This is a genomic window from Nocardiopsis mwathae (assembly GCF_014201195.1).
Lineage (GTDB): Bacteria > Actinomycetota > Actinomycetes > Streptosporangiales > Streptosporangiaceae > Nocardiopsis_C > Nocardiopsis_C mwathae.
On record NZ_JACHDS010000001.1, the window covers coordinates 57672 to 288357 of the forward strand.

Below are 230686 nucleotides of genomic sequence, written 5' to 3' on the forward strand. Positions count from 1 at the left end.
AGAGTCCGACATGTGGACGACAACAGCACTTTTGCCAGCGGAGACGCGGTACCGCGCGTCGTGATCGTGGACGACCACCGGCTCTTTCGCAGCGGGGTCCGCGGCGAACTCGGCGACGCCGTCGAGGTCGTGGGCGAGGCCGGTGACGTCGACAGCGCCGTGCGCGTCATCGGCGAGCAGCGGCCCGACCTCGTCCTCCTCGACGTCCACCTGCCCGGAGGAGGTGGCGTGGAGGTGCTGCGCCGCGTCCTCGGCTCGCACCCCGAGATCCGCTTCCTGGCGCTGTCCGTGTCCGACGCCGCCGAGGACGTGATCGGTGTCGTCCGCGGCGGCGCCCGCGGCTACGTCACCAAGACGATCTCCGGCAAGGAACTCGCCAACGCCATCGTGCGGGTCGCCGACGGCGACGCCGTGTTCTCCCCGCGTCTGGCCGGGTTCGTGCTCGACGCCTTCGCGGCCACCGACGCCCCGCCGATGGATCCCGAGCTCGACCGGCTCACCCAGCGCGAACGCGAGGTCCTGCGCCTCATCGCCCGCGGATACGCCTACAAGGAAGTGGCCAAGGAGCTGTTCATCTCGGTGAAGACGGTGGAGACCCACGTCTCCTCGGTGCTGCGCAAGCTGCAGCTGTCCAACCGGCATGAGCTGAGCCGCTGGGCGACGGCGCGCAAACTCGTCTGACCCGGTCTGCGTGCTCACGACGACGGCGGCGCCGGTGCGGCGCCGCCGTCGCGGGGTGGATCCGTCGGCGCGGGATCAGCGCAGGGCGTCCATCATGCGCTTGAGGAAGGCCTCCCCGTCGACCTCCTGCACCAGCGTGATCCTCGGCCGGTCGTCCGTGTGGTTCGCGGCGTCGGGGCGCAGGTCGGCGATGGTCAGCCCGCGGGTGTGCTCGCCCTTCAGCTCCACCCGGATCGGGACGTCGACGGACCGGGTCACGATCTCGGGGTCGAGCAGCACCGCGGCGGCCAGCGGGTCGTGCATCGCGCACTGGCGGGCGCCGAAAACGCTGCTGTACCAGCCCACGTAGAAGTCGAGGAACGCCGACGTCTTCCGGGCGCGCTCGCCCTCGACCGTCTTCAACTCGTCCAGCCAGGCCCCGGTCGCCACGGTCTTCATCGTGATGTCCAGCGCGACCAGTGCCATGTCGAACCCGGCCGCGAACACCACCTCGGCGGCCTCGGGGTCGTTGGAGGTGTTGGCCTCGGCCCAGGGGGTCACGTTGCCCGGTGCCTGTACCGCGCCTCCCATGACCACGACGCGGCGGACCAGCCGCGGCAGCTCCGGCTCCAGTGCGAGGGCGAGCGCGAGGTTGGTCAGCGGGCCGACCGCGAGCACGTCCATCTCGCCGGGGGCCGACCGGGCCAGGCGGACCAGCAGCTCGGCGGCCGATTCCGCCACCGGAGCGCCGGCGGGGGCGGGGGTCTCGACGTCGCCCAGGCCGTTGGCGCCGTGCACCGACTCGGCCAGGTGCGGCGGCTGGACCAACGGCCGCGACGCGCCGCGCGCCACGGGGACGTCGGGGCGGCCGTACAGCTCCATCAGCCGCAGCGCGTTGTCGGTGGTGATGTCGACGCTGTTGTTCCCGAACACCGCCCCGATGCCCGCGATCTCCACGTCGGGCCGCGCGGTCAGGTAGGCGAGCGCCAGCGCATCGTCGATACCAGGGTCGCAATCGACAAAGACCCGCACGTTTCCCCCAGGTTGTCCTATGAGTACGGAATGATGATCAAAGTGCCCATCCAGGGTAGGCGCGCCGGGCAGCCGCTCGTCCCAACGCGCCGGATCCGGCCGCGCCGCGGCGGATCGCGCGTGAGGGGAGATCTCCCCTCACGAAGGCTCGTAGTCTGGGTGGCGTGTCCTCCCAAGAGCAGCTTCTCGAAGGTCTGAACGTTCCTCAGCGCGACGCCGTGACCCACTCCGGCAGTCCGCTCCTGATCGTGGCCGGTGCCGGTTCCGGCAAGACCCGCGTCCTCACCCACCGCATCGCCCACCTGCTGGCCGAGCGGGGAGTGCGCCCGGGCGAGGTGCTCGCGATCACCTTCACCAACAAGGCCGCGGCCGAGATGAGGGAGCGCATCGAGGACCTGCTGGGCGCGCGTGTCGCCAACACCATGTGGATCATGACGTTCCACTCCGCGTGCGTGCGCATCCTCCGCCGCGAAGCGGCGCGCCTCGGCTACCCCAGCAGCTTCACCATCTACGACTCGGCCGACTCCAAGCGGCTCATGCAGCTGGTCTGCAAGGAGATGGACCTCGACCCCAAGAGGTTCCCGCCCAAGTCGTTCTCCGCGCAGGTGTCGAACCTCAAGAACGAGCTCATCGACTACGACACCTTCACCGAGCAGGCGCAGACCGAGCAGGAGAAGAAGCTCGCCGAGGCCTACACGCTCTACCAGCGGCGGCTGCACGAGGCCGGCGCGATGGACTTCGACGACCTGATCATGATCACGGTCAACCTGCTGCAGATGTTCCCCGACGTGGCGGAGCACTATCGCCGCAGGTTCCGGCACGTGCTCGTCGACGAGTACCAGGACACCAACCACGCCCAGTACGAGCTGGTGCGCCTGCTGGTCGGAGAGGGCGGAGCGGACGCGGTCGTCCCGCAGTCCGAGCTGTGCGTGGTCGGCGACGCCGACCAGTCGATCTACGCCTTCCGCGGTGCCACCATCCGCAACATCCTGGAGTTCGAGCGCGACTATCCCGAGGCGCGCACGATCCTGCTGGAGCAGAACTACCGCTCCACCCGGAACATCCTCAACGCGGCCAACGCGCTCATCGACCGCAACCCGGGCCGCCCCGTCAAGAAGCTCTGGTCCGAGCAGGGCGTCGGCCCGTCGATCGTCGGCTACGTGGCCGACAACGAGCACGACGAGGCGTCGTTCGTGGTGGGGGAGATCGACCGGCTCGCCGACGAGGGAGTCTGCGACCCGGGCCAGGTCGCGGTCTTCTACCGGACCAACGCGCAGTCCCGTGTGTTCGAGGACGTGTTCATCCGGACCGGGCTGCCCTACAAGATCGTCGGCGCCGTGCGATTCTACGAGCGTAAGGAGATCCGGGACATCCTGGCCTACCTGCGGGTCCTGGCGAACCCCGAGGACACGGTCAGCCTGCGCCGCATCCTGAACGTGCCGAAGCGGGGGATCGGTGACCGGGCGGAGGAGACCATCGAGCTGTTCGCGGCGCGTGAGCGGATCTCGTTCTCCCGAGCGCTGCGCAGGGCCGAAGAGGCGCCGGGACTCGCCACCCGCTCGCTGAAGGCCATCCGCGAGTTCGTGGCGCTGCTGGAGGAGCTGGAGGAACTGGCACCCACCAGCTCACCGGCGGAGATGGTGGAGGCGGTGCTGCAGCGCACCGGGTACCTGTCCGAGCTGACCGACTCCAAGGACATCCAGGACGAGAGCCGGGTCGAGAACCTGGAGGAGTTCGTGGGCGTCGCCCGCGAGTTCGAGGCGTCGTTCACCGGCCCGCTCTACCCGGAAGACGAGCCGCCGGAGTCCGGAACGGAGCGCGCGGGGGAAGCGGCTGTCTCCGGAGAAGAGACACCGGACGGCGAGAGCGCCGAGCCTGCGTCCGACGACTCGGCGGGCGAGCCCACACTGGTGGACTTCCTCGAACAGATCTCCCTGGTCGCCGACACCGACCAGATCCCGGACGCGGACGAACACGGCGGCGTCGTCACGCTCATGACCCTGCACTCGGCCAAGGGGCTGGAGTTCCCGGTGGTGTTCCTCACCGGGATGGAGGACGGGGTCTTCCCGCACATGCGCACCCTGGACGAGAAGGCCGAGCTGGAAGAGGAGCGCCGCCTGGCGTACGTGGGCATCACCCGAGCCCAGGAGCGCCTGTACGTGAGCCGCTCGGCCGTGCGCAGCGCGTGGGGTACCCCTTCCTACAACCCTCCGTCGAGGTTCATCGACGAGATCCCCAAGGAACTCGTCGAGTGGCGCCGATCCGAATCGTCGTTCGGCGCGAGCGCACCGGTGACGCGCATGAGGAGCGAACCGCCGACGCGGAAGCCGGCCAAGAACGTGCCCTCGCTGACCCCGGGCGACAAGGTGACCCACGACTCGTTCGGGCTCGGCACGGTCCTGCTCGTCGACGGTGCCGGCGACAAGACCAAGGCCCGCATCGACTTCGGTGCCGACATCGGCGAGAAGGACTTCCTGGTGAAGTTCGCACCCATCGAGAAGCTGTGACCGGCGGTGCCGCCACCTTCTCGGGGAAACCGTACGGAGCACTGCCCGAAGGCTTGTAGTGTTGGGGAGCACCGAGCGAGCCGAACACGGTCCTTGAACCGTCGGACGCAAGCCGGTTCTCCCCACTCTGACGGAACGGTCCGAGCACTCGGATCGACACGCTAGAGTGGAACCACTCCAGAAAGCCGGTTCGGTTCTTGACTGAGCAGGGATCCGGAGTAACGTTGAAGGGTTCTTCTCGATCCGGACTCTGGTAGGGTCCTGGAGGGGAAATCCCGGCAACAAAGCGGAAAGCACCGCCTCTGCAGAAGAACCCGGTAAGGGTTCGTATGGGATGAGCGGTTGTTTCTTGAGAACTCAACAGCGCGTGTTTGTTTTTCTTTCAGCCAAGTTTGTTTTGGCCCCTTAGAGCACACGGATGCCTTGCGGTGTCCGGTTGGTGCTCGGGGTTCCTTTGATTGGCCAGGGTGATACCTGGTCGGTCAGGGTTATCTCTTCCAGGTTTACCGCCGCGCCCTCGGGTGCGTGCGGTTGTTTGACCTTTGATGGAGAGTTTGATCCTGGCTCAGGACGAACGCTGGCGGCGTGCTTAACACATGCAAGTCGAGCGGTAAGGCCCTTTCGGGGGTACACGAGCGGCGAACGGGTGAGTAACACGTGAGTAACCTGCCCCTGACTCCGGGATAAGCCGTGGAAACGCGGTCTAATACCGGATACGACGCCCCTCCGCATGGTGGGGTGTGGAAAGTTGTTTCGGTTGGGGATGGACTCGCGGCCTATCAGCTTGTTGGTGGGGTAACGGCCTACCAAGGCGATTACGGGTAGCCGGCCTGAGAGGGCGACCGGCCACACTGGGACTGAGACACGGCCCAGACTCCTGCGGGAGGCAGCAGTGGGGAATATTGCGCAATGGGCGGAAGCCTGACGCAGCGACGCCGCGTGGGGGATGACGGCCTTCGGGTTGTAAACCTCTTTTACCACTCACGCAGGCCCGGGGTTTTCTTCGGGTTGACGGTAGGTGGGGAATAAGGACCGGCTAACTACGTGCCAGCAGCCGCGGTAATACGTAGGGTCCGAGCGTTGTCCGGAATTATTGGGCGTAAAGAGCTCGTAGGCGGTGTGTCGCGTCTGCTGTGAAAGGCTGGGGCTCAACCCTGGTTTTGCAGTGGATACGGGCATGCTAGAGGTAGGTAGGGGAGACTGGAATTCCTGGTGTAGCGGTGAAATGCGCAGATATCAGGAGGAACACCGGTGGCGAAGGCGGGTCTCTGGGCCTTACCTGACGCTGAGGAGCGAAAGCGTGGGGAGCGAACAGGATTAGATACCCTGGTAGTCCACGCCGTAAACGTTGGGCGCTAGGTGTGGGGGCTTTCCACGGTTCCCGTGCCGTAGCTAACGCATTAAGCGCCCCGCCTGGGGAGTACGGCCGCAAGGCTAAAACTCAAAGGAATTGACGGGGGCCCGCACAAGCGGCGGAGCATGTTGCTTAATTCGACGCAACGCGAAGAACCTTACCAAGGTTTGACATCACCGGTAATCCGTTAGAGATAGCGGGTCCTTCGGGGATCGGTGACAGGTGGTGCATGGCTGTCGTCAGCTCGTGTCGTGAGATGTTGGGTTAAGTCCCGCAACGAGCGCAACCCTTGTTCCATGTTGCCAGCACGTAGTGGTGGGGACTCATGGGAGACTGCCGGGGTCAACTCGGAGGAAGGTGGGGATGACGTCAAGTCATCATGCCCCTTATGTCTTGGGCTGCAAACATGCTACAATGGCCGGTACAGTGGGCGTGCGATGCCGTGAGGCGGAGCGAATCCCTAAAAGCCGGTCTCAGTTCGGATTGGGGTCTGCAACTCGACCCCATGAAGGTGGAGTCGCTAGTAATCGCGGATCAGCATTGCCGCGGTGAATACGTTCCCGGGCCTTGTACACACCGCCCGTCACGTCATGAAAGTCGGCAACACCCGAAACCTGTGGCCTAACCCCTTGTGGGAGGGAGTGGGTGAAGGTGGGGCTGGCGATTGGGACGAAGTCGTAACAAGGTAGCCGTACCGGAAGGTGCGGCTGGATCACCTCCTTTCTAAGGAGTCTTTGATAGCCGACGGTTCCTGCGTTCGCAGGGTTTTTCCGATTGGTCGGCGGACTCGGAAGTGGACCCGGGTTCCTGGTCTGGTTTTTCTGGACCGGGGTTGCCTGGGATGGCTGGGTTTTGAGAAGCAAACGTCCTGCACCGTTTGGAAGAGGGGTGTGGGCGCGCTGTTGGGTGTCTGAGGGAGCGACCGTGTGGTTGTCTTCCCGCTGCCACCCCGATGAAGACCCGGGTTGCGGTCGTCCTGCTTGTTCGCTGGTTGTTGGCCGGTGGAGTTGGTGGGAGGTTCCGGCTGCTGCTGTCTGGTGTTGTGGTTGGGTGTGTGGCTGGTGTTTTGATTCGTGGATAGTGTGCGCGAGCATCTTGTATCTGTGGTGGCCAAGTATGTGTGGCATACGGTGGATGCCTTGGCACCAGGCGCCGATGAAGGACGTGGGAGGCCGCGATAGGCCGCGGGGAGCTGTCAACCGAGCGTTGATCCGCGGGTGTCCGAATGGGGAAACCTAGCCCGAGTTGTGTCGGGTTGCCGCCGCCTGAATGTATAGGGCGGTTGGTGGTAACGCGGGGAAGTGAAACATCTCAGTACCCGCAGGAAGAGAAAACAATATGTGATTCCCTGAGTAGTGGTGAGCGAAAGGGGATGTTGGCTAAACCGTGCGCGTGTGATAGACGGCAGTTGTTGCGTGTGCGGGGTTGTGGGATGTGCCTGTTCAGGTCTGCCGGCCTGGGGTGGTTGTGTGTTCTGTTAGCTGAATCCGTTGGGAAGCGGTACCGGAGTGGGTGAGAGTCCCGTAGGTGAAGGCAGAGCACTGGCTGCTGGGCATGCTCCCGAGTAGCGCGGAGCCCGTGAAATTCCGTGTGAATCTGGCAGGACCACCTGCTAAGCCTGAATACGTCCTGGTGACCGATAGTGCACTAGTACCGTGAGGGAAAGGTGAAAAGTGCCCCGGTGAGGGGTCGTGAAATAGTACCTGAAACCGTGTGCTGTCAAGCCGTCAGAGCCTGTGCTTTTGTGTGGGTGATGGCGTGCCTTTTGAAGAATGAGCCTGCGAGTTATGGTGTGTGGCGAGGTTAACCCGGGTGGGGTAGCCGTAGCGAAAGCGAGTCTGAATAGGGCGTTTGAGTCGCATGCTGTAGACCCGAAGCGGAGTGATCTACCCATGGCCAGGGTGAAGCGGCTGTAAGAGGTCGTGGAGGCCCGAACCCACCAGGGTTGAAAACCTGGGGGATGAGCTGTGGGTAGGGGTGAAAGGCCAATCAAACTCCGTGATAGCTGGTTCTCCCCGAAATGCATTTAGGTGCAGCGTTGCGTGTTGCTTGCCGGAGGTAGAGCGACTGGTTGGCTGATGGGCCCGACAAGGTTACTGAGGTCAGCTAAACTCCGAATGCCGGTTAAGTTGAGCGTGGCAGTGAGACTGCGGGGGATAAGCTTCGTAGTCGAGAGGGAAACAGCCCAGATCATCAGCTAAGGCCCCTAAGCGTGTGCTAAGTGGGAAAGGTTGTGGAGTTGCTGAGACAACCAGGAGGTTGGCTTAGAAGCAGCCATCCTTTAAAGAGTGCGTAATAGCTCACTGGTCAAGTGGTTCTGCGCCGATAATGTAGCGGGGCTTAAGCACACCGCCGAAGCTGTGGAGCCGGTGCCTTTGGGTGCTGGTTGGTAGGGGAGCGTCGTGCATCCGGTGAAGCTGCCGAGTGATCGTGTGGTGGAGGGTGTGCGAGTGAGAATGCAGGCATGAGTAGCGAGACACACGTGAGAAACGTGTGCGCCGATTGACTAAGGGTTCCTGGGGCAGGTTAATCCGCCCAGGGTGAGTCGGGGCCTAAGGCGAGGCCGACAGGCGTAGTCGATGGATAACGGGTTGATATTCCCGTACCCGTTCGCACGCGTCCAGTATCGAATCCTTTGATGCTAACCACCACTGAAGCGGTTTTTCACCTTCGGGTGTTTTTCCGTGGAGGCGTGGGACCCAGGAGGGTAGTAGGTAAGTGATGGGGTGACGCAGTGGGGTAGCTCTACCGGGCGGTGGTTGTCCCGGGATAAGCGTGTAGCCCGAGAGGTAGGTAAATCCGTCTCTCGTTATGTGGGTGAGGCGTGATGTCGAGCCGTTTTTGGTGAAGTGAGTGATCCCGTGCTGTCGAGAAAAGCCTCTAGCGAGTGTGTGGGCGGCCCGTACCCTAAACCGACGCAGGTGGTCAGGTAGAGAATACCGAGGCGTTCGGGTGAACCATGGTTAAGGAACTCGGCAAATTGTCCCCGTAACTTTGGGAGAAGGGGAGCCCTGTCTGGTGAAGGAGTTTTCCTCTGGAGCTGGGTGGGGTCGCAGATAGCAGGGGGAAGCGACTGTTTATTAAAAACACAGGTCCGTGCGAAGTCGTAAGACGCTGTATACGGACTGACGCCTGCCCGGTGCTGGAACGTTAAGAGGACCGGTTAGATTCCTTTCGGGGGGTCGAGGCTGGGAATCTAAGCGCCAGTAAACGGCGGTGGTAACTATAACCATCCTAAGGTAGCGAAATTCCTTGTCGGGTAAGTTCCGACCTGCACGAATGGCGTAACGACTTCCCCGCTGTCTCAACCATGGGCCCGGTGAAATTGCACTACGAGTAAAGATGCTCGTTTCGCGCAGCAGGACGGAAAGACCCCGGGACCTTCACTATAGCTTGACATTGGTGTTTGGGATGGTTTGTGTAGGATAGGTGGGAGCCTGTGAGGCCGCTACGCTAGTGGTGGTGGAGGCGTTGGTGAAATACCACTCTGGCTGTTTCGGGCATCTAACCCGCACCCGTGATCCGGGTGGGGGACAGTGTCTGGTGGGTAGTTTAACTGGGGCGGTTGCCTCCTAAAGGGTAACGGAGGCGCCCAAAGGTTCCCTCGGCCTGGTTGGCAATCAGGTGTTGAGTGTAAGTGCACAAGGGAGCTTGACTGTGAGACGGACGTGTCGAGCAGGTGCGAAAGCAGGGACTAGTGATCCGGCACCGGCGTGTGGAAGCGGTGTCGCTCAACGGCTAAAAGGTACCCCGGGGATAACAGGCTGATCTTCCCCAAGAGTCCGTATCGACGGGATGGTTTGGCACCTCGATGTCGGCTCGTCGCATCCTGGGGCTGGAGTTGGTCCCAAGGGTTGGGCTGTTCGCCCATTAAAGCGGCACGCGAGCTGGGTTTAGAACGTCGTGAGACAGTTCGGTCCCTATCCGCTGTGCGCGTTGGAGACTTGTGAAGGGCTGTCCCTAGTACGAGAGGACCGGGACGGACGAACCTCTGGTGTGCCAGTTGTTCCGCCAGGAGCATGGCTGGTTGGCTACGTTCGGGAGGGATAACCGCTGAAAGCATCTAAGTGGGAAGCCTGCTTCGAGATGAGGTCTCCCGCCCCTGTGAAGGGGGTAAGGCTCCCAGTAGACGACTGGGTTGATAGGCCGGGTGTGGAAGCCTTGTGAGGGGTGGAGCTGACCGGTACTAATCGGCCGAGGGCTTGTCCACCGCAGATGCTGGGTGCTCGCGCACACTATCGACTTCTTTCACCGCTTGTGGGTGGTGGGGTGGTCGGCGAAGATCGCGCACGAATCGTTTGTTTTTTCATATTGTGCCGCTGTTGCGGCCCTGGTTTTCCACGCCGGTTTTGTCCGGTGGTGGTTGAGGGTTGCGGTGGTTTTGGCGGAGGGGAAACACCCGGTCTCATTCCGAACCCGGTCGTTAAGCCCTCCTGCGCTGATGGTACTGCCCTGTGGTGGGGTGGGAGAGTAGGTCGCCGCCGCGCATTCTTTGAGGTGGAGGGTTGCCCCCCTTTTTTTTGTGGGGGTGGCCCTCCATTTTTTTGTTGTTTGTGTTTGTGATTGTGTGAACCCGTGGGTGGCCTTCTCGGTGGTGTGGGGCGGTCTCCGTTGTCCGGTTCTGGGGCCGTACGCAGAAGCAGCGGCGAGGAGGAGAGGGGAGGGCGTCCTTGCCGCCCCGGGTCGGGTCTTCTTTCGTTGATCTCGGAGATATCGGGGTATCCCGCCCGGTTTTCACCCCGATATCTTCGAGATCAACGGGGGAAGGCGGAAGGTCGGGTTTCCGGGTGGGCCCCGGCAGCTGCTCCGCGCGCCCGCAACCGCCCACCGGGCCTAAAAGGCCGCCGGACAGCGCTTTCCCGCCCTTCCTTGGCCGGAGGGGGAGCCCGGTCAGCGGGGTGTCCACCCGGGGAACGCGTCCAGGTCGGCGTTTCCTCCGGTGAGGACGGTGGCTACGACGTCGCCGGGGATGTCGTGGTGGGCGATCGCCGCGAGCCCGGCGGCCCCAGCGGGTTCGAGGAGAACACCGATGGTCTCTGCTGCCAGTCGCATCGCCGTGGCCAGTTCCGCGTCTTCGACGAGAACGATGTCGTCGACGAGCGCCCGCACCCGACGAACGGCGTCGGGGTGTGGCTCGTTGATGGCGATCCCTGCGGCGAACGCGCTGCTGCGCGGAGTCGCCACCACGTGTCCAGCGCGCCAGCTGTGCAGCATGGCGGGGGCAGCCGCGGCACCGACCCCGATGATCCGCACATCGGGTGAGTGCGCCTTGATCCATCGCGCGACTCCGGTGATCAGTGCCCCGTCTCCGAGGGGCAGCACGACGGTGTCGAAGTCGCCGACGCGGAGCAGCTCCACGCCGATCGATCCGGCGCCCTCGTTGATCGCTGCGTCGCGGCCGTCGACGACGAGAACCCGGCTCGGCTCCGCTGCGGCGAAGGCTTCGGCCGCGGGGCCGGCATGGCGCGCGTCCGGGACCGGGTGGACGTCGGCGCCGAGGTCCGCCAGGCGCTTGAGTTTGACCCTGGACATGTCAGCCGGGACGAACACCGTGGCACTCAGCCCGTGGCTGCGGGCCGCGTAGGCGATGGCCTGGCCGAAGTTGCCGCCGGTCGAAGCGCACACCACGGTGGCGTCGCGGGCGAGGCTGCGGACGATGTAGTCGGCGCCCCGCCCCTTGAAGCTGCGCAGCGGGTTCAGCGTTTCGACCTTGGTCAGCACACGGCGGCCCAGCCGCGCGCACAGCTGCTCCTCGATGTACTGCGGACTGTTCAGGAAGACGGGGTCGATGACCCGGGCCGCTTCGGCTATTCGGTCGAGGGCTATGCCCGTTTCGATGGCTGTCTGCTTCCCAGTCTGCTTCCCCGACCGCGTCTGTGGCTCGGTGCCGGTGCCAGTGCCAGTGGTGGTTCCAGCGCCGATGTCGGTGTTATCGCTCATGGGTGGCCTCCGTGTCTCGCCGGTCGGAACGGATGAGCGCAACGTTAGGTCGAATGCCGGTGGCGGCGATTGAAGATTCTTCGGGCTCCGTGCAAAATCCTTGCGTGCCAGCTGATCGCTCCCTTGACGAAATCGACCACCTGCTTCTCGGCTTGGTGCAGGTCGACGCGCGGCGTCCCCTCCATGAACTGGGGGATGAGGTGGGTCTGTCACCGAGCGCCGTACAGCGTCGGCTCACCCGGCTCCGCAGGATGGGGGTGATCCGCGCCGAGGTCGCCGTCCTCGATCCGGGGGCGGTGGGGGTGGGGATGACCGCGGTGGTGCTCGTCGCCCTGGTGGATGATGATGTCGGGCACCATGCGGCGTTCCGCGAGCGGATGCTCGCCGAGTCGGCCGTGCAGCAGTGCTACAGCATCGTCGGCCAGTGGGACTTCGTGGTCATCCTCCTCACCGCCGACGTTGCGGAGAACCGGGAGTTGTCGGGGCGGCTCTTCGGCTCGGCTGCGAAGGTCGCCAGGTATGAGACGCTGCCCTCCTTCGAAACCGTCAAGTTCGGGGTTTCTCTGCCTCTCTAGTGGCACTCCGCAGGGGGCTCCCCAGCGCGGTGTGGCGTGGCAGGGATGGGCATGGGCTCGATCTCGGGTGCGAGGAGGGCGCGTTACCGGTGCGCGCCCTGAACGGCCGACCCGGGCTGCACGCCGACGGTGCCGGTATCGATGCCGACACCATCGGCCGCGCCGCCGTCGATCTCCTACGGTGAGCGCCCGGACCGGGCAGAGGCGCACGGCCTGGCGCACCCGTCCGGCGCTCTCGCCCCCGGGCCACTCGTTCAGGACGATGACCCTGCCGTCCTCGTCGTCCTGGTCGAAGACGGCCGCGTCGGTGAGCACACACTGCCCGTTCCCGGCGCAGCGGTCGCGGTCCGCTACGACGCGTATCGACTCCGCCATCGCCGCTACCACGCGACGGGAAGCTCGTAGAGGCCGTACACCATCGCATCGTCCTTGCGTCCCAGCATGTCGTCCTCGGTCGGGTGCGCCTCCTTCTCCCGGCACAGGCGCTCCAGGTACCGGCTCAGGTCGGCGGCGGCGCGGTCCCGGTCCTCGTCGGTGACGCCCGCCGACATCATCCTGCAGGTGGTGTCCTCGAACAGGTGGTCGTCGGCATAGGACGCCCCGAGCATTTCGCACACGACGCGCAGGGGAACCGGGAGGGAGAGCATGTCCACCAGGTCCGTGGGAGGTCCCGCGGCGAGCATCGCGTCGATGCGACCGTCCACGATGCCCTGGATCCATGGGCGCATCTCCCGGACCCGGCGCACGGTGAACTCGCCGAGGATGGCGCCCCGTGACCTGCTGTGCTCGGCCCCGTCAAGGTTGACGATCGGCGGACGCTCGTCCTCGCGCGGCTGGATGTGCTCCGGCCCGGCCACGAGCCTGGGGAAGCCCGGGGGTGAGCGGCCCGATGTCATCGCACGGTGCGCATCATCGTGCCGTCAGTGCTCGACGAAGACGGCGACGGTCCGCCCGGGCACCGTCAGGGTGCCGGTTTCCGGGTCGACGGACGATTCCCCGACCACGGGGTCGTCGGACTCCGCCTGGACGGGGTGCAGGGCCGTGTCGGCGCCCCGCAGCGCCTCGACGGTCTGCGTCCGTACGTGGGGGGACGCGTTGAACACGACGGTGACCGATGACCAGCGCGGGTCGACATCCGTGGCGTCGAGGCGCATCGTGATCACGCCCGGCGTCTCCTGAGGGCCGCTGAGCGGGAACGACACCCGGCGCTGCACCTGCTCCGCGGAGCCCAGCGTGAACACGGGTGAGGAGGCGCGGATGCGCAGTAGCTCACCGAATCGGGCGCGGGAGTTCTCGATCGCCGCGCAGTCGGCCCGCAGCGCGGGGTCGGCGAGCAGTGGGCGGGCGTAGGGCCACTTGTCCTCGTTGTCCCTGGCACGCGGCAGCCCCACGCCGAAGTTGTTGCCGTCCGCGCAGTCCCAGTGGAGCCGATTGAACCAGTCACCGGAGTCGTAGGAGTTGCGGTCCAGCGACTTCGAGCGCAGCCGCTCGCTTCCGGCGTGCACGAAAGCGCCGCCTTGGCCGAGCAGTGCGGTGCCGAGCGCCAGCGACTGCATGCGCACGCGCTGCTCCATCGGGGTGCCCGGCGGGAGCTTGTAGGCCAGCGCGTCGTAGAGGGTCTCGTTGTCGTGCGCATCGACGTAGGTCACGGATTCGCCCGGGTGCGCGGTGTAACCGGCGGGGGCGCCGTTGTAGTCGACTTCGCGGCCGGTGACCTCCCGCCCGGAGGAGGCGGTGAACCGGTAGTCCCGGAGGTTTCCGGTCAGCCCGACCTTGATCAGGTCCTGGTAGTGCAGCAGCCGGGCTCGCTGGTGGCCGGGGTCACCGTTGCCGGGTGCCGTGTTGGGGTCGGTGAACAGCCCGGAGCCGAACCCTTGGAGGCGGGGGTCGGCGTCGAACGGGCCGCCGCCGCGCACGCCGTCGCGCAGCCGGTCGTTGAAGGTGCCGATGCCGGTCCCGGCCATGGTGAGCTGGGTGGCCTGCTCGAAGCGGGCGCCGCCCGCGACCTCGCCGAAGTCCCAGCCTTCGCCGTAGAGCACGATCGCCGAGCCGTCCACGCCGTCGCGTTCGGGGGTGAGGTCGTCAAGGGCGGCGCGCACCGCGAGCATGTTCGCCTTGGGGTGGTGCCCCATGAGGTCGAAGCGGAAGCCGTCGACCTTGTACTCGCGGGCCCAGGTCACCACCGAGTCCACCACGAGCCTGCCCATCATGGTGTGCTCGGGGGCGGTGTTGGGGCAGCAGGTCGATTCGGCGACCGAGCCGTCGTCGAGCAGGCGGTGGTAGTAGCCGGGGACGACCCGGTCGAGCACGGACATGGAGTCCTGACCGGTGGCGTAGGTGTGGTTGTAGACGACGTCCATGACGACGCGAAGTCCGGCGCGGTTGAGGCCCATCACCATCTCGCGGAACTCGGTGATGCGGGTGGTGCCGTCGGGGTCGCCGGCGTACGAGCCCTGGGGAACGGTGGTGTGGACCGGGTCGTATCCCCAGTTGAACGCGTCGGCGTGGGCTGTCCGCTCGATGCAGGCCTGCTGCTCGGCGGAGTCGGCGGGGAAGGACTCCAGGTCGCATGCGGGGGTCTTCTGGTCGGAGCGGCGTTCGGGGACGGACCCGAAGTCGTAGGCGGGCAGAAGGTGCACGTGGTCGACGCCGTCCTCGGCGAGGGAGCGCAACTCGGCCATGCCCGCGGTGGGCCGGTCACCGGGGTCGGTGAACGCGCGGTAGGTGCCGCGGTCGGTCTCGGGGACGGTCGTGTCGGAGGCGGAGAAGTCGCGGACGTGCAGCTCGTAGATGGTCGCGGCATGGAGGGGCACGGGGGCGGGCTTGGCCGTTTCCTCCCATCCGTCGGGAGCGAGGGCGGGGTCCGCCGGGTCGGCGATCAGGCTGCGTTGGGAGTCGGCGGCGAGGGCGAGGCTGTAGGGGTCGGTGACCGTGTCGGTGACGATCTCGGCCGTGGTCGGGGCGTAGACCTCCACTTCGAAGGCGTAGTACTTCCCGTTCCAGGCGGTCGGCCCGTGCGCCGACCAGACGCCGGTGCCGTCGTCGCGCTTCATCCGGACCGTGCGGGAGTCGGCGGATCGCGGGCCGTCGTAGAGGACGAGCCGCACGGTGCGGGCGGTGGGCGCCCACACGGACAGGGTCGGCCTGCCGTCCGTCCAGGCGGGGCCGAGCGCGGCGTCGGCGGCCGCCGCGTACAGGTCGTCGAGCACGCCGGGGATCTGGGCCCCGGTCGCGGCGATGACGCGCCCGTCGCGGTCCCGTTCGACGACGGCGACCTGGCCGCGCAGGGCGTCGGCCAGTCGCCCCGAGGTGTCGCCGCGGTGGCCGTCGGCGCCGATCCGCAGGGCTGTGCGGGTGGCGAGGTGGGGCCACTGCGCGCGCTGCTCGTCGGTGAGGCCGTCGGGCGCGGGCCGCAGCGGGATGGTCTGGAAGTCGCCGGTGAGGCGGCCGTCGTCGACGCGGATGGAGGCGTCGGTGGAGTGGACGATGTCGTAGGTGTGGGCGTCGTGGGCGGGGCGGGGCCAGGTGACCGTGGTGCGGTCGATCCAGTGGGCTGTGGCGGTGCCGAGGTCGTGGCCGACCGGGCCCGCCGCCGGGGGCGCGGGTGCCGCGCTCGCCGGGGTGGCTGCGAGGTGTGCCGCCAGCAGGGCGCCGGTCAGGCCGAGGGTGAGGAGCCGTCCGGCGTGCCGTGCGCGCTGTGGCCGGGAACGGAGGCGAGTCATGGGGGATGGTCCTCTCGCTCTGTCGTCGGCGGGTTACGCGAACGGTAGTCAGCCCCTCGTGTGTTGTGCAATCCCTTGCGGAAACTTTCTGCAAGGCCCTGCGGGTGGGTGATGCAGGGGAGAACGGCGGCGCGCGGGGGCCTGGAAGCGGGTGCCCCCAGGCCCGGAGGGGTGGCTCTCCGCGGTTCGACGGGGGCGGCGTCTCCCGCCGCCCTCGCTTTCACCACGCGACGGGTAGCTCCCGCACGCCGAAGACGGTCGACTCGCGGCGGTAGCGGACCTCTTCGAAGGGCACGGCGAGCCGGAGGCCGGGGAACCGGCGCAGCAGGGCGGGGAACGCGAGGTGCATCTCCAGCCGGGCCAGCTGCTGGCCGATGCACTGGTGCGGGCCGTGCCCGAATGCGACGTGCGCCACCGGCTTTCGGGTGATGTCGAACCGGTCGGGGTCGCCGGCGACCAGCCCTTCGTCCCGGTTGGCCGCGGCCAGGGAGGTCTCGACGATGTCCCCGGCCCCGATCCGCCGGCCGCCGAACTCCATGTCCTGCGTCGCGTACCGGGGCATCGGTGCGTGGACCACCGACAGGTAGCGCAGCATCTCTTCGACGGCGGGCGCGACCGCGTCCGGGTCGTCGCGTACCGCGGCGAGCTGGTCGGGGTGGCGCAGGAGCAGGAGTGCGCCCAGGGAGAGCATGTTCGCGGTCGTCTCGTGGCCGGCGATGAGCAACAGGGCGCCGATCCCCGTCAGCTCCTCGTCGGACAGCTCGTCGCCGTGCTCGCGGACGAGGCGGCTCAGCAGGCTCTCGTCGGGCGTCGTCCGGTGCGCGGCGACCAGGCCGCCGATGTAGGCGTTCATCTCGGCCATTCCGGCGATGAACTCGGTGACGGGGGCCGTGTTGTCGAGCAGGCGGGCGGTGCGGCGCTGGAAGTCGGTGCGGTCGTCGTAGGGGACGCCGAGGAGTTCGCAGATCACCATCGACGGGACCGGAAGGGCGAACGACGTGACGAGGTCGCACGGCGGGCCGGTGCGTTCCATGGCGTCGAGGTGCTCTTCCACGATCTCTTCGATACGGGGCCGCATCGCGTTGATGCCGCGGACGGTGAAGGCGTCGACGAGTTTGCCGCGCAGCCGGGTGTGCTCGGGTGGGTCGTGCTCCAGGAGGCGGCCGCTGCGCTCGGCCTCCAAGGGCTCGTCGGGCTTCTCGGGGTTTCTGCGCACGCTGCTGAAGCGGGCGGGGTCGCGGAGGACCGTTCGGACGTCGGTGTAGGAGGTGACGAGCCAGGTCGGGATGTCCTGGCCGAGCCAGGCAGGGGTGTCGGTGGCGGAGACCGGTTCCTCCGCGCGTCGCCGGGCCAGTTCGGGGTGCGGATCGAACGGGCAGGCCGCCGCTCCGCGTCGGGACGACAGGGGCGGGTTCGGGGTCTCCGCCATCTCAGGCCTCCGGAGTGTGGTCGTAGCCGGTCCCGTGACCGGTCAGGGCGCACGTAGAAGTGATCGTGGACTATCACTTAAGTTCGGGGTCGACGGTAGCACAACTGATAGTTCGCTATCAGTTGATAGGGTCGCCCCGTGGCATCGGACGCTCATCGACACACCGACCGGCGGCGAACCCCGGATCCGGGCACCGGCACCGCGGGCGGGCGCCCACTGCGCGCGGACGCCGCCCGCAACCAGCAGCGGATCGTTCGCGCCGCCCGCGACACCTTCGACGAGGTGGGCTACGGCGCACCCCTGGAACAGGTCGCCGCACGCGCAGGGGTCGGCATCGCCACGCTGTACCGCAGGTTCGGCACCAAGGAGGAGCTGCTGCGCGCCGTCTTCGAGCTGCGTTTCCGGGAGGGGATCGACCCCGTCGTCGAACGCGCCCTCCGGGGCGACGACGCCTGGCGCGGCATGGTGGAGGTGATCGAGGCGTGGGCCGGGATGATCGCCCAGAGCGGACCCTCGGCGATGATGGCGCAGGACACGGTCTTCTGCGACGAGAGCTCGGCGCGGTTCTACCGGCCGCTGGAAGAGCTGGTCCGCCGCGCCCAGGAGCACGGGCAGGCCCGCGCCGACCTGGTGCCCGGTGACATGATGCGGGTCCTGGCGATGCTCGGCGGTGTCGTGTTCACCGTGGAGAAGGGCGGCGACGGCTGGCGCCGCTACGTCGCCCTCCTCCTCGACGCGCTGCGCCCTTCGGCCGCCACCGACCCGCTTCCGCCCGCGGCCCCCTTCGTGCTGCCCGGCGAGTGGTGCTGACCGGCCCGGACCGGGGCGGAGGCTGTGCGGGCGGCGCCCCTCACCGGTGGGTGAGGCCCTCCAACCGGAGGAGGTGCCGCTTGCGCGGAAGCCCGCTCGCGTACCCCGTCAGGGAACCGTCGGCGCCGACGACCCGGTGGCAGGGCACGATGATGGAGATCGGGTTGCGCCCGTTGGCCATGCCCACCGCGCGGGAGGCGGTCGGTCGGCCCAGTGCGGCGGCGATGGCCCCGTAGCTGGTGGTCCGGCCGTAGGGGATGGTCGTGAGTTCGCGCCAGACCCGCAGTTGGAACTCGGTGCCGCGGGGAGCCAGCGGCAGGTCGAACGCGGTCAGCTCACCGGCGAAGTAGGCCGCGAGCTGGCGGCGCGTCTCCCGGAAACCGTCCGGGACGTGCTTCCAGTCGGCCTCGACACGTCCCGGCCCGCACTCGGGCTCCGGAAGCATGAACACGCCGGTCAGCGCCTCACCGTCGCCGGTCAGCAGCATCTCCCCGACCGGCGACGCCATCGTGGTGTACAGGGTCGGCCCGTCGCCGGGGCGGGCGAACTCGGCGGCGGGAACCGCGGCGGGCGCCGGCGGGTCCGCTACGTCGTCCGGTACGTCCAGGGGCAGCGGGTCCTGGGCGGTCGGTGTGCTCATCGTGTGTCCTCGGTGGTCGGGCACGGCGCCGGGGCCGGTGCCGGGGCAGGAGTGCGGGGAGACGGGCCGGTGGGGGCGGCGGTCCGCACGGCCGGGCGCGGGCCGCGGGGCGGCCGGTGCGGACCGCCCGCCGACGGGGCGGCTCGGGCCGCCGACGCCCACAGGTGGTGGCTCGCGTACGACCGCCACGGACTCCACGACCGCGCCCTCCGCTCGGCCGAACGCGCGTCGTGCGGGTTGCCCAGGCGCCGCAGGGCCTGGCGCACCCCCAGGTCGGTGTGGAGGAACACGTCGGGGTCGCCCAGCGCCCGCATACGGATGTAGTCGGCGGTCCACGGACCGATACCGGGCAGGTCGCGCAGGCGCGCGCAGGCCTCGTCGCGGTCGGCGCCGGGCCCCAGATCGATGTCGCCGGAGACCAGCGCGCCGGCCAGCGCCACCAGTGCGCGGGCGCGGCCGCGGGGCAGCGGCAGCTCATCCGGGTCCGCCGCGGCGAGGGCCTCCGGCCGCGGGAAGGCGTGGGTGAGGCCTCCATCGGGGGCGGCCAGCGGAGTGCCGAAGCGCTTGACGAGACGCCCGGCGACCGTACGGGCGGCCGCGACCGAGACCTGCTGCCCGACGATCGCGCGGACCGCGAGCTCGGCCGGATCGACATGTCCCGGTGCGCGCAGCCCGGGGGCCGCCGCGACGAGGGGTGCCAGGAGCGGGTCGGGCCCCAGCACCTCGGCCACCGCCTGCGGGTCGGAGTCGAGGTCGAGCAGCCTCCGGCAGCGCTGGACCGCCGTGCCGAGGTCGCGCAGTTCCTCCAGACGCAGGCGGCAGACGACGTGGTCGCGGCCGCCGGCCGGGGCGAGCTCGGCGATGCCGGTGCCGTGCGGGAGGCGCAGCACGCGCCGGTAGCCGGACGGGGTGACCTCCTCCACACCCGGAACGGCGCGGGCACCCAGGAATTCGAGCGCTTGGTCCAGATCGCACGGCGGGCGGTAGGGGAGGCGCAGCGTGATCTGGCCGACCGGCCGCGCACTGCCGGAGGACGCGGCACCGTCGTTGCGGCCGGCACCGCCGCCCACTCTGCGGCCGCGGTCGGCATCGACGCGGTGCGTGGAGCGTTCCCGCAGTTCGCTGGGGGTGTGATCGAACACCTCGCGGACGGTGTCGTTGAACTGGCGGATGCTGGCGAACCCGGCGGCGAACGCCGTGTCGGCCATCGGGAGCCGCGTCGTCTCCAGCAGCACGCGGGCCGTCTGCGCCCGCTGCGCGCGGGCGAGCGCCAGCGGGCCCGCGCCCAGTTCCGCGGTCAGGAGCCGCTGCAGCTGGCGCGGGCTGTAGCCGAGTGACGCCGACAGCCCGGCAACCCCGTCGCGGTCCACGGCACCGTCGGCGATCAGCCGCATGGCGCGGCCCACGACGTCGGCCCGCACGTTCCACTCCGGTGAGCCCGGGACGGCGTCGGGGCGGCACCGCTTGCAGGCGCGAAATCCGCCACCCTGGGCCGCCGCGGCGGACGGGAAGAACACGGTGTTCTCGCGCTTGGGCGTCACTGCGGGGCAGCTCGGCCGGCAGTAGATGCCGGTGCTGGTCACGCCGACAAAGACCACGCCGTCGAAGCGCGCGTCGCCGCTGCGAACCGCGAGGTAACAGTGGTCGTCATCCATCACCCGACCATCCTCGCTCGCCCCGGCCTCGCAGGCTAGCGGATTTCGGACATCCAGCTCACGGCGGCGGACCCGCGACACCTCCACAGCCGCCCCGCGCCTCTCGTTGATCTCGGAGATATTGGGGCCTCCCAGCCGGTTTTCACCCCGATATCCCCGAGATCAACGGATGAGGGGAGCGGGTCAGGGCCCTGCGGTCCTCCCTTCGTCCGTGTCGGACGGCGCCACATCCTCGGCGTGCCGGAGCAGGTAGTCGACGTAGAGGGGCCGCAGCGCCTCCTGCACGTCGGGGTCGCTCTCGGCCGCCAGCGCCTCGTGGAACAGACCGGATGCCTGCGCGACGGTGGCCTGGCTGGCGTCCATGTGGCCGGCCGCGGCCTCGGCGGCCGGCAGACTCTCCAGCAGCCGCCAGAAGAAGCGGATGTCCCACCGGCGCTTGGCCAGCGCGACCGCGCGGTCCCGCAGCTCCATGGTCGTGAGCCGGTCGATCCGGGGCAGATCTTCGGTCATGTTCTTGAAGTACCCGCCCACCGGGCCCTTCAACGGAGCGTGAGCTGCGTTACTCTGCTCACAAGTTCATCCGGGCCGCCCGCGCACGGCTCACAAGGACGGCGCGGGGCGGTTCGATCGGGTGCGGATCCGAGCAGTTGAAGAGAGGCTGGCGGAGCATGGGCGCGTCAACAGCGGTACGGGTCGTCGTCGCCAAACCGGGGCTCGACGGCCATGACCGGGGCGTGAAGGTGGTGGCTCGCGCGCTGCGCGACGCCGGCGTCGAGGTCATCTACACGGGTCTGCGCCAGACCCCGGAGATGATCGTGAACGCCGCCCTGCAGGAGGACGCCGACGCGATCGGCCTCTCGGTGCTGTCCGGCGCACACATGACCATGTTCGGCCGTGTCCTCGAACTGCTCAAGGAGAACGACGCCACCGACATCATGGTCTTCGGCGGCGGCATCATCCCCGAGGAGGACATCCCCGAGCTGGAACGCCTCGGGGTCGCCAAGATCTTCACCCCGGGCGCGACCACGACCGAGATCAGCGACTGGGTCCGGGAGAACATCCGCTCCGCACACGCCGCCGGGTAGCGGCGGCCCCGGGCGGTGACGGCGCCGACCGGCGGCGCCGACCGCCGCGAGCCGATACGCACGCTCCGGTCCTCGGAGCACTGTGGGGAAAGACCCAGGAGGGGAACACCACGGCCGTTCGAGGAAGCGGGAGAGACGTGTCAGGACAAGCGCGACCGCGTCGACGGGGCGGGGCACGTCCCGAGCGGACCGACACCGTCGCAGAGGCGGCCAGGTGACCGTGCCGACGCTCCTCGCCCTGGCGGCGGGGCTGGGCCTGCTGATCGCGGGAGGGGAGTCGCTCGTTCGGGGGGCCGCCTCACTGGCGCGGACCATCGGGATGTCCTCGCTGATGGTGGGGCTGATCGTGGTGTCGTTCGCCACGTCGGCGCCGGAGCTGGCGGTCAGCACGGGGGCGGTGGTCGCCGGCTACCCGGGGCTGGCGGTCGGCAACGTCGTGGGCAGCAACATCGCCAATGTCCTGCTGGTGCTCGGGGTCTCGGCCCTGTGCGTGCCGCTGCTGGTCAGATCGCAGATCGTGCGCACCGATATCCCCGTGATGGTCGCTCTGTCGGTGGGCGTGCTGCTGCTCGCGCTCGACGGAACGGTCGGCCCGGGCGACGGCGTGCTGCTGTTCGCGGCGCTGCTGGCCTATGTCGCGGTCTCGGTGGTCGTCGCCCACCGGCGCCGGAACACCGTCGCCGCGCGCGAGGACGACGGCGCTGCCCGCGGCGCCGGTTCACGCGTCCGACGGGTCCTGGCCGACGCGCTGTTCGTCGCGGTGGGCGCGGCGCTGCTGGTGGTCGGGGCGCGCCTGCTGGTCACCGCGGCCGGTGACATCGCCGCGGCCCTGGGTGTCAGCGACCTGGTCATCGGACTGACGGTCGTGGCCGTCGGCACGTCCTTGCCGGAACTGGTGACCTGTGTCGTCGCGGTGGTCCGAGGCGAGCGTGACATCGCCGTGGGGAACATCGTCGGCAGCAATGTCTTCAACATCGGCTTCGTGCTCGGCGTGACCGCCATCGTCGCCCCCCAGGGGGTGTCCGTCGAACCGTCGGCCATCCGGTTCGACCTGCCGATCATGATCGCCGTGGCGCTGGTCCTGCTGCCGGTCGCCTTCACCGGGTCGGTGGTGACCCGGTGGGAGGGCGCGCTGCTCGTGGCCTTCTACGCCGCCTACCTCACCTACCTGGTGCTCGCCACCACCGAACACGAGGCGTTCAAGTCCTTCGCCGCGGCGATGCTGTGGTTCGCGGTCCCGATCACCGCGCTGTGGCTGCTGGTGATGGCGACCCACGAGCTCCGGGTGCGCCGCCGACGGAGAAGGGACGGCCCGCCCGCCCTGGACCCGGCGGATCCGGGCGGCTGAGCGGACCGCGCCGGTCCGGGGCCTTCGCCCAGCGTGCCGCGGGTCGTCCGGCTGGCGTAACGTGATGTTGACGGCGATGTGACTCGTCACACGAATTCTCACCGCCGCCCCTGGCAGAAGCGGGTCGGACAGCGGCGTTCGGGTATGGATTGACTGGTCAACACGGCCCCGATGTCAGCTGTCAAGGGGCAGGAGGACTAAGCTTCCGCATGTTGCGGATGGCTTTTTCAGCGAACTTCCAACGCGGCAGACCCTGTAGAGGTTCCCGGGTTGAGTGACACGACCTCCGCAAGACACTGCAGCCAGCGAGCAACAAGGACGGACCCTCGTGGACCTTGTCGAGTACCAGGCGAAGGAGATCTTCGCGGAGTATGGGGTCCCCGTACCCCAGGGAAAGGTGGCGAGCACGGCCGCTGAGGCGCGTGCGATCGCCGAGGAATTCGCGGCGGCCGGCAAGCCCCGCGTAGTCGTCAAGGCGCAGGTCAAGACGGGCGGCCGCGGCAAGGCCGGCGGCGTCAAGCTGGCCGATGGCCCCGAGGACGCTCAGGCGAAGGCCGAGCAGATCCTGGGCATGGACATCAAGGGCCACACCGTCCACCGCGTCTACATCGAAGAGGCCAGCGAGATCGCGGAGGAGTACTACTTCTCCTTCCTGCTCGACCGCGCCAACCGCACCTTCCTGTCGATCTGCTCCCGCGAGGGCGGCGTGGAGATCGAAGAGGTCGCGGAGACCGACCCCGACGCCGTCGCCAAGGTCTCGATCGACGCCCTGAAGGGCGCCCCGGCCGAGGTCGCCGCGGAGATCGTCAAGCAGGGCAAGCTGCCCGAGGCCGCCGCCAAGGGCGCGGTCGAGGTCGTCGGCAAGCTCTGGGACGCCTTCGTCGGCAAGGACGCCACGCTCGTCGAGGTCAACCCGCTGATCCTGAGCAAGGACGGCCGCGTGGTCGCCCTGGACGGCAAGGTCACCCTGGACGAGAACGCCGAGTTCCGCCAGGACCTGGAGCGCTTCGAGTTCGCCGCCGAGGGCGACCCCCTTGAGGTCAAGGCGAAGGAGAAGGGCCTCAACTACGTCAAGCTCGACGGCCAGGTCGGCATCATCGGCAACGGCGCGGGCCTGGTCATGTCCACGCTGGACGTGGTGGCCTACGCCGGCGAGGAGCACGGCGGGGTGAAGCCGGCCAACTTCCTCGACATCGGCGGCGGCGCGTCGGCCGAAGTCATGGCCAACGGCCTGGAGATCATCCTGGGTGACCCGGACGTCCGCAGCGTCTTCGTCAACGTGTTCGGCGGCATCACCGCCTGCGACGCGGTGGCCAACGGTATCGTGCAGGCGCTGGAGCTGCTGGAGAACCGCGGCGACGACGTCAGCAAGCCGCTGGTCGTCCGCCTCGACGGCAACAACGCCGACCTGGGGCGCAAGATCCTGAACGACCGTAACCACCCGGCCGTCCGCCAGGTGGACACCATGGACGGCGCCGCTGCTCAGGCCGCCGAACTGGCCGCGAAGTAGGGGCGGAGAAGAGCGACAATGGCTATCTTTCTGACCAAGGACAGCAAGGTGCTGGTCCAGGGCATGACCGGCTCTGAGGGCACCAAGCACACGCGCCGCATGCTGGCCTCCGGCACCCAGGTCGTCGGCGGTGTGAACCCGCGCAAGGCCGGGCAGAGCGTGGACTTCGACGGCACCGACGTGCCGGTCTTCGGCTCGGTGGCCGAGGGCATGGAGAAGACCGGCGCCGACGTCACGGTGATCTTCGTCCCGCCGAAGTTCACCAAGGACGCCGTGATCGAGGCGATCGACGCCGAGATCGGCCTGGCCGTCGTCATCACCGAGGGCATCCCGGTGCACGACACCGCCGCCTTCTGGGCCTACGCCGGTGAGAAGGGCAACAAGACCCGCATCATCGGCCCGAACTGCCCCGGCCTGATCACCCCCGGGCAGTCCAACGCCGGCATCATCCCGGCCGACATCACCAAGCCGGGCCGCATCGGCCTGGTGTCGAAGTCGGGCACGCTGACCTACCAGATGATGTACGAGCTGCGCGACATCGGCTTCTCCACCTGCGTGGGCATCGGCGGCGACCCGATCATCGGCACCACCCACATCGACGCCCTGGCGGCGTTCGAGGCCGACCCCGACACCGACGCCATCGTGATGATCGGTGAGATCGGCGGCGACGCCGAGGAGCGGGCCGCGGAGTTCATCAAGGCCAACGTGACCAAGCCGGTCGTCGGCTACGTCGCGGGCTTCACCGCCCCCGAGGGCAAGACCATGGGGCACGCGGGCGCGATCGTGTCCGGTTCCTCGGGCACGGCCGCGGCGAAGAAGGAGGCCCTGGAGGCCGCCGGAGTCAAGGTCGGCAAGACCCCGAGCGAGACGGCCAAGCTCGCCCGCGAGCTGTTCTAGGCCCACTCCCCCGAAAAGGGGAGCGGAGGCTGGACCGGTCCTGCCGTATTCGCGTGTGTGCCCCGCCCCCGGAAACGGGGGCGGGGCACACACGTGCGGCCAGAGGTCACCCGATGGCACGGACCTGTGTCGCCTGCGGCCCCTTCTCACCCTGACTGGCCTCGAACTCGACGCGCTGGTTCTCCACCAGGACCTTGGGCTCGCCGCCCTCGATGTCCGTGTGGTGCACGAACAGGTCCGCCTGGCCGCCGTCGGCCGTGATGAAGCCGAACCCCTTGTCGGCGTTGTACCACTTGACGATCCCCTGTGCCATGAATCCTCGTCCCTGTTCCTCGCGGGCGGTCGGTGACCGGTGGTGGGGCATCGACCGGAAGGGTGGGTCCCCTCTCGGCAATAATGCCACGTTCGGTAGCTGATCTCTCACTCAGAGTGATTGCGTTTGGATGGGGATCGGGGGGCGACCTCCGGCAAGTCGGTCCGTGTCCGTGCGACCGGGGCATCGGCGGCCGGGCGACACACGTGGTGCGAAGACTCCCGAGACCGGAACAAGGCTGGCAGCATAGGCCGGGTGAGTGCGCCCGCAGATCCTCCCGCGAAGCATCCTCCGTCGGCGCGCGGTCCGGCCCGGAGCGGCGGGACCTCGCGTCCGCGTCCGGAGGCCTCCGACGCGCCGCCCGCCCCCCGCGACACGCGCCCGGTGTACACGGCCGGTGGTCTGGCCGCCGGCTGGGCGGCCGGCGTCGGCCTGGTCGTGCTGCTGACGGTCACCGCGATCGGCTGGGCGGCGGCCCCGCACGGCGCGTTCGACCAGGACGTCGACGGCGTGCTGCGCACCGCCGTGCAGATGTGGCTGGTCGGCCACCTCGTCGGCTTCGGGATCCCCGGTGGCCAGGTCGGCATGCTCCCGCTCGGCCTGGTGGTGCTGCCGGGCCTGGTGCTGTACCGGTCCGGGCGGTGGCTGGCGCGCAGCTGCGAGCTGCCCCGGCTGCGCCACCTGTTCCGGGCCGCCCTGGCGATCGCCGGGCCGTATGCGGCGATCTCAGGGACGCTCGCGTTGATCGGGCAGACCGAGGCGATCCGCCCGAGTGTGGTGCAGGCGCTGCTCGCGGGCTTCGCGCTGGCCTTCGCCGCCGGGGGCATGGGCGTGCTGCACCAGCTGCTGAAGGACAAGGGCATCCCCAAGCGGCGGCTGCTGGAGGTCATGCCGGAGCGGCCGCGCTCGCTGCTGGCCGGAACCCTCGGCGCCACCGGGACGCTGCTGGTGGCCGGGGCGCTCCTGGTGGCCGTTCCCCTCGCCCTGAACCACGGGGAAGCCGCCGCGATCACTCACCAGCTGTCCCCCGGCATCATCGGCGGCATCCTGCTGATCCTGCTGCAGCTGCTCTACCTGCCGAACGCCGTCGTCTTCGGGACGGCCTACGCGATCGGCCCCGGCTTCGCGCTCGGCAGCGGGACCATGGTGGCGCCGACCGGGATCACAGTCGGGGCACTGCCGCTGTTCCCGATGCTGGCCGCACTGCCCGACAACGGTCCGGCCCCCGCGATCTCGCTGGTCGCCCTGGCCGCGCCGTTCGCCGCCGGGATCGTCGGCGGAATCCTCACCCAGCGCAGCGCGCCCACCCTGGTCGGCGAGGCGGCGCCGCTGTGGGGGTTCGTCTGCGGGGTCAGCACCGGCCTGGTCCTCGCCGCGCTGTCCCTCATCGCCGGTGGCTCGCTGGGCGCGGACCGGCTCGCCGTGGTCGGCCCGTCGGCCTGGCAGGTGGGGGTGATCACGGCCCTGGAGGTCGGGGTCGCCGCCGCGATCACGGCATGGCTGGCCAACTGGCGCTACCTGCGCCGGATACGGGCGGCCGAAGGGGAGGACGGTCAGCGGCCGCACGCTGGGCCGCCCCCGGGGGCGGAGCGCGCGGACGCGGTCACCGAACCCCGCGCCGCGTCGTCCGACACCGGAGCCTCCGACACCGCCCCCGCCGATGCGCCGACCGCCGACGCCGCTCCCACACTGACGCTGATCAGGACCGACCCGGACACCTACTACGTCGAGGACCGGGGCGCCGCCGACCCCGTGGATGAGCCGGAGACCGGGACCGGCGGGGCCACCCGTCCGCGCCGCCGGATCGCGCTGCCGACCTGGCGTCCGCGCCTGCCGCACTGGGGCAGGGGCAGGGGGAGGACCGGCGGGAAGGGGAGCGGAGCCACCGAACCCGACGACGCCGAGGAGCTCTACGGCATCACCTATGAGGTCGACCCGGACGACGGCGCACCCCCGGAGGCGGAGACCGAAGCAGGGACGGCGGAGCACAGCGTCGGTCGCCGCCCAGACGGGCCCGGGTCCGGGCACCGCGACCGGTAGCCGCGCCTGCTCAGGCCCCGATGTTCGGAATCCGCACGTTCTCCTTGGGGACGCCGGTGCGCTCGGCGATCGCGTCGCGCAGGCCCTCCTGCAGCGCCTCGTCGCACTGCTGCTGCGTGCTGACCGTGTGCGCCCGCGACGAGCACTGCTGGTACGCCTCGACCTCGTCCCAGAACATCAGCATTCCCATGTACATGAAGGCGGCGAGGACGAGACCGAGCCACCCCAGCACCATGCTGGGGACGGCGCCGGGCGCCGTCGTGGTGTTCTCCTTGGCCGCGCGGCGGGCCTTCCGCCCCTGGTAGATGCCGATGACGCAGAGCAGCGCTCCGAACGGGAAGAGCAGCACCAGACCGGCGGTGGAGAAGATCAGCCCCCACAGGCCGCCTCGCTCAACGGCGGGCTGCTGCCCGTCGGCACGCGGTCCGGTCGGCTCGTTGGTCACGGAGGCTCCTTCGATGCTGCGGTGCCATCTGGCGGTGTGGCGAATGCGTCGGTGCACGGTCGAGGACGCGCGCTCGCCGAGAGGGGCGGGCGCGCACGCGGCCGCCAGACCGCGCAAGTCAAGGGTCCTCTTGGAGTAGACGCTACCTCGCCGGATAGGGTGTTCACGCGGACGGGGCGCGGATCCCATCCCCCGCCCCGCCCGGCATCGGGCCTATCCGCACACCCCGGATGCTGCGCTGTTCACACCGCGCCCCCGGGAAACGCAGGACCGCGAGTGTTCGGCGTATCGAATTTCTCAGCACGGGAGGAAGCACTCTGTCGGCGCGAGTAGTCGTCCTCATCTCAGGGACGGGAAGCAACATGGCGGCCCTGCTCGACGCGGCGGCCGACCCGGGCTACGGGGCGGACGTCGTCGCCGTCGGCGCCGACCGCGCGAGTGCGGGCGGACTCGACCTGGCCGAGCAGGCCGGCGTCCCCACCTTCGTCACCCCGTTCCGCGGTTACCCCGACCGCGAACAGTGGAACTCCGCCCTGGCCGAGGAGATCGCCCGGTTCAAGCCCGACCTTGTGGTCTCGGCCGGATTCATGCGCATCCTCGGCCACGCGGTGCTGAGCCGCTTCACCGTCGTCAACCTCCACCCCGCGCTGCTGCCCTCCTTCCCCGGTGCGCGCGCCGTCCGCGACGCGCTCGCCCACGGCGTGAAGGTCACCGGCGCCACCATCCACTTCGTGGACGAGGGCGTCGACACCGGCCCGATCATCGACCAGGCCGCGGTCCGGGTCGAGCCCGACGACGACGAGGCCTCCCTGCACGAGCGCATCAAGCGGGTGGAGCGCACCATGCTGGTCGACGTCGTCGGCCGCCTCGCCAGGGACGGATGGACCCTGGACGAACGACACGTGCGGCTGGGCTCGCCCGAGCCCGGACCGGCGCAAGCATCCGGCTACGTTGCAGAGGAGAACCGGTGAGCCAGCAGGCCGTTCGGCGTGCGTTGATCAGCGTTTACGACAAGACCGGGCTGGAGGAGCTGGGTTACGGCCTGGCCGAGGCCGGGGTGGAGATCGTCTCCACCGGCTCCACCGCCGCCCGGCTGACGGCGGTCGAGGTCCCCGTCACCCCGGTGGAGGACGTCACCGGCTTCCCGGAGTGTCTCGACGGCAGAGTCAAGACCCTGCACCCCCGGGTCCACGCGGGCCTTCTGGCCGACCGCGCCAAGGAGGAGCACCGCGCCGCCCTCGACGAGCTCGACGTCGAGCCGTTCGACCTGGTCGTGGTCAACCTCTACCCGTTCCGCGAGACGGTGGCCTCGGGCTCCTCGCCCGAGGAGTGCATCGAGAAGATCGACATCGGCGGCCCCGCCATGGTCCGCGCGGCGGCCAAGAACCACGGCAGCGTCGCCGTCGTGGTCGACCCGACCCGCTATGACGAGGTCCTGGAGGCCATCCGGGCGGGAGGCTTCACCGCCGAGCAGCGCCGACGCCTGGCGGGGCAGGCCTTCGCCCACACCGCGGGCTACGACGCCGCCGTGTCGAGCTGGTTCGCCACCGCCTACGCGCCCGACGAGGTGGCGGCGCAGACCGGGTGGCCGGACTTCTACGCCGACTCCTACGAGCGCGTGTCGACCCTGCGCTACGGCGAGAACCCGCACCAGACCGCGGCGCTGTACCGGGGCGACGACCCGGCCGGCCCCGGGTTGGCCGGTGCCGAGCAGCTGCACGGCAAGGAGATGTCCTACAACAACTACGTGGACGGCGACGCCGCGCTGCGTGCCGCCTACGACTTCGCCGACCCGTGCGTCGCGATCATCAAGCACGCCAACCCGTGCGGCATCGCGGTGGGCGCCGACATCGCCGAGGCGCACCGCAAGGCGCACGCCTGCGATCCGGTGTCGGCGTTCGGCGGTGTCATCGCGACCAACAGGCCGGTGAGCGTGGCCATGGCCGAGCAGGTCACCGACATCTTCACCGAGGTCGTGGTGGCCCCGGAGTTCGAGCCGGGCGCCGTGGACGTGCTGACCCGCAAGAAGAACATCCGCCTGCTCACCGTCGCCCCGCCGGACCGCACGGCCCGGCCCGAGGCGCGGCAGATCAGCGGCGGGGTGCTGCTGCAGGCCGCGGACACCATCGCGGCCGCCGGCGACGACCCGGCGGAGTGGGAGCTGCGGGCGGGCGCCGCGGCCGACGAGGCGACCCTGGCGGACCTGGCGTTCGCCTGGCGCGCGGTGCGGGCCGTGAAGTCCAACGCGATCCTGCTGGCGGCCGACCGCGCCACGGTGGGCGTCGGCATGGGGCAGGTCAACCGGGTGGACTCGGCGCGGCTCGCGGTCACGCGCGCGGGCGACCGGGTGAGCGGGGCGGTCGCGGCGAGCGACGCGTTCTTTCCGTTCCCCGACGGCCTGGAGGTGCTGACGGACGCGGGCGTGCGGGCCGTCGTCCAGCCGGGCGGGTCGGTGCGCGACGAGGAGGTCGTCGCGGCCGCCGAGCGCGCGGGGGTGACGCTGTACTTCACCGGCACCCGGCACTTCTTCCACTGATGCCACCCGCCGGGGCCGCTCGGCCGGACGACGTCCGCGGTGGCCGCAGCGGTGTCGAGGGCGATCGCCTGCACACCACGTGACGGCGGAGAATCGCACCATCGGCGACAGCGAGGTGGGGGCCGTCCGTCCCGGGCGGCCGAGGACCGCACACAAGGTAAGGACGACAACGCTCGTGAGCGCAGAGATTCTCGATGGCAAGGCGACCGCCAAGGCGATCAAGGCGGAGCTGAAGGAACGTGTGGCCGCGCTGCGGGCCAAGGGCGTGGTCCCCGGTCTGGGCACGGTCCTGGTGGGGGACGACCCCGGCAGCCACTCCTATGTCAACGGCAAGCACCGCGACTGCGCGCAGGTCGGGATCGAGAGCATCCGCCGCGATCTGCCCGCCACGGCCACGCAGGATGAGATCGAGGCGGCCGTCGCCGAGCTGAACGCCGACCCGGCGTGCACCGGGTACATCGTGCAGCTGCCGCTGCCCAAGGGCCGCGACGAGAACCGGGTGCTGGGCCTGATCGATCCGGACAAGGACGCCGACGGGCTGCAGCCCTCCAATCTCGGCAAGCTGGTCCTGATGGAGGAGGCGCCGCTGCCGTGCACGCCCCGCGGGATCGTGGAGCTGCTGACCCGCTACGGCATCCCGCTGAAGGGTGCCGAGGTCGTGGTGGTCGGCCGGGGTGTGACCGTGGGCCGCCCGCTGGGCCTGCTGCTGACGCGGCGCAGCGAGAACGCGACCGTGACGCTGTGCCACACCGGCACCCGCGACCTGGCCGAGCACACCCGCCGCGCCGACATCGTGGTGGCCGGGGCCGGTGTGCCCGGTCTGATCACCGGGGACATGGTCAAGCCCGGGGCGGCGGTGCTGGACGTCGGTGTCACGCGTACCGACGACGGGCTGGCCGGGGACGTGGCATCGGACGTCCGCGAGGTCGCCGGGTACGTCTCGCCCAACCCGGGCGGGGTCGGCCCGATGACCCGGGCCATGCTCATGGTCAACGTGGTGGAGGCGGCCGAGCGCCGACTCGGCTGAGGCCCGCCGGGTGGCGGAGCGGGGTCACAGCAGGGCGCCGACCAGGCCCACCACCGAGATCGTGAGGAAGATCAGGCCGAAGGCCATGAAGCCGTAGGCGATGAACCTGCCGCTGGAGTCGCCCGCGATCCGGAAGCTGTCGGGCGACTCGGGCAGGTAGAGCACCTGCACGTAGTCACCGCGCCGGTAGCGGGGCGGGTCGGTGCCGACGGTGGAACGCCGCAGGACGTCGTGGCCTTCCGCGGTCCGGTAGGCGACCACCGGGTGGTAGTAGGTCGAGGTGACCCGGGATCCGTTCCGGCCGCTGCGAGTACTCGTCCGTTGGACGACGTCGACGACCTGGCCGGGGGCGCTCACCCCGCGGTTCCGGTAGACGCTCTCCCGGCGTGTCATGGCGATGCCGATCACGCCGAAGAGGATGCCGAACAGTCCGAAACCCGTCATCACGATGAGCAGGACCTCGTCGTGGCTCGCCATGCCGTACGCACCTCTCCGTATCGCAGTGCCGACACTCCGCCGTCGGCGCGGTGTCCTCCGGCGCGCGGGAGGACGGGATAGGGCCGGCGCTCCCGCGCCACACGCGTGTCCGCGTGCCGAGCCGGTGTGGGGTTCGACGCGTGTGGCGCGGTGGGGGTTCCGGGCGGCCCGGGTGGCCCGCGGGGCTGCGCGTCCGCGGGCTCGGGGTCAACCGGCCTTGCGTTCCCGGTCCAGGACCGGCATCGGGCGTACGAGGCCCAGGGCGACGACCTCGTTGGCGAGCCTGGTGCGCCGGTTCGGTCCTTCCGGGATCCGGAACTTCTGATAGAGGCGGAGCAAGTGTTGTTTGACGGCGGCCTCGGTGACCACCAGGTCCTCGGCGATCTCGCGAGCGGTCGCGGGGGAGACGAACGCTTCGTCGGAGAGGGCCGGGCGGCACAGCGATGTGAGGACGTCGAGTTCGCGGCGCGTCAACTCGGGGGTGGCGCCCTTGCGGAGCTCGACGTCGGGGTGGAGTTCCTCGCGGGGGAGCCCGCCGACTTTGCAGCGCGAGGTGCCGAAGGTGACGACATCGCCCTCTTCGAGGACCCTGCGCGCGATGGGGCGGCCGTTGACCCTGGTGCCGTTGCGCGACAGTCCGAGGTCGACGACGTACACGTAGGGTCCCCGGCGGACCAGCTCCGCGTGGAGCTGGGAGACGCTCGGGTCGCTCAGGTGGATGTCGGCTCCCTCACCACGTCCGACCGTGGTGACCTCGGCGTTCAGCTGCTGTACGTCCCCGCTTTCCTCGACCCGTATGTAGGGCCCGTCCACGGTTGTTCCTCCCAGTGTGGGGCGCGATCGATGAACGTTCTCACAGCGTGGCGAGGCAGGCTGCCTGACGTTGGAGGCGGTTCGGTTGCCGGTCGCTGGTCGAGTGGGGTTCATGGGGGGCTGTCCTCGCTCACCGTGGCGCTCATCTGGTGAGTGGTTACCCGGGCACTGTGGGTTCTACGCGCTTACTCTCCGGTTAGACAGCTATCGCGACAGGTTTACACCGGATTCCGGCGATTGGGTCGTTACGTAGAGCAGTGGCTTGGGCGCCGATACGGTGGGGCATGGGGCCGGGACGGGTCCGGGCTCACTAGAATGAGTGGCGCTGTAGCCAGTAACGATGTGTGGTCGATCAAGGTTCGCTCGGCCGTTGCTCTCCCGGATGTCCCGTTTTCGGTCACGGTCCGCTCGTACGTGGCCAGTCCGCGCCATGACCCTCCCGGTGCGTCGGTGGGAGCCCGGAATATGTCTGCGTTAGGGCGAGGTTTACGGTGAGCCATAAAGCAGTGGAGGACGCTGTCACACCCCAGTCACGCCCCTCGGAGGAGGAACCGGGGCGCGCGTCGGAGCCGGAGCACGGCGGCGACGCGGCCGACCTTCCGGGCACCGCCGACACGGCACACGACGAGACCCCCGGGTGGCTCGCCCAGGTCCCCTATTTCCTGGTGCTCGCGACGATGTCCGCGGGCATCGTCGTGGTCGCCGCCGCCTACTTCAAGCGCGGCCCCGCCCTGATCGCCGGTGCGCTGCTGCTGGCCGCGGCCTTCCGCTACCTCCTGCCGCCGGACCGGATCGGAATGCTGGCGGTCCGCCGCCGCTGGATCGACATCGCGACCACGGTCACCCTCGCGGTGCTGTTGATCGTGCTCGCGTGGGTGGCGCCGCAGCTGTCATCGTGAGCGTCTAATAAGCTTGATATCGAGATACCGCAGACGATGGAACGACCATAGCCGCCGAAATCCCGGTCTGAGCAGGCATGACGGCCGGTGTGGCCGGCGGTTGGAAGGTTTTGCGGCGAGCTCACGAGGCGAGACGTGGGATCGGCCGCCGCCCCGGCGGCGGCCACGGGTCCGGCACCGCGGTCGCGGCGAACAGCGCCGCGGCCTGGCGCGAGTCCCGATCGCCCCGCGCACGAGGCCTGCAGCCACAGGACGGCTAGCCGAAACGAAGGGACAGCCACACAGCCATGGCCAAAATCAAGGTTGAGAATCCCGTAGTAGAGCTCGACGGCGACGAGATGACCCGGATCATCTGGTCCTTCATCAAGGACCGGCTGATCCTTCCCTACCTGGACGTCGACCTGAAGTACTACGACCTCGGGATCGAGGAGCGGGACCGCACCGACGACCAGATCACGATCGACGCGGCGAACGCGATCAAGCAGTACGGTGTCGGCGTCAAGTGCGCCACCATCACCCCCGACGAGGCCCGCGTCGAGGAGTTCGGCCTGAAGAAGATGTGGCGGTCGCCCAACGGCACCATCCGCAACATCCTCGGCGGCGTCGTCTTCCGCGAGCCGATCATCTGCCAGAACGTCCCCCGCCTGGTCCCGGGCTGGACCCAGCCGATCATCATCGGCCGCCACGCCCACGGCGACCAGTACAAGGCCAGTGACTTCAAGGTGCCCGGCCCGGGTACGGTGACCATCACCTACACGCCCGAGGACGGCGGAGAGCCCATCGAGATGGAGGTCGCCGACTTCCCCGAGGGCGGCGGCATCGCCATGGGCATGTACAACTACCGTAGGTCCATCGAGGACTTCGCGCGGGCCAGCTTCGGCTACGGCCTCGACCGCGGCTACCCGGTCTACCTCTCCACCAAGAACACCATCCTCAAGGCCTACGACGGCATGTTCAAGGACGTGTTCGCCGAGATCTACGAGGCCGAGTACAAGGAGAAGTTCGAGGCGGCCGGGATCACCTACGAGCACCGGCTGATCGACGACATGGTCGCCGCCGCGCTGAAGTGGGAGGGCGGCTATGTCTGGGCGTGCAAGAACTACGACGGCGACGTGCAGTCCGACACGGTCGCGCAGGGCTTCGGCTCGCTCGGCCTGATGACGTCGGTGCTGCGCACCGCCGACGGCCGCACGGTCGAGGCCGAGGCCGCGCACGGCACGGTCACCCGGCACTACCGCCAGCACCAGGCCGGCAAGCCGACCTCGACCAACCCGATCGCGTCCATCTTCGCCTGGACCCGCGGGCTGGACCACCGGGGCAAGCTCGACGGCACCCCGAAGGTCAACGAGTTCGCCGCCGCGCTTGAGGACGTCGTCGTCAAGACCGTCGAGGGCGGTCAGATGACCAAGGACCTCGCGCTGCTGGTCGGCGGCGAGCAGGAGTGGCTCACCACCGAGCAGTTCCTCGCCGCGCTGGACGAGAACCTGCAGAAGCGCCTGGCCTGATCACCTCCTGGCCGACCGCGCACGAGGGGCCGCCCCGCCGCAAGAGGCGGGGCGGCCCCTCGCCGCATGCGCGGTGTGGTCTTGCGCACATGCCACGAAGGCCGGCGGGCTCGGACCGGGCGGGGCGGGCGCGGGATGTGGGCCGAAAAAGCGTTGTGAATATGCCCGGTCACGGTATGGAGGGAATGCGGCCTAGGACACGCCTTTCAGATTCGCGTGCTTCGCGAACATTGCCCTATCTTGAACGTGTCTGCCGCAGGGATTTACCTGCCGGGCAGTAGGCTCGAACACGTCGAGATGAGGTCATCCCAGACCGACGTTCCGCCCCCGCGCCCGCTGGGGGGTAGGCGCGCGAGGCGCGGAACGTCAGGATAAGGGCTCGTCGCCCCAAGGGCGGCGGGCCCTTTTCATGTCTTCGGTCCTATTGGCCCGTTCTGTCGCGCCTATCCTTGCCGAATGTTCGATTCCCGGCATGTGAGAGTATTCGCCGAGGTCGTGCGGACCGGCTCCTACACGGCGGCGGCCCGGAACCTCGGGTACACCCAACCCGCCATCAGCCAGCAGATGAAGGCCCTTGAGCGCGCCGTGGGGACCCCGCTGTTCACCCGGGTCGGCCGCCGTCTGCGGCTGACCGAGGCCGGGGAGGTGCTCTCCAGCCATGCCGAGGGCATCCTCGGTGCCATGTCGGCGGCCCAGGAGCAGATGACCGCGATCGCCCGGCTGCGCTCCGGCCACGTCCGTGTCGCGGCCTTCCCCAGCGCCAGCGCGACACTGGTGCCTCCGACGACGGCGCGCGTCATGGCGGAGCACCCGGGGATCCGCATCGAACTGCTGGAAGCCGAACCTCCGGACTCCCTCGACATGCTCATGCGCGGCGAGTGCGACATCAGCCTCGCGTTCGGCTACGAGGGGACACCCGAGCCGCCGGAGGAGCTGGTGGAGTTTCCCCTGCTGGACGACCCGCTACTGGTGCTCTTGCCGGCCGACCACCCGCTGACCGAGCGGCCGGCGGTCGAGCTGGGCGCGCTCGCCGACGAGCGCTGGATCGCGGGGTGCCGCCGGTGCCGGGGCCACTTCGCGCAGGCGTGCCGGGCGGTCGGGTTCACCCCCGACATCGCCTTCACCACCGACGACAACCTCGCCGTCCAAAGCCTGGTCGCCGCCGGAGTCGGGGTCGCGTTGATGCCCGAGATGGTCCTCTCCTTCCTGCGCCACCCCGGGGTGACCGGGCGCCCCGTCACCCCGATGGGGCGACGCCGGATCTCCGCCTACACCCTGCCGAGCCACCAGCGGATCCCGGCCGCCCGGCTGATGCTGGGCGCACTGCGGCAGACCGCGGGCACAGCGGACGCAGCGCACCGGCGGGGCGGCGACGCCGAGCGGGGCACGTCCGAACGACCCCGCTCCGAGCGGTCCGGGGCTCGATCCGCCCCTCGTGCACTGGACCTATAAGCGGATCTTTGCAACCCGCGAAGAAACCCGAACTGGACCCCATGCACCTCCGGAGGCAAAGCTACGGGGGAGACACAGCCGAACGCCCGTCGTCGACCGTCCGCCCGCCTTTCCCGAGTCCCCCCGGAGTCCCCGGGAGGCCCGGGGCGGTGCCCGCGGACCCGACCACGCGAAACGGAGAGGATGCGGCGATGACGTCCAGCACCTTCAGTGGCACCACCGCGACGACCCCCCGCCTGGCCGAACTCATCACCGCCGTGGGTGAGGCCGTCCGCATGGAGCGTCCGCCGTCCGAGACGGCCCGGCTCGTCGCCGATCGGATGCGCCCGTTCCTGCTCGACCCCGACCTGCTCCCGGACCGGTACCGCGTCGGAAACCCCGACCACTACCTCCAGCACGTCCTGCACGCCGAGGAGGACGGCAGCTTCTCGGTCGTCGCGCTCGTCTGGCTCCCCGGCCAGGAGACCCCGATCCACGACCACGTGTCCTGGTGTGTCACCGGCGTCCACGAGGGCGCCGAGCTGGAGCGCCGCTACGAGCTGCGCGGCGCGGGCGAGACCCTGCGCCTGGTTCCCGCTGGGGAGGTCGTCAACGCCCGCGGCACGGTCTGCGGCTTCGCCCCGCCCGGAGACATCCACCTGGTGCGCAACGACTGCGACACGATGGCGATCTCCCTGCACGTCTACGGCGCCGACATCTCCCGGCTGGGCAGCAGCGTCCGCCGGCAGTACACCTGCCCCGTGACCGACGCGTGACCGGTCGGCCGGGGGCCGCCGCCCCGGCCGCCTTCCGCACCGGCCGGCCGCCTCAGTCGCGCAGGACCGACTCCGGGATCTCGCGCCCCTCCTTCATGGCCTCGAACATCTCCTTCGACGCCGCCTCGTCCCAGAGCACCACCGACCCGACGTTCAGCGTCGGCGTGGAGCCGACCGGGACCGAGGTCGTGGCGGGGGAGTCGTTCATCGCCAGGGCCATCCGGCCCAGGTCGCTGAGGTGGTCGTCCTCGTCCACCTCGAAGGCGGAGGTGCCGTTGGTGATCAGCGGGACCGACCGGAACGGGTTGAGCAGTGTCCCGGGCGAGGTGGCCTTGCCGACCAGGGCGCTGAAGAACTCGCGCTGCCGCTGGATCCGGTCGAGGTCGGCGCGGGCCGAGGCGCGGGTGCGCACGTAGCCCAGAGCGGTCGCCCCGTCCATGTCCTGGCAGCCGGCCTTGATGTCCAAGCCCGCCTTGGGGTCCTCCATGTCCTCCTTGGGGCACATCTCCACCCCGCCGACGGCGTCGACGATATCGACGAACCCGGCGAAGCCGATCTCCACGTAGTGGTCGATGCGCACACCGCTGGCCTGCTCGAACGTCTGCACCAGGGTCGACGGCCCGCCGCCCAGGTCCTCGCTGAAGGCCGCGTTGATCTTGTTGTCGCCGATACCGGGGATGCTGACGTAGGAGTCGCGCGGCACGCTGATGATGGTCGGCCGCCCGCTGTCGGGGACGTAGAGGATCATGAGCGTGTCGGTGCGCTTGCCTTCGGCGCGCCCGGTGCGCAGCTCCTTCATCTCGTCGTCGCTGAGACCCTCGCGGCTGTCGGACCCCACGACCATGTAGGTGGTGCCGGGCTGCTCGGGGGGACGGTTCTCGTAGTCCTGGAGGGCGTCGACGCGCACCAGCCGGCTGTCGGCCCAGAAGTAGAAGAGTGTGGGGGCCAGGAGCAGGACCACCAGCAGTGTGACGAGGACCGTGCGGCGGCGCCGGGCCCGCTGCTCCCGCTCCCGGCGCGATCTCCCGGTCCCGTCGTAGACGCGGCCACCGCCGCCGGGGCGCCCGCGGCCGCTCGCGGCCCCGCCCCCGGAGCGCCCGCCCCGCGAACCGCCGGACCCGCCGGACCCGTGCCCGGAGCGCTGCTCGGATCCGCGCGGCCGGTAGAGCCGCTCGATCTCGTCGGGAGCCCCTCCGCCGCGGGGGCGCCGGAACACCCCGGTCCGGTCGTGGTCCCCGGTGGACCCGTTGTCGGGCCGGTTGCGTCCGTTGCCTCGATCAGCCATCGCCGTGGTCGTCCATCCGTTCCGTGCCCGCTGGGTGCTGCCGCGTTCCTGTGGCGTTCCTGCCGCTATGACTTGCCACATCGTATGTGGGTTCCCGCCGAGGCGTACCTGACGGGACGGCTGGGCCCGGTTTCGGCGGAGCCTCTGCCGTCAGTGCGTTCGCCTTCTCCGCCAACTGATCGGCTCCTGTCCGGCGCAGAAGGAGGAGGGAGGTCACGCTACGCCTGTTTCGGCTGGAACGCCCGAAAGCGTTTTCGATCCGGATAGCGGAAACTCGCCGGTAACCGGACACCGCTCCTGAACACTGGCCCGCATGAAACGAAGGAGGCAGTATGTCTGTCATGACGATCGAACGGCCGGAGTCGCAGGAGCGCCCGCTGACAGTCGAGGATCTGCAGCGGATGCCCGACGACGGGAGGCGGTACGAGCTGGTCGACGGGAGGCTTGACGTGTCGCCCGCACCGACCAACCGCCATGCGAAGGTTGAGCATCGGCTCAGCTGGCACCTGCAGAACCTAGCGCCTGCGGAGTGCGATGTGTATCGGGGAGCGGGGGCGAACTTCAACGCCGACCGGAGCCACCACCGCATCCCCGATCTGTCCGTCTTCCGTACGGATGACTACGAAGAGCCGTACTTCACGGTCCCCCCACTGCTGGCGGTCGAGGTCGTGTCTCCGTCGAGCCTGTTCAGGGACACCAATACCAAGAGGGCGGAGTATGCCGACTTCGGCATCGAGTCCTACTGGGTCATCAACGTATGGGGAGACGAGCCGGAGCTTCTGGAGTGGCGTCTCGACAACAAGAGCTACCGCACCGCCGCCGAAGTCGTCGGTAAGAAGGTCTTCGAGACCGACGCACCTTTCCCGGTGAAGCTGGTGCCGCACTGGCTGACCGCGCCCGGCGAGTGGATGGATCACATCGGCGGCGAGTGACCGCAGCGATACCCCCGGGACGCCGCGGGTGTGCCCGAGCTCGGCTCGGGCACACCCTAGTGTGTCCGACGGGCGCCCGCGGAGGGGAGGGCGGAGCGGACCTCCGGTACCCGCAAGCCCTTCTTCGCGAAGGCGGACGACACGGTGGCGCTCACCTCGTCCACGCTCTCCTCCGGCACCAGGGCGATGGCGCACCCGCCCAGGCCGGTGCCGGTCAGCTTGGCGCCGCGGGCGCCCGCCCGGACGGCGGTCTCCACGGCGAGGTCGAGTTCCGGGCAGGACACCTCGAACTGGTCGCGCAGGGAGAAGTGCGACGCCGTGAGCACCGCCCCGATCTCCGGCAGGGCCTTGGCGCGCATCAGGCCGACGACGGCGTTGACCCGGTGGATCTCGGTCACCACATGCCGCACCCGCTTGCGCAGCACCGGCTGCTTGAGCTTCTCCAGCGCGGACGCGAGGTTCTCGACGTCGCGCAGGGCATCGACGCCCAGCCGCTTGGCCGCCCGTGCGCACTCGGTCCGCCGTTGCGCCCGAAGGTGCTCCGTATCGCGCGGCCGGGGCCGGACACCGGTGTCGATGAGGAGCAGGCGCAGCCCCGCCTCCGCCAGGTCCAGCGCGACGTTGCGGCCGCCGCCCGTCCGGCGGTCCAGGAAGAGGGCGTGCCCCTCCTTGCAGCGCAGCGACGCGTGGTGGCCCGTTCCGTCAGTGGGGGATCGGGCGAACGCGGTGTCGGCGCGCCGGGCGAGGTCGGCCATCGCGCGGCGGTCCCCGGCCAGGCCGTCGACCCCGTGGGCCTCGGCCAGCGCCAGTAGCGTCGCGGACTCCAGCGCGGCCGACGAGGCCAGGCCGGCCCGGACCGGCAGGTCGGAGTCGATGAGGATCCGCGCCCCGGCGTCCGCGTCGAGGTGCCCGGACTCGCGCGCGGCCCGCACGACCCCGGTGATGTGGCGGCCCCAACCCGGGGTCGTCGATCGAGCCGCGGCCTTCGGGTCGGGCTCCGCGATCGACACGTGCACCGCGTCCCCCGGGCGCTGAAGGCTGCGCGCCTCGACGGTGCCGTCGTGGGTCGGTTCCACCGCCATCGACACGCCCAGCGGCAGCGCCACGGGCAGCACCAGGCCGCCGCCGACCGCGGTGTGGTCGCCCATGAGGTTGACGCGGCCCGGTGCGCGCCAGATGCCCGCCGGCGGGGCGCCGTAGGCGTCGGCGAATGCCCCGGCGAGCGCGTCGTCGTCGACACGGGTGCTCACCCGCCACTCTTCGGCACCGGTATCGTCATCGGCCCCGTCCCGGCGCAGTGCCGCCCCGAACGGCTTCAGCAGCCCCCGCAGTCCGTTCACGCTGTCCCCGACCCGCTCATCCCGGGCGCACGCACCCGCGCGCCCTGCCCGTTTCGATCCTCGTGGGCGGTGTGGAAGGCCCACGCGTCGGCGACGATATCCCGAAGCGCGGGGATGCGCGGTTCCCACCCCAGTTCGGCGCGGGCGCGGTCGGCGGAGGCGACCAGCACCGCGGGGTCCCCGGCGCGGCGCGGTGCGACGGCGGCCGGGATCGGGTGGCCGGTGACCTCGCGGCAGACCTCGATGACCTCGCGGACCGAGAACCCCGCGCCGTTGCCGAGGTTGAACACCCGGTGCGAGCCGGGCGCGCACGCCTCCAGGGCACGCAGGTGGGCGTCGGCGAGGTCGGTGACGTGGATGTAGTCGCGCACGCAGGTCCCGTCCGGGGTGGGGTAGTCCGTGCCGTGGATCGCCACCGAGCCGCGCAGTCCGCGCGCGACCTGCAGGACGATCGGGATGAGGTGGGTTTCGGTGGTGTGCCGCTCGCCGCGTGGCCCCTGCGCCCCGGCCACGTTGAAGTAGCGCAGGCTGACGGCGCCGATGCCGTGCATTCGCGCGTGTTCCGCCAGGGCGGCGTCGATGGCGGCCTTGGAGGCGCCGTAGGGGTTGGCGGGCCGCACCGGCGCGTCCTCGCGTATGGGGACGCCGTCCGGTTCGCCGTAGACGGCCGCGGTGGAGGAGAAGACGATCCGCCGCACGTCGGCCGCGCGCACCGCGTCCAGCAGCGCGAGCGAGGCGCCGACGTTCCCGGCCCAGTACAGCTCGGGGCGGGCCACGGACTCCGCGACGACGGATCGGGCGGCGAAGTGCAGGACGGCGTCGATGCGGCCTGCGCCGAGGACCTCGGGTGCGCGGTCGCGGATGCAGCCCTCGACGAACGCGCACCCGTCCGGCACGGCGTCGCGGTGCCCGGTGGAGAGGTCGTCGACGACCACGACCTCGGATCCGGCTTCCAGCAGGCGCGCGGCGACGACGCTGCCGATGTACCCGGCGCCGCCGGTGACCAGTACCCGCATGATCGCTCTTTCTCCTCGGGGTGGGGTGGTCAGGCCAGTGTGGCGCGGTCGGTCCGTCCGCCGCGGCGGCGCGCCGGAACTTCTCGATGTCGGCGCGCGCGGCTACGCTCGCCTTCACCTGCACACGGACGAATGGGGCAGGAGCGAACGCCGATGGCATCGCTGGTGGAGAGGGTCAGGAGCCGGGGACGGCACTACGGCCACCTGGCCATGGAGTCCTACTGGGCCGCGCGTCGGCGACGGCCCGCCTTCGACCATGCCGTGCGGGCGGTGGAGCGCTACGGCGACCGGCAGGGCAGCGCGTTCGCCGCCGCGGTCACCTACTACGCGTTCCTGTCCTTCTTCCCCCTGCTCGCGCTGGCGTTCGCGGCGGTCGGCTACCTGGTGGAGTTCCATGCCGACCTGCGGGAGTACCTGGAGCTCGCGATCGACGAGATGCTGCCCGGCCTGTCGGAGCGGCTGCCGATCGACGAGATCGCGCGGGCCCGCACAGGGGCGGGGATCATCGGCCTGCTGGGCCTGCTCTACGCCGGCCTCGGTTCGGTGTCGTCGCTGCGCCAGGCGCTGCACCAGATCTGGCTGAAGGACTACCAGTCCGGCCCCAACATCGTGCTGAGGTACCTCTTCGACCTGGCCGTGCTGGTGGTGGCGGGCCTCGCCCTGGTGGCCACGGTCGCGCTGACGGCAGTTGCGCAGGCCGCCACCGGCTGGCTGCTGTCGTGGGTGGGGCTGGAGGGGTCGTCGGCCGCGATCGCCACGACGCGGCTGCTGGGCCTGGCCATCGCCATCGGGATGAACCTGCTCATCTTCCTGATGCTGTTCGCCACCCTGTCGGGGAGCGGGCGCCCGCTGCGGCTGCTGTGGCGCGGGGCGTTGCTGGCGGCTCTGGGGTTCGAGGTGCTCAAGGCGGCGGGCGCGCTGCTGATCGGCGGCACGCTCGGCAACCCCGTCTATGCCTCCTTCGCTGTGGTGGTGGGCCTGCTGGTGTGGATCAACCTGGTGATGCGGCTGGTTCTGTTCGCCGCCGCGTGGACCGCGACCTGGCTGGCGGTGCCCCCGCCCTACCAGGGGGCGGTGCCGATGGGGATGCCGCCGGCGGCGGGTGCGCCCCCGGCCCGTGGGGGCGGCGGGGCCGGTGCCGGGGCAGGAGGCGCGGTGCCGGGGCCGGGCGGGGTGGCGATCGCCTTCGGCCCGGAGTTCGGCCCCGAGGTGCGCCCCGCGGCAGGGGAGAGGTTTCGGTCGGCCCGGTGGGCGCTGTGCCGTGTCGCGCTCCCCGCAGCGGCCCTGGCCTGCGCCGCCGCGCTGGCGGTGTGGGTCCGCGGACACCGCCGCTCCGTGCCCCGCCAGTCCGTACAGAGCGTGCGATGAGGCCGGATCCGGCCATGTGCCGTCGCATGCCGTCGCTGACGGCATCCGACGCGTCGTATCACGTATAGGTCAACTTCCCGGTTTTCGGCCCCGATCTTGGGTAGCGTGTAGCTCTGTCAAGGCCAGGGGCGGGTCCTCGGTGGGAATTCGCCGGAAACCTTCGACGCTGTTTCAGATGACGCGGGGGATGCCTTACACGCCCGTGCGGTTCCCGATGATGAGACGGTCCGGTCGCATCGGGGCATGATTCGCGGTTTTCCGGCAGGTTCACCGAGGCACCTGCAATCCTCGTCCGGGTGGAGTCGCCCACCCGCACTTGAGCACCTGAGGCGCCGTAGGGCGGCCTTCGGCGTCTTCGAGAGGGAGAGTGAATTCGGTCATGAGGCGGACTGACATGCGGGACGCCGCCTCGCTTATGGTGCCTCTGACGTCGGTGTGCGAGCCGACCGGACAGCGCGGAGGTTGACCGTGGCCATCGAATTCAACGCCTCTGACCGCACCACCATCGGTGCCGAGTGGGAATTGCAGCTCGTCGACGTGAACACCCGGCATCTCCGCCAGGAGGCACAGCAGGTGCTGGCCGCTCTGCCCGACCTCAGCCGGGGCTCCTCCCACCCGCCGCTGCGCCATGAGCTGATGCAGTGCACCGTGGAGGTCGTCACCGACATCTGCGAGACGGTCGAGGAGATCAAGAGCGACCTGGCCACGAGTGTCGACCGGCTGACCCCCGTCCTCCAGGAGCGGCGGCTCGCGCTGGCCTGCTCGGGCACGCACCCGCTGGACGACTGGCGCGACCAGACGCCGTCACCGGTGCGGCGCTACGGCGAGCTCATCGAGGATTTCCAGTGGATTGCGCGGCGCATTCTCACCTTCGGGGTCCACGTGCACGTCGGTGTCCGTTCGGCGGAAAAAGCGGTCCCGATCGTCAACGCGCTGTCGCGGTACCTGCCGCACTTTCTCGCGCTGACCGCCTCCAGCCCATTCTGGAGCGGCCATGACACCGGTCTGGCCTCCGCCAGGTCGATCGTATTCGGCGCGCTTCCCACGGCAGGTCCGCCGCCGGTCCTGCCGCACTGGGCGGCATTCGAGGAATACATGGAGACGCTGCTGCGCGCGGGCACGATCAACAGCATCAAGGACGTGTGGTGGGATGTCCGCCCGCACCCGGATTTCGGCACCATCGAGATCCGGATGTTCGACGGAATTCCCACGCTGCGCGAGGTCGGAATGGCGGCCGCCCTGACGCAGAGCCTCGTCCGGCTGTTCGACCAGCAGTTCGACCGCGGCTACGGGCTGCCCAGCGCACCGTCGTGGGTGGTCAACGACAACAAGTGGCGGGCCACCCGCTACGGGTTGGACGCGCGGGTCATCGTCGACGAGCACGGCACCACCGTGCCGCTCCGCGACGACCTGTACGAGCTCCTTCACGAGTTGGAGCCGGTCGCAGCCCGGCTCGGCTGTGCCGAGGACCTCGACGTCGCCTTCGAGGTCCTGGACAAGGGCGCACCCTACGAGCGCCAGCGTGCCGTGATCGACCAGGGCGGCACGCTCAACGACGTCGTGGACGCACTGGTGGCGGAGTTCCGCTCCGGAGCCGACGGCCCCTGGCCGCGCCCCCGGAGCGCCACCGGCGGGCAGGGGGCGGAGCAAGGCGACACCGGCGGCAACGCCGACCCAGATCAATCGTCGAGGAACAGGGGGCCATCGCATGCACGGACGTGACCTGCCAGACCAGTTGACCGCCTTTCTGGCCCGGCATGAGCGCGAATTCGTGGAATTCCGGCGAGACCTGCACATGCACCCGGAGCTCGCCTTCGCCGAGCACCGCACCACCCAGCGTCTGGTGGAGCGCCTGCGCCGGGCCGGCCTGGCGCCGAAGGTCCTGCCGCGGGGCACCGGGCTCATCTGCGACATCGGTTCCAGCGACGGGCCGACGGTGGCGCTGCGCGCCGACCTCGACGCGCTGCCGCTGACCGACGAGAAGGACGTGCCCTACCGCTCGACGGTGCCCGGGGCCGCCCACGCCTGCGGTCACGACGTGCACACCACGGTCGTGCTGGCCGCCGGGCTCTTCCTCGCCCAGCAGGCCCGCGCCGGGGCGCTGCCGGGCCGGGTGCGGCTGCTGTTCCAGCCGGCCGAGGAGATGCCCGGCGGGGCGCGCGAGGTCATCAGCGCGGGCGGGATCGACGGGGTCGACCGCATCTTCGCCCTGCACTGCGACCCCCGGCTGCTGTGCGGCCAGGTCGGGTTGCGTGTCGGCCCCATCACCGCCGCCTGTGACCAGCTGATGGTGCGGTTGTCGGGCGCGGGGGGGCACACCGCGCGGCCGCACCTGACCACCGACCTGGTCTACGCGCTGGGCAAGGTGGTCACCGAGCTGCCTGCGGCACTGTCCCGCCGTGTGGACCCCCGCGCCGGGTTCAGCCTGGTGTGGGGGCGTATCAGTGCGGGGTCGGCGCCCAACGCGATCCCCGACGACGGCGTCGCCGAGGGGACGGTGCGCTGCCTGGACGACGACGCCTGGCACGCCGCCCCCGACATCATCAAGGAACTGGTGGAGTCCGTGGTGGCGGGCTACGGTGCGACGGCCGACCTCGACTACCGGCGGGGCGTCCCGCCCACGGTCAACGAGGCCTCCAGCGTGCGGATGCTGCGCGCGGCCTGCGCGCAGACGCTGGGCCCGGAATCGGTGGCGTCCACCCCGCAGAGCCTCGGCGGCGAGGACTTCGCCTGGTACCTGGAGCATGTGCCGGGGGCGATGGCGCGGCTGGGTACGCACTCCCCGACCTCCAGCTCCCCCATGCTCGACCTGCACCAGGGGACGTTCGACGTCGACGAGAGCGCGATCTGCGTCGGTGTCCAGCTGATGGCCGCCTCCGCCCTGACCGCGCTGTGGGAGGGGGCCCGGCCCGGCAGCGACAGCACGGTGGAGGACGCCGCACTGGCCTGACCCCCGCGGCCCTGCTGCCCTTCTCCCCTCGCAGCCGGGCACCGGCACCGCCCGAACACGCCCTACCGGGCCCGCTCGCGCTGCGGGCCCGTTCGGCACCGGCCGGTCGGGCCGGGCACCGAGTTCAGGTGGCATCCTTAAGACGCATGAGCCACCAACTGACCCTTGACCAGATCCGACGCGCGCCGAAAGTCCTCCTCCACGATCACCTGGACGGCGGGCTGCGCCCTGAGACGGTCGTCGAACTCGCCGAAGCGACCGGGTATTCCGCACTGCCCACGAAAGACCCCGTCGAGCTGGGGCAGTGGTTCCGGGAGGCCTCCGACTCCGGCTCCCTGGAGCGCTACCTGGAGACGTTCTCGCACACCGTCGGTGTGATGCAGACGCGGGAGTCACTGGTCCGGGTGGCCGCCGAGTGCGCCGAGGACCTCGCCGCCGACGGCGTCGTCTACGCCGAGGTGCGCTACGCCCCCGAGCAGCACCTGGAGGCGGGGCTGACCCTGGAGCAGGTCGTGGAGGCCGTCCTGGAGGGCTTTCGGCTGGGCCAGGACCGCGCCGCGGAGCAGGGCCGCACGATCCGGGTGGGGACCCTGCTCACCGCCATGCGGCACGCTGCCCGGTCGCGGGAGATCGCGGAGCTGGTCGTGCGCTACCGCGACGTCGGCGTGGTCGGCTTCGACATCGCCGGGGCGGAGGCCGGCCACCCGCCCACCCGCCACCTGGACGCGTTCGAGTACCTGCGCCGCGAGAACGCCCACTTCACGATCCACGCGGGCGAGGCGTTCGGGCTGCCGTCGATCTGGGAGGCGCTGCAGTGGTGCGGCGCCGACCGGCTCGGGCACGGGGTGCGGATCGTCGACGACATCGAGCGCACGGCCGACGGCGAGCCGCGCATGGGCCGACTGGCGCGGTACGTGCGCGACAAGCGGGTGCCGCTGGAGATGTGCCCCAGCTCCAACATCCAGACGGGTGCGGCGACGTCGATCGCGGACCACCCGATCGGGATGCTGCGCCGCCTGCGCTTCCGGGTCACGGTCAACACCGACAACCGGTTGCAGAGCGGCACCACGCTCTCGGAGGAGTTCGCGCGGCTGTGCGACGCGTTCGACTACGACTGGGACGACCTGCAGTGGTTCACGGTGAACGCGATGAAGTCGGCGTTCCTTCCCTTCGACGAGCGGCTCGCGCTGATCAACGGGCACATCAAGCCGGGCTTCGCGCAGCTCAAGTGGGCCACGGCGTGAAACCGTTCACGGCTCCGCTGCCGCGCGTCCTGGGGTGGGTCTGGATCGGCGTCGTCGTCCTGTTGCTGATCGACCTGCTGGTGAACGGTGGCGACCGGGCCGCGCTGATCGCGGCCGCGGTGCTGCTGTGCACGGTGGGCGGCACGTACGTGCTGTGGCTGCGCCCGCGGGTGGTGCCGCAGGACGACGGCGTTCGGGTGGTCAACCCGATGCGGGAGACGTTCGTGCCGTGGTCGGCCTTCACCTGGGCCGACGTGACCGATGTGCTGCGCATCCACGCCGGTGACCGGGTGGTGCGGTCCTGGCCGCTGCGGGAGCCCAAGCGCGCCGTCGTGCGGGACAACATGCGCCGGGCCGGATCGGACGGTGGTCCGATCCTGGACGAGGCCGACGCGGACCCGCGCGAGCTGCGGCCGGTGAACCTGATCGCCCGCCAGCTGCGGGAGGAGGCGCAGCGGCGCAAGGCCGAGCAGATCCCGGGGGCCGACGGCCCTGGCGAGGGTGCGGTCGGCCTGTCCGCGGTGTGGTCGCCCGACGCGCTGGTGGCGCTCGGTGTCCCGGCTCTTCTGCTGGTCACGGCGGTGCTGGTCGGCTGAGGCGGACCCGTCCGCCCATCGCGGGGAGGCCCTGACCGGGGCCTCTCCGCGATTTTTTCCCGCGATTTTTTTCCCGCGGTGACTTGACCGCGACCCCGGGTTGCTGGTTAGGTAAGGCATGCCTAAGGAGCACGGGTTCGGGGGTCCGGTGTCAGCGCGGATCGCCGGACCATCCGAACCCCGAGTTCCCCGGGCACTTGCGGGTCAACTGAATAGCGGGCGCGCCGCCGCACGAATCGCCACTCGTGCGGGGACATCCGACCGGAAGGGGTCGCGGGGACTCCGATCCGGACACGGCACCCTCGGCGGCGCGCTGTATCCGAAGAAGAAGAAAAGGTGCGGCCCGGATCCCACGGGGTCTGCGGGGACCCCCGGAACCGGGCCGCACCGGGACACCACCGCCACCGGAGTCGGACGGCGTCGGTCATCCTCGGCCTCGGGATGCTGCTCGCCACGCAGCGCCGCCCGACACCGCACGCGGGTCCTGCTTCACCACGGAAAAGAAAGGGATCGCCGGCCCTGGCGCGGATAGGGCCGGCGATCCCCGCTCTTCTCCCGGGCCGCGCTCGCCTGCGCGTCGCGGCCCCGTGCGGCCTACAGCCGCATGAGGATCGCGTTCAGCAGCTCGCCCAGGCGCGGACTCCGCTGCCGCACCGCCTCCAGCGCCGCCTCCTGGTCGAACGGTTCGAAGACCGCGGTGATCGCGTCGTTGCTGACCATCGCCAGCGCCAACACCTCGGCCCCCATCTCCACGGCCGCGATGGTCTCCAGCGCCATGGACTGGCCCACGAGGTCGGCACCCCCGGCCCGCAGCATCCCCAGCTCCGCGGGGGTCTGGAACTGCGGCCCGGACACCGTCGCATACACGCCCTCGGCCAGCGTCGGGTCGGCGGCGTGGGCGACATCGCGCAGCCGCTGCGGGTACGCGCCGGTCAGATCCACGAAGTCCGGCCCTACCAGTGGGGAGGTGGCGGTCAGGTTGATGTGGTCGCGCACGATGATCGGCTGGCCCACCGAGTAGTCGGCGCGCAGCGACCCGGCCGAGCCGGTGAGGAGCACCGTGCGGGCGCCGGCGGACACCCCGGTGCGCACCGCGTGGACGACCCGCATCGGATCGTGGCCCTCGTACAGGTGGACACGGCCGAGGAAGACCGCCACGCGTTTGGCGCCCACCCACATGCTGCGCACCTTCGGGGAGTGGCCGGCCGCCGTCGGTTCGGTGAAGCCCGGGAGGTCGATCACGTCGAGTTCGATGTCGGGCGTCCCCAGATAGTCCGCGGCCTGGGCCCATCCCGAGCCGAGAACGACCACGGCGTCGTAGCCGTCGGCGCCGCTGCGGGCCTTCAGCTCCTCCGCCGCCTCGGCCGCCAGGTCCTTGGCCTCGGCGGTCCGCATCACGGGACGATCTTGCGTGGATTCGCTCACATCTCCGGAGCCTACCCCTGCGTAACCGTTTTGTGCCGGAGCGCAACGCAGCGTGTTCGGGGCCTCCATAAACGCCGCTATGGGCGGTAGACGGCCGTCCCTCCGGCCGTCGTGCCTCGGGGCGGCGGCGTGGTCCGCAGCGCCCGGACGACCGCGGCGGACCGTGTCGGCACCCCGGTGCGAACGCGTCGAGCGGGGATGAGAGGACAATGGGGGAGAGCGACAGGCGAGCGAAGACCCAGGCGAAGGCCTTTATCGGGCCGCGGCGCCCGCGTGCGGGCGGCCCATCGCCATTGAGGAGTGGAGCAGACGTGACGAAGGTCGTGATCATCGGAGGCGGGCCCGGAGGCTACGAGGCGGCTCTGGTCGCAACGCAGCTCGGCGCCGAGGTGACGGTCGTTGACCGGGACGGCATCGGCGGAGCCTGTGTGCTGACGGACTGCGTGCCGTCCAAGACCATGATCGCGACGTCCGTCCGCTCCACCTACGTCCGTGAGGCCGCCAAACTCGGCCTCAACATCGGCACCGGCGGCGCCCCGGGCGCGGGCGCCGAGTCGGCGGGGCCGTGCAGCGTCGACGTCGACATCGCGACCGTCAACGCGCGCGTCAAACGGCTCGCCCAGGCGCAGTCCGACGACACCGCCGCCCGCCTGGTCAAGGAAGGCGTCGAGATCATCCCCGGAGAGGGCCGCCTGGTCGACCCGCGCATCGTCGCGGTGGGCGACCGGCGCCTGCACGCCGACGTCGTCCTGGTCTCGACCGGCGCCCACCCGCGCGAGCTGCCCACCGCCAAACCCGACGGCGACCGCATCCTCACCTGGCGCCAGCTCTACGACCTCGACGAGCTGCCCGAGAAGCTCATCGTCGTCGGCTCCGGCGTCACCGGCGCCGAGTTCGCCAACGCCTACCAGGCGCTGGGATCCGAGGTCACCCTGGTCTCCTCCCGGGACCACGTCATGCCGACGCAGGACGTCGACGCCGCCAAGGTGCTGGAGGGCGTGTTCCGGCGCAGCGGCATGACGGTCCTCTCCAACAGCCGCGCCGAATCGGTGACCAACACCGGCGACGGCGTCCGGGTGGCCATCTCCGACGGCCGAGAGATCGAGGGCAGCCACTGCCTGATGACCGTCGGCATGATCCCCAACACCGCCAACATCGGCCTGGAGGAGACCGGCGTCCGGCTCGACAAGGGCGGGTTCGTCCAGGTCGACCGGGTGTCGCGGACCTCGACCCCGGGTGTGTACGCGGCGGGCGACTGCACCGGCGTGAACATGCTCGCCTCGGTCGCCGCCATGCAGGGCCGGATCGCGATGTGGCACGCGCTCGGCGAGGCGGTCTCCCCGCTGAAGCTGTCCACCGTCGCCTCCACCGTGTTCACCCACCCCGAGCTGGCCGCGGTGGGCGCCAGCGAGGAGGACGTCCGCTCCGGCAGGGTCGACGCGCGCATCGTCACCCTGCCGCTGGACACCAACCCGCGGGCGAAGATGAACAACAGCAAGGACGGGTTCATCAAGCTCATCTGCCGCCAGCACACCGGCATCGTGCTGGGCGGCGTCATCGTCGGCCCCCGGGCCAGCGAGCTCATCTTGGGTGTGTCCATCGCGGTGCAGCAGCGCCTCACCGTCGACGAGATCGCCCACACCTTCGCGGTCTACCCGTCGCTGTCCGGCAGCGTCACCGAGGCCGCACGCTCCCTGATGCAGGCGTCCCCGGAGTAGCCGGTCGACCCCCTTTCGTCGATCTCGGGGATATCGGGGTCTCAGCGGCGATTTTTACCCCGATATCCCCGAGATCAACGGAAGTGTGGCGTTAGCGCGGCGCTTACCGGTCCTTGAAGTAGCGGAACAGGTGGTCCTCGCGGATCAGCAGGAGGGCCACCACCGCCCCGGCCAGTGCGGCGGGAACCGCGGCGGCGGGGCCGCGGATGTCGATGGCGAAGGCCTGCAGCGGGTCGGCGGGATTGTTCGGGCCGACCGCCGGCAGCAGCGCGAACGCGGCCAGCGCCAGCGCGGCCACCGACCACGCGGCGGTCTCCAGCAGGACCGCGGCCAGCAGCGCCCGCCGGGACTGCCCGACGTGCAGTGCCCCCGCGATCTCCAGGCGGCGGGCGCGGATCGCCAGGAAGCCGAGGACCAGCCCGGCCAGCGCCGCGCCCGGCACGGCTGCGCGGGTGATGCGCTCGGAGAACGCGGCAGCGGCGTCGAACGATGCCCCGAGCCGGGTGTTGAGCTGCCCGATCGTCACCGAGACGTCGGGGTCGACGTCGGACGCCACCGTCGAGCGGATCAGCTCGTCGGCGTCGTCCACGACCGGCCACACGTGCGCCCAGCACTGGTCGAACTCGCCCGCCGCCACCGTGGGGACGACGACGGCGTACCCTAGGCGGCTGTCGCGGCCGTCGTCGGGATGGTCGTAGACCCCGGCGATGACCATCGGGCCCTGGTCGGTCTCCAGTGTGCGGCCCGCCCCCACCCCCAGCCTCTCGGCCACCCCGGTGGGGATCCACACGCCGTCGGCCGACAGCGGGCGCACCCCCAGCACCTCGCCCATGCCCGGGGTGGCCTCGTAGACGGGGACGGGGTTGTCCGGCATCGCCGCCAGGGTCAGGGGCGTGCCCTCGCTGACGGCTCCGGCGGATCCGATCGAGGGGACATCCGACAGCGCCTCGCACGCGGCGCCGTCGGTGGCGTCGACGGCGTTGAGGATCCGCACCGCGGCCCCGGCGTCGACGAACTCGGCGGCCCGCTGCTGCAGGGCGATGATGGCGCGGGCGTCCGTGATCGCCAGGCTCGCGGTGACCGCGGCCAGTGCGACGGCGAACACGGCCGCCCGCGTGGTGCCGGTGGCCAGGTCGCGCCAGGCCTCGGACAGGATCGACCCGGGGCGCATGCCGTCCCCTGACCCGCTTCCGAGGCGTCCCTCCGGCGCGTCCGGCCTCCCGGCACCCGCCATCCTCCCTCTCCCTCCCCGGTGGTCCTCCGGCGTGCTCATCGGGGGGCCGTCCCGCCGCATGCCGTCCTGTCCATATCGATGACCTCGGTGCAGGCCTCGCGTGTGTGGGGGTCATGGGTCGCGATGACCACGATCGTGCCGTCCCGGGCGATGTTGCCCAGGGTGGCGTTGACGGTCGCGGCCGTGCTGAGGTCGAGCTGCGCGGTGGGTTCGTCGACGAGGAGCAGGTCCGGGGCCGAGCACAGGGCACGGGCCAGCATCAGGCGCTGGGACTCCCCACCGGACAGTTCGCGGAACGGCCGCTCGGCCGCCTGGTCGAGGTGGAAGTCGGCCATGACCGCGGTTGCGTGGGCGTCGGCCGCGGAGCGCTCCCACCCGCGGGCGAGCAGGGGCAGGGTGACGTGGTCCAGGGCGGTGCGGGCCGGCACACCGTAGGGGTTCTGGAAGACCCAGCCGGTGCGGTGGATCCCGGACATCTCCAGCGCTCCGCCGACCGGTTCCAGCCACCCGGCCAGGATCGCCAGCAGGGTCGACTTGCCGCAGCCCGACGGCCCGCACACCCCCGTGATGCGGCCGGGCAGCAGCTCGAAGTCCAGGTCGGCGAAGAGTGTCGCGGTGCCGGGGAAGCGGTGGGTGAGGCCCGTCGCGCGGACGTGGGTGGCCGTCATGACGTGTCGCCCGCACATGAGGTGGCGGTGATGGCCGTACCGACGGCGACCTCGTCCGGGACGTCGCCGTCCTCGTCCTCGGGGACGACGAGCGTCGAGCCCAGGTTGGAGCCGACGATGCGCACGGGGATGGTGTCGTCGCCCTCCTGGAGACACCCGGAGTCGCCCGACGTCCCGAACAGCGCGCCCGGTGCGACCTTCAGCGCGTCCAGCGGTTCGGTGAGCGCGACAGAGCCGCTGACCGGGTCGTCCTGGCCCTTCTGCGCGGCCCGCGCCTCCTTGGTGGCGGCCAGCTCGCGCAGGAAGCCGGGATCGTCGGCGACGCCCTCCCCGCTGACCGGTCCGCTGACCCCGGCGACGGTGAGGGTGCGTTCACCCGGTGCGGCGTCGGCCGGGAGGCTGTCCGCCCTCGCCGACTCCACCCGCCCGGGGACGGTCGCGAACTCCCCGCCTTTGCCCAGGTGGGCGCCCAGGGGAGCCTGGCACTCCTCGACGGTGACCTGGGCCGCGGGGAGCCAGATGAAGCGGTCGACGGCGACCTCGCCGTCGGGGTTCTTCCACCCGTTGGCCTTCTTCAGTGAGCGGACGGCCTCATAGGTCCGGCGTCCGAAGGTCCCGTCGGCCGGTGTGGGGTGGCCGAGCCGGGCCAGCTCCGTCTGCAGGGCCTTGACGTCGGCGCCGGTGTGCCCCCACCGCAGGTCGCGGTAGAGGGGCACGGAAGTGGCCAGGGCGATCAGGCGCTTGCCGTCCACGCGCACCGGCACCGTCCCCGATTCCACCGTGCCGCCGGCCGCGCAGCCGGTGGAGGTGACCCGGCCCGCCGTGCCGACGGTGAGGTCGGCGGCGGGGGAGAGATTCAGGGTGACCTGCACGGTCCGCTCGTCGGCGTACTTCTCCTCGGCGACCGGAGCGGAGGTGATGGTATCGGCGGCCGCGAGGTCGGGAGGCGGCCCCGCAGGGCGCAGCAGGAACCCGGCCACGCCGCCGGCGGCCACCAGCACCGCACCGGCGAGGACGGCGGTCCCCGTTGGTCGGTTGAGCATTGCACCACATCCAAGAGGTCCGGTGCCTCCCGCGCCGCTGGGGCGGAACCCGGGAACACGGAGAAGGAGGAGGTCAGGAGATCGGAGGCGGGGAGGGTGTGCGGGGGTGGAAGCGGGTACCGGTCCCAGCGGGCGAGGGCGTGTTCGACGGATCATTTCCGGCTCGCGGCCACCGGAACGACGCTCGCTGCGCCGCTCCACTCGCAAAGCCGACCTGGATCGACGTCGTGCAGCGGCTTGCGAGCGCCGCCCCGGACGGCCGCTCGCTCAGGAGGAAAGCATCCGCCGAACACGCCCTAGTGGAAGCCGTACCCGGCGTCCCTCGGTGAGTCGGCGGGGGAGCAGAGCAGACCGGCGTACGCGCGGGTCGTGACCCAGGATGCGACCACCGTCTTCGGGCCGCATCTGACCCAGGCGCGGCCCATGCGACCGCAGTCGGTCACGTCCACCCACGCGTAGATCCGAGTCGCGCTGGATCCCGTGCCGCCCTTGCAAGCGGCTGCTTCAGCGGGTCGTGGCGTGGCGATGCCGAGCGGCGCCGCGACGGCGAGTGCCGCTGTAACGGTCGCGACGCGCGACCGCAGTGGTGTTCTCGTGGTGGTGGCGACGTCTCGCATGGTCATCCATCTCCCGTTTCGAAGGTGATCCCGGCCTTCTCCAGACAGGTGGAGACCGCCGGATCGGTGCCGTCGAACGCGGCGTCGTCGAACCCGTCCCTCAGATCCCTGTCGAGCCGGTCGGTGGTGTAGTCCTCGGGTGCGAGGCCCTCCTCGATCAGGCAGTCCACGGCGGGCTGGATCTCCGCGCCCAGGCCGAGTTCGTCCGGGAGCTCGCCCGCGTGCTGGCTTTCCACGCTTTCCGGTTCGCCGTCGGGGGAGGGGGAGCCGGCGGTGCCGGGGGTGTCCGGTGCCTCGGGGCCTTCCTCGCCCGGTGGGGTGCACGCGGCCAGGGTGATGAGGCCGGCACAGACGAGTGCCGTGATCGCGGGGTAGCGGGTCGGGGACATCGGTTCCTCCGGATTCTGTTCGGCGCTTTCGTGCGGCGCTGGTGCGCTCCCCGTGGCCGGCGGCGGGTGGTCAGTCACCGCTGCCGAGTGAGTATCCGGCCGTGTGCATGCAGTCCTGGGTCGCGGGGTCGGTGACGTCGAAGTCGCTGCCCTCGAATCCGTTCTCCAGGTCCTCGTCGAACTCATCCACCGAGTAGTCGGCGGGTGCGACTCCCGCCTCGATGAGGCAGTGGACGGCCGCCTCACGCGGATCGTCGTGCGCGTCGGTTCCGCCGACCTGTTGCAGGTACATGGCCTCGATGCGAACGATGGTGCCGTCGGCGCATTCGGCGCTCTTCTCGAAGTGCTCCTCGTTCGCCTGCTGGTCGTCGGAGCCACCGGCGTCCCATTTCACGAGTTTATAAATGCCGCTGGGGAGTTTGGTGTAGGTTTCATCGAGCCCGGCGCCCTCGGCGCACTTCATGTACCTGTTGAACGCCTCCTCGTAGTCCTCCGGAGCGATTTCTCCGTTCTCGACGGCGCGATCGAAGACCTCGCGTTCGAAGTCGGAAGTCGCCTCCGCGCGCATTTGCTTGAATTGCTCGACGAGTGAGAGGCCGGAATTTCCGGTGGAGGTGTCGGTTGGATCGTCGCCGGTCGGAGCGCTGCACGCGGCCATTGCGGCGATGCACAGCGCGGAGATCGTTGTGATGAATCTCGGACTTCTGTTCGGTCGCATGGTGGTTCCAGATCCGGAGTTCCCCAGCGGAAGGGTGGTCGGGGAAACCGACCATGGCGGCCACCGATCGGCGCGGATGTGCGGATCCACGCTGCGCGCTGTGGCGGCCATGGTCGGCTCTTCATTCACTCGTGCGGATTAGCGGAACGCGAATCCCGCGAATCTCGGCGATCCGAAGCGGGCGTCGCGGGCGTAGGCGTACGTGGACCTGGGGTGCCATCCCGTCGCCGCGTAGACCCTGCCGTTCCTGGCCCACGAACGGCCGAAGTATCGGCAGTCGGCGGTGTTGGTCCAGGCGACGGACCGGTACGCGGTGGCGGACGCGCCGCCTGCCCGGCAGGCGGCCTCGGCCGGGGAGGCGAGGGCGACACCGAGGGTGCCGGCCAGGCCGAAGGCCGCGACCATGGCACCCGCGCGTGCGGCGAGCGAGTGCCCCGTCGTGGGCGATGTGGAGGACATGTGTCCCTCCCTCGTTCGGTGACAAACCATTCGGAACGTCCAGGGAATCGGCACCCAGTGCACATGAATGCCGTGCCCAACAGAATTGAGTCCCTCGGGAACCGAATCTGGCAGCGATGGCCATCGCCTAAGTTTCTACCTCCGCCTTGCCGGTGCGGGCAAGGGGCGATTCTTTCGGGCCGAAAGACGATCTTGCGTTATCGATGTGACGTGAGGAGGGGTGTGGGAATTCGTTCGGGGCGGGCGCCGATTCGCGGTCGTCGCAGGTCCTGGTGTCGGTCGATCTTCGGTATCGGGTGCGCGTTCGCGGGCGGGGATTTCCTTGATTTCGCGTCCCGAATGGACCTGTTGTGGCCGCATTAGGTCAGCGGCGTGTCCGTTTTTGCGGATGAGACTGATTGTCTGACGCGAATGTCGCTTTTTCTCTGTTTGTAGGCAATCCATTCTCGTGCTCACAGGGTAGCTCTGCGTACCAATGGGATGTGCGGACGAATCACCGTGGCGGCGCCGAGGACGGCGATGGCGGGAACGGCGACCGCGACGAGGGAGATCATCGGCCAGGGCACGACCACGGTCCAGGACTCGTCCGGGTAGCCGTACCGGTGGCGCTCCATCAGGACCTGTGCCGCCCCCAGGGCGAGCCCGCAGGCCAGCCCGAGCACGACCCCGGTGGCGGTGATCACCAGGCCCCGGGCGCCACTGACCCTGCGCCGGGTCGACGGCGCCGCACCGACCGCCGCGAGCGTCGCCATCTCGGGCCGTGCGTCGGCCGCGGCCAGTCCCACCGCGACCCACGACGCCCCCACGGCGATGACGGCCGCGACGGCGATCAGCGCGTACATCCGCGTCGGGTTCGCAGGGGACCCGCCGTCCCGCTCGGCGAAGACCTCGACCGGGGCCAGCTCTGCGGCAGCGGCGCGGGCCCGGTCCACCGAGGCGTCGTCCGGAACGGCGTCCGCCGTCGGCGCCACCAGGCCCACCGTCCGCGCCTCCCCGCCCCAGTCCGCCAGCATCGACGGGGGGATGATCAGCTCGTACTGGGCGCTCGGCCAGTCGACCACGACCGCCGGAACCTCGGCGACGTGGCCGTCGTCGAACGGCCCGTCCGCCCGGCCGGGGTCGGGATCGCCATCGACGTTGCGCACTCGCAGGAATGCGACGTGCGCCTGCCCGTCGGGCCGCAGGTCCAGGTCGCGGGTGACCACCGCCTTGCCCTCGGCCAGCGCGCCGGCGGCCCGGTCGGCGTCGGGCAGGTCCAGCGCACGGACCACCGATCCGTCGTCCACCAGCGGTGAGACCTGCCCTCGTGTCTCCCACAGCGTCTGCCGGTTGCGGTCGGCGTTGAGCTTCATCGGGGCGCAGTCGATGTCGTCGACACTCATCTCGGCGGCCTGCGCAGGAGAGGCCGGGGGCACCACGGCCCACAGCGGGCAGGAACCGTTCGGGTCGGGCAGGGGGGCCACGGCGAAGTCCGTGTCCATCATCCGCACCGGCAGTGCCTCGGTGGCGGGGAGCTCACGGGTCATCGCCGTCGCCACGCGCTCGGTGGTGTCGGGGTCGGCCCGGTCGGGATCGGTCAGGTAGGCCAGCACGGTGCCCTCGGCCGCCCGCGGGAAGTGGAACCACCCCGCGTGCTCCGCCTCGGACACGGTGAAGACCGCCGTTGCGACCATGAACGTGAGCGCGGCGAAGACCGCGGCGATCGCGGGGACCGTGCGCGGGCGGTTGCGGGCGGAGTCGCGCAGCGCGATGCGCAGTGACAGCGGCAGCCGGCCGGCCGCCCGCCCCAGGGCGCCGACGATCGCCCCCGAGCACAGGGCGGTGCCGAGCACGATCACGACGATGCCGGCCGCGGAGACCTCGTAGCGCATCAGCCCGATACCGACCGCGACGGCCGCGCCACCGGCCAGGGACAGCGCCAGGCCGAGGAGATGCAGCCGGGATCGGGAGGTCGTGGCGGTGCGCCGACCGGTCAACACGGCGACCGGGTCCATCCGCGCCGCGGTCCGGGCGGGCAGCCACGCCGCGATGACCGCGATGGCCACGCCGAACAGCGCGAAGGCGGCGATGTCCGCCCAGGGCAGGATCAGGTTGGGGAAGTTCGGGTTTCCCGCAGCGCGCAGCAGCGCGAATCCCGCGGAGGCGACGGCCACGGCCAGCAGTGCGGCCGCCACCGCAGCGGTCGGCCCGATGACCAGCGCCCCGCTGAGCACCATCCGCCGCAGGTCGCGCGGGGCGCCGCCCTGCGCGGCGATGACCGCCAGCCGCCGGGCCGAGCGCTGCGCCCCGACCGCGAACGCCGGTGCGATGAGCAGCACCGTCACCAGCAGCCCCGCCCCCAGGACCCCGGCGTACACGAGCAGGCGTTCGGTGTCGGCCTCAGCGGGAGCACCCTGGTGGACCGGCATGTCGCGGGGGTTCGGCGGGTCGAGCACCACCGCCCGGCTGACCACGGTCGACCCGAGTCGGTTGACGTCCAGCACCTGCTCCCAGGCCACCGGCTCAGGTCCGGTCGCGTACCAGGTCGGTGAGGCGGGGCCGTCGCCGGGCGCGGCGCCGCTGTCCAGGAGCGTCCCGGACGCCAGCGCCAGCTCGATCTCGTTCAGGGTGGTGCGGTACACGCCGGTGACGGTGCCGGACCGGGTCGAACCCGCGCCGTCCTCCAGCTCGATGGGGTCGCCCGGTTCCACCTCCAGCCGCCGGGCCAGCCCCCGGTTCACCACGACCTCCCCCGGCCCGGCGGCCATGCGCCCCGCCTCCAGCCGGAACAGGCCCATCAGCGCGGGGGCGTCGAGGTCGGCCTCGGCCGCCTTCAGATGCTCCGTCCGCCGGTCGCCGATGCCCAGCGCGACCGACCCCTCGGCGGCCCGCGTCAGCTCCGTGCCGGCGGGCAGCGCGTCGAGCAACTCGTGCTCATAGTCGCTCGTGGACGCGCGATGGTCGGCGTCGTCGGCCCCGATCCACAGGTCCGCGCGCTCGTCCTGCATGACCTCACCGGGCATCCGCCAGGCGATCTTGGCCTGGGCGTTCTCGCCGAGCATCATGTCGTTGAAGGTCGCGGGCTCCGGGACGGCCGAGCGGAGCATGATGTCGGCGAGGGTGCCGCCGAACACCGTCAGCGTGATCATGGCGGCGATCAGGGCGGTGGTGCCGCGGTTGCGCAGGGCGTCGCGGCGCGCCGCGCGCAGACAGGCCCGCCACGGCGCCCACCGGGATCGCATCGCGCCGCTCACGGTTCGGGCTCCGAGCGCGGGGGCGGCGGCGCGCCCGGGGCGGTGAACAGCGCTTCGACGCCCATCCGGGGCCCGGTGGAGCCGGTGAGGCGGCCGTCCCGCAGGAAGACCGTGCGGTCGGCCCACGCCGCGTAGCGGGCGTCATGTGTGACCAGCACCCCCGCGCTTCCGGCGTCGATCCGCCCGCGCAGGACCTGCATCATCTCCTCGCCGGCGGCGGTATCCAACGCACCGGTGGGTTCATCGGCCAGCAGCAGGCGGCGCGGCCCGACCAGGGCGCGCGCGATCGCGGTGCGCTGCCGCTGCCCGCCGGACATCTCCTCGGGGAAGCGGTCGGCCAGGTCGCCGACGCCGACGCTGTCCAGCGCCGCCCTGGACTGTTCGGCGGCCCGTCGCGCCGGGACGCCGTCGAGCTCCAGCGGGAGTGCGGTGTTCTCCGCCGCGGTCAGCGACGGGACCAGGTTGAAGTCCTGGAACACATAGCCGACCAGGCGTCGCCGCAGGCGGGCACGGGACGTGGCGTCCATGCCGGTGAGTTCGCGGCCCATGACGCGGACACTCCCGGCGGTGGGGGTGTCGAGCCCTCCGGCCAGGTTGAGCAGGGTGGACTTGCCCGACCCGGACGGCCCCATCACCGCGACCAGCTCGCCGGCCCGCACCTGAAGGTCGACCGTGTCGAGCGCGATGACCCGCGTCGGACCGTCCCCGTGGATCCGGGTCGCGCCGGCCAGCTCCAGGACCGGCTCCTCGGCCCCGGTTCCGTCCGCGGGGCAGCCCCCGTCGGCAGCCGCGCTCACCGGTGCGTCCCGGGTTCGGAGGGCGCGTCCGCACCGTCCTCGGCGGACGCCCGCCGGGCGGCCTCCAGCGCGGCGCGCGCGACCCGCGCCTCCACGTGGTCGAGCCACTGGATCTCCGCCTGCGCGGCGAAGATCAGCGAGTCGAGGATCAGGTGCCAGGCGAGGTCGGCCGCTGCGCCGCGCCCTGCGCCCGGCGACCCGGGGGCGCCGTTCCGGGGCATCTTGAGCCGCGTGTAGTCCTGCAGGCAGCGCAGTGTCTCGGCGCGCTGCCGGTCGACGATGCCGCGCACGTCCACCCCCGGGGTGGTCACGGCGAGCGCCAGCTTGATGGCGAGCTCGTCGCGTGCGGGGGCCCCGCGCTGGACCGGGGTCTGCCACCACGCCGCGACCTCGCCGCGGCCCGACGCGGTCAGCTCGAACCGCTCGGGGTCCCCCTCCGCCCCGCCGGTCAGCGGCTCGACCAGCCCGTCGCGGTGCAGGCGCTGCAGTGTGGTGTAGGCCTGCCCGATGTTCAACGGCCACGTGCCCCCGGTCCGCGCCTCGAACTCCGCGCGCAACTGGTAGCCGTGCTTGGGGCCTTCGGCGAGCAAGGCCAGCAATCCCTGCCGGACGGACATGTCGACTCCTACTTACCGGGTAACTAGAAGCCGACGCTACTTACCCGGTAACCCCCCGTCCATCCCCCACCCGTGGCCGGACCCGGCCACCTACCTACAGAAATATCCACAGAACCCTGCGTGACGGCCGCGATGATCGCCAGCGTCCCGCGCATGGCTGTTCCTCCCCAGCACGAGGCGATGGTCCAGCTGTTCAAGGACTGTCCCGAGATGGCTCCCCGGATGCTCACCGACCTGCTCGGCGTCCAGGTCCCCCAGTACGACTGCGTGTCGCTGGAATGCGCCGACCTCACCGAGACCATCGCCGTGGAACGAAGAGCCGACGCCGTCGTCTCGCTGCGCGACAGCAGTCTGATCGCGCGCGTCCAGAGACACGAGCAGACCGAGATGTGCATCTCCGTCGAGGTCCAGCGCTCGTTCGAGAGAGTGAAGTTCCGGCGCTGGCTGGAGTACTCCGCCGTGCTCGGAACGCGCATGGACTGCCCGGCCGTGGTGATGGCGGTCTGCCCCGAATCAGAGGTCGCCCGGAAGTACGACGTGGACTTCCCGGCGGGGCCGCGCATCGACTACCACCCACTGGTGGTCGGTCCGGAGGTCGTCCCGGTCGTCACGGACCCGGCCTGGGTCGCCACCTCACCCGCCCTGGCCGTCCTCGTCGCGACCGTCCACGCGGAGGTCCCCGGCGTGATCGAGGCCCTGTGCGAGGGGCTGGGAAAGATCGATACGGACAAGGCCAAGGACTACACCCGATACACCCTGACCCTGCTCGACGGTGAAGACCGTCAGCGGATGGAGACCATCGCGAATGCTCAGACCATGGAATACCAGAGCGAATTCATCCAGAGCTGCGTCGACCAGGGTGTGAAGCAGGGCTTTCTCGAAGGTGAGATCCGCATGCTGCTCAGGATCATCGAACGTCGGGGGACCACCCTGAGCGATGAGCAGCGTGCGCGGATCAAGGACTGCGCTGACCCTGAGGCCGTCGAGCGGTGGGCTGATCGGGTCGTGGCCGCCGAGACCGCCGACGACATCTTCGGCTAGCCGGCGTCGACCGCAGCGGGCATCCGGACACAGGAAAGGGCCCGGCCGAGTGGCCGGGCCCTTGCGATGCCGGGATAACGGAAAGCTAGAAGTCGCCGAATCCGCCGAAGTCGCCGCCGTCGAATCCGCCGCCGCCGAAGTCGCCCCAGCCTTCGCCGTCGCCGAAGTCACCGTCCATGCCGCCTCCGGCGTCACCGGCACCGACGTCGGCCGGGGGTGCACCGAAGCCGCCGCCCATCATGGACCCCATCATCGAGCCCATCATCATGCCGGTGAACATGCCCATCATCATGTCCGAGCCGTGGTAGCCGCCCGCGTAGGGCGCGTAGGCCGGACCGGCGTCGTAGTACGGGCGGCGCTGGCCGTCGACCTCGACCATGCGCACGTCGGGGTCGAACCCGGCGAGGACCGCCTGCGCGCAGTTCGCACACGCCGTGACGGTCCGCGGGCTGCCGCCCGGCGGTGCCCACAGGACGTCCTGCTGCGAGGGGCCGTGCTGCGGGTTGAAGAAGCAGGGGCCGCGGCGCTCGGGCACCGGCTCGCCGTTCAGCCGCGCCCGGGTGGCCGTCATGTAGTACCGGCCGTCCTCCAGCGCCTTGGTGACGTGCTGGATCTCCTCCGGCCGCTGGATGGTGTCGAGCGTGTTCTTCGCCCGGTCGTAGGAGTCCATGGCGTGGGTGTAGTCGGCGCGCGTGGGGTCGTCGACCTTGCCGAGGTCGATCTCCAGGCGGGCGATGTCCTCGCCCAGGCACACGACGTCCTCGGTCGCCATCTGCTTGATCTCGGCGAGCTCCTTGGCCTTCTGCGCCTCGCGCTTTTTCTTCACGCTGTACATGAAGAACCCGCCGCCGACGACGGCGGCGACGAGCAGGCCGAGCAGCACCATGCCGAACATGGCCCCGGCCTCGGCGGCCCCGGCCTCGCTGTCGGCCTTCTGGATGAACGCGTTGGCGGCGTCGACCTGCGTGCCCTGCTGGGTGGCGGCGTCCCTGGCCGCGTTGACCGCGCTGTCGCTGAGCACGGTGGAGTCGGCGACGAGGTCCCTGCCGTCCATCAGGAGGTAGGTGCCGTCGCCGACCTCCTGCTGCACCTGGCCCATGTACCCCCCGGCCTCGGTACGGGAGTTGACCGTCCCGTCCTCAAGGACGACCACGTAGACCGGGGTCTCGGCGTTCTCCGCCTGCTGGCTGATGAGCTCCGACTCGGTGTCGGAGATGGTGTCGGTGGCTGGGTCGACGTAGATGTTGGAGCTCTTCAGCTCATTGGCGACGTCCTTGACGTCAGGGGCGTCGGCGGCGCTCGCAGGGGCCGCCGCGAATGCGGTGAGCCCTGCGGCGAGCAGGGCGGGCACTACCAAGCGGCGCAACATGATGGTTCCTTTCGCCTCCCTCACATGGGTCTGACGAACGACGGTCTTCGTTGGTTCCCCCGCCGGGGCGCCATACCCCAACACTAGGGGCGGCCCGCCGTCGTGGCGGGCCGCCCCATGGTGCGTCGCCGGAACCGGACGTTCCGGGAGTTCCGGCGCTACGGTGCGGTCACCGATGCCGGTTTCCGGCCAGCCGAATCGTCCTCTGCGGCGGAGGCGTCACGATCGGCGTCGGCGGCCAGCTCCGCCGCGCTGCGGAACTCCGGCGCCACGAACCCGCCCAGGCCGCGCGGCTCGTTGTACCGCTCCTCGTCGAGGATGCCCTCGCGCTTGGCCACCACCGCCGGGATGAGCGCCTGGCCGGCCACGTTGGTGGCGGTACGGCCCATGTCCAGGATCGGGTCGACGGCGAGCAGCAGCCCGACGCCCTCCAGCGGCAGACCCACGGTCGACAGGGTGAGCGTCAGCATGACGGTGGCGCCGGTGGTGCCCGCGGTGGCGGCGGAGCCGATCACCGAGACGAAGACGATCAGCAGGTAGTCGGTGATGCCCAGGTCGACCCCGAAGAACTGGGCGACGAAGATCGCCGCGATCGCCGGGTAGATGGCGGCGCAACCGTCCATCTTGGTGGTGGCGCCGAACGGCACGGCGAAGGAGGCGTAGTGCCGGGGCACGCCGAAGTTGGACTCGGCGACGCGCTGCGTCACGGGCATGGTGCCCATGGAGGAGCGCGAGACGAAGCCGAGCTGCACCGCGGGCCACACGCCGCTGAAGTACTTCACCACCGACAGCCCGTGCGCGCGGGCCAGCACCGGGTAGACGACGAACAGCACCAGCGCCAGACCGATGTAGATGGCCAGGGTGAACTTGCCGAGTGCGCCGATGGTGGTCCAGCCGTAGCTGTAGACGGCGTTGCCGAGCAGGCCGACCGTGCCCAGCGGCGCCAGCCGGATGACCCACCACAGCACCTTCAGCACGATGTCCAGCGCGGACTGCGTGAAGGCGAGGAACGGCTCGGCGGACTTGCCGACCTTGACGGCGGCCACGCCGATCGCGATGGCGATGACGATGAGCTGCAGCGCGTTGAAGGACAGGCTGGTACTGAGCACTCCGGCGTCGTCGGCGCTGGTGCTGGCGGTCAGGCCGAGGAAGTTGGTCGGGACCAGGCTCTCCAGGAACGCGAGCCAGGAGCCGTGGGTGCTCGGATCGGCCGCGGTCGACGGGTCGACGCCGCTGTTGAGGCCCGGCCGGATGAAGAGGCCCAGCCCGATACCGATCGCGACGGCGACCAGAGCGGTGATGGCGAACCAGAGCAGGGTCTGTCCGGCGAGTCGGGCGGCGTTGGAGACGTTGCGGAGGCTGGCGATCGAGGAGATGACCGCGAGGATGATCAGCGGCGGAACGATGGTGCGGAGGAGGGTGACGAACGTCGACCCGATGGTGTCGAGGGTGACGGCGAGCCAGTTCGGGTCGTCGGTGGTGCCGCCCATCTGGCGGGCGACGATGCCGAGCGCGATGCCGAGGACGAGGGCGAGCAGGACCTGCACGGCGAATGGGACACGCCGAAGTGCGGATAGCACTGGGAGACTCCAAGATCAGAGCGATGCCCGGGCGCTCGCGGGGATCGTGCGGCGTCCCGGTGGACGATGGCGCGCGGCCAGAGGCGCGCTGGGGGAAGGGTCGTTCTCAGGAACGACGACACGCTTGGCTGGCGACGCGGCACAGATCGATGTGCCGTCGCTCGGTGAGGCCCCAAATGTTCGTCACGAACGTGAACAATAGCCAGCACGGCCGCTTTATTCCCAATCGCCCTGGTATCAACCTGATCACCTGTGCGCGGATCATCGGATGTGCGCGGGGATGTGTAGCGGGGGAGACGTCCCTCACAGCGCAACACGGGAGGTCAGAAGGGGAGGATCTGGCACTGGCATCGACGCCTGAGTCGTCGTCGCCACCACCACCACCGACACCGTTCGCCGCGCGGGTGGGTGCCCGGCCGGGCCAGCAGCGGAGGCCAGCGCCTCGGTTCGGCCCCGGCCCCGCCCTGTCCTCCGTTGATCTCGGAGATATCGGGGTGAAAATCGGCGCTGATACCCCAATATCTCCGAGATCAACGGAGGACAGGGGACGGAAAGCGCTTTCTGTAGGTCGGGGCACCCGGTCGGGCCGGAACCGCTCCCCGGGATGATCATGGGATTCGTTCGGGCGAAACGGGCATCAGCGGATGCGAGCCCATGCTCATCTTCGAGGAGGGCTGCGGGGCGGGGACCGGTCGGTCCCCGCCCCGCGGAATGCCGTATCACGCCGCATCACGTTGCATCGTGAAGCGTCTGTGTGCGGTCAGGAGTCCTTGATCTCGCAGATGACGCCGCCGTTGGCGACGGTCTCGCCGGCGGTGACGGCCAGGCCGGTGACGGTGCCCGACTTGTGGGCGGTCAGCGGCTGCTCCATCTTCATCGCCTCGATGACCACGACCGTGTCGCCCTCGGCGACCTCCTGGCCGTCCTCGGCCACCAGCTTGATGACCGTGCCCTGCATCGGCGAGACCAGCGCATCCCCACTCGCCGCCGCAGCAGCCCGGCTGCCGCCGCCCCTGCCGCGTTTGGGAGCCTTCTTCGCACCCCGGCCCGCGCCCACCGGACCCAGGTCGGCGCCGAGTCCGGCGGGGAGGACGACCTCGACCCGCTTGCCCCCGACCTCCACGGTCACGGTGTCGCGCTCGGGGGCCTCGGCCTGCTCGGTCTCCCCGGTGTAGGGCTCGATGGGGGTGGTGAATTCGGTTTCGATCCACCGGGTGTGCACGCTGAACGGCGCATCGCCCTGGGGGGCGAAGGCGGGGTCCTCCACCACCGCGCGGTGGAAGGGCAGCACGGTGGGCATCCCCCCGACCTCGAACTCGCCCAGCGCGCGGCGGGAGCGCTCAAGGGCCTGGGCGCGGGTGGCGCCGGTCACGATCAGTTTGGCGACCATGGAGTCGAACGCCTGGGGGACGGTGAACCCGGCCTGGCAGCCGGTGTCCACCCGCACCCCGGGCCCGCCGGGCAGGTTCAGCGCGGTGATGGTGCCCGGGGCGGGCATGAAGCCGCGCCCGGCGTCCTCGGCGTTGATCCGGAACTCGAAGGAGTGGCCGCGGGCCGGGGGGTCGGTGTAGCCCAGCTCCTCGCCGTCGGCGATGCGGAACATCTCGCGGACCAGGTCGATGCCGGTGACCTCCTCGGTGACCGGGTGCTCGACCTGCAGGCGGGTGTTGACCTCCAGGAAGGAGACGGTGCCGTCGGCCCCGACCAGGAACTCGCACGTGCCCGCCCCCACATACCCGGCTTCGCGCAGGATGGCTTTGGAGGAGGTGTAGAGCAGCTCGGTCTGCTCCGGCGACAAGAACGGCGCGGGGGCCTCTTCGACGAGTTTCTGGTGGCGGCGCTGCAGGGAGCAGTCGCGGGTGGAGACCACCGCCACGTTGCCGTGGGCATCGGCCAGGCACTGGGTCTCCACGTGGCGGGGCCGGTCCAGGTAGCGCTCCACGAAGCACTCCCCGCGGCCGAAGGCGGTGGTGGCCTCGCGCACCGCCGACTCGAAGGCGTCGGGCACCTCGTCCAGGGTGCGGGCGACCTTGAGTCCGCGCCCGCCGCCGCCGAAGGCGGCCTTGATCGCGATCGGCAGCCCGTGGGTGCGGGCGAAGGCGAGGACCTCGTCGGCGTCGGCGACGGGGTCGGGGGTGCCGGCGACCAGGGGGGCGCCGACCTTCTGGGCGATGTGGCGGGCCTGGACCTTGTCGCCCAGGGCGGTGATGGCCGCGGGCGGGGGGCCGATCCAGGTGAGTCCGGCGTCGATGACGGCTTGGGCGAAGTCGGCGTTCTCGGCGAGGAACCCGTAGCCGGGGTGGAGGGCGTCGGCGCCGGTGCGTTGGGCGATGGTGAGGATTTTGGTGATGTCGAGGTAGCTGTCGGCGGGGGTGGTTCCGCCGAGGGCGTGGGCTTGGTCGGCGGTGGTGGTGTGCAGGGCGTCGAGGTCGGGTTCGGCGTAGACGGCGACGCTGGTGAGTCCGGCGTCTTTGCAGGCGCGGGCGATCCGCACCGCGATCTCGCCGCGGTTGGCGATCAGAACTTTACGCACGGTCGAATTTCCTCCTGCTACGGCGCCGGACCGGATGGGTGTCGCGCCTGGTCGTGAGAAGTCTAGGAAGTGTGCGGGGGATCCGCCCAGATCCGGCGAAGTCGGTTGTCTCCTACCCCGCGTGAGGTCGGTCGAGGTCAGGGGGTGCGGCGAGGGATCACCGGGGCCTCAGGCTGTTCCGCCAGGCGCCCGGTCCGGGGGCGAGGGGGTGGCGGACCAGCTGGGCGCGGTCGCTCCAGGCCGAACGCGTGCGGCCGCCGGAGGCCGCGGCCGCGCGCGGCGCGCGGGTGGCGCGTGCGCGGGCGGTCAGCACCGTCACCAGTGCGGCGACCTCCTCGTTGGACGGGTCGCCGCGGACCACCTGCAGGTAGGGGGCGGGGCTCCGCTGCTGATCGGCTGCGTTCGACATCTACCCTCTTCTCGTTCCCTACGTGATCTACCGTCCCCGGCGCGCCTCGGTCACAGGGGGATGTTCCCGTGCTTCTTCGGCGGCAGCTGCTGCCGCTTGTCGGCGAGGCTGCGCAGCGCCTTGGCGACCGACACCCGCGTCTCCGACGGCAGGATGACGCCGTCGACATACCCCCGTTCCGCGGCGGAGTAGGGGTTGAGCAGGGTGTCCTCGTACTCCTGGATGAGCTTGGCGCGCTCGGTCTCGACATCGTCCGAGGCGGCCAGGGCCCGGCGGTGCAGGATGTTGACCGCTCCCTGGGCACCCATGACCGCGATCTGCGCGGTGGGCCAGGCCAGGTTGATGTCGGCGCCCAGGTGCTTGGAACCCATGACGTCGTAGGCGCCGCCGTAAGCCTTGCGCGTGATGACGGTGATGAGTGGGACGGTGGCCTCGGCGTAGGCGTAGATCAGCTTGGCGCCGCGCCGGATGATGCCGTTCCACTCCTGGTCGGTACCGGGCAGGAAGCCGGGCACGTCCACGAAGGTGAGCACCGGGATGTTGAAGGCGTCGCAGGTACGGACGAACCGGGCGGCCTTCTCCGAGGCGTGGATGTCCAGGCAGCCGGCGAAGCTCATCGGCTGGTTGGCGACGACGCCGACGGGGCGGCCCTCGACCCGGCCGTAGCCCACGACGATGTTGGTGGCGAACTGGGCGTGCACCTCCAGGAACTCGCCGTCGTCCAGCACATGCTCGATCACCGTGTGGATGTCGTAGGGCTGGTTGGCGGAGTCCGGGATGAAGGTGTCGAGTTCGAGGTCGGAGTCGCTGATCTCGAACTCGGCGCCGCCGTCGGAATCGGGTGCCGGGACGGGCGGGTCCTCCAGGTTGTTCGACGGGAGATAGGACAGCAGCTCTTTGACGTAGTCGAGCGCGTCCTGCTCGTCGGTGCCCATGTAGTGGGCGACACCGGACCGGGTGTTGTGGGCCCGTGCGCCGCCCAGGTCCTCCATGGAGACGTCCTCGCCGGTGACGGTCTTAATGACGTCGGGGCCGGTGATGAACATCTGCGAGGTCCGGTCGACCATGACGATGAAGTCGGTCAGTGCGGGGGAGTAGACGTGCCCGCCGGCGGCGGCTCCCATGATCAGCGAGATCTGCGGGATGACACCGGAGGCGTGCACGTTGCGCTTGAAGATCTCGGCGTAGAGGCCGAGCGCGACCACACCCTCCTGGATGCGGGCGCCGCCGCCCTCGTTGATGCCGACGACGGGGCACCCGGTCTTCAGGGCGTGGTCGAGGACCTTGACGATCTTCTCCCCGTAGACCTCACCGAGGGATCCGCCGAACACCGTGACGTCCTGGCTGAAGACGGCGATCGGGCGGCCGTCCACGGTGCCGTATCCGGTGACGACGCCGTCGCCGTAGGGGCGGTTCTTCTCCAGGCCGAACTGGGTGGAGCGGTGTCTGGCCAGGGCGTCGAACTCCACGAAGGACCCGGGGTCGAGCAGGGCGTCGATGCGCTCGCGCGCGGTCATCTTGCCCTTAGCGTGCTGTTTCTCGATCGCTCGCTCGGAACCGGCGTGCACGGCCTCGTACCGGCGGCGCTGCAGGTCGGCGAGCTTGCCCGCAGTGGTGCGGATGTCGATGTCGGCCGCGGGCAGCGGTTCAGGGGCTTCGGTCGCCATAACGCCTCACCATAGTCCCGGCGCTGGTCTCCGCAGGAACGTGACCCCGGTTACCCAAGGGTAAGTGGGGTTGCGCACACCCCGCCCCATTCCCCGTCCCACTCCTCCGCTGCGGAATCCCGGCTCGGAACGGAGATCTCGGGCGGTTCGCGCGCGGGTCGCGAGGCTCCGGCGCGCCTGCGGCCTTCCCCATTCCTTGCCTATCCTTTCCGATTCCTTGCCCGCCGTCGAACGGGTGGTCGTCCACGTGCCGTTGAGCCACCCAACCCGACGCGGGCCAGGGAGGGCCACCCCACCCGGCCCCTGAATCGGCCGTCGGCCCCCGATCGTGCGTTCGCACCCGGTCGGGCCTGGGGCGCCGGTCACGCTTCCGCCGAGCTCACCGCCTCTGCGAAGCTGGGGATAGGTGACCCCCGCCGCTCAATGGTTCAGACCAATCTGGGTAGGGTTTCGCACATGACTGCGGTAAGCGCGGAGCGCGACAGTGCTCGCCAGGAGATGCCCGACCAGCTGCGCGGCGACGTCCGCCTGCTGGGCGAGATGCTCGGTACCGTCCTCGCGGAGAGCGGCGGAGAAGACCTGCTGGCCGACGTCGAGCGGCTGCGCCGGGCCGTCATCGGCGCCCGGGACGGTTCGGTCACCGGTGAGGAGATCACCCGGCTGGTGGCCTCGTGGCCGCTGGAGCGGGCCAAGCAGGTGGCGCGGGCGTTCACCGTCTACTTCCACCTGGCAAATCTCGCCGAAGAACACCAGCGCATGCGCGCCCTGCGCGAGCGCGACGACGCCGACAACCCGCCCCGCGAGTCGCTGGCAGCGGCCGTCCACGGGGTCCGGGAGGACTCCGGCGAGGAACGGCTGCGCGAGTTCGTCGAGGGTATGGAGTTCCACCCGGTGCTGACCGCGCACCCCACCGAGGCGCGGCGGCGCGCGGTCTCCACGGCGATCCTGCGCATCAGCGGGCACCTGGAGGAGCTGCACGCGGCGCACCCGGGCAGCTCGGCCGAGGCCGAGGCGCACCGGCACCTGCTGGAGGAGGTCGACCTGCTCTGGCGCACCTCCCAGTTGCGCTACACCAAGCTCGACCCGCTGGACGAGGTCCGCACCGCCATGGCCGCCTTCGAGGAGTCGATCTTCCGAGTCGTTCCGGAGGTGTACCGCGCGCTGGACACCGCCATCGACCCGGCCGACAGCGGACGCAGGCCCACCAAGGCCAAGGCGTTCGTGCGCTACGGCAGCTGGATCGGCGGCGACCGCGACGGCAACCCGTTCGTCACCCACGAGATCACCCGCGAGGCGATCTCCATCCAGTCCGAGTACGTGCTGCGGGCCCTGGAGAACACGTGCGGCCGCATCGGGCGGACGCTGACGGTGTACGGCAACCTCACCCCGCCGTCGGCGGAGCTGAGCGACCTGATCGCGACCGCCCAGGCCGGGTACCCGCGGGTGATGGGCGGGATCGCGAAGCGGTCGCCGAACGAGCCGCACCGCCAGCTGCTGCTGTTCGCCACCGAACGGCTGCGCGCCACCCGCGAGCGCGACGCCGACCTCGCCTACCGCGGCCCGGAGGAGTTCCTGTCCGACCTGCGCGCGGTCCAGCGGTCGCTGGCCGCCGCCGGGGCCGACCGGCAGGCCAACGGCGAGCTGCAGCACCTCATCTGGCAGGCGGAGACCTTCGGGTTCCACCTGGCCGAGCTGGAGATCCGGCAGCACAGCGCCGTGCACGCCCAAGCGCTGGCCGAGGTCCGCGCCGGGGGTGAGCTGTCGGAGAAGACCCAGGAGGTGCTGGCGACGCTGCGGGTCGTCTCCTGGATCCAGGACCGGTTCGGCGTGGACGCCTGCCGCCGCTACATCGTGAGCTTCACCCAGTCGGCGGACGACATCGCCGCCGTCCACGAGCTGGCCGAACACGCCCTCCCCGCGGGTCGCGTGCCGGTGCTCGACGTGATCCCGCTGTTCGAGACCGGCGCCGACCTCGCGGCGTCGCCGACCGTGCTCGACGGCATGCTGGAGCTGCCTGCGGTGCGGCGGAGGCTCGACGAGTCCGGCCGTCGGCTGGAGGTCATGCTCGGTTACAGCGACTCCGCCAAGGACGTCGGTCCGGTCAGCGCGACCCTGCGGCTGTACGACGCCCAGGCCGAGCTGGTCGCGTGGGCCGAGCGCAACGACATCAAGCTGACCCTGTTCCACGGGCGCGGGGGATCTCTGGGCCGCGGCGGCGGACCGGCCAGCCGGGCGCTGCTCGCCCAGGCGCCGGGCTCGGTGGCGGGGCGGTTCAAGGTGACCGAGCAGGGCGAGGTCATCTTCGCCCGCTACGGGCAGCGCGCCATCGCCCGTCGGCACATCGAGCAGGTGGGCCACGCGGTGCTGATGGCGTCCACGCGGACGGTGCAGGAGCGCGCCACCACGGCTGCGGCGAAGTACCGGGAGGTGGCCGACGGCATCGCGGGCGCCGCGCACGACGCCTACCGGCGGCTCATCGACAGCGACGGCTTCGCGGAGTGGTTCTCCCGGGTCAGCCCGCTGGAGGAGCTCGGTGAGCTGCGGCTGGGGTCGCGCCCCGCACGCCGCGGCGCCGCCCGCGGGCTGGAGGACCTGCGCGCGATCCCGTGGGTGTTCGCCTGGACGCAGACCCGCGTCAACCTGCCCGGCTGGTTCGGCCTGGGCACCGGCCTGGCCTCGGTCGACGACCTGGACACGCTGCGTGGCGCCTACACGGAGTGGCCGCTGTTCTCCTCGCTGCTCGACAACGCCGAGATGAGCCTGGCCAAGACCGACCGGACGATCGCCGAGCGCTACCTGGCGCTGGGCGGCCGTCCGGAGCTCACCGAGCTGGTCCTCGCCGAGTACGACCGTACGCGTGAGCGTGTGCTCGCGGTGACCGGACACAAGCGGCTGCTGGAGAACCGCCGGGTCCTGTCCCGCGCGGTCGACCTGCGCAATCCTTACGTGGACGCCCTGTCCCACCTGCAGCTGCGGGCGTTGGAGGCGCTGCGCGGCCCGGAGGCGGAGTCGCTGGGCGAGGAGGACCACCGCCACCTGGAGCGGCTGCTCCTGCTATCGGTCAACGGCGTGGCCGCCGGCCTGCAGAACACCGGCTGACACCCCTCGCCCCGACCCCTCCGCTCTCCGTCGGTCTCGGAGGCTCTCCGTCGGTCTCGGAGGCCGGCGGAGGCGTGGGTGCGGCCGGGGTCGGGAGACCGGGCGCTCGCCGTGTGCGGATATAGATTGGGCGCATGACCGGCGACTCTCCCTACACCGATCTCGACCGCCCTCCCCTGCGGGAGGCCGCGCTGCAGCGGGTCCTCGTCCGGCCCGGCGGGCTGTGGACCGGGATCGAGGTCGCCCCCGAGACGGGGTCGACCAACACCGAGTTGGTGTCGCGCGCGCGGGAGGGCGCGCCAGAGGGGACGGTGCTGGTCACCGAGCACCAGACGGCGGGCCGCGGGCGGCTGGACCGGACGTTCGAGACCCCGGCCCGCGCCGCCCTGACATTCTCGGTGCTGGTGCGCCCGGACGTCCCGGCGGAACGCCTGGGCTGGCTGCCGCTGCTCATGGGGGTGGCGGCGGTGCACGCGGTCCGGCGCGTCGGCGAGCTGCCGGCCTCGTTGAAGTGGCCGAACGACGTGCTGTCCGGGGGTGTCGACGCCGAGGGCACACAGCGCAAGCTGGCCGGGATCCTCTCCGAGGCCGCGTTCCCCGCCGAGGGGGCGGCCGCCCGGGGGCGGTCGGCGGTGGTCATCGGGATGGGGCTCAACGTCCTGCAGCGGCGCGACGAGCTGCCGGTCGACACGGCGACGTCGCTCGCGGCCGAGGGCGCCCCCGTCACCGACCGCGACCCGCTGCTGCGGGCGGTCCTGCGCGGGTTCGCCGAGCTGTACACGGCGTGGGTGCGGCACGGTGGCGATGCGGAGGCGAGCGGGCTCGCCGAGGAGTACCGGAAGCGATGCGGCACGGTCGGGCGGCTGGTCCGGGTCCACCTTCCGGGCGGCCGGGCGGCCGAGGGCCGGGCGACCGGGGTGGACGCCGAGGGGCGGCTGCTGGTCCGCACGGGTGCCGGGGGCGAGGAGGCGCTGAGCGCCGGGGACGTCGTCCACGTCCGCCCGGTGGTGCCCTAGCCGGGATGCGCCCACCCGCGGCGAAGCACTGAGCGGGCGGCGTCCCGCGGGCCTCCGTGAGCGCTGTGAGGTGCGGGAAGCCCGGTGGGAGCCCAGGGGAACGGGAGGTCATGAGTCGGCCAAGGGCGCGCCAATTCCGCGCCATTCCCCTCCGCCAGAAAATCGGGTAAAGCGGACATTATCCGGTGTCGGCCCGGGATGTCCCCGGCGCGCGCACCCGGGTCCTATGCAAGGATCACTCCCATGGCTATCGCGGACCGCTACCTCGCCGAGGGCGAGGAGCTGGTGTACGTCACCCGCCAACACTGGACGACGGTGCTGGCGGAGTTCATCGCGTTGATCGTCGTCATCGCCGTCGCCGCGGGGCTGGTCTGGTTCATGCCCGCGGGCGAGGAATGGACCCAGTGGGCGACCTACGCGGTCATCCTCGTCGCCGTCATCGCCGCGGTCGTGTTCTGGCTGATCCCCACCCTCAAGTGGTGGACCACCGCCTACATCCTGACCAACCGGCGGCTGATGTACCGGTACGGCATGCTCTCCAAACACGGCCGCGACATGCCGCTGACCCGCGTCAACGACGTCACCTTCAGCATCTCGCTGTGGGAGCGCATCATGCGCTACGGCAACCTGTCCGTACAGTCGGCCTCCGAGCAGGAGGGTATGGAACTGCGTAAGGTGCCGCGTGTGGAGTGGCTGCAAAGCGAGATCTACCGGCAGGTCGAGGAGGCCAACCGGCGCTCGACCCCGCCGCCCGAGCCGCCGGACCACCACGGCCGGTGACGCTTCACCGATGACGTCCTCCGATCCTCCGTTGATCTCGGGGGTATCGACCGAGCACCGGCGAGAATTCGGTCGATACCCCCGAGATCAACGGAGGGCGGTGAAACGGAAGCCACCCCGCCGGTGCGCCGCCCCGCCCCCGCTGCGCATGCGGTTTCTTGACGAGTGTGGCTTCCGCGTACTAAACCGACAGTCACACGCACGTGACAGTGCCTTCCAACCGGCCGGTAGAAGGAAATCCCCCGCGCCGTCGCACCGGCCTCGAACACGAGAGAACGTATGCCGTCGCGCCCCGACCCCACGGAGATCGAAGCCGCCCTGCTCGGAGGAGAGGCACGGTACACCCGTGCCGAGGCGGTGCGGCTCGCGGGAGCCTCACCGGAGTTCTCCGGCCGCGTCTGGCGGGCGCTGGGCTTCGCCACTCGCGACGAGGACGCCATCGCCTTCACCGACAGCGATGTCGAGGCGCTACGCGTCGCCACGCGGCTGCTGGAGAGCGGCATCGTCGACGACGATGCCGCCATCAGGCTGGCCCGCGCCATGGGGCAGACCATGACCCGGCTCGCCGAATGGCAGACCAGCATCCTCAGCACCATGTCCCGCGGGCCTGAAGGTGAGGTCGGCGAGGACCGGCTGGACAGCCTCGTCGGCATCGCCGAGGGGGTGCTTCCCGATGTGGAGGTGCTGCTGCTGCACATCTGGCGGCGCCAGCTGGCGGCCTCGGCCGCGCGCCGGATCGCCTTCATGGAGAGTACGGAGAGCGCTGCCCCCACGTACTTCCCCCTCGCGGTGGGCTTCGCCGACCTGGTGTCCTTCACGACGCTCAGCCGCGAGCTGGACGAGGTGGGGCTGGCCGAGGTCGTCGAGGGCTTCGAGTCGACCGCCACCGACATCGTCGCCTCGGGCGGCGGTCGGGTGGTCAAGACGCTGGGCGACGAGATCCTGTACGTGGCCAACACGGCGAAGCAGGCCGCGGAGATCGCCCTGCGGCTCAGCGTCGGGGTCACCACCCACATCGACGTCCCCGACGTGCGTGTGGGGGTGGCCTACGGCCCCGTCCTCGCCCTGCTCGGCGATGTCTTCGGCACCACGGTGAACCGGTCCAGCCGCCTGACCTCCTTCGCCCGCCCCGGCACCGTGCTGATCGACGAGACACTCGCCGAACTCCTCAAGGACGAGGAGTCGCTGCAGGTGGAGCCCGTTCGCCCGAGGCACGCCCACGGGCTCGGAAAGCTCCAGCCCTACGTCCTGCGCCGCACCTTCGAGCCCGTCCGCCCACCGAACTGAGCTCCCCCTACCAGGGACGACACCATTCGCACGGCAAAGTTCTTTCCTCCGGGACCTCGATCCGGCATGTTGGGGAACAGCGGCAGGTATGAGGGCCTGCGCGCTGGGATGACCCGTACGAAGGCGAGTGAGTGAGCGGAGGCGTCGATCCTGGGTGGCCGGAGGCTTGATGGGGTCGGCGGTGAAGTGAGCGGCGAGCCTGAGTGCGGAGGAGAGCACCGTCACGAAGGCGAGTGAGTGAGCGGAGGCGTCGATCCTGGGTGGCCGGAGGCTTGATGGGGTCGGCGGTGAAGTGAGCGGCGAGCCTGAGTGCGGAGGAGAGCACCGTCACGAAGGCGAGTGCGTGAGCGGAGGCGTCGATCCTGGGTGGCCGGAGGCTTGATGGGGTCGGCGGTGAAGCGAGCGGCGAGCCTGAGTGCGGGAGGTTGCACCGTCGCGAGCCAGGTGTGAGGAGCCATACATGGCGCATGAAGTCAGGGCAGTCGTCTCCCGGAAGAAGGACGCGCCGGTCGGGGTGGAAACCATCGTCGTCCCTGATCCGGGGCCGGGGGAGGCGCTGGTCGCCGTCCAGGCGTGCGGGGTCTGCCACACCGATCTGCACTATCGGCAGGGCGGTATCGGCGACGATTTCCCGTTTCTGCTCGGGCATGAGGCGGCGGGCGTCGTGGAGGCGGTGGGTGCGGGCGTCACCGAGGTGGAGCCCGGTGACTTCGTGGTGTTGAACTGGCGGGCGGTGTGCGGCCGGTGCCGGGCCTGTCGGCGCGGCCGCGCCCAGTACTGCTTCGCCACCCGCAACGCCGCGCAGAAGATGACGCTGGCCGACGGTACCGAGCTGTCCCCGGCGCTGGGCATCGGCGCGTTCGCGGAGAAGACGCTGGTCGCGGCAGGGCAGTGCACCAAGGTCGACCCCGGCGCCGATGCCGCGGTGGCCGGGCTGCTGGGGTGCGGGGTCATGGCCGGGCTGGGGGCGGCGATGAACACCGGGGGTGTGTCCCGCGGGGACTCGGTGGCGGTCATCGGGTGCGGCGGCGTGGGCGACGCCGCGATCCTGGGTGCCCGGTTGGCGGGCGCGGCCACGATCATCGCCGTGGACATCGACGACCGCAAGCTGGCGTGGGCGTCGGAGTTCGGCGCCACGCACACCGTCAACTCCCGGGAGCGGGCACCGGTGGAAGCGATCCGGGAGTTCACCGGCGGCAACGGTGCCGACGTCGTGATCGACGCGGTGGGCCGACCCGAAACGTACCGGCAGGCGTTCTACGCCCGCGACCTGGCGGGGACCGTGGTGCTGGTCGGTGTGCCCACACCCGAGATGACCATCGAGCTGCCGCTGCTCGACGTGTTCGGCCGCGGTGGTGCGCTCAGGTCATCCTGGTACGGGGACTGCCTGCCGTCCCGTGATTTTCCGATGTTGGTCGATCTGTACCTGCAGGGCCGCCTCCCGCTGGAGCGGTTCGTGTCGGAGCGGATCGGACTGGACGATGTGGAGGAGGCGTTCGCCAAGATGCACCGCGGCGAGGTACTGCGCTCGGTGGTGACCCTGTAGATGGCCGAGACGTATCCGGACGCCGTCCGCAGGCTCGTCACGTCGGGCACGTTCGCGCTGGACGGAGGCGAGTGGGATGTCGACAACAACGTGTGGATCGTCGGCGACGACCGCACGGCGATCGTGATCGACGCCGCACATGACCACGAGGAGATCGCCCGCGCGCTGGGCGACCGCGAGCTGATGGCCATCGTGTGCACGCACGCGCACAACGACCACATCAACGCGGCGGCCGACCTGGCCGAGCTGGCGGACGCGCCGATCCTGCTGCACCCGGACGACGCCCCGCTGTGGCATATGTACTACCCCAAGCGCGAGCCCGACGCTCCGCTGTTGCAGGGGGAGAAGCTACAGGCCGGGGGCGTCGAGCTGGAGGTGCTGCACACACCGGGGCACGCGCCCGGAGCGGTGTGCCTGTACGCGGCCGAGCTGGGGGTGGTGTTCACCGGCGACACCCTGTTCCAGGGCGGGCCCGGGGCCACCGGCCGGTCGTACTCCGACTTTCCGCAGATCATCTCCTCGATCCGGGAGCGGCTGCTGACGCTGCCGGAGGAGACGGTGGTGTACCCGGGGCACGGGGAGTCCACGACCATCGGGGCCGAGGCACCGCATCTGCAGGAGTGGATCGACAGGGGGCACTGACACCCCCGCGGATGACCATGGCGGTCGGCGCGATCGGGGGACCGGATCGACGCCCACCGCCATGGTCATCGCCCCGACCTCACACCGGTCCGCTGATCTTCGACAGACCGCCGGCACCGGAGGGCAGGAAGAGGGCGAACGTGGTCGGCCGGGTGTGGATGAGCTCGACGCGGGCGCCCTCCGACTCGGCGATGTGGCGGGCCAGCGCAAGGCCGAGCCCGGTGCCGTCGCCCCCGCTGACCTCCCGGTCGAAGATCCGTCCGGAGAGGTGTTCGGGGATGCCCTCGCCCTCGTCGCTCACCTCGATGCGCACGGAGTGGCCGCCGTCGACCGGGCGGACGACGACGGTGCCCTTGCCGTGCTTGAAGGCGTTCTCCACCAGGGTGGCGAGGATCTGCGTCAGGTCGGTGGGCACGGTCATGGCGGTCAGCCCGCGCTCCCCGTCCAGCACCAGCTCCCGGTGCTCCCGGCGGAACACCGGTGACCACTCGGCGATGAACCGGTCCAGGACGTCGTCGATCTCGACGGCTTCGACCTCGGGGTTCTGGCTCTGGCGGGCGCGGCCGAGCAGGCTCTCGATCGTCTCCACGAGCCGCTCGGCCTGGGCGAGTGCGGCCTCGCCCTCCTCGCGGACGACCTCGGGGTCGTCGGCCTCCGCGACGATCTCCTCCAGACGCATGGTCAGCGCCGTCAAGGGGGTGCGTAGCTGGTGGGAGGCGTCCGTCGCGAAGTGCCGTTCGGTGGCGATGAGGCCCGCGATGCGCTCGGCGCTGCGGTCCAGCACCTCGGCGACCCGGTCGGCCTCGGGGATGCCGTACCGGTGGCCCCAGGGGGTGGCCACCCCCGAGCCGAGCCGTTCCGCGGTCGCGGCCAGGTCGACCAGGGGGAGGGTGAGGCGGCGGGCCTGGAGCATCGCCAGGCCGCCCGCCAGCCCGATGGCCAGGAGTGACAGCGCGGCGATGCCCATCCAGGCGTTGAGGATGCTCTCCTGCACGCTGCGGGCGTCGCGCCAGACCGTGATCTGGACGCCGGTGGCCGACACCGCTTCGGCACGCATCGTGTCGGGTGCGTCCTCGGCTTCGGGGTCGATGTCCCATCCACCGGCGAGGATGGGCGCAGTGGCCCCGGGGATGACGATCTCGATGTGCCGCTGCGGGTAGGTCGAGGCGAACTGGTCCCGGTCGATCCTCCCCGTCTCCTCCAGCTGCGAGTCGACGTCCGCGCCGATGATGTCGGCCTCGTGCTGTACCTGCTGGATGTTCTCGTCGTAGACGGACTTGTAGGTCAGCGCGCCCAAGGGCAGGCCGAGCAGCATCACCGCGATGACCGTCACCACCAAGGTGGAGAACAGCATCCGCCTGCGCATGTCACTCCTTGTCCGCGCGGCCTGCGGGAGCCCGTGGCGGGCTCATCCGCGGGGGTATCGCGGCGCAGGTCGGCCTATTCGCGTTCGAACCGGAAGCCGACACCTCGGACGGTCGTGATGTAGGACGGATGGTTGGCGTCGTCTCCGAGTTTCCGGCGCAGCCAGGAGATGTGCATGTCCAACGTCTTGGTGGAACCCCACCAGTTGGTGTCCCACACCTCCCGCATGATCTGCTCCCGGGTGACGACCTTGCCGGCGTCGCGTACGAGGACGCGGAGCAGGTCGAACTCCTTGGTGGTGAGCTGTAGCTCGCGGTCGCCGAGCCAGGCGCGGCGGGAGTCGTTGTCGATGCGCACCCCGTGGACGACGGGTACCTCGGCGCCGCCCCGCCGCAGCAGGGCACGTACGCGGGCCAGGAGTTCCGCGAGGCGGAACGGTTTGGTCACGTAGTCGTCGGCTCCGGCATCGAGTCCTACGACTGTATCGACCTCGTCGGCCCGCGCGGTCAGGATCAGGATCGGGGTGCCGTGGCCTTCGGCGCGCAGGCGCCTGGCCACTTCGAGCCCGTCCATTTCGGGCAGGCCGAGATCGAGGACCATCAGGTCGATGTCCCCGCCTCGCGCGCGGTCGAGGGTTTCATTGCCGTTGACGGTCACGTCCACCGTGTACCCCTCGCGCCGCAGCGCACGGGCCAGGGGCTCGGAGATCGAGGTATCGTCTTCGGCCAGCAAAACGCAGGTCATGTACCTGATCGTAAGTCGAGTCGCGGGGATTTCCCTATTATGCGCGCCGAACGACCGTCGTGTGGTCGAAAATACCCACCCGCACATAGCGGACATAGCAGATGCTTCGGGCGCCTTGTCCTTAACATGGGCAAGCTTTGCCGAAAAAATAAGGTAGAAACCAGGTGAAACCGGGTGTCCGTCCGTCAGTCCCCGTGGACTCTCAGCACGATCTTGCCGAGAACATGCCCGGCCTTGCTGCTGCGCTGGGCATCGGCCGTCCGCTCCAGCGGGTAGACCTCGGCGACGGGCAGTTCGAGCTCCCCGCGCGACATCAGGTCCAGGACCGCCTCGATCGCCACCGGCAGGGGGCCGGCGTCCTTGCCGTCGGAGAAGCGCACGCCGTGCGCGGCGGCGTCGGCCGCCGCGATGGTCAGCACCCGGTCGCGGCCGCCCGCCAGCTCGATCGACACCGGGAGCTCGCCCCGCCCCGAGCAGTCCAGGACGGCGTCGACACCGCCGGGCGCGGCCTCGCGCAGCCGCTCGTCGAGGCCGTCTCCGTAGGCGACGGGCTCGACACCGATCTTGCGGAGGAACGCGTGGCGCCGCTCGCTCGCCGTACCGATGACCCGCGCGCCCCATGCGGTGGCCAGCTGGGCGGCGATGAGCCCGACCCCGCCCGCCACCGCGTGGATCAGCAGTGTCTCGTCGGCGCGCACGTCGAGTTCGCGCAGGGTGCGGTAGGCGGTGTGGGCGGCCACCGGCAGCGATGCGGCCTGCTCGAAGGAGAGCCAATCGGGCTTGGCCACGATCATGTCGGCCCGCGCCAGCGCGTGGGTCGCCGCGGAGCCGGAGGACGCCTTGCCGAACACGGCCTGACCCACCCGCCACGCGTCGACGCCGGGGCCCACGGCGTCGACGGTCCCGGCGACGTCGATCCCCGTCCCCCGCGGAGTGTCGACCGAGCCGCCGAACCTGCCCTCGCGGATCTTGTAGTCGACGGGGTTGACCCCGGCGGCGTGCACCGCGACCCGCACCTGCCCGGCACGGGGACGGGGTGTGGGCACGTCCTCCAGCGCAAGCACCTCGGGGCCGCCGTAGCGGCTGTAGCGGATGGCTCTTGTCATCGCCGACCTCCCTCACCGACACGCGCGTGCTCAGAGCCCGCGCGCCGTCTCGCTCCTCGTCCCACCGAACCTCCCGGAAGCGAGTATGGAACCTCAAGCTAGATCCAGGTCAACCGGAAGTCCAGGGGCCTCCACCGTTCCCATCGAAACAAGATGGGGCGCCCGGTGGGGGCGCCCCGCTGGTCGCAGTGGAGGTCAGCCGCCAATCGCTTCACGGCGGACGCACCTGGTGAACGCCACCCACTCCGCCGCCCCGACGGCCAGATGACCGAGGTCGGGGTGCTTGGAGTCACGGATGGCAGCGCCGGTGGGGAGGTCGGCGACCTCGACGCAGTTGTCTCCGCCAGAGGAGTAGGAGGAGGTCCGGAAGGTCGGTGGGATCTGGGCGACCTCCACGCAGTTCTCCTGCCCGGTGGAGTAGGAGGATTTGAGGAAGTCCAACAGCATGGTCAAGCTCGCTTCTCGTGTTCTGCGGCGATGGAATCGATCAAGTTCAGGGAGCCTTGCGGGTCCAGCGCAAGGTTCTGGATGGCATCGAAGATCAGTACGTGTCGGTCGAAGTACTCGCCGTCTTCAACGTAGAGAGTCTCAACTCCCGTAGATATGGAGACGATTCCGGGTTCTGGGCGGGGAAAGTCGAACAGGGTGAACGCACCATCGATCGCCGGATGTGCTCCAGCCTCGTTGGCAAGTACCAGCACACTCACCTTGTAGTGCGCGGCCATGCCGGAGAGAAAGCGCAGCTGGTCCGCCATGGTGTTGTGGGATCCCACCACCTTGCGGAGGGCCGCTTCATCCACGACTGCCGTCAGGTGAGGCCCAGCGGGAGCATTCAGTACCCCTCTCCTGAGCATCCGGGACTCGACCTTGCGCTCGATCTGTTCGGTGGGGACTACCTGGCTCGCCTGGGCGACTGCCGTTGCATAGTCGGGGGTTTGGAGCAGGCCCGGCACCACTAGTGCCTCGTACGTTCGGATCCTGACTGCTTCGGCCTCGATGTCGGGCAGGGAGCCCGGAAACAAGTCTGCATACTTGTGCCAGTCGCTGCGTCCGCGGGCTTCCTCGGTCAAGCTGAGAAGATGCTCGCGCTCCTCGCCCTCCACCCCGAAGAGGTCGAGCAATGACTCGACGTCCCCGCGCTTGGGGAACTTCCACTCGTTCCGTTCAGCTCGCGTGACCTTCGTGGCCGAAGACCAGTTCAGCTGATTCGCGACTTCAGCAGCGGACATGCCGCTCTGGCCGCGCAATCTCTTGAGCGCTGCGGACAGGCGGCGGCGACGCACGCTGGGCGAGTGTCCCTCTGCCACGGTTCCCCTTCCTCGGCGCGGGCGTGCCTCGATCGTAGTGGTGACCTGCGCATGAGAATATTTAGTTTGAACACAAGAATCGCTTGATCGTGAGTTCAAACACAATCATACTGGAGTTGGCTGAGCACCCTGTGTGGTGCTTCCCTCACGGCAAGGAGCTGCCTCCATGTCTGCCACCCAGTACGCAACCCCCGACGTTTCGACCACGGTCGTCCAGGTCATCAAGGGCGGCGAGCCTGACGAAGACGGGGTGTCCCTGGCCGGGCTCCGGTCTCCCCTCAAGCCCACGCTGAACGCCCGACACTGCGCCTGCCGCTGCGCGCCGATGCCCTACTCGCTGTGGGAAGCCCTTGAGCGCTACGACCTGTACTCCGAGGAGACCGACCTGTGGGTGCGGACCGTCAGTCCGTACGACACCACGCCCCTCCCCGACGGCGCCACCGTCATCGGAACGTGGACCGTCTCCTGCTTGGTCTCCTGAGCCCGACCACCGGTGGGCGGCTCCCCTTGCCCCCAGGCGAGCCGCCCACCGGTAACCCCCCGTTGTCTCACTGCATGCATCTAGGGTTGACGTATGGAACGCCGCAGACTTCGCGCGCTCACGGTGGAGGGCTTCACCTCGATCCGCTCCGCGACCGTGGAACTCGGATCCCTCAACGTGTTGGTCGGGGCTAACGGGGCGGGCAAGAGCAACCTGATAGCTGCACTGGCAATGCTGGGAAGGATCGCGGACGCCGAACTCGGTCTGTTCGTCGCGCAGAGCGGTGGGGCGTCCACTCTCCTGCACGGAGGCCCCAAGATCAGCAGGGAGATTCGACTGCAGCTGTGGTCCATGGCTGTCGGTTACCGGGCTGAGCTCGTCCCCACAGCCGATGATGAGCTGGTTTTCGTGGGCGAGACTGCACTACTGAACCCAGGGCTTAAGAGCAGGCTGCCGATATCCGGTCGCGGAGGGTACCGCGAGAGTTACGTATCGAGTGCCGTCGATGGCGAGCCGTCTGCTATGCGGTCGGCGTTTGAAACTGTGGCTGACATGTTGCGTGGCTGCCGCGTCTTCCACTTCCACGACACGAGCGCGAACGCGCCGGTGAAGCAGGCCGGATACGTTGCGGACAACCTGACCCTCCATCCCGACGCGGGCAACTTGGCAGCGGTCCTGCTCAGGCTGCGAGAAGAGGACCCGGCGGTCTACGGTCGAATCGTGCGCGACATCCAGAGGGTCGCGCCCTTCTTCCGCGATTTCGTGCTTGTCGAGAGAAACGAGCGGATCCACCTCCGTTGGAAGCAGGAGGGATCCGACACGGTCTTTCCCGCGAGTGCCCTGTCAGACGGCACGTTGCGGTTCATCTGTCTCACGACCCTGCTCAACCTCCCAGAGAAACCCGCCCTGATCGTCCTAGACGAGCCAGAGCTCGGCCTGCACCCCTACGCCATGGTCCAGCTCGCTGACATGCTGCGCTCGGCGAGCCAGGGCAGCCAGGTCGTCCTCGCCACCCAGTCGGTCACCCTTATGGATCAGTTCGCGCTTGAGGACCTGATCGTCGCGGAACGCCATGACGGCGCGTCGTCGTTCAGCCGTCCCGATCCTGACCGACTCCGTGAATGGTTAGAGGAGTACTCCCTCGGAGAGCTGTGGCTGAAGAACCTCATCGGCGGTCGTCCACGGCCAGAACAAGGGTGAACGTGCGGCGTCTCCACATCCTCTGCGAGGGTCAGACCGAGGAAACGGTTGTCCGCGAGACCATCGCCCCCTACCTCGAAGCGAGGGGTGTCTACGCGACACACTCGATCCTCACGACTCGGCGGGCTGCGGGCGGAAGCGCCTTCAAGGGAGGTGTCTCCAAGTGGAGCAAGATCCAGGTGGAGATCCGGCTACTGCTCAAGGACTCGTCCCTCGGTCTCGTGACGACCTTCATCGACTACTACGGAGCGCCGCCGGACACCCCTGGAATGGCGGACCGGCCTTCTGCTACGCCTCACGATCAGGTTGTCCATGTGGAACGCGCGATGGCCGAGGCCATCGGTGACTCTCGGTTCCTTCCACACCTGCTTCTTCATGAGACCGAGACGTGGGTCTTGGCTTGCCCGGAAGCGCTCGGAATCGTCACTGGAGACCAAAGGATCGCGGCAGCGGTCAGCGCCCTGACCGCTGAGGAGGGCGGAGCGGAACTCGTCAACGACGGCCCGAACACCGCCCCCTCCAAGCGGCTGCAAGCGCTCTACCCGAAGTACAGAAAGACAGCGGATGGGCCGGACGCCATCTATCTCACTGGCATCGACGCGATTCGCGAACGGTGCTCGCATGCGGACCAGTGGTTCGACGCCATCCAGCGCCGTCTCGGTGGCCCTTCTCGTTATCGGCTGGCCTAAGGTCCCGGCGAGGGGCACGTTCCGCAGAAGCTCCGTTGGGCTTGCCAGTTCTCGGCGGTGACGGCCCAGACCTCGGTGTCGTGGTGTATCCCGTTGAGCAGGAAGCTCTTCCTCAACGTTGTCTGGTGAGCCATGCCGAGGCGCATGGCGATGCCTCGTCCGTGGGGATTCTCGGGGCTTGCGCGCAGTTCGGATCGTCGCAGTCCCCGGGAATGGAACGCCCAGTCCAACATGTGACGCAGAGCGAGGGTCGCCAGGCCGTGTCCCTGGGCTTGGGGGATCAGCCAGGCACCGACCTCGCAGCAGGCTGACCGAGTGTCGAAGGTGCGGAACAGGGCGCCGCCTACCAGGGCACCGTCACGCCAGATGCCGAGGTATCGACCTGTGTCGTGTGCTTGGCGGGCGGCGTAGTGCTGGAGGAGTTTCCGAGCGCTGAATACGTCCGTCACCCGGGCTGCCAGGACGGTCCATGGGGTCAGGTGCTCCCTGGCGCACTCCACGCAGTCGAAGAGCTCTTCGGCGTTCCATGGCTCCAGGGGTCGGAGTTCAGCGTTCCGGCCGAGTTGATGGGAGAGCACGGCGTCCACACTCACCTGGTGGTAGCGAGGCTCGGAGGCGGAAACAGGGCCTTGAGTTCCGTGTAGACAGAGGCAGGATCGTCGACTGGCTGTCCCAGCGGCTCCGTGAACACGTCCCGGCCGTCGTCACCTGGTCCCTGCTCCAGGATCGCCATGATGTCGGGCAGCTTTTCCGCGAGGAAGAGCCCGTCCTTACTGGGGATCGCGTTGCGCAGTGAGAAGAAGGCGACGGGAGGCGGCATCATCGCCTGGCCTTTGCTGTCGACGAGTTCCACACCGGTCCAGAAGCGTCCGACCATGAGCTGGACCGGGGCATAGAGGTTGCGGGCGAGCCAGGCCGGCCATTGCAGGAGCTTTCGGGCGCTGTCGCTGTCCTCCGGGCCGAGGATGGCGATGTTGCGGCAGGCCAGTGGACCAGACTCCCGGCGAGCGGCTCGGAGTCCCTCTGCGGACTCGACGAGGAGAGCGAAAAGCTCGGGCTGGTCGCCGGTTTCGGCGTCGTAGGCCGACCAGACCGTCAGCCCTCGATCCACGGAAGGGCGGAGATACGGGCAGCGGCGGATCATGTCGTTCTGGTGCTCGGCGAGGCCGGGGTGAACCGCCGCGGGGTCGGTCGTGGCGGTGATGCGTGGACGAATCATCGCTGGAGATCTCCTTCGTGTCCCTCGGGGCTTGGAGTCGGGCGGAACGCCCCTCAACGCCCCGCCCGTGTTGATCGCCTTGCCGCTCCAGCCTTACGTCAGGTGTCCCGACCCCTCGGTCTCCGGCGGCGAGGCGGTCTGGAAGTCGTCCCCGTCGTTCGTCGTAGGTTGGCAGTCCCAGGTGACGATGAGCGGTACCTCTGCTGGCGCGTCGTCGGAATGGAGCCGACCGCCCCGGTTCCTGAGGTAGCGGCCGTAGAGTTCCCTGTCGACAGCCCCGTTCTTGTCGGCGAACCACACGCACGGAAGCGTCCCGTAGCGTTCGTGATAGAGGCCCAGCCACGATGGCGTGCCCGAACCGGGTGCGCTGACATGACCGACAGAGTGCCCGACCGCGTCGCGGTACAGGGCACGGTACTCCTTGGTGCCGAGCATGCGATGCCACTCGGCATCGATGTAGGCGGAGAACATCTCCGGCGATTCAGACGCCAGGTCCGCGATGACGAAGAACTTCGCGAGCTCGGTGCGGGCGATTTCGGGAGTCACACGCTGCTCCGAGAAGACAGGAGAAGGAGTCTTCACAGGTTCCATCCCTTTCTTATCCGCTGTGGTTTCCAGTGGAATGACACGAAGGTACGCGTGAAGGCGTTCGACGAGGAAGACTTATTCTCGAATGAGAATAAACTGCTTTCTGGGGGTTGGATTTTGTTTCGTGAGGCGCTATCGGAAGCTGTTGGCCCACGCGAGTAATAGATCTCGCGCGTCGTCGTCGAAGAAGGTGTTCTCCTCGAAAGAGGAGAAGATCTCCCGGTGTTGGTCGATGTCTTTCGGGTCCCGAAAGACTATCCGCCCCGTGAGAGTCTCCGCGGTCGCCAGTCGATCGTCGTAGATGGTGAACGTGCTCAATGGGCCTCTAGGTGTTGGCGTGCCCAAAGGGATCACACCCAGACGGATGCTCGGCAGGTGGGACACCGACACCAGCCGGTCGACCTGGACTGCCATGGCGGGACGCGGCACGATAGGCCATTTCACGGCCTGCTCGGTGAGGATGAAGGTCAGCGACTTGGAAGTGTCGTAGAGGAGGTCCTGGCGCTTCAATTTCCGCTCGACGGTCTTTGAGGTGTCTACGGGGGCGTGTTCAAGGCTGGAGCGGATGTATTCGGGTGTGGCAAGTAATCCAGTGATCATGGATGGAAGGAAATATCGGATCTCCGTGGCCTCGGCTTCGAGATGGGCCAGTTCGGACTGCCGCTTTTCCAGCCCTCGGCGCCATGACAAGCGGCTGGCGTTCCACTCGGTGTTGGCGATTCGCGCCAGTTCGGCCACCTCGTCCACCAGAGCTGGTGGTGCGTCAAGAGCTCGGAGGATGCTCTCCACGTCGACGAGGCTGGGAATCATCTTCCCTGTCTCGATCTTGCTGATCTTGCTCTGGGACATGCTGCAACGCCGAGCAAGCCGGTCTCCTGTGAGACCGGCTTGCTTCCTGAGCGTCTTCAGTGTCTCCGCGAGATCACGCTTCGACTGACCGAGCTGTTCAGGGGAGAACGTCACCGTGCGCTTTCAGGTAGTCAGCCAACGGGAGGGCGTGCTCAATGGCGATCCGCTTCCATTCGCGATACGGCTGGAGGTCGCCCTCGAAGACTTCGCGGTTGATCTGGGTGCCGTCTGGCCGGTAGTTCAAGTGGACGAGTCGTTCTTCGTCGAACATCCACCAGTCCTGGTCTATGGGGAGGCCATCGGGAACGCCGTCGGTGGCATCGAGAACGCGGATGTCTTCGCCATGCGCAATGTTTCCGGGTATGCCCCAGGAGAACTGATACCGCTGGTAGTCGGTGAGCGGGCGGCGAACGACCCTGACGCGGCCTACGGACTTTCCTTGGTCCATGTATTCAGCGAGCCGCTTGTGCCACCTGGCGTTGTGGCCGGGAAGCTTCGGTTCGCCCTGAAGGAAGCGTGCGAAACTCTCTGATTCAGCGGGCATCGTGTATGTCGGCTGGACCTCAAGCCGGAACGCCTCGCCCTTGAAGGCGTCGAAGAACTTGACCCAGGCGTCACCATCCAAGTACACGAACAGCCTCCCTCAGCACACTTTCCGGGATCTCCACCGCACCCTCGCCTTTTGGTACCTCCAACGAGCGGTACTGGTCGCCCTGGACCACGAACGTGCCATGTCTTGTCACGTAGACGTTGGGGCAATCGTCACCATCGCATGCAGGCCCGCCACCACCGGTCAAGCGAGTGAGCTCTTCGGTGATGTCCACGGATCTCCCTTCGCCAGGGCCGTCGCGGCCACGTCCCTGACGTTAGAAGCGGATCCGGGGGCAGTCCATGGGCCTGGCGGAATATTCCTGATTCGGAATAAAGATCTTGAAGGGGAGGTGCTCTGCCACCTCACGGTCGGCGGGCGGGTTCCGCGTCGGCCGGGACCGCGGGGTCCGCCGTCGGCTGGTTCGGCTTGGCGGGGAAGACCCAGCGGCGGTAGCTCCAGTAGCGGAAGAGGGTGCCCAGGCCGACGCCGATGATGTTGCCGGAGATGTTGCGGGCCAGGGCGCCGTCCAGGCCGAGGAGGTGGACGGTGGTCCACACGCAGCCGAGTTGGATCAGCAGGCCGACGCCGTTCATGATGAAGAAGAGGACGTACTCGCGGGCCAGCCCGGTCCGGGCACGGGTGTTGAAGGTCCAGTGGCGGTGCCCGATGAAGGCCGCGATGGTGGCGACGACGGTACCGAGCGCCTGGCCGAGGAGGGCGGACATGCCGAACACCGTCCACAGCAGGTTGGTGGTGGCGACTTGCACCACAAAGGCCACGCCGCCGACGGTGCCGAACTTGGCGAGTTCGTGGATGAGTAGGGAGAACCGCTGGTAGAGGGCTGTGGCGATGCGCAAGGGGCGTTCCGATCCAACCTCGGGCCGGTCATTAGACTTCCGTGGGGTGCCAGAGGCCGTCCCGTGCCCCCTGGCAGCCGTGAGCCCCCTCCCGCACCGGTGATCGAACGAGTGAGGCATTGTGAGCGAGCGTAATCGGCCCGTCCCCAGCGTTGGAATGGTCGGCGGTGGCCAGCTCGCCCGGATGACCCACCAGGCGGGGATCGCGCTGGGCGTGGACTTCCGGGTGCTGGCGGCGTCGGCGACCGACAGCGCGGCGCTGGTCTGCGGTGACGTGCACCTCGGCGACGACCGGGGCCGGGACGACCTGCTGGCGTTCGGGAAGTCCTGCGACGTCCTCACCTTCGACCACGAGCACGTACCCGACCCGGTGCTGCGGGAGCTGGAGGCCTCGGGTGTGGTGGTCCGGCCCGGGCGCGACGCCCTGCGCTACGCCCAGGACAAGCTGCGCATGCGCACGCGCGCCGAGGAGTTGGGCGCGCCCTGCCCGCGGTGGCGCGCGGTGACCACCGTCGCCCAGGTCGAGGCGTTCGCCGAGGAGGTCGGCTGGCCGCTCGTGCTGAAGGCGGCGCGTGGCGGCTACGACGGCAAGGGCGTGTGGGTCGTCGACGACGCCGCCGAGGCCCTGGTGGTGCTGGAGCGTGCCGCCGAGGCCGGGGTCCGGCTGCTGGCCGAGGAGAAGGTCGCGTTCCGGCGCGAGCTGGCGGTACAGGTCGCCCGTTCGCCCTACGGGCAGGTCGCGGTCTACCCCGTCGTCGAGACCGTGCAGCGCGACGGCATCTGCCACGAGGTGATCGCCCCCGCCCCCGACTTGGACGCGGCCAAGGCCACCCGCGCCCAGGAACTGGCGATCGAGCTGGCCCAGGCGCTCGGCGTGGTCGGCATGCTCGCGGTCGAGCTGTTCGAGACGGCCCACGGGGTCGTCATCAACGAGCTGGCGATGCGCCCGCACAACTCCGGGCACTGGACCATGGACGGAGCCCGCACCTGCCAGTTCGAGCAGCACCTGCGCGCCGTGCTCGACCTGCCGCTGGGGTCGCCGTCGCCCACCGCCCCCTACACGGTGATGGCCAACCTGCTCGGCGGAGCGGACCCCGACGTCTACAGCCGCTACATTCATGTCATGGCCAAGGACCCCGAGCTGAAGGTGCACTTCTACGGCAAGGAGGTCCGCCCCGGCCGCAAGATCGGACACGTCAACGTGGCCGGCGGCGACTACGAGGACCTGCTCGCCCGCGCCCGTGACGCCGCCGCCTACCTCAAGGGAGATCCCCAGTGACCGAGACCGCCCCGACCGTCGGCATCGTGATGGGCAGCGACTCCGACTGGCCCGTCATGGAGGAAGCGGCCAAGGCCCTGGACGAGTTCGGGGTCACCTACGAGGCCGATGTCGTCTCCGCGCACCGCATGCCGCACGAGATGATCGCCTACGGCTCCGAGGCGGCCGACCGCGGCCTGAAGGTCATCATCGCCGGGGCCGGGGGCGCCGCCCACCTGCCCGGCATGCTCGCCTCGGTCACCACGCTGCCGGTCATCGGCGTGCCGGTCCCGCTGAAGTACCTCGACGGGATGGACTCGCTGCTGTCCATCGTGCAGATGCCGGCCGGTGTCCCGGTCGCGACGGTCGCGGTGGGCGCCGCCCGCAACGCCGGCCTGCTGGCCATCCGCATGCTGGCCGCCCACGACACCGACCTGTGCGACCGGATGGCCAAGTTCCAGCAGGAGCTGAAGGCCCAGGCCCAAGCCAAGGGCGAACGCCTTCGCCGCCAGGTCACCGGCGGCAACTCCATGGGTTTCGGGGTCTGACGGACGAGCGGTTGCGTGCCCGTCGGGTACGGCGCAGCCGGGGCGGATGAGTCGTCCGCCCGTACCCTCACCGTCCCCAATGCGCCCAGACGTCGGCGGGGACGTGGGAGATGAGGCGGGTCAGGGCGTCGAGGCGGGGTTCGACGTCGTGGGGGCCGCCGCCCGCGGCGGTGCAGATGAGCAGGTCGCGGTCGATGACGAGGTCGGTGAAGCCGTTCTCCCGGATGTCCTCGCGAACGTCGTCGGAGAGCAGTTCCAGGGCGAAGTCCGCCTCCGGGCTCTCGGCGTAGAACTCGTGGCCGCCGCCGGGGTCGCGGACGTAGAGGTAGGGGACCTGCACCGGGATGTTGACCGCGCAGACCGCCAGCCTGCGCCACGGGGCGTGCTCGGATTCGCGGTGTACGTAGTCGAAGTAGCGGAAGGAGCGTCCGCGGTAGTGGCCGGTGATCTCGTCGCGGACCCGGCCCAGCGGCCCGGGCGGCAGTGCGGTGCGCGGCCAGCCCTGGATGGCGCGGGTGTCGCGCTCGATGTAGGTCCAGCCGTGCTCACGCGCGAGCTGCTGCCGACTCGCCGAGTGCGCCCTGCGTTCGGGGCTCTGGTCGTCGTCGGGTGGCCGGTCGGCGGGCGCGGCGGAAAGGTCGCCCGTGGAGCGCCGTGCGGGCTTCGGTCCGAAGACCCGCAGAAGCCGGGAGCGTCGCATGCCCTCGCCCCTACCCCGATCGGGCGCCGGTGAATCTGCGCGGTGGGGATTGCCACCGCGCAATTGTCGGCGCACCGTGGCGGCCAGGGGATCAGCCCAGCAGCCGGGGCCATTCGATCGCGGGACAGCGGTCCATCACCATGGTCCGTCCGGCGTCGTGCACCCGCCGGGCCGCGGCGGGGTCGACCACCCCGAGTTGGAACCAGACGGTCGTGATGTCGTCGCGGGCCAGTGCCTCGTCGGCGACCGCTCCCGCGTCCGCCGAGCGGCGGAACACGTCGGCCACATCCACCGCGAAGGGGATGTCGGCGAGCGAGGCGTAGCCCCGCTCGCCGTGCACGGTGGCGGCCGAGGGATGCACCGGGACGATGCGCTTGCCGCGGCTCTGCAGGAACGCGGCGACGCCGTAGGCGGGGCGGCCGGGATCGCCCCCCAGGCCGACGATCGCCCAGACCTCGCTCTCCCGCAGGACGCGGCGGATGTCGTCGTCATCGACGCCGGTGGTGGTGCGGGCGTCTCCGCTGATGTCGCTCATGGGTGCGATTCTGCCCGCTGTCCGGCTCCCCCGGCCGCCCGGGGCTTCATTCGGTCGTGTCGCGGTCGGGCACGCCGGTCAGACGGCGCCGCCGAAGACGGGGTAGTGGTCGGAGTAGTCGTCGTAGGTGTAGTCCCTGCCCCACGAGCGGACCGTCCAGGGCTCACTCTTCACCGCGCGCGTCTCGTTGCGGTACGCCTGGGGTGCCGCCCCGTTGCGGATGGGCAGGACGTAGTCGAGGTGCTGGGGGGCCCAGCCCGGGTACTGGCCCTCGGCGACCGAGTTGGTGGTCGGGTCCCAGGAGTACTCGGCGCCGGTGAAGGTGGGGGCCACGGCGTCCAGTGTCTCGATCGCCTGGTCGTACTCGGCGGTGCCGCCGATGATGTTGAGGTCTCCGGCCAGGTAGACCTGTTCGTCGTCGGGGATGTCCTTGCCGTCGAGGAAGGAGCGGATCTGCGCCAGCTGACGGCTGCGGATGCGCGCGTCCTGGCCGCTGGTGCAGCCCCGGTCCTCGGACTGCATGTGTGTGCCGAGGACGTGCAGGGTGCCGTGGGGGGAGTCGATCTCGACGTAGGCGAAGCCCTTGTTGGAGAACCAGTCGGAACCGCAGGCCCGCGGGAAGATGTGCTGCTCCTGGCGGGTGATGGGCCAGACGCTGTGGATGCTCACGCCGCCGTTGGTGGTGGTCTCGGGGCGGTACCCGGTGGTGGTGTCCCAGCCGGACCTGGACCGGCCGACGACGGGGGTGCCGTGCGGGTACTTCTCGGAGACGGCCGCCCGCAGCCGGTCGCCGCTGGTGTTCTCGAACAGTTCCTGGAAGACGACCACGTCCTGGTCGGCGACGACACCGTCGTCGGCGATGAGGTCGGCGCGCTTGTCCTGGCCCCAGTTGGGATAGAGGGCCTTGGGGAGGAGGAAGACGTTGTACGTGGCGATGGCGGGGGATGGCCTGTTCTCCGCCGATGCCGGTGCGATGCCCAGGAGGCCGGGAATCAGCAGGGCGGTCAGCAGGATGGAGGCTATTCGCTTGTACATAGGGTCCCATTTTGGGCAAATTGGGACAATCTGAGGTTACTTGCGGGTAGCGAAACGGCGGCGACCCGCCGTCGGATCGCCGCCGATCGTCCCGTACGCAGGGAAACACGCACGGGACGGCAGAGGTGGGGCGGGGAAGTCCGGGCGCCCCGAGCGAGAACGCCCTATGGCCGGCCCAGCGCCCGGTAGATCCACCCGCGCGCCCGCCAGTGGGCGGGGTCCAGCGCGTTGCGGCCGTCCACGATCCGCCGCTCGGCCACCACCTTGGCCAGCTCGTCGGGGTCGGCGTCGCGGAACTCGGCCCAGTCGGTCAGCAGCAGCACGACCTCGGCGTCGCGCACCGCCTCCACCATCGTGTGCGCGTACTTCAGCTCCGGGTGCACGCGCCGCGCGTTGTCCAGGGCCTCGGGGTCGTACACCGTCACCGTCGCCCCCAGCGAGGCGATCGTCGAGGCGACGTCCAGCGCCGGGGAGTCGCGGATGTCGTCGGAGTTCGGCTTGAACGACGCCCCCAGCACGCCCACCGTGCGCCCGGCGAACCCGCCGCCGATCAGAGTTCGCGCGATGTCGATCGTGCGCGCCCGGCGCCGCTGGTTGATGGCATCGACCTCGCGGAGGAACGACAGCGCCGGTTCCACCCCCAGCTCGTCGGCGCGCGCCATGAACGCGCGGATGTCCTTGGGCAGGCACCCGCCGCCGAAGCCGAGGCCGGGGCCGAGGAACTTCCCGCCGATCCGGTCGTCGTACGACAGTGCCTTGGCCAGCTGCATCACGTCGGCGCCGGCCGCCTCCGAAACCTCCGCCATGGCGTTGATGAAGGAGATCTTGGTGGCCAGGAACGCGTTGGCGGCGACCTTCACCAGCTCGGCGGTCTGCAGGTCGGTGACCAGGAACGGGATCTTCTGCTCGATCTGCGCGGCGGAGACCTCCCGCATGGCCTCCTCGACCCGGGGGGAGTCGGTGCCGATGACGATCCGGTCGGGGCGCAGGGTGTCCTCAACGCCGAAGCCCTCGCGCAGGAACTCCGGGCTCCACCCCAGCTCGACGTCGCGCCCGGCCGGGGCCAGGGTCTGCAGCCGCGCCGCCGCGCAGGCGGCGGTGCCCACCGGCACGGTCGACTTGCCGATGACCACCGCCGGGCGGGTCAGCCGGGGGCCCAGCGCGTCGATGGCCGCGTCCAGGTAGGTGAGGTCGGCGGCGTTGGAGTCGGCGCGCTGGGGGGTGCCCACGCAGACGAAGTGGACGTCGGCGAACTCGGCGACCTCGTCGTAGGAGGTGGTGAACCGCAGGCGGCCGTCGGCCAGGTTGCGGCTGAGGATCTCCTCCAGGCCGGGCTCGTAGAAGGGCAGGCGTCCGGAGGACAGGGCGTCGATCTTGGCCTGGTCGACGTCGAGGCCCAGCACGTCGAACCCGAGTTCGGCCATGCAGGCGGCGTGTGTGGCACCCAGGTACCCCGTCCCGATGACGGAGATCCTTCTGGGGGCCGTCCGCGTGGGCTCAGCTCCGCTGAGCCGCTGCTTGTCTGCGACCAATGGTCCAAGTTCCTCTCTCGACTGCTGCCGCGTTCAGGCCCTTCGTGCGTGGTCGATCGCCTGAGTGCGCTCGGCTGAACCGGCCCTGGCATGGTAGTACCGGCGGGACGCCTGATGAACCTGGGGATGAGCTGGTCCCGGCCCGTTACGGGGGAGCGGTGTCATGTGCTGGGGCGGGTGATCACCGGTGGTGTTCCGGGGTCGGTGGATTTCCCGCATAGTGCGTCCCCGTGCGCCGTCGATCGGTTGCGTCCGTTAGTTGTGACATTGCCGCCGGACGGTCCCCGTACAACCCGTACTTGATCCCAAGACGGTATGGATGGCGCAAGGGGCGCAGGATTCGTCAGATCGTGCGATGAATTCTGGCAGTTCGCGAGTGCGTCGTCGAACCCGAGACTACCCAGCGGTAGGCGCGGCGCCTCAGCGGCGGTCCTCGTCGCCGAACACCCGGGTGTGCGACGCCGCCCCCGGGGCCGGACGATCCCAGCCGGGCTCCGCGGCCCCGGTCTGCGGATCACGGCGGAACGGGATCGTCGTGTTGGCATCTCCGCCTGTACCGGGGCCGACGGCGTGCGGCGGCGCGTCGAACCGCTGCGCGCCCGGGCCCGGCTCGCCCTCGGGCTCGCGGCGGCCGGGGCCGGGCTGCGGCGGGACGGCACCGGGATCGCCCGCCGCGACGGTCGGCGCCACCGGCCCGGCCTGCGGCATCGCGGAGCGGCGCCACCGCGAGGGCGCCAGCGCCGAGATGAACAGCAGTGTGCCCAGCGGCAGGGCGATCGGCAGCGCCGGACCCACCGGGTGGAAGAACGTGCCCTGCGCGATCCACCCGGGCAGCGCCGCGCTGAGCGACGCCGGGTTCAGCACCGGCCACAGGGAGAACGCCAGGATCAGCCCGCCGGAGACCAGCGCCGCCAGGGGCGAGACGCGCGCTCCGGCGAGGAACCCGCAGACCACCCCGATGAGCATCAGCACGGCGACCGCCGGCATGACCAGGGGGGCGCCGAAGCCCTCGCCCCGCAGTACCGGTTCGACACCGGTGGCCGCCCACGCGACGCCCAGCCACAGCAGGGGCGTGAGGATCAGACCGACCACCAGCCCGATCAGGTGGCGCAACATGGGGCCTCCTCGCGGCTCGGCGCCGGGGGCCTGCCCGGCGGATCGTCCCCGGCTCGCGGCCCCGGACGGCCGCTCGCCTGCCGGTGGGCATCCGCCGAACCCGCCCCGGCCCGTTTCCGGTCGTGGCCTTCCAGGATACCGGCCCACATCGGGGGAAAAGGGGTGCGGGACACCCCGCCTCAGTCACCGCAGACGTTGTCCCTGGCGGTGGAGGTCCGGACCCGGCTGCGCTCGCCCGCGCTCGGTTCCGGTGTCGGCTCCGCGGCCGCGGCCCCCTGCGGCGCGTCGAGACCCGTATAGGTGAACCCGACCACGACCTGGACCTCCGCGCCCAGCGTGGAGTCCTCCTGCAGCCGGGCGTCGGGCACGGCGTCGGCGACGAGTTCGGCCGCCCTCTTGCGCTGGGGTGCGTGCCGGACCAGCGTCGTCGGAACGTCTGCGGACGACCAGTCCTGCGCCGCCGCCGGGACCTGGAACCCGGCGCCGGTGAACTCCGCGCGCGCCCGGTTCCCCTGCCCCGGTGTTCCGGTGCCGTTGAAGATCTGCACCCGGATGTCGCCGGGGCGCAGGTCGCCCGGGGCGTCGCCGGGGTCCGCGGTCTCCCCCCTGCCGGCCGCCTGCTCGGGGTCGGTGATCGGCTTGTCCGCGGCGATCTGCGCGAACAGCCGGTCCGCCGCCCTGCGGTTCCAAGTGACCGCGACGTCACCGCGCGGTGTCCAGTAGGCGGTGTCGTCCAACGGGACCTGGGTGAAGGACACGTCGTCGAGCCCGATGTCGCTGAGCCGGTTGGCGAGCTGGTTGATGGTCCTGGTGTCCAGGCCCTCGTCGACGGTGACGGAGCCCAGCGCGTGATCGAGGAAGGCGGAGAGCCGCCGCGGGTCGCTCAGCGTGTCGGAGCCCAGCGCCTTGTCGAGCAGCGCCGAGAGGACCTGCTGCTGGCGGTCGATCCGGTCGAGGTCGCCGCCGGCCGTCTTGCGGGTGCGGGCGAAGGCGAGCGCCTCGGCGCCGTCGACCTGGTGGGTGCCGGCGTCCATGTCCAGCTGGGCCTTGGGGTCATCGATGGGTTCGGGCAGACACACCTCGATGCCGTCCAGGGCGTCCACGACGTCGACGAAGCCGGTGAAGTCGACCTCGACGTAGTGGTCGATGCGCACCCGCGTCAGGGTCTCCACCGTCTGCACGGTGAGCTGCGGGCCGCCGAAGGCGTAGGCGGCGTTGATCTTGTTCTCGCCGTGGCCGGGGATGTCCACCCAGGAGTCGCGGGGGATGCCGACGACGGTGATCTCGTCGCGATCGTTGTTCAGGTGCACCAGCATCATCGTGTCGGAGCGCTCCCCTCCGATGTGCCCGACCCCCAGGCCGCTCTGGTCCTCCGGGCTGACGCCCTCGCGGCTGTCGGATCCGATCACCAGGAAGTCGAGAGCGCCCTTGGGGCCGGCGTCGGGCCGGTCGACCAGGCCGCCGAAGACGTCGAACCGGTTGAGCTGGCCGGACATCCAGCCGGTGATCGCCCAGGCCGTGCCGGACGCCAGCAGCACGACGACCGACATCGACCCGGCGAACAGCAGCGCCCACCGCTTGCGGCGCACCGTGGGGTCGGGCAGCGGCAGAGGGTCGCGCGCGGGCGGGGTGCCCCCGCGGCTGCCGGGGGGTGTGGGCGCCGAACGTACCCGGCGGAACTCCGGCTCGTTCTTCCGCTCGCTCATGTCTGTCCTCCCCGACACCGGCGTGTCGTCCCCCGGCACTGGCTTCCCTAGGTTGTCACCCAATCCACCGATGGGTCACCGGATGTCGGTCCTCGGCGTGTTGTCGCCCGGTCCGTGACACGGGCGGAGCCGTCGCGTGAGCGGGCACCGGGCAGGGGAGAGGGGGAGGCGGGCGGCGGCGGTGAGCAGGGCCGGATCCGGCCGGGACAGCCGGTACCGTTACCTGCGGAGCACCCGGCCCCGTCCCCCGCGCCGTGCGGGCGGAGTGGCCGGCGGGCGCTCCACGTCATTGACCCGCCCCCTGGTGACCAACTTGGAATCGACCGTGACCTGGCCTGCCGTATCGGTTGTCATGCCCGTCCTGAACGAGGAGCGCCACCTCGGCGCCGCAGTGCGGCACGTCCTCGCCCAGGAGTACCCGGGCGAGCTCGAAGTCGTGCTCGCCGTCGGACCGTCGACGGACCGCACCCAGGAGGTCGCCGACGCGCTGGCGGCCGCCGACCCCCGGGTGAAGGTGGTGGCCAACCCCACCGGCCGCACCCCGGCCGGGTTGAACGCCGCGATCCAGGCGTCCTCCCACACCGTCGTCGCCCGCATCGACGGCCACGCCATGATGCCCTCCGACTACCTGCGGGTGGCCGTGGAGACCCTGGAGGAGACAGGCGCGGACAACGTCGGCGGCATCATGGCCGCCGAGGGCGAGACCCCCTGGGAGCAGGCCGTCGCCGCCGCCATGACCTCCAAGGTCGGGGTCGGCAACGCGCGCTTCCACACCGGAGGCGAGGGCGGCCCGGCCGACACCGTCTACCTGGGCGTGTTCCGGCGCTCGGCGCTCGACCGGGTGGACGGCTACGACGAGGCGTTCCTGCGCGCCCAGGACTGGGAGATGAACCACCGCATCCGCAGCACCGGCGGCGTCGTGTGGTTCCAGCCGCGCATGCGCGTCTCCTACCGGCCGCGGCCCGACGCCAAGGCGCTGGCCAAGCAGTACTTCCACTACGGCCGGTGGCGGCGCGTGGTGGCCCGCCAGCACAAGGGCACGATCAACCTCCGCTACCTGGCGCCGCCGATGGCGGTCACCGCCATCCTCGTCGGCCTGGTCGCCGGGTTCGCGTTCTGGCCGGCCTGGATCGTTCCGGGCGCCTATGCCGCCGCGATCCTGGCGGCGTCGGTGCCCCTGGGCCGCGGGCTGCCGGCCGGCGCGCGGGTGGCCATCCCCGTCGCGCTCGCCACCATGCACATGGCCTGGGGCGTCGGCTTCATCACCAGCCCGCGCGGCCTGGGCGCCGACTCCCGCACCGCCCGCGCCAACCGCACCACCGCCTGACCCGCTCCTGCGACGGTCTCGGGTGGACACCTCGAACCCGCGCGGAGATCCGAACCGTTCGCCCGAGATCGTCACGGGGAGCCGGGGGACCGGAGGGCCCTGAGGACCCCCGGGATGTCGTCCACGACCACCGCGTCGACACCGGCGTCGGCGAACCGCGCGGCGTCCGCGGGGTCGGGGCACCAGGAGACGACCTCCAGCCCGGCGCGGTGCGCGACGTCGACCGTGTAGCCGACCGCACGGCGGCCGGGACGCGGCTCGTCCCCGGCCGGCCCGAAGGAGCGCGCGTCGATGGCGACCAGCTCGCAGCCCAGCCCGGCGGCTCCGGCCACGGCCTGGTCCAGCGGGTTGCGCACGAACGGCATCCACGCCGTGGGAACCTCGGGCGCCTCGGCGTGCACGGCCAGCAGCGCCGCCGGGTCGAAGGAGCAGACGAAAAGGCGGCGCCGCCGCGCCTCCCGCCGCAGCGCGGGCAGCAGCAGCGACATCGTGCGCCGGGCCGGCGGGTCGGCGGCGTCCTCCATCACCGTCTTGACGTCCACGTCCAGCCCGATGTGCTCGGGCACGGCCGCGACCGCCTCCTCCAGGGTGGCCAGGCCGTGTGCCGCGCACTCCGCGGCGGGGAGGTCCACGATCGCGCGGCCGTCGTCCAGCGCCGCGTTGTGGTAGAGCACCAATCGGTCGTCGGCGGTGCGCCGGACGTCGATCTCGATCCACGTCGCGCCCTGCTCGACCGCGGCCAGGAGCGAGGCGACCGTGTTCTCCGGGTGGCCGTGCTCCCCATCGGCTCCGCCGTCTCCGCGGCCGGCCCCGCGGTGCCCGATGACCTCGGTCGGGCTGAACACGCCGCTCACCGCGTCCTCCGCGACCCGGGGCCGCCGTCCTGTCCCGGGCGGGCGTCGCGCAGGCGCAGCAGGACCTCGGCGATCTCGACGTCGCCGGGGTTGGTCACCTTGATGTTGGTCTCCTCACCCGCGATGACGCGGACCTCCTCGTCGGGCAGGTAGCGCAGTACCACCCCGCAGTCGTCGGTGGCGACCAGGCCGGGGTCGGCCAGGGCGAGGTCGTAGGCGCGGCGGATCACGTCCAGCCGGAAGCCCTGCGGGGTCTGCATCCGGCGCAGCGTGCTGCGCGGCGGAACGTCGCGGACGGCCTCGCCGCCCGAGGCACCCGGGCCGACCGCCACCACCGTGTCGGAGGAGGGCACCGCGACCCCGACGGCGCCGACGTCGGCGAGCGCGTCGACGCAGCGTGCGATGGCGGCCTGGGTGACCAGGGGCCGCGCGGCGTCGTGCAGCAGGACCAGGTCGGTGCCGGGCCGGTGGTCCAGGGCACGCAGCGCGGCGTGCGAGGTGGCGGTGCGGGTGGCGCCGCCCGGCAGGATCGCCGAGACCTTGGCGTAGGGGGCGGTCGGCGCGCCGCCCTTCGTGCCCAGCCCGGCGTCGGCGACGATCTTGTCGACCTCCGCCGACCGGTCGGCGACCATCAGCACGATGACGTCGTCGACCTGCGGCGACGCGCAGAACGCCGCGATGGCGTGCTCGATGACCGGCCGTCCGGCCAGTGGCAGCAGCTGCTTGGGGAGCGCTGAGCCCATGCGGGTGCCGATTCCGCCGGCCAGTACGGCGGCGGTCACATGGGGTCGGGCGCCGCCGGGTGCGGGTCCGGTGGCGGCGTCGGTCGGCATCGGTCGGCCTCTCCTCGGAGGGGTGCGGGGACGCGTGCGGGGATGAGGGAGCGCGGCGGACCGGTGGCGCCCGACCCTGCGGTCCTCGTCAGCCGAGGTTAGCGGACTCCGTTCGGCGGCCCCCGGGCCTGCGGCCCCCGGGCCTGCGGCCCCCGGGCCTGCGGCCCCCGGGCCTGCGGCCCCGTCGGCGGGGGGCCGGGTGGCGGCGGGACGCCCTGGTTGAACCATCCTTCCGGAAGCGCGGGTACTCTGAGGACGCCTGAACGGGTTCCCGGTGGTCCGCTGCTGTGACAAGATCGGGCGCCGAGGCCGAAGGGCGCGCCCACGCGGCCGCGGCCGATGCGGAGAAGGCCCCGGCCGTCCGTCCCCGGGCCGCGGGGCTCGACGCGGCGCCGCACCCGCGGTCGCATCCGGGCCGACCCGGCCGCCGGTGTCCGTCCCCGTTCCGCGCGGCGCTGACAGCCGGCAATGCCGTGGGCGCGCGTACGGTGTCCGCTGTTCCCTGTTCGTTCCCTGTTCTTTTGCAGACCGCATCCCCGAGGAGGTGGCGGTGGCGTCGAGGGCGCTGGCCGTCTGGCAGAACCGGCAGGTCGTAGGCCTCCTGGTGAGACGCAACCTGAAGGTCAAGTACCAGCAGTCCGTGCTGGGCTACGCCTGGTCGATGTTGGAGCCGCTGGCGATGGCCGGGGTCTACTTCCTCGTCTTCGGCATGCTGCTCAACGCCGACCGCGGCACGCCCGGCGGGCACGACGCCCCCGGCGGGTACATGCTGTTCCTGATCTGCGGCCTGCTGCCCTGGCTGTCCTTCAGCGCGTCGCTGGGTGAGGCGCCCCGGGCACTGATCACCCACTCCAAGCTCATCACGACGATGAAGGTGCCGCGGGAGATCTTCCCGCTCGCGGTGGTCACCACGAAGTTCGTCGAGTACCTCTTCACCTGGCCGGTGCTGCTGGTGTTCGTCTTCGCCCTGGGCGGGCGGACCTGGGCGATGGGGCTGCTGGTGTGGCTGCCGCTGGCGCTCGTGGTGCAGTTCGTGTTCACCCTTGGCGTGACCCTGCTGCTGTCCTCGGTCAACGTGCTGCTGCGCGACATCGAGCGGATCGTGCGTATCCTGAACCGGGTGCTGTTCTACGCTTCCGCTGTCGTGTACCCGGCGGCCCTGGTCCTCGACAGCACGGCGGCGCCGGAGTGGTTCAAGGTGGTCTACCAGCTCAACCCGCTCGTCGGGATCTTCCAGATGCACCAGTCCGTCTGGTTCCCGCTGGGTACCCCGTCGTCGATCGCCCTGTGGGGAGCCGTCGGCGGCGCGGTCATCATGTTCGCCATCGGGTACTCGACGTTCCGGCGTCTGGAAATGTCCGTCCTGAAGGAGTTGTGATGACGCAGCCGGTCATCGAGGCCAAGGGGCTCGGCGTCAAGTTCGCATTGAACCGCCGGCGCAAGCGCAGCCTGCGCGAGATGTTCATCCATGGCAAGAAGCGCGACCCCAACGCGGCCGGGGCGGACTTCTGGCCGCTGCGCGACATCTCCTTCGAGATCGCCCGCGGCGACTGCGTGGGGATCGTCGGCAAGAACGGTACGGGCAAGTCCACGCTGCTCAAGCTCATCGCCGGGGTCCTCATCCCCGACGAGGGCAAGGTCACGGTGCGCGGGCGGGTGGCCCCGCTGCTGGAGCTGCGCGCCGGGTTCTCCGACCAGCTCACCGGCCGGGAGAACGTCCACCTGGTGGGCTCGCTGCACGGCATGGACCCCAAGACGATCGAGGAGAGGTTCGAGGAGATCGTCGAGTTCGCCGAGATCCGCGAGGGCTACATCGACATGCCGGTGCGGCACTACTCCAGCGGCATGAAGGTGCGCCTCGGCTTCGCGCTGATCTCCCAGCTGGAGCACCCGATCATGCTCGTCGACGAGGTCCTGGCCGTCGGCGACAAGGCCTTCAAGCGCAAGTGCTACGCCAAGATCGAGGAGATGCTGGCGAACAACCGCACCATGGTGCTGGTCTCGCACAGTGAGGCCGACCTGAAGCGCTTCTGCAACCGCGGCCTGTACATCAAGGAGGGCACGGTGGCCCTCGACACCGACATCAAGAGCGCACTGGCCGCCTACAACGCCGACACCCAGGCCGAACTGGATGCCAAGAAGCGCAAGGCCGAAGAGAAGAAGGCCGCGGAGGACGAGAAGAACGCCACCGAGGACAAGAAGAAGTCCGAAGACGGCGACCAGGCGGCCTGATTCCGTCGGCCCCTCGCTCGGCCGGGCCGATGTTCGGGCCGACAGGGCCGTTTTTCCTCCCTTTCCCTCTTTTCTCCGGGTGTAGTGCGTGGCGATGATTGCCTGGCGCGGTTTCCTGGGTCACGGTTCCACTGCAGGGCCGCTCGGGGAGGGGCACGACCATGGCGAACGCCGCCGCACTGACCGACCATTGGCTGGGTCGACTGACCCGCCCCGGTGCGCGCTGGGCGCGGCGTGCCCGGCTCACGCCCGCGTGGATGGGCAAGATCGGCCTGATCCTGACCGTGCCGGCCGCGGTCTGGTTCACCGAGCCCGGCATGCGGGGTGCCGTCATCGGCTCCCTCTTCCTGGCCGCCGCGCTGTTCACCGACGCCGTGGCCGACGAGCTCACCGGGCAGCGGCGCGACGCGCTCGACACCTGGTCGGCGGCCATGCTGTCCCGGCTGCGCGAGTGCGTGGTCTACGCGGGCCTGGCCCTGGGCGGGGCCTGGGCGGGGGTGCCGAACGCCTGGGCGTGGGCGGGCGGTGCGCTCATCGCGCTGGCCCTGCGCGACGCCGTGGTGGCCGCGCACCGCGCCGAACCGGGCCCGGCCCCCCGGGGGGTGCCGGCGCCGCGGCGCGGTGCGGACTCGCCCATCGCCGCCGTCGATCCCGGTGCGGGTGCGGACGAGCGCACGCCCAGCGACCCGGCCCTCACCGCGAAGCTGTTCGGCTCGCCCCCGTGGGGCGACGCCGGGGGCGCGGTCCCGCATGCGGGTACCGTGGCGGGCCCGACCGGCCCGCCGGAGCCGGAGTGCGGCCGTGTCGGATCGGCCGGCGCCACCGAGAGGACCGAAGGGGGGCAGCCGTCCCGCGAGGACGCCCTGTACCCGATCGCGGCGCGATGGCTGCTGGGCTTTCCCCAGGCCGCCCGGTTCGCGACGATCGCGATGACGATAACGATTTGGGACCCGCGGGTGACGTTCATCGCACTGATCGTCGGCTGCGGCGTGGCGGTCACGGCCGAACTCGTGGACCAGCCGGTGCGTGCCGAAGCGGGCAGCGCGGGCTAGGTCGGGCGAGAACGACATCATTGGGACGGGAATGGTCGCGTTGCCGCAGCCGTGCGGGCGAAGCGCGGTTGACCTGCGAGTTCTTCGTGACGATGGTCACCTCAGCACCGTCCTGGGGCGGTTCGCCGCCGGGTCGCTTCCCCCGCTGCTTCCGGCTTCGGCCGGTGCGCTGGTCGTGGGAGTGCTGCTACTCGCCGGTCTTGGACGCTTGTCAGGCATTACCCTGTTCGCACCGGCCGCCGCCCTCCTGCTCGCGGGAGTGGCGTCGGGGCATCCACACGACGGCCGTTTTGATTGGATGGTCCCGCCGGTCCTGCGCGGAACCGAGTACCTTTACCTACTCGCACTCGGCTACGGGTCCGGCGTGCCGGGTCCGCTGGTGTTCGTACTCTTGACTGCGGTCATCGGACACCACCGCGACGCCGTGTTCCGGCCCGGCTGCGGTGTGCCCCCGCCCGCCTGGATCGCCCGGGCGATGCTGGGTTGGGACGGCCGCATGCTGTTCATCGCCTGCGGTGGCGCGCTCGGCTGGCTGCCGTTCGCCTACGGCGTGCTCGCGGGCTACCTGGTGGTGCTGCTCATCGCGGAGGCCACCGGGAGCTGGCTCGCAACCCCCGTCACGACCCTGGCGGATGTTCCGCGAAACGAACGTGGAGGCGCAGACGCCTCCACCGGTTAAGGAGGAAGGCGCGTACATGCTCGGTATGGTTCTTGCCGCAGGAGCGGGACGCCGTCTGCGCCCATACACCGACACCCTGCCCAAGGCGCTGGTGCCGGTCGACGGCGACGACACCGCCATCATGGACATCTCCCTGCGCAACCTCGCGGCGGCCGGGCTGACCGACGTCGTGGTCGTCGTCGGCTACTGCGCCGAGGCCGTCGAGGAGCGCAAGGAGGCCCTGGAGCGCCGCCACGGCGTCGAACTGACGCTCTGCTACAACGACAAGGCCGAGGAGTGGAACAACGCCTACTCCCTGTGGACCGCGCGTGAGTACTTCTCCGAGGGCGTCCTCCTCGTCAACGGCGACACCGTGCACCCGGTGAGTGTCGAGGAGACGCTACTGGCCGCCCGCGGACCGGAGCTCCTCCTCGCGGTGGACAACGTCAAAACCCTCGGCGACGAAGAGATGAAGGTGACCCTGGACGCCTCCGGGCACCTGCGGAACATCACCAAGCTCATGGACCCGGCCCAGGCCGCGGGCGAGTACATCGGGGCCACCCTCATCGAGGGCTCACTGGACGGCCGCCTCGCCGACGCGCTGAAGGCCACCTGGGAGCGCGACCCGCAGCTGTACTACGAGGACGGCTACCAGGAGCTGGTGAATCGCGGCGAGAAGGTCGCCACCGCGCCCATCGGGAAGGTCGACTGGGTCGAGGTGGACGACCACACCGACCTGAACCGCGCCCGGGAGATCGCATGCCGCTACTAGCCCGGATGCTCCCTTCCCCCCTGACGATCGACGTCCGCCGGGGAGCCGTGGCCTCCCTCGGCGCGGTCCTCGCCGACCGCCGGATCGCCACCGAGGGACGCATCGCCGTCGCGGTCGGACCCGGCCAGGGCGCCCAGATCGCGGCCGACCTCGATCTCCCCAACTGCGAGGTCTTCCGGGTCGACGACGGCAGCATCGACGTGGCCACCGACCTCGGCAAGAAGCTGCGGTCCGGCCACTACGAGGCCGTGGCCGGCATCGGCGGCGGCAAGACCATCGACGTCACCAAGTTCGCCGCGTCCATGGCGGGAATCCCCATGGTCGCCGTGGCCACCAACCTCGCCCATGACGGCATCGCCTCGCCCACCGCCTCACTGGAGCACGAGAGCGGCAAGGGTTCCTACGGCGTGAGCATGCCCATCGCCGTCGTCATCGACGTCGACTACGTGCGCGCCGCCCCCCAGCGCCTGGTGCGTTCCGGCATCGGCGACGCGGTCAGCAACCTCTCGGCCATCGCCGACTGGGAGCTGGCCGGGCGCGAGCAGGGCGAGCCGGTGGACGGCATGGCCGTCACCTTCGCCCGGGTCGCGGCCGAGGCCGTGCTGCACCGCACCGACTCGGTGGAGTCCCAGGAGTTCCTCACCGTGCTGGCCGAGGCGCTGGTGCTCAGCGGCATGGCGATGTCGGTGGCCGGGTCGAGCCGCCCGGCCAGCGGCGGCTGCCACGAGGTGCTCCACGCCATCGACCAGCTCTACCCGGGTACCAGCAACCACGGCGAACTGGCCGGAATCGGCTGCCTCTACACCTACTACCTGCGCCAGAAGTACCTGGGCGAGGGCGAGCAGCGGATGCGCGACATCCGCGCCTGCCTGCTCCGCCACGAGCTGCCCATCCTCCCCGGCGACGTCGGCTTGGACCAGGAGGCCTTCGCGGAGGCGGTGGCCTACGCCCCCTCCACCCGACCGGGCCGCTACACGATCCTGGAGCACCTGGCCCTGCCGGATGACGAGATTCGACGGAGCGTCGGTGAATATGTCGAAACCCTCGGTCGCTGAGGTCCGCGCGGGAGGCCAGCCCGAGGGCATCAAGGAGCGCGTCAACGAGGAGCACTGGGCGGGCCGCCTCTACATGCGGGATATCTCCCCGTACGTGAGTACGGCTTTCGTCCGCCTCGGCGTGCCGCCGAACCCCATCACCTACCTGATGATGGCGTGCGGGGTGCTGGCCGGGGTCACGCTGGCCTTCGGCGGGCTGTGGACGGCGCTGGCAGCGGCCGTGCTGATCCAGGTGTACCTGCTCCTGGACTGCTCCGACGGCGAGGTGGCCCGCTACACCGGGCGCACCAGCGTCGCCGGGATCTACCTCGACCGCATCGGGCACTACCTGTCCGAGATCGCGCTGCTGATCGGCCTGGGCATCCGCGCCCAGGGCGAGTTCGAGGCCGGCGGCTGGGTGATCGCGGGGATGGCCGCGGCGATCGGCGCCGCGCTCATCAAGGTCGAGACCGACAACGTCGTGGTGGCCCGCGCCAAGGCCGGGCTGCCGGAGAAGATCCCCGACTCCGCGATGGCGCCGCGCTCGGCCGGGCTGAGCCTGGCCCGGAAGTTCGCCTCGGCACTGCGCTTCCACCGCGTCATCCAGGCCGTGGAACTGTCGCTGCTGGTCGTCGTCGCCGCCGTCATCGACGCGGTCCGCGGCGACCTGCTGGCCACCCAGGTCCTGGTGGCCGTCTGCGTGGCCGTCGCCGCCCTGCAGACGGTGCTGCACCTGGTCAGCGTGTTGGCTTCGCGCCGGCTGCAGTGACCCGAGGGCGTCGCCCCCGCGGCTCTGCGGGGCCGACGCCCTTCGCGAAATGCCCGCGCGCGATCGGTGACGCTCCGTAGAATCTGCACACGAGCGGTGATCATCGCTTTTATCCTGCGGTTAGCCTCGCCATGCGATGGTCGACGCTCACGTCCCTGTCTGACTCCTGATGTTCACGAACGGTTCTCATGAGTAGTCCCGCTTCCTCCGAGACGACCGCGGCCGCGTCCGGCCGCGGTCCGGATCCGTCCGACCCCGCGCAGGTCGGGGGCGCCACCTCCCCTACAGTTGACCGCAGTCTGGACGGTGCCGGTCCCGGAGGTAGGCAGCAGATGAAGATCTCCTGTGTGCTGCTGACCATGGGCAACCGTCCGGCCGAGCTGCGGCGCGCGATCAACAGCGTCTTCGAGCAGCAGGGCGTCGACATCGAGGTCGTCGTCGTGGGCAACGGCGCCGATCTGCCGGAGCTGCCCGAGGGCGTGGTGCCGGTGCGGCTGCCGGAGAACGTGGGAATCCCCGAGGGGCGCAACCTCGGCGTCCAGCAGTGCGACGGGGAGATCATCCTGTTCCTCGACGACGACGGCTGGTACCGATCGCCGGACCTGGCGCGGTATGTGCACGACGCGTTCGCCGACGACCCCGAGCTGGGGGCGGTGTCCTTCCGTATCGCCGACCCCGACGGCGGCCCCGACCAGCGGCGCCACGTGCCGCGGCTGCGGGTCGGCGACCCGCAGCGGTCAAGCCGGGTCACCACGTTCCTCGGTGGGGCGTGCGCCATCCGGCGCAGCGCCTTCGAGATGGGCGGCGGGCTGCCGGGCGACTTCTTCTACGCCCACGAGGAGACCGACCTCGCGTGGCGGATCCTGGACTCCGGCTTCTACATCGTCTACGACGCCGAGGCGGTGATGTACCACCCGGCGGTGAAGCCGACCCGGCACGACGACTTCTACCGGCTCAACGCGCGCAACCGGGTCTGGCTGGCGCGGCGCAACCTGCCCTGGCTGCTCGCCGCGGTCTACCTGGTGAACTGGGTGGCCATCACGCTGCTGCGGGAGCGCGACCGGGCCGCGCTGCGCGCCTGGTTCCGCGGGTTCGCGGAGGGATGGCGCGAGGACGCCGGACCGCGCACCCCGATGAAGTGGTCGACCGCCTGGCGCATGGCCCGCGACGGCCGCCCCCCCATCATCTGAGCCCCCGCACTGCCCCCGTTGATCTCGGAGATACTGGGGTGTCATCGCCGATTTTTACCCCGATATCTCCGAGATCAACGAGGGAAGGCGAAGGGCTGGGCGTCAGAGCTCGGTGACGACGTCGGTGTAGTCGTAGCGGGGCAGGCGACCGAACGGGGGCTGGCCCTCGGCCGGGGTGCCGATGTTGACGGCGACGAGGCTCTTCTGCGTGCCGTCGGCGAAGAACTCCCGGTCCACGGCCTGGGCGTCGAAGCCGGTCATCGGGCCCGCGGCCAGGCCGGCGGCGCGGATGCCGATGAGGAAGTAGGCGACCTGCAGCGCCGCGTTGAGGCGGGCGGCGCTCTCGCGGCCGACCGGGTCGGCGAACATGCCCTTGATCATCTCGCCGCGGCCGGGGAAGACCTCCTCGCCCTTCTCGTGGAAGTCGGGGTCGTAGGCGAGGATCGCGACCAGCGGCGCATTGCGCGTCTTGTCCTGGTTCGACTCGGCCATGTGCCGGACCAGGCGCTCGCGGCTCTCGGGCGAGCGCAGCAGGGTCACCCGCAGCGGCTGGGTGTTCAGCGAGGTGGGTCCGTACTTGACCAGGTCGTGGATGGCGCGGATCTGCTCCTCGGTGACCGGCTCGTCGGCGAAGGCGCCGACGGTCCGTGCGTCGCGGAACAGCAGGTCCTGGGCTTCCTTGGAGAGTTCGAGCAGTTCGGCGGTGTCGCTCATCGGTATGTCCCTCGTGGGTCGTGGGGGACCGCGGACTTCACGGTCGATGAGCCTCAACTCGTCTTCCCGGGAAGGTATTCCTGGTCGGTGCCGATGTGACCCAGGACACGGCGCGGTGCGGTCCGTGGTTCGGGGTCGGGAACCGTCGGCCAGACCAGCGGCAGCCGCTGCTGGGCGGGCGGTGCGGCACCCTGCGGCGGAACCGGCCCGGCATCGGGGACCGCCGCCCTGCACCGACCGGGTGCGGCCGCCGCCCACTCCTCCAGCTGGCGGACGAACACCTCCGCGTGTACCGGCCAGTGGAACGCCGTGCGCGCGATCTCGTGGCCGGTCCGGGCGAACCGGTGGCGCAGCTGCGGGTCCGAGCGCAGCCGCAGCACCGCCGCGGCCGCTGCCACGGGGTCGCCGAACGGGACGACGGTCCCGCAGTCGCCCTCCGGCCGCCCGGTGACCAGCCGGGAGGCGGCCGGGTTCGGCGTGGTGACCACCGGCAGTCCGTGCGCCATGTACTCCACGACCTTGGTGGGCAGCGAGTGCCGGTAGTTCGGGGTGTCCTGAAGCAGGCAGATCCCGGCCGTCGCGCCGCTGACCATGCGCAGCGCCTGGTCGTTGGGGACGAACCCGTACCAGTGAACGGCCCCCTCCAGCTGGGCGGCGCGCAGCAGCGGCCGGGTCTCCGCGTCGGCCGCCCCGATCACCTCGACCCGCACGCCGTGCGGGCGCAGCAGCCGTCCGAGCTCGACCAGCTCGGCGGCGCCGCGCGCGGCGGACAGCTGGCCCAGGTAGACGACGCGGTCGGTGCCCGGCGGGCGCTCGGGCCGCCCCGGCACGTTCGTGGTGTTCGGGACGACCGGGTGGGGCAGGGCGAACCGGTCGCGGTAGCCCTCCTCCGCGAGGATCAGGTGCATGCGCCGTTCGGCGCGCCGCTCGATGTGGCGCAGTACCGGTCCCAGCGGTCGGCGCAGCGGGGCCGGCAGCCACGGTTTGGTGAGCACCGAGGCGGCGGTGTCCTCGTGGACGTCCCACACGGTGACCGGGCGGTCCGTGGGCAGCGCGAGCAGCAATTCGGGGTCGTGGAAGAGGAGCAGGTCGGCGCGGGGCGCGTGCTCGGCCAGGAGCCGCCGGGCGGCCCGTAGTGACCGGGCCCGGCGTCGCCCCGTCGCGCGGGGTACGTCGATGGCGGTCAGCTCCCGCCATGGCGTGACGCCGCGATCGCGGAACGGTGCGATGTAGGTGACGCTGTGGCCCGCGTCCAGAAGCGCGCGGATCTGCCGGTGCAGGATGCGCGCGTCTTCCGGGTGGTGGACCACAGTGGCCACTAGAGCGTGCATATGCGACTTCACCTGCTTCTATCGGCCACAAAGGTGCCTGTGCCAACATTCGCGCTAAATGGTGCGAACGTCGTGGAGCCACGCTAGGCAGCCGGGGAAACAGTTGGTGAAAAGTCGGGTTACCGGCGGGCATGGGCGGGGTGAATGCTCTTGTACCGGCTTCGCCCGCTACGGCCGGTAAACCCGGAAACGCCGTGGTGCGGGTTGCGCCCCGGAACGGAAAATCACCCTAAATTCCGGCGGAATCCCGCGAAGGCGGACGGTAACGGGCACGGCAGGGAGGAAAGAGACCGAATGCGCTCGTGCAACGGCGATCCCCCGGCCCCAGCGGATGCCGGGGCCGGGGGATGCACGGCCGGATGCGCGGGCTCGGAGGCCCGCGGAACGCGTCCTAGAGGACCTGGATGCCCTCGCGGTTGATCGGGCTGGTGGTGCGGCGGCTCTCCGCCTCGTCGTCGTTCAGGCGGCGCAGCACCCCCCGGGTGTCCAGCAGCAGCCGCGCGCGCTCGGTGAGCAGCTTGGGCCGGTAATCGGTGTGGTCGGTGAGCAGGATGGTCAGGTCGGCATCGGCCAGAGCCTGTTCCAGGTTCTCGGCGCGCGGGACACGCGTGCCGTTCACCGTCCACTCCTCGACGTGCGGGTCGTGGTAGGTGAGCGCGGCCCCCTTGGCGGCCAGCTTCCGCGCGACCGGCCGGGCCGGGGACTCGCGCTGGTCGGCGATCCCCGCCTTGTAGGTGACACCGAGCAGCAGCACCTTGGACCGCGACAGCGCCAGCCCGCTGTCGTTGAGCAGCTCCTGGGCGCGCTGCAGCACGTAGGTCGGCATCCGCGCGTTGATCTCCTGGGCCAGCTCTACGAAGCGGAACGGGTAGCCCAGCGTCTTCACCTTGTAGGACAGGTAGTTCGGGTCGATGGGGATGCAGTGCCCGCCCACCCCGGGGCCGGGGTAGAAGGCCTGGAATCCGAAGGGCTTGGTGGCGGCGCACGCGATGGCGTCCCACAGGTCGACACCGAGCTCCTGGCAGAAGATCGCCATCTCGTTGACCAGCGCGATGTTCACGTGCCGGTAGGTGTTCTCCAGCAGCTTGGCCATCTCGGCCTCGCGGGTGCCGCGCGCCTGGACCACGGAGTCCACGAACTTCCCGTAGAACGTGGCGGCGAGCTCGCCGCAGCGCTCGGTCATCCCGCCCACGACCTTGGGGGTGTTGGCGATACCGAAGGCCGGATTGCCGGGGTCGATGCGCTCGGGCGAGAACGCCAGGTGGAAGTCGGCCCCGGCGACCAGGCCCGACTCCTCCAGGATCGGGCGCACGACCTCCTCGGTGGTGCCCGGGTAGGTGGTGGACTCCAGGATGACCAGGGTCCCCGGGGCCAGGCGGGAGGCCACGGCGCGGGCTGCGGCGGTGACGGCGCCCAGGTCGGGACCGCCCTCGTCGGACAGCGGGGTGGGGACGCAGATGACGATGGTGTGCGCACCGCCCAGGACGTCGGGGTCGGTCGTCGCGCGGAACCCCGCACCCAACATCTGCTCGATGTCGCCGGAGTCCAGGTCGTCGATGTGCGACGCCCCGGAGTTCAGGCCCTCGGTGACCCGGGAGCTGACATCGAGCCCGGTGACCTTGAGACCGGAGCTGCTGGCCGCGTGCGCCAGGGGCAGGCCGACGTATCCGAGGCCGATGACGACCAGGTCGGACGTAGAGGTAGCGACATCCACAGGGGGTCCCCCTCGGGTTTCTCTTCTTCGGTGCGGAATATCGAGGCGGCGTATCGAGGACTTCCAATACCGACTAGACGCCCGAGGTTACTTCCCGGTTGGCCGGGATCACAGGGTCTGGCCTGGTTCGGACACTTTTCGGATTACCGCCTCATACACCTCGATATAGCGGTAGGCGGCCGCGCGCCAGGTGCGGCCATTTCCGACCCGCCGGCGGCCCGCGAGACCGAATGCCTCTCGCGTTCCACGACTGTAAGCCAGCTTTTCCAGCACCTCCGCCAGACCTTCCGAGTCGTCCGGAGGAATTAACTCACCGGTCACCCCCGGTTCCACGATCTCGCGCAGCGCCGCGAGGTCGCTGGCGACCACCGGCAGCCCCCCGGCCATCGCCTCCACCGGCTTCAGCGGCGTGACCAGCCGACTCACCCGCACGTCGCGCCGCGGCACCGTGAACACGTCGATGACCGCGTGGTGGCGCCGCACCTCCTCGGCCGGGACCCGGCCGGTGAAGTGCGCGGCCGTGCCCAGCCCGGCCGCGGCCGCGCGCTCGCGCAGCGCGCCCAGCTCCGGCCCGTCGCCCACCACCAGCAGGTGCGCCGCAACGCCCCGTCGGCGCAGTTCGGCCACGGCGTCCACCAGTGTGTCGAGCCCCTCGTAGCCGTAGCAGCTGGTCGTGGTCCCGGCCACGAAGTCCTCGGGTTCGATCCCCAGTTCCCGCCGCAGCTGCGCGCCGTCGGGCAACGGCTCCAGGAACGCCTCACCGACCGCGTTCGGCACCACCGCGACCCGCTCCGGGTCGATGCCGCGGGCCACGATGTCGGCGCGCATCGTCTCGCCCAGCGTCACCACCAGGTCGGCCGCGGCCATGCAGGCGGTCTCGCGGGCACGCTCGGCCACGTAGTAGGCGTCCTCGACGCTGCGGGACGCGTCGCGCGACAGCCACGACTCCTCCAGGAAGCCACGCACCTCATAGACCACGGGCAGGCCGTAGCGCTCGCGCAGGGCAAGCGCGAGCCGGGCGTTGTGGTGGTTGCTGGCGGCGTGCAGCACATCCGGGCTCAACCGCTCCACCAGCGGAGCCGCCAGGCGCAGCCCGGCCCGCAGCACGGCGGCGTCGTCGGTCGGCGCGGTCCAGGGCAGCAGCCGGTGGTAGGGGACCCCGTCGACGTCCACGCGTTCGCGGGCGTCGGGCACGCCCTTGGTGAGCGGGTAGCCGAGCCGGGTCACCACGTGCGGGTCGAGGCCGGCGGTGCGCTGGCCGAGCGCGATGCGGTGGGTGCGCTGGGTGTACCCGGCGTTGGTGTGCGGCAGCGCGTTGGTGACCATGTGCAGGACGCGCAGCCCGTCGGCTGCGGATCGCCCAGCGTTCATCGTGTCGTCGCGCCGCGTTCTCCGCGGCGGCGTTACCGTGATGTCGTGCCGGTGGTCAGGGAGGTCAGCAGCGGGGCCCACCGTGGTGTCGGCCGGGACGGCGCGTCCCGTCGCCACCGCCAGCCGGTGTGCCAGCCGGTCGCGGCTCCTTCCCTCGGGCAGGCGCTCCAGCAGCTCCCGGGCGAGCCCGGGTTCCTCGACGGCCAGGGCGAAGGCGGCCATGCGGGCCACCGCGCGCGGGGACGCGGAGGGCCGCCCGGCGGAGTCGCGGACGGCGCTCAGCGCCGCGTCGCGGCGGCCGGAGTCCCACAGCCCGTAGGCCCGCGGCAGCGTGCCGATCCGCATCGCGCCGTCGCGTACGCGGCGGCGGGCGCCGCCGGGCAGCAGGCGCAGGGCCAGCAGCGGCATACGGGCGGGCTCGGCCCGCAGGTGCCGCCAGGTCAGGGTCGCGGTGAAGGTGGCCGCCTTGAGGATGTTGCGCACGGTGGCACATCGAACCACGCCGTGGTGACCTGCCGGTGACGCCACGGCGTCCGGCAGCGGTCAAGATCTCATCCGTCTTCGAAGGGAATGCGATGTCGTCAGTCGGGAGCCGGTCCGCCGAGGTCGTGCACATCGTCGGTGCTCGGCCCAACTTCGTGAAGGCGGCACCCGTGGTGGCGGCCCTGGAGAAGCGCGGCGTGCGGCAGTCGGTGGTGCACACCGGGCAGCACTACGACGACCGGATGTCGGCGGTCTTCTTCCGGGAGCTGGGGCTGCCCCGGCCCGACGTCGACCTCGGGGTCGGCTCCGGCTCGCACGCCGAGCAGACGGCCGCCCTCATGGTGGGGCTGGAGCGGGAGTTCACCTCCCGGTCCCCCGGGCTGGTCGTCGTCTACGGTGACGTGAACTCCACGGTCGCCGCCGCGCTCGTCGCCGCCAAACTCCACATCCCCGTCGCCCACGTGGAGGCGGGGCTGCGGTCCTTCGACCGGACCATGCCCGAGGAGGTCAACCGGCGCCTCACCGACCAGCTCTCCGACGTCTGCTTCGCGACCAGCCCCGAGGCCGTCGGCCACCTGGCGCGCGAGGGCGTCGCAGCCGACCGGATCCACCTCGTGGGCAACCCGATGATCGACACCCTCCTGGGCCACCTGGACCGTTTCGACACCGCCGCGCTGCGCCGGCGCCTGGACCTGCCCGACACCTACGTCGCCGCGACCCTGCACCGCCCTGCCAACGTGGACGACCCCGAGACCGTGGCGCGGCTGACCAAGCGCCTGCACGAGGTCGCCGACCAGGCCGACGTGGTGATGCCGGTGCACCCCCGCGGCCGCCGCGCCTTCGAGGAGGCCGGCCTGGGCGGCCACCCGCGGATGCGGCTGGCCGAACCCCTGGGTTACATCGACTTCGTCACCCTGGTGCGCGGGTCGGCCGCCGTGGTGACCGACTCCGGGGGAGTGCAGGAGGAGACCACCATCCTCGGCGTGCCCTGCCTGACCCTGCGGCCCAACACCGAACGCCCGGTGACCATCAGCCACGGCACCAACCGGCTCGTCACCGACACCGAACTCCCCGGGCTCGTCGCCGCGATCCTGGCGGGCGACGGGATCGGCACGGCCACCGTGGCCGAGGTCCCCCCGCTGTGGGACGGCCACGCCGGAGAGCGCATCGCCGCCGTCCTGGCCGGCGGTGACACCGCACCATGACACGCGCACCCCGCCACCGATCCCCCGTTCTTCGATACCGCAAGGCAGGATGACACCCGTGAAACGGCGTGAACAGAGCCAGACCGAACAGCTGCGGCAGGCGCTCTCGGAGAGGGAGGCCCAGCTGCAGGAGGCCCAGGCGCGTCTCGCCGCCCTGGAAGGATCGACCTCCCTGCAGGTCGGCCGCGCACTCACCGCCGCGGCCAAGCGGCCCGGCCGCGGACTCGTCCGGCTGCCGCGCGACCTGTTCCGGCTGTGGCGCAAGAGCGGCGCCACGCGGCAGAGCACCGGGGGACGCCGCAGGCCCCAGCCGGTGCGCTCGTACGACGCCGAGCGCCAGGAGGCGCGCCTGCTGGCCGGGAACATCGGCACCCGAGACGACCGCCTCGTCGTCGCCGGCGTACTCTCGCCCGAGGTGCACGCCGCCGTCGAACCCTATGTCCGCGTCGTCGCGCTGCGCCCGCAGGACGCCCAGGTGGTCTTCGAGTCCGTCGACGTCGACGTGGTGCTGGTGTCGGCGTCCGCCGCGGCGCCCGGCAGCCTGTGGGCGCATGTCGGCGACCCAGCCTCGGGCGACCGCACCCGCGCACTCAACTGGGTCGTCGAGGCCGCCGCCGCGCGCGGCGTCCCCTCGGTCCTGCTCACCGACGCGCCCGCGCCCCCGGCACTGGCCACGCTCCCGTTCGGCCTGGTCTGCGACGGCGGCGTCGGCGTCCCGCTGCACCGCTTCAACCCCATCGCGGCCGAACCGGAGCGCACCACCGACCCCCTCCACCTGCCCTCCGCCGGACACCGCGGAGTGGTGGCCGACCGCCTCGTCGACATGCTGGTGCGCGAGGGCGGGGTGCGCCGCACCGAGCCCGGCTGGGCCGAGGAGCCCGCCGCGCTGCGGGCCGCCACCACCGTCGTCGTCGACGACCCGGTCCTGGCCGACCGCGCCATGGCCTGCGGGGCGCGCGCCCTGCTGCTCGGCGGCGCCGCGGAGTCCGATGCCGAGCGCCCGGCCGGACCGCGCGGCCGTGTGCGCGTCCCCGTGGACGCCTCCGCACTGCGCTCCGGGGCGGCCGCCGACGGGCTCGCCCGCGTCCGCGCCGCCGGACCGCTCAGCCCCGAGGAGCTCCGGCTGGTGCTGCGCTCGCTGTTCCTCACCGACGCCACCCCCGTCCGGCTCGCCGACATCCTCGGCCGACTCGACTTCGCGCCCGGCTCCGGCAGCCCGTCGCTGGCGCTGCGTACCCGCCAGGTCGCGGTGCTCGCCGCGCCCCCGGACGACATCACCTCCCTCGCGCTCGCCGACGACCTCCTCAAGCAGGAGTACGCGCCCGCCGAGGTCGTGCTGCCGGACGACGTCGACCACCTCGCCGGGGTACAGCGGTTGCGGTCCGCCGGGATCCCGCTGCGCACCGCCCGCGTGGCCGGCTCGAACGGCGGCGCCCGCGAGCCCCGCCCCACCGAGTGGGCGGCCCTGGCCGGCGCGGCCACGGCGCCGTGGGTCGCGCTGTGGCGCGCGCCGCGGGGGTCGGCGTTCCTCGCCGACCTCCTGTGCGCCGCCGAGTGCTCCGGCGCCGACGCCGTCGGCCCGGCCGTGCCCTGGTGGGGGAGTGCCCCGGTCGGCGCGGCCGACACCGCAGCCGACCCGGTCGGCACCGCCGTGGCCGACCAGGACTACGTCTTCGTCAGCGCCATCGAACCGGACCTGGCCCGCACCGACCTGGTGCGGCGCGGTCTGCAGCCGGGGGTGTGGAACCGGCACGGGGCGCGGCTGCTCGCCCTGGGGCCCCAGCCCGAAGCCGACCGGGAGTCCGCCCCGGGGCAGGTGGGGAGCGCCCCCGATGGGGGCTGAGCGGACCGCGCCGGTGCGCACCTGTGAACAGTCAGCGGCACAACACCCGTGCCCGTCCCGCACCTCGGGGTGCGGCGGCCGCGCGGGAGTCCATCGGGGCGGGTCCCGGGGACGGGTCTTGAAGGGAAACACGTGACCGACCAACAGCGGGCGAAGCCGCTACGCGCCCTTGTCTACGGGGATGTCGACCTGAACATCATCGACGGTTCGGCGATCTGGGCACAGTCGATGACCCAGGCGCTGGCCACCGCCGGATGCGAGGTCACCCTGCTGCTCAAGGCCCCGGTCACCACCGACCGGCTGGTGGCGCCGCTCGACGGGGCGTCCGGCGTCACCCTGCGCCGCCCCTATGAGGAGAAGCTGCTGGGCGACCTGGGACCTCGCGGGCTCACCCCCGACCAGGCCGTCACCCTGATGACCCGGTTCGACACCGAGCAGCGCTTCGACCTGGTGGTCGTGCGCGGCCGCCGACTCGCCTCGATCGCCGCGCAGTCCGAGGCGCTGGCCGGGCGGCTGTGGACCTACCTCACCGACGTCCCGCAGAACGTCGCCGAGATGACCTCCACGGCGGTCTCCGAGCTCACCGACATCGCGGTGGCCTCGCGGTTCCTGCTCTGCCAGACCGAGGAGCTGCGCTGCTTCCTGGAGTCGGCGGTACCCGCGGCCTGCGGCAAGAGCGTGCTGTTCCCGCCGGTCGTGGTGGTGCCCGAGGGCGTGTCGGGCCCGGGCGCTCCCGGTGAGCGGCTGCGGCTCGTCTACACCGGCAAGTTCGCGCCGCGCTGGAACACCCTGGAGATGACCGGGCTGCCCGCCGCCCTCGCCGAGCGCGGGGTCGACGCCGAGCTGCACATGATCGGCGACAAGATCCACCGCGACTCACCGGAGTGGGCCAAGCGGATGGCCAAGGCCCTGGAGGGCACACACGGGGTGACCTGGCACGGCGGCAGGCCGCGCGCCGAGGCGCTGCGGCTGTCGGCCGCCTGCGACGTGGGACTGTCCTGGCGCGCCGCGGAGATGGACGCCAGCCTGGAGCTGTCCACCAAGGTGCTGGAGCTGGGGGCGCTGGGCCTGCCGGTGGTGGTCAACCGCACGCCCATGCACGAGGAGCTGCTCGGCGCCGACTACCCGCTGTTCGTCGACGCCGGCGCGTCGGACGGCACCGCCACCGTGGCGGACACCCTCACGCTCGCCGCCGACCCCCGGATCTACGCCGAGGCGGCCGAGCGCTGCCGGGCGGCCGCCGCCCGCTTCACCCTGGAACGGGCCGCCGAGCGGTTGCGCGGCTACCTCGACCTCGCCCACCCCACCGCCCCGGCCGGGACCGACACGCAGCGCCCGCTCAAGGTGGTCATCGCCGGCCACGACCTGAAGTTCTTCACCCGGCTCGCCGACCACCTGATGTCCCTGCCCGGGCTTGAGGTGCGCCTGGACGAGTGGGACGGGCTGCGCGACCACGACCAGTACCGCAGCCGGGAGCTGGCGGCCTGGGCCGACGTCGTCATCTGCGAGTGGTGCGGTCCCAACGCGCTGTTCTACTCCCGGTACAAGCGGCCCGGCCAGCGGCTGGTCGTCCGGCTGCACCGCTTCGAGCTGTACGCGGAGTGGCCGCGCAAACTCGACATCGACAAGGTCGACGCGATCATCTGCGTCAGCCCCCACTACGCCTCGCTCACCCGGGAACTGGCCTCGTGGCCGGCCGACAAGGTGGTCACCCTGCCCAACTGGGTGGACGTCGACCAGCTGGACCGGCCCAAGCTGCCCGGCGCCGAGTTCACCCTGGGCATGATCGGCATCGCGCCGTCGCGCAAGCGGCTCGACCGCGGGCTGGAGGTCCTGGCCGAGCTGCGCCGGCGGGACCCGCGCTACACGCTCGCGGTCAAGTCGAAGCAGCCGTGGGACTACTGGTGGATCTGGAACCGGCCGGAGGAGCGCGCCTACTACGAGCGCGTCTACCGCACCATCCAGCGCGACCCGCTGCTGGCCGACGGCGTGGTCTTCGACCCGTTCGGGCCGGACGTGGCGACGTGGCTGCGCCGCGTCGGGTTCATGCTGTCGACCAGCGACGACGAGAGCTTCCACCTGGCCCCGGCCGAGTGCGCCGCCTCGGGCGGGGTGCCCGCCGTGCTCGGCTGGCCGGGCGCCGACACCATCTACTCGCGCCGCTGGCTGCACGACGACACCGCGGCGATGGCCGACGCGATCCACGCGACCGTCGCCGAGGGCCGCTTCGACGCCGCCCGCTCGGCGGCGAAGGCCGAGATCACCGGCAATTACGCGCTGGAGCGGGTGTGCGCCATGTGGACCGACCTGATCGTCAACGGCACCGCCCCCGAACCGGTCGACCTGCAAGGCGCCATCGCCGCGTAGGGCGGCGAAAGGCCGAGGCCGCACCCGGTGTTCCGGGTGCGGCCTCGGCCGTGTCGCACGTGCCGTCGCCTCCGATCAGCAGACGGAGGTCGTGGTGCTGTCGGCGGCGCTCTTGTTCTTCACCGAGCCGGGCACGTCCCCGCTGACGCCCTTGTCCTTGAAGCCGCGCCAGTCGCTCGACATGACCAGCTGTACCTGGTTGCCGCTGAGCGAGGAGTCCTCCTCGACGGTGGCGTTCATCGCCTCCTTGGCCACGAGGTCGGCCGCGGCCTTGGCTCCCGGGGCGTAGTAGACCGTGCTCGCCTCGGGGATCACACCCTCGGGGTTGCCGGTACCGCTGACGCTGAAGCCGCGCTCCCGCAGAATCGCGGAGACCTGGTCGGCCAGGCCGGTCGTACCGACGCCATTGATGACCTCGACACCGACATCGCCGGGCTCGACGCTCTCCTCCTCGGCTCCGGCGTCGTCGTCGGCCGCGGCGTCGTCCCCGCTGTCATCACCGCCGTACTCGTCGGTCGCGATGGCCTGGAACAGCTGCTCGGCGTCGGGGGTGACCCACTGGACCCGGTTCTCGTTCTGCGGCCACGGCTCGTTGGGGACCGTGACGAAGTTGATGTCCTTGAGGTCCACCTCGCGCATCGCGATGGCGATGTCGGCCATGGTGTCGATGGTCAGCTCGTCGTCGCTGGTGATCGAGTCGGTGACCTCGTTGAGGAAGGAGTAGAGGTTGGACGGGCTCTTCAGGGTGTCGCCGCTCATCACCTGGCGCGCCATGGCCGCCATGAACTCCTGCTGGCGGTCGATGCGCATCAGGTCGCTGCCGTCGCCCTGGCCCTTGCGGGAGCGCACGTAGCCCAGCGCCTCCTCGCCCTTGAGCACCTGCTCCCCGGCCGCCAGATCGAGGTCGCCGGCCTTCGTGTCGTGGATCGCCTCGGGGATGCACATCTCCACGCCGCCGAGCGCGTCGACCATTCCCTTGAACCCGGTGAAGTCGACGCTGACGAAGTGGTCGATGCGGACGTTGGTGGCCTTCTCCACGGTGTCCCACAGGCAGCTGACCCCGCCGTAGGTCATCGCCGAGTTGATCATGCCCAGCTGGGGGTCGGAGCCGGTGTAGCCCTCCGACGCCGGGCAGGCGGGCAGCTGCACCATCGAGTCGCGGGGGAGGTTGACGATCGTGGCCGTCTCGCGCTGCGGCGAGATGTGCGCGATCGCGAGGGTGTCGGGGCGCTCGCCCTCCGCCTCGCCGTAGTTCGCGTTGTCACCGTCGCGCTTGTCGGTGCCGATGATCATGATGTTGACCACGCCCTCGACCTTGCTCGGGCGGTCGCCGAACGCGTCGGTGTCGACGTTCTCCCGACTGATGCCGCCGGCGATGTCGATGTAGGCGGCATAGGCGGTGAGGCTGCTACCGATGACGAGCCCCGTGGTGATGACGGCGATCCACGCGCTGGGGGAGAGGCGATTCTTCTTGGAGGGGAGGGACCTCGACGACTTCTTCTGCGCGGCGTGGCCCCGCGCGGAGCCGCGAGATGAGGAGCGTTTTCTGGGCATTGGGCACCAAGAGAGGGTTAGGCGTCAGGACAGCGGCCGGATACCGCCCGTGAGCGCGGGGGTGTCGGGCGGCGTGCCAACGATCGCGGTGGCACGTTCCATATCAAGCCGTGATTGCAGGTTAGCCGAATCGATACCTGGGAGGAGTACGAGCGGCACGGCGCGGGACAGCGGCCCGAGGAAGCGGGAGAGGTCCTTCCCCAGAACCGTGAGGGAATCCGGCGCCGAGGTGATCATAGCCACTCGGTCGTCCGCTGTCAGCCGCCAATCCGTTGCCGTTCTCCGGGCCGCGGCGACCAGATCGGCAGCCGTCGCCGGGGACGGGCCGTCCAATGCGGTGGCCGAGGCGATCGGCGGCGTCACGGGTGTGAAGTGGTCGCCGTAGGACCGGACCTCAACGGTGTAGTCGGTGGCGGCCGGCGGGCAGTCGGCCAGCGGTGCGCCGAGGGGGTGCAGGGACGTGCCCACGACCTCGCGGGCGCCGGTGGCCAGGGCCGCGTCCAGGCGGGCCGCGTCGGCGACGGCGATATCGCCCTCGGGGACCTCCCCCGCGGGGGCGGGGACGACGGTGAGCCCGGTCGACCAGCAGGCCAGCATCCACACCAGGGTCTGCCAGTGCACCGGCAGGGCGAGTACGACGCGCTCACCCGGCTCCGCACCCATCCCGTCGACCAGCATGTTGGCGGTCTTGGCCACCCAGTTGTCGAAGGTGGCGTACGAGAGCTCGACACGGCCGCCGGTATCGGCGTCGTAGGCGGTGACGAACGGGCGGGCCGGGTCGGCGGCCACAGCGGAGCGCCACAGCTCCCAGGGGGTTTCCTCGGTCACGCAGGGTCCTTGCGTATGGCCCGGGGACGGTCGGGCGCGGACGGATCCCGCACATGCTACTCGGGGGCCACGGCGGTTGTCCTCGATCGCCGGCACCCACAGGCGTCACGCCCACCCCGCTACCGGGTTTGCGGACCGGGCGCAACACGGCCGGATTGTGGGCGGGAGCCGGGTGTTCGGTAGGTTCGCCGGGAAATCCGAGATCTCCGCACCCCGCTCAGCGCTCCGGTGAGGATCCGCCCCCATGACCGATCGCCGCCCTGCCGCGGCGGGGTCCCCACGGCCTGTGTCGTGCGTGGGCCGTTCCTTATCCGGTGCGCAGCCGAGAACTGGAACAGTTGCCCCTATGAGCCTGACCCCCGGTCGCCTGCTCGCCCGTGTCACGATCGTCCCCGCCGTCGCCCTGGCCGCCTGGCTGCTGGTGGCCTTTCCGCTCCTGGTCGTCGGCCACTTCACCCCGATGACCGGGGCGCTGCTGGGCGGCCCGGCCGTGCTGGCCGCGCTGGCCCTCGTCCCCCGCTGGGTCCCCGACCTGCCCGAGCGCGACGTGCCCTGGTGGCCGGTGGCCGCCGTCGCGCTCATCACCGCGGTGTTCGCGGTGGTGCAGGTCCTCTACCACGGCGAAGTGCTGGTGATCCGGCGTGACCCCGCCTCCTACGCCCAGTTCACCGCGTGGATCGCGCAGCACGGCTCGCTGCCGATCCCCCAGGACCGCGAGCTGATCGCGGGCGACGACCCCGCCCTCGGGTACGGCAGCCTCGCCTACTACGAGGTGGGCACGGACATCTGGCCGCAGTTCCTCGCCGGGCTGCCGCTGATCCTCTCCGTCGGGTACTGGATCGGCGACATCCCCGGGATGCTGGTGGCGGCTCCGATCATCGGCGCGCTGGGGGTACTGACCTTCGCCGGACTGGCCGCCCGACTCATCGGGTCGCGCTGGGCGCCCCTGGCGGCCCTGCTGCTGGCCGTGTGCCAGACCCAGCAGTGGATCAGCCGCGCCACCTACAGCGAGATCGCGGCGCAGGTGCTGATGCTCGGTGCCTTGTGTCTGGCCTTCGATGCGCTATCGCGCCGTAGCGAGCCGCGCGACCGCTGGGGGAGCGCGCACGCGCTCGCCGCCGTGGCGGGCCTGGTGTTCGGGCTCGGCCTGGTCGTGCGGATCGACGCGATCCGCGACCTGCTGCCGGTCGTCGGCTTCATAGCGCTGCTCCTGCTCGCCCGGCGCGGCCAGGCCCTGCCCATGCTCGCCGGGCTGGTGCTGGGGCTCGGCTACGGGTTCGTCGCCGGATTCGGACTCTCGGCGCCCTACCTGGAGTACCTGTCGGACTCGCTCAACCCTCTGCTGGCGCTCAGCGCCGTCATCGTCGCCCTGATCGCGCTGGCCACGGCGCTGCTGTGGCGGCACGGCGTGCCCCGCACCGATCGGCCGAGGTGGCTGCCGGCGGCCGTCGCCGTGCTGGCGGTCCTCGTGGTCGTCGGGCTCGCGCTGCGGCCGCTCCTGCTCGTCCAGTACGGGCACGGAGACGAGGCCACCGGCGTCTACATCGGGCAGATCCAGCAGATCGAGGGGTTGCCCGTCGACCCGGAGCGCACGTATGAGGAGATGAGCCTGTACTGGGTCACCTGGTATATCGGGGTGGGGACGGTGCTGCTCGCGACCCTTGGCCTGGCGGTGCTGCTGCACCGGATGCTGCACCGCCGCGAGCCCCAGTGGGTGCTGCCGACGATGGTGCTCGTCTGGACGGTCGCCACCACCCTGGTCCGGCCGGCGATCACCCCGGACCACCCCTGGGCCAGCCGCCGCCTGATCGTCCTGGTGATCCCCGCGTTCATCCTCTTCGCGGTCTGGTTCACGGCGTGGCTCGCGCGGCGTCTCCCCGCCGAGCCGGCCGGGTCGGGGCCGATCGCCGGACGGCTGGATCCGGGGCGGACGGGGGCCGTGGTCGTGGCCGCGGCCGGCGGACTGGTCATGCTGACCCCCACGGCGATCACCGCCGCCGGGGTGATGACCTATCGATCCGATATCGGGTCGGTCGCGGCTGCAGGGGACCTGTGCGCCGCGCTGCCGGAGGATGCCAGCGTGGTCATGGTGGACGGGTCGGCCGGGAACTACATGCAGCTCATCCGGGGGATGTGCGGGGTTCCGACCGCGCGGGCCCTGGACACCGACACCGAGGCGGTCGGCCGGGTGACCGGTGAGATCCGCGACCGTGGCCGCACCCCGGTCCTGGCCGCGTCGGCCCCCGAGACCCTGGACACCTACGTCCCGCCCGGCACCCCCAAGGAGCACCCGTTCGAGGTGGAGAGCGCCGCCGACCCGAGCACCCTGATGCGCCCGCCGTCCGGCCCCTGGGCCTTCCACGGCGACGTGTGGATCGCGGTGGTCCGATGACCGCAGAACGGTATATCTCCCCCGACTATCCTTGGCCGACCGTGAGCGAGATGCACGAAGCGGCCGAAAGGCCGACACCGGACGGACCGGAGGCTCCCGGCGCTCCGGACACCGACCCCCACGTCACCATCGTGCTGCCCTGCTTCAACGAGCAGGACCACGTGGTGTTGGAGATCGAGCGGATCTGCGCGGCCATGGACGCCTCCGGCTACGCCTACGAGCTGCTCGCGATCGACGACGCGTCGACCGACGGAACCCTGGCCCGGCTGCGCGAGGCCGAGCCGTCCTACCCGCACATGCGCGTCATCGCCTTCGGGCACAACGGCGGTGCGGGGACGGTGCGCCGGATCGGCACCCAGCGGGCGCGCGGCGACATCGTGGTGTGGACCGACGCGGACATGACCTACCCCAACGAGCGCATCCCGGAGTTGGTCGCGCTGCTCGACGCCGACCCGGAGATGGACCAGGTCGTGGGTGCCCGGATACGGGAGTCCGGCAGCCACCGGTTGCTGCGGATCCCGACCAAGTGGGTGATCCGCAAGATCGCCGAGCGGCTCACCAACACCACGATCCCCGACCTCAACTCCGGCCTGCGGGCCTTCCGCCGCGAGGTCTCCCTGCCCTACCTGCGGCTGCTACCGCCCGGGTTCTCCTGCGTCACCACGATCACCCTGGCGTTCCTCTCCAACCAGCACCCGGTGCACTACGTGCCGATCAGCTACGACAAGCGCGCGGGCGACTCCAAGTTCCACTTCGTCCGCGACGCCTACCGCTACATCCTGCAGGTGCTGCGGATGGTGATGTACTTCAACCCGCTCAAGGTGCTGATGCCGGTGGCGCTGTGGCTGGTCGGTATCGGCGCGGTCAAGTTCGCGTTCGACATGGTCAGGTCGCCGCTCTACATCCCGAACAACACCATCATGCTGCTCATGACGGGCCTGATCGTGGGCTCCATGGCGCTGCTCGCGGACCTGATCGTGCGCTCCCGCGACGGCATGTGACCCCTCCTCCTCCGTTGATCTCGGAGATATCGGGGCAAAAATCGGCGCCGACACCCCGATATCTCCGAGATCAACGGAGGGGGCGGGGCGGCGACTTGGGTGAGGGTTCCGTGAGAGGAAAGGAGGGGGGCGCATGCGCATCACGCTGGTCGGGCCGGCCCACCCGTACAAGGGCGGTGGCGCCCGGCACACCACCGAGCTCGCGCACCGGCTCGCGCGGCGGGGGCACGACGTCCTCATCGAGTCGTGGCGGGCGCAGTACCCCGCACTGCTCTACCCGGGGCGCCAGACCATCGACGTGCCCGAGGGCGAACCGTTCCCGAACACCCGGCACGAGCTGGCCTGGTACCGGCCGGACGGCTGGTGGCGCGCCGGCCGCGCGGCCGGACACCGGGGACCTGGTGCGCTCACGGTGCTCACCGTGTTCTCGCCCGTCCAGGTGCCCGCCTACCTGGGCGTGCTCGCCGGAGTGGGGCGCCGGACCCGCACGGTCGCGCTCTGCCACAACGTCGTGCCGCACGAGCCGGGGCCGGCCGACGCCACCCTGATGCGGGCGCTGCTGCGCCGCGTCGACGGCGTCCTCACCCACTCGCCCGACCAGGAGTCGCTCGCCCGCGGGCTGGCTCGGGGCGCGGACACGCGGGTGCTGATGGCCGAGATACCCCCGCACCTGCCGGAGACCGGCGGGCCGCCGCCCGCCCACCCCGCCGAGGCGCGCCGCCACCACCTGCTGTTCTTCGGGATCGTGCGCCCTTACAAGGGCGTCGACGTGCTGCTGCGCGCGCTGGCCCGGGGCGCGCCGCCGACGGTGCGGCTGACCGTCGCCGGGGAGTTCTGGGGCGGGTCCGGCGACCTGCGGGCGCTCGCGGCCGACCTCGGCATCGCCGACCGCGTGGAGTTCCGTGAGGGCTATGTCCCGGCCGGCGAGCTGGCGGAGCTGTTCGCCGCCGCCGATGCCGTGGTCCTGCCGTACCGGTCGGCGACCGCCACCCAGAACGTGTGGCTCGCCCACGCGCACGGCGTCCCGGTCGTCGCCACCCGCGCGGGCACCCTGCCCGACCACGTCCGCGACGGTGCGGACGGGCTGCTGTGCGCGCCCGACGACGCCGCCGACCTGGCCCGCGCCCTTGCGGAGTTCTACGCCGAGGGTGTGGCGGAGCGGCTGCGCGGCGGAGTGCGCCCGGTGGACCCGGAGCCCTACTGGGACCCCTACGTCGACGCGCTCACCGCGCCGGTGCGGCCGATCGGGTGAATGCCAGCGCCGCACCCGCCCACACGATATCGGCCACCGTCATGACCAGCCGCGACAGCGCCGCAACGACCAGGGCGGAGCCCGGGCTGAGGACGGGGGAGAGGGCGACCACCATGACGAGTTCGCGGACGCCGATGCCGGCGGGGGCGATGACGAACAGCACGCCCAGCGTCCAGGCCAGGGCATAGGCTCCGGCGGCCGCGGGCAGGGCGGTCGGCCCGTGCCCGCCGGCGCCCAGCACCAGCACCCAGATGTGCAGGGCCAGCGGCACCCACGCGAGTACCGACCAGCCCACGGCCGCCGCCATCCCGCGGCCGCTGACGCGCTCCGGTTCGCCGTCGGGGACGTCCCGGGAGCGCCGGGTGAGCCGCAGCGCGGTGTGGATCGCCCGCGTCACGACGCGCGGGTGCAGCGCGGCCAGGAGGACGGGTGCGCAGGCCAGCACCCACCACCACCGCACCGCCGCGTCCTGTGCGGCGAACGGGAGGGTCGCCGCGGCCACGGCCAGGTTCACGGTGAGGGTCACCACGACCGCGAGCACGGTCGCGGTGTAGCCCCGCTGCCGGGCGACGTCGCGGTCACGGGCCAGTTCCACCTGGGCGACGAACGCCCACACCGACCCGGGGAGGTACTTGCCGAGCTGCCCGACGAACATCACCCGGGCAGCGGCGCCCACCGGCAGCGGCGAGCCCAGGTCGGCAAGGATCGCCCGCCAGGCCATCATCTGCGCGCCGAGCCCGGCCAGCGCGGCCGCGACGGAGGCGGCGACGAAGCCGGGGGAGAGGGTGCGCAGCGCCGACTCGGCCTCGTCCCACCGGGCGTACAGCGCGTACCCCGCGCACCCGAGGACGGCCAGCACGAAGATCAGGCGGACCCAACGGTGGTCGCGCAACCGGCTCAGCACGTGGCCAGGCTACTGGCCGACGCCCGGCGTACCGTGCACGCGTCCGAGGCGATGCGCCGGTCAGCGCCCGGCCAGGAACTCCTCGACGAGGTCGGCGACGTGCCCGGGGTGTGACATGTGGACGGCGTAGGGCGCGTCCACACCGCGGGTGGGCAGGTGGTCGCCGCGGGGGACGAGTTCGTGTTCGGCCTGGGCGGCGCGGATCGCGGCGTAATGGGCCGGTGCGCCGGGCGGGGTGACGACGGGGGCCGTGGAGACGAGGGTGAGTGCGGGCGCTCTCAGCTCGGGGTAGAGCACGTCGGGGTCGAAGAAGTCGAAGGCCGTCTGGAGCTCCCGGGCGGCGCGCTGGCCGGGGCGCGGGCAGGCGACGCCGTCGCCGGTGGAGGCGGACCGCAGCGCCGAGGCCGCCAGGGCCGCGCCGGGCAGCCCCATCACACCGCACCGGTAGGCGGCCACCATCCGTTCGAAGGCGTCGGGCGGCATCGGCGCGAGCGTGGCGGTCACCTGCTCGATGACGTAGTGGCGAACGGCCGCCGTGTGGCCGGCGGCCTCCTCCGGTGTCATGCCGAGCCGGTCGGCGATGTGGTGGGCGCGCGGCCAGCCGTGCCCTTCGATGTTCACCACGGCGGTGACGCGCGACGACCGTGTTCCGTAGGCGACCGCGAGCATCCCGCCCAGGCCGTGGCCGACCAGGACCGGGGCGGTCAGGCCGAAGTGCCCGACCACCCGGACGAGGTCGTCCAGCAGGCCGTCGAGGGTCCAGGCGCCGTCCGCGGAATGGCCGTGCCCGCGCAGGTCGACCGAGTAGAGCGGGTGCCGCCCGGCCAGCAGCGGGGCGATGGGCTCCCAGTCCTCCAGGGTTCTGCCCAGGTCGTGCAGGAGCACGACCGGGCGTCCGGACCGGTCGGCGGCGCCGCGCCCTTCATGCCCCTCGCGCTCCGGCGCCCTGACCCGCACCGCGAGGGCGGGTGCCCCCGGGAGGCGGACCTCGCACGGCGGCGCCGGTGCGGTGTTCGACATCTGCTGCAGCCCCCTTGTGTCCACGCTGTGAGCACCGGTCCAGGTGCTCACCTGCACGCTAGAACGGGGGACCGCCATCCGCCTGACATCTCGCTGACGGAGCGCTGAGGGGACCGTGGGCGATGTGTCCTAGGGTGGCCCGCGTGGGAATCCCAGATGCCGTCGCCTTCGCCGGCCACCAGGTTCATGTCTGCCGCTACCGCGAGGCGGGGAGGCTGCTCCGGTGGCTCGGCGACGACCTGCGCGGGCAGACGGTCCTCGACATCGCCGGGGGTGACGGCTACTGGGCCGGCCAGGCGCGGCGCCGCGGCGCCCGCGCGGTCTCGGTGGACCTTGCGCGGCACAAGATGGTGCGTGGCGCACGGTTGCGGCACGCGCCGGCGCTCGTCGAGGGCGACGCCCTCCGGCTGCCGCTGCGCGACGCCGCCGCCGACAAGGTGATGTCGATCTGCGCCATCGAGCACTTCGACGACGGTCCGGCCGCGCTGGCGGAGATGTCCAGGGTGCTGCGCCCCGGCGGAGAGCTGGTGATGTCGGCCGACTGCCTGTCGCGCCGCGCCCTGTGGCCCGAGCTGTTCGAGGCGCACCGCAGGCGCTACCACGTGCAGCGGACCTACACCCACGAGTCGCTGGCCGAGCTGCTGGGCGCGGTGGGCCTGGACGTGCTGGAGCACAGCTACCAGTTCCGCGGCCGCGCCGCGGAGCGCGCCTATCTGACGCTGTCGGCGCGCGGTGGGCGGGTCGGTTTCAACGCCGCGGCGCCGCTGATCCCCCTGGTGTCGTTCGACGACGCACGGCAGCCCAACACCCGGGGCAGCATCGTGCTGATCCGGGCACGGAAGCGCTCGGTGTAGAGCCAGCCGCTCGGGATAGCCACCCAAAGGCCACTTGTGTGATCTTGGCCGCATGTGGCCATTATTTTTGCCATGCAAACCGTTTCGGCCTGCTCGCGCGATACCCCCATTGACGTGGCGAAATAGAGATGATTCGACGTATTTGCCAGAGGCACCCCTTACGCGCGCTTTAAAGGGGGAATTGTACGGTTCAGGGTGAAGAGTGGTGCTGCTGTGCCATCGGGGGTCGATTGCATGGCGATGCCACCTATGCACAGACCGTCCCGTTCGCGGTCGAATAATCCGCGTCATCGGTTGTCGGCGTCACCCGTAGTGCCGCAGCGCGGTGCCCGCGGGACAGTCATGGGTTCATGGGGAGACCAGTGCAGACAGAGTTGAGTCGAATCGACAGCGGCGACGTCCTTGAGCTGCGCCTCCGCGACCACGACGGCCGGGGCGGCGAGGCGGGCGACGGCGCCTCCCTTGCCTTGCGCCGAGGTGGGGCCGCCGATGCCGACGCCGTCATTCCCATCACCAGCGTCCGCAGGTCGGGTGATCGGGTGCTGGCCGACCTCAAGGACCTTCCGATCGATGAGGGAACGTGGGACGTGCTGTGGGTCGGCCCCGACGGCCACCCCACCCCTCTCGGCACACGCGACCCCGGGCTGAACCTGCGTGACCGCGTCGCCTATCTGCGTCGACCGCGGCACCGCGAACTGCGGGCGATCCGTGACCCGAAGGGGCGGCTGCGGCTGCGCGCGGTCGCGGTCACCCCGTACGCCGAGGTCGTCTGGGTGGACGTGGGCGCCGAATCGGTCACCGTCTCCGGCCTGCTCGCCTACACCGCCCAGCGCGAGGGGGCCGCTTCCGCCGAGCTCATAGCCCGCCAGCGCGCGCGCTCGGGCGTCGTGGCGGCCCCGGCCGAACTCGTCGACGGCCGTTTCACCTGTGAGATCCCGCTGCGCCCCCTGGTGGCCGCGCACGACCTCGAGCGTGCGCACAACGAGTGGGACCTGTGGCTCCAGGCCGACACGGAGGCGGGCGCACCGGACGGGCTGCGCCTCGCCTCCCATGCCGACGACGTCGTCGGCAAGAAGAAGAAGGTCGTCTACGCGGGCACCACACTCTCCGCCGGGGGCCCCGCCGTGCGGGTCCGGCCCTACTACACCGTGCACGACGGTCTGTCGCTGCTGGCGACCCTTGCGGAAAGGGGCGAGCGGTGAAGATCGCATTCGTCATCGCCAACGCCTACGGCATGGGCGGGACCATCCGCACGGTCTTCAACACCGCCGGAGGGCTCGCCGCGCGCCACGATGTGGAGATCGCCAGTCTCGCGAGGCACCAGGAGAAGCCGTTCTTCCCGGTACCCGAGGGCGTCCGGGTGGTGCCGCTCACGCCGATGGGCACCCAGGTCGGCGGACCCCACCACACCAGCGGCGGACTGGTCAACGGGTGGCGGGAGCGGCGCCTGGCCGAGGTGGTCACGACCAGCGAGGTGGAGCAGAACGGCGCCTTCACCGGCCTGGCAGGCCACCGCCTGCGCAGGTACCTGCGCACCACCGACGCAGATGTGGTCGTCGGTACACGCCCCGGTATCAACCTCGCGATCGCGGCGTGGGCGCCCGACCGCCTGCTGCGCATCGGCCAGGAACACGTCAACCTCGACGAGCACCGCAAGGACCTGCGGCGCGCCATCGCCGACCGATTCTCCCGACTCGACGGGCTGACGGTGCTGACCGAGGCCGACCGCTCCGCTTACCTGGACTTCCTCGGCCCCGATCCGGAGTGGCTGCGGGTCATGCCCAATGCGCTTCCCGCGGAGGACTATCCCCTCTCCACGCAGGAGAACCCGATCATCGCGGCGGCGGGGCGCATGACGCCGATCAAGCAGTACCCCAAGCTCCTCGACGCCTTCGCCACGGTCGCCGAGAAGCACCCCGAGTGGCGACTGCGCATCTACGGCGGCGGCAGCAAGGACGGGAAGCTGCGCAAGAAGATCGTCGAGATGGGCCTGAGCAACCAGGTCGCCCTCATGGGGCGCACCAAGGACCTGACAGGGGAGCTGGCCAAGGCGTCTCTGCTGGCGGTCAGCTCGCGCGTCGAGGGATTCGGCATGACGATCATCGAGGGCTTCTCCGTCGGGGTGCCCACCGTCAGCTTCGACTGCCCCTACGGCCCTCGGGAGATCATCGACCACGAGCGCAACGGTCTGCTCGTGCCCGACCAGGACGTCGAGGCGCTCGGGGCCGCGCTGCTGCGCCTCGTCGAGGACCCCGACGAGCGCCGCCGCATGGCCGAGGAGGCGGCGCTCTCGGCCGCCGACTACGACATCGCGGTGATCACCCGGCGATGGGAGGAGTTCCTCTCCGAGCGCCGGCGCGCGAAGGAAGCCCTGCGCACAGCGCGGCCCCCGGGGGCCGCGGCCTGACCGACCGCTCACCGCACAGCGCGGACCAGTGCTTTTTGCCATTGCTTGACGTTTTCTTGGCTTTTCTCCGGTGAAATCCTGGGCGCTTCTTGGTGCGGAGTCGGAAATGTCATGAACCGTCCTTCCATTAGCTTGTCGTTCGGTCCTGAACGCACATATCCGAGAAGTCAGGGGAAAGCATGCGCGTCGGTACGAGCCGCGTCCTGGCGGACGATGTCCTGGAGCTGGCTCCGGCCGCGTCCGGGGCGACCAACGCGAACCTCATCTGCAAGCCGGTCGGCAAGCTCAAGGAGTCCGGCGCCGCCGACCGGTCCCTCCCGCCCCGTGTCGACGGCGACCGCGTCCTGGTCGACTTCGGCACCTTGACCCCCGGGACCTGGGCACTGCGCTGGGCGGAGCCCGGCGGCATGGAGCGACCGATTCTCACCACCGACCCCTGCTACGACACCGCCCTGGCGGAGGAGTACGCGTCCCGCGCTCGTACGCACGCCTTCGGCGTGGTGCGCACCGCCACGGGCCGCCTGCGCGTGCGGGTGCGCGCGGTCCGACCACACGCCGAGGTGCGCACCGTCCGAACCACGGACGAGCAGGTCGCGGTCGGCGGATTCCTCGCCTACACCGCCGAACCCGCGGCCGGAGCCGACGTCGAACTGGTGGTCCGGAGCCGCCACCGGGAGGGCGACGAGGAGCAGCGGTACCCGGCACGGCTCACCGGGCGCACATTCACCGCCGAGATCCCCTTGCGCCCGCTCGCCGAGGCACACGACCTCGGACGCGACCACAACGAGTGGGACCTGTGGCTGCGGATTCCCGGCCTCGACACCGAACTGCGGCTCGGCTCCCACGTCGACGACATCGTCGGGAAGAAGGGCCGCCTGAGCTTCCTGCGGACCGCGATCGGCACCGGCGCCGGGGCCATCGGGATGAGCCCCTACTACACCGTCAAGGACGGCCTGAGCATCCTGGGAGTCGCGGTGACCGACACCTCCGACGATCGCGCCGACGAAGCGGCCGACGACACCGGCGACGCATTGGGAGAGGCCGCCTGACCATGCGGATCACCTTCCTCATCGGCAACATCTACGGGATGGGTGGGACGATCCGAGCCACGTCCAGCCTGGCCAACGGGCTCTGCGCCGAGCACGACGTGGAGATCGTCAGCCTCGCGCAGAACGCGGCCGAACCGTTCTTTCCCATCGACCCCAGGGTCCGGCTGCACACCCTCACCCACAGCCGCGGCTGGACCGAGCGCCCCGAGCCCGCGCCGGAGATCGCCGAACTCGAACCGATGCCCGCCGAACACGTGCCCGGAAGCGAGGCCGAGCGCGCCAACGTCTTCAACGCGGCCACCGAGCGCGAGGTCCGGCGCTACCTGGACCGGGTCGAGGCCGACGTCGTGGTGGCCACCTCCCCCGGCCTCAACTCGCTGCTGGCGAAGTTCGGCCGCCCGGACTACCTGCGCATCGGCCAGGAGCACGAGAACCTCGGCCAGCGCGATGAGGGCGTCCGCGCGCACATCCGCGACGTGCACACCACCCTCGACGGCGTCACGGTCCTCACCGACGCCGACCGCGCGGAGTACGCCGCGTTCGTGGACGCGCCCGACGAGTGGGCGGTGACGATGCCCAACCCGCTCCCCGAGCGGCTGTACGCCACCTCCCGCCTGACCAACCCCATCATCGCGACCGCCGGGCGTCTCGTCCCCGTGAAGCAGTACCCGCTCCTCGTCCGGGCCTTCGCCGCCGTCGCCGACAAGCACCCCGACTGGCAGCTGCGCATCTACGGCCGCGGCGCGGAGAAGGCGGCCATCCGCGCCGCCATCGACGAGCACGGCCTGCACGGCCGGGTCGCGCTCATGGGGCGCACCCCCGCCATCACCGACGAGTTCGCCAAGGCCTCCATCGTCGCCGTCAGCTCCGCTCAGGAAGGCTTCGGCATGACGATCGTCGAAGCCTTCGCCGTGGGCGTGCCCGTGGTGAGCTTCGACTGCCCCTTCGGCCCCCGCGAGCTCATCACCGACGGGCACAACGGGCTGCTCGTCGCCGACCAGGACGTCGACGCCCTCTCCGCGGGCCTGCTGCGCCTGGTCGAGGACGCCGACGAGCGACGGCGCCTCGGCGCGGCCACGGCGGAGACCGCCGCGCGGTTCCACATCGACACCGTCACCGCCCGCTGGGAGCGCTACCTGGAGGGCCACCCGGCCAGGCGCCGCAAGCCCTCCGTCTGGTCGCGGATCGTCCGCCCCTGGCGGCGGTAGGCGTGGCTACCGGCGCGTAGGCTGAGCGGTTATGAGTGGTGGATCAAGCGGGAAGGCCGACGCACCATCGGCGTCGGCCATGCGCCGCGCCCTGGCGCGGGCACGCGACGGCAAGGCACTGGACGCGACCGAGGCCGAGGTTCTGCTGCAGGCGCGCGGCGATGACCTCGACACCCTGCTCGCCCATGCGGGGCGGGTCCGCGACGCCGGGCTGGAGGCGGCGGGCCGTCCCGGCGTCATCACCTACAGCCGCAGCGTCTTCGTCCCGCTCACCCGGCTGTGCCGGGACCGCTGCCACTACTGCACGTTCGCCACGGTCCCCGGCAGGCTCCCCGCCCCCTTCCTCTCCCCGGACGAGGTCCTGGAGATCGCCCGACAGGGTGCGGCCATGGGTTGCAAGGAGGCCCTGTTCACCCTGGGTGACCGCCCCGAGGACCGGTGGTCGGCGGCCAAGCAGTGGCTCGACGAGCGCGGCTACGACGACACCCTCTCCTACGTGCGGGCCATGGCCATCCTGGTGCTGGAGGAGACCGGGGTTCTGCCGCACCTCAACCCCGGCGTGCTGAGCTGGAGCGACTTCCAGCGGCTCAAGCCCGTCTCGGCGTCCATGGGGATGATGCTGGAGACCACGTCCGAGCGCCTGTTCACCGAGCGCGGCCAGCCCCACTACGGCAGTCCCGACAAGGATCCCAAGGTCCGGCTGCGGGTGCTGCAGGACGCCGGGCGGTCCAGTGTTCCGTTCACCACGGGACTGCTCATCGGCATCGGCGAGACCCTGGCCGAGCGCGCCGACTCGATCTTCGCGCTGCGCGCCGCCGCCCGCGAGTACGGGGCGATCCAAGAGCTCATCATCCAGAACTTCCGCGCCAAAGCGGACACCGCGATGATGCACCGCCCCGACGCCGACCTCTCCGACCTGGCCGCCACGATCGCGGTGACCCGCCTGGTCCTGGGGCCGCGGATGCGCGTGCAGGCGCCGCCCAACCTCATCGGCGGCGAGTACGAGCTGATGCTGCGCGCCGGGATCGACGACTGGGGCGGTGTCTCCCCGCTCACCCCCGACCACGTCAACCCCGAGCGGCCCTGGCCGCAGGTCGACGAGCTCGCCGAGCGCAGCGCGGCACTCGGCTTCGACCTTCGCGAACGGCTGCCCGCCTACCCCGAGTACGTGCGCCAGGGCGAGCCGTGGCTGGACCCGCGGGTGGCCCCGCACGTCCACGCGCTCGCCGACCCCGAGACCGGCCTGGCCGCCGAGGACGCCCCGGTCGTGGGCCGCCCCTGGCAGGAACCGGAGACGCAGATGACCGCGTCGGGCCGGACCGACCTGCACACCGGCATCGACACCGAGGGGCGCACCGGCGACCGGCGCGGCGACTTCGACGCGGTCTACGGCGACTGGGACGAGCTGCGCGAGCGCCTTCCCCGGCACGAGGGCGGCGCTGCGCCGCGGCGCTTCGACCCGGAGATCCGCGCAGCGCTGCGGCACGCCGAGTCCGACCCGGCCGGACTCGGCGACGCCGAGGCGCTGGCGCTGCTGCACGCCGACGGCCCGGAACTGGAGGCGCTCGCCGGGTTGGCCGACGCGGTCCGCCGGGACGCGGTGGGCGACGACATCACCTTCACGGTCACGCGGAACATCAACTTCACCAACGTCTGCTACACCGGATGCCGCTTCTGCGCGTTCGCGCAGCGCCGCACCGACGCCGACGCCTACACCCTCTCCCTGGAGCAGGTGGCCGACCGGGCCGCCGAGGCGTGGGAGGCCGGCGCCAACGAGGTGTGCATGCAGGGCGGGATCCACCCGGACCTGCCCGGTACCGCCTACTTCGACATCGCGCGTGCGGTCAAGGAGCGGGTCCCGGACATGCACGTCCACGCCTTCAGCCCGATGGAGGTCGTCAACGGCGCATCGCGCACGAACCTGCCGATCCGCGCGTGGCTGGAGCGGGCGCGGGAGGCCGGACTCGACTCGATCCCCGGGACCGCCGCGGAGATCCTGGACGACGACATCCGCTGGGTTCTGACCAAGGGCAAGCTGCCGGCCGCCGAGTGGATCGAGGTCGTCACCACAGCCCACGACGTGGGCATTCCCACGACGTCGACGATGATGTACGGCCACGTGGACACCCCGGCGCACTGGGTCGCCCACATCAAGCTGCTGCGTTCGCTGCAGGAGCGGTCGGTGGAGCGCAACGGGCGCCCCGGGTTCACCGAGTTCGTGCTGCTGCCGTTCGTGCACACCAACGCGCCGATCTACCTGGCGGGGCTGGCCCGGACCGGGCCGACCGTGCGGGAGAACCGCGCGGTGCACGCGCTGGCGCGGCTGCTGCTGCACGGGGCCATCGACAACATCCAGTGCTCCTGGGTGAAGCTCGCCGAGGAGACCTGCCGTCAGCTGCTCGCGGGCGGCGTCAACGACGTCGGTGGAACGCTGATGGAGGAGACGATCAGCCGCATGGCCGGGTCGGACAACGGGTCGTTCAAGACGATCAGCGACATCCGGGCGATGGTCGCCCCCACCGGGAGGCCGCTGCGGCAGCGCACCACCACCTATGGCGAGGTGAGCGCGGAGCGCCGTGCGATCGCCGAGGCGCACGACGGCGTGGCCGAGAGTGTCCGCCGCACCCGCCTCCCCCTGGTCTGACGCCGACCGGGCATCCGCGGGGTGCGGCGGGGCGCGTCCCCGCCGCACCGGCACATGGTCCGGCCCGACCGGGAGCGCCGCGCGCATCCCGGGCCGGGCCGGCGTGAGGGGGGGGCGATCAGCAGGCGCCGAGGTCCCTCCACGGACCCCACGCGCCGCCCGTACCGGGCGTGTCGCCCTGGGTCCACCAGCGGGCCTCATACGTGCGGCCGGCATAGGAGACGCGGTCGCCTCCGGTGTAGACGGTCGTGGGCGACCACGCCGGCGCGGTGCAGTCGCCGGGCTGGCCCGGGTCGCCGGGGTCACCCGGATCGCCGGGGCCGCCGTCGAGCCGGGGCCGGATGGTGTCGGCGAACGCGTAGCCGTTGGTGGCGTCCCAGTTGATCGACCAGGTCATCACGCCGCCGAGCTTTCCGTAGGGCTGGTCGGGGGTGAACGACGCGCAGTTCGTCCCGGCCTCCAGGCAGTCCAGGGCCCGGACGACGTCGGCCGGCGGCTGGTGTCCGCCGCCCGCGGCGCGGGGCACGGCGGGCAGGCCCAGCCCCACCTGGTCGGGGCGCAGCCCCATCTCCAGCTGGATGCAGGCCTGGGCGGTCAGGAAGTCCACCGTCCCCTGGGAGTAGACGCCCTGGTCGCACCCCATCATCGAGCCGGAGTTGTAGTACTGCATGTTGACCAGGGTGATGATGTCGCCCGCGTTCTGGGCGAGCCGGTAGTAGGAGTAACTGGGGGCCTGGAAGTCGATGGTCTGCGGCGCCATGGTGATGATCAGGTCGCTGCCCGCCAGGCTGCGCAGGGAGCGCAGCGCCTCCTCCATGTACTGGGCGTTCATGCCGTGTTCGAGGTCGATGTCGACGCCGTCGAACCCGTACTCGCGCATCAGGTCGTAGGTGGTGCGGGCGAAGTTGGCGGCCTCGGTGGGGTTGGTGACGTTGACGTGCCCGAGTTCTCCGCCGACCGAGATGACCACCTTGCGGCCCTGGTCGCGGACCGCGGCGACGTCGGCCTTGAACTCCTCCTCGGTGTAGCCGCCGAGTTCCGAGCTCGCCAGGTCGAAGGTGATGCCGCCGGGGACGCCCGCGAGGTTGTCGGCGAAGGCGATCGCGATCATGTTGTACTCGGCGGGGATCTCGCCGACCTTCAGGATCGTCGACCCGTTGTCGAAGTTGTGCCAGTAGCCGGTGAGCCACCCGCCGGTGTCGGCGGAACCCGCGGCGGCGGGTGCGGCGGGCTCGGCCGCGGGAGCCGGGGCGGCGGATGCGGGAGCGGAGGCGGTGAACAGTCCGGCCACGAGGAGGGCGGCGGCGGAGATGGAGAGCAGGGGTGAGGTGCGTCCGGCTGGAGCGTGCATGGGGGATGGGCTCCTTGCGCTGATCCGAGAAGATCCGTCGAGCGGGCACGGTGGGACACGGCGCTCAGGTCGCGCGAGACCGTCCCCGCCTGACGGCGGGGGCACTGTGTCGTGGATCCGGCCGGATCTTGGATTGGAAGCAACGTAAGCCGCGGATCCAGGGGCCGTCAATGGAATCGTAAAGAAAGTTTGCAGTAAAGTCGTGAACTATTGATCCGTCACCCACGTGTCCCGAAAAGTGCCGAATGCACACCGCTAGAGCGGCGCACCCGGCCCAAGGGGCCGCACCCCCTGGCTCCGAGGTCCGCTGGGCGGCCTTGGCCGCGGTCTCCCGCGGGATGTTCGGTGGAAGAAGCGGCACCGAGGCGGCAGGCGCCTCCGGACGTCTCGGGACGCCCTGAGGCGCCCCGAGACGACGGGATCAGCGGACCTCGATGAACGCCTCCGGGTCCCGGGGCGGGCGCTCCTCGGGCGGGGCCGCGGCGTGGCCGACGGCGACCGCGCCCATCGGCTGCCACTCCTGCGGCAGCTCCAGGACCTCGCGGACCACGTCCGGGCAGAACATCGTCGAGGAGATCCACGCCGACCCCAGGCCCTCCATGGCCAGGCCCACGAGCAGGTTCTGCACGCCGGCGCCCATCGCCACCAGGAACATGGAGCGCTCGGCGTCCGCCCGGCGCGCGTCCGGGTAGGGGTGCGCGCCGTCGGCCACCAGGCACGGAACCACCAGGTAGGGCGCGTTGCGCAGCACGTCGCCGCGGCGCAGCCGCTTGGTGATGGACTCCTCGGTGAAGCCGTCGCCCCGCAGGTCGGCGGTCCACGCGTCGCGCATCTCGTCCAACAGGCGCTTCTTCGTCGCCGCCGACTCCACCAGGACGAACCGCCACGGGGTGGTGTGGTGCGGGGCGGGGGCGGTGATCGCCGCCGACACCGCCCTGCGCACCGCCGCAGGGTCGACCGGCGCGTCGGTGAACTCCCGGATCGTCCTGCGTGCCGGCACCACATCGCGGGACCCGTACCGGAACAGGTCCTCGTCGGCGGGGCGGACCAGCGCTGCGGCGCCCGCTCCGTCGGCCTCGGTCACCCGGTGCTCCAGGCCGCGCACCACCGCCACCGGGATCCCGTTCGACTTGCCCTTGACCAGCTCGGCCGCTGCCGCGATCTCGTCCGCGACGGCGTTGACGGTGGCGTCCAGCACGTTGCCGTGCGTGTCGCTCGACCCCCGCAGGTCGTCCAGGGCGTCGATGCCGGCGGCGCCGATGGCGACGTCGGTCTGCCCGGAGCGCCACGGGCGGCCGAAGGTGTCGGTGATGAGGACCGCGATCCGCACGCCGAACCGCTCCTGCAGCGCGGCGCGCAGCCGACGCGCCGATGCGTCGGGGTCCTCGGGCAGCAGCAGTACGTATCCGGGTTCCACGTTGGAGGCGTCCACTCCGGCCGCGGCGGCGACCAGGCCGCTGCGCATCTGCACGATGCGGGTGGCGCCCTTGCGCGCCACCACCCGGACCGTCTCGGCGTCGATGGCCGTCTCGCGGTCCATACGGTGCACGCGGCCCTCGGCCTTGCTGACGATCTTGGACGTCACGGCGAGGATGTCGCCGTCGCGCGGCTCGACGGCCGCGGCGACGATTTCGGCCAGGTCGTCGCCGGGGCGGATCTCGGGGAGTCCGGTGACCCCGTGGACGTGCAGGTCTCTCGTCATGGGCGAGCCTCCTTCGCCGCAGTCCGGCCGCCGGTGTCGGAGGCGCGGTCCTTCAGTTCCACGGCCAGGTCCAGGGCGGCGCGGGCGAGTTCCCGGGTGGCCTCGGGGTCGCTCATGTAGAGGGGGCGGGAGCGGACCTCGATGCCCTCGACACTCACCCCTTCGTCGGCCTCGTCCACCAGCCAGCCGTCCAGGAGCTCGGGCCCGTAGTGCTCGGCCACGGCCCGGGCACTGGTCTCCACGCCGATCGCGGTCAGGCATGCGTCGGCGTGCCCGCGCACAGGGGCGCCGCCGATGATGGGGGAGACCCCGACGACCGTCTTGGCGGCGACGGCGTCGCGGATACCGGGGACGTTGAGGATGGTGCCGATGCTGACCACCGGGTTCGACGGCGGCAGCAGCACGGCGTCCGCCTCCGCGATCGCCTCCAGCACGCCCGGTGCCGGCGTGGCGTCGGCGGCTCCGGCCCCGATGATCTGCTCCGCGGGGATCGCGGCCCGGTGCCGCACCCACCACTCCTGGAAGTGGATGGCGCGGCGGCCCCCCTCGTCGTTGACGAGCACGTGCGTCTCGACGCGGTCATCGGTCATGGGCAGCAGCCGCACGCCCGGCTGCCAGCGGTCGCACAGGGCCGCGGTGATGGCGGAGAGAGGGTAGTCGGCCGCCATCATCTGCGCCCGCACGATGTGTGTGGCGAAGTCCCGGTCACCCAGGCCGAACCAGGTGGGCTGCATCCCGTAGGCGGCCAGCTCCTCCTTGACCGTGAAGGTCTCGTCGGCGCGACCCCAGCCCCGGGCCTCGTCGGCGCCGCCGCCGAGCGTGTACATCACGGTGTCCAGGTCCGGGCAGACCCGCAAGCCGAAAAGTGTGATGTCATCGCCCGTATTGCCAATGACCGTTATGGTCGAATCGTTCTCTGGGGCGTCCGCCCCGATTCCGAGCGCCGCTTTGAGGCCGCGCAGGAACCGCGCGCCTCCGACCCCGCCAGCCAGCACGACTATCCGCATGACCCCAAGTCTGGCAGGCTGTTGCGGTGTGTGCGCCGTGTGGCCCGCGTGTCCGCGGAGGCAGGTGGTGCACGTGCGCTTTCTGCCCGCCATCCGGCGGCGGGGCAGGTGGTGGGGCTTCCGGAGAGCGGATGTGCGCGGGGTGTTCCGTGCGGGTCCGGCTCGTACACCGGTCGGTCGGCGGGTCCGGAACCCACGTGATATCCCCCACGTCCGACCACCGTGCACGAACGCGAGGGACGCCGTGGGGCGGGCGCTCGACCGAGATTCGCGCGGCTCCGGCCGGATCCCTTGACGAACCGACGATATGCAAAGCTTCCCCCGACGCGACCGGGAAGCGGCAGAGGGGAACCTCTCTTGAACAACGAAGCAATCGACCGCCTGCGGGTGCCCGCTGCCTGGGTGCTCCTCGGCGCAGTGGCGGCGCAGGTGATCGCCGGACTGATCCACGTCTTCGGGGCCGAAGACACGCCTCGGTCGTTCGTCGCGAACGCAGGCGGCTACATGTTCGGGCCGGTGGTCATCGCCCTGCTGCTGGTGGCGGTGGTGTTGGTGGCCACCGCTCCCTACCGGACCTCCGTGAACTTCCCGATCGTGCTGACCGCGCTGATCCTCACCGGTTTCGCGGCGCTGATGGGCCTGGTCACTTTGGTGATGGGCTTCATCTTCGCCGGCGACGTGTCGGACATGGGCGTCGGCTTCAGCAACCTGTTCGCGGTCGGCGGGCAGCTCGCCATCGTGTCCATCGCCGGGATCTACATGCTGAAGGTCTTCGGCGACCACAGCCTGGTGCCGCGCTCCGCCCCGCAGCAGGTGGGGCCGCAGCAGGCGTTCGCCCCGCAGACCGGTGCCCAGGCGGCGTTCGGCCAGCAGGGCTACGCCGCGGACGGCCAGCACGTCTACCAGCAGCAGGACTGGGCGGCCCCGCAGGGCGGTGGCTACGCCGACCCGAACCAGGGTGCCTACACCGATCAGGGGCAGGCGCAGGCCGCCTACGGCGACCAGTCCCAGCAGGCCTACGCCGACCCGGCCCAGAGCGGCTACGGGCAGAGCTGGCAGCAGGGCCAGAGCGGTGGCCAGGACGCCTACTACCCGCAGGGCGGGGCCCAGGACGGCTACGCCCAGCAGGCCTACCAGGCCGGCTACACCCAGACCGGCGGCCAGCAGGCCTACGGACACGAGTGGCAGTCCGCCGAGCAGCAGCAGGCGCAGGCCTACGGCACCGGTGCTCAGCAGGCGCAGGCCGGCTACGACACCCAGCAGGGCTATGACGCCTACGGGGCCCAGCAGGCGCCGGCCCTCGGCACCGGGGGTCAGCAGGCGCACTCCTACACGAGTGGGGCGCAGCAGGCCTATTCGGCCTACACGGCCGATTCCGGCCAGCAGGCCTACGGCGGCACCGCCGACCCGGCCCAGCAGGCCTACCCCACGGGTGCTCAGCAGGGCGACTACGGTTCGGCCTACGACCCCGCCGCCTACGCGGCCCAGCCGCAGGCCGATTCCGGCCAGCCCGCTCAGCACGGCGACCAGTACGCCTGGTACCAGCAGGCGGAGCAGCAGCAGGACACCGGGGCCGGGCAGTACGGGGCCGGTGCCACCTACGGCCAGCAGTACGGTTCCGACCAGCTGGGACAGCAGACATCCGAGTCCGGGGACGGCCAGCAGAACTGGTACCGGGACGACGACCGGCGCTGACTCCGCGGCCCTCGCGGGAGATACCCCGGGAAACCCGGACGACCCGGTCCGCCCAGGACTACACGCCCAAATTGCGTGGTAATCCGCTGAACCGACAGCGGCGTGCGGCCGTTGGCCGTTCGTTACATGATATTCAGTGGATTACCACGCAACGCGCTTGACGTATAGCGAGGCGCGCGCGTGTAATTTCAAGGTGTGATTCCACCCTCCCGGGGGTCGAATGGGAGGGTACATCTAGGGGGGCAATAGGAGGTGCGCATGAGCGAGGTCATCCCGCTGGCGCACGGCGCAGATGATGATCTGGGCTGGCAGGAACGCGCCTTGTGTGCGCAGACCGATCCCGAGGCGTTCTTCCCCGAGAAGGGCGGCTCGACACGGGAGGCGAAGAAGGTCTGCCACTCCTGCGAGGTGCGGGCGGAGTGCCTGGAATACGCGCTGGAGCACGATGAGCGCTTCGGCATCTGGGGGGGACTCTCCGAGCGCGAACGTCGTCGGTTGAAGAAAGCCGCCGGTCAGGATTTCGATTTCCTGGCTGACCTTCTGTAACCGGCCGACCGCCGTCGGGCGTGTGCCCCGGGTCTTTTGCCCGGGGCACACGCTTTTTTCGTGCTTGCTTTGCCCGGGTTTCCCCGGGCTCGTGCGCGGACGGCCGGGGTGCCTGTGGCCCACGGGGGCGATGCGCTCCGTGGTGGCGCTGTGACCAGTGGTGTTTCACGCGCCGTCGCCGACGGTATCGGGGATACCGGGCAACCGCCCCCGACCAGCGCGCATGTGGCGTATGGTGATCAGCCGATAGGGTCCGACCGTAAACGGTCGATTCGTCCCTCCCATCGACAACCGCCGCCACCGAAACCCGAGAGCGAACCCCAGCCGTGCCACCCCTGGACCCCGCTCGCCACATCGTCACGGCCGTCATCGTCACCCATGACGGAGACCGCTGGTTGCCGGAGACGCTGGAGTCCGTCCGCGAGCAGTCGCGACCGGTGCAGCGCGTCGTCGGAGTCGACACCGGCAGCCGCGACGACAGCGGCCGGATCCTCGCCGAGTTCATCGCCGCCGACGCGATCACCACCCTGCCCCGCGACACCGGCTACGGTGACGCCGTGCGCGCGGGCCTGCGGCTGCCCCGCGCCCGAGCCGAGTTCCCCGGCGCAGCGCCGGACGCCACCGAGTGGATCTGGCTCATCCACGACGACTGCACGCCCGAGCCCGACGCGCTGCACCACCTCCTCCTCGCCGCCGGCGACAACCCCCGCGCGGTGGTGCTGGGCCCCAAGCTCCGCGACTGGTTCGACCGGCGCCTGCTGGTCGAGGTCGGCGTGACCATCGACGGCGCCGGCCGCCGGGAGACCGGCCTGGAGCCGCGCGAGTTCGACCACGGGCAGCACGACGGGACCCGCCAGGTCCTGGCCGTCTCCAGCGCGGGGATGCTGGTCCGCCGCGACGTGTGGGACGAACTCGACGGCTTCGACCGCGGCCTGCCGCTGTTCCGCGACGACATCGACTTCTGCTGGCGTGTCGGCGGCGCCGGGCACCGCGTCCTCATCGTCACCGACGCCGTGGCCTACCACGCCGAGGCGGCGGCGCGCCGCCGCCGCACCATCGACGCCAGCGGCGGCCACCCGCGCCGGATCGACCGCCGCAACGCCCTGTTCGTGCTACTGGCGAACCTGCCCTTCGGCGGCATGGTCGGGGCGCTGCTGCGCAACACCGTCGGCTCGCTCCTGCGCGTGCTCATGTACGTCATCGCCAAGCAGCCGGCCAACGCCTTCGACGAGGCGGCGGCGATCGCATCGGTCTACTTCAGCCCCCGGCGCCTGGCCCGCGCCCGCTTTCGGCGGCGGCGCAACCGACGCCGCACCTACAGCGCGATCGCGCCGTTCCTCGCCCGCGGCGTGGCCATGCGGCGGCTCACCGAGATGGCCGTCAACGTCATGACGGGCTCCACGGCGCTGGACACCGCCGGGCGGCACCAGGCGGTCGTCGCCCCGCCGGAGCGCGCCGAGGACGACGACGATCCGCTGCGCGACGACCAGAGCGTGCTGCGCCGGTTCATCACCCACCCGGGCGTGCTGCTGATCGTGGCGCTGACCGCGGTGACGCTGGTGGCCGAGCGGTCCCTGCTGGCCGGGGACCACCTCGCCGGAGGCGCGCTCGCCCCCGTGGCCGGCGGCGCCTCCGACCTGTGGGTGCTGTACCTGGCGAGCATGCACGACGTCGGCATCGGCTCGGGCGCACCGGCCCCGCCCTACGTCGGGCTGCTCGCCCTGTTCTCCACGCTGACCCTGGGCGACCCGCGCACCGCCGTCACCGTCGTCCTGCTCGGCTGCGTCCCGCTGGCGGGCTTCACCGCCTACCGGCTGGCCCGGCGGGTGCTGCACTTCCGCCCCGCGCAGCTGTGGATGGCCGGGTCCTACGCCCTGCTGCCGATGGCCACCGGCGCCGTCGCGCAGGGGCGGCTGGGGACGGCGCTCGTGCACGCCCTGTTCCCGGTGCTGGGCATCCTGCTGATCCAGGTGCTGACCCTGCCCGGGCGCCGCTCGCGGCGGGCGGCCTGGGCGCTGGGCCTGTTCCTGTCGATCGCCACCGCGTTCGTCCCGCTGGTCTGGCTGCTCTCCCTGGTCACCGGCGCGGTCGTGCTCGCGGCGTTCGGACACCTGGGGCGCAGCCTCTACGTCAGCGTCGGTATCGCGCTGGCCACCCCCCTGGTGTTGCTCCTGCCATGGTCGTGGGAGCTGCTCACCACCCCCTCGATGTGGCTGTTGGAGGCCGGTCTGCACCGGCCCGAGCTGTCGGCTCCGCCCGCGACCCCCGAGGCGCTGCTCATGCTGTCGCCCGGCGGCCCCGGCAACCCGCCGATCTGGGTCACCGGAGGCTTCATCGCCGCCGCGCTGTGCGCGCTGCTGCTGCTCCGCAGCCGGATGGTGGTCGCGGTCGGCTGGAGCATGGCCCTGGTCGGCATCCTCGTGGCGATCCTCATCAGCCGCATCGTCGTCGAGGCTCCCTACGGTGGCCCCGCCGCCCCCGCGTGGCCGGGTGTCGCCCTGGCGTTCGCCGCGACGGCGATGCTGCTGTCGGCCGCGACCGCCGCGCAATCCTTCGACGGGATGTGGAAGGCGGGCGGGCGCAGTCGCCTGTTCGCCTCCGGTGTGGCCGCGCTCGCCGTGACCACCCCGCTGTCCGCGGCGGCCGTGTGGATGCTCGGTGGAGTGGAGGGACTGGACGCCGACGCCCCGCGGATGGTCCCGGGGCTGCTCGGCGCGGTCAGCGACGACGGCACCCAACCGCGCGCGCTCGTCGTCAACCCGACCGAGGACGGCGCGGTGCGCTACAGCGTGCTGCGCGGCCGCGAACCGCGCGTGGGCGAGGAGCAGATCCCCGCCGACCCCGGACCCGGCGCCGTGCTGGACCGGGCCGTGGCCGGGCTGGCCGCGGGACGGGGCGGCGACGAGGCCGACGTGCTCGCCGGCCTCGGCATCGGCTACGTGGTGGTGCCGCGGCCGGAGGTCGGCAGCGCGGCCGACGTCACCGTGGTCGACACCATGGACGGCACCCCGGGGCTGGCGCGGCTGCAGCTGACCGAAGACTTCGCCATGTGGCGGGTGGACCGCCCGGCCGGGCGGGTGCAGGTGCTCGGTGAGGGCGAACCGGTGGTGCTGCGGGCCGACGCCGGCGAGCCGGTGGCGGTCGATGTCCCCGAGGGCGAGCCGGATCGCACCCTGCTGCTGGCCGAGCCCGCCGACGGCCGGTGGAGTGCCCGGCTCGACGACGGCACCGAGCTCACGCCTGCGGAGGCCGACAACGGTATGCAGGCCTTCGAGCTGCCCGCCGCCGGCGGACGGGTCGAGATCGCCCGCAGCGACGTGCTGCGGCTGACCTGGCTGCTGGTGCAGGGGGCACTGCTGGCCGTGGTCGTGGTGTTCGCCCTGCCCGGTGTGCGCACCGAGGAGGACATCCGCGCGCAGGCCGCGACACCCGCGCCGCGCCCCCGCCGACCCGCCCGGCCGCGCTCGCGCTCCAGGAGCCGGAGCGGCGGGCACGGGACCGGCCGCGGCGGCGCGGGCGGCGGCAGGCGCGGCCGACGCGGCCGCGGCCTGAAGCGGGAGCAGAAGGGGGAAGCCCGGTGAGGCTGATCGTCGAGAACCGGTTCGCCCTGCTGGGACTGGTCGCGATCGCGCTGGCCGCGCTGTTCGGCGTGGCGTTCGCGACCCGCTCCATGGGGGCCGACGCCGGGGCCGCCGCCCCCGCCTTCGAGCAGGTGCCGGTGGAATCGGCGCTGCGGGTGTGCCCGGCGCCGGTCGGCGGCGACCGGGAGAGCGAGCTGTCGACCTACACCCCCGTGGGCGGGACGGGTGGCGGCACGCTGAGTGCCGGACCCGATATCGAGGGCGCCCCGCCCATGGGCGAGACGGGTGAGGCCGGTCGGCCGTGGACCCAGGATGTGACCGACGTCGAGCGGCCCACCGTCGTGCGGGCCGAGGGGGCCATGGCGGCCGGGTTGGAGGCCGTCCAGACGACCGTCGGCGAGGACGACCCCTACGTCGCCCAGGTGCGCTGCATCGAACCCGGCGTGAGCACGTGGTTCGCCGCACCCGGGGAGAACGGGCTGGAGAAGCTGCGGGTGCACGTGGCCAACGTCGACGGCACCGCCGCCACCGTCAACGTGGACGTCTACACACCCGACGGCCCGCTCGTCGGCGAGGAGACACGGGGGGTGCCGGTCGACGCCCACGGCGAGGCCGTGATCGACCTGACCGGCCTGGTCGACGGGGTGGACACGGCCGTGGTGCATGTCCGCACCAACGTCGGCCGGGTCGCGGCGGCCCTGTTCGCCGAGAACACCGAGACCGGCGCGGACTGGGTCGCGCCGACGCAGGCCCCGGCCGAGCGCCTGGCGATCCCGGGCGTCCCCGGCGGCGGGGGCGGTCGGCAGCTGATCGTCGCCGCGACGGGGGAGGAAGCCGTCACCGCGGACGTGCGCGTGTACACCACCGAGGGCGAACTGGACCACGAGGGCTTCACCGGCCTGAGTATCCCGCCGGGGGCGTCCATGCCGCTGAGCCTGCAGGACGCGCTGGGCCGGCAGGAGGCCACCATCGTCGTCGAGGCCGACGGCCCCGTCGTCGCGGGGGTGGCCACCGCGCGGTCGGGCGGCAGGGACACCGCGTACGCGGCCGCGGCGGACCCGCTGGAGGGGACGGTCGACGGTCGCGGCATCCTCCCGGCGGCCCCGGACGGCGTTTCGACCCGCCTCCTCCTCGGTGCACCGGAGGGGGCCGCGACCGTGGTCGTCACCGCGGTCGCCGAGGACGGGGAGCGCGGCGAACGCCAGACCGTCCAGGTCGAGGCAGGGCACACCACCACCGCCGACCTGGAGACCCCGGACGGCGCCCACGTTCTGATGGTCGAAGTCGCCGAGGACTCCGGACCGGTCTACGCGGCCCGCGTCCTGTCCGACGGCTCGGGCGACAAGCGGGTCACCGCCACACTGCCGGTCCTACCCGCCCCGGCCGAGGTCCTGCTGCCCCCGGTCCAGGACACCCTCACCGGTGTGGTGCCCTGACACGCGCCGGGCCGCAGCCTGGGCGGGCGGCTCCGGGCACGGGGGCTCACGCCTCGGGGTCGACGGTCTCCGGCTCCAGGCCCAGCAGGTTGGCGACCTCCTCGACGACGGTGTCGTAGACGAGGAGCGCCATCTCCTCCGGTTCCTTGGTGCGGATCTCCACCGGGCGGCGGTAGATGATGATGCGCGCCTGCCCGGACCGGGTCGATTCGAGCCGGGAGAAGGGGATGCCGTCTTCCGCGGTGACCCCGGCGGGGACCTGCGGCACGTCCTCGACCAGGAATTCCACGTTGGCCAGTTCCCGGGCCCACAGGCGCTCCAAGCGCTCGACGGCGTCGAGCACGAGGTCGTCGAAGATCTGTGCCCTGCTGCGGGCGATAGGGAGTTCAGGCGGAGCCAGAGGTCCGCGAATGCCGCGCCCGCGGCGGTCACGGCGCCGTATTCGGTCGGCTTGCGGCCTGTGAAGGTGCACTCGTCGCACGCTCTGAGACTATGCCATCCGAGCCCATCGCGCAGCCCCGCCCCGAGGCGCGGGCGGGCGCGCCTTCGGGCGGCCCCGCAGCGCGGGCGGGCCGGACCGTAACCCCTGCGGGCCCGAGGACGTGGTCACGGGGGCGTGCGCCGGTAACGGACACGGGGGGCAATGCTGGCGCGTTGCAGGAGAAAGGCCTAGAGTCTATCCCCGTGAGCGTTGTCCGACGCTGCTCGCGTACCGCGTGCAGGCAGCCAGCAGTCTTCACGCTCACCTATGTCTACGCCGACTCCACCGCGGTCCTCGGCCCGCTCGCCGCCTACGTCGAGCCGCACTGCTACGACCTGTGCGCCATGCACGCCGAACGCCTCACCGCGCCGCGCGGCTGGGAGGTCGTGCGGCTGCCCGCCGACAACACCGGCGGCGGCCCCGGCAGCGACGACCTGGAGGCGCTGGCCAACGCCGTCCGCGAGGCGGCCCGACCACCGGCCGTGCGCGACCCCGTCGGACAGGGTGTCGAAACCCACCGCCGCGGCCACCTGCGCGTCGTGAAATCCGAGCCGCAGCGCCCCCAGCACCCACCTGACCAGCGCCCGGGCCGCCCGCCGCGCGACGCCTGAACGCCACCGGCCGTTCGTCGGCCGCCCACCCCGGTCTTGTACGTTGGTAGGCGTGCGCGGGCACGGCGCTCGCGCCCGCGCAACCCTGTCCGTCGCGTGAGATCCGGAGCAGCTGTGGGCGACCTCGGTCAGATCTTCAAGGCATACGACATCCGGGGCGTGGTCCCGGACACGCTGGACGCCGGCATCTCACGGGCCATCGGCGCGGCGTTCGCCCGCGTGGCGGGGGGTGCGGCAGTCGTCGTCGCGCACGACATGCGGCCGTCCTCACCCGAACTCGCCGCCGCGTTCGCCGAGGGCGTCACCTCGCAGGGCGTCGACGTCGTGTTCGCCGGGCTGGGCTCGACCGACCTGCTGTACTACGCCTCCGGGCACCTCGGGCTGCCCGGCGCGATGTTCACCGCCAGCCACAACCCGGCCCAGTACAACGGCATCAAAATGTGCCGGGCCGAGGCGGCGCCGATCAGCTCGGAGACCGGGCTGGACGAGATCCGCGCGCTCGCCGAGAAGGGCGTGCCGGCCCATGAGGGCCCCGAGGGAACCGTGACCGAGCGCGACATGCTCGCCGGCTACGCCGCGCACCTGCGCTCACTGGTGGACCTCTCCGACATCCGTCCACTGAAAGTCGTCGTGGACGCCGGGAACGGCATGGGCGGCCACACCGTTCCGGCGGTGCTCGGCGACACCGTGCTCGACCCGCTGCCGCTGGAGGTCGTGCCGCTGTACTTCGAGCTCGACGGCACGTTCCCCAACCACCCGGCCAACCCGCTGGACCCCGACAACATCGTCGATCTGCAGGCCAGGGTGCGCGCCACCGGCGCCGACATCGGCCTGGCGTTCGACGGCGACGCCGACCGCTGCTTCGTCGTCGACGAGCGCGGCGAGCCGGTCCCGCCGTCGGCCATCACCGCGATGGTCGCGGTCCGGGAGCTGGCCAAGGAGCCGGGCGCGACCATCATCCACAACCTGATCACCTCGCACGCCGTCCCGGAGATCGTCCGCGAGCACGGCGGCGAGCCGGTGCGGACCCGTGTCGGGCACTCCTTCATCAAGGAGACGATGGCCCAGACCGGGGCGATCTTCGGCGGCGAGCACTCGGCGCACTACTACTTCCGCGACTTCTGGCGGGCCGACACCGGAATGCTGGCGGCCATGCACGTGCTGCGGTTCCTCGGCTCCGGCACCGGTAAACTGTCGGAGATCACCGCAGAGTACTCGCGCTACGCGGCCTCGGGCGAGATCAACTCCGAGGTCGTCGACCAGGGTGGGCGCATGGCCGCCGTGAGCGAGGCCTACGCGGGCCGCGCCGACGCCCGGATCGACCACCTCGACGGGCTGACCGTGGCGCTCGCCGACGGGAGCTGGTTCAACGTGCGCGCCTCGAACACCGAGCCGCTGCTCCGGCTCAACGTCGAGGCGCCCGACACCGCGACCATGGCCAAGCTCCGCGACGACGTCCTGGCCGTCATCCGGGCCTGACCGCGCCGCCCGCCGCGGACCGCCGCACCGACACGAGACGAGAAGATGAGCATGAGCGCGAAGATCGACGACTGGCTGCTGGAGATTCTGGCCTGCCCCAAGAGCAAGGCGCCGCTGCGCCTTGACGCGGAGGCGGGCGAGCTGGTCTGCGACGAGAGCGGGCTGGCCTACCCGATCCGCGACGGAATCCCCGTCCTGCTCGTCGACGAGGCCCGCGAGATCCGCTGACACCCGGGGTGCCCGGTGGGTCCGGCACCGCACCGCGGCCCGCGCCGCGATGTTCCACTGCGTCCACATCCGGTCAGGATGCGGAGGGGGCGGGGCGTCGCGGCGTTGTCGCTTCGGGCGATTTCGCCGGGAGCCGAGCCGTTCGGCCGATTCCGCCGCTCTGCGGGGAACGGTCCGCCGGTTTGATCGCTCTAACCGATTGCGCCACTGTGGACTCACATGCGGCGTATGGCGTCTGCGGCCAACCCCTACCCTGGTCGTGCGCCCGCGCCAGAAAGACACGACCTCGCCTAGGAGGAGATCGATGCCCGGTCCCGAGTCGCTGATGCCGAGCGATCCCAGCGCCTTCGGCGACTACACCGTGGTCGGACGCCTCGGCAAGGGCGGCCAGGGCGTCGTCTACCTCGGCCGGGACCCGGACGGCGACGAGTACGCGATCAAGGTCCTCAACGACGAGTGGTCCCAGGACACCGACCTCCGCAGGCGCTTCGAGAAGGAGGTCCGGGCCGCGCGGAAGGTGGCGTCCTTCTGCACCGCGGCGATCCACGACGCCCGGCTCGACGAGGACCCGCCCTACGTCGTCAGCGAGTACGTCCCCGGCCAGTCGCTGCAGGAGGCGGTGGTGGCCAAGGGGCCGCACAAGGGCGCCCAGCTGCAGCGGCTCGCCGTGTCGACCGCGACCGCGCTGGTCGCCATCCACCAGGCGGGGATCGTGCACCGGGACTTCAAGCCCGGCAACGTGCTCCTGGGGCCGGACGGGCCGCGGGTGATCGACTTCGGCATCGCCCGTGTCGTCGACGGCACCGCCACCATGACCAACTCGATCGTCGGCACCCCCTCCTACATGGCGCCGGAGCAGATCGAGGGCAAGAACATCACCGACAGGGTGGACATCTTCGCCTGGGGCTGCGTGGTCGCGTTCGCGTCCACCGGCAACGCCCCCTTCGGCCAGGACAGCGTGCCCGCGGTCGTGCACCGCGTCGTCAGCGCTCCGCCCGACCTTGACGGGGTGCCCGACGCGCTGCTGCCCATCGTGAGCCAGTGCCTGGACAAGGACCCCGACCGGCGTCCCAGCGCCCAGGCGCTGCTGATGCGGCTCCTCGGGCACGACGACCCCGCCGACTCCACCTCCACGGCGGACGCCGTCCGCGAGGGCGAGCGCATCGCCGAGGCGGGCGCCCCCAGCGGCCTGCGGGCGCCCCACGGTCCGGCGACCCCGAGCGGACCGCAGACCCCGTTCCCCGCGCCCGGGCAGCCGGGGCCGGTCATGGGCGCCCGGCCGATGACCGGGCCGCAGCAGGGCGCCTACGTGCCCATGGCCAACCAGCCCGGACCGCAGCCGCCGCACGGGGGCCGCCCCGGCCCGACCGGCGCCCACCCGAGCATGGGAGCCCACTACGCGCCGCCCGCCGGGCCGAACACCACCTACGGGGCCATGCACGGCATGCCCACCCAGGCGCCACGCCCCGCCATGCCGCCGCAGAAGCAGGCCGCACGTCAGAACGCGCCGGAGGACCCGATCTTCTCGCAGGGGTGGATGGTCCCCGCGGTGCTGATCGCGATCATCATCCTGGTCCTGCTGCTCGTGCTGCTCTCGATCGGGTAGCGGCTCCCGGCGAGGTCGGCGTGCAGCGGCCGGGGCGTCAGTACATCGCGTGGGTCAACCGGTCGATGGCCCGTGAGGCCACGTCGTCCACGAACGCCTCCACGTCCGGCCAGCGCTCGTCCGCGCAGTCGGTGGGGATGATGGTGACGCAGTCGATGCAGGCGAGGTCGAGCACGTCGACCCGCCCCTCCTCGCCGACCAGCACCCCGTCGGCGTTGACCGCCAGTACCCCCGTGGACGGCGGCCCCACCTGCTGCACGGCCACCAGCAGACTCAGCACCGCCTCCGCCGCCGCGATCTCCATCGACGACCACCAGCAGCCCGGACCCCGCTCGAAGAGCGCGCGGGTGGCGGCCTCGTCGCAGCGCCGCGCCGTGGCGTCCTCGGCGACGTCCCCGGCGCTGTGCGCGACCCGGGCGTCCGGGTCGAGCTCGCGCAGCACCTGGGTCAGCGAGTCCCCGCGACGGCGCAGATGCTCCTGGATCCTGCGGTGCAGCGCGCCGGCCAGCGGTGCGGGCCCGTGCGACGTGGTGGTCTCCCTGGTCGGCGCCGACACGGGGGTCCGGCTGAGCTCGGCGCGGAGTGCGGCCGCGGCCAGGTCGGCGAAGATCGGGATCAGCGCGATCAGCCGATCGTAGGAGTCGGCGCGGGAGCGGACCGCCAGCATGCGCGGCCGCAGGCGGCGGTCCACCGGCAGTGGCGGGTAGCCGGAGCGCATCAGCGACAGCGAGGCGAGTACCCAGGGCAGCGGGTGGGGCCGCGGGGGCACGGGCACATCCGGCCAGAGCTCCGCCTCGCAGGCCAGGAACAGGTGGGCGGCGCGGATGACCGGGTGGGTCTCCACCGTCGCCGCCTCCGCCAGCACCTTGCCGGACTGCTCGGGCAGGTCGGGCGGCAGGCCGAAGTCCGGCGCCCGCCGTGCCAGGTCACTGAGGTAGCCCGGGGTGAGGCTCTCCCCCGAGCGGCACTCGGCGGCCAGCTCCACCAGGATGTCCTCCTCGGCCCGGAGCCGGTCCGGGGCGGCCTCCTCCTGTTCGGCCAGCAGCCGCAGTTCCCGCAGGTGGCGTCGGAGGACTCTGCGCAGGGCCTCCTGCGGGCGGCCCCCGGCGGTGTACCGCTGGTGGTCGGCGCAGGCATCGCGGAGCCGGTCGAGATCGGCCAGCCGCCGGCGGATCGGGGCCGGGAAGCGGTCCAGGGCGAAGGGTCGGCCTTGATGCGGGTTCACGTTTGTGACAGTAGCCCGCGAAGGCCCGCCGAAAACCTGACTCGGCGGGATCCGTCCCCGTCGGCCGGAAATTCCGCGCGGGCCACCGGAGGTTCAGACGCGGTATCCCCGGCGGTAACGCCCGCGGGGCAGCATCGCATACCTCCGTCCCCCCGAGGTTGGTCGTTCCCCCGTGCTGCCCGCCCCGCCCCCGCAGTCGTCCCCCGCGCGTCCCGCCGCCCCAGGCCCCGCCCGCCCCGCCGCGGGGCCGGGTACCGGCCACCGGCCCGAGATCCACGGCCTGCGCGGGCTCGCCGTCCTGCTCGTGGTCGTCTACCACATCTGGTTCGGCCGTGTCTCGGGAGGCGTCGACGTCTTCCTCCTGCTCAGCGGCTTCCTGATCACGGGCTCGCTGGTCAGGATGGTGGAGCGCAGGGGGCGGGTGGACGTCGCGGCGTTCTGGACCCGGCTGGTCAGGAGGCTCTTTCCGGCGGCATCGGTGGCCCTGGCGGGGGTGCTGGCCGCCGCCTACCTGTTCCTGCCGGACGACCGGTGGCGGGACACGATCCAGCAGGTCGTGGCCGCCGCGCTGTACTACGAGAACTGGTGGCTGGCGGCCGAGTCCGTCGACTACCTGGCGAACAACAGCGCGGCCGGCCCGGTGCAGCACTTCTGGTCGCTGTCCATCCAGGGGCAGTTCTACCTGCTGTGGCCCCTGCTCGTGGGCGCGGCGGCGGTCATCGCCGCGCGGTCCGGATGGGGCCTGCGCCGGACCGTCCTCGCCGCGGTCGCGACGGTCTTCGCCCTATCCCTCACCTACTCGGTCCTGGCCACGGCCGCCGACCAGCGGTGGGCCTACTTCGACACCGGCGCGCGGCTGTGGGAGCTCGCCCTCGGCGGCCTCCTCGCACTCGCCCTGCCCCACCTCCACCTCGGCCACCGGACACGTGTCGTGCTGGGCTGGCTCGGCCTGGCCGCGCTGGTGTCCTGCGGAATGCTGATCCCGGCGACGGCCTTCCCGGGGTTCGCCGCCCTGTGGCCGACGGGCGCGGCCGTGCTGATCATCCTCGCCGGAACGACGAACAGCCGCTACGCCGCCGACCGCCTGCTGACCTGCAGGCCGCTGCACGCGGTCGGGGACATCTCCTACGCGCTGTACCTGTGGCACTGGCCGGTGCTGGTCTGCTACCTCGCCGTCACCGACCGGACCCTGCCCAGCGCACTCGGCGGCGCCTACGTCGTGGCCGTCTCCGCCCTCCTCGCCGTCGCCACCAGGTATCTGATCGAAGACCGCGTCGAACGGTTCGCCACGACCCACCGCACCCGCCTCATCGCCCCCGCGGTCGCCCTGGCCTGCCTGCTGCCGGTCCTGACGGCGGCGGGCGGCTGGTCGGCCCACCTGACCGCGCAGCAGAAGCGACTGGAGGCCCTCGTCGCCGACCCGGCCCACTACCCCGGGGCCGCCGCGCTCACGGGCGAGACGGAGCCGCCCGACCTCCCCGTCTACCCTCCACCGGCAGAAGCGGCCGACGACGTCCCGACCACCTACGCGGACGGCTGCAACCAGGACACCGCCGGGTCAGAGGTCCTCACCTGCACCTACGGCCCTGACGGTGCCGAGCGGACCATCGCCCTGGTCGGCGGCTCGCACGCGGCCCACTGGTTCCCGGCCCTGGAGGAGATCGCGCAGGACAACGGCTGGCGCATCGTCAACATCGTCAAGGGCGCCTGCCTGTTCACCGATGCTCCGCAGACCTACAAGGGCGCGGAGTACACCTCCTGCGCGGAGTGGAACCGCGGCGTCATGACCGAACTCGCCGACCTGCGCCCCGACGCGGTCTTCACGACGGCCACGACGACGAGCCTCGACACGGAGGCGGGCTACGGTGAGGAAACGGTGGTCGACGGCTACACGGCCAAATGGCGGGCCCTCGCCGCCCTCGGCATCGACGTCATCGCCATCCGCGACACTCCGCGACTCGGCTTCGACACCGCCTCCTGCGTGGCAGCCAAGCCCCCATCGGACTGTGCCGGAGCCCGCTCCGACTCCCTCGCCGAGGAGTCCCCCCTCTCCGACCTGGCGGACGCCCCCGCCAACGTGACGTTCCTCGACCTCACCGACCACCTCTGCACCGCCGACCGCTGCCCGGCGGTCATCGGCAACGTCCTCGTCTACTGGGACGGCGGCCACATCACCACCACCTACATGCGCACCCTGGCCCCACCCCTCGAAACCCGGATGCGCCCCGTGACAGGGGAGTGGTGAGAACGTCGGAGCCGACCGGCCTCAGCGACCGCGCGTACCGGATCGGCCGCTGGGGTCACGATGCGGCCACGAGAATCCTCTGCCGCCACGCTTCGGGGTCGGGGACCACCATGACGTACCTCTTCCCAGAGTCCGTCGTGACGGCGATGGCCGGGCCGCTCCGCATGATGATTCCGATGCTTCCGCCGTATCCGACCCGCAGGCCGACGCCGAGGTAGTCGGCGAAGGCGTCGACCGAGGTCACCTCGACCGACCGAATCCGGCCGACGGGGATGGTGAACGTCCAGACCGGAAACGCCCTCAGCCGTAGGGTTCCGCCCGCGACGCTGATCTCGCCGCGCATGAAGCCGACCATCCACGCCAGCGCGATACCGAGGGCGGGAATCCAGGCGTGGACGACGGCGGCCCCGGGCTCCGCTGTGAGGATCAGCACATAGGTGCCGAGCGTGGCCGCCAGCACGGGAAGCGCGATCAAGGCGACCCAGGGCGTCGGGCGCACGATGGCCAAAGGTGGTGGGCCAGGGGGTGATGGAGCGCGGTTTTCCTGCTCGTCGGCCATATTCCGTCTCTCGTCACGCCCACGCGAGGCCGGGGGCGGTTCTTCCGGGGCAACGGGTCCTGTTCCCGATCCCGGTGGGCCTGAACCGGCGCGACACGGCGGCTGTAGGGTTGCGGGGTTCTCAGAGGAGGTCATGCGCATGGATGACGGACGTCGCTTCGAGCTGCAGCTCTACCTGATGCTTGCGTCGATGGCGGGCCTACTCGTCATGGTTTTCGCCCTCGCTTCGGCGGAGACGGGATTCATGGCCGCCATCACAGGGTTCCCCATCGCCGTCGCGGCGACCGTGTCGCAGATCCGCGACCTCCGGCGCCTTCGTCGGCCGGACCCGCGCTGACCATGGCGATCGCCGCGACGGAACGGACAAAATCGCCGCCTTTCGCCATGATCATTTTCGGGAACCGCGGTTCCCGACACCCCCTGTCAGGTGGTCGATGATCGACTGGCCGCATGACGGAGACATCGATTCTGGTGCTGGGCGCCACGGGGACGACGGGGCGGAGGGTGGCCGGGCTGCTGCGGGAGGCCGGTCATCGGGTGCGGGGCGCGTCGCGGCGCGGGGAGGTTCCGTTCGACTGGGGTGACCCCGCCACCTGGGACCTCGTGCTGGACGGGGCGTCGCGGATGTATCTGATGGCGCCGCACGAGCTGCCGATCGCACCCGCTTTCGCGGCCCGGTCGGTCGAGCGCGGGGTGGAGCGGATCGTGCTGCTGTCCAGCGGGGCCATCGAGGTGATGGGCGACGAGCGGCTGATGGCCGCCGAGCATCTCGTGCAGGCGTCCGGCGCCGAGTGGACGATCGTGCGGCCGGACTGGTTCGACCAGAACTTCGACGAGGGCTTCTTCCACCCCGCCATCATGGCCGGGCGGGTCACCGTGCCGATGGGGGAGGTCCGGCAGGTGTTCGTCGACGCCGACGACATCGCCGCGGTCGCCGTGGCCCGGGGTGCCTGGCGCCACTGAGCCAACACGCCCCCTCCGTTGATCTCGGGGATATCGGGGTATCAGCGCCGAATTTCACCCCGATATCTCCGAGATCAACGGAGGATGCGGGCCGGTTACCGGGGGCGGGGGCGCTGCTCCTGCTCTTGGCGTTGACGGAGGAGGCGCAGGGCCTTCTGCTTCTCGAAGTCCATGGCGCGCACCGGCGGCGGGGTCAGGCGGCCCAGCCGTTCGCCGAACGAGCGGACCCGCGCAAGCGTGGTGGGTTCGGAGAGCATGCGCAGTGCGAACGCGAGCGCCGCCGGGGTGATGCCGTAGGCGCGCTCCAGTTCCAGGCCGACCGCGATGGTGCGCAGGTCGGATTCGGAGAACCGGCGGTGCCGGTGCCCGCGACCCGTGGGCTGTTCCTTGGTGACCGGCAGCAGCCCCAGGCTCTCCCGGTAGCGCAGCATTCGGGCGCTGGTGTCCAGCCGCTGCGCCGCCGCCGAGATGGGGATGCGCTCGTGACCGGACTCACCACCGGTACTCCGCGCGGGCGCCTGCTCACCGCCGGCGCGCTCGGCGGCTCCGGGACGCGGGGCGGCGCGGGGTGTCTCGTCGTCGGCCATGGGGGTGACTCTAACCGGACCGCACCCCACCCCCGGTTGAATCTGACAATAAAACGTCAATTTCGACGCAAGGGTCGTGTAACGATCACACGAGCACCTCTAGACTCGGGTCGCATCCACCCGTCTGGAGTGAGGACACGCATGTCTTTCGACTTCAAAGTCGCCGACCTGTCACTGGCCGAGTTCGGTCGCAAGGAGATCCGCCTCGCCGAGCACGAGATGCCCGGCCTCATGGCCACCCGTGCCGAGTTCGGGGCCTCGAAGCCGCTGGCGGGCGCCAAGATCATGGGCTCGCTGCACATGACCGTGCAGACCGCCGTCCTCATCGAGACCCTCGTCGACCTCGGCGCCGAGGTGCGCTGGGTGAGCTGCAACATCTTCTCCACCCAGGACCACGCCGCGGCCGCGATCGTCGTCGGCCGCGACGGCACCCCGGAGGACCCCAAGGGCGTGCCGGTCTTCGCCTGGAAGGGCGAGACCCTGGAGGAGTACTGGTGGTGCACCGAGCAGGCGCTGACCTGGCCCGGCGGTGACGGCCCGAACATGATCCTGGACGACGGCGGCGACGCCACCATGCTCGTCCACAAGGGCGCCGAGTTCGAGGCGGCCGGCGTGGTGCCCGACCCCGCCACCGCCGACAGCGAGGAGTTCAAGGTCTTCCTCACCCTCCTGCAGAAGAGCCTCGCCGCCGACCCGAAGAAGTGGACGACGATCGCGGCGCGCATCAAGGGCGTGACGGAGGAGACCACCACCGGCGTGCACCGCCTCTACGAGATGCACCGCGAGGGCAAGCTGCTCTTCCCCGCCATCAACGTCAACGACTCGGTCACCAAGAGCAAGTTCGACAACAAGTACGGCATCCGCCACTCGCTGCCGGACGGCATCATGCGCGCCACCGACGTGCTCATCGGCGGCAAGGTCGCGGTGGTCTGCGGCTACGGCGACGTCGGCAAGGGCTCCGCCGAGGCGCTGCGCGGCCAGGGCGCCCGGGTCATCGTCACCGAGATCGACCCGATCAACGCCCTGCAGGCCGCCATGGACGGCTACCAGGTCGCGACGCTCGACGACGTCGTCGAGACCGCCGACATCGTGATCACCACGACCGGCAACTTCAACATCATCCGCGCCGACCACATGGAGCGGATGAAGCACCAGGCCATCGTCGGCAACGTCGGCCACTTCGACAACGAGATCGACATGGCCGGGCTGGAGAAGATCCCGGGCATCACGAAGACCGAGATCAAGCCGCAGGTGCACGAGTGGACCTTCCCTGACGGCCACACGATCCTCGTGCTGTCCGAGGGCCGTCTGCTCAACCTGGGCAACGCCACCGGCCACCCCAGCTTCGTCATGTCGAACAGCTTCACCAACCAGGTCATCGCCCAGATCGAGCTGTTCGCCAAGACCGACGAGTACCCGACCGACGTCTACACGCTGCCCAAGATCCTCGACGAGAAGGTCGCCCGGCTGCACCTGGACGCGCTCGGGGTCAAGCTCACCGAGCTGACCAAGGAGCAGGCCGCCTACATCGGTGTGGACGTCGCCGGGCCGTACAAGCCCGACCACTACCGCTACTGATACCGGCACCGACCTCTACCGGTAGCGACACACCACGACATGGCAGTTCCCGAGCATGACGTCGCGGACCTCGGCCTTGCCCGGGCCGGGGTCCGGCGCGTCGAGTGGGCGGCCCGCGCCATGCCCGCGCTGCGCCAGGTGCACGACCGGTTCGCCACCGAGCGGCCGCTGGCCGGGCTCCGCCTGGCCGCGTGCATGCACGTCACCGCGGAGACCGCGAACCTGCTGCGCGCCCTGCGCGCCGGCGGTGCGCAGATCGCGCTGGCCGCCTCCAACCCCCTGTCCACCCAGGACGACACCGCCGCCGCGCTCGTCACGGACTACGACGTCACCGTCTATGCGCGCGCCGGTATGGACGCCGAGAGCTACGACCGCAATCTGCTGGCGGTCCTGGAACACCGGCCGCACATGCTCCTGGACGACGGCTGCGACCTGGTCAACCTCGCCTCACTGGAGCGGCCGGAGCTGCTCGGCGACACCTTCGGTGGCTGTGAGCAGACCACGACCGGCGTCATCCGGCTGCGTCAGATGAGCGCCGAGGGCGCCCTGACCCTGCCCATGGTGGCGGTCAACGACACCGCGACCAAGCGGATGTTCGACAACCGCTACGGCACCGGGCAGTCCACCATCGACGGCATCATGCGCGCGACCAACGCGATGCTCGCCGGGCGCACGATGGTCGTGGCCGGCTTCGGCTACTGCGGGCGCGGTCTGGCCGAGCGCGCCCGCGGGATGGGCGCCCGGGTCATCGTCACCGAGGTCGACCCCGTCAAGGCGCTCGACGCGGTGATGCAGGGCTACACCGTGCTGCCGATGGACGAGGCCGCCCCGATCGGCGACGTGCTCGTGACCGTCACCGGCAACCGGGACGTGATCCGCGCCGAGCACATCGCCTCCCTCAAGGACGGCGCGGTGCTCGCCAACTCCGGCCACTTCGACGTCGAGATCGACCTGCAGGCGCTGGAGTCGCTGGCGGTGGAGGTCCGGCACGAGGTGCGCCCCCAGGCCGACGAGTACGTGCTGGGCGACGGCCGCCGTATCGTCCTGCTGGCCGAGGGCCGCCTGGTCAACCTCGGCGCCGCCGAGGGCCACCCGGCCGCGGTGATGGACCTGTCGTTCTCGGTGCAGGCGCTCACCACCGAATGGCTGGCCCGGCACCGGGACACGCTCACCCCCGGTGTGCTGGACGTCCCGGCCGACATCGACACCGAGGTCGCCCGCCTGGAGCTGGCCGCCCTGGGTGTGGGCATCGACCACCTCACCCCGGAGCAGGAGGAGTACCTGCACTCCTGGCACGCCTGACGCGCGACCGGGGCGTCCTCCGCCCTCCGCGATGCCGGTGTCCGGCCGCAGGGTGTTCCGATGTTCTCGGGCGAACGGTTCGGATTCCATCGATTACTCGAACCGTTCGCCCGAGACCACCGGAGAGGTGGGGGAGGGGGATGCGCGGAGGGGCGGCCCGGTCGGCCGGGCGGATCACCCCGTCGGCCGGCCGGCCTGCCGTGCGGCGAGCCGTTCCTCCTCGCGGCGGCGGCGCTCGGCGAGAACGGCCGCCAGGTACTCCGGCGGCGCGGTCCCCGGCGGCGGGGGCGGGCCGACCGAGGCGGCCACCATGTCGGCGATCCGCACGCCCATCTCGTAGCGCGCCTGCTCGGTGAGTTCTCCGTAGCGCAGCACGTACTGGCGGGCCATGGCCGCGGTTTCCGAGGGAAGCCCGGCCAGCTGGGCGGTGGACGCCCACACGGCCAGCCGGGGCGGCATCAGGATGGTCTCGTCGCGCCTTCCCCCGGTGCGCTCGGAGACCACCATCGTCCCGGCGAGGAAGTCGCCGACCCGGCGCCCGTCGCGGTTGGTCAGCGAGACGACCAGGGCGACCACGCCGAACAGGGTCCAGATCTCGACCACCGCGGTCAGTGCGCGGGCCAGCGCCTGGCGGAACCGCACCGGCGAGCCGTCGGTGCCGACCACCCGCAGCCCGAGCGCCATCTTGCCGGGCGAGCGGCCGCGGGTGGAGGTCTCGAACGCGGTCGGGTAGCCGACGAGGATCAGCACGGTCAGGCCGAGCTGGACGGCGGCCGTCGCGGCGGGGTCGACCCCCTCGGCGATCCGGCCGACGAGGACGTTCACCCCGATGACGGCGGCGACCTGCAGGCCGATGTCGACGAACAGCGCGGCCATGCGCGTCGCGAACCCGGCCGGGCGCAGGTCGAGTACCACCGCGTCCCCGGTGACCAGCGAGGACTGCCCGTGTGTAGGTCCGGTGCCCGGATACGCCACCGCTGCCTCTTCCCTGGTCGTAGGAGTACGCCTGTCTGCCTCCCCTCCAGTCTGTCAGCACCCGGGAAGATCGGCACGTCGGAGTCGGCCGGCGCGCGTCCGGTGACCGGCACCGGCCGCCCGATCCCGGTGCGGGGGGAGGAATGGGTAGAGTCCAGGCGTGGAACTCGACGTGTTCGCTGAGAAGCACCGACCCGACTGGGACCGCCTGGAGCACCTCGTGCGCAGGCGCCGGAAGCTGTCCGGCCCCGAGGTGGACGAGCTCGTCGAGCTCTACCAGAAGGTCAGCACGCACCTGTCGGTGGTCCGCTCCTCCGGCGAGGACCCGGCCCTGGTCGGCTGGCTGTCCGGTCTGGTGGCGCGGGCGCGCGCGGCGATCACCGGCGCCCACACCCCGGCCTGGCGCGACTTCACCCGGTTCTTCACCCATACCTTCCCCGCGGTGGTCTACCGGCTGCGGTGGTGGTGGATCGGGGCGACCGCCGGGTCGCTCGCGTTCGCCACGGCGCTGGCGGTGTGGGTGATCAACGACCCGCAGGTGATGGCCTCGATCGCCGCCCCGGAGCAGATCCGCCTCCTCGTCGAGCACGAGTTCGCCAACTACTACGTGGAGAACCCCGGCGCGTCCTTCGCCGCCCAGGTGTGGACGAACAACGCGTGGGTCGCCGCCCAGGCCATCGTCTTCGGCGCCTTCCTGGGGCTGCCGGTGATCTATGTGCTCGCGTTGAACAGCGCCAACCTCGGGCTGAGTGCGGGGATCATGATCGCCCACGGCAAGGGTGACGTCTTCTTCGGCCTGATCCTCCCGCACGGCCTGCTGGAGCTGACGGCGGTGTTCGTCGCGGCGGGCGTCGGCCTGAAACTCGGCTGGACCATCATCGCCCCGGGTCACCGGCCCCGCCTGCGCGCCCTGGGCGAGGAGGCCCGCCCGGCCATCGCGGTGGCCCTGGGCCTGATCCTCGTCCTGTTCATCTCCGGGCTCATCGAGGGCCTGGTCACCGGCTGGGTCCACACCACCTGGCTGCGCATCGGCATCGGCGTGGTGGCCGAGGTCCTGTTCCTGGCCTACATCTTCACCCTCGGCCGCAAGGCCTACCTGGAGGGCGAAACCGGCGACATCGAGGAACGCCCGGCGGTGCTGCCGGTATCCGGATGATTTCCATGCGGGCATGCTCCCGCCTGTAGCAAGCTTGGCGGCATGGATGCAGATGGCTTGCCGCTGCAGGGGATCGGTTCGCCTGACCCGTCGGGAGGGGAAGTACAGCCGTCACCGCCCGACATGCTCGCCGAGCCTGTCCACAACCACACCCGTTGCTGGCGGTGCGGCGCTGACCTCGAAGCCGACCCGGTGACGCGACGCCTGGCGGAACGCGAAGGTCTCGAACAGATCGTCGCTGCCTATGAGGCGGAACACGGCCCCCTCAGCGAGGAAGACGTCGCACGGGCCCAGGCTGTATTCGACGCCGCTGAGCGGCGGGAGGCGGAGTGGCAGTCTCGGCAGAAACGGAAACTGGGCGGTGGCGGCCTAGATTGATTCCGGGAGCAATGTGAAGTGATCCACGTGCTTCGGCCGAACAGCACAGAAGTGCCGCCGATCTACGGTTGCAATTCGGCTGATTTCTAGGCGCTGAGCCAGAGCCATCACTGAGGCATCGACGAAGCCGAGGCTTAGGGACGCGTACTGCCGGATGAAACTTGCCGCGCAGATAATATCCTGCTGGTCAAGTTCGACGATCTCCATCTCGCTTTGGACCACGTCGTCGATGAATTCGGCCTCGGCTTTGCTGCCCAGATTTGATTCGACGTTCCATGCTGTCTCGGTCAGGACGGTTGTGGGGAGCAGTAGCCTTCCTGGGATCGACCCCAACAGGTCGGTGGCGACCCGATGGTGCTTGTCCCGCTTGTCGATCGCCGCCCAGAGAACTCCTGTGTCAAGGAGTGTGACGATCATTCGGAGTGCCTCAGCTTTTCGAGCATGATCTCGTGGTGGCGCTCTGAGATGTCGCTGCGCCCAGAGTCGAACTTCCCGACGAATGGAAGGAATCGCCTGCCTGGCCCACCGTCGTCTGCGTTTCGCAGCCGAACGATTTCGCTGTCTGTCTCCGCAAAGGCGCGCAGGCGTCGCAGTCCGGCTGGCGGAAGCTCATCCATTATCTCGCGCAAGGCCTCATAGTCAGGTTGGGCGTTCATGGCACCAGTCTAGGTGCCGTGGCTCTGCTTCGCAGAGGAATCAGCACATCGCCGGATCTCCCTACAACCGCCCCTGGGCCTTGAGGTCGATGTAGGCGTCGGCCAGGGCCGGGGCGATGTGGTCCGGGTCGGCGTCGACGACTTCGACGCCGTGGCGGCGCAGTTCGGCGGTGATGCGGCGGCGCTCGGTGAGGGTGCGTTCGGCGGCCGCCGCCTCGTAGACGCTGCGGGCGTCGCCGCGGGCCGCGGCCATCTCCGTGACACGGGGGTCGCCGACGGCCGCGACCAGGAGCAGGTGGCGGGCGGTCAGCGCGGGCAGCCGCGGCAGCAGCCCCTCCTCCATGGCGGTGGCGTTCAGGTCGGTCAGCAGGACCACCAGCTGCCGGGTGCGGCTCTGGCCGCCGAGGATGGTGCTGACCATCCCCGTCGGGTCGGACTCCACCAGCTCGGGCTCCAAGGGCGCCATGGCCTGGACGATGCTCGGCACCATGCTGCCCCGGCCCCGGCTGCGGACCTGGGCGCGCACACGGCGGTCGTAGGCGAGCAGCTCCACCCGGTCCCCGGCCTTGGCCGCGAGCGCGGCCAGCAGCAGGGCGGCGTCCATGGCGTGGTCGAGGCGCGGGGTGTCGCCTACCCGGCCGGCCGAGGTGCGGCTGGTGTCCAGCACGAGCAGGATCTTGCGGTCGCGCTCGGGGCGCCAGGTGCGCACGACGACGCCGTCGCGGCGCGCCGTGGCCCGCCAGTCGATGGAGCGGACGTCGTCGCCGGGCACGTACTCGCGCAGCGAGTCGAACTCGCTGCCCTGGCCGCGCACCAGCGTGCTGTGCTGCCCGTCCAGCTCACGCAGACGCGAGAGCTTCCCCGGCAGGTGGCGGCGGCTGTGGAAGGGCGGCAGGGTGCGCACGCTCCACGGCACCGCGTGGGTGCACTGCCGCGCCGCGATCCCCAGCGGCCCCACGCTGCGCAGGGTCACCCCGGCGGCCTGCTGGTCGCCGCGCCGCCGCGGGGTGAGCACGGTGCCGATCCGGCGCCGCCCCCCGCCCGGGATCGCCACGTCGTGTGCGCGAGGGTGGGCATCCGCGCTGGGTGCCCACGCGTCGCGCAGCACGCCGCGCAGTGTCCGGGCGGCGGGGTTGGCCACCACCAGGGTGACCGTGGCGGACTCGCCCAGCCGGATGGAGGTGTCGCCGCCGCGCTCGAAGGTGACCTTGCGCGGGCTGGGCGCGAGCAGCAGGTCCACCGCGATCAGCGCGGCGAGGACGCCCAGTACCGTCCACAGCACCCAGAGGCCGGCCGCCCCCGCGATGAGCACCACGAGCGTGCCCGCGAACGCGGCGAATACCGCCCGGCCTGTGATCGCCATTCGTTTCCTCTACCTCGTTGACCCGTCATGACCCGGCCGCTGCCGTGCCCGCCGTCCTCAGCGCGGGACCTCGACCGACGCCAGCACACCGTCCAGGACGCCGTCGGTGGTGACCCCCTCCAGCTCGGCCTCCGGGCGCAGCGCGATGCGGTGCCGCAGGGTGGCCTTGGCCAGGGCCTTGACGTCGTCGGGGGTGACGTAGTCGCGCCCGGACAGCCACGCCCAGGCGCGGCTGGTGCGTAGCAGTGCGGTGGCGCCGCGCGGGGACGCGCCGAGCTGCAGCGAGGGGGAGCGGCGGGTGGCGCGGCACACGTCGACGATGTAGCCCAGGACTTCGGGCGCGACCTTGGTGGCGCCGACGGCCGCGCGGGCGGCGCGCAGCTCGGCGGCCCCGGCCACCGGCCGCAGCCCGGCGCCCTCCAGGTCGCCGGGGTCGAAGCCGGACGCGTGGCGGCCGAGCATCTCCACCTCGTGGTCGCGCTGCGGCAGCGGCACGACGAGCTTGAGCAGGAACCGGTCGAGCTGCGCTTCGGGCAGCGGGTAGGTGCCCTCGTACTCGACCGGGTTCTGGGTGGCGGCCACCACGAACGGGTCGGGCAGCGCCATGGGCCTGCCCTCCACCGTCACCTGCCGCTCCTCCATCGCCTCCAGCAGCGCGGCCTGCGTCTTGGGCGGGGTCCGGTTGATCTCGTCGGCGAGGAAGAGGTTGGTGAAGACGGGGCCGTCGTGGAACTCGAACTTGGCGGTGCGCGCGTCGTAGACCACGGAGCCGGTGACGTCGCCGGGCATCAGGTCCGGGGTGAACTGGACGCGCTTGTGGTCCAGCGACAGTCCGGCCGAGACGGCCCGCACGAGCAGCGTCTTGGCGACACCGGGCACGCCCTCCATCAGCACGTGGCCGCGGCACAGCAGCGCCACGACGAGACCGGTCACGGTCTCCTCCTGGCCGACGACGGCCTTGGAGACCTCGTGGCGCAGTGCGGTCAGCGCCGCCCGCGCCTGTTCGGTGGACGGCTGCCCCGGGGGCTGCCCCTGGTCGGTGTAGGCGGTCACGTCTGGTGTACCTCTCTGCAATCTCCGTGTTCGGCGGCTCGGTGCCCGCGTCGGCGTCCTGTCACCGCAGGCGTTCCTCAAGTCGGTCGAGCTCGTCGGCGAGCCGCACCAGTCCCGGGTCGTCGGCGGTGTACGGGTCGTCCTCCGGCCCACTGGTTGGACCGTACAGCAGGGTGCGCAGCCGCCCCGGCTCGTCCCCGCCGCGCACGGCCACCGCCTCGACGACCGCCTCGGGCGCGGCGTCCGCGCCGAGGCCGAGGGCGGGGCGGACCCGGCCGATGAGCCCGGAACGCAGCGCGGCCCCGGCGCGGTCGCGGGCCCGGCGCGCCGCGTACAGCCGCGCGCGGCCCTCGGTGGTCTCCGCGGCCCGCACGACGACCGGAAGCCGCTCGGCGACCAGCGGCCCCAGGCGGCGGCCCCGCCACACCGCCAGGAGAAGCAGGGTCAGCGCGAGCGGCGCCACCGCCATGCCGAACGAGCGGGGAAGCAGCTCCCACACGTCCTTGCGCTGGCCCGCCGCGGGCACCTCGGGGAGGAACCACACGACGTCGCGGTCCCCGGCGAGGTTGAGGGCCAGCGCCGCGTTGCCCTGGCGGTCCAGCCTGCCGTTGGTGAGCGGGTCGGCCGAGCCGAGTACGGTCGTCATGCCGCCGTCGCGGGCGACCTGGACCAGGGCGTCGCCGCCCTCGGCCGGGTAGCAGCCCACGGCGCCGTCCCCGGTCACCGTGTACAGCTCCCCGCCGGTGTCGGCGGACCCCGCGGCGGCCGCCGCGGGCAGGTCGCAGCCGGGGAGCAGGGTGCGGTCGTCGGTGCCGCCGCCGGTCCGCACACCCGGGGCCAGCTCCCGCAGGGCCGCGGTGGTGGGCAGCACGAGCAGCAGGTCGCCGGGGGCCGCGGAGAGGCGGTCGAGCTCCTCGGGCAGCAGCCGGTGCGAGGACGCCACGACGAGTAGAGAGCCCCGGTGCGTGGCTGCGAGTGCGGTGTCGGTGTCGCGCGCGACGGTGACGCCGGTGCCGCGGTCGCGCAGGATCTCGATGAGCGCCCGGGACCCGTCGGTGCCGGGGTTGTCCGGCTCCAGCGGCCCCGAGCGGGTGGTCTGCGCCCCCAGCGACAGCAGCACCGCGAGCACCACGATGGCGCCGAGGAAGGCGAGCGGGCCGCGCGCCCGGCGCCAGAGCGTGCCGACGCCGACCGAGGTCGAGGTCGAGCCGCCGCCCGGTGCCGTGGCGGCGGGCGGCGGAGGAGGGGGGGGAGCGGTGGTGGTGCTCATCCGGCGGTCCGTGCCTCCCTGTCGCTGCCCTGCTCGTCGGTGTCCCGGTCGCGGCGGCCGCGGTCGACCGGGCGGCTGGCGGCCACCCGCTCGTCGAGCTCCCGCAGCACCCGGTAGCCCTCGGCGGTGGCCGTGCGCTCGCCGTAGGCGACGTCGTTGAACACCCGCGCGGCCGTGAACAGGTCGTCGCGACGGTCCGGCAGCTCCGCGGAGGCCTCGGTGGCCAGCTCGGTGGCGGTCCGGCCGGGCCGGGGAGTGATGATGGCGCGCTCCTCCAGGTCGCGGGTGACCGCCCGGAGGCGCTCGCGGATGGCCTCGGCGTAGTCGCCCGACGCCGCGGACCGCTCGGCGGCGGCGCGGTGGTCGGCCGCGGTGAGCGGTGCGGTGGTGTCGATGCGCACGGCCCGCCGCGCCCGCCGGGCGGGGCGGGCGTAGACGATCATGCCGATGACGACCGCGGCCAGCACGGCGAGGAGAGGTCCCAGCACCCACCAGCCGCCGGGCATCGCCGATTCCATCCGGCCGGTCAGGCTGTCGAGCCACTCGGTGACCCACCCCCACAGCACGTCGAGGAGGGTGGGCTCGGCTTCCCTGTAGGCGCGTTTGGCCAGTTCCTCGCGGGCGAGGCGGGCGCCCTCCTCGCGGGAGAGCTCACCCGCGGCCGCGAGTGCTGCCGCGGCTCCCGCGAGCGCGCCGGTCAAGCCGGGGCTCCGGGGACCCCGCCCGGGTGGTGGCCGGGGTGGTAGGGGCCGGCGGCCGGTGCCGGGTCGGGCAGGTAGATGCCGGCGTCGATCTCGTGGCCGGACTGCGCCGCCGCCTGGAGCTTGAGGTCCAGGCCCTCGCGGCGCATGCGCAGGTCCACGTAGAGGAGCGTGGTGACGCCGACCAGGAAGGGGACGGTGAGGGCTCCGGCGATGACGGTGCCGACGAACGACGCGGCGCCGCCGGCCACGTACGCCCACGTGGCCCCGGGGGCGATGATCGCGGCGACCATCCCGCCCAGGGAGAACGGTGTGGACAGGATGCCGGAGACCAGCCCGGCGATGAAGGTCGCGAGCAGCAGGATGCCGAAGACGCGCCACCAGCTGCCGCGGGTGATCCGCCAGGACCGGGCCAGGGCGCGGCCCGCTCCGAGGTGCTCCAGGACGGCCACGGGCATGGCCAGGGAGGTTCGCACCCAGATCCACGCGCCCAGTGCCATGACCGCGGCCAGGGCGGAGAAGAACAGGGCGAGGCCCACGGCGGCGCCTGCCTCGGTGCCGATGAAGACCGCGGTGACGAGGGAGACGACGAGCAGCACGGTCCAGGCGATGCCGATGAGGGCGAGCAGCAGGGCCACGAGGAGCACCGCGCCGATCCGGCCGCGCGCGGCCGCCCAGGCCTGGCGCATGGTGAGCTTGCGGCCGAGCACGGCGAGGCCCACGACGGCGGCCAGTAGGCCGGTGAGCACCACCTGGCCGATGTAGGACAAGAGCATGCCGGCGTACATCGCGATGAGGGTCCAGGGGGCGAAGGGCAGCACGTCGGGGTCGGCGGCCGGGTCGGCCATGAGCGTGTCGACCCAGGTCCCGTAGTCGCCCATGTAGCCGCCCATGCCGAAGGCACTGACGATGCTGGAGACCGCGATGACGATGACGGCCAGGCCGAACACCGTCTTGGGGTTGTGCCGGATGTAGCCGAACGCACCGTTGAAGATGTCGCCGAGCGTGAGCGGGCGCAGCGCGACGACTCCGGGATTCGGCGGGGGCGGCCCCATGGGGTAGGGGCCGGAACCGGCCATTCGGTACGGCGTCCCGTAGCCGGGAGGAACGGCGCCGTGGCCGGGACCGGCCGGTCCGCCGGGCGCGGCCCAGCCGGGCTGCTGCGGCGGCGGGGGGCCGCCGGGCGGCGTCCAACCCGGCTGGTCCCGGTGGTGTTCGGGGCCTGGGGCGGATGCGGGGTGGCCGGGCGAAGGCGGGCCGCCGGGGGCCGCCCACCCGGGCTGAGCCGGAGGAAACGGGGTGCCGTCGGCCCCGTGGCCAGGGGAGGACCCTGGCGCCTCCCAGGGCTGACCGTCCTCGTGCGACATGCTGCCTCCGTGCTCCTTGCGTCTGCGGCGTCAGTGCCTGCGTCGTGCCGTGCCGTCCGCCGTGGCGTCACCCACGCTATGCCAGATCCGCCCGCTCGTGGGTGTTCCCCCTGTTGCGTGGTCTTTCGCCGTGAATCGGACCGCCGATACCCTTCATTCTTTTTGTATGCTTTCGGTTATCAACCGACCAAGTCGCATACGCTCGGTGAGCAGGTGCTCTGGACGGGGCGGCGAGTCGGACGGCAGGGTGTTCCCGGCGGGAGGGCCCGCGTCGTCGCCGTGACGCAAGCATAAATAGGGAAGATCGCCCCCGGGGCGGCCGATCAGGGGCGACCGGACGCCACGCCGTGCCAGGAGATGGCAAGGTTAGGTGGTGAGTCCGGCCGCGTGCGCAGTGCACAACGACGACTCCCGCACAGGGACCCTGGCAGTAGTGCTCGCAAGAGCTCGCATCAGATCAGTGCCGCTTGAGTGTCCAGAAAGGAGAAGGCGCCGGGCCGCCGCATCCCCGACGGGATGTGCGCCGGGTGCCGGGTACATCGATGAAGGGACGCGTACTGGTCGTCGACGACGACCTCGCTCTCGCTGAAATGTTGGGCATCGTCCTCAGAGGCGAAGGCTTCGAGCCGTCGTTCGTGCACGACGGGGACAAGGCACTGGAGGCGTTCCGCGAGACGAAGCCGGATCTCGTGCTGCTGGACCTCATGCTGCCCGGTGCCGACGGCATCGACGTCTGTCGGCAGATCCGCGCCGAGTCGGGTGTGCCGATCGTGATGCTCACGGCGAAGAGCGACACCGTTGACGTCGTGCTGGGCCTGGAATCCGGGGCCGACGACTACATCGTCAAGCCGTTCAAGCCGAAGGAACTCGTCGCCCGCGTCCGGGTGCGGCTGCGCCGCACCGAGGAGCCGGCGCCCGAGGTGCTGCAGATCGGCGACATCACCATCGACGTCGCCGGGCACTCGGTCCGCCGCGACGGCGAGCCCATCAGCCTCACCCCGCTGGAGTTCGACCTTCTGGTGGCCCTGGCCCGCAAGCCGCGCCAGGTGTTCACCCGCGAGGTCCTGCTCGAACAGGTCTGGGGTTACCGCCACGCGGCCGACACCCGCCTGGTCAACGTCCACGTCCAGCGGCTGCGAGCCAAGATCGAGAAGGACCCGGAGCACCCCGAGGTCGTGGTGACCGTACGCGGCGTCGGGTACAAGGCGGGCACCGCCTGATCCGACCGAGACCACGCACGTGACCAGCAGCAGCACCGACGGCGCACACGCGGCGGACCCGCAGGAGGGCGAGGACGCCGTGCTGTCGCCGTGGCAGCGGGTGCTCGCGCTGCTGCTGCGCGGCTACCTCGCCGCCCAGCGCGCGGCCCGCGGCCTGGTGCGTGCCGTGCACACCCGCTGGCGGCGCTCGCTGGAACTGCGGGTGGTCACCACGACCCTGGTGCTGTCCGCCCTCGTCTCGGCGGGGCTCGGGGTGGTCCTGATCGACCAGGTCAAATCGGGGTTGCTGGAAGCCAAGGAGCAGGCGGCGCTCAACTACCACAAGGCCGGCCTGAAGACCGCGACCGACGTGCTGCAGAACGGCGAGCAGGAGTCCATCGACCCCGACTCCCAGCTGGTCCGGATCATCGACGAGCTGAGCGACCGCAGCGGCGACACCGGCCTGTACGAGGTCGTCATCTTCCCCGCCACCAGCGGACTCTCCGGCTGGGCCACCATCGACCCCGAGAGCGTTCCCGAGCCGCTGCGCGAACGGGTGAGCCAGAGCACCGAGCTCGACGCCCAGTACATGCGCAACACCGAGATCGTCGGCGAGCACGGGCGGGAGCCCGGCCTGGTGGTCGGCGCCCAGCTCTCCCACGTCTACGAGCTCTACTACGTCTTCCCCCTCGACCACGAGCAGCAGATGCTCGACCTGGTGCAGAACACCGTGATCCTGGTGGCCACCGCGCTGGTCATCCTGCTCGCGGTGATCGCCTTCGCCGTCACCCGCCAGGTCGTGATCCCGGTGCGGATGGCCGCGGGGTCGGCCGAGCGGCTGGCCGCGGGCGACCTCAGCGAGCGCATGTCGGTGCGCGGCGAGGACGACCTCGCGCGGCTGGCCATGTCCTTCAACGACATGGCCGGCAACCTGCAGGAGAAGATCCACGAGCTGGAGGAGCTGTCGAAGGTGCAGCGCCAGTTCGTCTCCGACGTCTCCCACGAGCTGCGCACACCGCTGACCACGATCCGCATGGCCGGCGACCTCCTCTACGACGACCGCGAGGACCTCGACCCGACCCAGTCCCGGTCGGTGGAGCTGCTGCAGAGCCAGCTGGAGCGGTTCGAGGAGCTCCTCGGCGACCTGCTGGAGATCAGCAGGCACGACGCCGGCGCGGCGACGCTCGCCATCGAGTCCATGGACATCCGCGACGTGGTCATGAAATCCGTCGGCGACGCCGAGCACATCGCCGAGAAGCGCGGCATCAAGGTCGTGCTGCGGCTCCCGGCCGAGCCGTGCTACGCCGAGTTCGACGCCCGCCGCATCAACCGCATCCTGCGCAACCTCGTCGTCAACGCCATCGAGCACAGCGAGGGCAAGGACGTCATCGTCACGGCGGTGGGCGACCGCGACGCCGTGGCCATCGCCGTGCGCGACTTCGGTGTGGGCCTGAAGGAGGGCGAGGAGCACCTCTGCTTCGACCGCTTCTGGCGGGCCGACCCGGCGCGGGCGCGTACCACCGGCGGCACCGGTCTGGGCCTGTCGATCGCCAAGGAGGACGCGCAGCTGCACGGCGGCTGGCTGCAGGCCTGGGGCAGCCCCGGCAAGGGGTCGCAGTTCCGGCTCTCCCTGCCCCGCAAGGCCGGGCAGGAGCTGCGCGGGTCGCCGCTGCCGCTGGCCCCGCCGGAGATGGCGCTGGGCCGCCGCAGGGTGGGCTACGGCCAGGTGGCCGCGGCGGAGAAGGATCCCGCCCGGCCGACGGGCGGAATGGGGGAGAAACCATGAGCCACGGCCCGGGACGCCTCCGCGCCGCCGCCTCCGGTGCGGTGCTGGCCCTGCTCCTGTCCGCGTGCGCCACCGTGCCCACCGGCGGCCCCGTCGTCGAGGGCGCGGGGCGCGACGGCGAGGCGGGCGACCCCTATGACAACTACGTCCGCATGCTGCCGGCCGGCCCGCAGAAGGGCGTCGGCGAGGAGGGCCTGGTCCGCGGCTTCCTCACCGACATGCGCAGCTTCGAGGACGACCACAACGCCGCCCGCGAGTACCTGATGCCGGCGCGGCGCGGGGACTGGTCGGGCAACGGGCCGGTGCTCATCTACGACGACATGGACGCGGTCTCGCTGTCCGTCGACTCCGGCGGGGACGGTTCGTCGTCGAAGGTGCGGGTGCGCAGCCCGCAGATCGCCACGCTCGACCGCGGCGGGCAGTACCTCCCCGCCGAGCAGGGCAAGATGATCGACGTCACCTTCGAGCTCGCCAGGGACGACGAGGGCGAGTGGCGGATCGTGGACCTGCCCGACGAGCTGCTGCTCGGTCGCCAGGACGTCGACCGCGCCTACCGGCCGCTCAATCTGTACTACTACAACCTCGACCACAGCTCGCTGGTGCCCGACCCGGTGTTCCTCCCGGTCAGCGCCGACAAGCGTGCGATCCGACTGGTGAACAAGCTGGTCAGCGGCCCCACCGACTGGCTCGACCCTGCGGTCGTCTCCTCCTTCCCCGAGGACGCCACTGCGTACGTGGCCTACGACTCGGGCCGGGTCATCGTCGAACTGAGCAGCGAGGAGGGCGGTGGCGACCCCTTCGGCATGGGGGCGCAGCTGGCCTGGACGCTCAAGCAGCTGCCGGAGGTGCAGGGCTTCTCCCTCAGTGTCAACGGCGAGGAGGTCGACTTCCCGCACAACGAGGACGAGAACCTCCAGTCCGGGGACGACTACTGGAACGACATCACCCCGGCGGGCGTCCGCCGCGACCTGAGCGCCTACTTCACCCGCAACGGCCAGCTGTGGTCGCTGACCGGCACCGGGCAGGACGACCGGCAGACCGAGGCCCGGGTCGAGGGCGCGGCCGGCCGCGGCGACACCCCGCTGGAGCGGCACGCGGTCTCGCTGGACGAGCGGCGCGTCGCCGGTGTCGAAGCGGGGCGCGACCGGGTCGTCGGCGCCGACCTGGCGAGCGGCGCCGAGTTCACCCCCCTGCTGACCGGGGGCCACTACACGTCGCTGTCCTGGGACGGCTACGGCAACCTGTGGGTGGTCGAGGACAGCGCCGGCACGTCCGGGAAGAAGAGCAAGGACAAGGGCGGCCGGGACGGCGCCGACGACCGCGACGCCGCGAGGGACCCCGCCACCAGGGTGTGGCTGCTGCGCGGCGGCACCGACCCGGTGGAGGTGGACGCCCCGGCGCTGCGCGACCGAGAAGTGGAGCGGTTGCGCGTATCCCGCGACGGCAGCCGCGTCGCCGTCATCACCTCCGACGGCGAGGACGAGGACGGACGGCTGTTCGTCGGCCGGGTGATCCACGGCGGCGACAAGTCCGCGGTCGGGGCGCTCCTGCCCCTGGCCCAGGAGCTGGCCCGTGTCGCCGACGTCTCCTGGCGGGGCGGCGACCAGCTGGCCGTGGTCGGCCAACGCACCCGCGGGCCCAACCAGGCGTTCCTGGTGTCGCTGGACGGGAGCACCGACACCACCAGCGCCGGGGCGCCCTCGGGCACCGACATGACGACCGTCGCCGCCGCCCCGGGACGGCCGCTGATGTGCAGCACCGAGGACGGCCAGATCATGATGACCGGCGACCGCATCAGCTGGCAGCGCGTCGCCGACGGTGCCAACCCGGTCTATCCCGGCTGACCCCGCCCGTCCACAGGGGGTGGATCGCCCTTGCCGCGGACGCCGCCCTGCGGCGAATCTCGCGGGTATGGAGCCGACGTCGCCACCGCCTGTTCCCGCCGTCCTGTCCGCACTGGTCGACCTGGTACTCGCAGAGCGCTGCGCCGGGTGCGGCCGCACCGGGGCGCTGCTGTGTCCCGGGTGCGCCGATACGCTCGACCACCGCCCCCGCCGCTGCCGCGCCCGTCCGGGGTGTCCGCCGCTGTGGGCGGCGGGCCCTTACGCCGGCTGCGGTCGCGACGTCCTGCTGCGCTTCAAGGACGGCCGCGTCCGCGCCCTGGCCGCGCCGCTGGGCCGGCGGTTGGCGCGGGCGGTGGCCGAGGCCGCACCGGACCGGGCCGGCGTCACTCTGGTCCCGGTTCCGGCGCGGGCCGCGGCGCTGCGCCGCCGCGGGTTCGACCCGGTGGAACTGCTGGCCCGCGCAGCGGCCGAGGAACTGTCGCGGGGCTCGCCGCGGCCGGGTCGGCGCGCGGGGGCGGTGGCGGCGCTGCGGCACCGGCGCCGGGTGGCCGACCAGGTGGGGCTGGGCCGGTCGCGGCGGCGGGAGAACGTGGCCGGGGCGCTGGCCGTGCGCCCGCGTGCGCTGCCCGCGCTCGCCGGTCGGGCGGTGGTCCTGGTGGACGACGTCGTCACCACGGGAGCCACCCTGGCCGAGGCGGCACGCGCGCTGCGTGCCGCGGGGGTGGGGGTGGAGGGGGCCGCTGTGCTCACCGAACGCAGGTAGCCTCGGTGCTGGCCGGAGGGTGCCCCCGCCCGGACCAGGGAGTGGTCAAGAACCTTTTACTCCGGTCCGGGGTCTTCCGACTTCGGTGTAGTACCGGGGGCAGCGGAACGCGCGCGCGGGATCGTCCGGGACGTCGGCACCTGACATCTGAGCGAACTCGGGCTAGCGTTCTTGACATGGCACCCGTCCGGGTCCGTGGTTGCGCTGGAGACGCCGCCCCTCGCCAGGGGCGCGGGTCCGGCAAGCCGATGCCAGGCGCAGGCGAAACGGCCCACGTAAGGCGACTTTTCGTCGACCGATCACGGTGCGCCTTAGAGGTAAGTCCTGCCCCGCAGAGGGTCCGGATGTCCCTCGGGAGCGGGAGAAGGGCAATAGTCGCACATGAGCGCGGCGAAACCCTCAGCAGGCGGATGTGGGGACGAAGACCAGGTCGGCCGGGCGGGTGGCATGTCTTTTCCTGGTGTGCACCGGGTGTCGCCGCGGCCTGCGGACACCGCCGGGTGCCCGCCTCCGGGCGCCCCTGCGCGCCGCACGCCGCCGCCGCGTCCCGTAGCGAACGCAGTCGGCGGCCCGTACCCCCGGCCCACCGCGCCAGGGTGAGGATCCGGTGTGAATTCTCCTGTTTTGAGCTGGACGATTACCGACCTTCGGCAGAGTGAATACCAGGGATCTTGTGGGTATACGACAGATCCAGACCGAGCTGTCATCCCTCGGGGGATGGCGGAGAGGAGGGGCGGGTATCGCGGAGCCCGCCGCGACCAGCGGGGGGCGATAGAACACAGCCTGGCCATCGCTGATGGAGATGGCCAACGCGATGAAGGGGGTCTTGTGGACATCATCGTCAAGGGTCGACGCACAGGTGTCAGCGACAAGTTCCGGCAGCACGTCGAGAACAAGCTGAGCAAGCTCTCCAAGTGGGAGAAGAAGGGTATGAGCGTCGATGTGGAGGTGTCCAAGGAGCGCAACCCGCGCCTCGCCGCCCAGTGCGAGCGGGTTGAACTGACCATCCACTCCAGCGGCCCGGTGATCCGCAGCGAAGCGTCGTCCGACGACCGCTACAGCGCCCTCGACCAGGCGCTGACCCGCATCGAGGCCCGACTGCGCAAGTTGGCCGACCGCCGCAAGGTGCACAGGGGGAACCACGCTCCGGTTTCCGTGGCCGCGGCCACCGCCGGCCTCGCCGACAACCATGTGGCACCCCCCGCGGAATCGGCGGACTCGACCACCCCCGTCCCCTCCCAGACGTCGGGCGGAACCGGTGACACGCTGGCCGAGGACCGGTTCTTCGACGAGTTCGTAGAGCTCGACACCCAGGGGGACGCCCCGGTGATCGTCCGGGAGAAGTTCCACCACGCCAAACCGATGAGCATCGACCAGGCCCTGATGGAGATGGAGCTCGTGGGCCACGACTTCTACCTGTTCCACGACGAGCAGAAGGACGCGCCCAGCGTCGTCTACCGCCGGAAGGGCTTCAACTACGGCGTCCTGCGCCTGATGGACTGACCCTCGACCGATTCGTGTGGAGTGACGGTGTGCCGCGGCGGGTTCGACCGCCGCGGCACACCGCTGGTGCGGGGGGGCGCGCGGACCGGTGCCGGTGCCCGGAGTGCTCACCCCTCGCCGTCGGTGCCCCGCAGGATGCCGCGGTCGTGCTGCTTGATCTTGTGCAGCGGCGTCTCGTGCGGCTCCTCGGGTTCGTAGTGCGGGGGGTCGAGCACCACGTCGGTGAGGATGTCGGTGACGATGCACAGCACGAAGCCCACGAGCATCAGCGCGAGGCCGGCTCCCATCAGCCACCAGTCCACGCCCATCACGATGGACAGTCCGCCCAGGGCGAAACCGACGGTGAGGAGGGCGACCGCCACCCACGACCCCAGGCGGCCGCGGTGGCTCCCCTTGTCGGTCCAGACGCCGCCTTCCGCCTGGTATCCGCGGATGTAGGGCTGCGGGTGCGGCTGTCCAGTCATGGCTTTCTCCCCCTTGTATCCCCCTCGTGGCCTGCGGCATAAGGGAGGATGGAAAAAACAAGACCCCTCCTTCGGTGGATAACCTCCCCCATAGAGGGCTAAACCCGACAGGGTGCCCGATGCGGCCACGGCGCGGACGCACGAAGGGCCGTTGAGGCAATAGGCTTGCCTACAGTGGAAGGCTGCGGGTAGAGGATCCGTTCCGCCGCGAGGACATGGCGGGCCACGATCTGCGAGGAGCGCATTAGAAGTGCCAGGCATACTCGATAAGGTCCTCCGCGCAGGTGAGGGAAAGATCCTGCGCAAGCTCAAGAAGCTGAAGGACCAGACCAACTCGATCGAGGACGACTTCGTCGACCTCAGCGACGCCGAGCTGCGCGAGCTCACCGATGAGTACCGGCAGCGCCTCGACGACGGCGAAACGCTCGACGACCTGCTGCCCGAGGCCTTCGCCACGGTGCGGGAGGCCGCCAAGCGCACGCTGGGGCAGCGCCCCTTCGACGTGCAGATCATGGGCGCTGCGGCCCTGCACCTCGGCAACATCGCCGAGATGAAGACCGGTGAGGGCAAGACCCTGACCTCCGCGCTGGCCGTCTACCTCAACGCGCTGGCCGGCAAGGGCGTGCACGTCGTCACCGTCAACGACTACCTGGCCAAGCGCGACGCCGAGAACATGGGCCGGATCCACCAGTTCCTCGGGCTGGAGATCGCCGTGATCGCGCCGGAGATGTCGAACGAGGCCCGGCGCGCCGCCTACCAGGCCGACATCACCTACGGCACCAACAACGAGTTCGGCTTCGACTACCTGCGCGACAACATGGCCCTGTCGCTCGACGACACCGTCCAGCGCGGCCACAACTTCGCGATCGTCGACGAGGTCGACTCCATCCTCATCGACGAGGCCCGCACCCCGCTCATCATCAGCGGCCCGGCCGAGCAGAACTCCCGCTGGTACGCGGAGTTCGCCAAGATCGCCCCGCGCCTGCGCCGCGAGACCGACTACGAGGTCGACGAGAAGAAGCGCACCGTCGGCATCACCGAGTCGGGTGTGGCCAAGGTGGAGGACTGGCTCGGCATCGAGAACCTGTACGAGTCGGTCAACACCCCGCTCATCAGCTTCCTGAACAACTCGCTGAAGGCCAAGGAGCTCTACCGGCGCGACAAGGAGTACATCGTCAAGGACGGCGAAGTGCTCATCGTCGACGAGTTCACCGGGCGCGTGCTGCGCGGCCGCCGCTACAACGAGGGCATGCACCAGGCCATCGAGGCCAAGGAGAAGGTGCGGATCAAGGACGAGAACCAGACGCTCGCCAAGGTCACCCTGCAGAACTACTTCCGCATGTACGAGAAGCTCGCGGGCATGACCGGTACCGCGGCCACCGAGGCGGCGGAGTTCAGCCAGACCTACAAGATCGGCGTCGTCCCCATCCCGACGAACATGCCGATGATCCGCAACGACGACCGCGACGTCGTCTACAAGACCGAAGAGGCCAAGTTCGAGGCCGTCGTCGAGGACATCGCCGAGCGCCACAAGGAGGGCCAGCCGGTCCTCGTGGGCACGACCAGCGTGGAGAAGTCCGAGCTGCTGTCGAAGATGCTCAAGCGCGAGGGCGTCCCGCACGAGGTGCTCAACGCGAAGAACCACGCGCGGGAGGCCTCCATCATCGCCCGCGCCGGCAAGCTCGGCGCCGTCACGGTCGCCACCAACATGGCCGGCCGCGGTACCGACATCATGCTCGGCGGCAACCCCGACTTCATCGCCGACGAGGAGCTCCAGGCCCGCGGGCTGCAGCCGCTGGAGACCCCCGAGGAGTACGAGGCGGCCTGGCCGGAGGCGCTGGAGAAGGCCAAGAAGGCCTACGAGGAGGAGCACGAGAAGGTCGTCGACGCCGGCGGGCTCTATGTGCTGGGCACCGAGCGCCACGAGTCGCGGCGCATCGACAACCAGCTGCGCGGCCGCTCCGGCCGCCAGGGCGACCCCGGGCTGTCGCGCTTCTACCTCTCGCTCCAGGACGACCTGATGCGGCTGTTCAACAGCGCCCGGGTCGAGATCATCATGGAGCGCCTCAACATCCCCGAGGACCAGCCGATCGAGTCGGGCGTCGTCAGCAAGGCGATCCAGTCGGCCCAGTCCCAGGTGGAGCAGCAGAACTTCGAGATCCGCAAGAACGTCCTGAAGTACGACGAGGTCCTCAACCGGCAGCGCCAGGTCATCTACGCCGAGCGCCGCAAGGTCCTCGAAGGCGCCGACCTGCGTGAGCAGGTCGAGGCGATGATGGAGGACGTCCTGGCGGGCTACGTCCGCCTGGCCACCGCCGAGGGCGACCCTGAGGACTGGGACCTCGACAAGCTGTGGAAGGCGTTCAAGCAGGTCTACCCGATCGGGTTCACCGTCGACGAGCTCATCGACGAGAACGGCGGCGACCTGCGCACGCTCACCGCCGACATCATCCTGGAGCGGGTCACCGAGGACGCTCAGGCGGCCTACCGGCGCCGCGAGGAGGAGCTCGGCGAGGAGACCATGCGCGAGGTCGAGCGCCGGGTGATCCTGCAGGTCATGGACCGCAAGTGGCGTGAGCACCTGTACGAGATGGACTACCTCCAGGAGGGCATCGGCCTGCGTGCCATGGCGCAGCGCAACCCGCTGATCGAGTACCAGCGGGAGGGCTACGACATGTTCCAGGAGATGCTGGAGGGCATCAAGGAGGAGTCGGTCGGCTTCCTCTTCAACGTCGAGGTGCAGGTCAAGGGGCGCCCCACCGAGGTGACGGCGGCCGGAGCGGCGGCCACGGCCGCGGCCGCCGGTGCGGTCATCACCGCCGAGCCCGAGGGGGAGGAGAAGGAGGCGGAGGCCGCCGAGAAGCCGGCCGAAGCCGAAGCCGCCCCCGAACCCGAGGACGTCGTCGTCCCCGGCTTCGGTGAGAACCGCCCGAGCCACCTGCAGTACACGGCGCCGAGTGAGACCGGTGGGGTGGAGAAGCACACCGAGGCCACCCGTGCCGCCGACCCGTACGCCGGGACCGGCCGCAATGCGCCCTGCCCCTGCGGGTCGGGCAAGAAGTACAAGAAGTGCCACGGCGACCCGAAGGGCACCGCCGCCTAACGGGGGCACGCCGGCAAGAGAGGGTGGGGTCCCGCGACCGCGGGACCCCACCCTCTTCTTTCGATGGTCTCGGCGGCGTGTACCGAATACGGGCGATCATCCGGTGCACGTCGCCGAGACCATCGGACGAGGGGCGGGGCCGCGTGTGCGGCGCCCGCCCCTCGTCACTTCGTCACGCGCGACGTCGTCATGCGGTCACGGCGACCTCGGTGAGCCGCCGGATTCGGGCTTCTCGGTGGCGGCCGCCTCCGGAAGGTTGTCGGGGTTCACGGCGACCGAGGGGTTCTCCTCGATCGGCTCGCGTCCCGGCGTGGGCAGGTTCAGCTTCGTGATCAGCAGGTAGAAGATCCCGAAGTACAGGAAGAAGTACAGGACCCCCATCGCGAGGATGAAGACCAGCCCGGTGGTGTTCGACTTCGTCGCGTTGAACGCCATGTCGATCAACCCGGCCGAGAAGCCGAACCCGAGGTGGGCGTCGAGCGCGTTGAGCACCGACATGGAGATGCCGGTCAGCACGACGTGCACGCCGAACAGGATCGGCGCCACGAAGATGAACGCGTACTCGATGGGCTCGGTGATACCGGTGACGAACGCGGTGAGCGCCGCCGGGATCATGATGGAGCCGATCGCGGCCCGCTGCGACTTGTGGGCGCACATCCACATCGCCAGCGCGGCGCCGGGCAGACCGAACATCAGCACCGGGAAGAACCCTGAGAGGAAGCCCCCGGCGGTGGGGTCACCGGCGTAGTAGCGGAAGATCTCGCCGTGCACGGTGCCGTCGGGGCCCTCATAGGAGCCGAACACGAACCACACCACGGAGTTGACGATGTGGTGCAGGCCGAAGGGGAGCAGCAGCCGGTTGATCATGCCGTAGACGCCGGCGCCGACCGCGCCCGCGCCCATGATCCACTCGCCCAGGTCGTTGAGGAGCCCGCCCAGCGTCGGCCAGACCAGGCCGAAGACCAGGGCGAGCAGCATCGCGGCCAGCGCCGTGACGATCGGGACGAACCTGCGGCCGCCGAAGAAGCCCAGCCACGTGGGCAGCTTGATCTTGTAGTACCGCTGCCAGAGCAGGGCGGCGACGATACCGATGAGGATGCCGCCGAGGACGTCGGTGGGGTTCTTGGCGCCCCAGTCGATCACCGGGCCGTCGGCCGTGGCGAGGGTGACCCGCTCGCCCATCTCGCCGCCGGCGTTGAAGAAGAGCAGCTTGGTGACGCGGTCGAAGACGATGTAGCCGACGACGGCGGCCAGTGCGGTGGAGCCGTCGGCGCGCTTGGCGAACCCGATGGCCACACCGACCGCGAACAGCAGCGGCATGGCCTGGAAGATGGCGTCGCCGGCGGTGCCGACGACATCGGCGACAGGGGACATCCAGTGCATGCCCGACAGCCCGCCCAGGCCGTCGGAGCCCAGCAGGTCGTCCTGGCCGAGCCGGAGCAGGATCGCCGCGGCCGGGAGTACGGCGATCGGCATCATCAGGCTGCGGCCGATGCGCTGCAGGATCGCCAGCGCCTTCGACGATGATTTCGGTGCGGCGGTTGAGCCGCCTGATGCGGCTGGTGCGGAGCTCACCGCGGGGCCTCCCTAGGGAACGACATGGTGGTCGATTCGGATGTGTGCGGGGTGCGCGCAGGGGCGTGCACGGCGTGAGGACGCAGGTGGATCGGATGGTGAATGCGGGGTGGGACGGGTCGGGGCCGGCCTCAGCCGCCGTTCTGCCGCGGGTCCAGGCGGGAGTGCAGCTGGTAGCGGTCGGCCCGGTAGGTGGAGATCGCCAGCTCGACGCAGGCGCCCTTGCCGAAACTCCGGCGCTGCATCGACAGCACCGGGCTTCCGTGCGGCAGACCCAGCAGCCGGGCGTCCGCGGCGTCGCAGATCCCGGCCTCGATGGTCTGCTCACCGGAGTCGAGGAGGATGCCGAACTCCTGCTCCAGTATCTGGTACAGGGAGCGGCCGGACAGCGAGTAGGAGTCGAGGTTCGGGGCGATGGAGACGGGGATGTTGGATCGCTCCACCGCCATGGGTTCGTCGTCGGCGGTGCGCAGCCGCTCGATGTGGTGGACGGGCGACCCCGGCGGGATGTCCATCATCCGGGCGATGTGCCCGCTGGCCGGGATGATGCGCCGGATGAGGTCGCGGGCGCCCGGCCGGTAGCCGCGCGCCAGCATGTCCTGGGTGAAGGACGCCAGCGCCAGGGACATCTCGATCTTCGGCCGGGCCACGAACGTCCCCTTGCCGGGGACCCGGTACAGCTTGCCCTCGGAGCAGAGCAGGTCGATCGTCTGGCGGACCGTCATCCGGGACAGGTCGTAGCGTGCCCCGAGTTCGCGTTCGGAGGGGACGGGGTCGTCCACCGAGAGGCCCGTCTCAACGATCCAGTCGAGCAGGAGATCCCGGAGCTGAAGGTACTTCGGGACGGGGCTCGCGGGGTCGATCGCCATGGGTGTGGGTGCCTGTTCGGTCGTGTGACATTCTGGTATGACTGGTATAGGCCGGACTAGACCACAGTGTGGTCGCATGTGTCAATATAGACGACGTGCACACGGCTTAACACCCTTCAAGCCTGCATACGTGCTGCTCAGCGCCGCCACCCCCGGCCCCGCGGCACGGCCGGTGGACCGATGATGGGAACTTGTCAGATGACGACCACAACGAGCGTGATGCGCTCGGAGATCGCGCAACAGCCCGAGGCGTTGCGGACCACCCTCGACGCCCTGCTCCCCATGGCGGGCGAGATCGAACGGCTCGCCCGGGAGACCCGGCAGGTGCTGTTCATCGCCCGCGGCTCCTCCGACAACGCGGCCGTTTACGGCAGCTACCTGGTTCAGGCGCACGGAGGCCGCCTCACCACCCTGGCCTCGCCGTCCATCGCCACCACGTACCACGCGAAGATGGACCTCTCGGGCGTTCTGGCCGTGGCCATCTCCCAGTCCGGGCGGACGGAGGAGATCGTCGACACCATGCGATGGGCCGCCGAGTGCGGTGCCCGCACCGTCGGCATCACCAACGGCGCCGGCTCGCCCCTGACCGAGGCGGCGGACGTCGCCCTGGTCACCCGGGCCGGAAACGAACTGGCCGTCCCCGCGACCAAGACCTACACCACCCAGCTCGCCGCGCTCGCCGTCCTGGCCCTCGGGCTCGGCGCCGACCTCGACGCGGGTCGGCTGCGCGGGGTCCCCGACACCATCGAGGAGGTTCTGGCCCAGCCGACCGACCGGCTCGACGCGATCGTCGAGCGCCTCATCGGTGTCAAGGGCGCGGTCATCTCCGGGCGCGGTATGGCGTTCTCGACGGCGCTGGAGGCCGCGCTCAAGCTCAAGGAGGCGTGCTACCTGCACGCCATGGGCCTGTCCTACGCCGACCTGCTGCACGGCCCGATCGCCGTCGTCGACCGCGACACCCCCGCGATCCTCGTCGCGGCGAACTCCGGACCCACGCTGCCCGGCACGGTCGCCCTGGCCGAACGCGTCGCCGCGGCGGGCGCCCCCGCCTACGGCATCGGCGGCGGCGCGGCCCTCGCGGGGGCGTGCGACCTGGCGGTGCCCATGCCGGACGTGCCCGAGTGGCTGGCGCCGATCAGCCTCATCGTGCCCGCCCAGCTGATCACCGAGCAGCTCGCCCGGAGGCTCGGCTACAACCCCGACGCCCCCCGGGGCCTGGGCAAGGTGACCCAGACGTCCTAGGCGCGACCTGCGCCGGGACCTAAGCTCTGGGGTAATCCGCACCGATTTCCTCGCACACGGGCCGCAACGGCCCGTCGCACCACATCACGGAGGTACACATGGCCGACAAGGCAGCCGCGATCCTCGCGGGTCTGGGCGGTGCCGGCAACATCGAAGACATCGAGGCGTGCATCACGCGCCTGCGCACCGAGGTCGGCGACCCCGCCAAGGTCGACGAGGCGGCGCTGAAGGCGGCCGGCGCCCACGGCGTCCTGGTCTCCGGCAACGTGGTGCAGGTCGTGGTCGGCCCCGAAGCCGACGCGCTCAACGACGACATCGCCGACCTGCTCGACTGACATCCGCGCGACCGCGGGCGCGGCCGCCCACCCGCGCCGCGCCCGTCGGCAGCGCATTCACCACCCTCTACCTTCCAGGAGGCAACCCGTGCTCAGCGTGCTCTCGCCCGCCCCGGGCGCAGCCGTGGCGCTCTCCGCGGTGCCCGATCCCGTCTTCGCGCAGGGCATGGTCGGCCCGGGAGTGGCCGTGGTGCCGATCGCCGAGCCACAGGAGGCGGTCGCGCCCATCAGCGGCAAGATCATCAAGCTCCACCCGCACGCCTTCGTCGTCGTCGACCGCGAAGGCCGGGGCGTCCTCGTCCACCTGGGCATCGACACGGTCAAGCTCGACGGAAAGGGCTTCGAGAAGCTCGCCGCCGAGGGCGACGAGGTCGAGGCGGGCACACCGCTGATCCGCTGGAACCCCGGCGAGGTCGCCGCCGAGGGGCTGTCCGCCATCGTCCCCGTCGTCGCCCTCGATGCCGAGAGCGAGGTCGTGTCCGACGCGGCCACCGGCGATGTGGCGCAGGGCGGCCGGCTGTTCCGGTGGGCATGAACCCCACCGCGGACCGCACGCCCCGCGCGGCCCTGTTCGACCTGGACGGAACGCTGATCAACAGCGAACCCCGATCCATGGCGACCTGGTCGCGCCTACTGGACATGTACAACGTGCCCTACGACACGGCCACCCTGCACCGGTTCATGGGCCGCCGCGGACCGGACGTGATCGCCGAGGACCCCGCACTGTTCCCCGGCGTGACCTGGGACGTCCTGCTCGCCGAGATTCAGGAGATCGGGCGCGACCCCGACCTGCCGCCGGTGGCCGAGCTACCGGCGTCGGTGGAGTTCGTGCACCGCCTGCACACCCGGGGCGTCCCCTTCGCCCTGGTCACGTCGGCCGGACGGGAATGGGCCGAGCGAGCGTTGACCATGTTGGGCGTGCGTTCGCTGTTCCGCGGCGTGGTGGCGGCCAGCGACGTCACCACGGGCAAACCCGACCCGGAGGGATTCCTCGCCGGGGCGGAGATCCTGGGCCACGCCCCCGAACACATCGTCGTGTTCGAGGACACCCCCGCCGGGATCGAGGCCGCACGGCGCGCCGGGATGCGCGCCGTCGGTATCACCACCACGCACGAGAGCTCGGCCCTGCGAGACGCGGACCTCATCGTCGACCACCTGACCGAGGTCGACTGGCCGCGACTCGGCCGGCGCTCTTGATGCGACCGATACGAGACAGTGAGGAGCGACCAGTGGCAGAACGCCGGGTCAAAGTCGAGTCCGAGGTCGGGCTGCACGCCCGCCCCGCCGCCCTGTTCGTCGAAGCGGCATCCACGGCGAGCGGCGACGTGACCGTGAGCAAGGACGGCGGTGCCCCCGTCTCCGCCAAGAGCATCCTGGCCATCATGGGCCTCGACGTGCGCAACGGCGACGAGATCACCATCACCGCCGACGGCGACGACGCCGAAACGCTGCTCGACCGCCTGGTCGAGATCGCCAACGCCGGCTAGTGGGAGCGACCAGCCGTGCGGAAAGACCGGCCCTCGGGCGCGGAGAAGCCTTCGGGAGGAGCCATGGGTGACACACTGAGCGGGGTCGGGGTCAGCTCCGGTGTCGGGTACGCCCCGGCGCTGCGGCTGTCCCGCGCCACCCCCGAGCCGTCGGCCGATGCCCGGCACGACGGCGACGCCGACGCCGAGATCCGGCGCGCCGCCGACGCCATGGAGGAGACGGCGCGCGACCTGACCGCGCGCGGCGAGCGCGCCGGCGGCGCCGCCCGGGAGGTACTGGCCGCCCAGGCGCTGATGGCCCGCGACCCCGCGCTCGCCGACGACGTCAAGCGGCGGATCGGCGAGGGAGCCACAGCGGCGCGTGCCGTGTCCGAGGCCATGGCGGTCTACCGGGACATGCTGGCCGGCGCGGGCGACTATCTCGCCGCCCGCGTCGCCGACCTCGACGACGTGCGCGACCGCATCGTCGCGCGGCTGCTCGGCGTCCCGGTGCCCGGCATCCCCGACTCCGAGACACCGTTCGTGCTGGTCGCCGCCGACCTCGCCCCCGCCGACACGGCGTTGCTCGACCCCGAGCGCGTCGTCGCCTTCGTCACCCGCGAGGGCGGGCCGACCAGCCACACCGCGATCCTCGCCCGTTCGCTGGGGCTTCCGGCGGTGGTCGCCTGCGCGGGCGCCGACGGCATCGTCGACGGGACGCCGCTGCTGGTCGACGGCGTGACCGGCCAGGTGATGGCCGAGCCGGGCGAGGAGCAGGTGGCGGACGCCCGGGCCACCGCCGCGGCGCGCGAAGCGGCGGCGGCCCGGATCACGGGCCCGGGCCGCACCTCCGACGGCCACCCGGTGCCGCTGCTGGCCAACATCGGCGGCCCGCAGGACCTCCCCGCCGCCCTGGAGAACGGCGCCGAGGGTGTGGGCCTGTACCGGACCGAGTTCCTCTTCCTGGACCGGGCGGACGCGCCGGGCCACGACGAGCAGGTCGCCGTCTACCGGACGGTGCTGGAGGCCTTCCCCGGCGGCAAGGTCATCGTCCGCACCCTGGACGCCGGGGCCGACAAGCCGCTGGCGTTCCTCCCTGCCCCCGCGGCCGAACCCAACCCTGCCCTGGGCGAGCGTGGCCTGCGGATGCTGCGCCGCCACCCCCTCACGCTGGAGGCGCAGCTGGCGGCGCTGGCCGAGGCCCAGCGCAGCACCGACGCGCAGGCGTACGTCATGGCGCCGATGGTCACCGACGTCGAGGACGCCGAGTGGTTCACGGCCGCCGCGGCGAAGGCGGGCATCGAGCACGCCGGCATCATGGTCGAGGTACCGGCGGCCGCACTGCGCGCCCGCCACCTCGCGGGAGCCGCCGACTTCTTCAGCATCGGCACCAACGACCTCACCCAGTACACCTGTGCCGCCGACCGGGAGGTGGGCGGGCTCAGCCGCTTCCAGGACCCCTGGCAGCCGGGGGTCCTGGAGCTGGTCGCGGCGACCGCCGCGGCGGCCGGGCAGGCCGGGCGCCCGTGCGGCGTCTGCGGCGAAGCCGCCGCCGACCCGGTCCTCGCCTGCGTCCTGGTCGGCCTGGGGGTGACGTCCCTGTCGATGGGCGCCACCGCCCTGCCCATGGTGCGCGCCGCCCTGGCGCGCACCTCGCTGGCCGAATGCCGGGAGGCGGCCCGGACCGCCGTGGACGCCCGCACCGCCGAGGAGGCCGCGAGCCGCGCCCGCGGCCACCTCCCCGGCCTGGCCGACCTGGGCCTGTAACCGAGGGGCGATCGGGGGCGTCCTGCAGCGGCAGGGCGCCCCCGCGGCTATCGTGGACCGGGTTCCCCCCGCCGTCCCCCGCCACACCCGTACCCGCTTTGCCATCTCCTCGCAGCCGCCACGTTCGCCGCTGTCCGATCCGCCCGAGAGACGATCATGAGACTGTGCCCCACCCTCGCCCCGCTCGGCGTGGGCCTGCTGCTGCTCACCACCGCCTGCACCGGGGGCGGAGGGACGTCCGGTCCGGACCTGCCCGACCTGCCCGACGGTGAGATCCCGGCCGCCGAGGAGCAGCGGATCGCCGAGAACCTGCTGTCGGACATGGACACCCGGGACAAGGTCGGCCAGCTACTCGTGCTCACCGCCTCCGGCACCACCGCCGAGGCCGACACCCAGGCCATCGCGGACTACCGCCCCGGCGGGTTCATCTACTTCCCGGAGAACCTCGAATCGGCCGAGCAGATCGCCACGCTCTCCAACGGCCTCCAGGGGCTCGCCTCCGACGCGGGAGCGGGCATCCCCCTGCTCCTCGGTATCGACCAGGAGCAGGGGCTGGTCACCCGGCTCACCCTCGGCGCGCACTTCCCCGACGCCATGGCGGTCGGCGCCACCGGCGACACCGAGCACGCCCGGACCCTCGCGCGCACGACCGCCGCCGAGCTCGCCGCCCTGGGCATCAACCTCGACTACGCGCCGGTCGCCGACGTCAATTCCGAGCCCGACAACCCCGTCATCGGCATCCGCTCGTTCGGCTCCGACCCCGACGCGGTCGCCGAGATGGCGATCGCCGAGGCCGAGGCGTTCGAGGAGGGCGGCGTCGTCCCGGTCGTCAAGCACTTCCCCGGGCACGGCGACACCGACGTCGACAGCCACACCGGCCTGCCCACCATCGACAAGAGCCGGGAGGACTGGGAGAAGACCGACCTTCCGCCGTTCCGCGCCGCCGTCGACGCGGGCGTGGACGCCATCATGACCGCCCACGTCGTCATGCCGCAGCTCGACGACTCCGGTGCACCGGCCACCCTCTCGGAGGACATCATCGGCGGCATCCTCCGCGACGAACTCGGCTACGACGGCGTCGTCACCACCGACGCGCTGAACATGGAGGGGGTCCGCCAGGCCCACGACGACGGCGAGAACGCCGTGCGCGCCATCCTCGCCGGAGCCGACCAGCTGCTGATGCCGCCGGACCCCGCGGCCGCCGTCGACGCCGTCACCGAGGCCGTCGATGAGGGGCGGATCGGCCAGGAGCGCCTGGACGAGTCGGTGCTGCGCGTCCTCAAGCTCAAGATCCGCCGCGGCGTCATCGGCGCCCAGCCGGTCGACCCCGGTGCCGCGGCCGCCGCCGTCGGCTCGGAAAAGGACCGGGAGGCGGCCCAGCGCGTCGCCGACGCCTCGATGACCCTCCTCCGCAATGAGGGCGGCGTGCTGCCGCTCCGCGAGGGCGCCAGGGTCCACGTCACCGGCAGCGGGGCCGAGACGATCGGCAGCGAACTGCGCAGCCTCGGCTACACCCTCGCCGACTCACCCGGTGCGGCCGACGTCACCGTCGTGGGTACGGCGGACGCGCGCCGCGACAGCGAGCAGCGGGCGCTCCTCTCCGGCGCCGCGTCGGCGGGCACCCCGGTGGTGGCCGTCGCCCAGGGCACCCCCTACGACCTCGCCGCCTTCCCGGACGTCGACGCCTACCTCGCCACCTACTCCGCGGTCGACGCCTCCCGGATCGCCGCAGCCCGGGCCCTGGCCGGAGAAGTCGAACCCCAGGGCCGACTCCCGGTCGACATCCCCGACACCGATCTCACCACCGGCGCGGGGCTCGGCTACGCGACCGACTGACCCCCCACCCCCACCCCCAGCCCCCACTCCCGTTCGTTGATCTCGGGGATATCGGGGTGAAATTCGCCCGGGAGGCCCCGATATCCCCGAGATCAACGGGGCGATCGGTCGGTCACGCGCTTGATCTCCTGTCGGGCGAGCGACCGCAGGTGGACCTCGTCGGGGCCGTCGAAGATGCGCATGGCCCGGGCGTGCGCGTACATCAGGGCGAGCGGGAAGTCGTCGCTGACCCCGGCCCCGCCATGGACCTGGATGGCCCGGTCGATGACGTCCACGGCCACCCGCGGCGCGGCGACCTTGATCGCGGCGATCTCGGTCCGTGCCCCCTCGGCGCCCCGGTGGTCGATCAACCACGCCGTCTTGAGGACGAGCAGCCGGGCCTGCTCGATGGCCAGCCTGGACTCGGCGATCTGCTGGCGCACCACACCCTGGCGCGCCAGCGGCCCGCCGAACGCGACCCGCTCGGCGGCGCGGCGGACCGTCAGCTCCAGTGCCCGCTCGGCCATGCCGATGGCGCGCATGCAGTGGTGGACGCGGCCCGGGCCGAGGCGCGCCTGAGCGATCGCGAAACCCTCGCCCTCCCCGGCGATCAGGTTGGCGGCGGGGACGCGGACGTCGGTGAACCGGAGCTCGCAGTGGCCCTCCTGGTCCTCGAATCCGAAGACGGGCAGGGTGCGCACGATCTGCAGGCCGGGGGTGTCACGGGGGACCAGGATCATCGACTGGCGCCGGTGGGCGGGGGCGTCGGGGTCGGTCTGCCCCATGACGATGAACACGGCGCAGCGGGGGTCGGCCGCGCCGCTGATCCACCACTTGCGGCCGTTGACCACGTAGTCGTCCCCGTCACGCTTCATGGAGGTGGCGATGTTGGTGGCGTCGGAGGACGCCACGTCGGGCTCGGTCATCGCGAACGCCGACCGGATACGGCCGTCCAGCAGCGGGTCGAGCCAGCGCTCGCGCTGCTCGGCGGTGCCGAACATGTGCAGCACCTCCATGTTGCCGGTGTCGGGCGCCGAGCAGTTCAGCGCCTGCGGGGCGAGCACGGGGGAACGGCCGGTGAGTTCGGCCAGCGGGGCGTAGTCGGTGACGCTCAGGCCGCCGACGTCGGGAAGGAAGAGGTTCCACAGGCCGCGGCGGCGGGCCTCGGCCTTCAACTCCTCCATCACCGGCGGGAGGGTGTGGTCGTCGCGACCTGCCTCGGCGCGCTGCCGCTGGTAGACGGGCTCGGCGGGGTAGACGTGGGCGTCCATGAACTCCTGCAGGTTGGCCAGGTGGTCGCGGGCCGCGGGGCTGAGTTCGAAGTCCATGAGCCGAGTATGCCACCCGACCGACCGGTCGGTACCTCCGGGGCGGGTGCGTCCCATCGCCGCACATCCAGAGGATTCACCCTGGTACACGCGGGGAAGGATGTCTCCCCGGCCTGAGGGCCGGAGCCGAACCGCGAGGCAGGGTCGGCGCCCGAACCGGTGCGGCGGTCCCTGCCACCCCGATGGAGACGGAGGCGATGGAGTGTCTGCAACGTGCCGCGGCATCATCACCGACTGGGGCGGGGTGCTGACCTCGCCGCTCCACGACACGATCGACGCATGGCTCGCCGCCGACCGGATCGATCCCGAGCGCTACCGCACGGTGATGCGTTCCTGGGTCGCGGGTGCCTACGGCAACGGCAATGGCGACGGCGACGGCAGCCCGATCCACGCCCTGGAGCGCGGCGAGGTCGACACGGGGGAGTTCGAGCGCGCCCTCGCCGCCGAGCTGCGGCTGGTCGACGGCGGCGAGGTTCCGGCCGCCGGCCTGATCGAGCGGATGTTCTCCCGGTTCCACCCGGTCGACGAGATGTACGCGGTGCTGCGCCAGGCCCGGGGCCAGGGGGTGCGCACCTGCCTGCTGTCCAACTCATGGGGCAACGGCTATCCCAGGGACCGCTTCGCCGACTCCTTCGACGCCGTGGTCATCTCCGGCGAGGTGGGTATGCGCAAGCCCGAACCGGAGATCTTCAGGCACGCCCTGGAGCTGACCGGTCTGTCCCCCGCGGAGTGCGTGTTCATCGATGACATCGAACACAACGTGCGGGCCGCCGTCGAGCTCGGCATGACCGGCATCCTGCATCGCGACCCCGCCGAGACGCGCGATCGGCTCGCCCGGACCTGCGGGATCGCGGTGGACCCGCCGCCGCCGTAGCGCGACGAACGGCCGACTCGGCGCCGTGGCCTGCGGCTACGGCGCCGAGTCGGGAAGCGGTTCGCCCCGATTTTCGGCATACTCAGCCTGTCAGCACCGCCCGCCCGAAGGCCGAGTCCAACGATGCGCATCTACCTGCCGAGCACCCTGCCCGCCCTCGCCACCGTCCTCGCGGACGGGGAGGTGCGCGGAGCGCCGATCACCGCGTTCGCGGTCACCGCGGAACTGAGCGCCGGCGCGGGTGGCCGGGACGGCGAAGAGCTCGAATACGAAGCGCTGCGCGCCGCCGCCGACGCGTCCCTGGCCCTCCTGGCCGAGGACCCCCAGGCCCCGCGCCGCCGCGTCGTCCTCGCGGCCGACCTCCCGGACAAACTGATCAGCCCCTGTCCGGACACCCTCCACCCGGCCGCCGTCACGGTCGCGGGGGCGGTCCCCCTCAAGCGCATCGCCTCCGCCCACATCGACGACACCGACGCGACCGACGACATCACCCGTGCCGTCGCCGCCCCCGACGCGGGCCACGACGACGAACACGAATTGCTTTGGTATGCGACACAAGAGTTGAAATACCTCGTGGAATAGATTCCCGGAGGATCGGCCGAGGCCGGTCGGCCGCGTCGGCGGCAGCGGCATCCCTCCCGATCCCCGCCCTGGTGTCCGCTCCGCAATAAACATGGGGTTCTAACGGATAAGCACGGGGTTCTATCGGATAAAACGGACGCGATCGGATGCGAGCCCATGATCATCTCGGGGCGGCTCTGACCGGGGAGTGGGAGCGGCGCCCCCGAGCCCCTGCCGCCTTCGGTGCCGCTTTTTCCACCGAACATCCCGCGGGAGACCGGCTGCAAGGCCGCCCGGCGGGCCCCGGTGCCCTCGGTTCCTCCCCGGCGACCGTCGGTGAGCGCAACGGTCACGCAGGATGAGCGGCTCGGCCATCGTCGGGGAGGGGGCGCGGATCTAGCTTCGGAAGGGCGGCTCCCGGGTCGGCTGCCGGGAGCGATGTCCCCCGCACACGGACCGCAGGAGGCACCAGTGCCCGGATCCGTTCGTTCTTCCGCAGACCCCTCCGTACAACCTTCCGCCGACCCCGCCGCACGGCGCTCGTCCGTGCGGCGTTCGTCCGAAGCGCGCTCCGCCGTTCTTCCGGCCGGCCTGGCCCGGGACTCGGCCGAACGGTTCGCGGCGCATACCGCGGTCCGGTCGGTCCGGCCGAGCCGCTGGCCGGAGCTGACCTACGCGCAGCTCGGCGACGTCACCGACGACGTCGCGCGCGGGCTCTTAGCGCTCGGCGTCGAGGGCGGCGACCGGGTGGCGATCCTGTCCGAGACGCGGCCCGAGTGGACCGTGTGCGACCTCGCGATCGGGGCCGTCGGAGCCATCGGCGTCCCGGTGTACCCGACCAACAGCGCGGAGGACTGCCGCTGGGTGCTCGGCGACTCCGAGTCGTCCGTGCTGATCTGCGAGGACGCGGCGCAGGTGGAGAAGGTGCGGCCGCTGCTGCCCGAGCTGCCGCGCCTTGGGCACATCGTGGTGCTGGACACCCCGGACGGGCCGGTGGCCGGTGCCATCCCCCTCGACGAGCTGCTGGAGCGCGGCGCGGGCGTGAGCGTCGAGGCGGTCCGCGACCGGGAGGCGCGCGTGCGCTCCGGCGACCTGTCCACCATCATCTACACCTCCGGGACCACCGGCCCGCCCAAGGGCTGCCTGATCGGCAACGGGCACTGGCAGGCCACCCTGGACGGCCTCGACGCCGGGATGCCGGTGCGCGCGGGCGAGAGCATCTACCTCTACCTGCCGCTCGCGCACGCCTTCGCCCGCATCGTGCAGTACGTCGCCCTCACCCGGGGCGCCACCCTGCACATCTTCGGCGGCGACGTCCGCAACGTGGTCGCCGAACTCGGCGAGGTGCGCCCCGACTACCTGCCGTCGGTCCCGCTGCTGTTCGAGAAGGTGCACACCCGCGTGCGGACGCTGCTCGGTCAGGCCCCCGAAGCGGACCGGGCGGCCTTCGACCGCGCCGTCGACCTCGGCGGGCGGGTGCGGGCGGCCCGGGAGCGGGGCGAACCGGTCGACCCCGAGGTCGAGGCGGAGTTCACCGAGGCCGACGACCGGTGGCTGTCCATGGTCCGCGGTGTGTTCGGCGGCCGTCTGAAGGAGGCGCTGACCGGGTCCGCCCCCATCGCCCCGGAGATCCTGGACTTCTTCCACGCCTGCGGCGTCCCGGTCAACGAGGGCTACGGGATGACCGAGTCGGCGGCGGTCCTCACCCTGAACAGCCCCGGTGACCGGCGCTTCGGTACCGTGGGCCGCCCGCTGCCCGGGGTCGAGGTCAGGATCGCCGAGGACGGGGAGATCCTGGCCCGCGGCGCCAACGTCTTCGCCGGCTACCACCGTGCCCCCGCCGACACCGTCGAGATCCTCGCCGACGGCTGGCTGCACACCGGCGACCTCGGCGAGTTCGACGCCGACGGCTACCTGCGTGTCACCGGCCGGAAGAAGGACCTGATCATCCCGGCCAGCGGCAAGAACATCAGCCCCGCCAACATCGAGGGCGACCTGCGCGGCTCCCCATGGATCTCGCACGCCATGGTCTTCGGCGACCGGCGCCCCCACCTGGTGGCGCTGCTGACCCTGGACCCCGACGAGGTCGTGCCCTGGGCGCGCGAGCGGGGACTGCCCGACGACCCCGCGGAACTCGCCGCCCACCCGGACGTCCGCGCACTCATCCGGCAAGTCGTGGACGAGGCGGGTGCCCGCCACTCCCGCCCCGAGCGGGTGCGCGCCTTCGCCGTCCTCCCCCGCGACTTCTCCGTGGAGGCGGGGGAGCTCACCCCGTCCCTCAAGCTCCGCCGGGCCATCGTGGCCGAGCGGTACCGACACCTCCTGGACGACCTGTACGACACGCCGAAACCCGCGTGACCGTGCGGCGGCCATCTCCGCACGGCCGCGCGGCCCGGCGCCATCCCCCATCCGGATCGACATCCGTGACGAAAGGTCCGACCCATGCGCCCACTACCGCTCCTCGCGGCGGCGACCTCCGCCCTGCTCCTCGGCGGCCTGCTCGCCACCGGCACGGCCGCGGCCGCCCCCGCGCCCGCCGACCCCGCTCCGGCGGGCGCCGCAGCCTCGGCCGACGACCTGCTCAACGGCGGGCCCGGCGTCGACATACCGCAGATGCCCCGGCCCCGCTCCGGTGCCGACCCGTGGCCCGACGCGCCCGGGGCCAACGACTTCTCCTGCCAACCGACGAAGAAGCACCCCCGCCCGGTGATCCTGCTGCACGGCTACGGCGCCAACGGGTTCGGCAACTGGCAGCTCCTCTCCCCGCGCCTCGCCCTGCGCGGGTACTGCGTCTTCGCCCCCACCTACGGCCTGCGGACCGAGCTCCCGCTGCCGCTCAGCGCGATCGGCGGGGCGGTGCCGATGGAGCAGAGCGCCCAGGAGCTCTCCGACTACGTCGACCGGGTGCTGGAGGCCACCGGCGCCGAGGAGGTCGACATCGTCGGCCACTCCCAGGGCAGCCTGATGCCGAACTACTACGTCAAGTTCCTCGGCGGGGCCGACAAGGTCCGCAACTACGTCGCGCTGACCCCGTTGTGGAACGGGACCGCCTTCTTCGGCGCGGCCGAGGTCAACCGGCTGGGCATCGCCTGGGGGCTGGACCCGACGCTGGGCCGGTCGGTCGACAGGATCTGCGGGCCGTGCCGCCAGTTCCTGCGCGGCTCGGACTTCATCGAGAAGATGAACGAGGGCGGGGCGGCCGTCCCCGGGGTCACCTACACGACCATCATGACCCGCTACGACCTGCTCATCCAGCCCTACACCAGCGGCTACCTCGAAGGCGACGACGTCACCAACATCGTGCTGCAGGACCGGTGCAGGACCAACGTCTCCGGGCACATCGCCGTCGCGTTCGACCCGGTCGTGCACCGTCACGTGTTCAACGCGCTCGACCCCGACTCGGCGCGGCCGCCGCTCTGCCTGTGATTCCGCGGCCCCGGTGACCGGCGGTGCTCCCCGCACGGCGGCGGGGGGCACCGCTCGCTGCGGTAGGCGCCGGGCGTGGTCCCGGCCCAGCGTTTGAAGGCGCGCTGGAAGGCGCTGGCTTCGGAGAACCCGAGGTGCTCGGCGATCTCGGCGACGCTCCACCCCCGGTCGGCCAGCGCCGACACCGCCGCGTCCCGGAGCACCTCGTCGCGGATCTCCCGGAAGGACACCCCCTCGGCACGCAGGTGGCGGCGGAGCGTCTGCGGGCTCATGTTCAGCCGCGCCGCCACCTCGTGTGCCGGGGGTGTGCCCCCGGCGACGTCCCGGTCGAGGATGCGCCGCACCCGCTCGCCGATGGCGACCGGTGGCCGCAGCCCGGCCAGCAGGCCGGCGGGGGAACCGGCCAGCAGGGCCCGCAGGTCGTGCTCGCCGCGGACGATCGGTGCGGCGAGATCGGCCTCCGCCAGCACGAGGGCGGGGCGCGGGCGCTCGTAGCGGATCGGCTCGCCCAGGACGAGCCGGTGGTCGGCGACCGACGCCGCGCGGGGGTGTGCGAGCTCCACCAGGGACGGCCGCAGCCGGCGCCCGATCGCCCAGGACGCCAGCCGCAGGGTGATGCCCAGCAGGCACAGCTCGATGAACGGCCCGAGCCGCGGCGGCATGGCCACGCTGAACTCCCAGCGGGCCGCGGGTGCGGGTGCGGTCACCACGGTGCTGAGCCGGGCGCGCGGTGCGCCGGGGAACAGGGCGTAGAAGGACCCGGCCCGGCGCAGCGCCGATGCGAGGTCGGGGCAGTGGATGGCGGTGCGGCACATCATCGCGAACGTGCCCGGCCGGACCGACTCGTCGGCGAGGCCGAGGAATTCGTCGTCGAGCGCGGCGCACACGTCGCGGACGAGCCGGGCGAAGCTCTCCGCGGGCACTCGCGCGCCGCGGACGCCGAGTAGCGAGGGCGCGACGCCCGCTCCGACGAGCAGTGGGCCGGCGTCGAGCCCGCGCCGCCGTGCTCCCCAGAGCACCACGCGTACGCAGTCGATCGTCACCGTCGTGTCCGACACGAGCGCAGCTTAACTCGCGGGTAACGTCCGTGGTATCGGATTGAACGACGAAAACGTGATCCGTGCCATCGGAGTCCGGTAGCGGCGGCACACGTTCGGACGTGGGCGTACGGTGCGGCGGCGCGCGATACCGCCCCGGCCCATCCGGGTATGCCAGCAGACGCAGACCCATTCGGGAGGCGTTCATGGATGCCGTGACACGGGTGCCCGTTCCCGTCAACGAACCCAACCTGAGCTACGCGCCGGGGACCCCGGAGCGCGCGGAGCTGACGGCGGAGATCGACCGCCAGACCGGCGGCGAGTATGAACTCGGCCAGACCATCGGCGGGGTGACCCGGCTCGGCCTGGGGGAACTCGTTCCCGCCGTCCAGCCGCACAAGCACGCCCACGTCCTGGGCCGGATGGCCGATGCGACCGACGGCGACGTCCGGGAGGCGATCGACGCCGCCCGTGCCGCCGCCCCCGCCTGGCGTGCGATGTCCCCCGACGACCGCGCCGCGATCCTGCTGCGCGCCGCCGACCTCCTGGCCGGGCCGTGGCGTGCCCGGGTCAACGCCGCCACGATGCTCGGCCAGTCCAAGTCGGTCCAGCAGGCCGAGATCGACGCCGCCTGCGAACTGATCGACTTCTGGCGCTTCAACGTGGCCTTCGCCCGCCGCCTTTACGAGGAGCAGCCGCTGTCCACACGCGGTGTGTGGAACCGCCAGGAGATGCGCCCGCTCGAAGGCTTCGTGCTGGCCATCACCCCGTTCAACTTCACCGCGATCGCGGGCAACCTCCCCACGGCCCCCGCCCTCATGGGCAACGTGGTGGTGTGGAAGCCCTCGCCCACCCAGACCTTCTCCGCCTGGTACGTGATGCGCCTGCTGGAGGAGGCGGGGCTGCCGCCGGGCGTGATCAACATGGTCACCGGCGACGGCGCCGCGGTGTCGCGGGTCGCGCTGACCCAGCCCGACCTCGCAGGAATCCACTTCACCGGCTCCACCGGAACCTTCCGGCATCTGTGGCGGACGGTGGGCGAGAACATCTCCACCTACCGGGGCTACCCGCGCATCGTCGGTGAGACCGGCGGCAAGGACTTCGTCGTCGCACACTCCTCCGCCGACCCCGACGTGCTGCGCACCGCCTTGGTCCGCGGTGCGTTCGAGTACCAGGGGCAGAAGTGCTCGGCGGCGTCGCGCGCCTATGTGCCGCGCAGCGTGTGGTCGGTCATGCGCGACGGCCTGCTCACCGACGTCAAGTCGCTGACCATGGGCGATGTGACCGGTGACCTGTCGACGTTCATGGGCGCGGTCATCGACGAGCGGGCGTTCGCCAAGAACGCCGCCGCGCTTGAGCGAGCCCGGGCGACCGACTCGATCACCGTCCTCGCCGGCGGCACCGCCGACGACTCGGTCGGCTACTTCGTCCAGCCCACCGTGCTGGAGTGCGACGACCCCGAGGACGAGGTGTTCCGCACCGAGTACTTCGGTCCGATCCTGGCCGTGCACGTCTACGACGACGGCGACTACGGGCGGGTCCTGGCACAGATGGCCGACGTCGCGCCCTACGCCCTGACGGGGGCGGTCGTCGCCCGCGACCGCGACGCCATCGCCGCCGCCGACGCCGCGCTGCGGTTCTCCGCGGGGAACTTCTACATCAACGACAAGCCCACCGGCTCCATCGTGGGCCAGCAGCCGTTCGGCGGGGCACGCGCCAGCGGGACCAACGACAAGGCCGGCTCCGTACTCAACCTGGCCCGTTGGGCCAGCGCCCGGGTGATCAAGGAGGCCTTCGTCCCACCGACGGACTGGCGCTACCCGCACATGGGGTAGCGGGTGCCGCATGCCGTCGGCACCGGCAGGTCGCGCGGGTCGGCGGGCGGCGCTCCGTCAGCCCTGTGGGATCAGGCGGCGGATCGCCTCCAGATCCTGGGAGGCACCGGAGGCGGCCGCGTCGGCCTTGTGCAGGAGGCCGATCAGGTGCCGGGTGCCGCTCTCGGCCGCCTCGCGCATCCGTTCGCACTGGTGGTCGGCGTACTCCTGGGTACGGTCCCGGTCGGTGCCGTCCTGGAAAAGGGCCCACCCGGCGAAGCCGAACGCGGCGATCCCGCCGATCCAGGCGAGTACCGAACCGAAGACCAGGGCCAGAGCGACCAGGAAGACGCCGACGGCCGCGGAGAAGAGCGTGGTGTTTCGCCGCTCGGATCCGCCGCCGCTGTAGCGTCGCATGATCCTCGCCTCCACATCGCGTAGCGCTTGGCGGTCGGGTCCCTGGCGCGTGATCCCGAGGCGTTCGCCCTGTTCGGTGAGCATGGCCGGGCCGGTCCACGGCTCCTGCGCCTGCTCGGCGAGAGATTCGGCCATGGCCACCGCCTGGGTGCCCCCGAACGAGAAGGCGAACTCGCGCCGGGCGAACGGGGCGCTCGGGTCGGTGGAGTCGGTCAGGAGGAGGCCGTCCAGACGGCCGACCTCGGCCTCCCACCGGGGGCGCTGGGGTGTGGCCGGGGCGCTGCCGCTGTTCTCGATGATCGCGCGCAGGTGGACGGCGCGCTCCAGCAGCGGCGCCTCCCCCGGGCTGCCCTCGTCGATCAGCAGCCGCAGGGTTTCCGCCACCGACGGCGCGGGCGCCGCAGCCGGCGTGCCCGTGCCTGCGGGGCCGGCCGGAGTCGGATCTCCGAGAGCCCGCTCCAGCCGCTCTCGCAGGGCCGTCAGTCGCGCGGCCGCGTGTATCCGTTCGTGGATCCCTTCCGTTCCGGTGAGGACGACAGGTGACTGCTCCGTCCTGGAACGGGGGACGTCGATCCGCCACATGTCGCCGCCCGTCGGCAGCCCGTTCTCGCGAAGCGCCGCCTGGGTCCGAAAGCGCAGCTCGTCGCGGGCGTCGGTGCCCAGCAGGCCGTCGGCGGTCAGCAGCCACAGCGCCCGCTGCCAGCGAGTCACCCCGTGCGGCAGCTCGGGCAGCAGATGGGCACACAGGGGCGCGCCCACTTCGGGTAGATGCTGCGGCGCGGTCACCGCTGTCGCCAGGATCGCGAACACACGGCCCCGGACCGCATTGCGTTGGGCGGCATCGGCGAAACGGGCCTGTGCCGTTCCCACATCGCCGCCGGTCAGCGCGTGCAGCCCATGGGCGGCCGGGACCAGCCAGTATCCGGAGGGGTCGTCGAGCCGCAGCTCGTCGGGGCGCTCACCGTCGAGCATCTGACGGGTGCGGTGGCGCGTCAGCGCCGTGTCCCCGAAGAGGGCCAACTCGGCGCGGATGTCGCTGAGTTCGACGAAGGCGTCGAAGGAGGCGGAGATCGCGTCCAGCCGCTTCTCCAGTGAGCCGCGCACCTGGCTCAGCTCCGAGTGGAGCCGGTGCCGGTCGCGGGACGCCGCCTGCCGTGCCCGGTAGAGGTTTTCCTCCAGGTCCCGGATCTGCCGGTTCTGCCGCTGGTCGGTGATGTTCCAGTCGCCGAAGAAGAAATCGACGACGCCGTCCGAGTCCCTGTATCTGCCGGTGCTCATGTGCCCCTGTTCCCCTGGCGATGGCGTCCTTCCGCCGGACCGGGATAATGGGGGCGGATGTTGCCCGCCCCCTTGTCCCGCGAGGAGTCTGCCATCAGCCGGCTGGTGTTGTGGAACATCGATCTCACCCTCGTCGACGTCGCCCAGGTGACGCGGGCCGCCTACGCCGAGGCGTTCCAGCGTGTCACCGGGGAGCCCCTGGTGTACCTGGCGTCGACCGCGGGCCGCACCGACTCCGAGGTCTTCTACGAGTTCCTGGCCCGCAACGACATCGAGATCGACTCCGACGGCGCGCAGACCGCCGAGTTCCTGACGGCCCTGGGTGAGGCGTTCGCCCGGCGCCGCGACCAGCTCCCGGCGCGGGGCCGGGCGATGCCCGGCGCGCAGGCGGCGCTGGCCGCCGTCGCGAGCATGCGCGACGAGCACACGGTGCAGACGGTCGTCACCGGGACGATCATGGCCAACGCGATGGCCAAGCTCGCGGCGTTCGGCCTCGACGGCTACCTGGACCTGAGCATCGGCGGGTTCGGGTCGGAGCACTACCCCAAGGCCAGCCTGATCCAGTTCACCCGGATGCGTGCGGCCGAGGCGCACGGTTCGGCGTTCCCGGAATCCGCCACGGTCTATGTCACCGACTCCGCGCGCGACGTCGAGGCGGCCCTGATCGGGCACGCCACCCCCATCGGGGTCGCCAGCGGGTCGACCACCGAGTCGCAGCTGCGGGCGGCCGGGGCGCAGCACGTGCTGGAGGACCTCACCGACCAGCAGGCCCTGCTGGCCATGATCCGCAGCGCCACGGCCCTGCCGCAGGCACGCTGACCTGGGGGATCGCCTCGCCTGAATCGTGCGATGCCGGGGGCATCGCGGCCCGCCGCCGGTATTCCCGGGCGGTTCCCAGGTGTCCGGAAGCGGCCCGAGGCGTGAATGTGACGTATCTCCCGCGCATACTGTCCTGGGAGGGGATGTCCCGTCCCGCAATGCACTGCATACCTGCCGAAACGTACAGTTAACGGTGTTGATCACTGTTCTACCGTGTGAAACGCAGTAGCCTAGGCCGTGGCGGCGGCCGGACAACGGTGTCCGAGCCCCACGCGCCACGACCTGTGCGCACAGGTTCCTCCACCGGAATGCGGGTCGCCGAGGACGGTGATCCACCGACACACAACATCACAAGTCACATCACCCGATGTTCCGGGGCCGGTCCCCAGGTCGGATTCCGGTCGTCACCCCCGACGCTCACAAAGGAGTGAGATCGCACCATGTCCGGGCAGCCTGACACCGTTCAGGACCAGTTGCTTCGTGATGCGGCCACGCAGTGGACCGCGGCCCCCGGCGGCCCGTCCGAAACGGACGACCCCCAGCGGATCGAGCGGTTCCTGCACCTCTACTACCGGCACGTCGACCCCGAGGAGCTCAAGGAGCGCAGCCCCGCGGAGATCTGCGGCGCGGCCATGTCGCACCTGAGGCTCGCCGAGCACCGGCTCCAGGGACGCGCGAAGGTGCGTGTCCACACCCCCGCGGAGGACCGCGAGGGCTGGGAGCGCGGCCAGACCGTCGTCGAGATCGTCACCGACGACGCCCCCTTCCTGGTCAACTCCGTCGCCATGGAGCTCGCCCGCCGCGGCATGGGCGTGCAGCGGATCGTCCACCCCCAGCTGAAGGTCTCCCGCGATCTCACCGGCGAGCTGCGCGAGATCGAGCCGGAGGACACCGGGGCCGACCTGCTCCCCATCGCCGAGTCCTGGATCCACGTCGAGATCGACCGGCAGACCGACGCCACCGTCCTCAAGCAGCTGGAGGCGGACCTGGAGCGCGTCATCGGCGACGTCCGGCACGTCGACGAGGACGGTGCCAAGATGAGCTGCCGTGCGCTGGCGCTCGCCGACGAGATCAGCGCCAACACCGCCGCGATCGCCGCCGGCGGCGTCAGCGAGCAGGAGATCGCCGAGAGCGTCGAGTTCCTGCGCTGGGTGGCCGACCGCAACTTCACCTTCATCGGGTACCGCGAGTACGCGCTGGTCGGCGACGATGAAGGCCGCGACGCGCTGAGCCCGCAGGCCGGCACCGGCCTGGGCGTGATGCGCATGGACACCCCCGTGTCGGGGAGCTTCGCCGCGCTGCCCGCCGAGGTCCGCGCCAAGGCGCGCGAACCGCACGTGCTGGTGCTCACCAAGGCCAACTCCCGGGCCACCGTGCACCGCCCCAAGTACCTCGACTACATCGGCGTCAAGAAGTTCGACGCCGACGGCGGGATCATCGGCGAGTACCGCTTCCTCGGCCTGTTCACCCACCAGGCCACCACCACGAGCATCAGCCGCATCCCGATCCTCAAGCGCAAGCAGGCCGAGGTCCTCGACCTCGCCGGGTTCGACGCCGACAGCTACGACGGCAAGGACCTGGTGGAGATCCTGGAGGGCTTTCCGCGCGAGGAGCTGCTGCAGACCCCCGTCCCCGAGCTCTACAACATCGTGCTGGGTGTGCTGCGGCTGCGCGAGCGCCGCGGAACCAAGCTGTTCCTGCGCCGCGACCCCTACGGCCGCTACACGTCGTGCCTGGTGTACATGCCGCGCGACCGCTACACCACGCAGGTCCGCCTCGACATCCAGCACGCGCTGGCCAGCGCGTTCCACGGTGCCACCATGGAGCACAGCGTCATGGTCGGCTCCGCGCCCTTCGCCCGCCTCTACATCGTGGTGCGCGCCGAGCGCGGCCGCATGCTGGCCGACGTCGACCACGCCGCGCTGGAGGCCGAGGTCGTCAAGGCCACCCGCTCCTGGGACGACGACCTCCTCGTCGAGCTCACCCAGCGCTACGGAACCGACCGCGCCACCGCGATCGCCGGTCGCTACCGCGATGCCCTGAGCGAGGGCTACAAGGTCGACACCTCCGCCGCCACGGCCGTCGACGACATCGCCCGGATCGACGCACTGGGCGAGGGCGAACTCGCCGTCAACCTCTACCGGTCGGACTCCGAGGACTCCGCCGAGTGGCGGTTCAAGGTGTACCGCAAGGGCGACCCGATCTCCCTGTCCAAGGTGCTGCCGCTGCTGGAGCACATGGGCGTCGAGGTGGAGGACGAGCGCCCCTACGGCATCACCGCCCCGGGCGCCGACCGCGGCGGCACCGGCCGGGCGTGGATCTACGACTTCGGCCTGGCCCCGATCCAGGGCGCCGTGCAGCTCCCGGAGAACCAGCTCAAGTTCCTCTTCGAAGAGGCCTTCAGCGCCCTGTGGGAGGGCCGCGGCGAGTCCGACGGGTTCAACGCGCTGGTGCTGCGCGCCGGGCTGACCTGGCGCCAGCTCACCATCCTGCGCGCCTACGCCAAGTATCTGCGGCAGGCGGGGAGCACGTTCAGTCCCGCCTACATCGCCGACGTGCTCGTCGCCAACGTGCACATCGCCAACCTGCTGGTCCGGCTCTTCGAGTCGCGCTTCGACCCGCGCCACGACGCAGGGCGCTCGGAGCGCTCCGAGGCCATCACCGAGGAGATCAACGGCGAGCTCGACCTGGTCGCCAGCCTCGACCAGGACCGCATCCTGCGGTCCTTCCTGGCGATGATCCAGGCCACGCTGCGCACCAACTACTTCCAGGGCGACGGCGACAAGCCCTACCTGGTCTACAAGCTCGACCCGCAGGCCATCCCGGACCTGCCCGCGCCCCGGCCCCGGTTCGAGATGTACGTCTACTCCCCGCGCATGGAGGGCGTGCACCTGCGCTTCGGCTCGGTCGCCCGCGGCGGACTGCGCTGGTCGGACCGCTTCGAGGACTTCCGTACCGAGATCCTGGGCCTGGTCAAGGCGCAGATGGTGAAGAACTCGGTCATCGTCCCCAACGGCGCCAAGGGCGGCTTCGTGTGCAAGCGGCTGCCCGTCGGGGGCGACCGCGACGCCGTCATGAACGAGGTCGTGGCCTGCTACAAGCAGTTCATCGGCGGCCTGCTCGACGTCACCGACAACCTCGTCGAGGGCGCCGTGGAGCACCCGAGCGACGTCGTCCGCTACGACGGCGACGACTCCTACCTGGTCGTGGCCGCGGACAAGGGCACCGCGACGTTCTCCGACATCGCCAACGGCATCTCCCTGGAGCGCGGCTTCTGGCTGGGCGACGCGTTCGCGTCCGGCGGGTCGGTCGGCTACGACCACAAGGCCATGGGCATCACCGCCCGCGGTGCCTGGGAATCGGTCAAGTACCACTTCCGCGAGATGGGCGTCGACGTCCAGAACGAGGACTTCACCGCCGTCGGCGTCGGCGACATGTCCGGCGACGTCTTCGGCAACGGCATGCTCCTGTCGGAGCACACCCGCCTGGTCGCCGCGTTCGACCACCGGCACGTCTTCCTCGACCCGAACCCCGACGCCGCGCGCAGCCACGCCGAGCGGAGCCGGATGTTCGAGCTGCCGCGCAGTTCCTGGGCCGACTATGACACGTCGGTGATCTCCGAGGGCGGCGGGGTGCACCCGCGCACCGCCAAGTCGATCCACATCACCCCGCAGGTCCGCGAGGCCCTGGGGATCGACGCCGACGTCACCTCACTCACGCCCTTCGAGCTGATCAAGCACATCCTCAAGGCCCCGGTGGACCTGCTGTGGAACGGCGGCATCGGCACCTACGTCAAGGCCACCGGCGAGACGCACGCCTCGGTCGGCGACAAGGCCAACGACCAGGTGCGCGTCGACGCCTCGGAGCTGCGCTGCAAGGTCGTCGGCGAGGGCGGCAACCTCGGCCTCACCCAGGCGGCGCGGATCGAGTTCGCGCTGGCCGGAGGCCGGGTCAACTCCGACTTCGTGGACAACTCCGCCGGTGTGGACACCTCCGACCACGAGGTCAACATCAAGATCATGCTGGACCGGGAGGTGCGGGCCGGCCGGCTGGACAAGGACGAGCGCGACCGGCTGTTCCTCGGCATGACCGACGAGGTGGCCGACCTCGTGCTGGCCAACAACTACGCGCAGAACGTCGTGCTGGCCGCGGCGCGCAAGCAGTCCGAGGGCATGCTCCACGTCCACCAGCGCTACATGCGCCAGCTGGAGCGGACCGGGCAGCTCAAGCGGAAGCTGGAGAACCTGCCCGACGACAAGGCCATCGCCTTGCGCCGGTCCAGCGGCCAGGGCCTGACCGGGCCGGAGTTCGGCACGCTGATCGCCTACACCAAGATCACCCTCAAGGACCGGATCGCCGACTCCGACCTGCCGTCCGACCCCTACCTGCGGGACACGCTCACCGAGTACTTCCCCACGGCGCTGCGCGAGCGGTTCGCCGACGCCATGCCGGACCACCCGCTGGCCCGGGAGATCATCACCAACCAGGTGGTGAACGACATGGTGAACCGCTCCGGCTCGACGTTCGCGTTCCGGCTCAACGAGGAGCTGGGCGCGTCCGCCGACGACATCGCGCGGGCGTTCCTGGTGGTGCAGGAGGTGTTCGGGCTCCGCGACTTCTGGCGGTCCGTGGAGGACCTCGACCACAAGGTCGAGGTCGCCACCCAGCTGGACATGCTGCTGGAGGCCCGCAAGCTGGCCGAGCGCTCCGCGCGCTGGCTGCTGCAGAACCGCACGTCCCTGTTCGACCTGGGCGAGGAGATCGCGTTCTTCGCCGAGGGTGTGGCCGCGATCGTGCCGCAGCTCTCCGAACTGCTCAAGGGCCGCGACCTGGCCGGGTTCATCGACCGCCGCGACCGGTTCACGGCGCGCGGTGTCCCGGTGGAGCTGGCCGAGCAGGTCGCCGCCATGGTCCCGGCCTACTCCACCTTCGACCTGGTGGAGGTCGGCCACCGCACCGGCCGCCCGCTGCGGGAGGTCGCCGAGGTCTACTTCGACCTGGCCGAACGGCTGCAGATCGCGCGGCTGCGGGAGCGGATCATCGCGCTGCCGCGCGACGACCGCTGGAACACGATGGCGCGCTCGGCCGTTCGCGACGACCTGTACGCCACGCACGCCGACCTCACCGGCCGGGTGCTGCTGTCCTGCGGCGAGGGCGAGCCGGTCGACGCCATGCGGAGGCAGTGGACGGAGCAGAACAGGGCCACCCTGGAGCGCGCCGGGCAGACCCTCTCGGAGATCTGGGAGACCGAACGCTTCGACCTGGCCACCCTTTCGGTGGCGCTGCGCTCGATCCGCTCGCTGGTCGGTTCCTGACCGCAGCCGACCCGGTTCACCTGGGCCGCGCCCCGCAACGGGGCGCGGCCCTTTCGGCCATGTGAAGGTCGGCGTTCGCGACGCCCTAGACTTGGGCACGTGGCAGACCTAGACCCCGCAGAAAAGATCAAGGAACTCTCGTCGACCCTGGCGAGCGTGGAATCCGTGCTGGACCTCGACGCCAAGAACACGGAGATCGAACAGCTGCGTGAGCAGTCTGCCGACCCCGAGCTCTGGAACGACGCGGACAACGCGCAGAAGGTGACCCGCCGACTCGCCAACCTGGAGTCCGTGGTCACGAAGGTCGGCAACATCCGCCGCCGTCTCGACGACCTCGGTGTGCTCTACGAACTGGCCGCGGCCGAGGACGACGCCGACACGCTGGCCGAGGCCGACGGCGAGCTTGAGGCGCTGCGCAAAGAGGTCGGCGAGCTGGAGGTGCGCACGCTCCTCAACGGCCCCTACGACGAGCGTGAGGCGCTGGTCACCATCAACGCGCAGGCCGGGGGGGTGGACGCCGCCGACTGGGCGCAGATGCTGCAGCGCATGTACCTGCGCTGGGCCGAGCGGCACGGCTACCCCACCGACGTCTACGACACCTCGTATGCCGAGGAGGCGGGGATCAAGTCGACCACGTTCGCGGTGAAGGCGCCGTTCGCCTACGGCACGCTGCGCGGTGAGCACGGCACGCACCGCCTGGTCCGGATCTCCCCGTTCGACAACCAGAGCCGCCGGCAGACGTCGTTCGCCGGTGTGGACGTCGTTCCGGTCATCGAGCAGAGCGACCACATCGAGATCGACGAGAGCGAGCTGCGGATCGACGTCTACCGGTCCAGCGGCCCCGGCGGCCAGGGCGTCAACACCACCGACTCCGCGGTGCGCATCACCCACCTGCCCACGGGCATCGTCACCTCGTGCCAGAACGAGCGCTCCCAGCTGCAGAACCGGGCCACCGCGATGTCGATGCTCCAGGCCAAGCTGCTGGAGCGCAAGCGCCGCGAGGAGCAGTCCACCATCGACGAGCTGCGCGGCGACAGCGTCAGCAGCTGGGGGACGCAGATGCGCAACTACGTGCTGCACCCCTACCAGAGTGTGAAGGACGCGCGCACGAACGTGGAGTCGGGTAACCCGACGGCCGTGCTGGACGGGCAGATCGACGAGTTCATCGACGCCGAGATCCGGTGGATGCGCAGCCAGGAGAACGAGGGCTAGCGGGATACCCGAGGCAGCACCGCGGTGGTGCGCGTGTGGCTGCTGCGACAGGGCCGCGGGCGCGCCGCGGCTCTTCGGGGCGGAGGCTCGGGCAGCAGGGTCAGGATCGCCACAAATCGGGTATATATGAATGTTATGGGTGGTTGACGCTTCCGATATGCTCGGACGTGCTGCCCATCAGGGGCAGCCGGGGCCGACGGGCCGTGTGGGGGAAACGCGGCGCCTGATATGCCCGCCCAGTCCTTCGGTGACATGGGGTGGAGGCACGACGGCGCACGTCGATCTGGACATTCCGGGTTGCCATCGCCTCTACACTGTCGATTGGCCCTGTGGCCGGTACTGCCCTGCGCGGAGGAACCCGTCCGCCTGGGCTCCCCTACCTCCGAGAACCTTGTGATGCACCTGTGATCCACTTCGAAAACGTCACCAAGGTCTACCCGACCCAGAAGCGCCCCGCTCTCGACGGCGTTTCCATCGACGTGGACAAGGGAGAGTTCGTCTTCCTGGTCGGACCGTCGGGTTCGGGTAAATCAACGTTCCTCAGGCTGGTCCTCAAGGAGGAGAAGCCCTCCCAGGGCAGGGTGCACGTCGCGGGCAAGGACCTCGCGCGCCTGTCCAACTGGAAGGTCCCGCACCTGCGGCGCCGCATCGGCTGCGTCTTCCAGGACTTCCGACTGCTGCCGAACAAGAACGTCTTCGAGAACGTCGCGTTCGCGCTGGAGGTCATCGGCAAGCCCCGGCGGTTCATCCGCAAGGTGGTGCCGGAGGTCGTCGAGCTCGTCGGCCTGGAGGGCAAGGCCACCCGTATGCCCGACGAACTGTCGGGTGGTGAGCAGCAGCGGGTCGCCATCGCCCGTGCGTTCGTCAACCGGCCGCAGATCCTGCTGGCCGACGAGCCCACCGGCAACATCGACCCCGCCACGTCGATCGGCATCATGAAGGTGCTCGACCGAATCAACCGCACCGGAACGACGGTCGTCATGGCGACCCACGATGCCGCGATCGTCGACTCGATGCGCAAGCGCGTCATCGAGCTCGAAGAGGGTGTCGTCGTCCGGGACCAGACGCGCGGCATCTACGGCCAGGCCTACTGAGCCTACAGACCAGCCGGGTCGGCCACGCGTCCTCTGCTGGCCGTAGCAGCGCGGCGAAGCCCCTAAGGATGGACCCTTAACACATCATGCGAGCACAATTCGTACTTTCCGAGATCTGGATCGGCCTGCGCCGCAACCTGACGATGACCATCGCGGTGATCATCACCGTGGCCATCTCGCTCTCGCTGTTCGGTGGCGGTCTGCTGATCATGCAGCAGGTCTCGCAGATGCGCGGGTACTGGGACTCCCGTGTCTCGCTCACGGTCTTCATGTGCACGAAGGCCGCGCCGTCCGCGGCGTGTGAGGAGAGCGGCGAGGCCACCAACGAGCAGCGCGACGAGGTCGAGGCGACGCTCAACGCGCTGCCGGAGGTCGAAAGCGTCAAGTACGTGACGCAGGCCGAGGCGTTCAAGGACTTCCAGGAGCGTTTCTCCAACCAGGAGGCCATGGCCGATGCCATCCGCGAGGGTGACATCCCGGACAACTTCCGCGTGCAGCTGAAGGACCCGGACCAGTACGACAAGGTCGCCGAGGCGGTCAGGGGCGCACCCGGCGTCGAGTCGGTCTCCGACGACCAGAAGGTGCTGGAGAAATTCTTCGGGCTGCTCGACGGCCTGAAGGTCGGCGCGCTGACCGTGGCGTTCATCCAGCTCGGAGCCGCGGCGCTGCTCATCGGCAACACGATCCGGCTGTCGGCCTACAGCCGCCGCCGCGAGACGGGAATCATGCGGCTGGTCGGCGCGTCGAACTTCTACATCCAGCTTCCGTTCCTGCTGGAAGGTGCCATCGCGGGCCTGATCGGCGGCGTCATCGCCTCCGGCTTCATCACCGCGGCCCGGTTCTTCCTGCTGGACAAGATCGAGGCCTGGTTCGCGTTCCCTGTCGCGCTGTCGACCGGTTCGCTGATGTACGTCATCGGGGTCTCGGTGATCCTCGGCGTGCTGCTGTGCACCGTCGCGTCGTTCCTGACGCTCCGGCGCTACCTCAGGGTGTAACTAAGGAGAACTGCGGTGCCACGGGAGAGAGGGCGCAAGGTCATCGCGCAGAACCGGCGCGCCCGGCACGACTACCACATCGACGACACCTACGAGGCGGGCCTCGTGCTCACCGGCACCGAGGTGAAGTCGCTGCGTGCCGGCCGCGCGTCCCTTACGGACGGGTTCGCGCACATCAAGAACGGAGAGGTGTGGCTGGAGAACGTCCACATTCCGGAGTACGCGCACGGAACGTGGACCAACCACGCCGCACGCAGGCCGCGTAAGCTGCTGCTGCACCGCGAAGAGATCGCCAAGCTGATCGCCAAGACCCAGGAGGCCGGGCGCACCCTCGTCCCGCTGTCCCTCTATTTCAGCGACGGCAACGCCAAGGTCGAGCTGGCACTCGCGCGCGGTAAGCGTGCCTATGACAAACGCCACGACATCGCCGAACGCGAGGCCAAGCGCGACATGGAGCGTGCGCTGCGCCGACGGCGCTGAGTCGTGAACGAAAGGATCCAGGGTGTCTCCCCGTCCCCTCCACCGGTTCCTTGCCGCGGGTACCGGTGTCGCCATGGCGGCCGTGCTCACCGCCTGCGCCACCCAGCCCAGTCCGGAGGTCACCGTACGTGCGTTCCTCCTCGACTGGCAGGCGGGTGAGTACGAGTCCGCCGCCAGGCAGACCACCGGGGACGTGGAGGAGGTCGCCGACGCTCTGGAGCGGGCGCACCGCCAGCTCGACCTCGCGGCACTGCGCTTCGGGCTCGGCCGGATCCGGCAGAACGGCAAGGGGGCGACGGCCGAGTTCGACGTCCAGGCCGACCTCGGCATCGGCGACCCGGTGTGGAAGTACACCGGGGAGATGTCGCTCGGGCGCGGCGCGGACGGGTGGAGGATCGCCTGGTCGCCGAGTGTGATCCACCCCGAGCTGAGCGAGGGGGAGCGGCTGGCCGTCAGCTACGACGTGCCCGACCGCGGCGAGGTCCTGGACCGCAACGACGAACCGCTGGTCGGCGAGGACGAGCTGACCGCCTTCGGTGTGGTCCCGGCCGAGCTGGACGGGATGCGGGACGGCGTGGTCGCCCTCGCCGACCTGCTCGGTGAGGACCCCGACCCGATGCTGGCCCGCGTGCGGTCGGCCCCGCCGGAGGAGTTCCAGCCGCTGGTCCTGCTGCGCAAGAAGGACGTCAAGAGCTCGGTCCTGAAGAAGGCCAAGAAGATCTCCGGCGTCGAGACCACCGACTTCACCATGCCGCTGACGCCGACCACGGCCGCCGGGGTCGTCGGCGAAGTGGCCGGGACCGTGGAGCACAACGTCTCCTCCCGCGTCGTCAGCACCTACCAGGCCGGCGACACCGTGGGCCTCAGCGGCCTGCAGAACGCCTTCCAGCAGCGCCTGGCCGGAACGGCGACCACCGAGGTCGTCACCCTCGACGAGGACGGCGAGCAGACCGGGGTGCTGGAGTCGTGGCCGGGCGCGCAGAGCGGGTCACTGGCCACCACCCTCGACACCGCGGCGCAGAAGACCGCCGAGAACGCGCTGACGCTTCTGCCCGGCACCGGCTACCTGGTCGCGCTCGACGCGCGCACCGGCGAGATCCTGGCCGCGGCGGGGCGTCCGGACGACCTGGACAACGACGGCGCGTTCACCGAGGAGTACGAGCCCGGCGAGGCGTTCACGATCGTCTCCGCGGCCGCGGCGCTGCAGTCCGGGGCCGCCAAGCCGGACACCAAGGTGCCGTGCGACCCGGAGGCCGAGATCGACGGCCGGACGTTCGCCACGCCGAACAACACCGGGCTGTGGGAGCCGAGCCTCACCCAGGACTTCGCTTACGCCTGCACCACGGCCTTCGCCGGGCTGGGCGAGGGCGTCGGCGAATCGGCGCTGCGGTCGGCGGCCGAGGACTTCGGCATCGGCGGTGGCTGGCGGCTCTCGGTGCCCTCCTCCAGCGGAGAGTTCAGCGCCCTCGGCGGCGAAGGCGACACCGCGGCCGCCATGGTCGGCCGGGACCACGTCAAGGCGAGCCCGCTGGCGATGGCGCTCGTGGCCGGCGCGGTCGCCGACGGCGCGTGGCACGCCCCCCGGCTGGTGCGGGATGCAGCCGACACCGAGCCGGGCAGTGCGCACGACCTGCCCGAGCAGACGGTCGTGCCGCTGCGCGAGATGATGCGCGCCGCGGTCGTGGAAGGCGGCGCGTCCCGGGCCAACCTCGGCCCGGTGCCGGTGCACGGCCAGGCGGCCTCCGTCAAGCAGGAGGTCAAGGGCGAGGAGAGGGCCGTGCAGTGGTTCGTGGGGTACCAGGGCCACGTGGCGTTCGCCGTCGCGGCCGAGGTGGACCCCGCCATGGAGTGGGACCAGTACGCGATCAGCGCCGGCAGCAACTTCCTGCAGAACCTGCCCTTCGGCTACGTGGAGGACCCGGGTGCGAGGCCGGGGCAGGACGGCGGTGCAGCGGGTGCGGCGGGCGGCGGCGCAGCGGGCGTTCCGGCCGGCTGATCGCCCGAGCGGGGCGCCGATCGCCAATCGCCGCAAGTCATCGCAGCTCAGAGGCAACCCCCACGGGTCAAATCGGCGTCTTCCCTAATGACTGGGAGGCCGTAAAGGGGGTTGCGGACACCAGTCCTGGAAGGCGGGACCTCGTCTCGGGGGAGGTCCTGCTGGATGAGAGGCCGGCCCGACCCTGCCGGCCGCCCTCGCGGGTAGCGTCGATGGATCCCGTCCGCACCCGCGGGGGTTTCTCATGTCCGGGGGCCTTCGCCGAGCCCGCCGCGACGGTGCCGGGGCGTGCGGGCCACGCAGCGTGGCCGCGGCGGCCGGGGTATCGGCGACATAACGGATTCTCCGGCCGGGAATCGGCTTGGCCTTCGGAGCGTTCTACCTGTAGCGTTGGAGTACAGGGACCACCACGGTGGCGCCCGTCCGCGGGCCCTACGGGCCTGTTGACAACTGCACAGGGGGTGATCGGTTTCGACTTCGGTAGTCGTACCAGGGGAAGCGGGTCGAGGGTTGCGTTTGTGACCTCGTTAATCCTGCATCGCGTTAAATATCAAGTGCCAATTCCAAGCGCACTGAGTTCGCTCTCGCTGCCTAAGCGATAGCGTCTCTGTCGGCCTGAGCCCGTCCTCGGCCCAGTGTCCGGCATCGTTCAGAGGACTCACCGCTCGGATCAGGCCACGGGGCCCGAGCGGGACACCTTCGTGGCTGGGCTCGTCAGCGACTTGTTCGTGAGAGCGCTGGAGCCGAGTAGAACGGCAGCACGAACTGCACCCGGAGAAGCCCTGTTGCGGTGCTGAAGGACGCGGGTTCGATTCCCGCCACCTCCACCAAAGGACGAAAGCCTCTGGCCCACGGAGACGTGGAAGGCCAGGGGCTTTTTCCTGTTGGCACCCCCTGATCCTGTTCTCGCCTCATCTCGCCCCTCGGTCGTGATTCGTCCCCACGCCGGGCCGGGGCGTCCACGCCGCGTGCGCGTACTTCCTTGGTCGGACCTGGGAAATCAGCCGCTCGGAGGACGAAACCGGGCGTAGCGCCGGGCGATCATGGGACCTCCGGCGCGGGCGCCGGGAATCGGATCGGGCCGCCGTCGGCGGCCTGTGTGACTCACGAGGGAGCGACCATGCTCGAAGTGATCGGTATCGTCGTCCTGATCCAGGGCGTCCTGGGGATCGCCGGCCCGATGTTCTTCGGCCAGGACATGGGGCTGCTCCATCTCTGGTTCGACCTGCCACCGGTCGCGTACCTGGGTCTCGCCGTCCTCGGCCTGGTGGTGACGTTGGCCGGGCGGGCGCTGCGCACCTCCCGGTAGTGCGGTCGGCTCAGCGGTCGATCGTCCCGACCAGCCAGGCCACCTTCTTGGCGGTGAGCTTGATGCTGTCGCTCGTGCCCAGGTAGATCCCGCACGAGGCGATGAACGCGTGGTCGTGTCGACGGCGCTCGCAGGCGACGTCCTCGATGGCGCGGGCGGAGTCCGGGTGACTCACCCGCAGGTAGGGCGTGGTGTCCTCGATGATCCGGGCCCACACGCCGTAGCCCGTGAGTTCGGCGGCCAGTCGGGTCAGATGGATCCGCTCGGTGGAGCGGGGTACCGCGGTAGGCGCGGGGCAGGGTCGGCTGTGTTTCGACGTGCCCATGACGGCGTCCTTCCGGTCGGCGGATGACGTGCACTGACAGTCATTGTCACTCTAAGTATTGTTGTGAATCCGCAATGCGACCGCGACACGCCGGTCGCCTCCCACAACCGCTGCCACCACGGCGATCCGCCACGCCAGGGTGTTTCGACCCGATCGATCCTCCTTTCGTCAGCTCAGTGCCTTGGCCGCCAGGTCCGCGTGGTCCTCCGTCGAGTACAGGTGGAACGCGAGCCGGGTCCGCCCGTCGCGTTCCGCCGCCCGGACCCCCGCCGCGCGCAGCCGCTCCCCGGCGCCGGGGACCGCCACGGTCACGATGGGCGAGCCGGCCGGCGGCAGGCCCAGCCGATCCAGGAAGCGGTCGGCCAGCGCCACGTTGTGCGTGCGGACCGCCTCCGGCCCCACTTCCTGGAGCACCCGCATCGACTCGGCCGCGGCCACCGCCGCGAACCAGTTCGGCGCGACGTCGAACCGGCGGGCGTCGTCGGCCAGCTCCATCCGCGAGGTGTAGAAGGACCCCATCGGGTCCACCGCCGCTGCGGGCCCGGCGGAGATCGGCCGCAGCCGCGACCGCAGCCGGGGCGACAGGTGGGCGTAGGCCAGTCCGCGCGGCGCCATCAGCCACTTGTAGGCGGAGCAGACCACCGCGTCGAAACGGGTGGCGTCCATCGGCAGCCACCCGGCGGCCTGGGTGGCGTCGGTGACCGTCAGCGCGCCGTGCCGCGCCGCCGCGCTCAGGACGTCCTTCACCGGCGAGACCTCCCCGGTGGCCGACTGCACCAGGCTGAACGCGACCACATCGGTGCCGTCGTCGACCGCGTCGGCGAGCCCGGCGAGCGGAACCACCCGCACCCGCACCCCGCGGTCGGCCTGGGCCATCCACGGGAACACGGCCGAGGTGTAGTCTCCCTCGGGCACCACCACCCGCGCGCCGTCGGGGAGCGATCCTGCGACCATCCCGACCAGCTGCGACGTCGTCGTTCCCTGGGCCACGTCCGCCGGGGTCGAGCCGACCAGCGCGGCGAACCGCCGCCGCGCCTCCGCGGCCGCCGCGCCCCAGTCGGCCGGGTCGCCGGTACCGGTCCGCCACGCCTCCATGGCCCGGCCGAGCACCTGGTGGGCGCATCGCGGTGGGATGCCGTACTGGGCGGTGTTGAGCCACACGGAGTCGAGCGTCCACAGCTGTCGCGCGGTGAGCAGATCCATGCGCCTGAGCCTGCCAGAGCGGTCATCGCGCGTCCGCGTCGGGGGTGTCGGGCCGCTCCCAAGGGGCGGCGAGCGGGAAGTACCCGCGCAGGAAGGCGCGGATCATCCGGGTCTGCTCGGGGCGCGGCACCGTGTGCGGCGCGGAGTCGGTGACGCAGAACGCGTCGTGGGAGCGCGCCGTGAGCAGCTGGGTGAGCAACAGGTGCTGCTCGCGGTCGCCGACGTCGACGTGGGCGTAGGAGAGCGTGCCCGGCACCGCACGCCCGGTCAGGTAGGCGTAGTGGTGGTGCAGCGACGACGGGATCGCGATGTCGGTGTGGGCACGCAGCCGGCTGGCGGCGGTCGCGGCGACCTCGTCCGGGAACCGCTCGTCGATCTCGGCGAGCACCGACCGCCGCAGAGCATAGGGCGCGTGCCGGAAGCCGTGGGTGAGCGAGCGGTCGAAGGTCCGTTCGAGCAGCGCCCGGTTGCGCTTGGCGGCGGCCAGGTAGGCGGGCTCGTCCGGACTGGGCGCGCCGAACGGGATGGTCGTGGGCGACGGGAAGAACATCGCCGTCCCGTCCGGATGGAAGAACTTCCCCGGACGCAGCGGTCGGCCGAGGAAGAAGTCGTCGTTGAAGTAGAGGAACTGCTCGCTCAGCCCCTCGATGTGGTGCAGCTGCGTCTCGATGGCGTGGGAGTTGAACGTCGGTAGCGCGCCGCGGCCGCCGAACAGCTGCCGGTGCGAGACGACGACGATCCTCGGGTGCGCGGTGTTGAGCCATGCGGGCACCTGGTCGTCGGTGACCAGGTGGATGCGCCGGATCCACGGCGCGAACATGGCGATCGAGCGCAGGGCGTAGCGCAGTTCGTCGGAGTTGGTGAACCGGTACTCCTCGGCTGCGTCCACGGACTCCGACGCGCTCCGGCCGGACTCCTCCAACGCCGATTCCAGCCGCTTGCGCCACTTCGGGTCGCCCCCGTCCACCCAGGTGAACACGGCGTCGATGGGGAACTGCACGTCGTGCACCAGGTGCCGGGTGAACGGCTCGTAGGTGGCGTACTCCCGGTTCCGGACGCACAACACGCCCGGACGCATCGCCTCCAGCGGGATCCGGTCGCCGATATCGGTCTGCTGCGGCCCCACGTACCCGGTCAGATCCTCATCCCAGGTCCAGAACTCCAGGTCGGCGGCGTAGTCGGCGCCGTAGCGCAGGGTACGGCCGGGCGTGATCCAGGGCCGGTGGACCCGCACCCCGCTGATGTCGGCCAACCCGGCGGCCATGCTCGCCAGCACCGACTGCGGCAGTCCGCCGCGGGGCTTGAGCGGGTGGACGTAGACCGGCGCGTCGGCGTGGGCCTCGGCCAGTGCGGCCAGGGCGGCCTCGCGCACGTCCGCGGTGACCATGACGCGGTGCCGCGGTCCTTCGTCGCGCAGCAGCGCGTAGGGGACACCGGCCGCGTCGAGCGCGTCGACGATGAGGTCGAGGTTGGCGCGCAGCGCGTCGACGGGCATCAGATCGTCGCGGACCCCGGCGAGCCGCCCGCCCGACCGTACGAGGTCGGGATGGAGGCGGAGCAGCCTCGCCTCCTCGGAGCTCATGTTGGGCACCTGCGACCTGGTCTGCTCCCACGGCAGCGAGCGGAAGACCATGCCCCGCCGCGCGGTCGCGGCGGCGTGCCGGGCGGCGCGCTCGGCACGGGAACGGGCGCGGTCGGCGGGCGGGTACTCCACGAGGTCGGTGTAGAGCCCCTCCCAGCGGGCGGTGATGTCCTCCACGGAGAACCGGGTCAGCCCCTGCAGCGCGGCCTGCCCCATCTCGTGGCGCAGCTCGTCGTCGCCCATGAGCTTGTCCAGGGCCACGGCCAGCCCGTCCACGTCGTCGGCGGGCGCGAGCAGGCCGTCGACGCCGTGCCGGATGACCTCGGCCGGGCCGGTCGGGCAGTCGTAGGAGACGGCCGGCACCCCGGCGGCGAAGGCCTCGGTGAGGACCCGCCCGAACGCCTCGGTGTGGGAGGGCAGCAGGCAGACGCTCGCCTTGGCCCACTCCTCCGACATGGTGGGGACGGTGCCCAGGAACTCCACGCGGTTGTGCAGCTCCTGTGCGTCGGCAAGGGCCCGCAGCCTGGTCATGTCGGGTCCGTCGCCGCAGATGCGCAGCGTCCAGCCGGGGTGGACCGCGGAGAGCCGGGAGAACGCCACGATGGCGTGGTCCACCTGCTTCTCCGGGACGAGGCGGCAGGCCACCAGGATGGTGCGGCCGTCCAGCGAGGAACGGGGTTGGAACCCGGCGGGCACGGCGTTGGGAATGGCCTCCAGGTGCGGCGCCGCATCACCTAGGGATTCGGCGAACCAGGAGCGGGTCGGCTCGGTCGGCACGATGAGCGCGTCCAGCTGGGGCGCGCACGACAGCAGCGGACCGGCGCTCGGCCCCCGCAGCTCGGAGATGCGGTGCTCCTGGCCGACGGTGACGGCGTCGGGCGGGGCGAGCCGGGTGATCAGCGACATCAGCGCGGGCGTGGTGCTGACCAGGACGTCGGTCCGCAGCCGGGGCAGGGCGTAGCGCAGCTCGATGTCGGAGAGCTGGTTGAACGCGCTCTCCCAACCCGCCGGGACGAGTTCGCTGGGCGCTCGGCTCAGCGCCTCGCACACCTCCGGCTCCAGCCCGGCGGTGCGCACCGGCTGCTGGACGGGGCGGCGCGCGTCGATGAGGTAGCGCATGGGCACGCGCGGGTCCAGCGCGAAGAACGGGGTGTCCTCGGTGCGCAAGACGCTGAGGATCTCCACCTCGTGGCGGTCGGCCAGGGCGGCGGCCTGGGAGAACGCGGCGGCTTCGGTGCCGCCCATGGCGTCGCCCCAGGTGAGCAGGTAGGTGATCTTCATGGTCAGGCTCCCGGTGGTAGCGGCGTCAGGGCGATGCAGAGCGTTCCGGAGTCGGTGTAGTACGGGCGGACCAGCGCGGGCGGCCCGGACTCGGGCCGGACGGTCCGGGCGGGGACGCGCAGCACCGCGCCCGCCCTGTGCAGGTCGGTGTCGGCGCGCCCGGCCCGCAGCGTGCCGTGGGTCGGGGTGTGGAACCTCAGCTCCCAGCGGAGCTCGCCGCCGGCGACCGCGGCCATCTCGGCGACCGGGAGGTCGACGGTGAACGCGATGCCCCGCGACCCGGGGTCCAGGGTCGGCCGGACCCGGTGTGCCGCGCCGCCGCCGCGCAGCGCGACGTCGGCGGTCAGGGCGTGGATGTCGGGGAGGTCGAGCAGCTCTCCGGTGATCTGCGCCCGGTAGGGGCGCAGCAGCACCGCGTCGACCTCCGCCGTCGGCTGCGGCGCGGCGACCGTGATCGCCGCGGCTCCCGACGGGGCGCGGACGATGCCGAACCGGGCGCGGGTCTGCGGGCACGCCGGCAGCGGACCGGCCGGAGAAGTGCGGGGTGGCGGCTCGCCGTCGTGCGGCGGCGCGTCGGGCGGGGCGCCGTCCGGCAGCGCCAGCGCCACGCGCGCGGTGCGCTCCGGGTAGACGGCCACCAGCCGGAGGTCCCACCGTCCGGGCGCCAGGCGGACCTCGCCCGGTGCCGTGCCGCCGCGGTCGTCCGTTCCGCCGTCGGCAGCGGAGCCCTCTTCGGCCGCGCGGCCGAGGCGCAGCCGCACGGTGGCCTCGACGCGGTCGCGCCCGTCGGGGCCGGGCACCACCCGGGCGAGGGCGGCCACCCGCTCCCGCCCGGAGGTGAACTCCAGGTGGGCGCCGGCGGCGCGCTCGTGCCCGGGCAGGACCGCGGCGAGGTTCAGGGTCTGCCCGTCGAGGACGGACAGGTGCTCGGAGCGGGCGCGGAACCGGTTGGTGACCCCGTCCAGGCGGGCGACGCTCCGGTGCAGCGGCTCGGCCATCCGGGCGGCGCGCCTGCGCGCCGCCCGGGCGGCCCGGACGGGGCTGCGCAGGCGGTTGAGCGCCAGCATCTGCAGCCGCGCCGTCAGCGGTGGGTGCGGGGTCGACGTCATGCGCGTCGCCTCCTGGCGGTCGGTCCGGTGGGTCCGGTGGGTCCGGTCGTGTGGTCGGCGTCGATGGGTCGCATGGGCGGCCACGCGGCTTCCGTGGTCGACGGTGCGGTCGCGCGCGGTGCGCGGCCCGCGCGGCGGACCCGGGTCGGGGCGCCGGCGGCGGGCGCCGGGAGATCCAGGGTGCGGGGGGAGGAGGGGCCGGACTCCGGGAGTGGGCGGACGGGCTCGCCGGTGCCGTGGGCCTCGGGGCGGCGGTCGGGGCCCGCGGTGTCGTCGATGCCGGAGGCGTCGCAGCCGCGGCGCCCCTGCGGCGCGCACATGCGGACGGCCCGATAGGTGTTCAGCACTGCCATCGTCCCCCTCGGCCTTGTCCCTTGGGTCGAGCCATGCGGAGTCGTGCGGAGTCCTCTGGATGCCTCTGCGTCGTCCGGAACCGCGAGGGGGCGCGAAACCGAAAACCTTGCCGTATGCGACCAGACTATTGCGCAGCGCGACATTTCCTGGCGAAGGACACGCCGTGAAGCGGCTGAAAAGGCACACTCGGGATACAGCACCCTGCACCGGCACGGACCCGAAGCAGCGCAGCGTTTTCCCACCCTTTCGCCGACATCGACAGGGGTGGCCGGGGAGGCCGGCTACAGGGGGCGGATCCAGGACCCGCGGTGCACGGTAGCGGCGGGAGCGAGGTCGTCGTCGAGGATCAGCAGGTCGGCGTGGTTGCCGGGGGTCAGGGAGCCGACATCGGGGAGGGCCAGGGCGCGGGCGGGGACGGCCGAGGCGGAGCGGGCCGCGGCTTCCACGCTGACGCCGACCCGGTGCACCGCCCGGCGCACGGCGTCGGGCAGGACGATGGTGCTGCTGGCGATCGCGCCGGTGGAGACCAGCCGCGCCTGGCCGTCGGCGACCCGGACCCGGAGCTTGCCCAGCGTGTACTCGCCGTCGCCGAGGCCGGTCGCGTCCATGGCATCGGTGACCAGTGCGACCCGGTCGGCGCCGGCTGCGTCGAAGACCAGCTGCGCGGCGCCCGGATGGACGTGGACGCCGTCGTTGATCAGCTCCACGGTCACCCGATCGTCGTTGAGCACGGCGGCGATCGGGCCGGGGTCGCGGTGCCGCAGCGGGCGCATCTGGTTGTAGACGTGGGTGGCCACGGTCGCGCCCGCGTCGATCGCGGCGCGCGTGCGGTCGTAGTCGGCGTCGGTGTGCCCGACGGCGGCCACCACGCCCTCGGCGGCGGCCGCCCGGATCAGGTCGAGGGCGCCCGGCAGTTCGGGCGCGACCGTGATCATCCTGATGTGCCCGCGCCCGGCCTTCAGGACCCGGTCGAACTCGGCGAGGTCGGGGTCGCGTAGCAGCCCGGGGTCGTGGGCGCCGCACTTGGCGGCGGAGATGTAGGGGCCTTCGAGGTAGATTCCGGCGATCTCACCGGCCTCCGCCACCTCGGCCAGTGCCGTGACCTGGCGGAGCGTGTCTTCGGGGGAGGCGGAGACGAGGCCTCCGACGAGCGTGGTGACACCGTGGGCGCGGTTGAACCCGACCACCGTCATGATCCGCTCGGGGTCGGCGGCGGTGAACGCCGCGCCCTTGCCGCCGTGGATGTGGATGTCGACCAGTCCGGGGAGCACCCAGCGGCCGCCCGCGTCGACGACGGGGCCGGTGGCCCGCGGGGCGGCACCGGTGCCCAGCTCGCTGATCCGCGTTCCCTCCCATCGCAGCCACCCGGCGCGGACGCCCTCGGGAGTGACCAGCCGTGCGTTGGTCAGCGTCGTCGCGGTCGCGCTGCGGCCCATGTCGCCCATCCTCCTGTGCCCGATCCCACACTCCGTGCCGTTCGCGGGGCCGGCGGTGCCTCCGGCGCTGGGGAATCCCCTGCAGATCCGGGAGATCGCGCGGCCGCACCCGGGTCCGGCGTCGCGTCGGGCGGGCCGCGGAATCCCCTGGGGCCGCGACAAATCCGCCCATCACGCATTGACGATAGCGCTCCGTCCGCTCATCATGGGGACATGTCCGCCGGTGAGCTGCTCGTCCAGCGCCTGCATGTCGATCTGAGACAGCAGGCCAGCGCACTGTGTCGTAGCTAACGTGCCCCCCGCAGGCCCGTTCTTCGGTCCTGCCAGGGAACCCCTGCCCTCACGTTCCCGACTTAGCCTCCGCTGCCGGCAGCCACCAGCTCGTGCGCGTACGCACAGCGTCGTGCGATCTCTCCCGCGTCATTGGCGCCTGCCGGGCCGACCCCTTATGCGCTCAACGGTCCCCGCGGACCGTTCTCACCAGGAGAATCCCATGACCCGTTTCACCGTGCTCGTCGCCGACCCGCATCCGCGCTCCGCTCTTCGCGCCGCAGCCGTCCGCACCGCCGAGGCCGTCTCGGCCCACACCGGCCTCACCACCTCCGTGAACGTCGTCGATCTGGCCGAGCTCGGCCCCGCGCTGCTGGCGGCCGACACCGGAGCCGACGTCGCCGCCGCACTGCGCGAGGTGAGCGAGAGCGACATCCTGCTCGTCGCGTCGCCGCAGGCGCACGGCAGCTACACGGGCCTGCTCAAGGTGTTCCTGGACCGCCTGCCCGAGCTGGCCCTCGGCCAGGCCGTGGCGGTGCCGATGGCGGCCGTCGACGACCTGCGCAACGGGCGCAACATCGAGGAGGACCTGCGGGTTCTGCTCTCCGACCTCGGAGCCTGGGTGGCCGAGCCGGGCCTGCTGCTGACGCGCGGCGAGCTGGCCGACCCGCACAGCGTGATCGAGGCGTGGGCGGGCGTCTCCGCCCCGGCGCTGCGCGACGCGGTCGCCGTCGCCGTCTGACGGCGCCCCTCACCACCGCAACCCCCCAGCCCCTCCGTTGATCTCGGGAGCATCGACCGAATATTCGCCGGAATTCGGTCGATGCTCCCGAGATCAACGGAGGGCTCGGTGGGGCTAGGGCGTGTTTGACGGATCATTCCCGGCTCGCGGCCACCGGAACGACGCTCGCTGCGCCGCTCCACTCGTGAAGCCGCCCTGGATTGACTTCGTGAAGCGGCTTGCGAGCGCCGCCCCGGACGGCCGCTCACTTACCGGAAAGCATCCGCCGAACACGCCCTAGTGCGCCCCGAACCGGGTGCGGAGCTCGCGGGTGTCCGCCTCCGCCTCGGCGACGTTGCCGCGGACCAGGACGACCACGGTGAGGGTGAGGAGGAACCCGGCGACGCGCAGGGCGAGCATCAGCGGGTCGGACGGCAGCTGCTCGGCGAAGATGAGGGTTCCCAGCACCACCATGAACACGTTGCCCACCACGTTGGCGACGGGAGCGGTGATGGAGGCTCGGGAGCGCTGCAGTGAGGTCTGGAACAGCACGATGCCGACCGCCCAGCCGATCACGTACAGGTAGGGGAACGGGGAGAGCAGGATCGGGACGATCGCGTCCATCGGCCCGACCTCGACGAGGAGCCCGCCCATGCCCTTGCCCTGCAGACCGGCCACGCCCTGGGACAGGCCCGCGGTCGCGCCGATGGCCGCCGCCGAGATGTAGCGGCCGCGGCTCCCGGCGAGGGTCATCGCCCCGACGCAGGCGATGACCGTGCCGAGGCTGACGATGAGCAGCGCCGGCAGGTGCGGTGTGGTGCCGGTGGTCCCGCCGTTGCCGAGGGAGAGGCTGAGCAGGAGCAGCGCGACCGGCATGAGCCCGAGCGCGACCCGCTCTCCCCGGGTGATGGGGTCGCCCATGATCAGCGTGATGAACAGCAGCATCATGGCGATGCCGCCGGCGAACGCGGGTTGGACGACCGAGACCGGGGCCAGCCCCAGGGACACGATCAGGCCCATGCTGCCGAGGGCGGCCAGGACGCACCCGCCGACCCAGCGCGCGTTCCCCAGCAGGGTCCGTGCCAGGTGCAGGGGGCGGTTGAGGCTGATGCCCGGGGCTTGGTGCAGAGCGCGCTGCTCGATGGTCAGCCCGATCGTGTAGACCATGGCCGACAGCAGTGCGGCGATGAGACCGAGCACGCGCTGCCTTTCTGTGGGGAATGTTGAGGGATATACGGGATACCCAGGGGCGAAGCGCATAGAACGTGTTGCCCGGAGGAGGGCCTGCTCGGGGGCGCTCCAGCACGCTGCCGCTAGGCTCACAACCGTGTGGACGTGTTCGGATCGGTCGGCGGTGTGAAGTCCGATCCTTGTTGACCCAGCTTATATAACACGTTCTAGTCTGGGTGGCGCCACCACGTGAATGAGGGGTCGAGCATGGCCATCGGGCTGACAGCCGAGCACCAGGAACTGGCCGCCGCCGTCCGCGGCTGGGCCGAGCGCCTATCCCGTGCGGACGGGACGCGCGACCCAGGTGCCGACGTCCCCGTCGGCCGGCCGCCGCTCGCCGATGCCCTGGCCGAGCAGGGGCTCCTCGGCCTGCACCTGCCCGAGGCCTACGGGGGTCAGGGGGCCGGCCTCCTGGAGCTCGCGGTAGCGCTCGAAGAGCTCGGCCGCGGCCTGCTGCCCGGCCCCTTCCTCCCCACGGTCCTGGCCAGTGCGGTCATCGCGCACAGCGGCGACGACACGGCGCGAGCCGAGCTGCTGCCAGGTCTCGCCGACGGCACCCGGACCGCGGCGCTCGCCCTCGGCCCCCCGCTGAGCGGTCGGCGGAGCCAGGAGGGCGTCCACACCGTGGTCGGCACGCTGGCCCCCGTTCTCGGCGGGCACCTCGCCGACGTGATCGTGGCGCCGGTGCGGGACGAGGCCGCAGCCGATACCTGGGTGGTGTTGGACGCCGCGGGCCTCGACACCGCCCCGCTGCCCAGCCTGGACCCCGACCGGGCCGTCGCCACGGTCCGGGCCGAGGGGACCGCCGTACCGCCCGGGTCCGTCCTGTCCGGCCTGGCCACCGACGACGTCCGGGCGATCGCCGCGGTGCTGATCGGCGCCGAGGCGACCGGCATCGCCGCCTGGGCCCTGGACACCGCCGTGGCCTACGCCAGGACACGCGAGCAGTTCGGCGGCCCCATCGGCCGGTTCCAGGGTGTCAAGCACAAGTGCGCCCGCATGGCCATCGCCGTCGAGCAGGCCCGTGCCGCCGTCTGGGACGCCGCGCGCGCCATCGACGCCGACGTGCGGGAGGCCGCTCCGGCCGCCCCCGCCCCCGACAGCGCCTGTAGCCACTTCGCCACGGCCGTGGCAGCGCTCATCGCCCCCGACAACGCCCTGGCCTGCACCCGCGACTGCATCCAGGTGCACGGCGGCATCGGCTTCACCTGGGAGCACGACGCCCACCGCTACCTGCGCCGCGCCGCCACCCTGCGGGCGCTCGCCGGGTCCGCCCCGGACTGGGCCGTCACCGTCGCCGACGCCGCGCTGGCCGGGCGGCGCCGCCCCGTGGAGATCGAGCTCGACGACGCCGAGAGCACGGACGCGCGCCGGGCCATCCGCGCGGAGGTGGCCCGCCTCGCCGCCGTCCACGACCAGGAGGAGCGTTTCCGGGCGATGGCCGACGGCGGCCTCGTGGCCCCGCACCTGCCCCGCCCGTGGGGGCGCGATGCCTCACCGCGCGAGCAGCTCATCATCCAGCAGGAGTTGAAGCGGGCCGGGGTGCGCGGGCCGACGCTCGCCATCGGGGCGTGGGTGCTCCCGTCGATCGCCGGGTACGGCACGCCCGAGCAGCAGGAGCGCTTCCTGCGGCCCACGCTGCGCGGCGAGGTCATGTGGTGCCAGCTGTTCAGCGAACCGGGCGCCGGGTCCGACCTCGCGGCGCTGTCGATGCGCGCCGAGCGCGTCGCGGGCGGGTACCGGCTCACCGGCCAGAAGATCTGGACGTCGATCGCGCACATCGCCCAGTGGGGCATCTGCCTCGCCCGCACCGACCCCGGGGCGGCGGGCAAGCACGACGGCATCACCTACTTCGTGGTGGACATGTCCTCCCCGGGCATCGAGGTGCGCCCGCTGCGCGAGCTCACCGGCGACACCATCTTCAACGAGGTCTTCTTCGACGACGTGTTCGTGCCCGAGGACTGCGTCGTCGGTGAACCCGGCGAGGGGTGGAAGGTCGCCCGCAACACGCTGACCAACGAGCGCGTGGCGCTGTCGAGCGGCAGCGGCATCGGCGTCGGCCTGCCCGAACTGGTCGCGTTCTTCACCGAGGACCCGGGACGCGCCGCCGACCGCGACGTCCGGGTCGAGTTGGGCCGCCTGGTGGCCCAGGGCCAGGCCATCGAACTGCTCGGGCTGCGGGTGGCGCTCAAGCAGGTGTCGGGGACCGAGCCCGGGGCCGAGTCGAGCGTGCGCAAGCTGCAGGGTGTGGAGTTCAGCCAGCGGGCGGCCGACTTCATCTGGGAGCGGCAGGGGAGCGCCGCCGCATGCGCCGACCCCGAGGGCGCCACCGGCGCGCGGGCGCGCGACATGCTGTTCGGCCGATCCATGACGATCTACGGGGGGACCACCGAGGTGCAGCTGAACATCATCGGGGAGCGGCTGCTCGGCCTGCCCCGCGACCCCGAGGCCTGACCGCGGCCGTGTCGACGTCCACCCCGAGCAGTGGCGAGGGCCGGGAGGGTCGCAAGGGCCCGAAAGGTCACGACCCCCGCGACGGCACCGCCGCGGGGGAGCGGCCGCAGGTGCGGCCGTCCCCGCTCGGCCTCGCCGGCGTCGCGCTGGCCGCCATGTTCCTCACCCTGCTGCTCATCCAGACCTTCATCGGGACCTTCCGGCCCGGCGGCCCGCCGCCCGAGGAGGAGCCGCTCCTGGCCACCGGCAGCCCGCCGGAGGGCACGGCGCGGATCATGGTGGTCGGCGACTCCATCGCCCAGGGCAGCAGTGGCGACTACACCTGGCGCTACCGGCTGTGGAAGCACCTCGACGAGGACGTCGGGGCCGACGTCGCGTTCGTCGGCCCGTACAACGGGGTGCTCGACCTCGGCGGCGACGGCGGCGGGCCGGGCTACGCCGACCCGGACTTCGACCAGCGGCACGCCGCCGTGTGGGGGGCGCAGGTGAAGCGGCTCGAAGAGGACATCGGGGAGCAGGTCGCCGAGTACGAACCGCACTACCTGCTGCTCATGGCGGGCATCAATGACTTCGTGAACGGGGGGACCGCGCCTCAGGCGCTGGAGGACGTCCGCGACCTGGTGCGCACCGCGCGGGTGGCCGACGGCGACCTGCAGGTCGTCCTCGGCGAGATCACGCCGGTGCGGGGCACGCCCGACGATGAGCGGCTCAACGCGCAGGTCGCCGAGTTCAACATGGCCCTGCCGCGGGTGGCCGAGGACATGACGGGGGAGGACTCCCCGGTCGTCGTGGCCCGCACGTCGGACGGCTACTCCGCGGCCGACGACAACTGGGACACCACCCACCCCAACGCCCGCGGCGAGCTGAAGATCGCGGCGGCGTTCGCCGACGCGCTGGCCGGGCCGCTGCGGCTGGGCGCGCCCTACCCCCGGCCGCTGCCCGACGTGCCGGTCGGCCCGCAGACGCGGCCGAAGGTGAGCGTGGCCGGCCAGGAGGGGGACCGGGTCGTGCTGTCGTGGGACCCGGTACCGGGCGCGACGCGCTACCAGGTGCTGCAGCGGCGGCTGCGCCCCGACCCCGACGAGCAGGTGGTGCTGCCGACCGAGGTCATGCAGCCGGGGGAGGGGCCCGTGACCACCGAGGTCGACCACCTGCTGAGCGGGGCCACCTACGAGTTCGTGGTGCGCCCGTTCAAGGGCCACGACGGCGGGCGACGCTCCCGCACGGTCACCGCCGCCGTCGTCGACGACCCGCCGCCGGCGCCCCGGTGGGTGCGGATCGACGAGGAGCGCACGCACCTGGTGTGGGCGGCGGTACCGGACGCCACCCACTTCGAGGTGTGGCGCCGCCCGCTGCGGTGCGCCGAGCCGTCCGGCGGAGCCGGGGGGTCGGCCGCCGCCGAGTGCGAGCCCCTGGACGACGAGGGCCCGGGGGACGGCGAGGGCTGGACCAGCGCGGGCGTCGTCAGCGGGGACCGGCGCTGGGCCGTCGATACCGGTGGGGCGCGCGGTGCCGAGTTCGTCGTCGTCTCGCACCGCCACTACCTGCCGGGCGAGGCCGCCGCCCCGGTCGAGTTCGCGGAGGAGGACTGATGTCCCCTGATGCGGGTCGTCGCACATCGTCGGCGAGAGGTCGCCGGACGCGGGGGAACACAGGCGGCGGGGCGGCACCGCCGGAGCGGTCCCGGGTGGGGCGCGCCGCCGGGGCGCTCGCCCCGTGGGCGGTCGGCCTGGGGGCGGGGGTCCTTGCGCTGGGGCCGGCGCTCGGACCGGGCAACGTGTTGCGCTACGACATGGTGTTCGTGCCCGATCCCCCGCTGTCGGCGGTGACCCTCGGAGCCGGCGACGGCTTTCCGCGCGCCGTGCCCAGCGACGCCGTGGTGGGGCTGCTGAACCGGGTGCTGCCGGTGCCCGCCGATGTCGTCCAGGCGCTGGTGCTGCTGGCCGTGTTCATGATCGGCGCGGCCGGCACGGCGCGGCTGGTGCCGGGGCGGAGGTTCGCGCCCAAGCTGGCGGCGGCCGTGTTCTACGTGTGGAACCCCTTCGTGGCCGAACGGCTGCTGCTGGGGCAGTGGGCGGTGCTGCTCGGGTACGCCGGGCTGCCGTGGGTGCTGGCGGCGGTCGCCCGGCGGGCGCGCCTGTCACGGCTGATCGCGGCGCTGCTCCCGGCGGCGGTCGGCGGGTTCTCCTCGGTGGTGCTGTCCGCGCTGGTGGCGCTTCCCGCGGCGGTGGCGCACCGGAGGGTCCCGCTGGTGGCGGTCGTGCAGGTGGCGCGGGTGGCGGGCGCGCTGCTGCTGGTGAGCCTGCCGTGGCTGGTCCCGGCGCTGGTGAGCGGGGCGCGGACGGACCCCGCGGCGGTGGACCTGTTCGCGCCGCGCGCCGACACCCCGTTCGGCACGGTGGGGTCCCTGTTGGTGCTGGGCGGCATCTGGAACGCGGAGGCGGTGCCGGAGTGGTACGGGCACCCGTTCGTCGCGGCGTGCCGGCTGGGGCTGGCGGTCGGTGCCGTGGCCGGGTGGGTGTGGCTGGCGCGGAGGTGGCGGCCGGTCTTCGCGCGCGGGCTGACCGTGGCGGCCGTCCTGGGGTTCGCGGTCGCGCTGCTGGGGGTCACCGAGCTCGGGCGGGAGCTGCTGCGCGGGCTCATCGCGGTGTGGCCGGGGTTCGGGCCGCTGCGCGACGGCCAGCTGTACGTGGCGCCGTTGGCGCTGCTGCAGGCGGTCGGTTTCGGCGGCGCGGTGATGTGGCTGTGGGGGGATGTGAAGGAGCCCCGGGGGGCTGACGACGACAGGGGTGGCCGGGGTGCGGGTGATGCCGGGGACGCGGGCGGCGGCCGGGGCGTAGGGGACCGCTGGGGCGCCGAGGAGGGCGCCGGGACACCCGGGCACGCCGCAGCCGGGGCCCCGGGGGACCCCCCTACTTCACGCCGACCCGCGGCGCCCTCCGCCCCGCCACCGGTGTCCTCCGGCCTGTGGACGGCCCTGCGTGCCGACGCCGCCGGTCCGCTGGCGGCCGTGCTCCTGATCCTGGCTCCGGTGGTCCTCCTGCCCGGTCTGGCCTGGGGTGCCGCCGGGCGGCTGGTCGCCGTCGACTATCCCGCCGAGTGGAGCGAGGTGCAGCGGATCGCCGCCGACGACGAGGCCCCCGGGGCCGTGCTGGTGCTGCCGTGGAGCGCCTACCGGGGTGTCGACTGGGCGGGGGGCGGACGTACGATCGTGGTACTCGACCCCGCGACGAAGCTGTTCGACCGGCGCGTCGTGTGGAACGATGACCTTCGGGTCGCGGACGACGGCGACGTCCGCGTCATCGAGGGCGAGGACCCCCTCGCGCGCCGCGTCGCGGAGGTGATCGGTGCCGATGCCTCCGACCCCTCGGGGATCCCGCCGACCCTGCGCGCCCCCGGCGCCGCCGCCCTCCTGGGCGGGCTGGGGATCCGCTACGTCCTCGTCGAGCGCGAGGCGATGCCGCCGCCCGGAGCGGGGACCGGGGACGGCGGATCGGGCGAATCGACCGCCGACGGCATCCCGGGTCCCGTGGCCGAGAAGCCCGACCGCAGCCCTGTTGAGAACAAGTTCCTGTTCGCTTCCGACGGCGCGGAACTGGTTCACGACGGCTCGCGGCTCTCCCTGATCCGACTGCCAGATGAGCACGTCGTGGCGGTAAAAGACCGGCTCACGGCCTTGGAAGTTACCGGCTGGTTAGTTACAGTTGGGGCAATTCTCTGGTCATTCGTTGTATCAGGTTCTAGTCTCATTCTCATGCGTCCGGCCCGCGCCGACGGGCCGGACTCGCGGAAGGAGAGCTCCCAGTGATCAAAATCGTCGTCGCCTCGGTGATCGGAGCGGCCATGGCGGGCACGCTGGCCCTCGTCGGGTCCACCGTCGCCACGAACGCCAATTCATCGGCCCAGCCGGTGAACGAGTCTCTCTACAACTACGGCGACCGCTAGTTCGCCGCGGGCGGCCTCGCGTCGGGGCTCTCGACAGCGGGGTCGTCTGGAACTCTTCCCCGACGTCCGACGAACGTCCAGCGGTCCCGTGTGGCCCGCCCGTCAACAGGTCCGGTCGGTGGGGGAACCCGCAGCTCGTGGTGGCATCGGCCTTGTTCGCCGAGTAGCGCACCTTTTGCCCCGATTCCTCCCCTGTCCGGCCCGAACATTCCCAACCCCGGGCGCTCCGTCGCCGCGACACGTGAACGAGCGCTCGTCTGGGTGAGTGGGCGGAACAGGAGAGCATGTGGTTTACCAGCAGACCCCCCTCTTCCTCGACCCGATCTACGGGCCGCCGGTGACCCTCGACCCCGAGGCCCCGGAGGCCCCCGGCGCGGGCCGGTCCCGACCGGTGGGCGTCCCTTACCCGGCGACGGCCACCGCGACCGAAGAGGGGGCGGCTGACACCGCCACGGACACCGGCGCCACCGCCGCCGCGCCACAGGCGCCGGACCCCGTGGAGACCGCCGCACCCGGCGACACCGCCGAGCCCCGCCTCGACGGCGTGCGCGTCGTGGTGATCAACTGGCGCGACCCCTGGCAGTCGGTCGCCGGCGGAGCCGAGGAGTACGCCTGGCGGATGAGCCGCCACCTCGCCGGCCGCGGCGCCTGCCTCACCTTCCTGACCAGCCGCGAGCCCGGCCAGGCGCGCCAGGAGACCCGCGAGGGCATCGTCATCCGCCGCATGGGCCGCAAGTTCAGCGTCTACCCGCTGGTCATGCTGTGGCTGCTGCTCTGGCGGCGCGAGTTCCACGTCGCCCTGGACTGCATGAACGGCATCCCGTTCTTCTCCCGGTTGCTCCTGCCCCGCCGCACCCGTGTCATCAGCGTCGTGCACCACGTCCACGACCTGCAGTTCAACGCCTACTTCAGCCGACCCGTCGCCTGGTTCGGCCGATTCATCGAGAGCACGGTGGCCAGCCGCGTCTATCGTTCCTGCATGACCGTCACCGTGTCGGAGTCCTCCCGGCGCGCGATGCGCGAGAAGCTGCGCTGGCGCGCCCCCATCACGGTCATCCACAACGGCAGCCCGCCCGTGCAGCCGATCGCGACCGACCCCGCCTCCGCTTCCACACGGCCCGACCCCGCCCCCCGCGCCGACATGGGGTCGCCGGCCGTCGTCAGCCTCGGCCGCCTCGTCGTCCAGAAGCGCGTCTCGCGCGTCGTGGACATCGCCGACCGGCTCCGGGCGACCCGCCCCGGCCTGCGCGTGCACATCGTCGGCCGCGGCCCGGAATCCGAGCCGCTGGCCGAGCGCGTCGAGCGCGACGCCCTGCACGACCACGTCCGCCTGCACGGATTCCTGCCCGAGGGAGAGAAGAACGCGGTCCTGGCCGGCTCCGTCCTGCACGTCACCGCCTCGGAGTTCGAGGGGTGGGGGCTGACCGTGATCGAGGCCGCCGGGCTCGGCGTGCCCACGGTCGCCTACGACGTCGACGGGCTGCGCGACTCCGTCCGCCACGGCGAGACCGGCTGGCTGGTCCGCGAGGGCGAGGACCTGGTCGAGGTCGTCGACAAGGCGCTGGCCGAGCTCGGCGACCCCGTGCGCGCCGCCGAGATCAGCGCCGCCTGCCGTACCTGGGCAGCCCGCTTCACCTGGGAGAACAGCGGGGCGGC

At 71.2% G+C, this 230686-nt stretch carries 190 protein-coding genes, 3 rRNA genes, 1 other RNA gene and 2 pseudogenes (2 of these 196 only partly in view); 107 read left to right on the forward strand and 89 right to left on the reverse strand.

Annotated elements, in window-relative coordinates; all coding sequences use genetic code 11:
- Positions 1-681 carry the 3' portion of a response regulator gene (locus HNR23_RS00260; RefSeq protein ID WP_184072323.1) on the forward strand. It extends 6 nt beyond the left edge of the window, so only the last 681 of its 687 coding nucleotides appear in the window; the start codon falls outside the window, past its left edge; it ends in the stop codon at positions 679-681.
- 75 nt (positions 682-756) lie between these two features.
- Here the strand turns inward: HNR23_RS00260 and HNR23_RS00265 are convergent, their stop codons facing one another.
- Positions 757-1692, reverse strand: coding sequence for a nucleoside hydrolase (locus tag HNR23_RS00265; RefSeq protein ID WP_184072325.1), 936 nt, complete (start codon positions 1690-1692; stop codon positions 757-759).
- 164 nt (positions 1693-1856) lie between these two features.
- Here HNR23_RS00265 and HNR23_RS00270 point away from each other — a divergent pair, with 164 nt between their 5' ends.
- From HNR23_RS00270 to rrf, 4 genes are all read left to right on the forward strand, one after another.
- Entirely contained in the window at positions 1857-4199 is a 2343-nt protein-coding gene (locus HNR23_RS00270) for a UvrD-helicase domain-containing protein (protein WP_184072327.1), read from the forward strand.
- A 542-nt stretch (positions 4200-4741) separates the two neighbouring features.
- Positions 4742-6276: ribosomal RNA gene (locus HNR23_RS00275) — 16S ribosomal RNA — on the forward strand.
- Positions 6277-6660: 384 nt separating this feature from the next.
- Positions 6661-9764: ribosomal RNA gene (locus tag HNR23_RS00280) — 23S ribosomal RNA — on the forward strand.
- A 160-nt stretch (positions 9765-9924) separates the two neighbouring features.
- Positions 9925-10040 (forward strand): 5S ribosomal RNA (rrf, locus tag HNR23_RS00285).
- Together the 16S, 23S and 5S rRNA genes form the textbook arrangement of a ribosomal RNA operon.
- A 403-nt stretch (positions 10041-10443) precedes the next feature.
- Here the strand turns inward: rrf and HNR23_RS00290 are convergent.
- Entirely contained in the window at positions 10444-11493 is a 1050-nt protein-coding gene (locus HNR23_RS00290; RefSeq protein ID WP_184072329.1) for a threonine ammonia-lyase, read from the reverse strand.
- A gap of 104 nt (positions 11494-11597) precedes the next feature.
- On the opposite strand from HNR23_RS00290, the gene HNR23_RS00295 reads away from it, so the two are divergent.
- Positions 11598-12068 (forward strand): Lrp/AsnC family transcriptional regulator, encoded by a 471-nt coding sequence (locus HNR23_RS00295; protein ID WP_343070366.1) that lies wholly within the window; start codon positions 11598-11600, stop codon positions 12066-12068.
- Between the two features lie 237 nt (positions 12069-12305).
- On the opposite strand, the pseudogene HNR23_RS00300 reads toward HNR23_RS00295, so the two are convergent.
- The 4 genes and pseudogenes from HNR23_RS00300 to HNR23_RS00315 all read right to left on the reverse strand — a co-directional run.
- Positions 12306-12443, reverse strand: a pseudogene (locus tag HNR23_RS00300) (ferredoxin); the annotation flags it as partial.
- 5 nt (positions 12444-12448) lie between these two features.
- Positions 12449-12964 (reverse strand): cytochrome P450 family protein, encoded by a 516-nt coding sequence (locus HNR23_RS00305; protein ID WP_184072333.1) that lies wholly within the window; start codon positions 12962-12964, stop codon positions 12449-12451.
- Between the two features lie 24 nt (positions 12965-12988).
- Entirely contained in the window at positions 12989-15790 is a 2802-nt protein-coding gene (gene pulA / locus HNR23_RS00310; protein WP_184072335.1) for a pullulanase-type alpha-1,6-glucosidase, read from the reverse strand.
- A 220-nt stretch (positions 15791-16010) separates the two neighbouring features.
- A complete protein-coding gene (locus HNR23_RS00315; RefSeq protein ID WP_184072337.1) occupies positions 16011-17219 on the reverse strand; it encodes a cytochrome P450 in 1209 nt (402 codons plus the stop codon).
- Between the two features lie 138 nt (positions 17220-17357).
- Between HNR23_RS00315 and HNR23_RS00320 the strand changes: the two genes are divergently transcribed.
- Entirely contained in the window at positions 17358-18029 is a 672-nt protein-coding gene (locus HNR23_RS00320) for a TetR family transcriptional regulator (RefSeq protein WP_184072339.1), read from the forward strand.
- Between the two features lie 40 nt (positions 18030-18069).
- Here the strand turns inward: HNR23_RS00320 and HNR23_RS00325 are convergent, their stop codons facing one another.
- From HNR23_RS00325 to HNR23_RS00335, 3 genes are all read right to left on the reverse strand, one after another.
- Complete coding sequence (locus HNR23_RS00325) at positions 18070-18669, reverse strand: methylated-DNA--[protein]-cysteine S-methyltransferase (protein ID WP_184072341.1); 600 nt, start codon at positions 18667-18669, stop codon at positions 18070-18072.
- Positions 18666-20324 (reverse strand): DNA-3-methyladenine glycosylase 2 family protein, encoded by a 1659-nt coding sequence (locus tag HNR23_RS00330; protein ID WP_184072343.1) that lies wholly within the window; start codon positions 20322-20324, stop codon positions 18666-18668. Before HNR23_RS00330 ends, HNR23_RS00325 begins: the two co-directional genes overlap by 4 nt.
- A 183-nt stretch (positions 20325-20507) precedes the next feature.
- Complete coding sequence (locus HNR23_RS00335) at positions 20508-20834, reverse strand: hypothetical protein (protein ID WP_184072345.1); 327 nt, start codon at positions 20832-20834, stop codon at positions 20508-20510.
- 158 nt (positions 20835-20992) lie between these two features.
- Between HNR23_RS00335 and HNR23_RS00340 the strand changes: the two genes are divergently transcribed.
- The 4 genes from HNR23_RS00340 (at position 20993) to sucD (ending at position 25164) form a co-directional block, all read left to right on the forward strand.
- Positions 20993-21409 carry a cobalamin B12-binding domain-containing protein gene (locus HNR23_RS00340; protein WP_184072347.1) on the forward strand — a complete coding sequence of 139 codons (417 nt, stop codon included), beginning with the start codon at positions 20993-20995 and terminating at the stop codon, positions 21407-21409.
- A gap of 214 nt (positions 21410-21623) precedes the next feature.
- Entirely contained in the window at positions 21624-22757 is a 1134-nt protein-coding gene (locus HNR23_RS00345) for a calcium/sodium antiporter (protein ID WP_184072349.1), read from the forward strand.
- 328 nt (positions 22758-23085) lie between these two features.
- Complete coding sequence (gene sucC / locus HNR23_RS00350; protein ID WP_184072351.1) at positions 23086-24267, forward strand: ADP-forming succinate--CoA ligase subunit beta; 1182 nt, start codon at positions 23086-23088, stop codon at positions 24265-24267.
- Between the two features lie 18 nt (positions 24268-24285).
- Complete coding sequence (gene sucD / locus HNR23_RS00355) at positions 24286-25164, forward strand: succinate--CoA ligase subunit alpha (RefSeq protein WP_184072353.1); 879 nt, start codon at positions 24286-24288, stop codon at positions 25162-25164.
- A 106-nt stretch (positions 25165-25270) separates the two neighbouring features.
- Here the strand turns inward: sucD and HNR23_RS00360 are convergent, their stop codons facing one another.
- Complete coding sequence (locus HNR23_RS00360; RefSeq protein WP_184072355.1) at positions 25271-25477, reverse strand: cold-shock protein; 207 nt, start codon at positions 25475-25477, stop codon at positions 25271-25273.
- A gap of 384 nt (positions 25478-25861) precedes the next feature.
- On the opposite strand from HNR23_RS00360, the gene HNR23_RS00365 reads away from it, so the two are divergent.
- Complete coding sequence (locus tag HNR23_RS00365; protein WP_343070367.1) at positions 25862-27517, forward strand: cell division protein PerM; 1656 nt, start codon at positions 25862-25864, stop codon at positions 27515-27517.
- Positions 27518-27527: 10 nt separating this feature from the next.
- On the opposite strand, the gene HNR23_RS00370 is transcribed toward HNR23_RS00365, so the two are convergent.
- Positions 27528-27962, reverse strand: a complete 435-nt coding sequence (locus tag HNR23_RS00370; RefSeq protein WP_184072357.1) for a DUF4190 domain-containing protein — start codon at positions 27960-27962, stop codon at positions 27528-27530.
- A gap of 317 nt (positions 27963-28279) precedes the next feature.
- Between HNR23_RS00370 and purN the strand changes: the two genes are divergently transcribed.
- The 3 genes from purN (at position 28280) to HNR23_RS00385 (ending at position 31525) form a co-directional block, all read left to right on the forward strand.
- On the forward strand, positions 28280-28933 hold the full coding sequence (gene purN / locus HNR23_RS00375; RefSeq protein ID WP_184079660.1) for a phosphoribosylglycinamide formyltransferase: 654 nt from the start codon (positions 28280-28282) through the stop codon (positions 28931-28933).
- Complete coding sequence (gene purH / locus HNR23_RS00380) at positions 28930-30498, forward strand: bifunctional phosphoribosylaminoimidazolecarboxamide formyltransferase/IMP cyclohydrolase (RefSeq protein WP_184072359.1); 1569 nt, start codon at positions 28930-28932, stop codon at positions 30496-30498. Before purN ends, purH begins: the two co-directional genes overlap by 4 nt.
- 175 nt (positions 30499-30673) lie before the next feature.
- Positions 30674-31525, forward strand: coding sequence for a bifunctional methylenetetrahydrofolate dehydrogenase/methenyltetrahydrofolate cyclohydrolase (locus tag HNR23_RS00385; RefSeq protein ID WP_184072361.1), 852 nt, complete (start codon positions 30674-30676; stop codon positions 31523-31525).
- Positions 31526-31549: 24 nt separating this feature from the next.
- Here the strand turns inward: HNR23_RS00385 and HNR23_RS00390 are convergent, their stop codons facing one another.
- Positions 31550-32002 carry a DUF3592 domain-containing protein gene (locus tag HNR23_RS00390; protein ID WP_184072363.1) on the reverse strand — a complete coding sequence of 151 codons (453 nt, stop codon included), beginning with the start codon at positions 32000-32002 and terminating at the stop codon, positions 31550-31552.
- A gap of 207 nt (positions 32003-32209) precedes the next feature.
- A complete protein-coding gene (locus HNR23_RS00395; protein ID WP_184072365.1) occupies positions 32210-32815 on the reverse strand; it encodes an FHA domain-containing protein in 606 nt (201 codons plus the stop codon).
- Positions 32816-33306: 491 nt separating this feature from the next.
- On the opposite strand from HNR23_RS00395, the gene HNR23_RS00400 reads away from it, so the two are divergent.
- From HNR23_RS00400 to HNR23_RS00415, 4 genes are all read left to right on the forward strand, one after another.
- Complete coding sequence (locus HNR23_RS00400) at positions 33307-33714, forward strand: DUF3017 domain-containing protein (protein WP_343070368.1); 408 nt, start codon at positions 33307-33309, stop codon at positions 33712-33714.
- Between the two features lie 287 nt (positions 33715-34001).
- Positions 34002-35219: an NADP-dependent isocitrate dehydrogenase gene (locus HNR23_RS00405; protein WP_184072367.1), complete on the forward strand. Its 1218-nt coding sequence runs from the start codon at positions 34002-34004 to the stop codon at positions 35217-35219.
- Between the two features lie 456 nt (positions 35220-35675).
- Positions 35676-36671: a LysR family transcriptional regulator gene (locus tag HNR23_RS00410; protein WP_246421512.1), complete on the forward strand. Its 996-nt coding sequence runs from the start codon at positions 35676-35678 to the stop codon at positions 36669-36671.
- A gap of 191 nt (positions 36672-36862) precedes the next feature.
- Complete coding sequence (locus HNR23_RS00415) at positions 36863-37426, forward strand: cysteine dioxygenase family protein (protein WP_184072369.1); 564 nt, start codon at positions 36863-36865, stop codon at positions 37424-37426.
- A gap of 52 nt (positions 37427-37478) precedes the next feature.
- Here the strand turns inward: HNR23_RS00415 and HNR23_RS00420 are convergent, their stop codons facing one another.
- Positions 37479-38711, reverse strand: coding sequence for an LCP family protein (locus HNR23_RS00420; RefSeq protein WP_184072371.1), 1233 nt, complete (start codon positions 38709-38711; stop codon positions 37479-37481).
- Positions 38712-39043: 332 nt separating this feature from the next.
- Between HNR23_RS00420 and HNR23_RS00425 the strand changes: the two genes are divergently transcribed.
- Positions 39044-39643 carry a Uma2 family endonuclease gene (locus HNR23_RS00425; RefSeq protein ID WP_184072373.1) on the forward strand — a complete coding sequence of 200 codons (600 nt, stop codon included), beginning with the start codon at positions 39044-39046 and terminating at the stop codon, positions 39641-39643.
- A gap of 56 nt (positions 39644-39699) precedes the next feature.
- Here HNR23_RS00425 and HNR23_RS00430 read toward each other — a convergent pair whose 3' ends face one another.
- The gene (locus HNR23_RS00430; RefSeq protein WP_343070369.1) at positions 39700-40983 is read right to left on the reverse strand and encodes a galactokinase; all 1284 of its coding nucleotides are present in this window, start codon (positions 40981-40983) and stop codon (positions 39700-39702) included.
- Positions 40980-41999 carry a UDP-glucose 4-epimerase GalE gene (galE, locus tag HNR23_RS00435; protein WP_184072375.1) on the reverse strand — a complete coding sequence of 340 codons (1020 nt, stop codon included), beginning with the start codon at positions 41997-41999 and terminating at the stop codon, positions 40980-40982. Before galE ends, HNR23_RS00430 begins: the two co-directional genes overlap by 4 nt.
- A gap of 153 nt (positions 42000-42152) precedes the next feature.
- Between galE and HNR23_RS00440 the strand changes: the two genes are divergently transcribed.
- From HNR23_RS00440 to HNR23_RS00460, 5 genes are all read left to right on the forward strand, one after another.
- Positions 42153-43367 carry a YihY/virulence factor BrkB family protein gene (locus HNR23_RS00440; protein WP_184072377.1) on the forward strand — a complete coding sequence of 405 codons (1215 nt, stop codon included), beginning with the start codon at positions 42153-42155 and terminating at the stop codon, positions 43365-43367.
- A gap of 468 nt (positions 43368-43835) precedes the next feature.
- Positions 43836-45089 carry a glutamate--cysteine ligase gene (locus tag HNR23_RS00445; protein WP_184072380.1) on the forward strand — a complete coding sequence of 418 codons (1254 nt, stop codon included), beginning with the start codon at positions 43836-43838 and terminating at the stop codon, positions 45087-45089.
- Entirely contained in the window at positions 45076-46317 is a 1242-nt protein-coding gene (locus tag HNR23_RS00450; RefSeq protein WP_184072382.1) for a M20 family metallopeptidase, read from the forward strand. Before HNR23_RS00445 ends, HNR23_RS00450 begins: the two co-directional genes overlap by 14 nt.
- A gap of 146 nt (positions 46318-46463) precedes the next feature.
- Positions 46464-47561: an adenosine deaminase gene (locus tag HNR23_RS00455; protein ID WP_184072384.1), complete on the forward strand. Its 1098-nt coding sequence runs from the start codon at positions 46464-46466 to the stop codon at positions 47559-47561.
- A complete protein-coding gene (locus tag HNR23_RS00460; RefSeq protein ID WP_343070370.1) occupies positions 47558-48157 on the forward strand; it encodes a PH domain-containing protein in 600 nt (199 codons plus the stop codon). The genes HNR23_RS00455 and HNR23_RS00460 overlap by 4 nt, the downstream gene beginning before the upstream one ends.
- Before the next feature lie 594 nt (positions 48158-48751).
- Here HNR23_RS00460 and HNR23_RS00465 read toward each other — a convergent pair.
- Complete coding sequence (locus HNR23_RS00465; RefSeq protein ID WP_184072388.1) at positions 48752-49552, reverse strand: purine-nucleoside phosphorylase; 801 nt, start codon at positions 49550-49552, stop codon at positions 48752-48754.
- A gap of 341 nt (positions 49553-49893) precedes the next feature.
- Here HNR23_RS00465 and HNR23_RS00470 point away from each other — a divergent pair, with 341 nt between their 5' ends.
- A complete protein-coding gene (locus tag HNR23_RS00470; RefSeq protein WP_184072390.1) occupies positions 49894-51300 on the forward strand; it encodes an NAD(P)H-quinone dehydrogenase in 1407 nt (468 codons plus the stop codon).
- Positions 51301-51403: 103 nt separating this feature from the next.
- Here the strand turns inward: HNR23_RS00470 and HNR23_RS00475 are convergent, their stop codons facing one another.
- The 10 genes from HNR23_RS00475 to HNR23_RS00520 all read right to left on the reverse strand — a co-directional run bounded on the left by HNR23_RS00475 (position 51404) and on the right by HNR23_RS00520 (position 61075).
- Positions 51404-52471, reverse strand: coding sequence for a hypothetical protein (locus tag HNR23_RS00475; RefSeq protein ID WP_184072392.1), 1068 nt, complete (start codon positions 52469-52471; stop codon positions 51404-51406).
- Positions 52472-52569: 98 nt separating this feature from the next.
- Positions 52570-53202: an ATP-binding cassette domain-containing protein gene (locus HNR23_RS00480; protein WP_184072394.1), complete on the reverse strand. Its 633-nt coding sequence runs from the start codon at positions 53200-53202 to the stop codon at positions 52570-52572.
- Positions 53199-54245, reverse strand: coding sequence for a peptidoglycan-binding domain-containing protein (locus HNR23_RS00485; protein ID WP_184072395.1), 1047 nt, complete (start codon positions 54243-54245; stop codon positions 53199-53201). Before HNR23_RS00485 ends, HNR23_RS00480 begins: the two co-directional genes overlap by 4 nt.
- Positions 54246-54541: 296 nt before the next feature.
- Complete coding sequence (locus HNR23_RS00490; RefSeq protein ID WP_184072397.1) at positions 54542-54868, reverse strand: hypothetical protein; 327 nt, start codon at positions 54866-54868, stop codon at positions 54542-54544.
- On the reverse strand, positions 54865-55251 hold the full coding sequence (locus tag HNR23_RS00495) for a hypothetical protein (RefSeq protein WP_184072399.1): 387 nt from the start codon (positions 55249-55251) through the stop codon (positions 54865-54867). Before HNR23_RS00495 ends, HNR23_RS00490 begins: the two co-directional genes overlap by 4 nt.
- A 70-nt stretch (positions 55252-55321) precedes the next feature.
- A complete protein-coding gene (locus HNR23_RS00500; RefSeq protein ID WP_184072401.1) occupies positions 55322-55819 on the reverse strand; it encodes a hypothetical protein in 498 nt (165 codons plus the stop codon).
- A gap of 288 nt (positions 55820-56107) precedes the next feature.
- A complete protein-coding gene (locus HNR23_RS00505) occupies positions 56108-56428 on the reverse strand; it encodes a hypothetical protein (protein WP_184072403.1) in 321 nt (106 codons plus the stop codon).
- Positions 56429-56880: 452 nt separating this feature from the next.
- Complete coding sequence (locus HNR23_RS26430; protein ID WP_184072405.1) at positions 56881-59661, reverse strand: FtsX-like permease family protein; 2781 nt, start codon at positions 59659-59661, stop codon at positions 56881-56883.
- Positions 59658-60458, reverse strand: coding sequence for an ATP-binding cassette domain-containing protein (locus HNR23_RS00515; protein ID WP_184072407.1), 801 nt, complete (start codon positions 60456-60458; stop codon positions 59658-59660). Before HNR23_RS00515 ends, HNR23_RS26430 begins: the two co-directional genes overlap by 4 nt.
- Entirely contained in the window at positions 60455-61075 is a 621-nt protein-coding gene (locus HNR23_RS00520; protein WP_184072409.1) for a PadR family transcriptional regulator, read from the reverse strand. Before HNR23_RS00520 ends, HNR23_RS00515 begins: the two co-directional genes overlap by 4 nt.
- Positions 61076-61228: 153 nt before the next feature.
- On the opposite strand from HNR23_RS00520, the gene HNR23_RS00525 reads away from it, so the two are divergent.
- Positions 61229-62116, forward strand: a complete 888-nt coding sequence (locus HNR23_RS00525; protein ID WP_184072411.1) for a hypothetical protein — start codon at positions 61229-61231, stop codon at positions 62114-62116.
- 85 nt (positions 62117-62201) lie between these two features.
- On the opposite strand, the gene HNR23_RS00530 is transcribed toward HNR23_RS00525, so the two are convergent.
- From HNR23_RS00530 to HNR23_RS00550, 6 genes are all read right to left on the reverse strand, one after another.
- The gene (locus HNR23_RS00530; RefSeq protein ID WP_184072413.1) at positions 62202-63485 is read right to left on the reverse strand and encodes a chemotaxis protein CheA; all 1284 of its coding nucleotides are present in this window, start codon (positions 63483-63485) and stop codon (positions 62202-62204) included.
- 158 nt (positions 63486-63643) lie between these two features.
- Entirely contained in the window at positions 63644-65065 is a 1422-nt protein-coding gene (locus HNR23_RS00535; protein ID WP_184072415.1) for a cation:dicarboxylate symporter family transporter, read from the reverse strand.
- A gap of 106 nt (positions 65066-65171) precedes the next feature.
- On the reverse strand, positions 65172-65330 hold the full coding sequence (locus tag HNR23_RS27590; RefSeq protein WP_394353732.1) for a putative leader peptide: 159 nt from the start codon (positions 65328-65330) through the stop codon (positions 65172-65174).
- A 495-nt stretch (positions 65331-65825) separates the two neighbouring features.
- Positions 65826-67598: an ATP-binding protein gene (locus HNR23_RS00540; RefSeq protein ID WP_184072417.1), complete on the reverse strand. Its 1773-nt coding sequence runs from the start codon at positions 67596-67598 to the stop codon at positions 65826-65828.
- Between the two features lie 157 nt (positions 67599-67755).
- Positions 67756-68007 (reverse strand): acyl-CoA carboxylase subunit epsilon, encoded by a 252-nt coding sequence (locus HNR23_RS00545; protein WP_184072419.1) that lies wholly within the window; start codon positions 68005-68007, stop codon positions 67756-67758.
- 50 nt (positions 68008-68057) lie between these two features.
- Positions 68058-69674 (reverse strand): acyl-CoA carboxylase subunit beta, encoded by a 1617-nt coding sequence (locus tag HNR23_RS00550; RefSeq protein ID WP_184072421.1) that lies wholly within the window; start codon positions 69672-69674, stop codon positions 68058-68060.
- Positions 69675-70172: 498 nt separating this feature from the next.
- On the opposite strand from HNR23_RS00550, the gene HNR23_RS00555 reads away from it, so the two are divergent.
- The 6 genes from HNR23_RS00555 to HNR23_RS00580 all read left to right on the forward strand — a co-directional run bounded on the left by HNR23_RS00555 (position 70173) and on the right by HNR23_RS00580 (position 78044).
- Positions 70173-72773 carry a phosphoenolpyruvate carboxylase gene (locus tag HNR23_RS00555; protein WP_221308277.1) on the forward strand — a complete coding sequence of 867 codons (2601 nt, stop codon included), beginning with the start codon at positions 70173-70175 and terminating at the stop codon, positions 72771-72773.
- 134 nt (positions 72774-72907) lie between these two features.
- A complete protein-coding gene (locus HNR23_RS00560) occupies positions 72908-73789 on the forward strand; it encodes a biotin--[acetyl-CoA-carboxylase] ligase (protein ID WP_184072423.1) in 882 nt (293 codons plus the stop codon).
- A gap of 243 nt (positions 73790-74032) precedes the next feature.
- Positions 74033-74569 (forward strand): PH domain-containing protein, encoded by a 537-nt coding sequence (locus HNR23_RS00565; protein WP_184072425.1) that lies wholly within the window; start codon positions 74033-74035, stop codon positions 74567-74569.
- Between the two features lie 279 nt (positions 74570-74848).
- Complete coding sequence (locus HNR23_RS00570; protein ID WP_184072427.1) at positions 74849-75856, forward strand: adenylate/guanylate cyclase domain-containing protein; 1008 nt, start codon at positions 74849-74851, stop codon at positions 75854-75856.
- A gap of 460 nt (positions 75857-76316) precedes the next feature.
- Positions 76317-77402 carry an S-(hydroxymethyl)mycothiol dehydrogenase gene (locus HNR23_RS00575; RefSeq protein ID WP_184072429.1) on the forward strand — a complete coding sequence of 362 codons (1086 nt, stop codon included), beginning with the start codon at positions 76317-76319 and terminating at the stop codon, positions 77400-77402.
- On the forward strand, positions 77403-78044 hold the full coding sequence (locus tag HNR23_RS00580; RefSeq protein WP_184072431.1) for an MBL fold metallo-hydrolase: 642 nt from the start codon (positions 77403-77405) through the stop codon (positions 78042-78044).
- Between the two features lie 79 nt (positions 78045-78123).
- On the opposite strand, the gene HNR23_RS00585 is transcribed toward HNR23_RS00580, so the two are convergent.
- The 5 genes from HNR23_RS00585 to HNR23_RS00605 form a co-directional block, all read right to left on the reverse strand.
- On the reverse strand, positions 78124-79410 hold the full coding sequence (locus tag HNR23_RS00585) for an ATP-binding protein (RefSeq protein ID WP_184072433.1): 1287 nt from the start codon (positions 79408-79410) through the stop codon (positions 78124-78126).
- Between the two features lie 74 nt (positions 79411-79484).
- Positions 79485-80153 (reverse strand): response regulator transcription factor, encoded by a 669-nt coding sequence (locus tag HNR23_RS00590; protein ID WP_184072435.1) that lies wholly within the window; start codon positions 80151-80153, stop codon positions 79485-79487.
- A gap of 185 nt (positions 80154-80338) precedes the next feature.
- Entirely contained in the window at positions 80339-81259 is a 921-nt protein-coding gene (locus tag HNR23_RS00595) for an NADP-dependent oxidoreductase (RefSeq protein WP_184072437.1), read from the reverse strand.
- A 195-nt stretch (positions 81260-81454) separates the two neighbouring features.
- Positions 81455-81706 (reverse strand): DUF397 domain-containing protein, encoded by a 252-nt coding sequence (locus HNR23_RS00600; RefSeq protein ID WP_184079666.1) that lies wholly within the window; start codon positions 81704-81706, stop codon positions 81455-81457.
- A gap of 2 nt (positions 81707-81708) precedes the next feature.
- Complete coding sequence (locus HNR23_RS00605) at positions 81709-82566, reverse strand: Scr1 family TA system antitoxin-like transcriptional regulator (RefSeq protein ID WP_184072439.1); 858 nt, start codon at positions 82564-82566, stop codon at positions 81709-81711.
- A 166-nt stretch (positions 82567-82732) separates the two neighbouring features.
- On the opposite strand from HNR23_RS00605, the gene HNR23_RS00610 reads away from it, so the two are divergent.
- The 3 genes from HNR23_RS00610 to HNR23_RS00620 all read left to right on the forward strand — a co-directional run bounded on the left by HNR23_RS00610 (position 82733) and on the right by HNR23_RS00620 (position 84936).
- On the forward strand, positions 82733-83047 hold the full coding sequence (locus HNR23_RS00610; protein WP_184072441.1) for a hypothetical protein: 315 nt from the start codon (positions 82733-82735) through the stop codon (positions 83045-83047).
- 93 nt (positions 83048-83140) lie between these two features.
- Positions 83141-84247, forward strand: coding sequence for an AAA family ATPase (locus HNR23_RS00615; protein ID WP_184072443.1), 1107 nt, complete (start codon positions 83141-83143; stop codon positions 84245-84247).
- 2 nt (positions 84248-84249) lie between these two features.
- Positions 84250-84936, forward strand: a complete 687-nt coding sequence (locus tag HNR23_RS00620) for a DUF4276 family protein (RefSeq protein ID WP_221307985.1) — start codon at positions 84250-84252, stop codon at positions 84934-84936.
- Here the strand turns inward: HNR23_RS00620 and HNR23_RS00625 are convergent.
- From HNR23_RS00625 to HNR23_RS00655, 7 genes are all read right to left on the reverse strand, one after another.
- Positions 84933-85529, reverse strand: coding sequence for a GNAT family N-acetyltransferase (locus tag HNR23_RS00625; protein WP_343070371.1), 597 nt, complete (start codon positions 85527-85529; stop codon positions 84933-84935). The genes HNR23_RS00620 and HNR23_RS00625 overlap by 4 nt on opposite strands.
- The gene (locus tag HNR23_RS00630) at positions 85526-86155 is read right to left on the reverse strand and encodes a hypothetical protein (protein WP_184072446.1); all 630 of its coding nucleotides are present in this window, start codon (positions 86153-86155) and stop codon (positions 85526-85528) included. Before HNR23_RS00630 ends, HNR23_RS00625 begins: the two co-directional genes overlap by 4 nt.
- A 93-nt stretch (positions 86156-86248) precedes the next feature.
- Positions 86249-86701 (reverse strand): hypothetical protein, encoded by a 453-nt coding sequence (locus HNR23_RS00635; RefSeq protein WP_184072448.1) that lies wholly within the window; start codon positions 86699-86701, stop codon positions 86249-86251.
- Positions 86702-86875: 174 nt separating this feature from the next.
- A complete protein-coding gene (locus HNR23_RS00640) occupies positions 86876-87706 on the reverse strand; it encodes a Scr1 family TA system antitoxin-like transcriptional regulator (protein ID WP_184072450.1) in 831 nt (276 codons plus the stop codon).
- Complete coding sequence (locus HNR23_RS00645; RefSeq protein ID WP_184072453.1) at positions 87690-88223, reverse strand: DUF6879 family protein; 534 nt, start codon at positions 88221-88223, stop codon at positions 87690-87692. The genes HNR23_RS00640 and HNR23_RS00645 overlap by 17 nt, the downstream gene beginning before the upstream one ends.
- Positions 88207-88416, reverse strand: a complete 210-nt coding sequence (locus HNR23_RS00650) for a hypothetical protein (protein ID WP_343070372.1) — start codon at positions 88414-88416, stop codon at positions 88207-88209. The genes HNR23_RS00645 and HNR23_RS00650 overlap by 17 nt, the downstream gene beginning before the upstream one ends.
- A gap of 130 nt (positions 88417-88546) precedes the next feature.
- The gene (locus HNR23_RS00655) at positions 88547-89041 is read right to left on the reverse strand and encodes a GtrA family protein (protein ID WP_184072455.1); all 495 of its coding nucleotides are present in this window, start codon (positions 89039-89041) and stop codon (positions 88547-88549) included.
- Between the two features lie 121 nt (positions 89042-89162).
- Between HNR23_RS00655 and HNR23_RS00660 the strand changes: the two genes are divergently transcribed.
- Positions 89163-90320 (forward strand): 5-(carboxyamino)imidazole ribonucleotide synthase, encoded by a 1158-nt coding sequence (locus tag HNR23_RS00660; RefSeq protein WP_184072457.1) that lies wholly within the window; start codon positions 89163-89165, stop codon positions 90318-90320.
- Positions 90317-90847, forward strand: a complete 531-nt coding sequence (purE, locus tag HNR23_RS00665; protein ID WP_184072459.1) for a 5-(carboxyamino)imidazole ribonucleotide mutase — start codon at positions 90317-90319, stop codon at positions 90845-90847. The genes HNR23_RS00660 and purE overlap by 4 nt, the downstream gene beginning before the upstream one ends.
- 67 nt (positions 90848-90914) lie before the next feature.
- Here purE and HNR23_RS00670 read toward each other — a convergent pair whose 3' ends face one another.
- The 6 genes from HNR23_RS00670 to HNR23_RS00695 form a co-directional block, all read right to left on the reverse strand.
- Entirely contained in the window at positions 90915-91547 is a 633-nt protein-coding gene (locus tag HNR23_RS00670; protein ID WP_246421515.1) for a type III secretion system chaperone family protein, read from the reverse strand.
- A gap of 91 nt (positions 91548-91638) precedes the next feature.
- On the reverse strand, positions 91639-92082 hold the full coding sequence (locus HNR23_RS00675; RefSeq protein ID WP_184072461.1) for a CoA-binding protein: 444 nt from the start codon (positions 92080-92082) through the stop codon (positions 91639-91641).
- Between the two features lie 78 nt (positions 92083-92160).
- The gene (gene sph / locus HNR23_RS00680; protein ID WP_184072463.1) at positions 92161-93117 is read right to left on the reverse strand and encodes a sphingomyelin phosphodiesterase; all 957 of its coding nucleotides are present in this window, start codon (positions 93115-93117) and stop codon (positions 92161-92163) included.
- A 164-nt stretch (positions 93118-93281) separates the two neighbouring features.
- On the reverse strand, positions 93282-94541 hold the full coding sequence (locus HNR23_RS00685; protein WP_246421874.1) for a UDP-glucose dehydrogenase family protein: 1260 nt from the start codon (positions 94539-94541) through the stop codon (positions 93282-93284).
- Between the two features lie 528 nt (positions 94542-95069).
- Positions 95070-95765 carry an ABC transporter permease family protein gene (locus HNR23_RS00690; RefSeq protein ID WP_184072467.1) on the reverse strand — a complete coding sequence of 232 codons (696 nt, stop codon included), beginning with the start codon at positions 95763-95765 and terminating at the stop codon, positions 95070-95072.
- A gap of 179 nt (positions 95766-95944) precedes the next feature.
- Complete coding sequence (locus HNR23_RS00695) at positions 95945-97471, reverse strand: LCP family protein (protein WP_184072469.1); 1527 nt, start codon at positions 97469-97471, stop codon at positions 95945-95947.
- 352 nt (positions 97472-97823) lie between these two features.
- On the opposite strand from HNR23_RS00695, the gene HNR23_RS00700 reads away from it, so the two are divergent.
- Entirely contained in the window at positions 97824-98798 is a 975-nt protein-coding gene (locus tag HNR23_RS00700; protein WP_246421517.1) for a glycosyltransferase family 2 protein, read from the forward strand.
- Positions 98799-98869: 71 nt separating this feature from the next.
- Here HNR23_RS00700 and HNR23_RS00705 read toward each other — a convergent pair whose 3' ends face one another.
- Complete coding sequence (locus HNR23_RS00705; protein WP_184072471.1) at positions 98870-99652, reverse strand: glycerophosphodiester phosphodiesterase family protein; 783 nt, start codon at positions 99650-99652, stop codon at positions 98870-98872.
- Complete coding sequence (locus HNR23_RS00710) at positions 99649-100485, reverse strand: IspD/TarI family cytidylyltransferase (RefSeq protein ID WP_184072473.1); 837 nt, start codon at positions 100483-100485, stop codon at positions 99649-99651. The genes HNR23_RS00705 and HNR23_RS00710 overlap by 4 nt, the downstream gene beginning before the upstream one ends.
- A 550-nt stretch (positions 100486-101035) precedes the next feature.
- On the opposite strand from HNR23_RS00710, the gene HNR23_RS00715 reads away from it, so the two are divergent.
- From HNR23_RS00715 to HNR23_RS00750, 8 genes and pseudogenes are all read left to right on the forward strand, one after another.
- Entirely contained in the window at positions 101036-101863 is an 828-nt protein-coding gene (locus HNR23_RS00715) for an ABC transporter permease (protein ID WP_184072475.1), read from the forward strand.
- 170 nt (positions 101864-102033) lie between these two features.
- Positions 102034-102717 (forward strand): annotated as a pseudogene (locus tag HNR23_RS00720) (ABC transporter ATP-binding protein); the annotation flags it as partial.
- A gap of 161 nt (positions 102718-102878) precedes the next feature.
- Positions 102879-103769 (forward strand): hypothetical protein, encoded by an 891-nt coding sequence (locus HNR23_RS00725; RefSeq protein ID WP_246421518.1) that lies wholly within the window; start codon positions 102879-102881, stop codon positions 103767-103769.
- 31 nt (positions 103770-103800) lie between these two features.
- Positions 103801-104448: a DUF5941 domain-containing protein gene (locus HNR23_RS00730; protein WP_184072479.1), complete on the forward strand. Its 648-nt coding sequence runs from the start codon at positions 103801-103803 to the stop codon at positions 104446-104448.
- A gap of 16 nt (positions 104449-104464) precedes the next feature.
- The gene (locus HNR23_RS00735) at positions 104465-105199 is read left to right on the forward strand and encodes a phosphocholine cytidylyltransferase family protein (protein ID WP_184072481.1); all 735 of its coding nucleotides are present in this window, start codon (positions 104465-104467) and stop codon (positions 105197-105199) included.
- 5 nt (positions 105200-105204) lie between these two features.
- The gene (locus tag HNR23_RS00740; RefSeq protein WP_184079677.1) at positions 105205-106254 is read left to right on the forward strand and encodes an iron-containing alcohol dehydrogenase family protein; all 1050 of its coding nucleotides are present in this window, start codon (positions 105205-105207) and stop codon (positions 106252-106254) included.
- Positions 106232-107002 (forward strand): CDP-alcohol phosphatidyltransferase family protein, encoded by a 771-nt coding sequence (locus tag HNR23_RS00745; RefSeq protein WP_184072483.1) that lies wholly within the window; start codon positions 106232-106234, stop codon positions 107000-107002. The genes HNR23_RS00740 and HNR23_RS00745 overlap by 23 nt, the downstream gene beginning before the upstream one ends.
- Before the next feature lie 332 nt (positions 107003-107334).
- Positions 107335-108192, forward strand: a complete 858-nt coding sequence (locus tag HNR23_RS00750; protein ID WP_184072485.1) for a glycosyltransferase family 2 protein — start codon at positions 107335-107337, stop codon at positions 108190-108192.
- Between the two features lie 102 nt (positions 108193-108294).
- On the opposite strand, the gene HNR23_RS00755 is transcribed toward HNR23_RS00750, so the two are convergent.
- The 4 genes from HNR23_RS00755 to HNR23_RS00770 form a co-directional block, all read right to left on the reverse strand.
- A complete protein-coding gene (locus HNR23_RS00755) occupies positions 108295-108906 on the reverse strand; it encodes a malonic semialdehyde reductase (protein WP_184072487.1) in 612 nt (203 codons plus the stop codon).
- A gap of 53 nt (positions 108907-108959) precedes the next feature.
- Positions 108960-110237 (reverse strand): glycosyltransferase family 4 protein, encoded by a 1278-nt coding sequence (locus tag HNR23_RS00760; RefSeq protein WP_184072489.1) that lies wholly within the window; start codon positions 110235-110237, stop codon positions 108960-108962.
- Positions 110238-110628: 391 nt separating this feature from the next.
- The gene (locus HNR23_RS00765) at positions 110629-111951 is read right to left on the reverse strand and encodes a nucleotide sugar dehydrogenase (protein WP_184072491.1); all 1323 of its coding nucleotides are present in this window, start codon (positions 111949-111951) and stop codon (positions 110629-110631) included.
- Positions 111952-112059: 108 nt separating this feature from the next.
- Entirely contained in the window at positions 112060-113730 is a 1671-nt protein-coding gene (locus HNR23_RS00770; RefSeq protein ID WP_246421875.1) for a glycosyltransferase family 4 protein, read from the reverse strand.
- Between the two features lie 167 nt (positions 113731-113897).
- Here HNR23_RS00770 and wecB point away from each other — a divergent pair, with 167 nt between their 5' ends.
- From wecB to HNR23_RS00785, 3 genes are all read left to right on the forward strand, one after another.
- On the forward strand, positions 113898-115010 hold the full coding sequence (gene wecB / locus HNR23_RS00775) for a non-hydrolyzing UDP-N-acetylglucosamine 2-epimerase (RefSeq protein ID WP_184072493.1): 1113 nt from the start codon (positions 113898-113900) through the stop codon (positions 115008-115010).
- Positions 115011-115068: 58 nt separating this feature from the next.
- Positions 115069-116853 (forward strand): hypothetical protein, encoded by a 1785-nt coding sequence (locus HNR23_RS00780; protein WP_184072495.1) that lies wholly within the window; start codon positions 115069-115071, stop codon positions 116851-116853.
- Between the two features lie 228 nt (positions 116854-117081).
- Positions 117082-119220 carry a glycosyltransferase gene (locus HNR23_RS00785; RefSeq protein ID WP_246421877.1) on the forward strand — a complete coding sequence of 713 codons (2139 nt, stop codon included), beginning with the start codon at positions 117082-117084 and terminating at the stop codon, positions 119218-119220.
- Positions 119221-119295: 75 nt separating this feature from the next.
- Here the strand turns inward: HNR23_RS00785 and HNR23_RS00790 are convergent, their stop codons facing one another.
- Together HNR23_RS00790 and HNR23_RS00795 are read right to left on the reverse strand one after the other, a co-directional pair.
- The gene (locus HNR23_RS00790; protein ID WP_184072499.1) at positions 119296-120774 is read right to left on the reverse strand and encodes an LCP family protein; all 1479 of its coding nucleotides are present in this window, start codon (positions 120772-120774) and stop codon (positions 119296-119298) included.
- Positions 120775-120798: 24 nt separating this feature from the next.
- Positions 120799-121602 carry a TIGR03089 family protein gene (locus tag HNR23_RS00795; protein WP_184072501.1) on the reverse strand — a complete coding sequence of 268 codons (804 nt, stop codon included), beginning with the start codon at positions 121600-121602 and terminating at the stop codon, positions 120799-120801.
- 346 nt (positions 121603-121948) lie between these two features.
- On the opposite strand from HNR23_RS00795, the gene HNR23_RS00800 reads away from it, so the two are divergent.
- The 3 genes from HNR23_RS00800 (at position 121949) to HNR23_RS00810 (ending at position 126247) form a co-directional block, all read left to right on the forward strand.
- On the forward strand, positions 121949-123994 hold the full coding sequence (locus HNR23_RS00800) for a hypothetical protein (RefSeq protein WP_184072503.1): 2046 nt from the start codon (positions 121949-121951) through the stop codon (positions 123992-123994).
- A gap of 50 nt (positions 123995-124044) precedes the next feature.
- Positions 124045-124995, forward strand: coding sequence for a glycosyltransferase family 2 protein (locus tag HNR23_RS00805; protein ID WP_184079681.1), 951 nt, complete (start codon positions 124045-124047; stop codon positions 124993-124995).
- A gap of 133 nt (positions 124996-125128) precedes the next feature.
- Positions 125129-126247, forward strand: a complete 1119-nt coding sequence (locus tag HNR23_RS00810; RefSeq protein ID WP_184072505.1) for a glycosyltransferase family 4 protein — start codon at positions 125129-125131, stop codon at positions 126245-126247.
- Here the strand turns inward: HNR23_RS00810 and HNR23_RS00815 are convergent.
- Positions 126219-127151 carry a lysylphosphatidylglycerol synthase domain-containing protein gene (locus HNR23_RS00815; RefSeq protein WP_184072507.1) on the reverse strand — a complete coding sequence of 311 codons (933 nt, stop codon included), beginning with the start codon at positions 127149-127151 and terminating at the stop codon, positions 126219-126221. The two genes, HNR23_RS00810 and HNR23_RS00815, sit on opposite strands and share 29 nt — an antisense overlap.
- 60 nt (positions 127152-127211) lie before the next feature.
- On the reverse strand, positions 127212-128171 hold the full coding sequence (locus HNR23_RS00820; protein ID WP_221307987.1) for an alpha/beta fold hydrolase: 960 nt from the start codon (positions 128169-128171) through the stop codon (positions 127212-127214).
- Positions 128172-128293: 122 nt separating this feature from the next.
- Here HNR23_RS00820 and HNR23_RS00825 point away from each other — a divergent pair, with 122 nt between their 5' ends.
- From HNR23_RS00825 to HNR23_RS00850, 6 genes are all read left to right on the forward strand, one after another.
- On the forward strand, positions 128294-129025 hold the full coding sequence (locus HNR23_RS00825) for a class I SAM-dependent methyltransferase (protein ID WP_184072510.1): 732 nt from the start codon (positions 128294-128296) through the stop codon (positions 129023-129025).
- Between the two features lie 362 nt (positions 129026-129387).
- Positions 129388-130227, forward strand: coding sequence for a hypothetical protein (locus tag HNR23_RS00830; protein ID WP_343070373.1), 840 nt, complete (start codon positions 129388-129390; stop codon positions 130225-130227).
- Positions 130224-131432 (forward strand): glycosyltransferase, encoded by a 1209-nt coding sequence (locus HNR23_RS00835; RefSeq protein WP_184072512.1) that lies wholly within the window; start codon positions 130224-130226, stop codon positions 131430-131432. Before HNR23_RS00830 ends, HNR23_RS00835 begins: the two co-directional genes overlap by 4 nt.
- Before the next feature lie 179 nt (positions 131433-131611).
- Entirely contained in the window at positions 131612-132481 is an 870-nt protein-coding gene (locus tag HNR23_RS00840; RefSeq protein WP_184072514.1) for a hypothetical protein, read from the forward strand.
- A gap of 2 nt (positions 132482-132483) precedes the next feature.
- On the forward strand, positions 132484-133689 hold the full coding sequence (locus HNR23_RS00845; protein ID WP_184072516.1) for a glycosyltransferase family 4 protein: 1206 nt from the start codon (positions 132484-132486) through the stop codon (positions 133687-133689).
- 31 nt (positions 133690-133720) lie between these two features.
- A complete protein-coding gene (locus tag HNR23_RS00850; RefSeq protein WP_184072518.1) occupies positions 133721-136333 on the forward strand; it encodes a bifunctional FO biosynthesis protein CofGH in 2613 nt (870 codons plus the stop codon).
- Positions 136334-136451: 118 nt separating this feature from the next.
- Here HNR23_RS00850 and HNR23_RS00855 read toward each other — a convergent pair whose 3' ends face one another.
- The 3 genes from HNR23_RS00855 to cofD form a co-directional block, all read right to left on the reverse strand.
- A complete protein-coding gene (locus HNR23_RS00855) occupies positions 136452-137684 on the reverse strand; it encodes a glycosyl hydrolase family 18 protein (RefSeq protein WP_184072520.1) in 1233 nt (410 codons plus the stop codon).
- Between the two features lie 421 nt (positions 137685-138105).
- Complete coding sequence (locus HNR23_RS00860; protein ID WP_184072522.1) at positions 138106-139386, reverse strand: coenzyme F420-0:L-glutamate ligase; 1281 nt, start codon at positions 139384-139386, stop codon at positions 138106-138108.
- Positions 139383-140393, reverse strand: a complete 1011-nt coding sequence (gene cofD, locus HNR23_RS00865; protein ID WP_184072524.1) for a 2-phospho-L-lactate transferase — start codon at positions 140391-140393, stop codon at positions 139383-139385. Before cofD ends, HNR23_RS00860 begins: the two co-directional genes overlap by 4 nt.
- 357 nt (positions 140394-140750) lie before the next feature.
- On the opposite strand from cofD, the gene HNR23_RS00870 reads away from it, so the two are divergent.
- From HNR23_RS00870 to HNR23_RS00885, 4 genes are all read left to right on the forward strand, one after another.
- Positions 140751-142088, forward strand: coding sequence for a hypothetical protein (locus HNR23_RS00870; RefSeq protein WP_184072526.1), 1338 nt, complete (start codon positions 140751-140753; stop codon positions 142086-142088).
- Positions 142089-142346: 258 nt separating this feature from the next.
- Positions 142347-142634, forward strand: coding sequence for a WhiB family transcriptional regulator (locus HNR23_RS00875; RefSeq protein WP_017618767.1), 288 nt, complete (start codon positions 142347-142349; stop codon positions 142632-142634).
- Positions 142635-142960: 326 nt separating this feature from the next.
- Positions 142961-146215, forward strand: coding sequence for a glycosyltransferase (locus HNR23_RS00880; RefSeq protein ID WP_184072528.1), 3255 nt, complete (start codon positions 142961-142963; stop codon positions 146213-146215).
- Positions 146212-147651: a DUF5719 family protein gene (locus HNR23_RS00885; protein WP_184072530.1), complete on the forward strand. Its 1440-nt coding sequence runs from the start codon at positions 146212-146214 to the stop codon at positions 147649-147651. Before HNR23_RS00880 ends, HNR23_RS00885 begins: the two co-directional genes overlap by 4 nt.
- 46 nt (positions 147652-147697) lie before the next feature.
- On the opposite strand, the gene HNR23_RS00890 is transcribed toward HNR23_RS00885, so the two are convergent.
- The gene (locus HNR23_RS00890) at positions 147698-148093 is read right to left on the reverse strand and encodes a metallopeptidase family protein (protein ID WP_184079687.1); all 396 of its coding nucleotides are present in this window, start codon (positions 148091-148093) and stop codon (positions 147698-147700) included.
- A gap of 242 nt (positions 148094-148335) precedes the next feature.
- Between HNR23_RS00890 and HNR23_RS00895 the strand changes: the two genes are divergently transcribed.
- From HNR23_RS00895 to HNR23_RS00910, 4 genes are all read left to right on the forward strand, one after another.
- Positions 148336-148743 (forward strand): DUF3499 family protein, encoded by a 408-nt coding sequence (locus HNR23_RS00895; RefSeq protein WP_184072532.1) that lies wholly within the window; start codon positions 148336-148338, stop codon positions 148741-148743.
- A 114-nt stretch (positions 148744-148857) separates the two neighbouring features.
- The gene (locus tag HNR23_RS00900) at positions 148858-150222 is read left to right on the forward strand and encodes a phosphomannomutase/phosphoglucomutase (protein WP_184072534.1); all 1365 of its coding nucleotides are present in this window, start codon (positions 148858-148860) and stop codon (positions 150220-150222) included.
- A 51-nt stretch (positions 150223-150273) separates the two neighbouring features.
- Positions 150274-150450 carry a Trm112 family protein gene (locus HNR23_RS00905; protein WP_184072536.1) on the forward strand — a complete coding sequence of 59 codons (177 nt, stop codon included), beginning with the start codon at positions 150274-150276 and terminating at the stop codon, positions 150448-150450.
- 304 nt (positions 150451-150754) lie between these two features.
- The gene (locus tag HNR23_RS00910; protein WP_184072537.1) at positions 150755-152056 is read left to right on the forward strand and encodes a serine/threonine-protein kinase; all 1302 of its coding nucleotides are present in this window, start codon (positions 150755-150757) and stop codon (positions 152054-152056) included.
- Between the two features lie 37 nt (positions 152057-152093).
- Here HNR23_RS00910 and HNR23_RS00915 read toward each other — a convergent pair whose 3' ends face one another.
- Complete coding sequence (locus HNR23_RS00915; protein ID WP_184072539.1) at positions 152094-153281, reverse strand: hypothetical protein; 1188 nt, start codon at positions 153279-153281, stop codon at positions 152094-152096.
- A 172-nt stretch (positions 153282-153453) separates the two neighbouring features.
- On the opposite strand from HNR23_RS00915, the gene HNR23_RS00920 reads away from it, so the two are divergent.
- Positions 153454-155526: an acyltransferase family protein gene (locus tag HNR23_RS00920; RefSeq protein WP_343070374.1), complete on the forward strand. Its 2073-nt coding sequence runs from the start codon at positions 153454-153456 to the stop codon at positions 155524-155526.
- Between the two features lie 55 nt (positions 155527-155581).
- Here the strand turns inward: HNR23_RS00920 and HNR23_RS00925 are convergent, their stop codons facing one another.
- Positions 155582-156025, reverse strand: a complete 444-nt coding sequence (locus HNR23_RS00925) for a hypothetical protein (protein WP_184072541.1) — start codon at positions 156023-156025, stop codon at positions 155582-155584.
- 199 nt (positions 156026-156224) lie between these two features.
- Here HNR23_RS00925 and HNR23_RS00930 point away from each other — a divergent pair, with 199 nt between their 5' ends.
- Together HNR23_RS00930 and HNR23_RS00935 are read left to right on the forward strand one after the other, a co-directional pair.
- Positions 156225-156422 carry a hypothetical protein gene (locus HNR23_RS00930; RefSeq protein ID WP_184072543.1) on the forward strand — a complete coding sequence of 66 codons (198 nt, stop codon included), beginning with the start codon at positions 156225-156227 and terminating at the stop codon, positions 156420-156422.
- Between the two features lie 113 nt (positions 156423-156535).
- Positions 156536-157048, forward strand: a complete 513-nt coding sequence (locus tag HNR23_RS00935; protein ID WP_184072545.1) for an SDR family oxidoreductase — start codon at positions 156536-156538, stop codon at positions 157046-157048.
- A 95-nt stretch (positions 157049-157143) separates the two neighbouring features.
- On the opposite strand, the gene HNR23_RS00940 is transcribed toward HNR23_RS00935, so the two are convergent.
- Positions 157144-157635: a MerR family transcriptional regulator gene (locus HNR23_RS00940; protein ID WP_184072547.1), complete on the reverse strand. Its 492-nt coding sequence runs from the start codon at positions 157633-157635 to the stop codon at positions 157144-157146.
- Between the two features lie 141 nt (positions 157636-157776).
- On the opposite strand from HNR23_RS00940, the gene ahcY (HNR23_RS00945) reads away from it, so the two are divergent.
- Both ahcY (HNR23_RS00945) and ahcY (HNR23_RS00950) read left to right on the forward strand, forming a co-directional pair.
- Positions 157777-159213 carry an adenosylhomocysteinase gene (gene ahcY, locus HNR23_RS00945; RefSeq protein WP_184072549.1) on the forward strand — a complete coding sequence of 479 codons (1437 nt, stop codon included), beginning with the start codon at positions 157777-157779 and terminating at the stop codon, positions 159211-159213.
- A 39-nt stretch (positions 159214-159252) separates the two neighbouring features.
- A complete protein-coding gene (ahcY, locus tag HNR23_RS00950) occupies positions 159253-160515 on the forward strand; it encodes an adenosylhomocysteinase (RefSeq protein WP_184072551.1) in 1263 nt (420 codons plus the stop codon).
- Between the two features lie 174 nt (positions 160516-160689).
- Here the strand turns inward: ahcY (HNR23_RS00950) and HNR23_RS00955 are convergent, their stop codons facing one another.
- Positions 160690-161490, reverse strand: a complete 801-nt coding sequence (locus tag HNR23_RS00955) for an RDD family protein (RefSeq protein ID WP_184072553.1) — start codon at positions 161488-161490, stop codon at positions 160690-160692.
- Between the two features lie 160 nt (positions 161491-161650).
- Between HNR23_RS00955 and HNR23_RS00960 the strand changes: the two genes are divergently transcribed.
- Positions 161651-162646: a stage II sporulation protein M gene (locus tag HNR23_RS00960; RefSeq protein ID WP_184072555.1), complete on the forward strand. Its 996-nt coding sequence runs from the start codon at positions 161651-161653 to the stop codon at positions 162644-162646.
- Positions 162647-162688: 42 nt separating this feature from the next.
- On the forward strand, positions 162689-163024 hold the full coding sequence (locus HNR23_RS00965; protein ID WP_184072557.1) for a hypothetical protein: 336 nt from the start codon (positions 162689-162691) through the stop codon (positions 163022-163024).
- Here the strand turns inward: HNR23_RS00965 and HNR23_RS00970 are convergent.
- The 7 genes from HNR23_RS00970 to HNR23_RS01000 all read right to left on the reverse strand — a co-directional run bounded on the left by HNR23_RS00970 (position 163016) and on the right by HNR23_RS01000 (position 169146).
- Positions 163016-163441, reverse strand: a complete 426-nt coding sequence (locus tag HNR23_RS00970) for a type II toxin-antitoxin system VapC family toxin (RefSeq protein WP_184072559.1) — start codon at positions 163439-163441, stop codon at positions 163016-163018. The two genes, HNR23_RS00965 and HNR23_RS00970, sit on opposite strands and share 9 nt — an antisense overlap.
- Positions 163438-163680 carry a hypothetical protein gene (locus tag HNR23_RS00975; RefSeq protein WP_184072561.1) on the reverse strand — a complete coding sequence of 81 codons (243 nt, stop codon included), beginning with the start codon at positions 163678-163680 and terminating at the stop codon, positions 163438-163440. The genes HNR23_RS00970 and HNR23_RS00975 overlap by 4 nt, the downstream gene beginning before the upstream one ends.
- Before the next feature lie 61 nt (positions 163681-163741).
- Positions 163742-165043 (reverse strand): DUF58 domain-containing protein, encoded by a 1302-nt coding sequence (locus tag HNR23_RS00980; RefSeq protein ID WP_184072563.1) that lies wholly within the window; start codon positions 165041-165043, stop codon positions 163742-163744.
- 57 nt (positions 165044-165100) lie between these two features.
- Positions 165101-166096: an AAA family ATPase gene (locus tag HNR23_RS00985; RefSeq protein WP_184072565.1), complete on the reverse strand. Its 996-nt coding sequence runs from the start codon at positions 166094-166096 to the stop codon at positions 165101-165103.
- Positions 166097-166157: 61 nt separating this feature from the next.
- Entirely contained in the window at positions 166158-167366 is a 1209-nt protein-coding gene (locus HNR23_RS00990) for a DUF4350 domain-containing protein (protein ID WP_184072567.1), read from the reverse strand.
- Positions 167363-168067 carry a DUF4129 domain-containing protein gene (locus HNR23_RS00995; RefSeq protein ID WP_184072570.1) on the reverse strand — a complete coding sequence of 235 codons (705 nt, stop codon included), beginning with the start codon at positions 168065-168067 and terminating at the stop codon, positions 167363-167365. Before HNR23_RS00995 ends, HNR23_RS00990 begins: the two co-directional genes overlap by 4 nt.
- Positions 168064-169146, reverse strand: coding sequence for a glycerophosphoryl diester phosphodiesterase membrane domain-containing protein (locus HNR23_RS01000; RefSeq protein ID WP_246421519.1), 1083 nt, complete (start codon positions 169144-169146; stop codon positions 168064-168066). The genes HNR23_RS00995 and HNR23_RS01000 overlap by 4 nt, the downstream gene beginning before the upstream one ends.
- Positions 169147-169976: 830 nt before the next feature.
- Here HNR23_RS01000 and mtrA point away from each other — a divergent pair.
- From mtrA to hpf, 5 genes are all read left to right on the forward strand, one after another.
- Positions 169977-170654 carry an MtrAB system response regulator MtrA gene (gene mtrA, locus HNR23_RS01005; protein WP_067963433.1) on the forward strand — a complete coding sequence of 226 codons (678 nt, stop codon included), beginning with the start codon at positions 169977-169979 and terminating at the stop codon, positions 170652-170654.
- Positions 170655-170673: 19 nt separating this feature from the next.
- The gene (mtrB, locus tag HNR23_RS01010; protein WP_184072572.1) at positions 170674-172419 is read left to right on the forward strand and encodes an MtrAB system histidine kinase MtrB; all 1746 of its coding nucleotides are present in this window, start codon (positions 170674-170676) and stop codon (positions 172417-172419) included.
- The gene (locus HNR23_RS01015) at positions 172416-174263 is read left to right on the forward strand and encodes an LpqB family beta-propeller domain-containing protein (RefSeq protein WP_184072574.1); all 1848 of its coding nucleotides are present in this window, start codon (positions 172416-172418) and stop codon (positions 174261-174263) included. Before mtrB ends, HNR23_RS01015 begins: the two co-directional genes overlap by 4 nt.
- A gap of 67 nt (positions 174264-174330) precedes the next feature.
- Complete coding sequence (locus tag HNR23_RS01020; RefSeq protein ID WP_184072576.1) at positions 174331-175026, forward strand: ComF family protein; 696 nt, start codon at positions 174331-174333, stop codon at positions 175024-175026.
- Between the two features lie 828 nt (positions 175027-175854).
- Positions 175855-176529, forward strand: a complete 675-nt coding sequence (gene hpf, locus HNR23_RS01025) for a ribosome hibernation-promoting factor, HPF/YfiA family (RefSeq protein WP_184072578.1) — start codon at positions 175855-175857, stop codon at positions 176527-176529.
- Positions 176530-176636: 107 nt separating this feature from the next.
- Here hpf and HNR23_RS01030 read toward each other — a convergent pair whose 3' ends face one another.
- Positions 176637-176993: a hypothetical protein gene (locus HNR23_RS01030; protein WP_184072580.1), complete on the reverse strand. Its 357-nt coding sequence runs from the start codon at positions 176991-176993 to the stop codon at positions 176637-176639.
- Positions 176994-177243: 250 nt separating this feature from the next.
- Between HNR23_RS01030 and secA the strand changes: the two genes are divergently transcribed.
- Entirely contained in the window at positions 177244-180096 is a 2853-nt protein-coding gene (gene secA, locus HNR23_RS01035) for a preprotein translocase subunit SecA (protein WP_184072582.1), read from the forward strand.
- A 195-nt stretch (positions 180097-180291) separates the two neighbouring features.
- On the opposite strand, the gene HNR23_RS01040 is transcribed toward secA, so the two are convergent.
- Both HNR23_RS01040 and HNR23_RS01045 read right to left on the reverse strand, forming a co-directional pair.
- Positions 180292-181671, reverse strand: coding sequence for a PTS transporter subunit EIIC (locus HNR23_RS01040; protein WP_184072584.1), 1380 nt, complete (start codon positions 181669-181671; stop codon positions 180292-180294).
- Between the two features lie 131 nt (positions 181672-181802).
- Complete coding sequence (locus tag HNR23_RS01045; protein ID WP_184072586.1) at positions 181803-182540, reverse strand: GntR family transcriptional regulator; 738 nt, start codon at positions 182538-182540, stop codon at positions 181803-181805.
- A 198-nt stretch (positions 182541-182738) separates the two neighbouring features.
- Here HNR23_RS01045 and HNR23_RS01050 point away from each other — a divergent pair, with 198 nt between their 5' ends.
- The 7 genes from HNR23_RS01050 to HNR23_RS01080 all read left to right on the forward strand — a co-directional run bounded on the left by HNR23_RS01050 (position 182739) and on the right by HNR23_RS01080 (position 189186).
- Positions 182739-183782 carry an SIS domain-containing protein gene (locus HNR23_RS01050; protein ID WP_184072588.1) on the forward strand — a complete coding sequence of 348 codons (1044 nt, stop codon included), beginning with the start codon at positions 182739-182741 and terminating at the stop codon, positions 183780-183782.
- 83 nt (positions 183783-183865) lie between these two features.
- On the forward strand, positions 183866-184117 hold the full coding sequence (locus HNR23_RS01055; RefSeq protein ID WP_343070728.1) for a PTS glucose/sucrose transporter subunit IIB: 252 nt from the start codon (positions 183866-183868) through the stop codon (positions 184115-184117).
- An 88-nt stretch (positions 184118-184205) separates the two neighbouring features.
- On the forward strand, positions 184206-184652 hold the full coding sequence (locus HNR23_RS01060; RefSeq protein WP_184072592.1) for a glucose PTS transporter subunit IIA: 447 nt from the start codon (positions 184206-184208) through the stop codon (positions 184650-184652).
- The gene (locus HNR23_RS01065; protein WP_184072594.1) at positions 184649-185314 is read left to right on the forward strand and encodes an HAD family hydrolase; all 666 of its coding nucleotides are present in this window, start codon (positions 184649-184651) and stop codon (positions 185312-185314) included. Before HNR23_RS01060 ends, HNR23_RS01065 begins: the two co-directional genes overlap by 4 nt.
- A 32-nt stretch (positions 185315-185346) precedes the next feature.
- A complete protein-coding gene (locus tag HNR23_RS01070; RefSeq protein ID WP_184072596.1) occupies positions 185347-185604 on the forward strand; it encodes an HPr family phosphocarrier protein in 258 nt (85 codons plus the stop codon).
- 63 nt (positions 185605-185667) lie between these two features.
- Complete coding sequence (ptsP, locus tag HNR23_RS01075) at positions 185668-187350, forward strand: phosphoenolpyruvate--protein phosphotransferase (RefSeq protein ID WP_184072598.1); 1683 nt, start codon at positions 185668-185670, stop codon at positions 187348-187350.
- A 156-nt stretch (positions 187351-187506) separates the two neighbouring features.
- The gene (locus HNR23_RS01080) at positions 187507-189186 is read left to right on the forward strand and encodes a glycoside hydrolase family 3 protein (protein ID WP_184072600.1); all 1680 of its coding nucleotides are present in this window, start codon (positions 187507-187509) and stop codon (positions 189184-189186) included.
- Between the two features lie 92 nt (positions 189187-189278).
- On the opposite strand, the gene HNR23_RS01085 is transcribed toward HNR23_RS01080, so the two are convergent.
- Positions 189279-190493, reverse strand: coding sequence for an acyl-CoA dehydrogenase family protein (locus HNR23_RS01085; RefSeq protein ID WP_184072602.1), 1215 nt, complete (start codon positions 190491-190493; stop codon positions 189279-189281).
- Between the two features lie 202 nt (positions 190494-190695).
- Between HNR23_RS01085 and HNR23_RS01090 the strand changes: the two genes are divergently transcribed.
- From HNR23_RS01090 to HNR23_RS01105, 4 genes are all read left to right on the forward strand, one after another.
- Positions 190696-191367 carry an HAD family hydrolase gene (locus tag HNR23_RS01090; protein WP_343070375.1) on the forward strand — a complete coding sequence of 224 codons (672 nt, stop codon included), beginning with the start codon at positions 190696-190698 and terminating at the stop codon, positions 191365-191367.
- A gap of 123 nt (positions 191368-191490) precedes the next feature.
- The gene (locus HNR23_RS01095; protein ID WP_184072606.1) at positions 191491-191949 is read left to right on the forward strand and encodes a DUF6912 family protein; all 459 of its coding nucleotides are present in this window, start codon (positions 191491-191493) and stop codon (positions 191947-191949) included.
- Between the two features lie 525 nt (positions 191950-192474).
- Positions 192475-194286, forward strand: coding sequence for an AMP-dependent synthetase/ligase (locus tag HNR23_RS01100; protein WP_221307991.1), 1812 nt, complete (start codon positions 192475-192477; stop codon positions 194284-194286).
- Positions 194287-194370: 84 nt separating this feature from the next.
- Complete coding sequence (locus tag HNR23_RS01105) at positions 194371-195354, forward strand: esterase/lipase family protein (RefSeq protein ID WP_184072610.1); 984 nt, start codon at positions 194371-194373, stop codon at positions 195352-195354.
- On the opposite strand, the gene HNR23_RS27340 is transcribed toward HNR23_RS01105, so the two are convergent.
- Positions 195300-196412, reverse strand: a complete 1113-nt coding sequence (locus HNR23_RS27340; RefSeq protein WP_184072612.1) for an AraC family transcriptional regulator ligand-binding domain-containing protein — start codon at positions 196410-196412, stop codon at positions 195300-195302. The genes HNR23_RS01105 and HNR23_RS27340 overlap by 55 nt on opposite strands.
- 185 nt (positions 196413-196597) lie before the next feature.
- Here HNR23_RS27340 and pruA point away from each other — a divergent pair, with 185 nt between their 5' ends.
- Entirely contained in the window at positions 196598-198226 is a 1629-nt protein-coding gene (pruA, locus tag HNR23_RS01115; protein WP_184072614.1) for an L-glutamate gamma-semialdehyde dehydrogenase, read from the forward strand.
- A 57-nt stretch (positions 198227-198283) separates the two neighbouring features.
- Here the strand turns inward: pruA and HNR23_RS01120 are convergent, their stop codons facing one another.
- Positions 198284-199900: a hypothetical protein gene (locus HNR23_RS01120; protein ID WP_184072616.1), complete on the reverse strand. Its 1617-nt coding sequence runs from the start codon at positions 199898-199900 to the stop codon at positions 198284-198286.
- Between the two features lie 57 nt (positions 199901-199957).
- Between HNR23_RS01120 and HNR23_RS01125 the strand changes: the two genes are divergently transcribed.
- The 9 genes from HNR23_RS01125 to HNR23_RS01165 all read left to right on the forward strand — a co-directional run bounded on the left by HNR23_RS01125 (position 199958) and on the right by HNR23_RS01165 (position 213120).
- Positions 199958-200719 carry an HAD family hydrolase gene (locus HNR23_RS01125; protein ID WP_184072619.1) on the forward strand — a complete coding sequence of 254 codons (762 nt, stop codon included), beginning with the start codon at positions 199958-199960 and terminating at the stop codon, positions 200717-200719.
- Between the two features lie 440 nt (positions 200720-201159).
- Complete coding sequence (locus HNR23_RS01130) at positions 201160-206034, forward strand: NAD-glutamate dehydrogenase (RefSeq protein ID WP_184072621.1); 4875 nt, start codon at positions 201160-201162, stop codon at positions 206032-206034.
- A 99-nt stretch (positions 206035-206133) separates the two neighbouring features.
- Positions 206134-207246, forward strand: a complete 1113-nt coding sequence (prfB, locus tag HNR23_RS01135; protein WP_184072623.1) for a peptide chain release factor 2 — start codon at positions 206134-206136, stop codon at positions 207244-207246.
- Positions 207247-207650: 404 nt separating this feature from the next.
- Positions 207651-208340 carry a cell division ATP-binding protein FtsE gene (gene ftsE / locus HNR23_RS01140; protein WP_184072625.1) on the forward strand — a complete coding sequence of 230 codons (690 nt, stop codon included), beginning with the start codon at positions 207651-207653 and terminating at the stop codon, positions 208338-208340.
- 86 nt (positions 208341-208426) lie between these two features.
- Positions 208427-209335 carry a permease-like cell division protein FtsX gene (gene ftsX, locus HNR23_RS01145; protein ID WP_184072627.1) on the forward strand — a complete coding sequence of 303 codons (909 nt, stop codon included), beginning with the start codon at positions 208427-208429 and terminating at the stop codon, positions 209333-209335.
- Between the two features lie 15 nt (positions 209336-209350).
- Positions 209351-209815 carry an SsrA-binding protein SmpB gene (gene smpB / locus HNR23_RS01150; RefSeq protein ID WP_184072629.1) on the forward strand — a complete coding sequence of 155 codons (465 nt, stop codon included), beginning with the start codon at positions 209351-209353 and terminating at the stop codon, positions 209813-209815.
- Between the two features lie 22 nt (positions 209816-209837).
- Positions 209838-211811, forward strand: coding sequence for a penicillin-binding transpeptidase domain-containing protein (locus HNR23_RS01155; protein WP_184072631.1), 1974 nt, complete (start codon positions 209838-209840; stop codon positions 211809-211811).
- 457 nt (positions 211812-212268) lie between these two features.
- Positions 212269-212641: a transfer-messenger RNA gene (gene ssrA / locus HNR23_RS01160) on the forward strand.
- Between the two features lie 290 nt (positions 212642-212931).
- Positions 212932-213120 (forward strand): hypothetical protein, encoded by a 189-nt coding sequence (locus HNR23_RS01165; RefSeq protein ID WP_184072633.1) that lies wholly within the window; start codon positions 212932-212934, stop codon positions 213118-213120.
- A 10-nt stretch (positions 213121-213130) separates the two neighbouring features.
- Here HNR23_RS01165 and HNR23_RS01170 read toward each other — a convergent pair whose 3' ends face one another.
- From HNR23_RS01170 to nagA, 6 genes are all read right to left on the reverse strand, one after another.
- Complete coding sequence (locus HNR23_RS01170) at positions 213131-213445, reverse strand: hypothetical protein (protein WP_184072635.1); 315 nt, start codon at positions 213443-213445, stop codon at positions 213131-213133.
- 168 nt (positions 213446-213613) lie between these two features.
- A complete protein-coding gene (locus HNR23_RS01175; RefSeq protein ID WP_184072637.1) occupies positions 213614-214648 on the reverse strand; it encodes an aminotransferase class V-fold PLP-dependent enzyme in 1035 nt (344 codons plus the stop codon).
- Between the two features lie 22 nt (positions 214649-214670).
- Positions 214671-217511, reverse strand: a complete 2841-nt coding sequence (locus HNR23_RS01180) for a stealth conserved region 3 domain-containing protein (RefSeq protein WP_184072639.1) — start codon at positions 217509-217511, stop codon at positions 214671-214673.
- Positions 217512-217513: 2 nt separating this feature from the next.
- Positions 217514-218620, reverse strand: coding sequence for a hypothetical protein (locus HNR23_RS01185; protein WP_184072641.1), 1107 nt, complete (start codon positions 218618-218620; stop codon positions 217514-217516).
- Positions 218617-218973 (reverse strand): hypothetical protein, encoded by a 357-nt coding sequence (locus tag HNR23_RS01190; protein WP_184072643.1) that lies wholly within the window; start codon positions 218971-218973, stop codon positions 218617-218619. The genes HNR23_RS01185 and HNR23_RS01190 overlap by 4 nt, the downstream gene beginning before the upstream one ends.
- Positions 218974-219255: 282 nt before the next feature.
- Positions 219256-220410 (reverse strand): N-acetylglucosamine-6-phosphate deacetylase, encoded by a 1155-nt coding sequence (nagA, locus tag HNR23_RS01195; protein ID WP_184072645.1) that lies wholly within the window; start codon positions 220408-220410, stop codon positions 219256-219258.
- Between the two features lie 493 nt (positions 220411-220903).
- On the opposite strand from nagA, the gene HNR23_RS01200 reads away from it, so the two are divergent.
- Positions 220904-221422: an NADPH-dependent FMN reductase gene (locus tag HNR23_RS01200; RefSeq protein ID WP_184072647.1), complete on the forward strand. Its 519-nt coding sequence runs from the start codon at positions 220904-220906 to the stop codon at positions 221420-221422.
- A 276-nt stretch (positions 221423-221698) separates the two neighbouring features.
- On the opposite strand, the gene HNR23_RS01205 is transcribed toward HNR23_RS01200, so the two are convergent.
- A complete protein-coding gene (locus HNR23_RS01205; protein WP_184072650.1) occupies positions 221699-222601 on the reverse strand; it encodes a DMT family protein in 903 nt (300 codons plus the stop codon).
- A gap of 237 nt (positions 222602-222838) precedes the next feature.
- Between HNR23_RS01205 and HNR23_RS01210 the strand changes: the two genes are divergently transcribed.
- From HNR23_RS01210 to HNR23_RS01230, 5 genes are all read left to right on the forward strand, one after another.
- Positions 222839-225085, forward strand: a complete 2247-nt coding sequence (locus tag HNR23_RS01210; protein ID WP_184072652.1) for an acyl-CoA dehydrogenase — start codon at positions 222839-222841, stop codon at positions 225083-225085.
- An 8-nt stretch (positions 225086-225093) separates the two neighbouring features.
- Positions 225094-226677 (forward strand): GDSL-type esterase/lipase family protein, encoded by a 1584-nt coding sequence (locus HNR23_RS01215; protein WP_343070376.1) that lies wholly within the window; start codon positions 225094-225096, stop codon positions 226675-226677.
- 95 nt (positions 226678-226772) lie between these two features.
- On the forward strand, positions 226773-228893 hold the full coding sequence (locus HNR23_RS01220; protein WP_184072654.1) for a hypothetical protein: 2121 nt from the start codon (positions 226773-226775) through the stop codon (positions 228891-228893).
- Positions 228890-229030: a hypothetical protein gene (locus tag HNR23_RS01225; protein WP_184072656.1), complete on the forward strand. Its 141-nt coding sequence runs from the start codon at positions 228890-228892 to the stop codon at positions 229028-229030. Before HNR23_RS01220 ends, HNR23_RS01225 begins: the two co-directional genes overlap by 4 nt.
- A 286-nt stretch (positions 229031-229316) precedes the next feature.
- A protein-coding gene (locus HNR23_RS01230) for a glycosyltransferase family 4 protein (protein WP_343070377.1) crosses the window boundary here: on the forward strand, positions 229317-230686 show its 5' portion. 181 nt of this gene lie beyond the right edge of the window; the window shows 1370 of its 1551 coding nt (coding positions 1-1370); its start codon is at positions 229317-229319; its stop codon lies off the right edge, out of view.

What these genes read in the sequence shown, in the direction of transcription:
- HNR23_RS00290 (WP_184072329.1), bottom strand. Translation starts at nt 11,493, where the DNA reads ATGAGCGATAACACCGACATCGGCGCTGGAACCACCACTGGCACTGGC.
- HNR23_RS00305 (WP_184072333.1), bottom strand. Translation starts at nt 12,964, where the DNA reads ATGACATCGGGCCGCTCACCCCCGGGCTTCCCCAGGCTCGTGGCCGGG.
- pulA (WP_184072335.1), bottom strand. Translation starts at nt 15,790, where the DNA reads ATGACTCGCCTCCGTTCCCGGCCACAGCGCGCACGGCACGCCGGACGG.
- HNR23_RS00315 (WP_184072337.1), bottom strand. Translation starts at nt 17,219, where the DNA reads ATGGCGGAGACCCCGAACCCGCCCCTGTCGTCCCGACGCGGAGCGGCG.
- HNR23_RS00325 (WP_184072341.1), bottom strand. Translation starts at nt 18,669, where the DNA reads ATGAGCACACCGACCGCCCAGGACCCGCTGCCCCTGGACGTACCGGAC.
- HNR23_RS00330 (WP_184072343.1), bottom strand. Translation starts at nt 20,324, where the DNA reads ATGGATGACGACCACTGTTACCTCGCGGTTCGCAGCGGCGACGCGCGC.
- HNR23_RS00335 (WP_184072345.1), bottom strand. Translation starts at nt 20,834, where the DNA reads ATGACCGAAGATCTGCCCCGGATCGACCGGCTCACGACCATGGAGCTG.
- HNR23_RS00340 (WP_184072347.1), top strand. Translation starts at nt 20,993, where the DNA reads ATGGGCGCGTCAACAGCGGTACGGGTCGTCGTCGCCAAACCGGGGCTC.
- sucD (WP_184072353.1), top strand. Translation starts at nt 24,286, where the DNA reads ATGGCTATCTTTCTGACCAAGGACAGCAAGGTGCTGGTCCAGGGCATG.
- HNR23_RS00360 (WP_184072355.1), bottom strand. Translation starts at nt 25,477, where the DNA reads ATGGCACAGGGGATCGTCAAGTGGTACAACGCCGACAAGGGGTTCGGC.
- HNR23_RS00390 (WP_184072363.1), bottom strand. Translation starts at nt 32,002, where the DNA reads ATGGCGAGCCACGACGAGGTCCTGCTCATCGTGATGACGGGTTTCGGA.
- HNR23_RS00405 (WP_184072367.1), top strand. Translation starts at nt 34,002, where the DNA reads ATGGCCAAAATCAAGGTTGAGAATCCCGTAGTAGAGCTCGACGGCGAC.
- HNR23_RS00410 (WP_246421512.1), top strand. Translation starts at nt 35,676, where the DNA reads ATGTTCGATTCCCGGCATGTGAGAGTATTCGCCGAGGTCGTGCGGACC.
- HNR23_RS00415 (WP_184072369.1), top strand. Translation starts at nt 36,863, where the DNA reads ATGACGTCCAGCACCTTCAGTGGCACCACCGCGACGACCCCCCGCCTG.
- HNR23_RS00420 (WP_184072371.1), bottom strand. Translation starts at nt 38,711, where the DNA reads ATGGCTGATCGAGGCAACGGACGCAACCGGCCCGACAACGGGTCCACC.
- HNR23_RS00425 (WP_184072373.1), top strand. Translation starts at nt 39,044, where the DNA reads ATGTCTGTCATGACGATCGAACGGCCGGAGTCGCAGGAGCGCCCGCTG.
- galE (WP_184072375.1), bottom strand. Translation starts at nt 41,999, where the DNA reads ATGCGGGTACTGGTCACCGGCGGCGCCGGGTACATCGGCAGCGTCGTC.
- HNR23_RS00440 (WP_184072377.1), top strand. Translation starts at nt 42,153, where the DNA reads ATGGCATCGCTGGTGGAGAGGGTCAGGAGCCGGGGACGGCACTACGGC.
- HNR23_RS00450 (WP_184072382.1), top strand. Translation starts at nt 45,076, where the DNA reads ATGCACGGACGTGACCTGCCAGACCAGTTGACCGCCTTTCTGGCCCGG.
- HNR23_RS00455 (WP_184072384.1), top strand. Translation starts at nt 46,464, where the DNA reads ATGAGCCACCAACTGACCCTTGACCAGATCCGACGCGCGCCGAAAGTC.
- HNR23_RS00465 (WP_184072388.1), bottom strand. Translation starts at nt 49,552, where the DNA reads ATGCGGACCGCCGAGGCCAAGGACCTGGCGGCCGAGGCGGCGGAGGAG.
- HNR23_RS00475 (WP_184072392.1), bottom strand. Translation starts at nt 52,471, where the DNA reads ATGCGCCCCGGGTCGATCCTGTCCGAGGCCTGGCGCGACCTGGCCACC.
- HNR23_RS00480 (WP_184072394.1), bottom strand. Translation starts at nt 53,202, where the DNA reads ATGACGGCCACCCACGTCCGCGCGACGGGCCTCACCCACCGCTTCCCC.
- HNR23_RS00485 (WP_184072395.1), bottom strand. Translation starts at nt 54,245, where the DNA reads ATGCTCAACCGACCAACGGGGACCGCCGTCCTCGCCGGTGCGGTGCTG.
- HNR23_RS00490 (WP_184072397.1), bottom strand. Translation starts at nt 54,868, where the DNA reads ATGACCATGCGAGACGTCGCCACCACCACGAGAACACCACTGCGGTCG.
- HNR23_RS00495 (WP_184072399.1), bottom strand. Translation starts at nt 55,251, where the DNA reads ATGTCCCCGACCCGCTACCCCGCGATCACGGCACTCGTCTGTGCCGGC.
- HNR23_RS00500 (WP_184072401.1), bottom strand. Translation starts at nt 55,819, where the DNA reads ATGCGCGCGGAGGCGACTTCCGACTTCGAACGCGAGGTCTTCGATCGC.
- HNR23_RS00505 (WP_184072403.1), bottom strand. Translation starts at nt 56,428, where the DNA reads ATGTCCTCCACATCGCCCACGACGGGGCACTCGCTCGCCGCACGCGCG.
- HNR23_RS00520 (WP_184072409.1), bottom strand. Translation starts at nt 61,075, where the DNA reads ATGTCCGTCCGGCAGGGATTGCTGGCCTTGCTCGCCGAAGGCCCCAAG.
- HNR23_RS00525 (WP_184072411.1), top strand. Translation starts at nt 61,229, where the DNA reads ATGGCTGTTCCTCCCCAGCACGAGGCGATGGTCCAGCTGTTCAAGGAC.
- HNR23_RS00530 (WP_184072413.1), bottom strand. Translation starts at nt 63,485, where the DNA reads ATGTTGCGCCGCTTGGTAGTGCCCGCCCTGCTCGCCGCAGGGCTCACC.
- HNR23_RS27590 (WP_394353732.1), bottom strand. Translation starts at nt 65,330, where the DNA reads ATGATCCGCGCACAGGTGATCAGGTTGATACCAGGGCGATTGGGAATA.
- HNR23_RS00545 (WP_184072419.1), bottom strand. Translation starts at nt 68,007, where the DNA reads ATGTCGAACGCAGCCGATCAGCAGCGGAGCCCCGCCCCCTACCTGCAG.
- HNR23_RS00550 (WP_184072421.1), bottom strand. Translation starts at nt 69,674, where the DNA reads ATGGCGACCGAAGCCCCTGAACCGCTGCCCGCGGCCGACATCGACATC.
- HNR23_RS00555 (WP_221308277.1), top strand. Translation starts at nt 70,173, where the DNA reads ATGCCCGACCAGCTGCGCGGCGACGTCCGCCTGCTGGGCGAGATGCTC.
- HNR23_RS00560 (WP_184072423.1), top strand. Translation starts at nt 72,908, where the DNA reads ATGACCGGCGACTCTCCCTACACCGATCTCGACCGCCCTCCCCTGCGG.
- HNR23_RS00565 (WP_184072425.1), top strand. Translation starts at nt 74,033, where the DNA reads ATGGCTATCGCGGACCGCTACCTCGCCGAGGGCGAGGAGCTGGTGTAC.
- HNR23_RS00570 (WP_184072427.1), top strand. Translation starts at nt 74,849, where the DNA reads ATGCCGTCGCGCCCCGACCCCACGGAGATCGAAGCCGCCCTGCTCGGA.
- HNR23_RS00575 (WP_184072429.1), top strand. Translation starts at nt 76,317, where the DNA reads ATGGCGCATGAAGTCAGGGCAGTCGTCTCCCGGAAGAAGGACGCGCCG.
- HNR23_RS00580 (WP_184072431.1), top strand. Translation starts at nt 77,403, where the DNA reads ATGGCCGAGACGTATCCGGACGCCGTCCGCAGGCTCGTCACGTCGGGC.
- HNR23_RS00585 (WP_184072433.1), bottom strand. Translation starts at nt 79,410, where the DNA reads ATGCGCAGGCGGATGCTGTTCTCCACCTTGGTGGTGACGGTCATCGCG.
- HNR23_RS00590 (WP_184072435.1), bottom strand. Translation starts at nt 80,153, where the DNA reads ATGACCTGCGTTTTGCTGGCCGAAGACGATACCTCGATCTCCGAGCCC.
- HNR23_RS00595 (WP_184072437.1), bottom strand. Translation starts at nt 81,259, where the DNA reads ATGACAAGAGCCATCCGCTACAGCCGCTACGGCGGCCCCGAGGTGCTT.
- HNR23_RS00600 (WP_184079666.1), bottom strand. Translation starts at nt 81,706, where the DNA reads ATGCTGTTGGACTTCCTCAAATCCTCCTACTCCACCGGGCAGGAGAAC.
- HNR23_RS00610 (WP_184072441.1), top strand. Translation starts at nt 82,733, where the DNA reads ATGTCTGCCACCCAGTACGCAACCCCCGACGTTTCGACCACGGTCGTC.
- HNR23_RS00615 (WP_184072443.1), top strand. Translation starts at nt 83,141, where the DNA reads ATGGAACGCCGCAGACTTCGCGCGCTCACGGTGGAGGGCTTCACCTCG.
- HNR23_RS00630 (WP_184072446.1), bottom strand. Translation starts at nt 86,155, where the DNA reads ATGATTCGTCCACGCATCACCGCCACGACCGACCCCGCGGCGGTTCAC.
- HNR23_RS00670 (WP_246421515.1), bottom strand. Translation starts at nt 91,547, where the DNA reads ATGCGACGCTCCCGGCTTCTGCGGGTCTTCGGACCGAAGCCCGCACGG.
- HNR23_RS00675 (WP_184072461.1), bottom strand. Translation starts at nt 92,082, where the DNA reads ATGAGCGACATCAGCGGAGACGCCCGCACCACCACCGGCGTCGATGAC.
- sph (WP_184072463.1), bottom strand. Translation starts at nt 93,117, where the DNA reads ATGTACAAGCGAATAGCCTCCATCCTGCTGACCGCCCTGCTGATTCCC.
- HNR23_RS00685 (WP_246421874.1), bottom strand. Translation starts at nt 94,541, where the DNA reads ATGGCCGAACTCGGGTTCGACGTGCTGGGCCTCGACGTCGACCAGGCC.
- HNR23_RS00690 (WP_184072467.1), bottom strand. Translation starts at nt 95,765, where the DNA reads ATGTTGCGCCACCTGATCGGGCTGGTGGTCGGTCTGATCCTCACGCCC.
- HNR23_RS00695 (WP_184072469.1), bottom strand. Translation starts at nt 97,471, where the DNA reads ATGAGCGAGCGGAAGAACGAGCCGGAGTTCCGCCGGGTACGTTCGGCG.
- HNR23_RS00700 (WP_246421517.1), top strand. Translation starts at nt 97,824, where the DNA reads ATGCCCGTCCTGAACGAGGAGCGCCACCTCGGCGCCGCAGTGCGGCAC.
- HNR23_RS00710 (WP_184072473.1), bottom strand. Translation starts at nt 100,485, where the DNA reads ATGCCGACCGACGCCGCCACCGGACCCGCACCCGGCGGCGCCCGACCC.
- HNR23_RS00725 (WP_246421518.1), top strand. Translation starts at nt 102,879, where the DNA reads ATGGCGAACGCCGCCGCACTGACCGACCATTGGCTGGGTCGACTGACC.
- HNR23_RS00730 (WP_184072479.1), top strand. Translation starts at nt 103,801, where the DNA reads ATGGTCGCGTTGCCGCAGCCGTGCGGGCGAAGCGCGGTTGACCTGCGA.
- HNR23_RS00735 (WP_184072481.1), top strand. Translation starts at nt 104,465, where the DNA reads ATGCTCGGTATGGTTCTTGCCGCAGGAGCGGGACGCCGTCTGCGCCCA.
- HNR23_RS00740 (WP_184079677.1), top strand. Translation starts at nt 105,205, where the DNA reads ATGCTCCCTTCCCCCCTGACGATCGACGTCCGCCGGGGAGCCGTGGCC.
- HNR23_RS00745 (WP_184072483.1), top strand. Translation starts at nt 106,232, where the DNA reads ATGTCGAAACCCTCGGTCGCTGAGGTCCGCGCGGGAGGCCAGCCCGAG.
- HNR23_RS00750 (WP_184072485.1), top strand. Translation starts at nt 107,335, where the DNA reads ATGAAGATCTCCTGTGTGCTGCTGACCATGGGCAACCGTCCGGCCGAG.
- HNR23_RS00755 (WP_184072487.1), bottom strand. Translation starts at nt 108,906, where the DNA reads ATGAGCGACACCGCCGAACTGCTCGAACTCTCCAAGGAAGCCCAGGAC.
- HNR23_RS00760 (WP_184072489.1), bottom strand. Translation starts at nt 110,237, where the DNA reads ATGCACGCTCTAGTGGCCACTGTGGTCCACCACCCGGAAGACGCGCGC.
- HNR23_RS00770 (WP_246421875.1), bottom strand. Translation starts at nt 113,730, where the DNA reads ATGCCGCTGCTGGCCCTGCGCCTGCTGCCCGGCGGCGCCCGCCGCCGC.
- wecB (WP_184072493.1), top strand. Translation starts at nt 113,898, where the DNA reads ATGTCGTCAGTCGGGAGCCGGTCCGCCGAGGTCGTGCACATCGTCGGT.
- HNR23_RS00785 (WP_246421877.1), top strand. Translation starts at nt 117,082, where the DNA reads ATGACCCAGGCGCTGGCCACCGCCGGATGCGAGGTCACCCTGCTGCTC.
- HNR23_RS00790 (WP_184072499.1), bottom strand. Translation starts at nt 120,774, where the DNA reads ATGCCCAGAAAACGCTCCTCATCTCGCGGCTCCGCGCGGGGCCACGCC.
- HNR23_RS00800 (WP_184072503.1), top strand. Translation starts at nt 121,949, where the DNA reads ATGAGCCTGACCCCCGGTCGCCTGCTCGCCCGTGTCACGATCGTCCCC.
- HNR23_RS00805 (WP_184079681.1), top strand. Translation starts at nt 124,045, where the DNA reads ATGCACGAAGCGGCCGAAAGGCCGACACCGGACGGACCGGAGGCTCCC.
- HNR23_RS00810 (WP_184072505.1), top strand. Translation starts at nt 125,129, where the DNA reads ATGCGCATCACGCTGGTCGGGCCGGCCCACCCGTACAAGGGCGGTGGC.
- HNR23_RS00820 (WP_221307987.1), bottom strand. Translation starts at nt 128,171, where the DNA reads ATGTCGAACACCGCACCGGCGCCGCCGTGCGAGGTCCGCCTCCCGGGG.
- HNR23_RS00825 (WP_184072510.1), top strand. Translation starts at nt 128,294, where the DNA reads ATGTGTCCTAGGGTGGCCCGCGTGGGAATCCCAGATGCCGTCGCCTTC.
- HNR23_RS00840 (WP_184072514.1), top strand. Translation starts at nt 131,612, where the DNA reads ATGCGCGTCGGTACGAGCCGCGTCCTGGCGGACGATGTCCTGGAGCTG.
- HNR23_RS00845 (WP_184072516.1), top strand. Translation starts at nt 132,484, where the DNA reads ATGCGGATCACCTTCCTCATCGGCAACATCTACGGGATGGGTGGGACG.
- HNR23_RS00850 (WP_184072518.1), top strand. Translation starts at nt 133,721, where the DNA reads ATGAGTGGTGGATCAAGCGGGAAGGCCGACGCACCATCGGCGTCGGCC.
- HNR23_RS00855 (WP_184072520.1), bottom strand. Translation starts at nt 137,684, where the DNA reads ATGCACGCTCCAGCCGGACGCACCTCACCCCTGCTCTCCATCTCCGCC.
- HNR23_RS00860 (WP_184072522.1), bottom strand. Translation starts at nt 139,386, where the DNA reads ATGACGAGAGACCTGCACGTCCACGGGGTCACCGGACTCCCCGAGATC.
- cofD (WP_184072524.1), bottom strand. Translation starts at nt 140,393, where the DNA reads ATGCGGATAGTCGTGCTGGCTGGCGGGGTCGGAGGCGCGCGGTTCCTG.
- HNR23_RS00875 (WP_017618767.1), top strand. Translation starts at nt 142,347, where the DNA reads ATGAGCGAGGTCATCCCGCTGGCGCACGGCGCAGATGATGATCTGGGC.
- HNR23_RS00905 (WP_184072536.1), top strand. Translation starts at nt 150,274, where the DNA reads ATGAGCGCGAAGATCGACGACTGGCTGCTGGAGATTCTGGCCTGCCCC.
- HNR23_RS00910 (WP_184072537.1), top strand. Translation starts at nt 150,755, where the DNA reads ATGCCCGGTCCCGAGTCGCTGATGCCGAGCGATCCCAGCGCCTTCGGC.
- HNR23_RS00930 (WP_184072543.1), top strand. Translation starts at nt 156,225, where the DNA reads ATGGATGACGGACGTCGCTTCGAGCTGCAGCTCTACCTGATGCTTGCG.
- HNR23_RS00935 (WP_184072545.1), top strand. Translation starts at nt 156,536, where the DNA reads ATGACGGAGACATCGATTCTGGTGCTGGGCGCCACGGGGACGACGGGG.
- HNR23_RS00940 (WP_184072547.1), bottom strand. Translation starts at nt 157,635, where the DNA reads ATGGCCGACGACGAGACACCCCGCGCCGCCCCGCGTCCCGGAGCCGCC.
- ahcY (WP_184072549.1), top strand. Translation starts at nt 157,777, where the DNA reads ATGTCTTTCGACTTCAAAGTCGCCGACCTGTCACTGGCCGAGTTCGGT.
- ahcY (WP_184072551.1), top strand. Translation starts at nt 159,253, where the DNA reads ATGGCAGTTCCCGAGCATGACGTCGCGGACCTCGGCCTTGCCCGGGCC.
- HNR23_RS00965 (WP_184072557.1), top strand. Translation starts at nt 162,689, where the DNA reads ATGGATGCAGATGGCTTGCCGCTGCAGGGGATCGGTTCGCCTGACCCG.
- HNR23_RS00970 (WP_184072559.1), bottom strand. Translation starts at nt 163,441, where the DNA reads ATGATCGTCACACTCCTTGACACAGGAGTTCTCTGGGCGGCGATCGAC.
- HNR23_RS00975 (WP_184072561.1), bottom strand. Translation starts at nt 163,680, where the DNA reads ATGAACGCCCAACCTGACTATGAGGCCTTGCGCGAGATAATGGATGAG.
- HNR23_RS00980 (WP_184072563.1), bottom strand. Translation starts at nt 165,043, where the DNA reads ATGGCGATCACAGGCCGGGCGGTATTCGCCGCGTTCGCGGGCACGCTC.
- HNR23_RS00990 (WP_184072567.1), bottom strand. Translation starts at nt 167,366, where the DNA reads ATGAGCACCACCACCGCTCCCCCCCCTCCTCCGCCGCCCGCCGCCACG.
- HNR23_RS01000 (WP_246421519.1), bottom strand. Translation starts at nt 169,146, where the DNA reads ATGGCCGGTTCCGGCCCCTACCCCATGGGGCCGCCCCCGCCGAATCCC.
- mtrA (WP_067963433.1), top strand. Translation starts at nt 169,977, where the DNA reads ATGAAGGGACGCGTACTGGTCGTCGACGACGACCTCGCTCTCGCTGAA.
- HNR23_RS01015 (WP_184072574.1), top strand. Translation starts at nt 172,416, where the DNA reads ATGAGCCACGGCCCGGGACGCCTCCGCGCCGCCGCCTCCGGTGCGGTG.
- HNR23_RS01020 (WP_184072576.1), top strand. Translation starts at nt 174,331, where the DNA reads ATGGAGCCGACGTCGCCACCGCCTGTTCCCGCCGTCCTGTCCGCACTG.
- HNR23_RS01030 (WP_184072580.1), bottom strand. Translation starts at nt 176,993, where the DNA reads ATGACTGGACAGCCGCACCCGCAGCCCTACATCCGCGGATACCAGGCG.
- HNR23_RS01045 (WP_184072586.1), bottom strand. Translation starts at nt 182,540, where the DNA reads ATGGCGATCGACCCCGCGAGCCCCGTCCCGAAGTACCTTCAGCTCCGG.
- HNR23_RS01050 (WP_184072588.1), top strand. Translation starts at nt 182,739, where the DNA reads ATGACGACCACAACGAGCGTGATGCGCTCGGAGATCGCGCAACAGCCC.
- HNR23_RS01065 (WP_184072594.1), top strand. Translation starts at nt 184,649, where the DNA reads ATGAACCCCACCGCGGACCGCACGCCCCGCGCGGCCCTGTTCGACCTG.
- ptsP (WP_184072598.1), top strand. Translation starts at nt 185,668, where the DNA reads ATGGGTGACACACTGAGCGGGGTCGGGGTCAGCTCCGGTGTCGGGTAC.
- HNR23_RS01080 (WP_184072600.1), top strand. Translation starts at nt 187,507, where the DNA reads ATGAGACTGTGCCCCACCCTCGCCCCGCTCGGCGTGGGCCTGCTGCTG.
- HNR23_RS01085 (WP_184072602.1), bottom strand. Translation starts at nt 190,493, where the DNA reads ATGGACTTCGAACTCAGCCCCGCGGCCCGCGACCACCTGGCCAACCTG.
- HNR23_RS01095 (WP_184072606.1), top strand. Translation starts at nt 191,491, where the DNA reads ATGCGCATCTACCTGCCGAGCACCCTGCCCGCCCTCGCCACCGTCCTC.
- HNR23_RS01105 (WP_184072610.1), top strand. Translation starts at nt 194,371, where the DNA reads ATGCGCCCACTACCGCTCCTCGCGGCGGCGACCTCCGCCCTGCTCCTC.
- pruA (WP_184072614.1), top strand. Translation starts at nt 196,598, where the DNA reads ATGGATGCCGTGACACGGGTGCCCGTTCCCGTCAACGAACCCAACCTG.
- HNR23_RS01120 (WP_184072616.1), bottom strand. Translation starts at nt 199,900, where the DNA reads ATGAGCACCGGCAGATACAGGGACTCGGACGGCGTCGTCGATTTCTTC.
- HNR23_RS01125 (WP_184072619.1), top strand. Translation starts at nt 199,958, where the DNA reads ATGTTGCCCGCCCCCTTGTCCCGCGAGGAGTCTGCCATCAGCCGGCTG.
- HNR23_RS01130 (WP_184072621.1), top strand. Translation starts at nt 201,160, where the DNA reads ATGTCCGGGCAGCCTGACACCGTTCAGGACCAGTTGCTTCGTGATGCG.
- ftsX (WP_184072627.1), top strand. Translation starts at nt 208,427, where the DNA reads ATGCGAGCACAATTCGTACTTTCCGAGATCTGGATCGGCCTGCGCCGC.
- HNR23_RS01165 (WP_184072633.1), top strand. Translation starts at nt 212,932, where the DNA reads ATGCTCGAAGTGATCGGTATCGTCGTCCTGATCCAGGGCGTCCTGGGG.
- HNR23_RS01170 (WP_184072635.1), bottom strand. Translation starts at nt 213,445, where the DNA reads ATGGGCACGTCGAAACACAGCCGACCCTGCCCCGCGCCTACCGCGGTA.
- HNR23_RS01175 (WP_184072637.1), bottom strand. Translation starts at nt 214,648, where the DNA reads ATGGATCTGCTCACCGCGCGACAGCTGTGGACGCTCGACTCCGTGTGG.
- HNR23_RS01180 (WP_184072639.1), bottom strand. Translation starts at nt 217,511, where the DNA reads ATGAAGATCACCTACCTGCTCACCTGGGGCGACGCCATGGGCGGCACC.
- HNR23_RS01185 (WP_184072641.1), bottom strand. Translation starts at nt 218,620, where the DNA reads ATGACGTCGACCCCGCACCCACCGCTGACGGCGCGGCTGCAGATGCTG.
- HNR23_RS01190 (WP_184072643.1), bottom strand. Translation starts at nt 218,973, where the DNA reads ATGGCAGTGCTGAACACCTATCGGGCCGTCCGCATGTGCGCGCCGCAG.
- nagA (WP_184072645.1), bottom strand. Translation starts at nt 220,410, where the DNA reads ATGGGCCGCAGCGCGACCGCGACGACGCTGACCAACGCACGGCTGGTC.
- HNR23_RS01200 (WP_184072647.1), top strand. Translation starts at nt 220,904, where the DNA reads ATGACCCGTTTCACCGTGCTCGTCGCCGACCCGCATCCGCGCTCCGCT.
- HNR23_RS01210 (WP_184072652.1), top strand. Translation starts at nt 222,839, where the DNA reads ATGGCCATCGGGCTGACAGCCGAGCACCAGGAACTGGCCGCCGCCGTC.